At 40.5% G+C, this 230,686-nt stretch carries 217 protein-coding genes and 6 pseudogenes (1 of these 223 cut by a window edge); 90 read left to right on the top strand and 133 right to left on the bottom strand.

Annotation, left to right across the window (positions count from 1 at the left end):
• From benA to E2K74_RS03650, 4 genes are all read right to left on the bottom strand, one after another.
• On the bottom strand, positions 1-657 hold the beginning of the coding sequence (gene benA / locus E2K74_RS03665) for a benzoate 1,2-dioxygenase large subunit (RefSeq protein WP_151203409.1). The gene continues 732 nt to the left of window position 1, outside the view; 657 of the gene's 1,389 nt are visible here — the first part of the coding sequence; it begins with the start codon at positions 655-657; the stop codon falls past the left edge of the window.
• 77 nt (positions 658-734) lie between these two features.
• Entirely contained in the window at positions 735-1,655 is a 921-nt protein-coding gene (gene catA, locus E2K74_RS03660; protein ID WP_151206350.1) for a catechol 1,2-dioxygenase, read from the bottom strand.
• A 158-nt stretch (positions 1,656-1,813) separates the two neighbouring features.
• The gene (gene catC, locus E2K74_RS03655; protein ID WP_151206349.1) at positions 1,814-2,104 is read right to left on the bottom strand and encodes a muconolactone Delta-isomerase; all 291 of its coding nucleotides are present in this window, start codon (positions 2,102-2,104) and stop codon (positions 1,814-1,816) included.
• A 15-nt stretch (positions 2,105-2,119) separates the two neighbouring features.
• Positions 2,120-3,229, bottom strand: coding sequence for a muconate/chloromuconate family cycloisomerase (locus E2K74_RS03650; protein WP_151206348.1), 1,110 nt, complete (start codon positions 3,227-3,229; stop codon positions 2,120-2,122).
• A gap of 116 nt (positions 3,230-3,345) precedes the next feature.
• Here E2K74_RS03650 and E2K74_RS03645 point away from each other — a divergent pair, with 116 nt between their 5' ends.
• The 6 genes from E2K74_RS03645 to E2K74_RS03620 all read left to right on the top strand — a co-directional run bounded on the left by E2K74_RS03645 (position 3,346) and on the right by E2K74_RS03620 (position 12,149).
• Positions 3,346-4,257 (top strand): LysR family transcriptional regulator, encoded by a 912-nt coding sequence (locus E2K74_RS03645; RefSeq protein ID WP_151203413.1) that lies wholly within the window; start codon positions 3,346-3,348, stop codon positions 4,255-4,257.
• Positions 4,258-4,480: 223 nt separating this feature from the next.
• Positions 4,481-5,860 carry an MFS transporter gene (locus E2K74_RS03640; RefSeq protein ID WP_151203414.1) on the top strand — a complete coding sequence of 460 codons (1,380 nt, stop codon included), beginning with the start codon at positions 4,481-4,483 and terminating at the stop codon, positions 5,858-5,860.
• A 103-nt stretch (positions 5,861-5,963) separates the two neighbouring features.
• Positions 5,964-7,295: a DcaP family trimeric outer membrane transporter gene (locus tag E2K74_RS03635; RefSeq protein WP_151206347.1), complete on the top strand. Its 1,332-nt coding sequence runs from the start codon at positions 5,964-5,966 to the stop codon at positions 7,293-7,295.
• A gap of 675 nt (positions 7,296-7,970) precedes the next feature.
• Positions 7,971-9,614 (top strand): long-chain-fatty-acid--CoA ligase, encoded by a 1,644-nt coding sequence (locus tag E2K74_RS03630; RefSeq protein WP_151206380.1) that lies wholly within the window; start codon positions 7,971-7,973, stop codon positions 9,612-9,614.
• 305 nt (positions 9,615-9,919) lie between these two features.
• Positions 9,920-10,942 (top strand): flavin reductase family protein, encoded by a 1,023-nt coding sequence (locus E2K74_RS03625; protein WP_151206346.1) that lies wholly within the window; start codon positions 9,920-9,922, stop codon positions 10,940-10,942.
• A gap of 34 nt (positions 10,943-10,976) precedes the next feature.
• Positions 10,977-12,149, top strand: a complete 1,173-nt coding sequence (locus E2K74_RS03620; protein ID WP_151206345.1) for a fatty acid desaturase family protein — start codon at positions 10,977-10,979, stop codon at positions 12,147-12,149.
• A 390-nt stretch (positions 12,150-12,539) separates the two neighbouring features.
• Here the strand turns inward: E2K74_RS03620 and E2K74_RS03615 are convergent, their stop codons facing one another.
• The gene (locus E2K74_RS03615) at positions 12,540-13,250 is read right to left on the bottom strand and encodes an HAD family hydrolase (RefSeq protein ID WP_151206344.1); all 711 of its coding nucleotides are present in this window, start codon (positions 13,248-13,250) and stop codon (positions 12,540-12,542) included.
• A 276-nt stretch (positions 13,251-13,526) separates the two neighbouring features.
• Between E2K74_RS03615 and E2K74_RS03610 the strand changes: the two genes are divergently transcribed.
• Entirely contained in the window at positions 13,527-14,420 is an 894-nt protein-coding gene (locus E2K74_RS03610) for a LysR family transcriptional regulator (RefSeq protein WP_151206343.1), read from the top strand.
• 361 nt (positions 14,421-14,781) lie between these two features.
• Entirely contained in the window at positions 14,782-16,980 is a 2,199-nt protein-coding gene (locus E2K74_RS03605; protein ID WP_151206342.1) for an OsmC domain/YcaO domain-containing protein, read from the top strand.
• 211 nt (positions 16,981-17,191) lie between these two features.
• Here the strand turns inward: E2K74_RS03605 and E2K74_RS03600 are convergent, their stop codons facing one another.
• On the bottom strand, positions 17,192-18,904 hold the full coding sequence (locus E2K74_RS03600) for an electron transfer flavoprotein-ubiquinone oxidoreductase (RefSeq protein WP_151206341.1): 1,713 nt from the start codon (positions 18,902-18,904) through the stop codon (positions 17,192-17,194).
• Between the two features lie 198 nt (positions 18,905-19,102).
• Positions 19,103-19,939 carry an IclR family transcriptional regulator gene (locus E2K74_RS03595; RefSeq protein WP_151206339.1) on the bottom strand — a complete coding sequence of 279 codons (837 nt, stop codon included), beginning with the start codon at positions 19,937-19,939 and terminating at the stop codon, positions 19,103-19,105.
• Positions 19,940-20,601: 662 nt separating this feature from the next.
• Here E2K74_RS03595 and E2K74_RS03590 point away from each other — a divergent pair.
• From E2K74_RS03590 to E2K74_RS03555, 8 genes are all read left to right on the top strand, one after another.
• On the top strand, positions 20,602-21,756 hold the full coding sequence (locus E2K74_RS03590) for an acyl-CoA dehydrogenase family protein (protein ID WP_151203423.1): 1,155 nt from the start codon (positions 20,602-20,604) through the stop codon (positions 21,754-21,756).
• A 32-nt stretch (positions 21,757-21,788) separates the two neighbouring features.
• Positions 21,789-22,988 carry an acyl-CoA dehydrogenase gene (locus E2K74_RS03585; RefSeq protein WP_151206337.1) on the top strand — a complete coding sequence of 400 codons (1,200 nt, stop codon included), beginning with the start codon at positions 21,789-21,791 and terminating at the stop codon, positions 22,986-22,988.
• 213 nt (positions 22,989-23,201) lie between these two features.
• Entirely contained in the window at positions 23,202-24,482 is a 1,281-nt protein-coding gene (locus E2K74_RS03580; RefSeq protein WP_151206335.1) for an MFS transporter, read from the top strand.
• Positions 24,483-24,533: 51 nt separating this feature from the next.
• Positions 24,534-25,202 (top strand): 3-oxoacid CoA-transferase subunit A, encoded by a 669-nt coding sequence (locus tag E2K74_RS03575; protein WP_151203117.1) that lies wholly within the window; start codon positions 24,534-24,536, stop codon positions 25,200-25,202.
• Positions 25,202-25,858 (top strand): 3-oxoacid CoA-transferase subunit B, encoded by a 657-nt coding sequence (locus tag E2K74_RS03570; protein ID WP_151206333.1) that lies wholly within the window; start codon positions 25,202-25,204, stop codon positions 25,856-25,858. Before E2K74_RS03575 ends, E2K74_RS03570 begins: the two co-directional genes overlap by 1 nt.
• 70 nt (positions 25,859-25,928) lie before the next feature.
• On the top strand, positions 25,929-27,365 hold the full coding sequence (locus E2K74_RS03565; RefSeq protein WP_151206331.1) for an NAD-dependent succinate-semialdehyde dehydrogenase: 1,437 nt from the start codon (positions 25,929-25,931) through the stop codon (positions 27,363-27,365).
• 117 nt (positions 27,366-27,482) lie between these two features.
• Entirely contained in the window at positions 27,483-27,692 is a 210-nt protein-coding gene (locus E2K74_RS15115) for an alcohol dehydrogenase catalytic domain-containing protein (RefSeq protein WP_151206379.1), read from the top strand.
• Positions 27,652-28,011, top strand: a complete 360-nt coding sequence (locus E2K74_RS03555) for an alcohol dehydrogenase catalytic domain-containing protein (protein WP_151206329.1) — start codon at positions 27,652-27,654, stop codon at positions 28,009-28,011. The genes E2K74_RS15115 and E2K74_RS03555 overlap by 41 nt, the downstream gene beginning before the upstream one ends.
• A gap of 2 nt (positions 28,012-28,013) precedes the next feature.
• Here E2K74_RS03555 and E2K74_RS03550 read toward each other — a convergent pair whose 3' ends face one another.
• The 3 genes from E2K74_RS03550 to E2K74_RS03540 all read right to left on the bottom strand — a co-directional run bounded on the left by E2K74_RS03550 (position 28,014) and on the right by E2K74_RS03540 (position 32,009).
• The gene (locus E2K74_RS03550; protein WP_151206327.1) at positions 28,014-29,213 is read right to left on the bottom strand and encodes an MFS transporter; all 1,200 of its coding nucleotides are present in this window, start codon (positions 29,211-29,213) and stop codon (positions 28,014-28,016) included.
• 17 nt (positions 29,214-29,230) lie between these two features.
• Entirely contained in the window at positions 29,231-30,496 is a 1,266-nt protein-coding gene (locus E2K74_RS03545; protein ID WP_151206325.1) for a DcaP family trimeric outer membrane transporter, read from the bottom strand.
• A gap of 214 nt (positions 30,497-30,710) precedes the next feature.
• Complete coding sequence (locus tag E2K74_RS03540) at positions 30,711-32,009, bottom strand: MFS transporter (protein WP_151203111.1); 1,299 nt, start codon at positions 32,007-32,009, stop codon at positions 30,711-30,713.
• A gap of 450 nt (positions 32,010-32,459) precedes the next feature.
• Here E2K74_RS03540 and E2K74_RS03535 point away from each other — a divergent pair, with 450 nt between their 5' ends.
• Genes E2K74_RS03535 through E2K74_RS03525 form a run of 3 tightly spaced genes read left to right on the top strand, consistent with a single transcriptional unit; the run spans position 32,460 to position 35,993 of the window.
• Positions 32,460-33,233, top strand: a complete 774-nt coding sequence (locus E2K74_RS03535) for an enoyl-CoA hydratase (protein WP_151206323.1) — start codon at positions 32,460-32,462, stop codon at positions 33,231-33,233.
• A 2-nt stretch (positions 33,234-33,235) separates the two neighbouring features.
• The gene (locus E2K74_RS03530) at positions 33,236-34,756 is read left to right on the top strand and encodes a 3-hydroxyacyl-CoA dehydrogenase (protein WP_151206321.1); all 1,521 of its coding nucleotides are present in this window, start codon (positions 33,236-33,238) and stop codon (positions 34,754-34,756) included.
• 25 nt (positions 34,757-34,781) lie between these two features.
• Entirely contained in the window at positions 34,782-35,993 is a 1,212-nt protein-coding gene (locus E2K74_RS03525) for a 3-oxoadipyl-CoA thiolase (RefSeq protein ID WP_151203108.1), read from the top strand.
• Between the two features lie 408 nt (positions 35,994-36,401).
• On the opposite strand, the gene E2K74_RS03520 is transcribed toward E2K74_RS03525, so the two are convergent.
• Positions 36,402-36,839: a PaaI family thioesterase gene (locus tag E2K74_RS03520; RefSeq protein WP_151206319.1), complete on the bottom strand. Its 438-nt coding sequence runs from the start codon at positions 36,837-36,839 to the stop codon at positions 36,402-36,404.
• A gap of 110 nt (positions 36,840-36,949) precedes the next feature.
• On the opposite strand from E2K74_RS03520, the gene E2K74_RS03515 reads away from it, so the two are divergent.
• The 7 genes from E2K74_RS03515 to E2K74_RS03485 all read left to right on the top strand — a co-directional run bounded on the left by E2K74_RS03515 (position 36,950) and on the right by E2K74_RS03485 (position 44,932).
• Positions 36,950-37,705: a class II aldolase/adducin family protein gene (locus E2K74_RS03515; RefSeq protein WP_151206317.1), complete on the top strand. Its 756-nt coding sequence runs from the start codon at positions 36,950-36,952 to the stop codon at positions 37,703-37,705.
• Entirely contained in the window at positions 37,702-38,625 is a 924-nt protein-coding gene (locus E2K74_RS03510; RefSeq protein ID WP_151206315.1) for a 2-hydroxyacid dehydrogenase, read from the top strand. Before E2K74_RS03515 ends, E2K74_RS03510 begins: the two co-directional genes overlap by 4 nt.
• A gap of 29 nt (positions 38,626-38,654) precedes the next feature.
• Positions 38,655-39,443, top strand: a complete 789-nt coding sequence (locus E2K74_RS03505) for an enoyl-CoA hydratase-related protein (RefSeq protein ID WP_151206313.1) — start codon at positions 38,655-38,657, stop codon at positions 39,441-39,443.
• Between the two features lie 11 nt (positions 39,444-39,454).
• Entirely contained in the window at positions 39,455-40,435 is a 981-nt protein-coding gene (locus E2K74_RS03500; protein ID WP_151206311.1) for an NAD(P)H-dependent flavin oxidoreductase, read from the top strand.
• Between the two features lie 211 nt (positions 40,436-40,646).
• Positions 40,647-42,449 (top strand): acyl-CoA dehydrogenase C-terminal domain-containing protein, encoded by a 1,803-nt coding sequence (locus E2K74_RS03495; protein WP_151206309.1) that lies wholly within the window; start codon positions 40,647-40,649, stop codon positions 42,447-42,449.
• A gap of 134 nt (positions 42,450-42,583) precedes the next feature.
• Positions 42,584-43,423, top strand: a complete 840-nt coding sequence (locus E2K74_RS03490; protein WP_151206307.1) for an alpha/beta fold hydrolase — start codon at positions 42,584-42,586, stop codon at positions 43,421-43,423.
• A 12-nt stretch (positions 43,424-43,435) separates the two neighbouring features.
• Positions 43,436-44,932 (top strand): flavin-containing monooxygenase, encoded by a 1,497-nt coding sequence (locus tag E2K74_RS03485; protein ID WP_151206305.1) that lies wholly within the window; start codon positions 43,436-43,438, stop codon positions 44,930-44,932.
• Between the two features lie 66 nt (positions 44,933-44,998).
• Here E2K74_RS03485 and E2K74_RS03480 read toward each other — a convergent pair whose 3' ends face one another.
• Positions 44,999-46,273, bottom strand: a complete 1,275-nt coding sequence (locus tag E2K74_RS03480) for an MFS transporter (protein ID WP_151206303.1) — start codon at positions 46,271-46,273, stop codon at positions 44,999-45,001.
• A 281-nt stretch (positions 46,274-46,554) separates the two neighbouring features.
• On the opposite strand from E2K74_RS03480, the gene E2K74_RS03475 reads away from it, so the two are divergent.
• Positions 46,555-48,237 (top strand): AMP-binding protein, encoded by a 1,683-nt coding sequence (locus E2K74_RS03475; RefSeq protein WP_151206302.1) that lies wholly within the window; start codon positions 46,555-46,557, stop codon positions 48,235-48,237.
• A gap of 65 nt (positions 48,238-48,302) precedes the next feature.
• On the opposite strand, the gene E2K74_RS03470 is transcribed toward E2K74_RS03475, so the two are convergent.
• Complete coding sequence (locus E2K74_RS03470; protein ID WP_151206301.1) at positions 48,303-49,526, bottom strand: CaiB/BaiF CoA transferase family protein; 1,224 nt, start codon at positions 49,524-49,526, stop codon at positions 48,303-48,305.
• 346 nt (positions 49,527-49,872) lie between these two features.
• On the opposite strand from E2K74_RS03470, the gene E2K74_RS03465 reads away from it, so the two are divergent.
• On the top strand, positions 49,873-51,162 hold the full coding sequence (locus E2K74_RS03465; protein WP_151206300.1) for an MFS transporter: 1,290 nt from the start codon (positions 49,873-49,875) through the stop codon (positions 51,160-51,162).
• An 86-nt stretch (positions 51,163-51,248) separates the two neighbouring features.
• Here the strand turns inward: E2K74_RS03465 and E2K74_RS03460 are convergent, their stop codons facing one another.
• Positions 51,249-51,740: a MarR family winged helix-turn-helix transcriptional regulator gene (locus E2K74_RS03460; RefSeq protein ID WP_151203095.1), complete on the bottom strand. Its 492-nt coding sequence runs from the start codon at positions 51,738-51,740 to the stop codon at positions 51,249-51,251.
• Between the two features lie 501 nt (positions 51,741-52,241).
• Here E2K74_RS03460 and badH point away from each other — a divergent pair.
• The 4 genes from badH (at position 52,242) to aliA (ending at position 56,756) form a co-directional block, all read left to right on the top strand.
• Entirely contained in the window at positions 52,242-53,006 is a 765-nt protein-coding gene (gene badH, locus E2K74_RS03455; RefSeq protein ID WP_151206299.1) for a 2-hydroxycyclohexanecarboxyl-CoA dehydrogenase, read from the top strand.
• A gap of 75 nt (positions 53,007-53,081) precedes the next feature.
• Positions 53,082-53,864, top strand: a complete 783-nt coding sequence (badI, locus tag E2K74_RS03450; protein WP_151206298.1) for a 2-ketocyclohexanecarboxyl-CoA hydrolase — start codon at positions 53,082-53,084, stop codon at positions 53,862-53,864.
• Positions 53,865-53,876: 12 nt separating this feature from the next.
• Entirely contained in the window at positions 53,877-55,034 is a 1,158-nt protein-coding gene (gene aliB, locus E2K74_RS03445; RefSeq protein ID WP_151206297.1) for a cyclohexanecarboxyl-CoA dehydrogenase, read from the top strand.
• Between the two features lie 54 nt (positions 55,035-55,088).
• Entirely contained in the window at positions 55,089-56,756 is a 1,668-nt protein-coding gene (aliA, locus tag E2K74_RS03440) for a cyclohexanecarboxylate-CoA ligase (protein WP_151206296.1), read from the top strand.
• A gap of 89 nt (positions 56,757-56,845) precedes the next feature.
• Here the strand turns inward: aliA and E2K74_RS03435 are convergent.
• The 3 genes and pseudogenes from E2K74_RS03435 to E2K74_RS03430 all read right to left on the bottom strand — a co-directional run.
• Positions 56,846-57,340 (bottom strand): annotated as a pseudogene (locus tag E2K74_RS03435) (IS982 family transposase); the annotation flags it as partial.
• Positions 57,341-57,705: 365 nt separating this feature from the next.
• Positions 57,706-57,882 (bottom strand): hypothetical protein, encoded by a 177-nt coding sequence (locus E2K74_RS14565; protein WP_161981114.1) that lies wholly within the window; start codon positions 57,880-57,882, stop codon positions 57,706-57,708.
• Between the two features lie 308 nt (positions 57,883-58,190).
• Positions 58,191-59,060, bottom strand: coding sequence for an SDR family oxidoreductase (locus tag E2K74_RS03430; RefSeq protein WP_151206295.1), 870 nt, complete (start codon positions 59,058-59,060; stop codon positions 58,191-58,193).
• A gap of 310 nt (positions 59,061-59,370) precedes the next feature.
• Between E2K74_RS03430 and E2K74_RS03425 the strand changes: the two genes are divergently transcribed.
• From E2K74_RS03425 to bioD, 5 genes are all read left to right on the top strand, one after another.
• Positions 59,371-60,099: an alpha/beta hydrolase gene (locus E2K74_RS03425; RefSeq protein ID WP_151206294.1), complete on the top strand. Its 729-nt coding sequence runs from the start codon at positions 59,371-59,373 to the stop codon at positions 60,097-60,099.
• 73 nt (positions 60,100-60,172) lie between these two features.
• The gene (gene bioA / locus E2K74_RS03420) at positions 60,173-61,462 is read left to right on the top strand and encodes an adenosylmethionine--8-amino-7-oxononanoate transaminase (RefSeq protein ID WP_151206293.1); all 1,290 of its coding nucleotides are present in this window, start codon (positions 60,173-60,175) and stop codon (positions 61,460-61,462) included.
• Positions 61,449-62,618 (top strand): aminotransferase class I/II-fold pyridoxal phosphate-dependent enzyme, encoded by a 1,170-nt coding sequence (locus E2K74_RS03415; protein WP_151206292.1) that lies wholly within the window; start codon positions 61,449-61,451, stop codon positions 62,616-62,618. The genes bioA and E2K74_RS03415 overlap by 14 nt, the downstream gene beginning before the upstream one ends.
• Entirely contained in the window at positions 62,615-63,370 is a 756-nt protein-coding gene (bioC, locus tag E2K74_RS03410; RefSeq protein WP_151206291.1) for a malonyl-ACP O-methyltransferase BioC, read from the top strand. Before E2K74_RS03415 ends, bioC begins: the two co-directional genes overlap by 4 nt.
• Complete coding sequence (gene bioD, locus E2K74_RS03405; protein WP_151206290.1) at positions 63,367-64,023, top strand: dethiobiotin synthase; 657 nt, start codon at positions 63,367-63,369, stop codon at positions 64,021-64,023. Before bioC ends, bioD begins: the two co-directional genes overlap by 4 nt.
• A gap of 183 nt (positions 64,024-64,206) precedes the next feature.
• Here the strand turns inward: bioD and E2K74_RS03400 are convergent, their stop codons facing one another.
• A complete protein-coding gene (locus tag E2K74_RS03400; protein WP_151206289.1) occupies positions 64,207-65,718 on the bottom strand; it encodes an aldehyde dehydrogenase family protein in 1,512 nt (503 codons plus the stop codon).
• A gap of 216 nt (positions 65,719-65,934) precedes the next feature.
• Here E2K74_RS03400 and E2K74_RS03395 point away from each other — a divergent pair, with 216 nt between their 5' ends.
• Entirely contained in the window at positions 65,935-67,116 is a 1,182-nt protein-coding gene (locus E2K74_RS03395; protein ID WP_151206288.1) for a transcriptional regulator, read from the top strand.
• 312 nt (positions 67,117-67,428) lie between these two features.
• On the opposite strand, the gene mdh is transcribed toward E2K74_RS03395, so the two are convergent.
• Entirely contained in the window at positions 67,429-68,601 is a 1,173-nt protein-coding gene (mdh, locus tag E2K74_RS03390; RefSeq protein ID WP_151203083.1) for an iron-dependent methanol dehydrogenase, read from the bottom strand.
• Positions 68,602-69,345: 744 nt separating this feature from the next.
• Here mdh and E2K74_RS03385 point away from each other — a divergent pair.
• The 3 genes from E2K74_RS03385 (at position 69,346) to E2K74_RS03375 (ending at position 72,078) form a co-directional block, all read left to right on the top strand.
• The gene (locus E2K74_RS03385; RefSeq protein WP_151206287.1) at positions 69,346-70,323 is read left to right on the top strand and encodes a DUF1852 domain-containing protein; all 978 of its coding nucleotides are present in this window, start codon (positions 69,346-69,348) and stop codon (positions 70,321-70,323) included.
• A 45-nt stretch (positions 70,324-70,368) separates the two neighbouring features.
• Positions 70,369-71,397, top strand: coding sequence for a methionine synthase (locus tag E2K74_RS03380; RefSeq protein WP_151206286.1), 1,029 nt, complete (start codon positions 70,369-70,371; stop codon positions 71,395-71,397).
• Between the two features lie 189 nt (positions 71,398-71,586).
• Positions 71,587-72,078: a flavin reductase family protein gene (locus tag E2K74_RS03375; RefSeq protein ID WP_151206285.1), complete on the top strand. Its 492-nt coding sequence runs from the start codon at positions 71,587-71,589 to the stop codon at positions 72,076-72,078.
• A gap of 368 nt (positions 72,079-72,446) precedes the next feature.
• Here E2K74_RS03375 and E2K74_RS03370 read toward each other — a convergent pair whose 3' ends face one another.
• Positions 72,447-73,538 carry a transcriptional regulator gene (locus tag E2K74_RS03370; protein WP_151206284.1) on the bottom strand — a complete coding sequence of 364 codons (1,092 nt, stop codon included), beginning with the start codon at positions 73,536-73,538 and terminating at the stop codon, positions 72,447-72,449.
• Between the two features lie 234 nt (positions 73,539-73,772).
• Entirely contained in the window at positions 73,773-74,747 is a 975-nt protein-coding gene (gene lipA, locus E2K74_RS03365) for a lipoyl synthase (protein WP_151206378.1), read from the bottom strand.
• A gap of 344 nt (positions 74,748-75,091) precedes the next feature.
• On the opposite strand from lipA, the gene E2K74_RS03360 reads away from it, so the two are divergent.
• From E2K74_RS03360 to lpdA, 4 genes are read left to right on the top strand one after another with little or no spacing between them, the layout of a single operon-like run.
• Positions 75,092-76,054 (top strand): thiamine pyrophosphate-dependent dehydrogenase E1 component subunit alpha, encoded by a 963-nt coding sequence (locus E2K74_RS03360; RefSeq protein ID WP_151206283.1) that lies wholly within the window; start codon positions 75,092-75,094, stop codon positions 76,052-76,054.
• Positions 76,055-76,069: 15 nt separating this feature from the next.
• The gene (locus tag E2K74_RS03355) at positions 76,070-77,089 is read left to right on the top strand and encodes an alpha-ketoacid dehydrogenase subunit beta (protein ID WP_151206282.1); all 1,020 of its coding nucleotides are present in this window, start codon (positions 76,070-76,072) and stop codon (positions 77,087-77,089) included.
• Position 77,090: 1 nt separating this feature from the next.
• Complete coding sequence (locus tag E2K74_RS03350; protein WP_151206281.1) at positions 77,091-78,626, top strand: 2-oxo acid dehydrogenase subunit E2; 1,536 nt, start codon at positions 77,091-77,093, stop codon at positions 78,624-78,626.
• A gap of 11 nt (positions 78,627-78,637) precedes the next feature.
• A complete protein-coding gene (lpdA, locus tag E2K74_RS03345) occupies positions 78,638-80,038 on the top strand; it encodes a dihydrolipoyl dehydrogenase (RefSeq protein WP_151206280.1) in 1,401 nt (466 codons plus the stop codon).
• 218 nt (positions 80,039-80,256) lie between these two features.
• On the opposite strand, the gene E2K74_RS03340 is transcribed toward lpdA, so the two are convergent.
• Together E2K74_RS03340 and E2K74_RS03335 are read right to left on the bottom strand one after the other, a co-directional pair.
• Positions 80,257-80,700 carry a hypothetical protein gene (locus E2K74_RS03340; protein WP_151206279.1) on the bottom strand — a complete coding sequence of 148 codons (444 nt, stop codon included), beginning with the start codon at positions 80,698-80,700 and terminating at the stop codon, positions 80,257-80,259.
• Between the two features lie 73 nt (positions 80,701-80,773).
• Positions 80,774-80,968 carry a hypothetical protein gene (locus tag E2K74_RS03335; protein ID WP_151206278.1) on the bottom strand — a complete coding sequence of 65 codons (195 nt, stop codon included), beginning with the start codon at positions 80,966-80,968 and terminating at the stop codon, positions 80,774-80,776.
• 112 nt (positions 80,969-81,080) lie between these two features.
• Here E2K74_RS03335 and E2K74_RS03330 point away from each other — a divergent pair, with 112 nt between their 5' ends.
• The gene (locus tag E2K74_RS03330) at positions 81,081-81,332 is read left to right on the top strand and encodes a hypothetical protein (protein WP_151206277.1); all 252 of its coding nucleotides are present in this window, start codon (positions 81,081-81,083) and stop codon (positions 81,330-81,332) included.
• Between the two features lie 542 nt (positions 81,333-81,874).
• Entirely contained in the window at positions 81,875-82,000 is a 126-nt protein-coding gene (locus tag E2K74_RS14950; protein ID WP_264766496.1) for a hypothetical protein, read from the top strand.
• A gap of 811 nt (positions 82,001-82,811) precedes the next feature.
• Here E2K74_RS14950 and E2K74_RS03320 read toward each other — a convergent pair.
• From E2K74_RS03320 to E2K74_RS03305, 5 genes are all read right to left on the bottom strand, one after another.
• Positions 82,812-83,048, bottom strand: a complete 237-nt coding sequence (locus E2K74_RS03320; RefSeq protein ID WP_151206276.1) for a VF530 family DNA-binding protein — start codon at positions 83,046-83,048, stop codon at positions 82,812-82,814.
• A gap of 106 nt (positions 83,049-83,154) precedes the next feature.
• The gene (locus E2K74_RS03315; protein WP_151206275.1) at positions 83,155-84,024 is read right to left on the bottom strand and encodes an HNH endonuclease; all 870 of its coding nucleotides are present in this window, start codon (positions 84,022-84,024) and stop codon (positions 83,155-83,157) included.
• A 1-nt stretch (position 84,025) separates the two neighbouring features.
• On the bottom strand, positions 84,026-84,865 hold the full coding sequence (locus E2K74_RS14815) for an AAA family ATPase (RefSeq protein ID WP_227548000.1): 840 nt from the start codon (positions 84,863-84,865) through the stop codon (positions 84,026-84,028).
• A 2-nt stretch (positions 84,866-84,867) separates the two neighbouring features.
• Positions 84,868-85,968, bottom strand: a complete 1,101-nt coding sequence (locus tag E2K74_RS14810) for a hypothetical protein (protein WP_227547999.1) — start codon at positions 85,966-85,968, stop codon at positions 84,868-84,870.
• A 92-nt stretch (positions 85,969-86,060) separates the two neighbouring features.
• Positions 86,061-90,677 carry a hypothetical protein gene (locus tag E2K74_RS03305; protein WP_151206274.1) on the bottom strand — a complete coding sequence of 1,539 codons (4,617 nt, stop codon included), beginning with the start codon at positions 90,675-90,677 and terminating at the stop codon, positions 86,061-86,063.
• 217 nt (positions 90,678-90,894) lie between these two features.
• Here E2K74_RS03305 and E2K74_RS03300 point away from each other — a divergent pair, with 217 nt between their 5' ends.
• Positions 90,895-93,564 (top strand): ankyrin repeat domain-containing protein, encoded by a 2,670-nt coding sequence (locus tag E2K74_RS03300; protein WP_151206273.1) that lies wholly within the window; start codon positions 90,895-90,897, stop codon positions 93,562-93,564.
• Positions 93,565-93,770: 206 nt separating this feature from the next.
• Here E2K74_RS03300 and E2K74_RS03295 read toward each other — a convergent pair whose 3' ends face one another.
• From E2K74_RS03295 to E2K74_RS03225, 15 genes and pseudogenes are all read right to left on the bottom strand, one after another.
• Positions 93,771-95,006 (bottom strand): TniQ family protein, encoded by a 1,236-nt coding sequence (locus E2K74_RS03295; RefSeq protein WP_151206272.1) that lies wholly within the window; start codon positions 95,004-95,006, stop codon positions 93,771-93,773.
• Positions 94,990-95,979, bottom strand: coding sequence for a TniB family NTP-binding protein (locus E2K74_RS03290; protein WP_151206271.1), 990 nt, complete (start codon positions 95,977-95,979; stop codon positions 94,990-94,992). The genes E2K74_RS03295 and E2K74_RS03290 overlap by 17 nt, the downstream gene beginning before the upstream one ends.
• Before the next feature lie 6 nt (positions 95,980-95,985).
• Complete coding sequence (locus E2K74_RS03285; RefSeq protein ID WP_151206270.1) at positions 95,986-97,890, bottom strand: Mu transposase C-terminal domain-containing protein; 1,905 nt, start codon at positions 97,888-97,890, stop codon at positions 95,986-95,988.
• A gap of 1 nt (position 97,891) precedes the next feature.
• A pseudogene (locus tag E2K74_RS15110) lies at positions 97,892-98,338 on the bottom strand (TnsA endonuclease N-terminal domain-containing protein); the annotation flags it as partial.
• 532 nt (positions 98,339-98,870) lie between these two features.
• Positions 98,871-99,647: an OmpA family protein gene (locus E2K74_RS03275; protein ID WP_413773042.1), complete on the bottom strand. Its 777-nt coding sequence runs from the start codon at positions 99,645-99,647 to the stop codon at positions 98,871-98,873.
• A complete protein-coding gene (gene tagF / locus E2K74_RS03270; protein WP_151206268.1) occupies positions 99,640-100,599 on the bottom strand; it encodes a type VI secretion system-associated protein TagF in 960 nt (319 codons plus the stop codon). Before tagF ends, E2K74_RS03275 begins: the two co-directional genes overlap by 8 nt.
• Before the next feature lie 42 nt (positions 100,600-100,641).
• Positions 100,642-104,466 (bottom strand): type VI secretion system membrane subunit TssM, encoded by a 3,825-nt coding sequence (gene tssM, locus E2K74_RS03265; RefSeq protein WP_151206267.1) that lies wholly within the window; start codon positions 104,464-104,466, stop codon positions 100,642-100,644.
• Between the two features lie 33 nt (positions 104,467-104,499).
• Positions 104,500-105,960 (bottom strand): hypothetical protein, encoded by a 1,461-nt coding sequence (locus E2K74_RS03260; RefSeq protein ID WP_151206266.1) that lies wholly within the window; start codon positions 105,958-105,960, stop codon positions 104,500-104,502.
• Positions 105,957-106,952, bottom strand: a complete 996-nt coding sequence (tssG, locus tag E2K74_RS03255) for a type VI secretion system baseplate subunit TssG (RefSeq protein ID WP_151206265.1) — start codon at positions 106,950-106,952, stop codon at positions 105,957-105,959. The genes E2K74_RS03260 and tssG overlap by 4 nt, the downstream gene beginning before the upstream one ends.
• On the bottom strand, positions 106,916-108,724 hold the full coding sequence (gene tssF / locus E2K74_RS03250; RefSeq protein WP_151206264.1) for a type VI secretion system baseplate subunit TssF: 1,809 nt from the start codon (positions 108,722-108,724) through the stop codon (positions 106,916-106,918). Before tssF ends, tssG begins: the two co-directional genes overlap by 37 nt.
• Before the next feature lie 11 nt (positions 108,725-108,735).
• Positions 108,736-109,212 carry a type VI secretion system baseplate subunit TssE gene (gene tssE / locus E2K74_RS03245; RefSeq protein ID WP_151206263.1) on the bottom strand — a complete coding sequence of 159 codons (477 nt, stop codon included), beginning with the start codon at positions 109,210-109,212 and terminating at the stop codon, positions 108,736-108,738.
• A 74-nt stretch (positions 109,213-109,286) separates the two neighbouring features.
• Complete coding sequence (locus tag E2K74_RS03240) at positions 109,287-109,790, bottom strand: Hcp family type VI secretion system effector (protein WP_151203073.1); 504 nt, start codon at positions 109,788-109,790, stop codon at positions 109,287-109,289.
• A gap of 55 nt (positions 109,791-109,845) precedes the next feature.
• Entirely contained in the window at positions 109,846-111,327 is a 1,482-nt protein-coding gene (tssC, locus tag E2K74_RS03235) for a type VI secretion system contractile sheath large subunit (protein ID WP_151206262.1), read from the bottom strand.
• Positions 111,320-111,823 (bottom strand): type VI secretion system contractile sheath small subunit, encoded by a 504-nt coding sequence (tssB, locus tag E2K74_RS03230; RefSeq protein ID WP_151206261.1) that lies wholly within the window; start codon positions 111,821-111,823, stop codon positions 111,320-111,322. Before tssB ends, tssC begins: the two co-directional genes overlap by 8 nt.
• 14 nt (positions 111,824-111,837) lie before the next feature.
• Positions 111,838-112,503, bottom strand: coding sequence for a hypothetical protein (locus E2K74_RS03225; protein ID WP_151206260.1), 666 nt, complete (start codon positions 112,501-112,503; stop codon positions 111,838-111,840).
• A gap of 354 nt (positions 112,504-112,857) precedes the next feature.
• Between E2K74_RS03225 and tssH the strand changes: the two genes are divergently transcribed.
• The 5 genes from tssH to E2K74_RS03200 all read left to right on the top strand — a co-directional run bounded on the left by tssH (position 112,858) and on the right by E2K74_RS03200 (position 119,984).
• On the top strand, positions 112,858-115,512 hold the full coding sequence (gene tssH / locus E2K74_RS03220; RefSeq protein ID WP_151206259.1) for a type VI secretion system ATPase TssH: 2,655 nt from the start codon (positions 112,858-112,860) through the stop codon (positions 115,510-115,512).
• A 36-nt stretch (positions 115,513-115,548) separates the two neighbouring features.
• Positions 115,549-116,667: a type VI secretion system protein TssA gene (gene tssA, locus E2K74_RS03215; protein WP_151206258.1), complete on the top strand. Its 1,119-nt coding sequence runs from the start codon at positions 115,549-115,551 to the stop codon at positions 116,665-116,667.
• Between the two features lie 7 nt (positions 116,668-116,674).
• Positions 116,675-118,039, top strand: coding sequence for a type VI secretion system baseplate subunit TssK (tssK, locus tag E2K74_RS03210; RefSeq protein WP_151206257.1), 1,365 nt, complete (start codon positions 116,675-116,677; stop codon positions 118,037-118,039).
• An 8-nt stretch (positions 118,040-118,047) separates the two neighbouring features.
• Positions 118,048-118,860, top strand: coding sequence for a type IVB secretion system protein IcmH/DotU (icmH, locus tag E2K74_RS03205; RefSeq protein WP_151206375.1), 813 nt, complete (start codon positions 118,048-118,050; stop codon positions 118,858-118,860).
• A gap of 170 nt (positions 118,861-119,030) precedes the next feature.
• Positions 119,031-119,984 carry a M15 family metallopeptidase gene (locus E2K74_RS03200; RefSeq protein WP_151206256.1) on the top strand — a complete coding sequence of 318 codons (954 nt, stop codon included), beginning with the start codon at positions 119,031-119,033 and terminating at the stop codon, positions 119,982-119,984.
• Positions 119,985-120,012: 28 nt separating this feature from the next.
• Here the strand turns inward: E2K74_RS03200 and E2K74_RS03195 are convergent, their stop codons facing one another.
• From E2K74_RS03195 to E2K74_RS03170, 6 genes are all read right to left on the bottom strand, one after another.
• Positions 120,013-120,780 (bottom strand): alpha/beta fold hydrolase, encoded by a 768-nt coding sequence (locus E2K74_RS03195; RefSeq protein ID WP_151206255.1) that lies wholly within the window; start codon positions 120,778-120,780, stop codon positions 120,013-120,015.
• Positions 120,781-121,009: 229 nt separating this feature from the next.
• Positions 121,010-121,381 (bottom strand): hypothetical protein, encoded by a 372-nt coding sequence (locus E2K74_RS03190; RefSeq protein WP_151206254.1) that lies wholly within the window; start codon positions 121,379-121,381, stop codon positions 121,010-121,012.
• A gap of 13 nt (positions 121,382-121,394) precedes the next feature.
• Complete coding sequence (locus E2K74_RS03185) at positions 121,395-121,757, bottom strand: hypothetical protein (RefSeq protein WP_151206253.1); 363 nt, start codon at positions 121,755-121,757, stop codon at positions 121,395-121,397.
• 786 nt (positions 121,758-122,543) lie between these two features.
• Positions 122,544-123,035 (bottom strand): hypothetical protein, encoded by a 492-nt coding sequence (locus E2K74_RS03180; protein ID WP_151206252.1) that lies wholly within the window; start codon positions 123,033-123,035, stop codon positions 122,544-122,546.
• Positions 123,036-123,166: 131 nt separating this feature from the next.
• Positions 123,167-124,561 (bottom strand): class II fumarate hydratase, encoded by a 1,395-nt coding sequence (gene fumC, locus E2K74_RS03175; protein WP_151206251.1) that lies wholly within the window; start codon positions 124,559-124,561, stop codon positions 123,167-123,169.
• Positions 124,562-124,687: 126 nt separating this feature from the next.
• Positions 124,688-125,695 carry an NAD-dependent epimerase/dehydratase family protein gene (locus E2K74_RS03170; RefSeq protein ID WP_151206250.1) on the bottom strand — a complete coding sequence of 336 codons (1,008 nt, stop codon included), beginning with the start codon at positions 125,693-125,695 and terminating at the stop codon, positions 124,688-124,690.
• Positions 125,696-125,765: 70 nt separating this feature from the next.
• Between E2K74_RS03170 and tusD the strand changes: the two genes are divergently transcribed.
• The 5 genes from tusD (at position 125,766) to E2K74_RS14680 (ending at position 128,313) form a co-directional block, all read left to right on the top strand.
• Entirely contained in the window at positions 125,766-126,134 is a 369-nt protein-coding gene (gene tusD / locus E2K74_RS03165) for a sulfurtransferase complex subunit TusD (RefSeq protein ID WP_151206249.1), read from the top strand.
• Between the two features lie 44 nt (positions 126,135-126,178).
• Complete coding sequence (locus tag E2K74_RS03160) at positions 126,179-126,529, top strand: hypothetical protein (protein ID WP_151206248.1); 351 nt, start codon at positions 126,179-126,181, stop codon at positions 126,527-126,529.
• 17 nt (positions 126,530-126,546) lie between these two features.
• Complete coding sequence (locus E2K74_RS03155; protein ID WP_151206247.1) at positions 126,547-126,831, top strand: hypothetical protein; 285 nt, start codon at positions 126,547-126,549, stop codon at positions 126,829-126,831.
• A 13-nt stretch (positions 126,832-126,844) separates the two neighbouring features.
• A complete protein-coding gene (locus tag E2K74_RS03150; RefSeq protein WP_151206246.1) occupies positions 126,845-127,156 on the top strand; it encodes a TusE/DsrC/DsvC family sulfur relay protein in 312 nt (103 codons plus the stop codon).
• 989 nt (positions 127,157-128,145) lie between these two features.
• Complete coding sequence (locus tag E2K74_RS14680) at positions 128,146-128,313, top strand: hypothetical protein (protein WP_162850562.1); 168 nt, start codon at positions 128,146-128,148, stop codon at positions 128,311-128,313.
• Positions 128,314-128,414: 101 nt separating this feature from the next.
• On the opposite strand, the gene E2K74_RS03145 is transcribed toward E2K74_RS14680, so the two are convergent.
• The 4 genes and pseudogenes from E2K74_RS03145 to ybaK form a co-directional block, all read right to left on the bottom strand.
• The gene (locus E2K74_RS03145) at positions 128,415-128,873 is read right to left on the bottom strand and encodes a helix-turn-helix domain-containing protein (protein ID WP_151206245.1); all 459 of its coding nucleotides are present in this window, start codon (positions 128,871-128,873) and stop codon (positions 128,415-128,417) included.
• 8 nt (positions 128,874-128,881) lie between these two features.
• Positions 128,882-129,180 (bottom strand): annotated as a pseudogene (locus tag E2K74_RS03140) (DUF4258 domain-containing protein).
• Positions 129,181-129,491: 311 nt separating this feature from the next.
• Positions 129,492-129,609 (bottom strand): annotated as a pseudogene (locus tag E2K74_RS14805) (phage head morphogenesis protein); the annotation flags it as partial.
• A 147-nt stretch (positions 129,610-129,756) separates the two neighbouring features.
• A complete protein-coding gene (gene ybaK, locus E2K74_RS03130) occupies positions 129,757-130,224 on the bottom strand; it encodes a Cys-tRNA(Pro) deacylase (RefSeq protein WP_151206244.1) in 468 nt (155 codons plus the stop codon).
• A gap of 927 nt (positions 130,225-131,151) precedes the next feature.
• Here ybaK and aroQ point away from each other — a divergent pair.
• Genes aroQ through accC form a run of 3 tightly spaced genes read left to right on the top strand, consistent with a single transcriptional unit; the run spans position 131,152 to position 133,435 of the window.
• Positions 131,152-131,607, top strand: coding sequence for a type II 3-dehydroquinate dehydratase (gene aroQ / locus E2K74_RS03125; protein ID WP_151203052.1), 456 nt, complete (start codon positions 131,152-131,154; stop codon positions 131,605-131,607).
• A gap of 16 nt (positions 131,608-131,623) precedes the next feature.
• Entirely contained in the window at positions 131,624-132,043 is a 420-nt protein-coding gene (gene accB / locus E2K74_RS03120) for an acetyl-CoA carboxylase biotin carboxyl carrier protein (RefSeq protein WP_151203051.1), read from the top strand.
• A gap of 18 nt (positions 132,044-132,061) precedes the next feature.
• Entirely contained in the window at positions 132,062-133,435 is a 1,374-nt protein-coding gene (accC, locus tag E2K74_RS03115; RefSeq protein ID WP_151206243.1) for an acetyl-CoA carboxylase biotin carboxylase subunit, read from the top strand.
• Between the two features lie 52 nt (positions 133,436-133,487).
• Here the strand turns inward: accC and E2K74_RS03110 are convergent, their stop codons facing one another.
• Positions 133,488-133,931 (bottom strand): hypothetical protein, encoded by a 444-nt coding sequence (locus E2K74_RS03110; RefSeq protein ID WP_171480671.1) that lies wholly within the window; start codon positions 133,929-133,931, stop codon positions 133,488-133,490.
• Between the two features lie 602 nt (positions 133,932-134,533).
• Between E2K74_RS03110 and E2K74_RS03105 the strand changes: the two genes are divergently transcribed.
• The gene (locus E2K74_RS03105; RefSeq protein WP_151206241.1) at positions 134,534-136,024 is read left to right on the top strand and encodes an amidase; all 1,491 of its coding nucleotides are present in this window, start codon (positions 134,534-134,536) and stop codon (positions 136,022-136,024) included.
• Positions 136,025-136,030: 6 nt separating this feature from the next.
• On the opposite strand, the gene E2K74_RS03100 is transcribed toward E2K74_RS03105, so the two are convergent.
• The 52 genes from E2K74_RS03100 to E2K74_RS02845 all read right to left on the bottom strand — a co-directional run bounded on the left by E2K74_RS03100 (position 136,031) and on the right by E2K74_RS02845 (position 177,599).
• Positions 136,031-137,200 carry an MFS transporter gene (locus tag E2K74_RS03100; RefSeq protein WP_151206240.1) on the bottom strand — a complete coding sequence of 390 codons (1,170 nt, stop codon included), beginning with the start codon at positions 137,198-137,200 and terminating at the stop codon, positions 136,031-136,033.
• A 514-nt stretch (positions 137,201-137,714) separates the two neighbouring features.
• A complete protein-coding gene (locus tag E2K74_RS03095; RefSeq protein WP_151206239.1) occupies positions 137,715-138,092 on the bottom strand; it encodes a hypothetical protein in 378 nt (125 codons plus the stop codon).
• A complete protein-coding gene (locus tag E2K74_RS03090; RefSeq protein ID WP_151206238.1) occupies positions 138,092-138,679 on the bottom strand; it encodes a glycoside hydrolase family 19 protein in 588 nt (195 codons plus the stop codon). The genes E2K74_RS03095 and E2K74_RS03090 overlap by 1 nt, the downstream gene beginning before the upstream one ends.
• On the bottom strand, positions 138,660-138,962 hold the full coding sequence (locus E2K74_RS03085) for a hypothetical protein (RefSeq protein ID WP_151206237.1): 303 nt from the start codon (positions 138,960-138,962) through the stop codon (positions 138,660-138,662). Before E2K74_RS03085 ends, E2K74_RS03090 begins: the two co-directional genes overlap by 20 nt.
• Entirely contained in the window at positions 138,943-139,269 is a 327-nt protein-coding gene (locus E2K74_RS03080) for a hypothetical protein (protein WP_004646469.1), read from the bottom strand. Before E2K74_RS03080 ends, E2K74_RS03085 begins: the two co-directional genes overlap by 20 nt.
• Before the next feature lie 86 nt (positions 139,270-139,355).
• On the bottom strand, positions 139,356-140,219 hold the full coding sequence (locus E2K74_RS03075) for a hypothetical protein (protein ID WP_151206236.1): 864 nt from the start codon (positions 140,217-140,219) through the stop codon (positions 139,356-139,358).
• Entirely contained in the window at positions 140,212-140,601 is a 390-nt protein-coding gene (locus E2K74_RS03070; protein WP_151206235.1) for a hypothetical protein, read from the bottom strand. The genes E2K74_RS03075 and E2K74_RS03070 overlap by 8 nt, the downstream gene beginning before the upstream one ends.
• Complete coding sequence (locus E2K74_RS03065; RefSeq protein ID WP_151206234.1) at positions 140,601-145,106, bottom strand: host specificity protein J; 4,506 nt, start codon at positions 145,104-145,106, stop codon at positions 140,601-140,603. The genes E2K74_RS03070 and E2K74_RS03065 overlap by 1 nt, the downstream gene beginning before the upstream one ends.
• Positions 145,107-145,160: 54 nt before the next feature.
• Positions 145,161-145,751, bottom strand: coding sequence for a tail assembly protein (locus E2K74_RS03060; protein ID WP_151206233.1), 591 nt, complete (start codon positions 145,749-145,751; stop codon positions 145,161-145,163).
• On the bottom strand, positions 145,735-146,484 hold the full coding sequence (locus E2K74_RS03055) for a C40 family peptidase (RefSeq protein WP_151206232.1): 750 nt from the start codon (positions 146,482-146,484) through the stop codon (positions 145,735-145,737). Before E2K74_RS03055 ends, E2K74_RS03060 begins: the two co-directional genes overlap by 17 nt.
• 35 nt (positions 146,485-146,519) lie before the next feature.
• Positions 146,520-147,416, bottom strand: coding sequence for a hypothetical protein (locus E2K74_RS03050; RefSeq protein ID WP_151206231.1), 897 nt, complete (start codon positions 147,414-147,416; stop codon positions 146,520-146,522).
• A gap of 64 nt (positions 147,417-147,480) precedes the next feature.
• Positions 147,481-148,275 carry a phage minor tail protein L gene (locus E2K74_RS03045; RefSeq protein WP_151206230.1) on the bottom strand — a complete coding sequence of 265 codons (795 nt, stop codon included), beginning with the start codon at positions 148,273-148,275 and terminating at the stop codon, positions 147,481-147,483.
• Positions 148,259-149,332 (bottom strand): phage tail protein, encoded by a 1,074-nt coding sequence (locus E2K74_RS03040; protein WP_151206229.1) that lies wholly within the window; start codon positions 149,330-149,332, stop codon positions 148,259-148,261. Before E2K74_RS03040 ends, E2K74_RS03045 begins: the two co-directional genes overlap by 17 nt.
• A gap of 52 nt (positions 149,333-149,384) precedes the next feature.
• Positions 149,385-149,726, bottom strand: coding sequence for a phage tail protein (locus tag E2K74_RS03035; protein WP_151206228.1), 342 nt, complete (start codon positions 149,724-149,726; stop codon positions 149,385-149,387).
• Positions 149,723-153,457: a tape measure protein gene (locus tag E2K74_RS03030; protein WP_151206227.1), complete on the bottom strand. Its 3,735-nt coding sequence runs from the start codon at positions 153,455-153,457 to the stop codon at positions 149,723-149,725. Before E2K74_RS03030 ends, E2K74_RS03035 begins: the two co-directional genes overlap by 4 nt.
• A gap of 101 nt (positions 153,458-153,558) precedes the next feature.
• Positions 153,559-154,098, bottom strand: a complete 540-nt coding sequence (locus tag E2K74_RS03025; RefSeq protein WP_151206226.1) for a hypothetical protein — start codon at positions 154,096-154,098, stop codon at positions 153,559-153,561.
• Between the two features lie 36 nt (positions 154,099-154,134).
• On the bottom strand, positions 154,135-154,689 hold the full coding sequence (locus E2K74_RS03020; RefSeq protein ID WP_151206225.1) for a hypothetical protein: 555 nt from the start codon (positions 154,687-154,689) through the stop codon (positions 154,135-154,137).
• A gap of 13 nt (positions 154,690-154,702) precedes the next feature.
• A complete protein-coding gene (locus tag E2K74_RS03015) occupies positions 154,703-155,185 on the bottom strand; it encodes a hypothetical protein (protein WP_151206224.1) in 483 nt (160 codons plus the stop codon).
• Positions 155,186-155,256: 71 nt separating this feature from the next.
• Positions 155,257-156,054: a hypothetical protein gene (locus tag E2K74_RS03010; protein ID WP_151206223.1), complete on the bottom strand. Its 798-nt coding sequence runs from the start codon at positions 156,052-156,054 to the stop codon at positions 155,257-155,259.
• Positions 156,055-156,170: 116 nt separating this feature from the next.
• Positions 156,171-156,437: a hypothetical protein gene (locus E2K74_RS03005; protein WP_151206222.1), complete on the bottom strand. Its 267-nt coding sequence runs from the start codon at positions 156,435-156,437 to the stop codon at positions 156,171-156,173.
• Between the two features lie 2 nt (positions 156,438-156,439).
• Positions 156,440-156,925, bottom strand: coding sequence for a hypothetical protein (locus E2K74_RS03000; protein WP_151206221.1), 486 nt, complete (start codon positions 156,923-156,925; stop codon positions 156,440-156,442).
• Positions 156,926-156,967: 42 nt separating this feature from the next.
• Complete coding sequence (locus E2K74_RS02995) at positions 156,968-157,906, bottom strand: phage tail tube protein (RefSeq protein WP_151206220.1); 939 nt, start codon at positions 157,904-157,906, stop codon at positions 156,968-156,970.
• Between the two features lie 89 nt (positions 157,907-157,995).
• Positions 157,996-158,217 (bottom strand): hypothetical protein, encoded by a 222-nt coding sequence (locus E2K74_RS02990; protein ID WP_151206219.1) that lies wholly within the window; start codon positions 158,215-158,217, stop codon positions 157,996-157,998.
• A gap of 1 nt (position 158,218) precedes the next feature.
• Positions 158,219-158,653: a phage tail terminator-like protein gene (locus E2K74_RS02985; RefSeq protein ID WP_151206218.1), complete on the bottom strand. Its 435-nt coding sequence runs from the start codon at positions 158,651-158,653 to the stop codon at positions 158,219-158,221.
• Positions 158,650-159,024 carry a hypothetical protein gene (locus E2K74_RS02980; RefSeq protein ID WP_151206217.1) on the bottom strand — a complete coding sequence of 125 codons (375 nt, stop codon included), beginning with the start codon at positions 159,022-159,024 and terminating at the stop codon, positions 158,650-158,652. Before E2K74_RS02980 ends, E2K74_RS02985 begins: the two co-directional genes overlap by 4 nt.
• 396 nt (positions 159,025-159,420) lie before the next feature.
• Positions 159,421-159,789, bottom strand: coding sequence for a glutamate 5-kinase (locus E2K74_RS02970; RefSeq protein ID WP_151206374.1), 369 nt, complete (start codon positions 159,787-159,789; stop codon positions 159,421-159,423).
• Positions 159,749-160,165, bottom strand: coding sequence for a hypothetical protein (locus tag E2K74_RS02965; RefSeq protein WP_151206216.1), 417 nt, complete (start codon positions 160,163-160,165; stop codon positions 159,749-159,751). The genes E2K74_RS02970 and E2K74_RS02965 overlap by 41 nt, the downstream gene beginning before the upstream one ends.
• Positions 160,162-160,536 carry a hypothetical protein gene (locus E2K74_RS02960; protein WP_151206215.1) on the bottom strand — a complete coding sequence of 125 codons (375 nt, stop codon included), beginning with the start codon at positions 160,534-160,536 and terminating at the stop codon, positions 160,162-160,164. The genes E2K74_RS02965 and E2K74_RS02960 overlap by 4 nt, the downstream gene beginning before the upstream one ends.
• 3 nt (positions 160,537-160,539) lie before the next feature.
• Positions 160,540-161,049: a HeH/LEM domain protein gene (locus E2K74_RS02955; protein ID WP_151206214.1), complete on the bottom strand. Its 510-nt coding sequence runs from the start codon at positions 161,047-161,049 to the stop codon at positions 160,540-160,542.
• 39 nt (positions 161,050-161,088) lie between these two features.
• Positions 161,089-162,039, bottom strand: a complete 951-nt coding sequence (locus E2K74_RS02950) for a major capsid protein (RefSeq protein ID WP_151206213.1) — start codon at positions 162,037-162,039, stop codon at positions 161,089-161,091.
• Positions 162,040-162,048: 9 nt separating this feature from the next.
• Positions 162,049-162,810: a DUF6651 domain-containing protein gene (locus E2K74_RS02945; RefSeq protein WP_151206212.1), complete on the bottom strand. Its 762-nt coding sequence runs from the start codon at positions 162,808-162,810 to the stop codon at positions 162,049-162,051.
• A 108-nt stretch (positions 162,811-162,918) separates the two neighbouring features.
• Positions 162,919-163,146, bottom strand: coding sequence for a hypothetical protein (locus E2K74_RS02940; RefSeq protein ID WP_151206211.1), 228 nt, complete (start codon positions 163,144-163,146; stop codon positions 162,919-162,921).
• Complete coding sequence (locus E2K74_RS02935; RefSeq protein ID WP_171480669.1) at positions 163,143-164,264, bottom strand: minor capsid protein; 1,122 nt, start codon at positions 164,262-164,264, stop codon at positions 163,143-163,145. The genes E2K74_RS02940 and E2K74_RS02935 overlap by 4 nt, the downstream gene beginning before the upstream one ends.
• The gene (locus tag E2K74_RS02930; RefSeq protein WP_151206209.1) at positions 164,264-165,682 is read right to left on the bottom strand and encodes a DUF4055 domain-containing protein; all 1,419 of its coding nucleotides are present in this window, start codon (positions 165,680-165,682) and stop codon (positions 164,264-164,266) included. Before E2K74_RS02930 ends, E2K74_RS02935 begins: the two co-directional genes overlap by 1 nt.
• Before the next feature lies 1 nt (position 165,683).
• Positions 165,684-166,970, bottom strand: coding sequence for a terminase large subunit domain-containing protein (locus tag E2K74_RS02925; RefSeq protein WP_151206208.1), 1,287 nt, complete (start codon positions 166,968-166,970; stop codon positions 165,684-165,686).
• Complete coding sequence (locus E2K74_RS02920; protein WP_151206207.1) at positions 166,909-167,451, bottom strand: DUF2280 domain-containing protein; 543 nt, start codon at positions 167,449-167,451, stop codon at positions 166,909-166,911. Before E2K74_RS02920 ends, E2K74_RS02925 begins: the two co-directional genes overlap by 62 nt.
• A 57-nt stretch (positions 167,452-167,508) precedes the next feature.
• Positions 167,509-168,150 (bottom strand): putative metallopeptidase, encoded by a 642-nt coding sequence (locus tag E2K74_RS02915; RefSeq protein WP_151206206.1) that lies wholly within the window; start codon positions 168,148-168,150, stop codon positions 167,509-167,511.
• Positions 168,110-168,547 carry a hypothetical protein gene (locus E2K74_RS02910; RefSeq protein WP_151206205.1) on the bottom strand — a complete coding sequence of 146 codons (438 nt, stop codon included), beginning with the start codon at positions 168,545-168,547 and terminating at the stop codon, positions 168,110-168,112. Before E2K74_RS02910 ends, E2K74_RS02915 begins: the two co-directional genes overlap by 41 nt.
• A 33-nt stretch (positions 168,548-168,580) precedes the next feature.
• Positions 168,581-169,270: a DUF6988 family protein gene (locus tag E2K74_RS14745; protein WP_171480670.1), complete on the bottom strand. Its 690-nt coding sequence runs from the start codon at positions 169,268-169,270 to the stop codon at positions 168,581-168,583.
• Between the two features lie 85 nt (positions 169,271-169,355).
• Positions 169,356-169,529 carry a hypothetical protein gene (locus E2K74_RS14675; protein ID WP_162850561.1) on the bottom strand — a complete coding sequence of 58 codons (174 nt, stop codon included), beginning with the start codon at positions 169,527-169,529 and terminating at the stop codon, positions 169,356-169,358.
• Positions 169,530-169,743: 214 nt separating this feature from the next.
• Positions 169,744-170,811: a ParA family protein gene (locus E2K74_RS02900; protein WP_151206204.1), complete on the bottom strand. Its 1,068-nt coding sequence runs from the start codon at positions 170,809-170,811 to the stop codon at positions 169,744-169,746.
• 814 nt (positions 170,812-171,625) lie between these two features.
• The gene (locus E2K74_RS02895) at positions 171,626-172,066 is read right to left on the bottom strand and encodes a hypothetical protein (RefSeq protein WP_151206203.1); all 441 of its coding nucleotides are present in this window, start codon (positions 172,064-172,066) and stop codon (positions 171,626-171,628) included.
• 12 nt (positions 172,067-172,078) lie between these two features.
• Positions 172,079-172,555, bottom strand: coding sequence for a RusA family crossover junction endodeoxyribonuclease (locus E2K74_RS02890; RefSeq protein WP_227547996.1), 477 nt, complete (start codon positions 172,553-172,555; stop codon positions 172,079-172,081).
• Positions 172,556-172,559: 4 nt separating this feature from the next.
• Positions 172,560-173,045, bottom strand: coding sequence for a hypothetical protein (locus E2K74_RS14630; protein ID WP_151206201.1), 486 nt, complete (start codon positions 173,043-173,045; stop codon positions 172,560-172,562).
• Complete coding sequence (locus E2K74_RS02880; protein WP_151206200.1) at positions 173,038-173,496, bottom strand: hypothetical protein; 459 nt, start codon at positions 173,494-173,496, stop codon at positions 173,038-173,040. The genes E2K74_RS14630 and E2K74_RS02880 overlap by 8 nt, the downstream gene beginning before the upstream one ends.
• Entirely contained in the window at positions 173,493-173,738 is a 246-nt protein-coding gene (locus E2K74_RS02875; protein ID WP_151206199.1) for a hypothetical protein, read from the bottom strand. The genes E2K74_RS02880 and E2K74_RS02875 overlap by 4 nt, the downstream gene beginning before the upstream one ends.
• Entirely contained in the window at positions 173,735-174,430 is a 696-nt protein-coding gene (locus E2K74_RS02870; RefSeq protein WP_151206198.1) for a hypothetical protein, read from the bottom strand. Before E2K74_RS02870 ends, E2K74_RS02875 begins: the two co-directional genes overlap by 4 nt.
• The gene (locus tag E2K74_RS02865; protein ID WP_151206197.1) at positions 174,427-175,134 is read right to left on the bottom strand and encodes a hypothetical protein; all 708 of its coding nucleotides are present in this window, start codon (positions 175,132-175,134) and stop codon (positions 174,427-174,429) included. The genes E2K74_RS02870 and E2K74_RS02865 overlap by 4 nt, the downstream gene beginning before the upstream one ends.
• Entirely contained in the window at positions 175,127-175,978 is an 852-nt protein-coding gene (locus tag E2K74_RS02860) for a hypothetical protein (RefSeq protein WP_151206196.1), read from the bottom strand. The genes E2K74_RS02865 and E2K74_RS02860 overlap by 8 nt, the downstream gene beginning before the upstream one ends.
• Entirely contained in the window at positions 175,971-176,747 is a 777-nt protein-coding gene (locus E2K74_RS02855) for an HNH endonuclease (RefSeq protein ID WP_201798530.1), read from the bottom strand. Before E2K74_RS02855 ends, E2K74_RS02860 begins: the two co-directional genes overlap by 8 nt.
• Positions 176,748-176,797: 50 nt before the next feature.
• A complete protein-coding gene (locus tag E2K74_RS02850; RefSeq protein WP_151206195.1) occupies positions 176,798-177,286 on the bottom strand; it encodes a phage regulatory CII family protein in 489 nt (162 codons plus the stop codon).
• A gap of 58 nt (positions 177,287-177,344) precedes the next feature.
• Complete coding sequence (locus E2K74_RS02845) at positions 177,345-177,599, bottom strand: helix-turn-helix domain-containing protein (RefSeq protein ID WP_151206194.1); 255 nt, start codon at positions 177,597-177,599, stop codon at positions 177,345-177,347.
• 116 nt (positions 177,600-177,715) lie between these two features.
• Here E2K74_RS02845 and E2K74_RS02840 point away from each other — a divergent pair, with 116 nt between their 5' ends.
• The 3 genes and pseudogenes from E2K74_RS02840 (at position 177,716) to E2K74_RS02830 (ending at position 180,005) form a co-directional block, all read left to right on the top strand.
• Positions 177,716-178,414 carry a LexA family protein gene (locus E2K74_RS02840; RefSeq protein WP_151206193.1) on the top strand — a complete coding sequence of 233 codons (699 nt, stop codon included), beginning with the start codon at positions 177,716-177,718 and terminating at the stop codon, positions 178,412-178,414.
• A 109-nt stretch (positions 178,415-178,523) separates the two neighbouring features.
• A pseudogene (locus tag E2K74_RS02835) lies at positions 178,524-179,697 on the top strand (type I restriction endonuclease).
• Positions 179,698-179,789: 92 nt separating this feature from the next.
• Entirely contained in the window at positions 179,790-180,005 is a 216-nt protein-coding gene (locus E2K74_RS02830) for a KTSC domain-containing protein (protein WP_151206192.1), read from the top strand.
• Between the two features lie 60 nt (positions 180,006-180,065).
• Here the strand turns inward: E2K74_RS02830 and E2K74_RS02825 are convergent, their stop codons facing one another.
• Positions 180,066-181,106: a hypothetical protein gene (locus E2K74_RS02825; protein ID WP_151206191.1), complete on the bottom strand. Its 1,041-nt coding sequence runs from the start codon at positions 181,104-181,106 to the stop codon at positions 180,066-180,068.
• A gap of 4 nt (positions 181,107-181,110) precedes the next feature.
• Complete coding sequence (locus E2K74_RS02820) at positions 181,111-181,647, bottom strand: Panacea domain-containing protein (RefSeq protein WP_151206190.1); 537 nt, start codon at positions 181,645-181,647, stop codon at positions 181,111-181,113.
• Positions 181,648-182,046: 399 nt separating this feature from the next.
• On the opposite strand from E2K74_RS02820, the gene E2K74_RS02815 reads away from it, so the two are divergent.
• Positions 182,047-182,385: a hypothetical protein gene (locus E2K74_RS02815; RefSeq protein ID WP_151206189.1), complete on the top strand. Its 339-nt coding sequence runs from the start codon at positions 182,047-182,049 to the stop codon at positions 182,383-182,385.
• 65 nt (positions 182,386-182,450) lie between these two features.
• Here E2K74_RS02815 and E2K74_RS02810 read toward each other — a convergent pair whose 3' ends face one another.
• Positions 182,451-183,554, bottom strand: coding sequence for an exodeoxyribonuclease VII large subunit (locus E2K74_RS02810; protein ID WP_161982770.1), 1,104 nt, complete (start codon positions 183,552-183,554; stop codon positions 182,451-182,453).
• Between the two features lie 282 nt (positions 183,555-183,836).
• On the opposite strand from E2K74_RS02810, the gene E2K74_RS02805 reads away from it, so the two are divergent.
• The 7 genes from E2K74_RS02805 to E2K74_RS02780 all read left to right on the top strand — a co-directional run bounded on the left by E2K74_RS02805 (position 183,837) and on the right by E2K74_RS02780 (position 188,288).
• Positions 183,837-184,259, top strand: a complete 423-nt coding sequence (locus E2K74_RS02805; RefSeq protein ID WP_151206187.1) for a hypothetical protein — start codon at positions 183,837-183,839, stop codon at positions 184,257-184,259.
• Positions 184,260-184,261: 2 nt separating this feature from the next.
• Positions 184,262-184,798 (top strand): hypothetical protein, encoded by a 537-nt coding sequence (locus tag E2K74_RS02800; protein ID WP_151206186.1) that lies wholly within the window; start codon positions 184,262-184,264, stop codon positions 184,796-184,798.
• 1 nt (position 184,799) lies between these two features.
• Entirely contained in the window at positions 184,800-185,921 is a 1,122-nt protein-coding gene (locus tag E2K74_RS02795; protein ID WP_151206185.1) for an ATP-binding protein, read from the top strand.
• Positions 185,918-187,174 carry a hypothetical protein gene (locus tag E2K74_RS14795; protein ID WP_227547995.1) on the top strand — a complete coding sequence of 419 codons (1,257 nt, stop codon included), beginning with the start codon at positions 185,918-185,920 and terminating at the stop codon, positions 187,172-187,174. Before E2K74_RS02795 ends, E2K74_RS14795 begins: the two co-directional genes overlap by 4 nt.
• Before the next feature lie 139 nt (positions 187,175-187,313).
• Entirely contained in the window at positions 187,314-187,655 is a 342-nt protein-coding gene (locus E2K74_RS02785) for a hypothetical protein (protein ID WP_201798529.1), read from the top strand.
• 161 nt (positions 187,656-187,816) lie between these two features.
• Positions 187,817-187,978, top strand: a complete 162-nt coding sequence (locus tag E2K74_RS14670) for a hypothetical protein (RefSeq protein ID WP_162850560.1) — start codon at positions 187,817-187,819, stop codon at positions 187,976-187,978.
• Positions 187,979-188,024: 46 nt separating this feature from the next.
• Positions 188,025-188,288: a helix-turn-helix domain-containing protein gene (locus E2K74_RS02780; protein ID WP_151206184.1), complete on the top strand. Its 264-nt coding sequence runs from the start codon at positions 188,025-188,027 to the stop codon at positions 188,286-188,288.
• Positions 188,289-188,300: 12 nt separating this feature from the next.
• Here E2K74_RS02780 and E2K74_RS02775 read toward each other — a convergent pair whose 3' ends face one another.
• On the bottom strand, positions 188,301-189,581 hold the full coding sequence (locus E2K74_RS02775; RefSeq protein WP_151206183.1) for a tyrosine-type recombinase/integrase: 1,281 nt from the start codon (positions 189,579-189,581) through the stop codon (positions 188,301-188,303).
• A 1,165-nt stretch (positions 189,582-190,746) separates the two neighbouring features.
• On the opposite strand from E2K74_RS02775, the gene E2K74_RS02770 reads away from it, so the two are divergent.
• Positions 190,747-190,929, top strand: coding sequence for a hypothetical protein (locus E2K74_RS02770; RefSeq protein WP_151206182.1), 183 nt, complete (start codon positions 190,747-190,749; stop codon positions 190,927-190,929).
• Positions 190,930-191,595: 666 nt separating this feature from the next.
• On the opposite strand, the gene E2K74_RS02760 is transcribed toward E2K74_RS02770, so the two are convergent.
• From E2K74_RS02760 to E2K74_RS02745, 4 genes and pseudogenes are all read right to left on the bottom strand, one after another.
• On the bottom strand, positions 191,596-191,778 hold the full coding sequence (locus E2K74_RS02760) for a hypothetical protein (protein WP_151206181.1): 183 nt from the start codon (positions 191,776-191,778) through the stop codon (positions 191,596-191,598).
• 858 nt (positions 191,779-192,636) lie between these two features.
• Positions 192,637-192,831, bottom strand: a pseudogene (locus E2K74_RS15035) (I78 family peptidase inhibitor); the annotation flags it as partial.
• 360 nt (positions 192,832-193,191) lie between these two features.
• Entirely contained in the window at positions 193,192-193,410 is a 219-nt protein-coding gene (locus tag E2K74_RS02750; RefSeq protein ID WP_151206179.1) for a hypothetical protein, read from the bottom strand.
• Positions 193,411-193,645: 235 nt separating this feature from the next.
• Positions 193,646-194,110 (bottom strand): hypothetical protein, encoded by a 465-nt coding sequence (locus E2K74_RS02745; RefSeq protein ID WP_151206178.1) that lies wholly within the window; start codon positions 194,108-194,110, stop codon positions 193,646-193,648.
• Positions 194,111-194,911: 801 nt separating this feature from the next.
• On the opposite strand from E2K74_RS02745, the gene E2K74_RS02740 reads away from it, so the two are divergent.
• The 3 genes from E2K74_RS02740 to E2K74_RS02730 all read left to right on the top strand — a co-directional run bounded on the left by E2K74_RS02740 (position 194,912) and on the right by E2K74_RS02730 (position 197,030).
• The gene (locus tag E2K74_RS02740; RefSeq protein ID WP_151206177.1) at positions 194,912-195,106 is read left to right on the top strand and encodes a hypothetical protein; all 195 of its coding nucleotides are present in this window, start codon (positions 194,912-194,914) and stop codon (positions 195,104-195,106) included.
• Positions 195,107-195,368: 262 nt separating this feature from the next.
• A complete protein-coding gene (locus tag E2K74_RS02735; RefSeq protein ID WP_151206176.1) occupies positions 195,369-195,731 on the top strand; it encodes a lysozyme inhibitor in 363 nt (120 codons plus the stop codon).
• A 351-nt stretch (positions 195,732-196,082) separates the two neighbouring features.
• On the top strand, positions 196,083-197,030 hold the full coding sequence (locus tag E2K74_RS02730; RefSeq protein WP_151206371.1) for a GGDEF domain-containing protein: 948 nt from the start codon (positions 196,083-196,085) through the stop codon (positions 197,028-197,030).
• A 944-nt stretch (positions 197,031-197,974) separates the two neighbouring features.
• Here E2K74_RS02730 and E2K74_RS02725 read toward each other — a convergent pair.
• Positions 197,975-198,550 (bottom strand): hypothetical protein, encoded by a 576-nt coding sequence (locus E2K74_RS02725; protein ID WP_227547993.1) that lies wholly within the window; start codon positions 198,548-198,550, stop codon positions 197,975-197,977.
• Positions 198,551-199,245: 695 nt separating this feature from the next.
• On the bottom strand, positions 199,246-199,704 hold the full coding sequence (locus E2K74_RS02720; RefSeq protein WP_151206175.1) for a DUF2147 domain-containing protein: 459 nt from the start codon (positions 199,702-199,704) through the stop codon (positions 199,246-199,248).
• Between the two features lie 1,793 nt (positions 199,705-201,497).
• Between E2K74_RS02720 and E2K74_RS02715 the strand changes: the two genes are divergently transcribed.
• Positions 201,498-201,821: a hypothetical protein gene (locus E2K74_RS02715; RefSeq protein WP_413773044.1), complete on the top strand. Its 324-nt coding sequence runs from the start codon at positions 201,498-201,500 to the stop codon at positions 201,819-201,821.
• Between the two features lie 124 nt (positions 201,822-201,945).
• On the opposite strand, the gene E2K74_RS02710 is transcribed toward E2K74_RS02715, so the two are convergent.
• Together E2K74_RS02710 and E2K74_RS02705 are read right to left on the bottom strand one after the other, a co-directional pair.
• Positions 201,946-202,161 carry a hypothetical protein gene (locus tag E2K74_RS02710; RefSeq protein ID WP_151205472.1) on the bottom strand — a complete coding sequence of 72 codons (216 nt, stop codon included), beginning with the start codon at positions 202,159-202,161 and terminating at the stop codon, positions 201,946-201,948.
• A 621-nt stretch (positions 202,162-202,782) separates the two neighbouring features.
• Positions 202,783-203,022, bottom strand: a complete 240-nt coding sequence (locus E2K74_RS02705; RefSeq protein ID WP_151206173.1) for a hypothetical protein — start codon at positions 203,020-203,022, stop codon at positions 202,783-202,785.
• A gap of 248 nt (positions 203,023-203,270) precedes the next feature.
• Between E2K74_RS02705 and E2K74_RS02700 the strand changes: the two genes are divergently transcribed.
• Complete coding sequence (locus tag E2K74_RS02700) at positions 203,271-203,744, top strand: CinA family protein (protein ID WP_151206172.1); 474 nt, start codon at positions 203,271-203,273, stop codon at positions 203,742-203,744.
• A gap of 70 nt (positions 203,745-203,814) precedes the next feature.
• A complete protein-coding gene (locus E2K74_RS02695; RefSeq protein ID WP_151206171.1) occupies positions 203,815-204,429 on the top strand; it encodes an aminotransferase in 615 nt (204 codons plus the stop codon).
• A 62-nt stretch (positions 204,430-204,491) separates the two neighbouring features.
• Here the strand turns inward: E2K74_RS02695 and prpC are convergent, their stop codons facing one another.
• Complete coding sequence (gene prpC / locus E2K74_RS02690) at positions 204,492-205,631, bottom strand: 2-methylcitrate synthase (RefSeq protein ID WP_151206170.1); 1,140 nt, start codon at positions 205,629-205,631, stop codon at positions 204,492-204,494.
• Positions 205,632-205,635: 4 nt separating this feature from the next.
• Positions 205,636-206,520, bottom strand: coding sequence for a methylisocitrate lyase (gene prpB / locus E2K74_RS02685; protein ID WP_151205467.1), 885 nt, complete (start codon positions 206,518-206,520; stop codon positions 205,636-205,638).
• A gap of 342 nt (positions 206,521-206,862) precedes the next feature.
• Between prpB and E2K74_RS02680 the strand changes: the two genes are divergently transcribed.
• The 3 genes from E2K74_RS02680 (at position 206,863) to E2K74_RS02670 (ending at position 209,124) form a co-directional block, all read left to right on the top strand.
• Positions 206,863-207,513 carry a TetR/AcrR family transcriptional regulator gene (locus E2K74_RS02680; RefSeq protein ID WP_151206169.1) on the top strand — a complete coding sequence of 217 codons (651 nt, stop codon included), beginning with the start codon at positions 206,863-206,865 and terminating at the stop codon, positions 207,511-207,513.
• A gap of 114 nt (positions 207,514-207,627) precedes the next feature.
• Positions 207,628-208,548 (top strand): ornithine carbamoyltransferase, encoded by a 921-nt coding sequence (argF, locus tag E2K74_RS02675; protein WP_151206168.1) that lies wholly within the window; start codon positions 207,628-207,630, stop codon positions 208,546-208,548.
• 102 nt (positions 208,549-208,650) lie between these two features.
• Entirely contained in the window at positions 208,651-209,124 is a 474-nt protein-coding gene (locus E2K74_RS02670; RefSeq protein ID WP_151206167.1) for a hypothetical protein, read from the top strand.
• 265 nt (positions 209,125-209,389) lie between these two features.
• Here E2K74_RS02670 and E2K74_RS02665 read toward each other — a convergent pair whose 3' ends face one another.
• The 8 genes from E2K74_RS02665 to rpiA form a co-directional block, all read right to left on the bottom strand.
• On the bottom strand, positions 209,390-209,743 hold the full coding sequence (locus E2K74_RS02665; RefSeq protein ID WP_151204982.1) for a YnfA family protein: 354 nt from the start codon (positions 209,741-209,743) through the stop codon (positions 209,390-209,392).
• Positions 209,744-209,836: 93 nt separating this feature from the next.
• Positions 209,837-212,113, bottom strand: a complete 2,277-nt coding sequence (gene clpA, locus E2K74_RS02660) for an ATP-dependent Clp protease ATP-binding subunit ClpA (RefSeq protein WP_151206166.1) — start codon at positions 212,111-212,113, stop codon at positions 209,837-209,839.
• 10 nt (positions 212,114-212,123) lie between these two features.
• A complete protein-coding gene (gene clpS / locus E2K74_RS02655; protein ID WP_151204984.1) occupies positions 212,124-212,537 on the bottom strand; it encodes an ATP-dependent Clp protease adapter ClpS in 414 nt (137 codons plus the stop codon).
• A gap of 18 nt (positions 212,538-212,555) precedes the next feature.
• On the bottom strand, positions 212,556-213,305 hold the full coding sequence (locus tag E2K74_RS02650; RefSeq protein ID WP_151206165.1) for a DUF6776 family protein: 750 nt from the start codon (positions 213,303-213,305) through the stop codon (positions 212,556-212,558).
• Between the two features lie 77 nt (positions 213,306-213,382).
• Complete coding sequence (argC, locus tag E2K74_RS02645; RefSeq protein WP_151206164.1) at positions 213,383-214,432, bottom strand: N-acetyl-gamma-glutamyl-phosphate reductase; 1,050 nt, start codon at positions 214,430-214,432, stop codon at positions 213,383-213,385.
• A 148-nt stretch (positions 214,433-214,580) separates the two neighbouring features.
• Positions 214,581-214,913: a hypothetical protein gene (locus E2K74_RS02640; RefSeq protein ID WP_151206163.1), complete on the bottom strand. Its 333-nt coding sequence runs from the start codon at positions 214,911-214,913 to the stop codon at positions 214,581-214,583.
• Between the two features lie 423 nt (positions 214,914-215,336).
• Positions 215,337-216,017 (bottom strand): M48 family metallopeptidase, encoded by a 681-nt coding sequence (locus tag E2K74_RS02635; protein ID WP_151206162.1) that lies wholly within the window; start codon positions 216,015-216,017, stop codon positions 215,337-215,339.
• A gap of 361 nt (positions 216,018-216,378) precedes the next feature.
• The gene (gene rpiA / locus E2K74_RS02630) at positions 216,379-217,050 is read right to left on the bottom strand and encodes a ribose-5-phosphate isomerase RpiA (RefSeq protein ID WP_151206161.1); all 672 of its coding nucleotides are present in this window, start codon (positions 217,048-217,050) and stop codon (positions 216,379-216,381) included.
• Between the two features lie 104 nt (positions 217,051-217,154).
• On the opposite strand from rpiA, the gene ilvA reads away from it, so the two are divergent.
• The 3 genes from ilvA to E2K74_RS02615 all read left to right on the top strand — a co-directional run bounded on the left by ilvA (position 217,155) and on the right by E2K74_RS02615 (position 220,851).
• Complete coding sequence (gene ilvA / locus E2K74_RS02625; protein WP_151206160.1) at positions 217,155-218,693, top strand: threonine ammonia-lyase, biosynthetic; 1,539 nt, start codon at positions 217,155-217,157, stop codon at positions 218,691-218,693.
• 164 nt (positions 218,694-218,857) lie between these two features.
• Entirely contained in the window at positions 218,858-219,514 is a 657-nt protein-coding gene (locus tag E2K74_RS02620) for a potassium channel family protein (RefSeq protein ID WP_151204991.1), read from the top strand.
• Positions 219,511-220,851 carry a TrkH family potassium uptake protein gene (locus E2K74_RS02615; RefSeq protein WP_151206159.1) on the top strand — a complete coding sequence of 447 codons (1,341 nt, stop codon included), beginning with the start codon at positions 219,511-219,513 and terminating at the stop codon, positions 220,849-220,851. The genes E2K74_RS02620 and E2K74_RS02615 overlap by 4 nt, the downstream gene beginning before the upstream one ends.
• Positions 220,852-220,923: 72 nt before the next feature.
• On the opposite strand, the gene E2K74_RS02610 is transcribed toward E2K74_RS02615, so the two are convergent.
• From E2K74_RS02610 to E2K74_RS02600, 3 genes are all read right to left on the bottom strand, one after another.
• On the bottom strand, positions 220,924-222,066 hold the full coding sequence (locus E2K74_RS02610; protein ID WP_151206158.1) for a phospholipase A: 1,143 nt from the start codon (positions 222,064-222,066) through the stop codon (positions 220,924-220,926).
• 21 nt (positions 222,067-222,087) lie between these two features.
• Positions 222,088-225,027: an insulinase family protein gene (locus E2K74_RS02605; RefSeq protein ID WP_151206157.1), complete on the bottom strand. Its 2,940-nt coding sequence runs from the start codon at positions 225,025-225,027 to the stop codon at positions 222,088-222,090.
• Between the two features lie 181 nt (positions 225,028-225,208).
• On the bottom strand, positions 225,209-225,658 hold the full coding sequence (locus E2K74_RS02600) for a GNAT family N-acetyltransferase (protein WP_151206156.1): 450 nt from the start codon (positions 225,656-225,658) through the stop codon (positions 225,209-225,211).
• A gap of 261 nt (positions 225,659-225,919) precedes the next feature.
• Between E2K74_RS02600 and E2K74_RS02595 the strand changes: the two genes are divergently transcribed.
• The 3 genes from E2K74_RS02595 to E2K74_RS02585 are packed head-to-tail and all read left to right on the top strand — an operon-like array spanning position 225,920 to position 227,880.
• Positions 225,920-226,924, top strand: a complete 1,005-nt coding sequence (locus E2K74_RS02595; protein ID WP_151206155.1) for an adenosine kinase — start codon at positions 225,920-225,922, stop codon at positions 226,922-226,924.
• 14 nt (positions 226,925-226,938) lie between these two features.
• Entirely contained in the window at positions 226,939-227,247 is a 309-nt protein-coding gene (locus tag E2K74_RS02590; RefSeq protein WP_171478803.1) for a Rieske (2Fe-2S) protein, read from the top strand.
• Positions 227,248-227,265: 18 nt separating this feature from the next.
• Positions 227,266-227,880: an OB-fold-containig protein gene (locus tag E2K74_RS02585; RefSeq protein ID WP_151206154.1), complete on the top strand. Its 615-nt coding sequence runs from the start codon at positions 227,266-227,268 to the stop codon at positions 227,878-227,880.
• Positions 227,881-228,120: 240 nt separating this feature from the next.
• Here the strand turns inward: E2K74_RS02585 and E2K74_RS02580 are convergent, their stop codons facing one another.
• Together E2K74_RS02580 and E2K74_RS02575 are read right to left on the bottom strand one after the other, a co-directional pair.
• Positions 228,121-228,750, bottom strand: a complete 630-nt coding sequence (locus tag E2K74_RS02580) for a YidB family protein (protein WP_151206153.1) — start codon at positions 228,748-228,750, stop codon at positions 228,121-228,123.
• Positions 228,751-228,867: 117 nt separating this feature from the next.
• Positions 228,868-229,335, bottom strand: coding sequence for a DUF6231 family protein (locus tag E2K74_RS02575; RefSeq protein WP_151206152.1), 468 nt, complete (start codon positions 229,333-229,335; stop codon positions 228,868-228,870).
• 33 nt (positions 229,336-229,368) lie between these two features.
• On the opposite strand from E2K74_RS02575, the gene E2K74_RS02570 reads away from it, so the two are divergent.
• Positions 229,369-230,241 (top strand): DUF2797 domain-containing protein, encoded by an 873-nt coding sequence (locus E2K74_RS02570; RefSeq protein ID WP_151206151.1) that lies wholly within the window; start codon positions 229,369-229,371, stop codon positions 230,239-230,241.
• The last annotated feature ends 445 nt before the right edge of the window (positions 230,242-230,686 follow it).

The raw sequence follows: 230,686 nt of genomic DNA, 5'->3' as shown, positions 1-230,686 counted from the left end.
ACCATTTTCAGCAGTCAGCTTCCAGTTACCGTCATAGGTATAGGTCGAAGAGCCGCGTAAAACCTCTAAACCTTGATCTGACTGGTCTACAATCATGTCAATAATTTTGGTGGTTTCACCCAGGAATTCTTCCAGACTTGGCACATCCGGGTTTAAGCTGCCAAACAGAAAGCCTTTGTAACTTTCAAAACGAGCTACTTTTTTCAGGTCGTGTGAGCCGTCTTGGTTAAAGCAGTCTGAATAGCCGGCATCTGTCGGATCTTTTACTTTTAAAAGTTTGCCAGAGTTGTTAAATGTCCAGCCGTGGAAAGGGCAGGTATAAGTTGCCTTGTTGCCTTTTTTATGACGACACAGCTGTGCACCACGGTGTGAACAGGCATTAATCATGGCATTCAGCTCACCCTGGCGGTTACGCGCAATAATAATCGGCTGACGACCAATATAGGTGGTGTAATAGTCATTGTTGTTTGGAATCTGGCTTTCATGTGCCAGATAGACCCAGTTGCCTTCAAAGATGTATTTCATCTCCAGGTCAAACATGGCTTGGTCTGTAAAGACCGAACGGTGGAGTTTAAATTCACCGGATTCAAAATCATCGACCAGTAATTCATCAATACGGTCTAAATGGCTGGTGTTAATTACAGGAATACGAGGCATGTCCAGTCTCCGACTTTCCAAACAGGGTAAGTCATCGGGATGTCGTTCTTAGACTTTCATCCCGATTCCATAGGGAATTATGCGCTTGCGCGGCGACGTTCAACTTCAGTGCTAGGTGCAGCAGCTTGATCTTTCACAAGTTCAATATTGAATTGAATGTGTTTGAAAGGGCCGTTTAAACCACGACGTGCGATTTCAGCTTCATCGGTAACATCAACTGCTGTAGCGACCAGGCCATCACGTGTTGCAAAGGCAAAGTCATCCCACAGGTATTGATCACCTTCGATGTTGAACTGGGTGGTTAACTTGCGATAACCCGGTGCAGATACAAAATAATGCACGTGTGAAGGGCGGTTACCGTGACGGCCTAATTTGTTCAGTACAAACTGGGTCGTACCTTCTGGGGGACAGCCATAACCGACCGGCATGGTGGTAAGTGCCACATATTTACCGTCCTGATCCGTGAAAATAGAACGGCGCAGGTTAAAGTCGGATTGTGACTTATCAAAGAAAGAGTAATTGCCTAAGCTGTTGGCATGCCAGATTTCAACCTTGGCACCTTCAATCAGGTTGCCTTGCGTGTCGGTGACCGTACCTTCAATGATCAGCGTTGGAATTTTGCCTTCCTCGGAGCCATCATCCATGCGGGCAAAACCAACTGATTCGGGCGCACCTGCCACATATAAAGGACCTTCGATGGTACGTGGCGTCCCCCCTGTAATGCCTGCTTTTGCATCTGCAGCATCAGCACGAAGATCTAAATAATGTTCCAGCCCCAATCCTGCAGCCAGTAAGCCTAATTCATTGGCCTGTCCTGCATCGGTAAAATATTCAAGACCTTTCCAGAGTTCTGACTGAGAAATGTCCAGATCTTCAATTGCCTGGAAAAGGTCCCCCAATAAACGCACAACAATTTGCTGTACACGCTCATCTATTGGACCTGTGGCTGTATCGATATTCATTTTCTTTACTAGTGCATCAATTTCTTGGCGGTTCATACTAGTACTCCTTAAGTATGTTTTTTTATATTTGGGTGGCCCATGTTTTTAGCTTGCGTCCGGCTGGCTAAATCTTGCTGGCCACAATCCTTGTGGGGGCGCTCTCTATTGTGTGGATTAGAGGCAAAATCCGGTAATTCCCGTGTTAAAAGGTCTGCTCAGCGGTCATCATCACGAACCGAAGACGGATGACGGTTCAAAGGCATCACTTCAATCTTCATATAGGGATAAAGGGGCAAACCTTGTAACAGGTTGTGCAGCTCTTCATTGCTCTCTACATCAAAAATACTGATATTTGAATATTGGCCACTAATACGCCAGATATGACGCCATTTCCCTTGACGCTGTAAGTCCTGAGAATAGGCTTTTTCTACCGCTTTAATTTCATTGGCCTGTTCCACTGGCATATCTTGTGGAATATTCACGTCCATCCGTACATGGAAAAGCATGGGTTTCTCCTTGAATTATTGACGACGTAAGTTGTCAATCTTGTTGTCATCCAGCTCAATTCCCAGACCTGGGCCTTTGGAAAGCTGAAGTTCAAAGTTTTGATAATTGAGTGGGGTTTTTAAAATGTCTTCGGTCAGTAAGAGCGGGCCAAACAGCTCAGTTGCATAGGCCAGATTCTTAAAGGTAGAGAACACATGTGCAGAGGCAATGGTTCCCACCGGACCTTCCAGCATGGTGCCGCCGTACAGATCAATACCTGCAAGCTGTGCAATGGTGCCGACCTCACAACCTTCAATCAGACCACCCGACTGGGCGATCTTGACGGCAAAAACTGAAGCGCCATTCTGCGTGGCAATCTGATAGGCAGATTGCGGCCCCATCAGCGACTCGTCTGCCATGATGGCGATGTCAAAACGGCGGGTCAGGCGTTGCATTGCCCCCAGATTATCAATTGCACAAGGCTGTTCGATCAGGTCTACGCCACCATCCTGAAGCAGCTGAATACCCTTAATGGCCTCCAGTTCGGACCAGGCGCGGTTCACATCCACACGGACCGAGATGTCTTTGCCTAAGGCGCGTTTAATGGCCAGCACATGTTCAACATCTTCTTCAACCGGGCGTGAACCAATTTTTAGCTTGAAAATATTGTGGCGTTTTGCCGCAATCATTTTTTTTGCTTCTGTAATATCTTTTTCGGTATCGCCAGAAGCCAATACCCACAGTACCGGCACACTGTCGCGTAAACGGCCCCCTAAAACTTCTGAAAGCGGCAAGCCTAAACGCTGCGCCTGAATATCCAGCAGGGCAGTTTGAATGGCACATTTCGCAAAACGGTTGCCATTAATATTCTTTTTAATTGCTTGTAAGGTCTGAGCAACATTTAAACCGGATAGCGTTTTTAAAAGCGGGGTGAAATAAGTATCAATATTCACTTTGACACTTTCCGGACTTTCATCCCCATAACCCAATCCACCAATGGTCGTTGCTTCGCCCCAACCCACATAACCGTCTTCTGTGGTAATTTTGACAAGTACCAAAGTCTGGGTTTGCATGGTGGCCACCGCCATCTTATGTGGGCGGATGGTGGGAATTTCCAACAGCAAGGTTTCAACTGATTTATACATAATTACGGTTCACATTCTTGCTTTCATGCATTAACTTAATATACCTTAAAGGAATAGTTTCGATCAGTCGAAGATCGATTTGGCATTTTTTTATACTTTAAAGGTATTGGTTTGGGATGGAACTTAGACATTTACGCTACTTTGTTGCGGTAGTAGAAGAGCAAAGCTTTACCAAAGCGGCAGAGAAACTATTTATTGCTCAGCCACCTTTAAGCCGGCAAATCCAGAACTTAGAGCAAGAGCTTGATATTCAGCTATTTGAGCGCGGTAGCCGTCCACTCAAGACCACGGAAGCCGGCCAGTTTTTCTATCAGCATGCCGTTAAACTTTTGTCTAATGCAGAAGAAATCAAGTCCATGACGCGACGCATTGGCATTGCAGACCGCAGCATTACTATTGGTTTTGTCGGTTCTTTATTATTCGGTTTGCTATCACGAATTCTGTTTTTATTTAAACAGCAGCATCCTTATCTCAAGATTGAGATGATGGAAATGAATACCTATGAACAGATTCAGGCGCTGAAAGAAGGGCGTATTGATGTGGGATTCGGACGGCTGAGAATCTCCGATCCTGCGGTTAAACGAATGTTACTGCGTGAAGAACGTCTAGTGATGGCAGCACATACCAGTCACCCTTTGGCACAGCAAGAAGGGGTGTATTTATCTGAACTGGTAGAGCAGCCTCTGTTTTTATATCCCAATAGCGGTAAAGCCAACTTTGCCAGCCAGACTCTGGGGATCTTCTCTGAATATGGATTAGAGCCTAAAAACATCCGGACTGTACGTGAATTACAGCTTGCCCTGGGTTTTGTGGCAGCGGGGGAAGGGATATGCATTACACCAGAAAGTGCCAAGAATATTAAACTGGCTCATCTGAACTTTATCCCCATACTCGACCATTTAGCCGTCAGTCCAGTATTTATGGCAATCCGCAATATGGATGAAAGTGAATATATCCGTCATCTATTCGATTCGGTTTATCAGGTCTATGACCTTGAGGCTATTTCCTATGACCGTTCAGTCTTTTGAAAATATGCAGCCTGAGTTCTTATGATAAAGGATTGCAAATGAAACTCGTCTGCTCCCAGAGACTTATGTTTTTCTTTTTTAAATATATTCTTTAATAAAATAAACCACTTGGATAACAGTAGACTTTATAGGTATGGAAGCATGCCTATTCAGTTTTGGACATTTTTTCCTATCTTCTGCATTGTGAGCCTCATTCATTGAACTTCACAGTTAGGAGGTGGAGATGTCTACGAATAAAGTGAATATAAATACACTCATCGATGAAGCGAAGTTTACGCCTTTTCACTGGGGAGTACTGATCTGGTGTTTGCTGATCATTATTTTTGATGGTTATGACTTGGTCATTTATGGGGTCGCATTACCACTTTTAATGCAGGAATGGGCATTGACCGCAGTGCAGGCAGGAATGCTGGCCAGTACCGCACTGTTCGGGATGATGTTTGGTGCCATGACTTTTGGAACCCTGTCAGATAAGCTCGGCCGTAAAAAGACCATTATGATCTGTGTGGCAATTTTTAGTGGTTTTACCTTTATGGGCGCTTTTGCCACCACACCGGTTGAATTTGGCATTTTACGTTTTATTGCAGGTCTCGGGATTGGTGGAGTCATGCCCAACGTAGTGGCATTGATGACAGAATACGCACCAAAACGTATCCGTAGCACGCTGGTTGCTTTAATGTTTAGTGGCTATGCCATTGGTGGTATGACATCAGCTCTGTTAGGTGCCTGGCTGGTTCCTCAGTTTGGCTGGAAAATCATGTTCTATCTTGCGGGTATTCCACTGCTGATTTTGCCAGTGTTATGGCGGTATCTGCCAGAATCCTTGATGTATCTGACCAACAAAAAGCAAACTTCTGAGGCACACAGTATTATTCAGAAAATCTCTCCAACCCAAGTGATTGGTCAAGATACTGAGTTTGTATTGAGTGAAGTACAAAAAGGCGATGAAGCCCCATTAAAAGCACTGTTCCAGCACGGTCGCAGTTTCAGTACCTTTATGTTCTGGCTGGCTTTTTTCATGTGTTTATTGATGGTTTATGCCCTAGGCAGCTGGTTGCCGAAACTCATGATTCAGGCAGGTTATTCGCTAGGCGCGAGTATGATCTTCCTGTTTGCCCTGAATATTGGGGGAATGGTCGGTGCAATTGGCGGTGGCTATCTGGCTGACCGTTTCCATATCAAGACAGTACTGACCATTATGTTCCTCGGTGGTGCAACGGCCCTGATCCTGCTGGGTTATAACAGTCCACAATTTGTTTTATATACCTTGATTGCCGTGGCAGGTGCCGCCACAATCGGTGCACAAATCCTGCTTTATACTTTCGTCGCACAGTACTATCCGTCTACTGTACGCTCTACAGGAATGGGCTGGGCATCGGGTATAGGCCGCATCGGTGCTATCGTTGGACCGGTTTTGACAGGTGCTTTATTGACCATGAACCTGCCTCACCAAATGAACTTCTTTGCAATTGCGATTCCTGGCCTAATCGCTGCGATGGCAATTTTCCTGGTCAATTTAAAATACTCCGTCGATGGTAAAAGCCTTGCAGCATCTGGGCTAGAAGCGGATTCAACATCGAAAAAAGCCAACCCATCATTTTGAAATAGTTGAAAAGTGTAATTTCCTCAATGATATAGATCGCCATCGCAAGCCTTGGCGGTCTATTGCTAGAATCCGATCGGACAATAAAAAAAGTGAGTTTAGGATGAACACAGCTGCATTATTTAACCAACCAACAATTACATTGAAACGTACAGTATTGATGAGCATGATCGCTGTGAGTCTAGGGGGCATCAGTCTATCGACCCAAGCGCAAACCACAGCGCAGGCAAACCAGCAGGAAATTGAGCAGCTACGCCAAGAAGTGCAAGCTTTACGTAGCATGATTGAACAGCAGAAAGCCCAAACTCAGCAGATTGCAACGGCAGTGCAAACACCTGTTGCACCCCTCCCGCCAGTACCCGCCAAAGCTGCAACAAGCCCGGTGATGAGAATTGCCAGCGGCGCCGAATTTAATCTTTACGGAAATATTCGTGCCGATGCTTCTTATCAGGTAGAAGGTGGTGCTAAGGATATGCCTTATAACCAGATTAATGCGGTACCACTTGAAGGTAATGGCGAAAATAGCGATCGTCTCAGATCGACTTTAGCTGCTACACGTTTAGGAATGGACTTTAAAGCACCTGTGGGTGCCGGTAATAATGCCCTTAGCGGTAAACTTGAAGTCGACTTCCTGGGTGGAGCGAACTTGGATAACCTGCGTATTCGGCATGCCTATATTAGCTATGCGAACTGGTTGATCGGGCAAACCTGGTCAAACTTTGCGCTCCCTGATTATATGCCGGAAACTGTAGATGCTTTGGCTTATGCAGGTGGTGCGGTAAAACGTACACCACAGGTTCGCCATACTACGACGTTTAGCCCGGCTACCAATCTGGTTGTTGCAGTAGAAGATCCAAAAGATAGCTCTATTCAGCAACGTTTACCTGCTTTAACTGCACGTTTAAACCATAAACTGGCAGATAATTTTGCAGTAAGCGCACGTGCCATGGGCCATGAAAAGCGTATTAACGAGCAGGAAGAAACCGCATGGGGCGTGGGTCTGGGCGCAAAATATGATGTTATGCCAGGAACGACTGTAAAAGCGGATTATTACCATGTAAAAGGCGACAGCAGCTTTGTCTCTTATGCTAACCCGGGTGTCGTTGCAGCAGGTGGAAACCTTTATCAAAGCGAATTTGACTCAATTACTGTCGGCCTGACTCAGCAGTTTAATGACAAATTACGTGGCACTTTAGGTTATGGTTATATGACCTTCGATCAAGATGCTAATTATGTGCAGGGTGTTACAGATAAAACCAAAATCAATAAAGACCTCTGGCAGGCGTGGGCCAATGTCTTCTATAGTCCGACGAAGCCTCTAAGTTTTGGTCTGGAATATGTCTATGGTGAACGTGAAGCTGTAGCTTCAGCGTCAAATGGCAGTACCAAAGGTGAAGATAACCGAATTAATGCGGTTGCCGTTTACAACTTCTAAGCTACTTTTAAACTGAAGTCATTCAACTGATAAAAACGCGGATGGATTCATCCGCGTTTTATTTTTTCCAAATGATCTGTACTGCAGTGCTTTTTTGGTTCTTGATAAAACTTTTTTATCTATTTCTTAATTTTTCAAATGATGCCGAAACTGCCTTAAAATTTTCATCATGAGAATATGGAATACATTTGATGCGTGCATTTTGGGATAGGGAGCTAACTATTAAAGGGCTTATTCACTAGAAATATCGAGTTGTATCAGCAGAGAATCAAATTGCCAGGTTTCGTCAAGGCTTAAGTGCTTCAACAACCCTATACCATTCTGATTGTTATCACTGCTTTTTTAACCGGTTAAGCCAAAATTTGTATGAATCTAGACTAATATAACAGCTCTCTATGTGCAAAGCCAAACTCAAAGTACAAACTGTGCAGAAAGCTAGAAGACTCAGGAGATTAGATTGGTTTATTAGCTCTTTGAATGACTTTGATTGATTTGCTGTACGTCCCAGTCACTTCTATTAATTTGTCACAATTTGACAATCACACCTGAGCCATTCCCTGTTAAATTCAGTGGGCATGATGACCGGAACTGACTGATTTTTTCAGTCAGTCCTATACTGTCAGGCTAAGAAAACAAATAAAACATGGACTAATAAAAATGAAACGGGAGTGTGAAATGCTGGGAAATATGATGTTTCAGCCTTTATTGATCAGTAGCATGATTGAACATGCCGGGCGTTATCATGCCGACACTGAAGTGATTTCCAAAAATACCGATACCAGTATTACGATTACCAACTGGGGAGAAATTCGACAAAATTCAAAACGTTTTGCCAATGTTTTAATGCAGTTTGGCTTGGAACTGAGTGATCGTGTTGCAACAATTGCCTGGAACAACCACCGTCACCTAGAGTCTTGGTATGCCATTTCAGGAAGTGGTCTGGTCTGCCACACGATTAATCCGCGTTTGTTTCCAGAACAGCTGGTTTTTATTATTAATGATGCTGCGGACCGCGTTCTGCTCTTTGATAAAACCTTTGCTCCTTTGATCAAGGCCATTAAACCGCTATTAAAAACCGTGGAGCAATATATCTGTCTGGATGCCGAAGATCCGGCAATAACTGAAGCATTGCCAGAAGTCCAGTTTTATGACTCCCTTATTGCCCAGCAAAGTGCAGAATTCAGCTGGCCTGAGCTGGATGAAAATATTGCCAGTTCACTCTGTTATACCTCGGGAACCACGGGAAATCCGAAAGGCGTATTGTATAGCCATCGCTCTACCACCTTGCATAGTTATGCCATCAGCCTGCCTGATTCTTTAAATGTCTCTGCACGTGACATCATGCTACCGGTTGTGCCGATGTTCCATGTGAACGCTTGGGGAACGCCATATGCTGCTGCGATGGTGGGATGTACCTTAGTCTTGCCAGGACCTGGCCTAGATGGCGCGAGTCTGGTCAATATGATTGATATTTACAAAGTTTCCGTTGCACTCGGTGTGCCTACCATCTGGCAGGGGCTGATTGCCGCTGCCCAGCAATCTGGTTCAAAGCTGGAAAGCCTGAAACGCAATGTGGTGGGCGGTTCAGCATGTCCACCCGCCATGTTGAAAGTCTTTAAAGAACAATTTGATTGTGAAACCATTCATGCTTGGGGAATGACCGAGACCAGTCCGCTCGGTAGCGCGAATCAGATTAAAACCAAACATCTTAATCTGTCAGAGGAAGAATGCCTGAAAGTGCGTTTGTCGCAAGGTCGTCCACCTTTTGGTGTAGATCTGCGCTTGACGGATGAAGAGAAAGGCACCCACGAAATTGCCCGGGATGGCAAAACCGTTGGGAATCTGCAAATTAAAGGTCACTGGATTATTGATCATTATTTTGGCAAGGAAGAATCTGCACTGACCACAGATGGCTGGTTCGATACCGGTGATATTGCCACTTTAAATGAAGATGGCTTTATGACCCTTTGTGATCGTGCTAAGGATTTAATCAAGTCGGGCGGGGAGTGGATTTCTTCAGTCGAACTGGAAAATATTGCCATGGGTCATCCGGAAGTTGCGATGGCTGCTGTGATTGCAGCACAACATCCGAAATGGGATGAGCGCCCGGTTCTGATTGTGGTGAAAAAACCTGAAAGCCGAATCAGTGAAACGGAACTTCTCGATTATTATGATGACAAGATTGCCAAATGGCAGATTCCGGACAAGGTTATTTTTGTAGATAACATTCCACTGAGCGGAACTGGAAAAATGCTGAAAAAGGATTTACGTGAATCTTATGGTTCTATCCTGACGGAACAAGAACAAGTGCCAAGTTAAGAAGCAAAAAGACGCTGATCTTTCACGTTGAGGAAATATAAAAAACCAAAACCGGTCTGGATTCAGGCCGGTTTTTTTATTGGTTTTCAAAACAAGCTTTATACAAGCAAGGTATTTATTGGACTTCAAGCGAGCTAAATCAGCTTTTCTATGCAATATTGTCCTACAAAAAACCTCATCATGGATTCTCAGCCCATAATTTGTCCTGCATTGATATGGTTTGAAACTCAAAACTTTTTATCCTGAACCACATAATAAATAGACGATTGTATATTAATAAACACCTATGGATTAAGGGAATAAAAATGACAAATATAACCACCTACCGGCCGCATTGGGTGCGTGAAGACTTTATTGACTTCATAGGTGAAAAAATACATCCGACCTGGGCACTAAAAAGAGTCAAAGTTGAGGTCATTAAGATCCAGGCAGTCAGTCCGGATTTTTTCAAGATTCAATTACGTCCGAACCGCAACTTTAAAAGACGACTGTTTCAAGCTGGCCAGCATATCGCGGTGACAGTAGCACTGGATGGGATTCATCATCAGCGTCATTATTCTATTGTGACAATTTTAACCAATGGTGATATTCTGATTGCAGTTCGACAGCAGGGCAAAGTATCACGTGCGCTGAGTCTGATGCAGCTGGGTGCGGTTATTGAGCTTTCTCAAGCTCAGGGTAATTTCACTTTGGGTGATTCTGACAGACCTTTGTTGTTTTTGGCCTCTGGCAGTGGCATTACCGCAATTTATTCACTTTTGCAAAAAGCCGTAGTGCAGTCACTCGAACCAATCGACCTGATTTATTTTACCCGTGACAATGCTTTTCATGCCGAGCTCAAAACGCTGGCTTTGATGCATCCCAACTTCGAATATCATCATTTTAATACCATCGAACATGCACAGCATTTGAATCAGACTTTGCTACGAAAGCGAGTGCCTGATTTTGAAAAACGTGAAATCTATGCTTGCGGTTCAGCCAGCATGATGAAATCAGCACTTAGAATAGTAGCTAAATTTGACCTCCAGCCGCACTTTCATACTGAATACTTCCAGCTGATCACGGATAAAAAAGTAAAGGCACAGCCAGTACAATTTTTAAGGTCTCAACAAGCGTTTCAGGCTGAGTCTAATTTGCTGGAAAGTGCAGAACAGGCCGGGCTCAAGCCTGCACATGGGTGTCGTAGGGGCATTTGTAATACCTGCTCCTGTACCAAAGTGAGTGGTTCGGTACGCAATCTATTAACCGGTGAACTTGATCACGCTCACAACACCCAGATTAAACTATGTATTTCACAGGCGGTTAGTCCTGTGGTGATTAACTTATAACCACAATTAAACAAATAAATAAAAAGGTCCGTTCATGAATCTATCGGTTAATTTTAACAAACACAGCAAATCCCAATTTCTCAGTCTTGAACAGGTTGAAGAGTTTGGGGGCAAGGTGGATACAATCCGCCGTCAGGTCATGGATGACTTGGGTGAAAAAGACGCAGAATATATTTATAAAATCCGGAATTTTATCCGTTATAGCGAAATTACTTCGCGTGGCATGTTGATGTTGGCTGGATGGTTGCCACCCGTGTGGCTATTAGGCACGGGTTTATTGGGTATTTCCAAAATTGTGGAGAATATGGAGCTGGGCCATAATGTCATGCATGGTCAGTTCGACTGGATGAACGATCCGAGCTTGAATGGTGCCAATTATGACTGGGATACCATTGCGACCGGAGATGACTGGAAGTATACCCATAATTATCTGCATCATACGTATACCAATATCGTCGGGATGGATCATGATGTAGGTTATGGCCTGATTCGTGTCAGTGAATCCCAGAAATGGGAACCGCGCTTCCTGTTTAATATTCCAGTGGCAATGCAACTGATGGTCTTTTTTGAATGGTATGTGGGCGTGCAGCGTCTACATCTGGAAGAGGTGATTGTCTATAAAACCAAAACTTGGGCACAGGTGTGGGAAGAAGCTGCGCCCCTACGCCAGAAAATGCGCCGTCAAATCGTGAAAGATTATGTATTTTTTCCGCTGATTGCGGGGCCGAATGCGCTTCCTGTTTTTACCGGAAATGCTGTCGCCAATATCATTCGTAACTTATGGGCCTCAGCGGTCATTTTTAATGGTCACTTTACCGAAGATGCAGAAACCTTTGAATTTGAAATGGATAATATCGAGAAGGAAACCCGGGCTGAATGGTATTTACGCCAGATCAGCGGATCTAGTAATTTTAGCGGTGCTGCCTGGTTGCATATATTAAGTGGTAATTTGAGCCATCAAATTGAGCATCACTTATTCCCCGATATGCCTGCCAATCGCTATGCCGAAGTTGCTCCGAAAATTAAAGCGCTCTGTGCAGAATATGGGATTCATTATAATGAAGCCAGCTTCATCAAACAGTTTTCAACGGTTTGGATCGGTCTGGCAAAATGCTCGCTGCCTCAGGAATGGAATAAGCAGATGGTAGAAAAAATCCAGATTCTGCAATCAGGCTGGAATGATTTAAAGAATAAACTGATCAAATAATTTAGATACTTTTACTGTTTATCCCTCTGGATACTCCTCAATAGATTTGGATGGTTTATTGAGGATTTTTTTCATTAGAATTGGAGATTAAGACTAGGGCTATCAATTATAGTTATCACGCCAAACTTAAAGTTCTCGTATGGGCAGAGAAGCCCTATCAAGTTCTGCGCCAAGATTCAGCATCTCGCTCTAATACCATCAATCGTGTAATTAATACTTTAGGTTGAAAGCTGACAGTTCAAAATACTTAAAATTAGTAAAAATGGCAGCTACACGCTCCGATTTTTTGAATTCGCATAACAGCCACGATGTGCAATAGGCTAGCTAGTAGCCAAGAGTTAATCTTTACTTTTTAGTGGGTAGGTCAGCTTAGATCACAACTAAATACTTTTAACTCACTAAACGTAGTAGTGCTGCAAAATCTTCTACATAATAATCAGCTTTGGCTTTAATCAAGTCGATTTCATGAGCAGAATATTGATCATAAATTGCGATGACATCAATACCGGCTTGATTGGCAGCTTCAACACCTACCAAAGAATCTTCAATAATTACACAGTCCTGAGCAGAAAGTTTAAAATGCTTGAGTGCATTCAAATAGACTTCTGGATGCGGCTTAATATTCTCGACATTTTCTCGCGTCCAGATCATAGAAAAATCATGTTCAAAACTAAGTTTGCGATTAATATTCTGATTATTTTCCTGATAGCGCTGAATATTGGATAAGCTGGTAGTTGTGGTTAGCGCGATATGTAGCCCTTGCTGTTTCAGGGTGGAAATCAAGGTTTCTGCATGCGGTTTCAGCTCAATCACGTGGTCAAGAAAATGCTGTGAAATATGATAACGGCGTGATTTTACCTCTTCTTTGCTAAGATTAAAGCCATAAAGTTCTCTTAAATAGTCACAATATTCCAGATAAGGATCAAGCGAATGTTTAAAGGCTTTCAGTTGTTGATCGCGTTGCTGCTGAATTTGGCTTAAACCGACCTGCACATGAGAAAGTTCCTGAATCAGGGCAGCATCTACCTGATTCCAGATGCCGACAGAATCAATCAGAGTGCCATCCAAATCAAAGCAGACCAGCTTTTTGCCCCGGAACATTTGACGTTTCCCCCAATTTTTTACAGCTTATTGTGTGCGGCAGAGTATATAACAGGAGTCCTGATTTTTTTTGATCGCCTCAGGAAAAAATCCAGCCTGGCTATTTTGAAAAAATATTAAAAAACAGCAGAAGGAAAAGTATTTTTTACTTGCCTTCGTATTGGAATGGAGGGTATGGCGGGTGTAAAAGTGTTATATTTCGATAATGGCAGTGGATAAAACAATATGGATAATTCGCATGCCAAATGATGCAAAAGTAAAAGGGAATATGTTGTTGTGTTTGAACTTGACTGTAAATTACTCAGTATTTTTTATTATGTATATAAATTCAAAAATGTCTCACAGGCAGCCGAACATCTGGAAATGAGCCAGCCAGCGGTCAGCAATTTACTCAATAAAGTTCGCCAGCATTATAGTGACCCTCTGTTTCTGCGTATTGGCAATGAAATGCTACCGACCGAGTTGTCTAAGCAGCTGTTTCCTTTGGTTAGTGAAGCACTGAGTAAAGTGGAGGCCATCAATAATTTTACCATTGATTTTGATCAGGCCACTTCGCAGCAACAGTTTACGCTGGCCATGACCGATGTATCACATCTGGTACTCTTGCCAAAAATTTCCCAATATCTCAAACAGCATGCTTCTCATATTCGGCTGAATGTACGCCCCATTACTTCAGAAACCAGTTATCAGATGGCCAATGGCGAAATTGATCTGGCTTTGGGTTTTTTGCCTAATTTTGAAAATGGTTTTTATCAGCAGAAGCTGTTTGAACAATACTATGTGGTGATTGCAGCCAAAGACCATCCACGGCTAACGGGTGACACCCTGACCACGGAAGAGTATTTACATGAAACTCATATTGATATTGATGCAGGCATGGGGCATTACCATATTGAAAATGAGTTACTCCGCCTGGAGTTAAAGCGCGATATTTTGATGCGTTTGCCGAGCTACTTAGGCGTGGGTCTGGTGGTACAAGAGACTGATGCCATTGCAACCGTGCCGTATTATTTAAGTGAAGTACTCTTGTCTCGTGGTAATTTGAAAATTTTTAATGCGCCCATTGCTTTTCCGACCTATTCAGTAAAACAGTATTGGCATGCTTCTTGTCATCATAAGATTAGCCATCAGTGGTTGCGTCATACTTTCTATGAAATTTTAAGTAAATAGTTTTTTTAATTTCAATAACTGGATAAAGACCAGACAACGGACGGGGGGGATTACGCACAGTGTATAGGAGCAGATGAATCATCAGATCACTCATTTCCCGGATGATTTGCCCTGCGAACAGGTGAATAAGGAATCAAGCTCTTTTAAATCGGGCAGAAATTCAGACAAATATTATCAATTTCATAAAATAATTCTATAATAGCGTCCATTCGGGTCAGGGTTCATCTAAACCAGAGATGCAGATGTCTCATGCTGACCATTTTCTATTTTTCATTCAAGTTCTCCTCTGTGATCCGGCTTGTATATTCAGATTTAGCATCTTATTTGTCCATGACGGCACATAAGAATATTAGGTATCCACATGGAAATTAAGGTCAATTATCTCAATAATCTTCGCCAGGAAGCCAAGTTTGATGACTTCACGGTAATCGCTGATCAGCCGATCCGTTATAAGGGTGATGGCTCAGCGCCGGGTCCATTCGATTATTTCCTGGCCTCATCGGCACTTTGTGCTGCTTATTTTGTGAAAGTGTACTGCGCGGCGCGGAATATTCCGACTGACAATATCCGCCTGTCACAAAACAATATTGTCGATCCGGAAAACCGCTATAAACAGATTTTTAAAATTCAGATTGAACTGCCGACCGATATTTCTGACAAAGATCGCCAAGGTATTTTACGTTCAATTGACCGCTGTACGGTAAAAAAAGTCATTCAAACCGGCCCTGAATTTATCATTGAAGAAGTGGAAAGCATTGATGCCGATGCTCAAGCCTTATTGATGCCAAGTCTGGCTTCTGACCATACAACGTTCATTGCGGGTAAAGACCTGCCGCTGGAAGAAACTATTGCCAATATGTCTGCCATTCTGGCCGGTCTGGGCATGAAGATTGAAATTGCATCTTGGCGCAATATTGTGCCGAATGTCTGGTCATTGCATATTCGTGATGCGCAGTCGCCAATGTGCTTTACCAATGGTAAGGGATCGACCAAGGAAAGCGCACTGGCGTCAGCATTGGGTGAATTCATTGAACGTCTCAACTGTAACTTTTTCTACAATGACCAGTTCTGGGGTGAGGAAATTGCCAATGCCGAATTTGTGCATTATCCCGACGAGAAGTGGTTCCAGCCAGGTCCGAATGGCGAACTACCTGTAGAAATTTTAGATGAACATACCCGTGAAATTTATGATCCTGAAGATGAGCTTTTAGGCATCCATCTTTATGATACCAACTCCGGGAATATGGCACGTGGTATCTGTTCATTGCCATTTGTGCGACAGTCTGATGGTGAAACCGTATATTTTCCATCCAATCTGATTGAAAACCTGTATTTAAGTAATGGTATGAGCGCAGGCAATACCTTGGCTGAAGCTCAAGTTCAGTGCCTGTCTGAAATCTTTGAACGTGCGGTTAAACGTGAAATTCTGCAAGGGGAATTGGCCCTGCCGGATGTGCCGGAACATGTATTGGCAAAATATCCAAAAATTGTGGCAGGTATTCAAGCTTTAGAGGAACAAGGTTTCCCGGTACTGGTAAAAGATGCGTCTTTAGGCGGTCAGTTCCCGGTAATGAGTGTGACCTTGATGAATCCGCGCACGGGTGGGGTATTTGCTTCATTTGGGGCTCATCCAAACTTTGAAGTAGCTTTAGAACGTAGCCTGACCGAGCTGTTACAAGGTCGTAGTTTTGAAGGCTTAAATGATCTGCCACAACCCACTTTCAGCAGCAATGCCGTGACTGAGCCGAATAACTTTGTCGAGCATTTTATTGACTCCAGCGGTGTAGTGTCTTGGCGTTTCTTTAGCGCAAAGTCAGATTATGATTTTGTCGAATGGGACTTTACCAATAATGGCCAAAACTCGAATGCGGATGAAGCCCAGGCATTATTCAGCATTCTGGAAGATATGGGGCATGAAGTATATATGGCCATCTACCAGCATCTTGGTGCAACGGCTTGCCGTATTCTGGTGCCGGGTTATTCGGAAGTGTATCTGGTTGAAGATCTGGTCTGGGATAATACCAACAAGGCCTTGCAGTACCGTGAAGACATTCTCAACCTGCATCGTCTGGATAATGAACAACTGGAGGCGCTAGTAGAGCGTCTGGAAGAGTGTGAGCTGGATGACTATACCGAAATCCGCACCTTAATCGGGATTGAGTTTGATGAAAATACCGAATGGGGCCAGTTAACGATTCTGGAACTGAAATTGCTGATTTATCTGGCGCTACAGCAGTTTGAAGAAGCCAAAGATCTGGTGGAGCAGTTCCTGCAATACAATACCAATACGGTTGAACGCGGTCTGTTCTACCAGTGCATGAATGTGGTGCTTGAAGTTATTCTCGATGATGAACTGGAACTGGAAGACTACGCCTATAACTTCCGCCGTATGTTTGGTGATGCCCATATGGATGCAGTTATGGATTCAGTCGAGGGGACGGTACGTTTCCATGGCCTAAGCGAAACCAATATGCAGCTTAAAGGACTAGATCGTCATTTACGTCTGATCGAAAGTTACAAGAAACTGCATGCAGCCCGTGCCAAGTTTGTAGCGAGTTAAATCATGAATCTTGAAAATGGTTTAGGGGCGCGCGCTAAGCCATTTTTTGAGCGTCATCGATAGCGGTTGAAAGCATGTTTTGTGATTTATTAATCCCAGCTCCCTGGGGAACTGGGATTACCTAAAAAATTAAAGTGAAGTGTTAACAATAACGGCTTCAAGGTTGGGTATATGAATAAAAGGAACATGCCTTTTATTCACCAGAATTACCTTACATATTTGGATAATTCGGACCACCGCCACCTTCCGGTGTTACCCAGGTGATATTCTGGGATGGATCTTTGATATCACAGGTCTTGCAGTGTACACAGTTGGCTGCATTAATCTGGAAGCGTTTTGAACCATCATCATTTTCCATGATTTCATACACACCAGCCGGGCAGTAGCGTTGAGCTGGCTCATCCCATTTTGGCAGGTTGACTTCTACCGGAATTGAAGCATCGGTCAGCTTTAAATGCGCAGGCTGGTTTTCTTCATGCACGGTATTCGATACAAACACTGAAGACAGACGGTCAAAAGTCAGCTTGCCATCCGGTTTTGGATAGTTCGGCTTGAAGTTCACTGCATCAACAGTTTTCAGCGTCTTAAAGTCGGGCACCAGGTCATGTAAAGTGAAGGGTACTTTAAACACGTTCTGGTCGATAAAGTTAAAGGCGCCACCCATCCATTGACCGAACTTGTGCATTGCCGGGCCAAAGTTACGCGCATTGTAGAGTTCTTCTTTTAGCCAGCTGTTGTTGAACTTCTCGGTATAGGCAGTCAGCTCTTTGATGAAGAAATCTTCACCTTCGCTCACACGGGCAATCGCCAGATCACCACCTTTTTCTACACCGGCCTGGATTGCTTCAAATACCGCTTCACCGCAAAGCATGCCGGATTTCATTGCCGTATGTGAGCCTTTGATCTTGGCAAAGTTCAGGAAGCCTGCATCATCACCGATTAAAGAGCCACCTGGGAAGGTGAATTTCGGCAGCGAGTTAAAACCGCCTTTGGTCACAGCTCGTGCGCCATAAGAAATCCGCTTGCCACCTTCCAGATACTGTTTGATTAAAGGATGGGTTTTCCAGCGCTGCATTTCCATAAATGGATACATATGCGGATTGGTATAGGACAGATCCACGATCATGCCCAAAGTCACCTGATTGTTTTCAGCATGGTATAACCACCAGCCGCCTGAAGAAGCGGTTTCATTTAAAGGCCAGCCGGCCCCGTGCATCACCAGACCTGGCTTATGTTTGGCCGGATCAATTTCCCAAAGCTCTTTAATGCCGATCCCGTAGTGCTGTGGATCAGCATCTTTATCCAGATTGAATTTTTGAATCAGGCGTTTACCTAAATGACCACGGCAACCTTCAGCAAAGATGGTATATTTGGCATGCAGCTCATAGCCCGGGGTAAAGTTATGCGTCGGTTCGCCATCTTTGCCAATGCCCATGTCACCGGTTTGAATACCTTTGACCGTGCCATCTTCATGGTAGAGAATTTCAGCAGCTGCAAAGCCCGGGAAAATGGAGACTTCCAGCTCTTCGGCTTTCTGGCCTAACCAGCGCACCACGTTGCCGAGGGAAATGACATAGTTGCCATCATTATGCATGGTTTTTGGCACCATCCAGTGCGGAGCCTGTTTGGAGGTGGTTTCAGACAGCAGGAAGAACGTCTTGTCTTCAGTGACTGGCACATGAAGAGGCGCTCCCTGTTCTTTCCAGTCAGGGAAGAGTTCATTGATGGCACGAGGTTCGATAATTGCACCGGACAGGATGTGGGCACCGACTTCGGAGCCTTTCTCTACGACACAAACGGACAGATCGTTCAGGTTGTTTTCAATTGCAAGTTGACGGATTTTAATTGCCGCAGAAAGACCCGCAGGGCCTGCACCTACGATGACTACGTCAAATTCCATCGACTCTCGAGTAATATCTTCCATAATCTAAAACCTAAGGTTGTTATACGATAATGATGCTTGCACACTGTCCAGACTAATTTAGTAAAACTTTATTTTATAAAGCAAAGAAGTGAAACAAGCCGCTTCCACAAAACAAATTTCATGATCAAAAAAATAGCGGTTAGATCTGTAAAAAAATAGAGAATGAGGGATATCACTCTCTATTTCAAACCCAACAACTCAAATATTATTCAAGCTTAACGCAATATTATTGACCATATGAATGAGGCGAGGGCCAATTTCATTTTCCAGCTTTTCCTGATCCAGAATGTAGCTTGGAGCACCACAGTTAAAGGTTAAAATGCCATGTTTAGGGTGAATCAGAGGAACCGCGACAGAATTCACATCTTTGGTCCAGTCACCGATAGAAAGACAATAGCCATAGTCCTGATAATCGCGAATCGCCCGTTCCAGATTACGTTTAATGGTCGGCCACTGATCTTCATTGCGCTTTTTAATGGCATCAAATAAATACTCACGTTCTTTTACCTCCATTGCCGCAAGACAGGCACGTCCCATGGCACTGCTATGGATCGGTAAAGTTGAACCGACTGGACGGCGCATGGTTAACGTAGAATCGGTATGAATCACTTCCAGATAAATCATATTCAGACGGTCACGGGTCGCCATGGCAACTGGAGCCTGTGCATAGCGTGACATTTCTTCCATAAATGGATAAGCCTGAGTACGCGCAGAAATATTACTAAGCGCAGCATAACCCAAGGCGAGAACACCTACATCCAGCAGATACTTGGTGGTATTTGGCAGTTGTTTTAGATAACCTAAAGAAACCAGAGTGCTGGTAATCCGGGCCACGGTTGGTTTAGGCAGATTGGTCAGCTGAGCAATTTCCTGGTTACCCAGTAATTGATTGGTTGCGGAAAAACATCTTAAAATCTCTAGCCCACGTGCAATAGATGCAATGAATTGTGGATTATTTTCTCGATGAATATGTGAAATCGGATCTAAGCGAATTTCATCAAAGTTGGGAGTTTCGCCAGTTTTATTTTTTGTCATAGTCACAGCAATTGAAATAAAATTAATGAATATAATAGCAACTAAATTTCACCATACAAAATAAAACACTTCCATTAAAGGTAGAATACCTTAAAAATACCAAAATCTATCTGTAGGTGTGCCAATTGCTACTATCAAAATAAAGACAATATAAAATCATCTGTTTAAATTTAAAGATAAGTATTAAAAAATAAGATTAAGCGCGCCTTTGTACCTCTCTACAACACTGGAATGGGGCAAAATAGTCCAGTTTCACGGTCCTTGTGGTCATACTATTATTTCACTCGATCAGTATTTGTTAAACCCTATGTTGAATAAAATAAAAATACAACTAATCAGCTAATTAAGAATATCCTTTTTCAACACAGGAAAATATTCTTTTATGATCATTCAGTTGGTTTTAATTTAAGTATTGAATCGATATCGAATGATCTGAGTCTACCGTCCCAACCTATCCACACTTAGATATATTTCGCATTGTGAAACTTAATTCTAAGTAAAAAAACAGTTTAAATCTATAAAAATTTCATTTTTTGCTTAAAAAATAATTTTTTTCATAATTAAGCTTGCTCAAACAACTTTTTTATGGTTATTTATTTCGCAATGCGAAACAAAAATAAGGGTAAAGGAATTTACTCACATTATATGATAGGGAGAACTCCATGATTCGTGATCCAGAAATGCTTGATCAGCTTTTATCAACCATTCGCAATTTTGTTAAAAATGAACTTATGCCACTTGAGCATGAAGTTGAAGAGAATAATGCCATCCCTGAGCATATTGTGGAGCAAATGAAAGAACTCGGCCTATTTGGTCTAACCATTCCAGAAGAATACGGTGGCTTAGGCATTACCATGGAAGAAGAAATTCTGGTGGCGATGGAACTGGGCCAAACTTCTGCCGCTTTCCGCTCTTTAATTGGCACCAATAATGGTATTGGTTCAAGCGGTATTATTATTGATGGTACGGAAAAGCAGAAGCAGAAGTATTTACCACGTTATGCAACCGGCGAAATCATTGGTTCTTTTTGTCTGACTGAGCCTGATTCTGGTTCAGATGCAGCATCTTTAAAAACCAGTGCGGTTAAAGAGGGTGATTACTACGTTTTAAATGGAACCAAACGTTTTATTACCAATGCACCGCGTGCAAACACTTTCACAGTCATGGCGCGTACCAATCCTGAAATTAAAGGGGCCAGTGGTATTTCAGCTTTCTTGGTGGAAGCAGGCACACCCGGGCTAAGCCTAGGCAAAATTGATAAAAAAATGGGTCAGCATGGTTCATATACCTGTGATGTTATTTTTGATAACTGCAAGGTACATCAAGACCAGCTGATTGGCGGTGTAGAAGGCATTGGCTTTAAAACTGCAATGCGCGTATTAGATAAAGGCCGTTTGCATATTGCTGGCTATAGCGTGGGTATGGCAGAACGTATGCTTGAAGATGCTCTCAATTATGCAGTTGAACGCAAGCAGTTTGGCCAATCAATTGCCAACTTCCAGCTCATCCAGGGCATGCTGGCAGATTCTAAAGCTGAGATTTATGCAGCGAAATGTATGGTTCTAGATGCGGCTCGTCTGCGTGATGAAGGCAAAAATGTGACCACTGAATCTTCATGCGCAAAAATGTTTGCCACTGAAATGTGTGGTCGTGTAGCGGATCGCTGTCTGCAAATTCATGGCGGCGCGGGCTATATCAGTGAATATTCAATTGAACGCTTCTACCGCGATGTACGCCTGTTCCGTTTATATGAAGGAACGACTCAAATCCAGCAAATCATTATCGCACGTGAAATGATTAAACAAGCGACCGCTTAAGCAGCAGATTTTGGAATATTGGACATATTGAAATGAGCACAAGAACTAGATTTGACTGGCAAGATCCATTTTTACTGGAACAGCAGTTGACTGAAGAAGAACGTATGATTCGGGACAGCGCACAGGCTTATTGTCAAGACAAGCTGATGCCGCGTGTGCTCGAGCAGTTCCGTCATGAAAAAACCGATCCGGCTATTTTTCGTGAGATGGGCGAGCTTGGTCTGTTGGGTCCCACCATTCCTGAGCAATATGGCGGTGCGGGTTTAAATTATGTCAGCTATGGCCTGATTGCCCGTGAAGTGGAGCGTGTAGATTCCGGTTACCGTTCCATGGCCAGCGTACAAAGCTCTCTGGTGATGGTGCCGATCAATGAATTCGGGTCTGAAGAGCAGAAACAGAAATATTTACCGAAACTGGCTTCGGGTGAATACATTGGCTGTTTTGGTCTGACCGAGCCGGATCATGGTTCTGATCCAGGTAGCATGATCACGCGTGCCAAGAAAGTCGAGGGTGGTTACCGTCTGACAGGTGCGAAAATGTGGATTACCAACAGTCCGATTGCCGATGTATTTGTGGTCTGGGCCAAAGAAGTCTCAGCGGAGGGTAATGTCGGTGATATTCGCGGCTTTATTCTAGAAAAAGGCTGGGAAGGGCTGTCTGCACCAGCAATTCACGGCAAAGTCGGTCTGCGTGCTTCGATTACCGGTGAAATCGTGATGGATAATGTCTTTGTGCCAGAAGAAAATGCATTTCCGGAAATTCGCGGATTACGTGGTCCATTTACCTGCCTGAACAGTGCACGCTATGGTATTGCCTGGGGTGCAATGGGCGCAGCTGAATTTTGCTGGCATACCGCCCATCAGTACACCATGGACCGTAAACAGTTTGGCCGTCCACTGGCTGCCAATCAGTTGATCCAGAAGAAGCTGGCGAACATGCAAACTGAAATTGCTTTGGGCCTGCAAGTGGCTTTACGTTTTGGCCGAATGAAAGATGAAGGCATTGCTTCAGTGGAAGGGACTTCACTGATCAAGCGTAATAACTGTGGTAAAGCGCTGGAGATTGCGCGTCTTGCACGTGACATGCTGGGCGGGAACGGCATTTCTGATGAGTTTGGCGTCGCCCGTCATCTGGTGAACCTTGAAGTGGTGAATACCTATGAAGGCACACATGATGTACATGCCTTGATTTTGGGCCGGGCTCAAACAGGCATTGCCGCATTCTGCAATTAAATAAGGATTAACTTCTAGCCAGCATTGCTGGCTAGTTTGTTTTGGCTGACTTTAACTCAAGTCACCCCATCTGGCTCTGGGATAGTTTTTAAAAAATCTAGCGAAGAGCAGCATTAACGGTTAATCCAATATTCTATGTTTCATTTAAATCATGAGGTGAAGCATGGACATTTTAAAGGCACAGGAGTGCTGAAAAAAAGCATAAAGGACATTATGAATACGATCAGCTCGCAACAACACCATCTACCAGAAGAAAATGCACCTCAGAAAAAGGTCTGGATTCTGGCCTTTATCTTTTCATTTCTGGCATTACTGGTAGATGGTGCAGATATCGCATTACTGGCTTATAGCCTGACCAGCCTTAAACAGGAATTTTCACTCAGCAGCATTCAGGCCGGTGCATTAGGTAGCTGGACCTTGGCGGGTATGGCCATTGGCGGCTTCTTTGGTGGCTGGGCCTGTGACCGTTTCGGACGGGTACGCGTCATTGTCGTTGCGCTCGTCCTGTTTTCTTCACTGACATTCTGGTTAGGCTTTACCCAAAGCTATGATGAATTTAAATGGTTAAGATTTTGCTCATCAATCGGTTTGGGAGCTTTATATATTGCCTGTAATACCTTGATGGCTGAATACGTTCCAACAAAATATCGTTCTACTATCCTTGCGGCTTTAATGACAGGCTGGACGCTAGGTTCAGTCGTGGCCACGGTATTAGCAGGATGGCTGTTACCAGAATTTGGCTGGCGTTATCTTTACTACATCGCCATTATTCCAATTGTCCTGGCGTTTGCAATGTTTTTTCTGGTTCCTGAACCTCAGGCATGGATTAAAGCACGTCAAGAACGACTGGCAGCCAAAGCCAGCGGTGTAGTGCAGGAAAAGCCAAAAAACACCTTCAAAATGATCTTTGCAGATGCTTTAAGTCGTCGCATGTTCATCCTCTGGTCTTTCAGCACCGCATTTTTACAGTTTGGTTATTACGGTGTGAGTAACTGGTTACCAGCTTATCTGGAATCTGATCTGGGCATCAAGTTCAAAGAAATGACCATGTATATGATCGGAACTTTCCTGATCATGATCTGTACCAAAATCATTGCTGGCTATATTGCCGATAAGATTGGTCGTCGTGCCGTGTTCGCCTTTGGCACCATGGGAACCGCCATCTTTATTCCCGTGATTGTCTTTGGTAATACACCGGACAATATCTTATGGCTGATGCTGTTTTTCGGATTTCTGTACGGTATTCCCTACGGTATTAACGCCACTTATATGACGGAAAGTTTCTCTACCAAAGTTCGCGGTACTGCGGTAGGTGGCGCTTATAACGTCGGACGTCTGGGCGCAGTCTTGGCACCGTTGACCATTGGCTATTTTGCACAGGGTGGCTCGATAGGCACAGGATTACTGATTATGGGGGTGGCCTATTTCATCTGTGGTCTGATCCCGGCGATCTTTATTAAAGACCGTTTATATGACCCTCAAAAAGCCGATTAATTAAATAGATCCAATATTTTAAAAGACAGGAATATGCTAGGAAGCAATTGCATGAATAAAATTACACAGGACATCGAAACTATACTCAAGCAGATTCCAGACGGCGCACATATTATGACCAGTGGCTTCGGTCTGGCAGGCCAGCCAGTTGAACTGATTGAAGCGCTGATTGATATCGGTCCTAAAGACTTAACCATCATTAATAATAATGCTGCTTCTGGTGACAGAGGTCTAACCAATCTGTTGTTATCTGGGCTGGTCCAGAAAATGATCTGTTCATTTCCTCGTGCCAATAATTCCAAAGTATTTGAAGAGCTGTATAAAGCTGGAAAAGTAGAGCTAGAACTGGTTCCACAAGGGAATTTAGCTTGCCGAATTCAGGCCGCAGGTGCAGGCTTAGGTGCTATTTTCACCCCGACAGGTTTCGGTACCAAGATTGCTGAAGGTAAAGAAACTCGTCACATTAATGGCAAGGACTATGTACTGGAATATCCAATTCATGCCGATTATGCCTTGGTTTATGGTAATCAGGCTGATCAGTGGGGCAACTTAACCTACCGTAAAGCAGCGCGAAACTTTGGTCCGTTAATGGCAAAAGCAGCCGACATTACCATCGCTCAGGTACATGAAATTGTAGAGCTAGGCGAGCTTGATCCAGAGATTATTGTGACGCCAGGTATTTTTGTGCAGCATGTGGTAAAGGTAGGAGATATCAAATAATGACGATTCAAAAACGTACACGTGAACAGATTGTAGAAAAAGTTGCCTACGATATTCCGACCGGTTCTTATGTCAATCTGGGTATTGGCTTACCGACACGTGTTGCTGGTTATTTAAAGCCTGAGCAAGATATTATCCTGCATTCTGAAAATGGTGTTCTGGGTTTTACCGCTTTAACCGATCCTGAACTTGCTGATGATGATTTGATCAATGCGGGTAAAGAACTGGTCTGCATGTTGGATGGCGGCAGTTTTATGAACTCTGCCGACTCCTTCGATATTATGCGTGGTGGCCATTTAGATTTCTGTATTATGGGCGCCTTTCAGGTTGCGGTGAATGGTGATCTGGCCAACTGGCATACAGGGGCTCTGGATGCAGTCCCAGCAGTAGGTGGGGCGATGGATCTGGCTGTCGGTGCACGCTGTGTCTATGTCTGTATGGAACATGTCACTAAAAATGGCGAACCACGGATTGTGGAAGAGCTGACCTATCCAATTACTGGGAAAAACTGCGTTGACCGTATTTATACCGATCTATGCATCATTGAGCTTAAAGATAATCAGGCTTTGGTGCTAGAGATAGTCGACGGCTTAAGTTTTGAAGAGCTACAGCAAAAAACCGGTTGTACCTTAATTGATGCACGAATAAAACTATAATATTCATTTAAAATAATATAAGTAAAATGAGAAGCAACGGGAAGCTGCTTCTATTACTATAGGAAAGAATATGTATCAAAACACACAATTGTATATTGCTGGTCAATGGCGTGACACTATTCAACAACAAACGCTTGCAGTTATTAATCCGGCCAATGAAAAAGTAATTGGCCAAGTAGCCAAAGCCTCCCTTGATGATGTTGAAGATGCAGTCCAAGCTGCTCAGTCCGGTTTTGAAATCTGGAAAAACACCCCAGCACAACAACGCGCTAAAATCATGCAAAAGGCTGCCTTTTTATTAAGAGAACGGGCAGCACACATTGCAGAGTTGATGAGCTTGGAGCAGGGCAAGCCGCTAAAACAGGCCAAAATGGAAGTTTTGTCTGCTGCAGACATCATCGAATGGTTTTCAGGTGAAGCCATTCGTAGTTATGGGCAAGTTATTCCGTCAAGACAAACCAATGTACATAGCTATACGATTAAAACACCGGTGGGTATTGTGGCTGCCTTTACGCCGTGGAACTTTCCTATTAATCAAGTCGTGCGTAAATTATCTGCTGCAGTCGCAGCCGGCTGTGCCATTATTGTCAAAGGACCTGAAGAGACGCCAGCTTCACCAGCCCAGCTTGTACAGGCTTTTCATGATGCCGGTATGCCTGCTGGTGTGATTAATTTGATTTATGGTGAACCTGCTGAAATTTCCGAATATCTGATCCCTCATCCTGCGATTCAAAAAATATCATTTACTGGCTCGACAGTCGTCGGTAAACAATTGGCAGCTCTTGCAGGTCAGTATATGAAAAAAACCACCATGGAGCTGGGCGGTCATGCACCTGTATTGATTTTTAAAGATGCTAATCTAGATCTCGCAGCAAAGGAAATGGCTGCAGCAAAATTTCGAAATGCAGGTCAAGTCTGTATAGCGCCGACACGGTTTTTAATTGAGAAAGCGGTGTATGAAGATTTCGTTGAAAAATTAAAAAATGAAGTTAGCCAGCTAAAAGTCGGTCATGGTCTAGATGACAATGTAGACGTTGGTCCGATGATTCATGAAAGGGCTTATCAGAATATCCAGAAAACTATTCAGAATGCGCTTCAAGCAGGTGCGGAATTAGTATGTGGGGGTCAGACACTTGAAGGCCCAGGCTACTTTATTGAACCGACTATTTTAAAGAATGTACCGCTAACAGCAGCTTGTATGGATCAAGAGCCTTTTGGTCCACTTGCCTTATGTATTCCTTTTGAATCATATGATGAGGCGGTAACAGAAGCAAATCGCTTGAATTATGGACTAGCTGCATATGCCTACACAGAGAGTAACAGCACGTGTCTCAATTTAGCACGTGATATCGCAAGTGGTATGTTGACAATCAACCATGTCGGACTAGGATTCCCGGAATTACCTTTTGGCGGTATTAAAGATTCCGGCTATGGAACTGAAGGTGGTGGTGAAGCCATTGAAGCATATCTGGATACGCGTCTGGTAACAGTCGCTTCCCGTCGTTAAGGAAGAGGAGATAAGTCAGCACAAGAAGTGCGTGACTTATCTAAGGTGAAATAAAAAAATAGGGAATAAATAATGCAATATTATTGTGCTAATGAACATGGTACGCCTTTAGAGTAAATTGAAAGAAAAACTCCACAACCACAAGGTACTGAAGTTCTGATTAAAGTCCAAGCTATTGGTTTATGTCGGACCAACTTACATTTATGGGATGGTTATTATGACTTAAGCGGTGATAAACGCTTGGTTTTAGCGGATCTTGGGGTCAAACCACCGATGATCTTAATTCATGAAAGCAGGGGAAATCGTTGCAGCTGGCGATCAGGTTGATGACCTTCAGTTAGGTATGCAAGCTGTTGTTCATCCCTGGATTAGCTGGGGTGAATGCCTATATTGCCAAATAGACAAAGAAAAAAAGAAAATGAGTACTGTTCAAGAACTACGAGCTTTGGTGGAATTGATTGTGCAGACCAGAATGTCACATATCCCTATACAAAAATGCTTAATTCATGAGAGCATCCAAGCCTTTGTAGATTTACAGCAAGGCAAAGTGACTAGGCGCCTTAACCCATTAATTGAAAATCATCAGCCTGCGCATGAATGCCCCATTTACTGGGGCATTTTAAATGAGAATTATATATTGGGGTAATGTTAAGGCGGTGATGGGTTGTCAGCTAAATTATGTTCCCGGCTTAAGTCATAGCGATTAATACTAAAGATGAGCAAGGCAAAGACAAAGCCCAATGCAACACAGGCTGACCAGCCATAAATTTTCCATAGGTTTAGCGATAGAAATGCCCCAATCCCAGCACCTGAAAAATAGCAGGTCATATAGATCGCGTTAATACGAGAACGGGCTTGCACCGAGATGCGGTACACCAGATTCTGGTTTAAGACATGTAGTGAAGAAATTCCAAAATAAGCAGGAATTAATCCAATGATATATATCCATAAATAGCTTTGCGCAAAAAATAGCGGAATCCAGGCTAGAATTAAACTAGTTGTAGCAAGTTGTGCAATCCATTTTTCCCGATGCCGGCCAATCATTTTGCCAGTCCATTGCGATGACCAAATGCCGACAATTCCAACAATTCCCATTAAGCCAATCTGGAAATCATTAAAATGATAGGGTGCTTCTGCCAATACAAAGGTCATGGTGGTAAAAATAATACTGAGCATACCAAAACCCAGCCCCCCAATGATGCTACGCCGAATCAGCATTGGTTCAGTTTTGGCAAAAGTAAATAATGAGCGATAAATTTGTAAGATGCTCATCTGTAGCTGGCTTTTCGCTTTAGGTAGCTGATACCACATCACGATACTCAGCATCAGAATAGAACAGCCACTCAATAGGTAGACTGCATGCCACGACCAAACGGTAGAAATCAGTCCTGATACAGTTCGGGCAAATAGAATACCGACGAGAACACCACTCATCAGCAGACCCACCACTTCAGCACTTTTTTCTCGCTGAGACAGATTAGCAGCAAAAGGGATCAGAATCTGCGTGGTAATCGAACAAAAAGAAGCCAGCAGGGTAAAACCATATAGCATATGCAGATTGGTACTGGCAGAAAGCCCGATTAGCGCTAAACCGGTACAAAACATCAAACTACAGATATACAACCGTTTTTCAAATAAATCGCCTAGTGGCACAAACAAAAAAAGCCCAGTGGCATAACCAATCTGGGTTAGAACGACAGTCCAGCCAGACTGCGCCACACTGATATGCAAATCTTCTGCAATAGAATAAATTAACGGCTGGTTAAAATAGTTACAACCCGCGCAAAGTGCGCAGGTCATAGCCATCATAAACATAAATTTTCTTGAAATTTGCCCTTGGGCTGACATCCTTGTCTCCTGAGGCTTTAGAAACTATAAGTCGCTGATAAGTTCACACGAGAAATATCCGCTTCTCGATTATCAAAAGTTTCACGTTTGCCATGGTGATATTCTGCGCCCAAGTTAACCTTTGGAACTGGAGAATAAATCACGTTAGCCACATAATCCGTTAAACGTTTATTGGTTTCTGGATTGGCTTTTGCATAATCGCTGGAATCATCAAAATCAACCATGCTGGCATTAATGTTACTACGTAGTTTTGGGGTGAATTTATGCGTGAAGCCAATATTTAAACTATTAAACTCATTCAGCAACAGTTCATTATTAAGAAGATCGACTGAATAGTCACCCCCCCAGTTAGCGCCATCGCTTGTTGAGCCTTGAGTTAAGAAAGATGCAATACGCTGGTCACCGACTATATGAAAATAATTACCCTGAATTGAGTTTTGATCGTCAAAACGGTAACGACCACCCACACCCACACCCCAACCGACTTTTTCGATATCACCTGTATCTGTTTGTGCCTGTTTTTGATTGACAAAGCCTTGAGCTAGTAAATGAACAGGACCCGATTGATGAACATATTTAGTGGTCAAAGCAGGCAAGGCAGAAGAACGATCGCCACCGGCCATATATTCCAGCCCAACATTCCAAGTGTTTTCTTGATCAAGTTTAAAAGCGTAGCTCACTTGAGGAGTACGTAGTACCGATCCACCCAAGAACAAGCTGTAATCGACTGCTTCCGTACTAATTTCCGGTGTAGACATCAATGACCAAGCCTGACCAAAGGTCCAGTTATAGTATTTTAAATGTGCATGACGAATACGTAATCCTCCATCACCTTTACCACTGTTGGTCCAGAAATCGGCCTCCAGACGTGCGGAAATATTCGGGTTTCCACCGAGATCTTTAGCCAGAAAACCTATGCGGCTAGCGGCTGCAGTAAAATCGGAACGGACTGAATCAGGTTCAGTAAAAGGCACTTTATTGATCTGGTTAATAGTACGGCCACGAGCTTCTGGCGTACTCTTAAAATCAATAGCACCATCCAGACGGATCATTCCATACACATCCACATTGTCCATTATACTGCTTAAACTTTTGGATTCCGCTGTTTTAGACTGTTCCTGTTGTACTTTTAAAGCAAGCTGCGACTGTTTCTGCTGTTCCAATTCAGACTGAATCTGTTTGAGCTGAGCTTCTAGAAACTGGATACGGTCTTCAGATACTTCTGCTGAAAATACGGTTCCTGATGCAATCCCACACAATGTGGCTAAAACTAATTTTTTCATTTTCGTCCCTAATATTTTTTGAATCCTGTATGAAAGAAAATCTTTCTATTTCCACTCTCCATCCTGAGAGAAATAAGTCTATGATTAATAGAGTTTTATCTAAATATTAAAAGTTGCAGATAACTGTTTACTTCAACTGCTTTGGCTTATCTTCTGTCCTCTTTACTCTGGGCTTTGAGTAAGGCAGCATTTAAACTGCCTTATCGTCCCCAGGTTATTCTGCTTTTTGCGGATCGTATAAACGGTCTTTAATGAACAGGGCAGGAATCAAACCACACAGGAAGTAAGCCGCACCCATGACCATCAAGCCTGTACCAATCGAACCTTGCATCGCCAGATAGCCAATAGTAATTGGGGCGAAGATTGCGCCGATACGACCGATGTTGAATGCACCACCGACGGCTGTTCCACGAACTCCTGTCGGGAAGCTTTCAGTTAAGTACGTTGCATTAATGGCATATGGAATACCGTACAGGAAACCGAAGATCAGCATCAGTACACCAATGTTGTCTGCGGTATGCATATAAACCACGACAGGAATAAACAGAGCCGTTCCCATGGTGCCGAAAGCGAAAACAATACGGCGGCCAATTTTGTCAGCAACATAACCGGCAATGATTTTGGCAAATATCATGGTGATAAATGTACCCACCATATACAGCGCCATTTCTTTAAACTTGATGCCTAATTCAGCTTCAAGATAGCTTGGTAGCCAGTTACTGACACCGAAATAACCGAATAACAGGAAACCGGAGCTGAAAGACCATAAGATGAACATCTTGCCATGGGTCTTGTCCTTAAGAATGGTGATATATGGATTGCCTTTTTTTGCGTTATTATCCACGATTTGACCGGTTCTTTTCATTTCACGGACACGCTTCCATGATTCCGGCTCTGGCACCATAAAGTGCATCAGAATACCTAAAACTAATGGCGCAATCGTGATCCAGTACAGCATACGCCAGCCGAATTCAGGGATAATCCAGCCTGAAAGCATAGTGATGACTAGAGAACCCAAAGTAAAACCGGTCATTAATGTCGCTAATACCGTAGTACGATATTTGGTCGGTACGTATTCTGACATTAGGGTATTACAGGCAATATATAAGCAGCCTAAACCCAAGCAGGACAGGGTACGTAAAATTGCGAATTCAGTATAAGACTGAGCAAAGCCTGAATAGGCAGACAAGATTGAGAAGGCAATGGTCGCTAATACGATGACACGTACGCGACCAAACTTGTCACAGGCCCATCCACCGACAAAGCCACCAATTCCCATACCCAAAAGAGAATAACTTCCCAAAGCACCCGCCTGTACAGAAGTCAGACCCCATTCCGCTTTCAAACTGGTCAAACTGAAAGCCAGAATACCAATATCTGCACCGTCACAGAGTAAAATCAAAAAAGCAAAGACAAAGGCTGTCATCCACAGGCGTTTAGGGGCCTGTTTGACGGTGCCGTCGGAGGAAACATCCGTTTTACTATCCTCGGTTACGATGGTATCGCTTGTCATTCTTATATCCTCTATAAATTAAAAGTAGCATTTCCTCTGCTACCGCTAAATCCATTTTCCTTCCTCTCGGAAAAGCATTTCCCTAATCTAAGGTCTAAGCTCCTGTTCGCATTAGTCCTGTGACGATCAGGTTAAATCTGATTTTTTTCATTTCAACCTAGGTGATAACTCACTGAAAAGTGATCAATCCATGTGAAATAAACTAATTTTTAGTTTTATTTCTGGTTGAAATTTATATAAATGAACAACCACAATCAGCTATGATTAGTTAATTCCGTATTGCGAAATCAATTAATCATAAAATAACCAACTGAACAAGAGTTTTTACTCTATTTTTAGTAAAAAATAACTTTTTTGAATTTTTGAGTTAAAAATTCTTGATTTATAGACTTAGAAACCGTAGTTTTATATAAAATAAAATTTCGCTATACAAAATAAATGGAGATTTTAATGGAACAGGTGGTTCAAGTAGAGCAAATCTCAGCACATGTGGCGATGGTCAAGATCCATCGACCAGAAGCAAAAAATGCTTTGAATACAGAAGTGCGCCAGAAACTGGCTGCAGCTTTTCTACAACTCAATGATGACGAAAATATTCGGGCCATTATTCTTACTGGCGGTGAAACAGATTTTGCAGCAGGGGCCGATCTAAGGGAATTAGCTACCGCTGAAACCATCCAGATGATGCAACGTCGTACTGAACGTTACTGGCAAGCGATTGCGCAGTGTTCAAAACCGGTGATTGCAGCTGTAAATGGATATGCACTGGGGGGTGGATGTGAACTGGCGATGCATGCAGACATTATCATTGCTGGAAAAAGTGCCCAGTTCGGTCAACCTGAAGTGAAAGTTGGCGTGATGCCGGGTGCAGGTGGGACTCAACGTTTATTCCGTGCAGTAGGCAAATTCCATGCCATGCGTATCATCATGACCGGTTGTCTGGTACCGGCACCGGAAGCTTATCAAATTGGTCTGGTGTCCCAGGTGACTGAAGACAGTGAAACCCTTGCTACAGCAATCAAGATGGCAGAAGGGTTGGCAAAAATGCCGCCAATTGCCTTGGAGCAAATAAAGGAAGTGGCTTTATTGGCCGAAGATGTGCCGCTCAATGCCGGACTTACTCTGGAACGTAAGTCTTTCCAGATGCTGTTTTCTTCAGAAGATCAAAAAGAAGGTATGCAGGCCTTTATCGAAAAACGTAAACCGAATTATCAGGGACGATAAGCATGAGTATTCAAATTCAGAAAATCGGGATTATTGGCGTCGGTACCATGGGTGCAGGCATTGCCCAGATCGCCATTCAGTCTGGTCATGACGTAATACTGTTTGATGCCAAAGAAGGGGCAGCTGAACAGGCACAGGATAAACTGGCCAAAACATTAAATACCTTGGCAGATAAAGGTAAATTCAGCCACGAAAAAGCAGCTGAAGATATTGCTCATTTATCAATCGCACAGCAGCTAGAAGACTTGAAAGATTGTGATCTGATTGTTGAGGCGATTATTGAGAATCTGGAAATCAAACAAAAGCTGATGCAGCAACTAGAAGACATTGTGAAACCAGAAGCCATTCTGGCATCCAATACCTCTTCATTGTCGATTAGTGCAATCGCTGCCAACTGTAAGCAGCCAGAACGTGTTGCCGGTTATCACTTCTTTAATCCGGTACCACTCATGAAAGTGGTTGAAGTAATTGAAGGCTTTAATACCCGTGCTGACATTATTGAAGCATTAACCCAGCTTTCTACAAAAATGGGTCATCGTCCGGTCAAAGCTAAAGATACGCCAGGGTTTATCATTAACCATGCCGGCCGTGCTTTTGGTAGCGAAGCCTATGCAATTCTGAATGAAAATGTCACACCATTTTATGAGATTGACCGGATTTACCGCGATGGGATCGGTTTTAAAATGGGACCTTTTGAGCTAGGTGATCTGACCGGTATGGATGTATCGCATCCGGTGAGTGAATCGATTTATCAGCAGTATTATGAAGAAGCACGTTACCGTCCAAGTGTGATTACCCGTCAGCGCTTTATTGCCAAACAGCTCGGTCGTAAAACCGGTAAAGGCTTCTATGATTACACTTCAGGTAGCAAAGTAGGTGATGTGGCTCCAACACTGGTTGAAAAACTCGATCAATATCCAGCAGTCTGGCTAGGCACAGAATATAGTGAAGATCGTCAGGCGCTTGAGCAATATCTGCAACAGTTCAATATTCAGATCGAGCAAACTGAGACACCTTCAGCAGAGGCTTTAATCCTGATTGCCACTTATGGTGAAGATGCAACTTCAGCCGCTGTCCGCTATCAGGTAGCGCCTCAACAAGTGGTGTGTATCGACCTACTGTATGGGCTGAATAAACACCGCACCTTAATGCCAACTTTTGTGACCAAGTCTGAACTGACCCAAGCGGCTCAATCGATTTTCAATCTGGATGGTGTGACTGCGAGTGTAATTCAGGAAAGCGTTGGCTTTGTGGCTCAACGTGCTTTGGCAATGATTGTGAATCTCGGCTGTGATATTGCCCAGCAAGGCGTCGCGACAGTTGAAGACATCAATGTTGCGGTAAAACTAGGCCTCGGTTATCCGCATGGCCCAATTGAATGGGGCGATGTCTTAGGTGCTGAAAAAATCCTGAAAATTCTGGACCGCATGACTGCGATTACCCGTGACCAGCGTTACCGTCCAAGTCCTTGGTTGCGTCGCCGTGTTCAGCTCAGTCTACCTCTTGTTCATACTACACATTAATTAGAAAGTTAAAGGAATAACACTCATGTTAAATGCTTATATTTATGATGGTTTACGTTCTCCAATCGGTCGCCATGCAGGAAGCTTGGCAACTGTACGTCCAGATGATCTGGCAGCAACGGTCATTAAGAACCTGTTAGAAAAAACTGGTATTCCGGCAGCAGATGTAGAAGATGTAATCTTTGGGAGTACCAATCAGGCCGGTGAAGACAGCCGTAACGTGGCTCGTTTTGCTGCACTGCTTGCCGGTATGCCGGTGACGGTTCCGGGTCAAACTGTCAACCGGCTTTGTGCTTCAGGCTTGGGTGCTGTGATTGATTCGGCACGTGCCATTACTGCAGGCGAAGGCGAACTGTACATTGCTGGTGGCGTAGAAAGCATGACCCGCGCTCCTTTAGTGATGGGCAAAGCAGAAAGTGCTTATTCACGTGACGCTAAAATATATGACACCACGATTGGTACACGTTTCCCGAACCGTAAATTCACGGATCAGTTTGGCGCGCACAGCATGCCTGAAACAGGTGATAACGTGGCTGAAGAATTCGGTATTAGCCGTGAACAGGCTGACACCTTTGCCGCTGCATCACAGGCAAAATATCAGGCAGCGAAAGCAGCAGGTTTCTTTGAAGGTGAAATTACCCCGATTGAAGTTTCTCAAGGACGCAAATTGCCGCCTAAACAAGTCACTGAGGATGAGCATCCACGTGCATCTTCAACATTTGAAGCTTTATCCAAGTTGAAACCGCTTTTTGAAGGCGGTGTAGTGACTGCGGGTAATGCATCAGGTATCAATGACGGCGCTGCAGCACTGATTGTCGGCAGTGAAAAAGTTCAGGAACAGTACGGCTTAAAACCTTTAGCACGTATTCTGTCTTCTGCAGCTGCTGGCATTGAGCCACGCATCATGGGGGCTGGCCCAATTGAAGCGATTAAAAAGGCAGTACAACGTGCTGGTTTGACGCTAGACGACATGGATATCATCGAGATTAATGAAGCCTTTGCCAGTCAGGTATTATCTTGCCTGAAAGGTCTGGATGTCGCTTTGGATGATCCGCGTGTCAATCCAAATGGTGGTGCGATTGCCATTGGTCATCCACTGGGCTGTTCGGGTGCGCGTTTGGCTTTGACCGTTGCACGTCAGTTACAGCGTACCGGTAAAAAATATGCCGTGATTAGTCTGTGTATTGGTTTAGGTCAAGGTCTGGCGATGGTGATTGAGAATCCTGAAGCTGCTTAACAACTTTAGTCATCGTATTAATGCCATGTATAGATAATATACATGGCATTTTTTATTGGGATTTTTATATTTAAATAAAAAATACAACAAAGATTTGGTGAGTATTAGAGCTCTTGTTAAATCAAACTTAAATTCTCTACGCTACTTTTGTTTCGGCAAAATGAGAAGCGAAGCTTCGCAAGAAAACCATCTTGCAGAGCAATGCTCCAAACTGCAAAACTCGTCCAAAACCATAAATAATCAGATATATCGTAGAAACTATTATTTTACAAAGTAGCCCTGTCTCAAACAGTTGCGGATGACGTTCTCGCGTATCAAATAACCTCATAAGTTTAAAAAAGGAAATGTCAGCCAACTTATTAATTGGCTGACATTTGCACAGGTTTTAAGGATCTTTATTACTGATGGTCAAGTTCTGTTGGTAACCAATAAAGTCGCTGAACCAAATGCATAAACTTTACCTTCTTTATCGATAATTCTGCCTTCTGAGGTCAGTACATTACGACCAATGCGAATCACTTCACCAATAGCTGTATAGGTTTCGCCGCTTTTCATTGCTTTCAGCATTTTCACATTCAGGTCAATGGTCGAAAAACTGACACCTGCATCTACTGTCGTATGCACCGCAGCACCAGTCGTACTATCTAATACCGTTGCACAAAAGCCACCATGAATGCCGCCTTGTAAATTGAAATGACGATGATCCGGGCGCACTTCATATTCCACATAGTTTTCACGCACCACACTCAGGCGCATGGGAATAATTTCACTCATGGCTGAACTGGGAATTTCCCCATTCTTAATTGCGGTGAGATATTCGAGTCCATTTAATTGTGATGTGGGCATATCCACTCCTTGTAATGATTTATTTCGTCTTATGAAATAATATTCTGTTTTTCTGAAATTATGATATAACAGATAGTGATCGAAATGCTATATTTTTCCAGGATGGAATCATGACAATAAAAACTCTCGTTACAGATGCTGAATGGCAGGCACGCTGTGAACTTGCAGCGCTTTATCGCATTATCGCGCATTACCGGATGACTGACCTGATTGATACCCACATCAGCCTAAGAGTCCCAGATCAACCAGACTGTTTTCTGATTAATCAATATGGTGTCGCATTTGAAAAAATGCGTGCCTCAACGCTGGTGAAGATTAATCATGAAGGACAGGTGGTAGAAAGCTATGAACAAGACAAGCCAGTCAATATGGCCGGCTTCGTGATTCACTCCGCAATTCATGAGGCGCATGCTCATCTGAATTGTGTTATTCATACGCATACCGCAGATGGAATTGCCGTGTCTGCACAGAAGCACGGTCTTCTGCCCATTTCCCAGCATGCGCTGAAATTTTATCAGCAGGTGGCATATCACGAATATGAAGGCGTTGCACTTTCTACTGATGAGCAGGAGCGTCTGATTCAGGACTTGGGCAGTCATCGCGCCATGATTTTACGTAATCATGGCCTATTAACGGCTGGCGAAACCATGGCACGGGCCTTTCACGAAATTTATTTCCTGGAGCGCGCCTGTCAGGCACAGGTGAAGGCCTTAAGTGGCGGTGCAGAATTGCACTATCCAGCTGAAGAAGTCCGCATTAAAACTGCTCAACAGTTCGCCAGTCCTTTAGTTGAACCGATTTTACAGCGTGCCTGGCAGGCCGCGTTATCCCTGATTGAGCATCAATATACGGAGTATGCATCATGATTGTGATATCCAGTACTGTTCCGAATATTGAAGCCATTTTGGTCAAGTCTTTTCAGAAATATGCACCGGTTGGGAGTTTCTGTACAGTGGACAGCCCGGAAGCAGAGCAGGCGACTACAGCAGCCTCTTGGTTTCCAGATATGGAGAAATTGAATCAGCTTCCAAAAATTGGCCTGATCCATTCGATTGCTGCCGGGGTCGAGCATTTAAACTTGAGTGAAATACGACCGGATCAAGCCGTGTGCCGGGTACTCGATCCTCATCATCAAAAGGGCATGTTTGATTATCTGCTTTGGGGTGTGCTGTATTTTCAGCGTTATTTTGACCGCATGATCCAGCAACAAAAGCAGCAGCTCTGGAAGCAGCATCGTCAAAGTTATAGCCATCATATCCAGATCGGGATTATGGGACTGGGACATATGGGTGGATACGTAGCAGAATGCTTTGCTGACATGGGCTATCAAGTCTGTGGTTGGTCTAATTCCCCAAAAGACATTAATCAAGTTAAAAGCTATGTAGGGCAAGAACAACTTTCCGAATTCCTGGCTCAAACTCAGATTCTGATTAACCTGCTACCACTTACCGAAGAAAATACCGGCATTCTTTCTGCTGAATTATTTCAGCAACTGCCTGAGCAGGCAGCTCTCATTCATGTCGGGCGTGGCCAGCATTTAATTGAACAGGATTTATTGGATGCACTGGATTCTAGTCATCTGCGTGGTGCGATTGTTGATGTCTTTGAGCAAGAGCCATTACCTGCCGAGCATCCATTCTGGCAGCATGAAAAGATCGTTGTTACACCACATGTCGCCTCACATGCGCCCATGTCTGTGGTGGTGGAACAGATTCTGGAAAATGACCGCCGTTTCAAGCAGGGTTTGGAGTTGTACCATCAGGTAGATGTCAACAAAGGTTATTAAGGATACAGATAAAAATAAGGAGATTAGGGATGTGGGAAATGATTCAGACCCAGGTTCAGCAAGGCGTTGCGACTTTAAGTTTTAACCGTCCAAATTCACTCAACAGTTTCAACCGGCAAATGCATGAAGAAGTGCAACAGGTTTTGAAAAGTTGGAATACTGATCCAGACATTCGGGTAATTGTGATTCGTGGTAATGGCCGGGCATTTTCAGCGGGACAGGATTTAAAAGAACGTGCTGGGCAGCTCGGCAATGTGCCTTTGCCACCAGAGGGTTCGCTGGCCAAATATTATAATCCTTTGATTAATCTGATTCGTAAAAGCCCCAAACCGGTCATTGCAGCGGTAAATGGTGTAGCTGCCGGAGCAGGGGCTAATATCGCGCTGGGTTGTGATCTGGTCATTGCCAAGGAAAGTGCCAAATTTATTCAAGCCTTTTCTAAAATTGGCTTAATTCCCGATGTCGGCGGCACCTGGATGTTGCCGCGTTTGATTGGCTATGCACGTGCTACGGCACTGACTTTACTCGGTGAACCTGTGCATGCCAAGGAAGCAGCTGAAATGGGCATGATCTGGAAAATGATCCCTGATGCAGAATTTGATGCTTATATTGATGAACTGGCACAGCGACTGGCACAACAGCCGACTTATGCACTGGCTTTAACCAAACAGGCCTTGCTGCGTAGTGCTGAAAATAGCATGGATCAACAACTGGAGCTGGAACAAAACCTGCAATATCTGGTGCTGAACAGTCAGGATTATAAAGAAGGTGTCCAGGCTTTTGTCGAAAAACGCCCTGCACAATTTATCGGACGCTAAGGAGAGCTTTCATGAAAATTCAGACCCGTATTACCGAGGTTTTAGGTATTCGCTATCCAATTATTCAGGGCGGCATGATGTGGGTCGGCACAGCGGAAATGGCCAGTGCCGTATCCAATGCAGGTGGCTTGGGAACACTGACTGCATTGACACAACCAACACCTGAAGCGCTGACCAAGGAAATTGCACGCTGCCATGACATGACCGATCAGCCTTTTGCGGTCAATCTGACTTTATTACCTGCCGTAAACCCACCGCCGTATGCTGAATATCGTCAGGCCATTATTGAAAGCGGTATCAAGATTGTAGAAACGGCAGGCAACAAGCCACATGAACATATTGAGGCATTTAAGCAACATGGCATTATTGTCATTCATAAATGTACTTCCGTTCGTCACGCGCTGTCAGCGCAAAGAATCGGTGCCGATATCATCTCGATTGATGGTTTTGAATGTGCCGGCCATCCGGGTGAAGACGATATTCCTGGCCTGATTTTAATTCCTGCGGCAGCGGATCAGCTCACTGTGCCGATTGTGGCTAGTGGTGGTTTTGCTGATGGCCGTGGTCTGGTCGCTGCTTTGGCTTTAGGTGCTGAAGGCATCAATATGGGTACACGCTTTTGTGCCACTCAGGAAGCACCAATCCATCCGAACATCAAGCAGTTTTATGTCGACAATGATGAACGAGCCACGCATCTGCTGTATCGACAGTTTAGAAATACTGCCCGTGTTGCCAAAAATGCGGTGTCTGATCTCGTCGTTAAAATGAGTGAAGATCCGAATCTGCAATTTGAACAGATTCGGCCTTATGTTAGTGGCTTAAAAGGCAAGCTGGCTTTAGAAAATGGCGATATTGATGCTGGTGTACTGACTGCAGGCCAAGTGATGGGATTGATTCATGACATTCCAACTTGTCAGTCGCTGATACAAAATATTATGCAGGAGGCAGAGCAGATTGTTCATCAACGTTTAGCTCAATGTTTTCCACGTTAATCAACTTTAGTGTAGTCACCGAATAGAAAAGCCATTCCATCATGAATGGCTCTTTTCATTCTGAATATTTTTCTTTTTTTAAATAGGAAGTTTTACAGAATGACTAGATTTTATTCTTTAAATTATATTATAGTGGATTTAAAACATAATTTCGCATTATGAAATTAATAGTCATAAATATACAAATTAGAGCTCATACAAGGGAATTACGATGAGAAATTATATTGCGCCATTAAAAGACATGAAGTTTGTCCTGAAAGACCTGCTTAATGTTGAACAGAAATACGCCGACTATGCAAAGTTCGCAGATAAAATGTCTATGGAAATTATGGAGCAATATTTAGAAGTCGCTGCGGACTTTTGCCAAAACGAACTTCTACCGATTAATGCGACAGGCGATCAGCAGGGCTGCCGTTTGCAGGATGGCGTCGTAACTACACCGGATGGTTTTAAAGCAGCTTATGACAAATATGTAGAACTTGGCTTTACCTCATTAACTGGCGATGAACAATATGGCGGTCAGGGTTTTCCGACTTTATACCGTATCGCGATTTCAGAAATTATTACCGCGACCAACTGGTCTTGGGGCATGTACCCAGGCCTGTCACACGGTGCCATGCGTACTTTAGAACACCACGGAAGCGATGAGCAAAAACAGAAATTCCTGGTACCTTTAATTGCAGGCCGCTGGACAGGCACCATGTGTTTGACTGAATCTCATGCCGGTTCTGATCTGGGATTGATCCGTACCAAAGCAGTGCCAAATGAAGATGGCAGCTACAGCATCAGCGGTGAGAAAATCTTTATTTCTGCAGGTGAGCATGATCTGGCTGAAAATATCGTGCATATTGTACTGGCACGTTTACCGGATGCGCCTGCGGGAACCAAAGGTATTTCGCTGTTTATTGTTCCGAAATACAATCTGGATGAAGCTGGTAATGTGGCTTCCCGTAATGGCGTGGTGTGTAGTGCCATTGAACACAAGATGGGCATTCACGGCAATGCGACCTGTGTGCTGAATTTTGATAATGCCAAAGGTTTCCTGATTGGGCCTGAAAATCGCGGCCTGAACTGCATGTTTACCTTTATGAACTCGGCACGTATCGGTACAGCCATTCAAGGCTTGGCAGCAGCAGAATCTTCTTATCAGGGGGCTTTGGCTTATGCCAAAGACCGTCTGGCGATGCGTTCACTTGAAGGTGCAAAAGCGCCAAGCCAGCCTGCAGATCCGATTATCGTGCATCCGGCTGTACGTAACATGCTGCTGACTCAAAAGGTGTTTGCAGAAGGTTCACGTGCGCTTGCATATTATCTGGCAACCTATGCCGATATCGCTGAAGCCACTGACAGCCCTGAAGAAAAGAAAGCAGCTGAAGACCGTCTGGCATTATTAACCCCAATTGCCAAAGCGTTAATGACTGAAACCGGCATAGAAGCGGCTAAACATGGTATGCAGGTTTTCGGTGGTCATGGTTATATTGCTGAACATGGCATGGAACAGATTGCCCGTGATGCACGTATTGCCAGCCTCTATGAAGGAACCACTGAGATTCAGTCTATCGATTTACTGGCGCGTAAAGTGCTGGGTTCAAAACTGGGTCTGTTGACTGCCTTAACCGATGAAATCCAAGCTTATGTGAAAGAACACCAGCAACATGCCCAGTTTAATCAGCAAGTGGCACAAGTGAGCCAGTTGACTGAGCAATGGCTAGAATTAACCAAAACGATTCAGGCTCAGGCACAACAGTCTGCCAATGAAATCGGTGCGGCATCCGTCGATTACTTATACTTCTCTGGTTATGTGGTGTCTTCGTATTTATGGCTGAAAATGGCGATTACGGCGCAGCAAAAAATTGAAGAGGGCAATACCGATCCGTTCTATGCAGCGAAGATCAAAACAGCACAATTTTTCTTTGCACGTATTCTGCCAAGAACTTCAACTCACATTGCCAATATTCAGGCTGGTGGTGAGAGCCTGTTCTTGCTTGCACCAGAAGAGTTTAAATTCGATTAATCCTTTTACCCACGGTCAATCTCTCGATCGTGGGTCTTTTTTCTGACTACTTTTTTTATCCTGCACAAAATTCAATATCGATAGGTACTTTTTAGTATTGCATCGGCCATAAAACAACAAGATCAGGAGTCTATATGGATTTAGGCACGATTACTCGACAATGTCCTTATGGTGATTTACAACTCACTTATCATGAAGTCGGACAGAAATCCTCATATCCCACCATTATTCTGATTCATGGCACCGGCGGAAATACCGACAAGCATTTCAGCTATATTTTTCCGATGCTCGGTATTCATCAGCGGGTTTTATCCATTGATTTGCATACCCCAGATAAATCCGATTTAGCAGTGACCGATTTTAGCCAGCAAGTTGAAGCACTGATCCAGCATGCGGTTGCAGAAGATGAAGCAATTACTGTGGTGGGTTATTCGCTCGGTGCCGTGATTGCTGCACAAGTAGCCGCGAGTCTTAAACAGCGTATCGCACGTTTGATTCTGTTGGCCGGTTGGGCGAAAACCAGTTCGGTGCAACAACTACGGACCACGATCTGGCAACAGTTATTTAGTGATCAATCTGCGGCCTTGCCTCATTTTGTCAATTATTGCCTGTATAGCGATGATTATTTGTCTGCACGAAGCGAACAGCAGGTGTTGGATCTGGCACGCTTTGTAAAACCATCCCAAGATGCGGCCAAACAGCGTGAACTGAATTATCGCATTGATATTACATCGTTCTTGCCTGAGATTCGTGCAGAGACGTTGATTGTGGCTTGCCGTGAAGACCGCATGGTGCCTGTAGCGCAAGCTAAACTGCTATTTGCTTCAATTTCGAACAGTCGCTATATCGAAATTTCTTCAGGACATGCGCTCTATATCGAAGCGCCAGCCGAAGTGGTGCAACTGGTCAACCAGTTTAGCCAGCATCCAGAACAGTATCCAGCGAATCAAAAAATCCAGCCCTATATGCCTTAAAGGAGATAAAGAATGCAAGCTCAAGTACAGCGCAGCAAGATTCTAATTGTAGGCAGTGGTTTTGGTGGATTAGGCATGGCAACCCGCCTTAAACAGCAGGGTATTCACGATTTTAAAATCATTGAACGTGCAGCAGAAGTCGGTGGAACATGGCGGGATAATACCTATCCCGGGGTCGCCTGTGACGTACCCTCTCATCTATATTCTTTTTCTTTTATTAAAAATCCTGACTGGTCCCGTGTCTTTCCACAAGGGGCAGAAATTCAGCGTTATTTAATCCAATGCTGCGATCAGGAAAATATCCGGCCCCATATTGATTTTCAGACCCAACTGGAAAAAGCCGGCTGGAATGCACGAGAACGCATCTGGGAAGTACAAACCTCTAAAGGTGTTTATGAGGCTGAATTTTTAATTACAGCAACCGGGCATCTGGCAGATGAACATCTGCCACAAATTCCTGGGCTGGAAGAATTTGAAGGCCAAGTGATGCATTCCGCGCGCTGGAATCATCAGGTGAACCTTGAAAATCAGCGCGTCATTGTGGTGGGTTCTGGTGCTTCTGCCATCCAGCTTGTACCAGAAATTGCCAAAACAGCAAAAAACCTGAACGTCTTGCAACGTAGTGCGCCATATATTTTGCCGCGACCAGACCGACCTTATTCTGAGTCAGAAAAACAGCTTTTCCGCAAAGATCCGGACAGTATGTCAACACTCAGACACCTGTTGTTCTGGGGCAATGAATACAATTTTGCCCAGCGCCGTAATCTGAAAAGTCAGATTGAGCGGGTCAAAAAAAACTGCCTGCAATTCTTGAAATATCAGATTTCAGATCCTGAATTACAGCAGAAACTCACACCGAATTATGAACCGGGCTGCAAGCGTTTATTGCTGTCCAATGATTATTATCCGACTTTTCTAAAACCGAATGTCACGCTTGAAGATTCTGCTTTGGCTGAAATTACGAAAAATGGTGTAATCAGCAAATCAGGCAATGAATATTCTGCAGATATCATCATTTTTGCTACCGGCTTTGAAGCAGCACGACCACCTTATGCGGCAAAGGTGGTGGGTAAACATGGCTTGAGTCTGGAACAGCAATGGTCTAGCGGTATGCAGGGTTATCAGTCTACGACAGTTCATAATTTTCCAAATCTATTTATCTTGAATGGTCCCAATACCGGAAGTGGGCATAATTCAGCGCTTTATTTCCTGGAAACCCAGTTTGATCTGGTACTGGATGCTTTGCAGTTTTTTGAACAGGAGCAGATTCAGGTCTTTGAAGCTGATCAGAACGCTGAAAATCACTATATGCAGGAGTTACAGCAACTTTCCCAAGGCAGTGTCTGGTTGTCAGAAAGCTGTAAAAGTTGGTATCTGGACCCGGTGAGTCGCAAACTGACTTTGGTCTGGCCGGATTATGCACATTCTTTCAGAGATAAAAACCAGCATTTTATTCGCAGTGGTTACCATTATGAATATATAGAAAATGCTCAGAGAAAAGTTGTCTGATTTTTAAATTTATTCATTAAAAAAACCAGTCTATTTGACTGGTTTTTTATCAAAAGATGATAGAGATTAATCAGCTTTTTGTGGATCATATAAGCGGTCACGTATGAACAAAGCAGGAATCAGACCACAAATAAAATAGGCACCTGCCATTACCAGTAGACCTGTTCCAATTGAGCCTCCATGTGCAAAATAACCAATAGTGAGTGGTGCAAATACCGCACCTATACGCCCTATATTAAATGCACCACCTACAGCCGTACCGCGAATCGAAGTAGGGAAGCTTTCAGTCATATATGTCGCATTAATGGCAAAAGGCATACCATACAGGAAGCCGAACATGAGCATCAGGTACAAGATGTTAGTCGGTGTATTAAAGTAAATCACTATCGGAAGGAATAGTGCTGTTCCCATGGTTCCAAAAGCAAATAGGGCCCGTCGTCCGAACCGATCTGCCAAGATCCCTGCAACCACCTTGGCAAAAATCATAATCATAAACGTTCCGACCATATAGCCAGTCATGGCCTTAAAGCTGATCCCCAGATCCGATTCCAGATAAGCAGGTAACCAGTTACTTAAACCGGCATAGCCAAACTGCAAGGCGCCTGCACTTAAAATCCACAGTAAAAACATCCAGCGGTGATTCTTATCTTTGAGAATAATTTTATAAGGATTCTGCTTTTTCACCTTAACTTTTCTGGCTGCTTCCTGGCGCTTTAATTCACGGGAACGTAACCAAGAGTCCGGCTCAGGAACAAGAAAATAAAGCAGAAAAGCCAGTACAATCGGGAAAATGGTAATCCAGTACAGCATACGCCAGCCGTATTCAGGAATAATCCAGCCTGCGAGCAAAGTTGCGCACAATGAACCTAAGGTAAAACCCGTCATGAGTGCTGCCAGAACAGTCGTCCGGTATTTTGTCGGAACATATTCTGACATTAAGGTATTACAGGCAATGTACAAGGAGCCCAGCCCAATTGCTGCAATACTACGGATAATTAAAAATTGATGATAAGATTCTACAAAGCCCAAAGTACAAGATAAGCTGGAAGCAAGAATCATATAAAATACAATAACTTTCACCCGGCCAAATCGATCACAGGCCCAACCCCCAATTAATCCACCAATTACACCACCTACCAGACTCCAACTGCCTAAAGCACCTGCCTGAACTGTAGTTAAATTAAATTCAGCTTTGATACTAGTGAGGCTATAGGCTAAGAAAGCCAGATCCACACCATCTGCAAGTAAAATAAGAAAACAGAGGATAAACGCGGTCATCCATATTTTTTTAGGCTGAACTGTGACTCGTTCAGCTTCCATCACTGAAGTTTCATAGGTCATCATTGACATCCTTTTCTAGTTACGTTGTTGTTTTACAAGAATGAATCCCATTCTCTTATTGCTTCTACTGATTTATAATTTCGCTATATGAAATATTTATTTATTAATTGATAAAATATATCCAGATAATTAGCTATAAAACAAGTGATTTAATTTGTAAAAAATTGAAATTAGTTAAATATTGCATTGATTTGAGGTGAAAGATAACGTTATTATTTTTTAATCAAAATAAAGTTTCACCATACAAAATAAATTTTATAATCAAGGATAGGAGTGCTGTAATGACAAGTCAGCCATGGATGGAAGAATATAAAAAGTGGAATATCAATCCGGAGTTTACCCGGCCAGATCCTGAGAAAACCCTGAGCACGACAATTGCTGAGAATCTGCTGAAATTTCAGGATAAAACTGCATTTATCTATCTGGATCGTAAATTCAGCTATCACGATATCGATGTCTATAGCCAGAAACTGGCAAGCTATTTACAGAGTCTTGGGCTGACTGCTGGCAGCCGTATTGCGGTGATGTTACCGAATATTATTCAATATCCAATCGCTACCTTTGCCATTATTCGGGCCGGTTATGTGCTGGTCAATGTCAACCCCATGTACACCCAGCGCGAGCTCTATCATCAGCTACAGGATTCAGGTGCAGAAGCCTTGATTATCCTTGGACAGACTTTGGAGCAATTAACAGCATTAGAGGAATGTCCTCAACTCAAATATGTTATTTCGACGCATTCGCCGGATTTTATTCAAGAGCAGCAAAGTGCTATTTATAGTCAGGCAACACAATATCCGGATAAACAGTTCTTTGACTTTAGGCAGGCAATAAATCAGGTAGAAATTATTGATTTCAAAACACCTGTACAGCATCAGGAAGATACGGTCATTCTGCAATACACGGGAGGTACCACAGGTGTTTCTAAAGGTGCAGAACTGAGCCATCGCAATATTTTATTTAATATCGCCCAGAACAGTACCGTATTTATCAGCCATTTTGGTGACCGCTATGCCACTGAAAATGAATATGTATTCTGTGCCTTGCCGCTGTATCACATTTATGGATTTACCATCTGCCTGTTCAGTTATGGTCTGAGTCGCGGTTTTGCCAATGTCCTGATTCCAAATCCAAGAGATCTGGATGCACTGGTAGATCAATATCATAAGCATCCGCCGACGGTGTTTCCGGGCGTGAATACTATGTTTAATGCATTGGCTCATCATCCACGTTTCCGCGAGCTGGACCATTCACGCCTAAAAACCACGACAGGCGGTGGTGCATCTGTTTTAAAAAACACGGCAGAATTATGGTACGAAGTCACAAGCTGTCATATCTATGAAGGCTACGGTCTTTCTGAAACCTCACCAACGGCAACATTTAACCCGCCTTTAAGCAAAAGCTTTAGCGGTAGTATTGGCTTGCCATTGGCAGGCACAGAAATTCGAATTCTGGATGATGAAGGAAAACCTGTAGCACTTCATCAGGCTGGAGAAATTGCTATTCGCGGCCCCCAGGTGATGAAGGGTTACTGGAAGCAACCGGAAGCAACAGCACAGGTATTTACCAAAGATGGTTTCTTCCTGACAGGTGATATCGGCTGTATGGATGAAAAGGGTTATATCACCATTCTGGACCGTAAAAAGGACATGATTCTGGTCTCGGGCTTTAATGTCTATCCAAATGAGCTGGAAGGTGTTTTATCTAAACATCCTAAAGTACTGGAATGTGCCGTCATTGGGGTGGATGATGAAAAATCTGGACAAGTTCCGAAAGCCTTTATTGTAAAACAGGATACCAGTCTGACCGAAAATGAAGTCATGACCTATCTGAGACTACAACTGACCAGTTATAAGTTACCGAAATACATCGAGTTTGTGTCAGGATTGCCAAAGTCTGCAGTCGGTAAAATTCTACGTCGTGAGTTGCCTAAAACCGTGCAGCCGGATGCCAAAGCCTGTTAAGGAATGACATGGTCAAAATAAAAAAAAAGGAATCTTTCGATTCCTTTTTTTTATTGCTTACCAGTTTATCGCTGCTGAATGACTTTTTTATTTTTCAATTCTTGCATTTCATCAGGGCTTAAATACTGACTCAAAATGGCATCTGTATCTTCACCCAGACAAGGTGGGGCTTTTTTATATTCTACCGGGGTCTTGGAGAGTTTAATCGGCGAACCAATCGAGGTGTAATCGTCACGCAAAGTATGTGGCATTTGGATGACCATTTCACGCGCCAGTACCTGTTCTTCTTCCAAGGTTTGCTTCAGATTATTGATCATACCCACTGGGACTTTGACTGCATGAATTAGATCTACCCAGTGTTTTGCTGGTTGAGAATAGAAATGCGCCTGTAGAAGGGTGGTCAGTTCTTCACGATGTGTAACCCGGCCTGAATTCTTCAGGAAACGCGGATCTTCTGCCACTTTGGTCAAACCTACAGCCTGACACAGTGCTTGAAATTGCAGATCATTCCCGCAGGCAATAATGAATTCACCTTCCTGTGCTTTAAACACCTGATAAGGCACAATATTGGCATGGGCATTACCAAAGCGGCACGGGACTTTACCTGAAGTCAGATAATTCATGGCCAAAACAGAGAGGGAAGCGACTTGGGTGTCTAGCAGTGCCATATCAATGTGCTGACCTTCACCAGTTTTTTCACGGGACAATAAAGCAGCTTGAATCGCAATTGCGGCATATAAGCCAGTAGTCAGATCAGCAAAGGCCAGACCTGCTTTTTGCGGGCCACCCCCTGGCAGGTCATCACGTTCCCCCGTAACACTCATCATGCCACCCATACCCTGAACAATGAAGTCATAGCCAGGTTCTTGCGCACGCGGACCATTCTGGCCAAAGCCGGTAATGGAACAATACACCAGACGCGGATTGATCTGGCTTAGACTTTCATAATCTAGCCCATATCTTTTCAAAGAGCCGGCTTTATAGTTCTCAATGACTACATCGCTTTGTTCTGCGAGTTTCTTGATAATGCTTTGACCTTCCGGGGTAGATAAATCTATGGCAACCGAATGCTTACCGCGATTGGCTGAAAGGTAGTAGGCCGATTCATGGGTATCTTCCTGCTGATTATTTTTAAGCCAAGGTGGTCCCCAGATTCGTGTGTCATCTCCATGATCGGGCTTTTCAATTTTAATCACTTCTGCACCCAGGTCAGCCAGAATCTGGCTACACCAAGGACCAGCCAAAATCCGGCTTAAATCCAGTACACGAAAGCCTGTTAAAGCACCCATCGTTACGCTCCTTGTTCGATGTTATTTAGATTGCATGTCGTTTTAATAATCGCTTTAAAGCTATCTGAAAATGGAAAAATAATCAAATTTATGATAATTAATTTCGCCTAACAAAATAAAACATCTAAAATGATTGAAAATTCATCCTAACTTCTTTAGCCTGATTAACGACAATAAATACGATCTAAAAATAACAGGAAAGGAAAAGGCCTCTGTAGTGAGACTACAAGTACAGGAGTAAGTACTATGATTTAAAAGCGGATCGCGCTTAAAGCGCATGCATATAGAGGTGTGCATACCCAAGATCAGAATGAAAAAACCTAAGGATAGGAATAGAGATTTAAATATGACGGAATTGGTAAGAGAACAAGATTTAGCAAGAGAGCTCGCAAAGATAAAACCTACGACCAAACGAACCCAGCAGGTCGCCTTTGTCTTTGCCTTTTTGGCACTTCTGGTAGATGGTGCGGACATGTTGCTATTGTCCTTCAGTTTAAATAGCCTGAAAGCAGAATTTGGTTTAAGTAATTTACAAGCGGGTACCTTAGGCAGCTTTACGCTGGCAGGTATGGCGATTGGTGGTTTTATTGGTGGATGGGCCTGCGACCGCTTAGGCCGTGTACGTACCGTAGTCATTTCAATCCTAGTATTTTCTATATTGACTGCAGCCTTAGGCTTTACACAAAACTTTGAACAATTTGCTGTTTTACGCTTTCTGTCTGCTTTCGGCATAGGCTCTTTATATATTGCAGCCAATACGCTCATGGCTGAATATGTTCCAACTGAATATCGCACCACGGTTTTAGGTACTTTACAGGCAGGATGGACCGTCGGTTATATTGTGGCCACTGTACTGGCAGGCTGGATTATTCCGGAATACGGTTGGCGAACTCTATTTTTTATTGCCATTATTCCCTCGGTTATGGCGATTTTTATCCAGAAACTGGTTCCTGAGCCAGAATCCTGGCAGCGTGCACGTTTGCAGCGTTTATATGCTCGGACTGAAATCACGGCACAGCAGTCGGCCAAAAAAAGCACAGTCAAAGAGATTTTCGCAGATCCTGCAAATCGCAGAATGTTTATTTTGTGGATCTTCACGGCCGGTTTTCTACAATTTGGCTACTATGGTGTAAACAACTGGATGCCAGCATATCTAGAATCTGAATTGCACATGAATTTTAAATCCATGGCGGGCTATATGATTGGTACTTACGTGGCGATGATTTTCGGCAAAATTCTGGCAGGCTTTGCCGCAGACCGTTTGGGCAGACGTGCCGTGTTTTCTTTTGGTGCAATTGGAACGGCGATTTTCCTACCCGTGATTGTGCTATTCAATACGCCAGATAACATTGCTTACCTGCTGATTTTCTTTGGTTTCCTTTATGGTATTCCATATGCGATTAATGCCACTTATATGACTGAAAGCTTTGCCACTTCTATTCGTGGCACTGCGGTAGGTGGGGCTTATAATGCAGGTCGTATCGGCGCCATGTTTGCGCCTGCAATTATTGGTGCGGCGGCCAGCGGTGGTTCAATTGGCCTAGGGTTCCTGATCATGGGCGGTGCCTATTTCTTATGTGGCGCAGTGTCCGGGATTTTCATCAAAGACCGTCAATATGATCCTCAAAAAGCTTAACTATTTATATAAACCATGTAAAAAATGAGCCTAAAAAAGGCTCATTTTTATATCACTCAATTTTAGAAATACTATTTCTAATTTTTTTATTCTTGATCTGTTTCTTTGTGCAGATGAATACTTTTTAAACCATCATTTACTTTATTGAGCAAATGAATCAGGGTAATCACATCATCAAAAGCCAGCTTATTTAAGGCCTGTCCATAAAACTCAAAAAAATCATCCTGTAGACTATCCCATGTTTCCAAGCCTTCAGCCGTCAGCGCAACAATTTTAGCACGCCGGTCCTGTTCACTAATGACGCGCTCGACCAGACCGTCACGTTCCAGCCGCTTTAACACTGCGTCCAGGTTTTGCCGGCTCACGCCCAGATACTCAGTCAGATCAGAAAAAGACATTCCTGATTTAACTTTAGGACGGGACAAGGCACCCAGCACAGCCCAATGCACTGGGGATATTTTCAGCTCATTGAGGCATTTACGGTCCAAACTGTTGCCCACCTGAAACAACCGGAAAAAAAGCCGGTTATGAGCAGAATATAAGGATTGATCATATTTTTTTGACAAAGTATCACTCACAATATTGGCCATCCTCAAAACTGAAATAGCCGAGCCGCGCAGAGTATAGCCTATCGCTTTTTCGCACAAACCAGTTTCTATTATAATTTGATTTAAAAATCATAGTGTTTTTGTAGAAATTTTCCTATTCAAATTCTGAGTCAATCAGTTTTATGGCTTGGAAATCTCCATTTTTTTTCACTTCCAGTGTGCTCATTCGCCAAATATCTAAGGTTTTCTTCCTAATTTTAGATAAATTGTCTGTTATGCAAAAGACATGTTTTGACTCTAGCTAGAGTAAAGTCAGATTCAAATTAATCTAAAGCCAAAAACCAATATAGGTCAATACATTGAATAAATAAAAATATTAAGTATCTAATAAATATATAAATATAAATTTATAAATATTATTTTATGTAAATATATTGACACAAATCCAATCTCTTTCTATTTTAGATAAAACACAGCGAATTAGAACAACAGCCGATTAAATTCGACAACAAAATAGCGTAGGGATCAGCAATGAAAGGATTAAAAGACAAGGTTGTGATTGTGACAGGCGGAGCAGGCGGAATTGGTTCAGCCACCTGCCGACGTCTGGCAGAGGAAGGCGCCAAAGTTGCCATTTTTGATATGAATCTGGAAGCGGCTGAAAAGCTGGCGAATGAAATCAATCAATATGGTCACGCACTGGCAATTCAGTGTGATATTACCCAAAGTGATGTGGTGGAGCAGGCGGTTCAAAAAACCGAAACTGGACTCGGTCCAATTGATGGACTCGTCAACAATGCCGGCTGGGATATTTTTAAACCTTTTGTTAAAACCAATCCGCAGGAATGGGAAAAACTGATCCAGATTAATCTGGTCGGTATGCTAAATATGCATTTTGCAGTGCTAAAAGGCATGATAGAACGCAATTCCGGCAATATTGTCAATATCGCTTCTGACGCAGCCCGGGTCGGTTCTTCAGGCGAAGCAGTCTATGCGGCTTGTAAAGGCGGCTTGTTATCTTTCTCTAAAACGCTGGCACGTGAGCATTCACGTCATAACATCAAAATTAATGTGATTTGCCCGGGACCCACTGATACGGCTTTGCTTGCAGGTGTGACTGAAGGCGCGTCAAATCCGGAAAAATTACGTGAAGCCTTTATTCGTGCCATTCCACTGGGTCGTTTGGGTCAACCGGATGATTTGGCTTCTGCCATTGCCTTTTTCTTGAGTGATGACGCCAGCTTTATTACCGGGCAGGTACTCAGTGTTTCTGGCGGTTTAACCATGAACGGTTAAACAGACATCATCATTGAATCTCATAACAATCACAGTTCAACCAGATAGATAAAAACACTACAGGATGTAAAGAAAATGAATTTTGAAGATATCTTATATGAAGTTAAAAACGGTGTTGCCTGGATCACGATTAACCGTCCAGAAAAAATGAATGCCTTCCGTGGCATCACCTGTGACGAACTGATCAAGGCATTGAATAAAGCAGGTTATGACCGTAATGTGGGCGCAATTGTGCTGGCAGGCGCGGGTGAGAAAGCTTTCTGTACCGGTGGTGACCAGTCCGCGCATGATGGCAATTATGATGGCCGCGGTACGATCGGGTTGCCAATGGAAGAGTTGCATACCGCCATCCGCGATGTACCTAAACCGGTAATTGCACGCGTACAAGGCTATGCCATTGGCGGTGGCAATGTGCTGGCAACCATTTGTGATTTGACCATCTGTTCAGACAAAGCGATTTTTGGTCAGGTCGGTCCGAAAATGGGATCGGTTGATCCGGGCTATGGCACGGCATTTTTAGCGCGTGTGGTAGGTGAAAAGAAAGCCCGTGAAATCTGGTATATGTGCCGCCGTTATTCTGGTCAGGAAGCGGTTGAAATGGGTTTAGCGAATAAATGCGTACCTGCCGATCAACTAGATGCCGAAGTCCAAGCTTGGGCTGAAGAAATCTGTCAGCGTAGTCCGACTGCCATTGCAATTGCCAAACGTAGTTTCAATATGGATACCGCGCATCAGGCGGGTATTGCTGGCATGGGCATGTATGCGTTGAAACTTTATTACGATACTGAAGAATCGCGTGAAGGCGTCAATGCACTGAAAGAAAAACGTCAGCCTGAATTCCGTAAATATGCCAAATAAGGAGACTGATCCATGAAAAAGAATCCTTATATCACTGAAGAACTCGAGTTTCTGGCAGAAACGGCAGAAAAATTTGCCCAGAAATATATTGCTCCCGGTTTTCTGGAACGTGACCAAAGCCGAGTCTTTGACCGTGATCTGGTCAAAAAGATGGGTGAAATGGGCTTTATTGCACCTGAACTGCCGGAACAATACGGCGGTCAGGGCATGGGCAGACTGGCTGCCGGAATTATCCATGAAGCGATTGCCAAAGCGGATTTAAGTTTTTCCTATATCAACCTGCTTGCTTCCCTAAATGGGCAGATTCTGGCCGAACATGGTCAGCCTGAAGTGGTTGAGCCTTGGCTGAAAAAACTCACTGCAGGCGAAGTTATCTTTTCAATTGCCTTGACCGAGCCGCGAGGCGGTTCTGATGCAGCGAACTTGCGTTTAAAGATTGAACGTGATGGCGACGAATATGTCATTAACGGCGAAAAGACTTCAATTTCTGCGGCCGATCAGGCAGATGCTTCGGTGGTTTTTGGCCGTACTGGTGCCAATGAAGAAGGTGCGCATGGCGTGACAGCGCTCTTGGTTCCGATGAATTTACCGGGCATCAGTACCACACGTTTTGACTGTCATGGTCAGCGCGCCATTGGTCGCGGTTCAATCTTTTTTGACAATGTTCGTGTACCAGTCAATCACCGTCTAGGGGATGAAAACAAAGGTTTTGTACAGGTGATGCAGGGCTTTGATTTTTCACGTGCTCTGATCGGTTTACAGGTTTTGGCCGTTGCCCGGATGAGTCTGGATGAAGCCTGGGAATATGCAGCCCAACGCGAAGCTTTTGGTCAGCCATTAACTGCTTTTCAGGGAGTTTCGCATCCACTCGCGGAATACGAAACCCAGGTTGAAGCGGCACGCTTACTTTGCCTGCAAACCTTATGGCTGAAAGACAATCATCTGCCCCATACCTCTGAAGCGGGCATGTGTAAATGGTGGGGGCCAAAACTGGCCTATGATGTAATTCATCAATGTCTGCTGACTTTTGGCCATGCCGGTTATGACCGTGGTGTGATGGAACAGCGTATGCGGGATGTACTCGGTTTCCAGATTGGTGATGGAACAGCCCAGATTATGAAAACGATTATTGCGCGTCACAAAGCAGGACGTAAGGCTGTTCCGGCTTAAGGAAAATAAGCCCAAACCTGAATACGATAATTATAAAGAATGAGGAGTAAGCGAATGGATTTCGATGCAGTTCTGATCCCGGCCAGAAAAGAGGCCATGCTCAAACAGGGATACTGGTTAAATCAAACGATTCTTGATTTTTTACGTAGTGCCGTAGAAAAGAATCCGGACAAAACAGCGTTGGTAAGCGTTAAGGTCGAGAATCAAACTGAACAGAGCTTTAGCTATCAACAGCTTTGGGACATGACCAATAAAATTGCCTTGGGTCTGAAACAGCTAGGTGTTGAAAAAAATGATGTGGTGTCTTGCCAGCTACCGAACTGGTGGGAATTTACCTTGCTTCACCTGGCTTGTAGCCGTATTGGTGCAGTACTCAATCCACTCATGCCGATTTTCCGTGAACGTGAACTGGAATTCATGCTCAAGCATGCTGAATCCAAAGTTTTTGTCGTACCACAAACATTCCGCAATTTTAATCATGAACAGCTGGCCAATCAGCTGCAAAACAAGCTGGATAGCTTGAAGCATGTAGTGGTGGTTAATGGCGAAGGCCAGAATAATTTTGATCATCTGTTACTCAATCATGGTCTGGAACAAGATGCTTCAGCAGTTGCTGAACTAGATAACATGGAATCTGGGCCGGATGATATTACCCAGCTGATTTTTACCTCAGGGACCACAGGTGAACCCAAAGGTGTCATGCATACTGCCAACACCTTATTTTCCAATATTGTGCCTTATGCCGAGCGTCTGCATTTAACTGAAAATGATGTGGTTCTCATGGCATCACCGATGGCGCATCAGACCGGTTTTATGTATGGCCTGATGATGCCGATTCAGCTGAATACCAAAGTGGTGTTGCAGGATGTTTGGGATGTGTCCAAAGCCGTGGATCTGATTCATCAGCATCAGGTGAATTTCACCATGGCCTCGACCCCATTCCTGAATGACCTGTCCAATACCGTGGCGGAACAGCATGACAAGGTTGATTCACTGAAAATCTTCCTTTGTGCTGGTGCACCCATTCCGGGGCCATTGGTACAAAAAGCCCGGGAAACTCTGGGTGTTAAAGTCATATCAGCCTGGGGTATGACCGAATGGGGTGCAGTGACGCTGACTCGACCTGAAGATGAGGATGAGCGCTCTTTCAATACCGATGGCATCGCTTTACCAGGTGTGGAAATCAAGATCGTGGATAAAAAAGGTCAGACCAAAGCCGTGAATGAATCCGGCCGTTTGATGATCCGCACCTGTTCAAATTTTGGCGGTTATCTTAAACGCCCCCATTTAAATGATACGGACGCCGAAGGCTGGTTTGATACTGGCGATATTGCCTATCAGGACCAGCAGGGCTATATCCGGATTTGTGGCCGTAAGAAGGATGTGATTATCCGTGGCGGAGAAAATATTCCGGTCGCAGAAATTGAATCATTGCTCTACAAACATCCGAATATTGCAACAGTAGCTTTAGTGGCTTATGCAGATGAGCGAATGGGCGAGCGTGCCTGTGCAATCATCAAGCTGAAAGATCCAACACAGCCGTTAAGTTTTAATGAGCTGGTAGATTTCCTGAAAACCCATAATCTGGCCATGCAATATGTTCCGGAGCGTTTGGAGATATGGGATGAAATTCCAATGACGCCATCGGGGAAAATCCAGAAATTTAAACTCAGAGAACTCTTGGCCCAATCTATAGCATCAGCAGCAATTGCAAGGAATTAAAAAATGGAATAATTAAATGAGAAAAACCCTGAACAATACAATATTATTATTCAGGGTTTATTTTTATTTTAGATTAACCCGGATCCTGCTTAAGCCGATGATTCCTTAATTTGAATTGTTGGCTTATTTGGATGGGTTAATTGATATGCACATAGTGAGGCGTAAATTCCACTCAGAAATCCTTGAAGACTACGTGCTTTACTCGTCACTAAATTGTATTGCCCCTTCAATAAACTGAATAATGTTTCTATCTTATTGCGTTGTCTTAGGTGATATTCATCTGATGCACAGAGTTGAATAGCCTGCATATTCTTTCGATGATAAGTAATTAAATCAATACCTTGATCTTTCGATCTGATTTTTAATTCTTGGCTGATGTAACCTCGATCCCCGTAAAGTTTTGCTTCTATACCAGCAACCAATTGCTCAACCATTTTTATGTCAGCAACATGTCCATTCGATAAAGCAGAACAGGCAATTTCACCAAATTGATTCATCGCAATATGTAATTTACAGCCATAAAACCAGCCCATTGAGCTTCTACCACGTGATGCAATTTGGACTAATGATTTATGACGCTGAATACTAAGTTGATTCAAATTTAAGAAAAAAATCATCAATTACGCAGAATAATTCGGTACTATTGAACATCAGGACTAGAGTTGTGAGTTTGGTGTGGTAACTCAACTGATGGCTCTAGTCCTCTTATTTTTCAAGTCAATTTCTTATCCGCGATTCGGGTTAGATTAGTATCTAAAAACGGCAAGGGGGGAACAAAAATCCCAAGCTTAATTTTTGGACGAGTTACAATTTTATTAGGCTAACTCCAACCTCTATAGTCGCAGCAGAAGATACCTGATTTTGTCTGCTAGTACTTTGCATCTGCCTTGAAATACTGTCCAGCTTTTTTATGAACAATGTCCATTTATGAAGGGTGTTTTAAATGAATTTAGTTTTGATCTGAACTTTTCTTTTTCTTGCCTCCGCCATCTTGTTTATTGACTGTTGACCAAGCAATCCGTTCAGCTTCCTCTTCAGATCGACCGCGTTCTTTTTCACTGTCTTCAATATGCTTGGCCTGTCGCTTTTGTTTATCTGTATAAGCAGATTTATCACCTCTAGGCATCTCACTATCCTCATCAGATTTGCAGTGAAAAATACTATAACAAGCGCTTAGGTGGGAAAGGGTAAGTATCTGTCAGAATTTGTTTAAATTATTTTGGAATCTGCCAAACTTGATAAAAAATCAAAAGCCGCCTCATATTTTTAAAGCAAATATAATACACGCCATTTAGGGCGATTATTTAACTTAATAAATTGATTGTATTAAATATTTTTATAACCCTTATAGATTAGTAGAAATATTTTTTGAAAACTAGAAATTCTCAAAAATGAAGATAAGCATCCACAAGGATGCGTTATCTTCAGATCTGATTAACCATTAATAATGCTGCCACCATTCACATGAATGACCTGACCTGAGATATAACTGGCTTCTTCACTGGCCAGAAATAAATAGGCAGGTGCGACTTCACTCGGCTGTCCCATGCGGCCCATAGGGGTCTGTTTACCAAATTCTTCCAGCTGTTCTGCATCAAAACTGCTCGGGATCAAGGGTGTCCAGATCGGGCCGGGGGCTACACCATTGACCCGGATTCCCGTTTTATTTTTTAATAAATTGGTAGATAAGCTTCGCGTAAAGGAGGTAATGGCCCCTTTAGTGCTGGCATAGTCGATCAGCAGGTCATGACCGTGATAGCTGGTAATACTGGTAGTGTTGATAATGCTGTCACCTTCATGCATATACGGCAGTACCGCCTGAGTCAAATGGAACATTGACAAAATATTGACATTAAAAGTTTTTAAGAGTTGCTCAGAGGAAATATCCGTAATACGCTCCTGTGGATATTGAACGCCGGCATTATTCACCAAAATATTAATAGTTTTAAATTCCTGAAGGACTTGCTCGACCATTTTCCGGATGGTTTCAGGTTGCTGCAAATCGCATTGAATCAGGAGGCAGCGTCTGCCTTCATTTTCAACCATTTTTTTAGTCTCTCGTGCATCCTGATCTTCATCCAGATAGCAGATGACAATATCAGCACCTTCACGGGCAAATAAAACAGAAACGGAACGTCCAATGCCACTATCTCCGCCTGTAATCAGTGCCACCTTATCTTTTAATTTATCACTGCCTTTATAATTTGATTTGATGACTTCCGGGAGAGGATTCATTCTGCTTTGGATACCCGGTTGATGTTCTTGCGTTTCAGTTGAAGCTGGGGTTTCAGGATAATGATTCATCTCTTCTCCAATTCCAATGAGGTCGTCCTATAAGAAAAAATATATTAGGAGAATTTGAAAAAAATGAGTCAACACCTCACATTTCATAACATAATGTATTCGTGATTTATCAATTTTTCATTCAGATTGACATTGTCTGGAGGGTTGGTGGCTTATGCTGGATCGGTTAGAGCTCAACTCTAGCATTACGCTGATGTGAGTAAATGACTGTCTGCAAAATCCTTTGCTCAAGCACAGCAGATCAGTACATTTATATAAGCAACCATAGTATGGTTCATCCGAATGAATGATTTTTGCTGGAACAGGCTGGATGAAGATTCTTTTAATTACAGGTTGGGGACTAGGCACTTCAGTTCTCAAGCCATTTGCGGACTTGCTAAGACAACAGCAATATCAGGTTGAAATCTGGGACATCTTTGATCCCAATGACCTTTCAGTTCTTGCTGCCAGAGTAGAACAGGCCCAATCTTTTGATGTTTTAATCGGCTGGTCATTGGGCGGGCAACTTGCTTTACTGCTTGTGCATGCAATTTATCAAAAAACACAGCGTGCTAAACCTGTCATCTGCTGTATGTCGAATCCCTGTTTTGTGGCAAATGATCTTTGGCCTCACGCCATGCCCTATATGCAATATCAACAGTTTCAAAAATCTGTTTTAAAAAATCCTCTACAGGCAATGCAGCGCTTCTGTGCATTAGTGACTCTTGGTTCATCAGCACCTCGAGAAAGGGCAAAATATCTTCAACAACAGATTCTAAATATTGATTTAATCTATCAAGCCCGCCATCTCTATCTTCTTGAACAATTGAATTTGGTCAATATCTTCAAGTCTTATCCAGGCAAGATGCTTTTTGTATTTTCCAGGAACGATATGCTGGTTCCCTACCAACTTAGCCAGGAAAGCGAGCTATTAGCAGCATGTAACCTGAACTTGGTAAGTATTGATGCTGCACATGATGCCATCCTGTTCGATACAAAATTGTTACTCGAACCAGTTTTAATATTTTTAACCGATACAGCAGCAGCTAAAGCCGAATAGCAGATAATGACATTTTCATTTCAATTTTAAAACGTTAAGATCAAAGTCATTTTTATTATTAAGGTTGAATTCTGTGCAGGACGCTTTCGATCAACAGCATATTTGGCATCCTTATACTTCCATGACCAATCCGCTTCCCTGTTATAAAGTCAAGGCGGCACAGGGGGCAGTGATTGAACTGGAGGATGGATCTCAACTGATTGATGGAATGTCTTCTTGGTGGTGTACGATTCATGGCTACAATCATCCGGAATTAAATCAGGCTGTCAAAACCCAACTGGAATCGATGTCGCACATCATGTTTGGCGGCTTGACCCATCAGCCAGCAATCGACCTGGCCAAACTGCTCCTTGAAATTACCGCTCCTGAGCTGGATAAAATTTTCTTTGCCGATTCTGGCTCAGTGGCCGTTGAAGTGGCTTTGAAAATGGCCGTGCAATACTGGCATGCAAGACAGCAGCCTCAGAAAACCAATTTTGTTACGACCCGTTCCGGTTATCATGGCGATACCTGGAATGCCATGTCGGTATGTGATCCGGTGACGGGCATGCATCAGATTTTTGGTTCCAGTCTAGCCCAACGTTTTTTTATGCCTGCACCGCAAAGTACTTTTGAAGGAGAATGGCATGTGGCAGATATTCAGCCGCTAGAACAGGTCCTAAAAGAAAAGCATCAGCAGATTGCAGCCATGATCATTGAGCCGATTGTACAAGGCGCAGGTGGAATGCGCTTCTATCATCCTGAATATTTAACACAGGCCAAACGACTCTGTGAAAAATATGATGTCCTGCTGATTCTGGATGAAATCGCAACCGGTTTTGGCCGTACTGGAAAACTCTTTGCCTATGAACATGCTCAAGTGAGCCCCGATATTATGTGTATCGGCAAGGCACTGACGGGGGGGTATATGACGCTCTCTGCGACCCTGACCACAAAGCATGTTGCAGACACGATCTCCGATGGTGAAGCAGGCGTGTTTATGCATGGCCCGACATTTATGGCCAATCCTTTGGCTTGCGCCGTTGCCTTAAAAAGTACCCAGCTATTACTTGCCCAGGACTGGCAAAGCCGTATTCAGGCGATTGAAGTCCTGCTCAAAAAACATTTACAGGTTTTGAACACTTTGCCGCAAGTCAAAGCAGTTCGTGTTCTGGGCGCCATCGGTGTGGTTGAGTTGCACCAGCCTGTAGATCAGGCTCACTTTCAGGCTGAATGTGTACGCCGTGGGGTGTGGATTCGTCCTTTTGGTCGCCTGGTCTATGTCATGCCTCCTTATGTAATTTCTGATGCTCAACTTGAGACCCTGTTAAAGCAGATGGTTGAGATGGTTCAAGAGATGGAGTTAGCCCATGCACCATCTTGACTATTTTCAGCAACAACTGGATGAGCTGAAACAGCAGGGTCAATACCGTCAGTTTAAGGCCAATATTTCAAGCCAGCCTCGGCTACACATGAATGGAATCGAGATGCTGAACCTGGCTTCTAATGATTATCTGGGACTGGCTTCAGATCTGCGCTTACGTGAAGAGTTTTTTGACCTGACACCTCTATCCGAACGCCAGATGAGTGCCAGTTCATCACGTTTGCTCACCGGGAATTTTGCAGCATTTGAACAGCTTGAAGACACGATGGCGCAAGCATTTGGCCGCTCGGTATTGCTGTTCAATAGCGGTTATCATATGAATATCGGGATTTTGCCGGCGCTCGCCAATGCAAAAACCATGATCATTGCCGATAAGCTGGTGCATGCTAGCATCATTGATGGCATACGCCTTTCCAAGGCGCAGTATGTCCGTTACCGGCACAATGATCTCTGTCATTTAAAGCAGTTGTTAGAAAGGTATCAACTCGATGCAGCAATTGACCGCATTATTGTGGTCACTGAATCCATTTTTAGTATGGATGGCGATGAAACGGATTTAAAAGCATTAGTGGCCTTAAAACAGCAGTGTAAAAAGGTCATGCTATATGTAGATGAAGCACATGCGATCGGCGTACGTGGTGAGCGGGGGCTTGGCTGCGCCGAGCAGTATCAGGTGCTGGATCAGATTGATTTGCTGGTGGGTACTTTTGGCAAAGCACTGGCTTCTGTCGGCGGCTATCTGGTCTGTCATCCGGTAATTCGCAACTATTTAATCAATACAATGCGTCCGCTAATTTTTAGTACCGCGCAACCTCCACTCTGTATGGCATGGACGCGTTTTATTTTTCAGAAAATGCAGCAACTGCGGGCAGAGCGGGAATATCTGACCGAACTGGCTGCACAGTTTCAGCAGGGCATTCAGGCACTAGGCTTTGCCTGCCCTTCGAGTTCACAGATTATCCCGGTGATGATTGGTGAATCCGGTCAAACTGTTCAGGCCGCCCAGATGATGCAAAAAAACGGCTTTTATATCTTGCCGGTGCGCCCGCCAACTGTCCCGGTCAACACTTCAAGACTAAGAATCTGCCTGCACCGGCAGGTAGAACAAGAAGATTTGAATCACTGTCTGGCCTTATTGGGAAGCTTGTCTCGATGAAAAGTGAACAGATTGCCCGACGTTTTGCCCAGGCACATTTAAGTTATAAACAGCACGCCGTGGTCCAGAATGCAGTGGCCGCCGAGTTGATACAGCTGTTACAACAGCATGTGAGCCAGCCGGATTTTCAGCGAGTCCTGGAAATTGGTTGCGGTTCAGGCCTGTTTAGCCAACGCTTTATGCAGTCCTATGGTTTTGAACATCTTTTTTTGAATGACCTGTATGCCGAAGTACAGCAGCATTTTCAGGAGGATGATCGTCTTTTATGGGGCTTGGGCAATATTGAAACGTTGCCGTTGCCGCAGTCGCTGGATCTGGTGGTATCTTCCTCGTCACTGCAATGGATTAAGGATTTAGCAGCACTGTTGAAGAAAGTTCATCAGGCTTTAAAGGCCTCAGGCCATGTATGTTTTTCCAGTTATGCTCAAGACAATTTAAAAGAAATTAAAGCTTTAACCGGGCAAGGGCTGGATTATTTAAGTTTGGATCAAGTCGTGGGAATACTTGAATCACAGGGTTTCGAAGTCATTGCCCAGCAGGAAGAACGAGTGACTCTAGACTTTGAGCATCCCAAGCAGGTGTTACAACATATCAAAGCCACCGGAGTACAAGCGACAGCGCAGGGTTTTCGCTGGACCAAGTCTTCACTGCAGGCCTTCTATCAAAATTACCAACAATTTCAACATCCCGATACGCAGCATTATGGCTTAACTTATCATCCAATTTATGTGATTGCCCGGAAGGTGATATGAACGCACAGATTTATTTTGTCAGTGGTATTGATACCGCTATTGGTAAAACCTTCGCCACAGGTTTTCTGGCCAAACACTGGAACGAGCAGGGCATCCGCACCATCACGCAAAAGCTGATTCAGACCGGTAATACTGACATTTCTGAAGATATTGAACAGCACCGAGAAATTATGGGCTGTGGACTGCTCAGTGAAGATCTGCAAAAGCTGACTATGCCAGAAATTTTCACTTATCCAGCCTCACCTCATCTGGCTGCCAGATTAGACAAGCGTGAAATTGATTTTGGGAAAATTGAGCAGGCTACCCAACAGCTGGCCCAACATTATGAGCGGGTTCTGGTTGAAGGTGCGGGTGGTTTGATGGTTCCACTGACCGAAGACTGGTTGACGATTGATTATATAGTGGCACAGCAATACCCGGTTATTCTGGTGACTTCTGGACGTTTGGGCAGTATTAATCACACCTTACTCAGTCTGGAACTGCTCAAGCAGCGCCAAGTCAAGCTCCATGCCTTGGCCTTTAATCATACGGACAATTCACAGGATGAGCTAATTGCTAAAGATACGATTCGCTATTTAAAACAGTATTTGCAACGAGATTTTACTGATACTGAATGGCTGGATATTCCAGCTATAGATCTAAAACAGGATTAAAGAGAGATAAAAGAAATAAAACATCGTGGAATTTTCATGAAGGTGGATTGCACCCACTGGATTAACGCGAATCAAAGAGAAAGGTTAGTAAAGCCTCTTACAACAGCGAAGGCCCAATCAAGGATTGGGCCTTCGCTCAAAGCCAATATTTAATGATGAATTAAATACTCACTTTAAAAGGAATTAAAAGAAACCGGCTGGTTTAGTTGAATAGCTCACCAACAGGTTTTTGGTTTGCTGATAATGCTCAAGCATCATTTTATGGTTTTCACGTCCAATCCCTGATTTTTTATAACCACCGAAGGCAGCATGGGCAGGGTAGATATGATAACAGTTGGTCCATACACGCCCCGCCTGAATCGCACGACCTGCACGGTAAGAGGTATGCGCTGAACGTGACCAGACACCGGCACCTAGACCATAAATAGTGTCGTTGGCAATGCGGATTGCATCATCAAAATCTTTAAAGGTGGTGACAGCAAGTACCGGTCCAAAAATTTCTTCCTGGAAGGTTTTCATGTCATTGGTGCCTTTGAAAATAGTCGGCTCAATATAAAAACCTTGACCAACCTCATGGCGTTCTGCACCACCAGTTAAGATTTCGGCACCTTCTTCACGACCAGTTGCAATACAGCCCAGAATTTTATCTTGCTGTTCCTGAGAAGCCTGCGCACCAATCATGGTCTCGGTATCAAGCGGGTGACCGGTTTTAATACGTTTTACTCGTTCGATTGCTCGTTCCAGGAATTTGTCCGCAATACTTTCCTGAACCAGGGCACGTGATGGACAAGTACAAATTTCTCCCTGATTCAGGGCAAACATGGCAAAGCCTTCAAGGGCTTTATCTAAATAGTCATCTTCCTGATCCATAATGTCTTCAAAGAAGAGGTTTGGAGATTTACCGCCCAGTTCCAGCGTAACTGGAATAATATTTTCGGTCGCATATTGCATAATCATCTGGCCAACTCCTGTTGAACCAGTAAATGCGATTTTGGAAATACGCGGGTTGGTTGCAAGCGGGCGACCCACTTCTACACCATAACCGTTGACTATGTTAAGCACGCCTTCAGGTAACAGGTCTTGGATCAATTCAACCAGAACTAGAATGCTGGCAGGGGTTTGTTCAGCAGGTTTCAATACAATACAGTTACCCGCCGCCAACGCCGGCGCCAGTTTCCATGTGGCCATTAAAATCGGGAAGTTCCATGGGATAATCTGTCCAACGACACCTAAAGGCTCATGGAAGTGGTAAGCGATAGTATCTTCATCAATCTCTGAAATACCGCCTTCTTGAGCGCGGATACAGCTGGCAAAATAGCGGAAATGGTCAACGGCCAAAGGAATATCGGCAGCCAGTGTTTCGCGAATCGGTTTACCGTTATCCCAGGTTTCAGCCACAGCCAAAAGCTCTAAATTGGCTTCTAAACGGTCAGCAATTTTTAATAAAATGTTAGAGCGAGTTGTTGGAGAAGAGCGGCCCCATTGATCTTTGGCCTTATGTGCCGCATCTAGTGCAAGCTCAATATCTTCAGCGCTTGAACGTGGAATTTTAGTAAATACCTTACCATCTACTGGAGAAATGTTATCAAAGTATTGACCTTTTACAGGTGGTACCCATTGTCCGCCAATGAAGTTCTCATATTGGGCTTTAAACTGAACTTTTGAACCGGGTTGATTAGGATCGACATAACGCATATAGGTGTTCCTTGACTTATTTTAGTGTTGTAAAAATCTGTAATTACAGTTTTGGTATCAGGGACTCTGGTACACTATTCGACTTAGCATACATGGAATAAGGTTGGAGAAAGGTTGGAGACAAGAAGGTTTACAATTTTTTCACTTGATCTTAAAAGATAGTTATATAGTCATTACAGTGGATGTAAATCATGGCTTTTTTTGTGAGAGTATGGAATGGAGATAAAGCAAGATCTGAGCCAGAGACGACAGAAAATCGAACAGTTTAGAGCGAGTAGTAGTTGGTCGGCATTACATGCAGAGCAGCTGGGGCAAAGTATTGCCAGCTCCTGGCAGCGCTCATCTTCTGCTGCAATACCAGAAGATCGTTCTGCGGCGCCTTTAGTCCATTTGCAAAAAGAAACTTACTCTTCCACTTTGGCAAATGCCTTGCAATATTGTGCGCAGGATTTAAAGCATATTGCTGAACAGTCTTCTATGGTACTGGCAGTTGCAGATATGGGCAGTACCATCATTTGGTCGGCCTCTAGCCCGCAAATGAAAAGTGCCGCCGAAAGTGTACATTTTATCGAAGGTGGGCAATGGCGTGAAGAACTGGTGGGGACAAATGCTTTAGCACTGTCATTAAAAACTCAGCAATCGAGCTGTGTGTTTTCCAATGAGCATTATATGTCGTCTATCCACGACTGGGTTTGTTATGCTGCTCCCATTGTTGATCCGCATTCACAACAGCTTTTGGGGGTAATCGACCTTTCGACCACCTGGCAACAGCATAATAGTCTGGGACTGCTGGCTGCGGAACGCTGTGCCTCCATTATTCAGTCTGCTTTACTGGAACATCAAAAGCAGCAACTCTATATTCGTGCTTTTTCTGTGCCGCAAGTACTGTTCAATGGTAAGGTTTTGGTGCTGACTCCACGCCAGATTGAAATCCTGACCATTCTGGCTTTATGTCCACAAGGTCTAAGTCTGGACAGTCTGCACCAGGCTTTATATGGTGAGCGTAAAGTCAGTATGGGCACATTAAAGGCGGAAATGTCGCAATTACGTGATGTGCTTGGGGGAATGCTGGGTTCAAGGCCGTACCGTTTATTGGCCCATGTCGAGGCTGACTTTTTGCTGACAGAGCAGGCTTTAGATGTAGGGTATATCGATTCTGCCTTAAAACTGTGTAGCGGGGTGTTTTTGGCTAAAACAGAAAGTCCTTTTTTATGTGCATGGCGCGATTGTCTGGAATCTCGCTTAAGTGATGCCATTTTCAAAGCCAATGAAACCGATGTATTACTGAAACATGTAGCGCGCTTCCCCGAGGCGATTGATGCTGTCGAACGTTTGATTGAGCTGATGCCCAAAACGAATCCCGTATATCAAACCCTATTAAAATATAAAGATAGTTAGGACGGCGATAGGCTGAATTGATCAAGCTTTATTTGCATACACGGCCGATCATTAAAGTTTTTTAAATGGCTAGTTTATCTTCTGAATCTTATGGATCAGGTTGCTATAGTGCCTTGAGGGCGCCGTCGGACAATCTTATATTCATTTATTAAGATTTTCTCCCTTATCCTGCTGACGAACCAGAATTCCCCTCAATTGTAAGAGTAAAAAAAAGCAACTACCGTCTAACCTATTTTCTAAAAAATACGTTAAACAGCAGTTGCTAAAAATGTAAGCCAATAACTAAATGGGAGAGAGGGCTTACATTGAGGATTACATTGCAGCTTTAAAAATTTCCACCACTTGCGCATGGGTTGCTTTACGTGGATTGGTCAGCATACAGGCATCTTTTTGCGCATTTTCAGCCATAATGGCCAGATCAGCTTCCTTCACAGATAATTCAGCTAAACCAGTTGGAATACCAATTGAAGCTGAAAGTTGACGAATCGCATCGATCGCTTCATAAGCGGCTTCATTGACGGTCAAGCCTTCAATATTCACGCCCATTAACTGTGCAATTTTGGCATAACGGTCAGGGCAGGCAATCAGGTTAAATTCACATACATGTGGAAGTAAGATTGCATTACATACGCCATGCGGCAAGTTATAGAAACCGCCAAGCTGATGCGCCATCGCATGTACATAACCTAGCGAAGCGTTGTTAAAAGCCATTCCTGCCAGATATTGTGCATAGCTCATAGCATCACGCGCTTCCAGGTTTTCACCATTGGCAACCGCAGGGCTGAGCCATTGGCTAATCATGCTGATAGCTTTTTCTGCACAGGCGTCGGTAATAGGGTTGGCGTCAGTAGAAACATACGCTTCAACTGCATGAGTCAAGGCATCCATTCCGGTAGCAGCAGTTAAGCTGGCCGGTTTGGCAATCATCAGCTTCGGGTCATCAATCGCAATTAGCGGAGTACAGCGCCAATCGACAATAGCCATTTTTACATGAGTCTCTGTATTGGTAATAATACAGAAACGTGTCATTTCAGAGGCAGTACCTGCTGTAGTATTGATCGCAATCAGCGGTGTCATAGGCACTGTGCTTTTATCAATACCCTCATAGTCACGGATATGGCCGCCGCCCGCAGTCACCAGCCCGATACCTTTGGCACAGTCATGTGATGAACCGCCACCTAAAGACACAATAAAATCACAAGCATTCTCGTGATAGGCTTGCACCCCTTTATGTACGTTAATATCAGTAGGGTTCGGTTCTGCACCCGGGAAAATATGACAGTCGACGTTAGCTTCTTTTAGATAAGCAGCAATCGTATCGGCAACACCAAATTTAAACAGGCCGGCATCTGTCACAATCAGAGCTTTCTTTGCGCCTAAATTTTGTGCTCTGCTTCCTACTTCTTTGGCACAGCCAGGACCAAAAAGTGAAACACAGGGAATATAAAAACCATTGGTTTTATCTGCAAGATTTTTAAAAGCCATGGGGCAACTCCTTTTACCATTATTCAATTGTTGACACTTTTCATCGTCGATGAAGTATGCAGTCAAGTCCGGAAGAATCCCACCTACCAAACACCTACCATTTTAATAAAATGTTGATTTTTATCTAAAATCTGAATGGGATTTAGCCATTCCCTTACATTGAGGACCTGATGATTTAAGAAGAGAGGTGTAGAATAGAAGGAGGACAGGACATGTCTCAGTCTTACTCGAGCGATTTTGATAAAGGCAATAAGATGAACATCCTGATATTTTTTAACTTAAAGATGAGCCCTATTCATTTTTAGTAATTTTGTGAGTGAGACAAGATCTTTAGGAGCGCTACTCAGAAACAGAATATAAATATTCTAAAGAGACCTGTTTAAGTCCGATACAGCATTCAATTTAGAGCTATAAAAATTCATTTCTCTAAACCGTTTGTTAAACTTTCCTTTAACTTTATTTGATATTAGCTATTGTATTTTATCATTTTTATATATTTATTAAGCTAAAAAATAAACAAATTTATCTAGACCTGTCTATTGAGATGAAATGCACCCATTTTATAAATTTAATAAGATCAGATTTTGGAAACTGACTCCTGGCGCATTGCGACAAAACCACCAATGGTGAATTAATTTCACTTTAGACTTAAATAAAATCATTTTTATTCATGATGAGATTCAAGTATAAATTACCTTATCAAGAAATTCAGATTTATCTTAGAAATTAGGGCACCGGATCATCATGAATAAAGAGTTTGCATGTTCGATTAAAAGCATTCGTTTTGATGAAAATTATCATCCTTCAGACAGTACGCGTCTTACCACCAACTTTGCAAATCTGGCAAGAGGAGAGAGTCGTCAGGAGAACCTGCGTAAAACCCTGGCGATGATCAACAATCGTTTCAATGACTTGGCTCATTGGGATAATCCTCAGGCAGATCGTTATTCAGTTGAAGTTGAAATCATTTCTGCGGATATGGATATTGAAGGCAAGGGGAAGGCGTTCCCAGTCATTGAAATGTTGAAGACGACCATTATTGATCATCACAAGAACCAGCGCATTGATGGCATGGTTGGAAACAGCTTTTCCTCTTATGTACGGGATTATGACTTTAGCGTATTGCTATTAGAACATAGCAAGAAGCAGTCGACACGTAGTACTCCAGATCATTTTGGCGAATTACATGGCAAGCTGTTTAAATATTTGGTCAACTCTGAGGCCTATAAAGCAAAGTTTAATAAAGCACCGGTGATTTGCCTCAGTGTCTCAAGTAGCAAGATCTATCAGCGGACTGAAAACCAGCATCCTGTATTGGGGGTGGAATACCAGCAAGATGAATATTCATTAACCGATGAATATTTCAAAAAAATGGGCTTAGAGGTTCGCTACTTTATGCCATCCAACAGCGTGGCGCCTTTGGCTTTTTATTTTAGTGGAGATTTACTGAGTGATTACACGAATCTGGAGTTGATTAGTGCCATTAGTACAATGGAAACCTTCCAGAAAATTTACCGGCCTGAAATTTACAATGCCAATTCTGTGGCAGGGAAATGTTATCAGCCAAGCTTGAAATATCAGGATTATTCACTCACGCAGATTGTCTATGACCGCGAGGAGCGTAGCCAGTTAGCGCTGAAGCAGGGCCGATTTACAGAAGAGCAGTTCATCAAGCCTTATCAGAATATCCTTGAACAATGGGCAAAAAGCTACTCGGCTTAAAACCACTCACTACTTGATTCACTAAACGATAAAAGAAGATTAATGATGAAACGTCTATTACCGACCTCAACGGCTGGCAGTTTGCCAAAACCTTCCTGGCTGGCAGAACCGGAAAAACTTTGGTCACCGTGGAAACTACAGGAAGATCAACTGATTGAAGGCAAACAAGATGCCTTACGTTTATCATTACTAGAACAAGTCCATGCAGGTCTTGATATTGTGAGCGATGGTGAACAAACTCGCCAACATTTTGTCACTACCTTTATCGAACACCTCGACGGCGTTGACTTTGAAAAGCGTGAGACAGTCCGAATCCGTAATCGCTATGATGCAAGTGTACCTTCAGTGGTAGGAGCAGTATCTCGTCAAAAACCGGTTTTTGTGGAAGATGCTAAATTTTTACGCTCTCTGACCAGTCGGCCAATTAAATGGGCATTGCCTGGGCCAATGACCATGATTGACACCCTCTATGATGGTCACTACAAAAGCCGTGAAAAACTTGCCTGGGAATTTGCCAAAATTCTTAATCAGGAAGCAAGAGAATTAGAAGCTGCCGGTGTTGATATTATCCAGTTTGATGAACCGGCCTTTAACGTGTTTTTTGATGAAGTGAATGATTGGGGCGTTGCTACCCTGGAAAGAGCCCTTGAAGGCCTGAAGTGTGAAACCGCCGTACACATTTGCTATGGTTATGGTATTAAAGCCAATACCGATTGGAAAAAGACTTTAGGCTCAGAGTGGCGACAATATGAGGCAGTCTTTCCCAAACTGCAAAAATCTAAGATCGATATTGTGTCTTTAGAATGTCAGAATTCTCATGTTCCTATGGATCTGATTGAGCTGATTCGCGGTAAAAAGGTGATGATTGGTGCAATTGATGTAGCAACCAATAGGATTGAAACCCCAGAAGAAGTTGCTGAGACCTTATGTAAAGCACTTCATTTTGTTGATGCTGACAAGCTTTATCCTTCAACCAACTGTGGTATGGCGCCGTTGTCTCGCCAAGTCGCAATAGGCAAGTTGAATGCTTTAAATGCTGGTGCGGAAATTGTTCGTAAAGAGCTAACAGCTTAGTTCTTATTGATTACATGATGCGTCAAGAAAGATCTACTTCGGTTTGATTGGGTATTTCTGATCAGACCGATAAGCGCAATCCAGATGAAATAGCATGTTAACCCAAATACATTCAGCTGATCTGCCGACGCCGTGGTATCAAAAAAGCTCTATCTTAAGAAAAATGCCGATTTAATTTTGGAACAAGTGATGATTGACTCAACTGACTTTAGAAATGCCATGTCTTTGTTAACAAGTGCGGTCAATATTGTGACTACAGCAGGAGCATCTGGTTCTCATGGATTTACTGCATCTGCGGTATGTAGTGTCACGGATACACCGCCAAGCTTGCTGGTCTGCATGAATAAAGCCTCTAGGTCTCATGCACACTTTATAGAAAATAAAATTTTAACCGTGAATGTGTTGGGCGCACAACATAAGCATATTTCCAAGGTCTTTTCATCCAAAATGAGTTCAGAAGAACGATTTAAACATGGAACCTGGCTAGAATTAGAAACGGGCGCACCTGTTTTGGAAGATGCTCTGGTTAGTTTTGATTGTGAAATCGATCAGATTCAAGAAGTTGGAACGCATACTATTTTTATGTGTCGTATTGTCGCGATTCAACAAAGTCAAAATGATCAAAGCTTGGTTTATTTCAATCGTGCTTATCATCATGTCGGTGGGGAGGTGGTTGCTTAAATGGGGAGGTTTTTAGAATGTACAAGCGCACTAAACTTTAGCGTAAGGTATATATTATGTCACTTGGAATACTCAGCAACGTGAATATAGAGTTGCAGATTCACGTGGCTGAGCTGTGGCAACAAATAATGTTGTGTAGCATATCTCGGATATTCTATTTAATTCATGCTGACCTAAAAGTTTAGTTCACTAGGAAAGTTAAAATTTATATTTAGCTACTCAGGAGATGGAATTTACAAAATTAAGTTTTAGTCTATCAACCTAAAAAAATTAGGGCATAGTATAGGTCTTCACTATATCCAACTATGTTGTAATGATAGCATTTACTACCGATAAACCTAAATTACTCCTACTTGTCTTTATCGAATCTAAATCAGATTTGAAAAATAATTACGCTGGGTGCTGTCCTGCGGTAATAACTCTAATAAGCGCTGTACTGCATCAATTCGATCATGTGTTTGCCCAATAATTCGTAATAACTGATCAATATCTTTTATTTGATAGATCAACTGGCTTAAACGGGCATCAAAACAATGTCGCCAAGTACTTAGTAAAGGGCTTTCTGATTTAGATAAAAAGCTACCTTTATATAGCGAGAATGTGCTGGCAATAAGATTTGCATTTAATGATTGTTCAGCACGTAAAAAATCACATTGGACTTCACAGGTAAGCCTATAAATACGAGCCTCGATTGAATGAGGTAATAGGCTACGAAGTTGTGAAAGCTCAGCCTTTAGGGTTTTTAGGCTGACATTACGCTCACCATAAAGGGCAGAGTGTAACTCTTCTAAACCAATACCATAGGGATGCAAAGCTAAAATGCAAAGTATTTCAATTTGACGGTGACTCAAACTCAATGTTTGCCCATTAAATTGAACCCAAGGCGAGCCTAGCGCCTTAATGTATAAAAAATTTTGCTGCTCAAATTTTATGGCTCGTTGTATTAAATCTGCACAGCGTTCAACTGCAAGCAGTCCCAAAGGAGTATGTTTTTTATATTTTGTGGAAAGGTTAATAATCCCATGAAATTGCCCTGATGTCGGATCCCAGATCGGTGCAGCATAACAGACCCAATCACGAACACTGCCCATTTGGTTCTCATGAGAATAGACACAACTTGATATCTGGCTATTTAAAGTCATACCTATCGCATTGATCCCAACAGCCTGTGTAGACCAATGCCCACCCTCAATAAAATGAGCCTGTTCAGCAGAAGAAAGCATTGCCGAACTACTCCATGTCCATAAGAGGGTACCTTGATGATCTGTAAGACCAATAGCCATATCTGAATCATTAGCTATTTTGAGTAAGTCAGCATAATTATGCTGGATAGAGCGGCGAAATAAAGAAGTTCTATCTTCTGGAGGTAAGGCCAAAACAGGGGCGGCATGCACAGTATGCTGATTGATTAAATGGGTTGTTTGCAGCTTTTTTGCAGGTGTTGTATTGCACAGATTCATATCATATTCCTTTATGATCAGACTGTAATATTTTTAAATTTTAGAAAAGAGTTTTGAAGTTTATAGTCAATTATGCCATTTCCTCTTGCTTACATTTAAAATGGTTTTATCTTTGCTTTGTTAAATCCTATCTTTTGGTTTTACCAGCTCCTTGCGCTACTTTAAAAGTGTTCTTATGGGCTGAAAATGACTATTTCCATCTCAAATGTTAATAAACGTAAACAGGATAAAAAGTCATTCACGCATGTAAGGAGTAGGTACAGCCTCACCATGATATTGACGATCAGCAAAATAACTCGACCGAACCAATGGTGCACTCCAAATATTCTTAAACTTTAAGTGTTCTCCATGAGTTTGATACCGTTTAAACTCTTGCAATGTAACAAAACGATGAATTGGTGCATGTGATTTGGATGGCTGTAAGTATTGGCCAATTGTGACATAGTCAATTTGATAATCTTTCAAATCATTTAATAACACAATAACCTCAGCTTCAACTTCTCCCAAACCGACCATCAAACCACATTTGGTTGGGATATCAGGGCAGTAGTGTTTAAATTTCTTAAGTAAATCCAATGAATGCTGATAGTTAGAGCCTGGCCGCATGGCTTTATACAAACGTGGAACAGTTTCAATATTATGATTAAAAACATCGGGTGGATTTTGACTCAGAATCTTCAGGGCAATATCTGCACGACCACGAAAATCAGGCACTAAAATTTCAATTAAAGTCTCTGGACTGGTTTGACGAATTTCTCGAATGCAATCGGCAAAATGCTGTGCGCCACCATCTTTTAAGTCGTCCCGATCAACCGAAGTAATCACGACATACTTTAAGTTTAAATTCTTTACCGTTTCAGCCAAATGCTTTGGCTCATTAATATCTAAAGCATGAGGACGACCATGAGCGACATCACAAAATGGGCAGCGCCGAGTACAGATATCTCCCATAATCATGAAGGTTGCGGTCCCACTGCCAAAACATTGCGGCAAGTTAGGACAAGCCGCTTCTTCGCAAACCGTATGTAGTTTTTGCTGCCTTAATAAATCCTTAATGATTTGGACTTCCTCAGGTTGACTAATTTTAGCCCGAAGCCATTCTGGCTTTTTCGGTGTCGTTTCCGTTGGAATAACTTTAATTGGAATACGCGCCATTTTTTCAGCGCCCCGCAGCTTCTTTCCAGTTAATATGGTGTTATTTAAATCCATTTCAAACACTCCATCATTTAAAATAATTAATATAAATTCTGATATTAAATAAGCTGTTTTAAAAGCATTAATAATATTCCAAAACAGGGCAAAAAACTTATCATACAAAACAAAGGTTGGCTAAAGGTTTGTTTTTATATGTAATTGAACAGTATTGAAAATTTACAATTTTTTTTAGATTTATAAGCTCATGTTTTTAATATCTATCTTATCTTTTTATGCATTATATTTTTTTAGTCTAATATGAAATTTAATAAAAATATTCTTATATAAATATACGATTTAAAAATTCAATTATTCAATTTTGGATTTTCTTTTAAGCGTAGGGAATAAGGAATAAATATATGCAATTAACGGAAGAGCAATTGCTGGCAGCATACAAAAGAATGCGCGACATTCGTGAATTTGAGGACCGACTTCACGATGAAAATAATACAGGTGATATTCCAGGATTCATCCACTTATATAGCGGTGAGGAAGCGGTGGCAGTAGGAATCTGTGAAAATTTAACAGATAAGGACTTCATTACCTCAACACATCGTGGTCACGGACATTGTATTGCTAAAGGCTGTGACATTCACGCCATGATGCTAGAAATATTCGGTAAAGATGATGGTCTGTGTCGTGGTAAAGGCGGCTCAATGCACATTGCGGACTTAGATAAAGGCATGCTTGGTGCAAACGGTATTGTCGGTGGTGGCCCACCTTTAGCAATTGGTGCAGCTCTAAGTGCCAAAACCCTCAAGAATGGTGGTATTGGTCTATCGTTTACGGGGGATGGCGGATCAAATCAGGGCTTAACTTTTGAAGCAATTAATATGGCTGTGGTGTTAAAGCTTCCTGTCATCTTTGTTTTTGAAAATAACGGCTTTGGTGAAGGTACTGCACACGACTATGCCGTAGGCAGTAAAGACATTGCAGGTCGAGCGGCAGGTTTTGGCTTACCTGCTGAAAAGGTGGATGGAACAGACTTTTTTGCTGTGTATGAGGTTGCACAAAAGGCAATTGAACGTGCCCGCCGTGGTGAAGGTCCGAGTGTAATTGAAACGATAACCAACCGTTTTTATGGACATTTTGAAGGTGATCCAGGGCTTATCCGCTCCAAAGAAGAACTGGATTATGTCAAAGAACATAAAGACCCATTGAAAATATTTCGTGAAAAAGTCAAAGGTAAAATTGACGAAACTAAACTGGACGCGATTGATGCCCAGTCTAAAGCCAATGTAGACGACGCCGTGGCAAAAGCACGCGCAGCTATGTATCCAGAAGTCTCTCAGTTGCTTACTGATGTTTACGTCTCTTACTAAAGGAATAGTAGAAAAATGCCAAATAAAAGTTATCGAAATGCGATTAAAGAGGCAATTGAATTAGAAATGCGCCGAGACCCAAGTGTTATTGTGGTCGGTGAAGATGTTCGTGGTGGGCATGGTGGCAAAAATACCGATGACAATAAACTGGAAGGTTTTGGCGGTGTACTGGGTGTAACCAAAGGTTTATGGACTGAATTTGGTTCTGAAAGAGTCATTGATACTCCGATTACAGAATCGGCGATTATTGGTATGGCGGCAGGTGCTGCTGCAACGGGTTTAAGACCTGTGGCAGATTTAATGTTTATGGATTTTTATGGCGTATGTTATGACATGCTGTATAACCAAGCGGCTAAATTCCGCTACATGTTTGGTGGCAAAGCCAAAGCACCACTCGTCGTACGTGGCATGATCGGTGCAGGTTTTTCCGCTGCAGCACAACATTCTCAGTCGCCATATAACGTGTTTGCCTCAGTGCCGGGTTTAAAGGTGGTGGTACCTTCTAGTGCCTATGATGTGAAAGGGTTATTGATTCAAGCCATTCGAGATGATGACCCAGTGGTCTTTTGTGAACACAAGTTATTGTATGACCTTAAGGGCGAAGTACCAGATGAGGCCTACACTATTCCTTTTGGCGTTGCGAATTACACCCGTGAAGGCACTGATATTACCATTATTGCCTTAAGCCTGATGGTGCATCGCGCCAATGAAGTTGCTGACAAGCTGGCAAAAGAAGGTATTTCGGTTGAAGTGGTTGACCCTCGAACTATTTCTCCGTTAGACGAAGATGGTATTTTAGAGTCAGTGGCTTCCACAGGTCGCGTAGTGATTGTAGATGAATCGGCGGCGCGTTGCGGTTTCGGACATGATGTGGCTGCACTCATTGCACAGAAAGGCTTTCATTATCTTAAAGCACCAATCGAGTTAGTCACTCCACCACACTCACCCGTACCATTTTCACCAGTACTAGAAAAAGAATGGCTACCAAGTGTAGAACGCATCGAACAGGCTGTACGGAAGACGTTGGAGGCTTAGGATGAGCGAAATTAAAACCTTAGAAATCCCAAAATGGGGTTTGTCCATGGAAGAGGGCACGATTGCCCAATGGCTGATTCAGGAAGGTACTCAATTTAGTAAAGGACAGGAAATTTGTGAAATTGAAACCACAAAAATCGTCAATGTTCTGGAAGCACCTTTCGATGGCTTGCTACGAAAAATTATTGCTAAAGATGGTGACACACTTATCGTAGGTGGAGTCATTGCAATTTGTGCAGATGCAGAAGTTTCCGATGCAGAAGTTGAAGAGTTTGCACAGTCTTTAGGCGGAATACCAGCTGTAACAGAAAACAAAGCTGTAGAAACGGTTCCTGAAAAAGTAGCTGTAGCTCAAGTTGAAACCAAAGTACAAGCTGCTCCTAAACAGAACAGTGTTGGTAATGGATCAAAGATTGTCGCTCAGGGTGGATATATAATTCCTGCTGCGTTACAGGGCTATCAGCAAAGCGATGATATTTTTGCAACGCCACATGCCTTGAAATTGGCTGAAAAACATAATGTAAACCTCGCTCAGATTGCTGGTTCTGGACGTGAAGGGCGTATTAGTGTTCAAGATATTCAGGCCGCAGTCCAAGCCGCTGGCGGGGCTTGGCCAGATGTACGTCATCAGGCCAGTACGAAAGCCGCCAAATCTAAAGCAGATGACAGTCAGGTTCTAGCGACACCTGTTGCCCGCCGTTTAGCCAAACAATGGGGTATTAATTTGCATGACTGTCGTGCATCTGGTTCACGTGGACGAGTTTGTAAAGAAGATGTTGAAGCAGTTTATCAGCGGGAAAATCCTGTACAAGCTCAACATGCTGATCATGCTGATCCAGCAGAGCCAGCGAAAATCACTACCGTTGCTATGAATGGTATGCGCAAAGCAATCGCTTCACGACTACAAGCGGCAAAACGCAATGCACCACATTTTCGCTTAACAATAGACTTAAATGTTGAGTCGGTTCAGGCTTTGCGTCAGCAAATTAACAGTACCGTACCACAAGTAAAGCTGTCCATTAATGATATGCTGATTAAAGCTGCCGCCGCCGCGCTGATCAAAGTTCCACAGGTCAATGTGCAATTTGATGAAGAAAATCAGCAGATCTTACAGTTTGAACAGGCTGATATTTCAGTTGCCGTGGCCATCGAAAACGGACTGATCACGCCAATTATTAAAGCAGCAAACCTTAAATCTTTGGCACAAATTTCCAACGATATGCGTGATCTGGCGACACGTGCCAAGACTGGAAAATTAGCACCTGATGAGTTTCAAGGTGGCAGTTTCAGTATTTCCAATTTAGGAATGCTGGGTATTCAACAGTTTGATGCCATTATTAACCCACCTCAAGGTGCAATTCTGGCCCTCGGTGCAGCCGAAAAACGTGCTATCGTCGAAAATGATGAGATTGTTGCTCGTGAAATGGTGACAGCAACATTGTCATGTGATCATCGTGTTATTGATGGTGCATTGGGTGCTCAATTCCTATCGGCGTTTAAGCAGTTTGTCGAAAATCCTGCATTAATTTTGGTGTAGGAGGAAAAGACATGTCAGATACACAGTTTGATCTTGTGGTTATTGGTGCTGGTCCTGGAGGATATGTCGCTGCGATTCGTGCAGCACAACTGGGATTGAAAACTGCAGTCGTTGAAAAACAACACTTAGGAGGGGTGTGTCTTAACTGGGGATGCATTCCAACCAAGGCATTATTAAGCGGGGCTGCGCTTGCGCAGCAGTTTAAATCCGCAGAGCATTTCGGCTTTACTCTTAACGCTGTTGATTTTGACATTCAAAAACTGGTCTATCATAGCAGACAGGTTTCTGAACAACTGGTACAAGGTATTGGTCAATTATTGAAAAAGAATCAAATTACTGTTTTCAATGCGACAGCCCAGTTTATTGCCAAAGAACAATTACTACTTACAGATGTAAATGGTCAGAAACAGCAGATTTCTGCACCACATATTATTGTAGCAACAGGTGCACGTGCAGCTAATCTGCCTCATATTCCTGTAGATGGTGATCAAATCTGGAGTTATAAAGAAGCTTTAGTTCCAGAACAATTACCAAAGTCTTTACTGGTCATTGGTTCTGGTGCTATAGGCAGTGAGTTCGCAAGCCTATACCAAGACTTAGGCTGCCAAGTCACCTTAGTTGATATTGCAAAACAGATTCTACCTAGCGAAGACATTGAAGTTGCGAAGTATGTACAAAAGCAATTTGAACAGCAGGGGATGCAGGTTTTAACCGAAGCGACTGTAAAGAAAATAGAAACAGATCATGCTCAAGTACATTGCCATATTGAAACTGCCACAGGTGTGCAAATCATTAGCGTTGAAAAGGTACTTTCGGCTACTGGAGTAAAACCGAATGCTGATAATCTTGGCCTAGAAGCTTTGGGTATTGAATTTGAGAATGGCTTTATTAAAGTCGACTCATGGTGTAAAACCAATGTTGTGGGCGTTTATGCAATTGGCGATGTCGCTGGTGCACCGTGTTTGGCACACAAAGCCAGTCATGAAGCCATTCTTTGTGTAGAGAAAATTGCAGGCCTAAGTCATGTACATGCTTTAGAGCGTACACAAATTCCAGGCTGTATCTTTACCCATCCTCAAGTGGCCAGTATTGGTTTAACAGAACAGAAAGCGAAAGCTGCAGGCTTGAGTATCAATGTTGGTAAGTTTCCTTTGCAAGCCAATGGTAAGGCATTGGCTTTAGGCGATAGTGCAGGATTTGTTAAAACCATTTTTAGTCAGGAAACGGGTGAGTTGTTAGGTGCTCACATGGTCGGACATGAAGTCACCGAACATATTCAAGGTTTTGCCATCGCAAAATGCCTAGAAGCTACAGATGAAAGCTTAGCACAGGTCATTTTCCCTCATCCGACTTTGTCTGAGGCGATGCATGAGTCGGTATTATCGGCGATGCAACGTGCAATCCATATTTAAGGAGTCGCAAGATTCTTAGGAGGCGAACCTAGAATTATTAGTTAATTCCTATAAAGCGAACTATAAAAACTCTCCAAGGAGGGTTTTATTTCATAGTTCGCTTTACTTTTTGGCGACTTCATTTTTAGCTTTAATTTCTGCTGAAAATTTCAAAATTAACGTTTATAGATAGTTGCGTAGGCCACAGTCTCAGATATCCTATTTAACATAAAATTACGTTATGCGACATTCGACATGAGCGACATTTTATCTTCATTGAGTGCTTCACTGGAGAGAATGGCTTTATAAAGAAAAACAGGAATACCGTCTTCGTTGTCTTTAACTTTTAATTCCTTTGTACCATCTCGATATTCAAATATAGCAATAGGGTAGTTATCCTGGTCTGCAATATAAAACCGTCTGTCTTTAATAATTAATCGATGCTCTGTAAATTGATGTTGTAATAAACGCATGAATTTACTTTCATTTGTAGAAAGTAAATTAAGCTCTCTAATCCTCTCTGCATCACTCTGATGATGTATCTTTGCACGTTGTCTTTCGTTATAGCTGAGATATACATTTCTTGTTTTTTTAGTTTTTGGTTTTTCTTTTTTAGTGCGTGAGTCTCTCCAGAGATACCCAATAGTAAATCCTAATACTAAACAAAATATTGCAATACCCATTTTTATTCCTAATAAGAAAAGGGTGCATTTACACCCTTAATATGAAATCAATCATCTTGGTCAATATAAATAATTAATCGTCTTTTTTAAGTATTTCAGCTCTATATCTCATTACATCTTCTGTTTTTATGTCTTTAAGGTGCTTTCTAATGAGAGTATGAATTACATCTGATTCCTTAATTCGAATTTTTGTTTCGAACATCATTTCAAGCGTTGAGTCTTTAATCATTTCTTCTTCTTCATCTCTCAACCGAATTGTTACAGCCATGTCTTTCTCCAAAATTTTGACATCATATCTGATTTATATTTTATGATATGCTGCATTATCACAAATCAAATGTTATAAAACATTCAAATATCATTTGTGATAAATCATAAGCATGAAAATAATCACTTTTAGTTCACCTCAAGACTTTACTCAAGCTGCTTTTAATCGGGTAGCAGAGTTGGTCTCTCAAAATGGTCAATTTTGTCTAGATGAATGTATTCCTGCTTTCTCCACAGAGCAGTGTTTAGAGCATCTGGCTTTAGTTGCTGCTGAAATGGCTTATGACTATTCCTTGATTGATGCACATGCAGATTTATACAAAAAAGCAAATCAAGAATTAAAAGATGAAATGGGGGATTGCTAAGTGATTATTCGTTCTGTTCATCAGACTGATCTTGTTGAATGCCCTCGCTGCTATTCAATCATGCATAAGAACTATATCTCTTTTCATTTAACACGTTGTTTGGGGTAGAGCATATGCATATTCCGTCTTACTTCGTTGGTCTTGTTATTGGTTTTCTTGTTGGTCTTGTTTTTGGTCATTTTGGGGTTTGATTATGTCTTCTAACAATAAAAAGTTATCCGCAGATTCTCAAAATCAAAATAGCTTAACCTGTCAAAACACGGGAGAAAGCCTTAAAACCAAACCTAGATTCGCAACAAGTGTTGTTGTTCCTACCCCCATTTATAACATGCGGGTTACGATTGACTAAAATTAGATCAATAGAGTGTTTTATATTCACTGGAGACAACAATGAAAAATTCATCTTTAGATTTGCTTGAACTTGTTTTGAAGGAAAATAATTTAAAACAAGAAACTATTTATCTAACCTGTAATTTTTGTGGTCAATCTTTTTCTGTTAGATACAAGAAGGCTCATGAACGTCTTTGTCGGAAGGTAAATCAATGCAACAAGAATATATAGATCAGGCTTTAGCTGTTGCTGATTCTTTTTATAATTTGGGATTTGCTCAAGGTCTAGCTTTCGGTGTTTTTATTGCGTTTGTTGTTTACATTACTGTATCAGAATGATTTCAATGATTAGAAATAGACACATATACAAAACAGTCAGCTATGACAGGAAAAAAGGTGTTTTAACCAGAGATGATTACGAGTACATTCGCGATCTACTGGAGACAGTTCTAGAGCAACTGCAAAATTCAGAATTGGATAATGATGAAGAAATTACAAAGTTAAAATTATTGTTTATCAGGCTAGATCATCATATAGCGCGTCGGATTTCGGCATAACGTATATTATGTTACTTAGGATACTCGACATCGTGAATAACAATTCCTAAGATTCACGATGTCGAGTGCAATGACTACCTAATTATTAGAATAAATAACTCAATAAGTGTTTAAATTTTATTAATTAAATTTATTTACATACAATTACATGACTAGTTAATATTAGAATTTCCTTCTTTTTGACTAGTTAACTCTTAGAATGAAAAAAACTCAAAAAATTACCACAATTTCAAAATTAACTTTTATCGACAGGAATTATAGATAGGATAGTATTTATGAACTTATTGTCTGGTGTATTTGATTTAATTTATGTTTACCTAAAGTTTATTTCATATTTGAAGTTATATTTAATTGGCAATAATTTTAATAACTTAGACGATTAAATTACTAGTTTATAAAATTCTTGGTTCATGAACCTAGTTAAATAAATATATTTTTCGACTAAAAATGTCTTAAGAATAGACTAAATTTGTCTAGGAGAGTGGTGGCAGTCCACCACTCATTAAAAGATGTCTACCAAATCGATGGCTATTCAATAAGTAGTAGTCTACTACCTGATATAAAATATGATGTTGAGACTAGGGTTTTGATCACTACGATTTCTGTTTCGCTTTTTGGCGTAACACATACAAATATAAACTTTCTACTTTTTCACGTGCCCATGGTGTGGTACCTAAGAATCGTAATGATGATTTAACACTTGGATCTATGCAAAAACATCTAATTTCAATTTTACGGCTTAAGCCTTCAAACCCACCGTAGTAATCCAATAATTCATCCAAAATATCAGCGAGTTTTTTGCCATGTAAGGGATCATTGGAGGTGTTCATAAGAGATCAACCATATTTTGGGAGGCTAATATTATAACCTGGGCTGGTTAGAAAATGAGAAAGTTGAAATTTAAAATTTTATTAATATGTATTAAAAAGATGGGGTTTAATATCCCTGAGCTTGGCAATATTGTATGTAAGCTTGTCCATTGCATAGCTCCAACTTAAGAACATTTTCAAATTGATTATAGCCAAATTCAGTTTGGTTTAATTGGATCGTCTTTCTTGCATTAATTAAAGCATTTTGAAGGCATTGTGTTGTAAGTGATCCTTTAATAGAGTTGTCAAACTCAGAAATAATTTTAGAAGAAGATTCTTTATATCTTTCCAATAGGTCAAGGTTGCGAAAATGATTTTTAATAACATTAAATAAATAAGTTGGTAACACATTATTTTGATTATCTAAATAAAAATTAACATCAAAAGTATTGTTAGTATAGACTACTCTTGCAAATAGAAATTGGACTGGTGGCAATTGATGTAAGTAAGGGTTTAGACACTCGAATACTCCACTTGTGATCCATTTTTTAGATTTTTTACCATTACATTGAGAACATGCGGGAACTAAATTTTTTGGATGAACTGCGAATTCAGGATAATCATCCTTGGGCATAATATGATCTAAAGTGTTTACGCTATTTATAGTGCAATATTGACAGGTATGATCCTCACGATTATTCGGTCGTGAAACTATTGCATTTTTTAATAAAGTAAATGGCTTAGAACTATATTTATATAGTTTTAATAAGTCAGATTCCTCACTATCAGTAAATAAATTACATGCTGTTATAGTATGTAATGAATTTGTTGAAAATGCGCGATCATATATGGGGTAATAAGGTGATATTTTTTGAGATAAGGGGACTATTCTATCTTTATAAAGAGGAGGTTTCTCATTTTTACCTTTTTTCTTAGATTTAACCACTTTCTCTAAAAAATCTTCACTGTCAAAATGATATGGAGTTAAGTTAATCATATTAATTCGATGCCATACCATTTAATAGAACTGTTAAATTCAAGCTTAATGGTACATTATTCGTTTTAAGTAAATTTATAATATCATTATAACTATAGCCTTTATTAATTAATATTTGCAATTCATTTTTGAATTGAGATGTTGTATCTCTGGCACCAAAAATATCATCTGTAATCTTGGTTAAATTTTCCCCAAATGTTTCAATTGAAGGGTGCTTAGCACTTAAAACATCATTTTCATTTCTTACAACATAAACATTTTTAGACAGAATACCCTGTACGATGATCGGAGAGTGAGTCGCAATAATACAATACGATTGGAATTTTTTAACTAATAAATGGATACTATTAATGAGCTGAGAAATAGCATTCGGATGCAAGTGCGTTTCTGGTTCGTCAAATATAATTAATGAATCATAGCGAATATTCGCTAATATTTCCGTTAAAATAAAAACAAAAATTGACTGACCTGAACTGAATTTATTAAGAGAATTACTAATTTCAGTAATATTTAATTCGTATTCAAACTCAGATTCATTCCATGTTTTCCATCGATCGACTGTATTGTTTGGAAAGAAATTTTCCACAATTGCACACCAACGATCGAACCTTTTACTTTTTTGAACTTTTTGAATAGAGTTAAAAAACCTTTCCTTTAAATCATCTTTAGTAAGCGTATATTTTTCACCATTTTTTTCTTGTCTTAAACCACAATATACATAATTTATTTTCGATGAGCTTTCTGGAATTTTAAAATCATCAAAAACACTATAAGAAACAGCAATGACCTTACTGAAAAGTGGTACTTTAGGTGTAAAAGTATCTAATACGTTGTTAGCCAAATCTATTGGTATTTTGAGACCAATTGCGTTTTACCGACACCATTCTCGCCGATAAGGGCATAAATTCTATCAGGAAGGATAGAATTATCATTAAAATTAAATGGTATCTTTAATGGTTCAATATTGTCTGAATAACTAGGTCTGTAGATATACTCAAAAGAATAAAGATTACTTAGATCATAGTTATCAATAATATAACGAGCTTGACGCATTAATTGCTCCTGACCATCAAACCTGATTAAACTATTTTTGAAATCCGAAGAATTCTCAAAAGATTCGCTTATCTGTGGAAAAAATGCAACATCATTAAAGGCTTTCAAGATAGTTAAATAATGGTTTCCGAAAAAATTCTTGATACTTTTATAGTAGTCAATTTTCTCTCCCAATGAACAATATTCTTTTCCTAACTTCGTAAGCTGGTATGGTAAGCTCAGTGTTGTACTTTTTGAATCAATCGATATTATTTTCAACAATCCTAATGTTGTATGTTTACCTTTATATTGAACCGACAATGTGAATTGGTTTTTACTTGAAAAATCATCCCATGTTGTTGGATTAAGCAAGATATAGGAAGGATGATTTTTATTTAGTTTCTCTATTATATTAACATCTTTATCTTTATTAACAAAAATTGGGGTATGATTATCAACTATATCTTTGAATTGATTTTCACTATCTAAAGTATCTAACTCGAATATTGAGATACCATTTTCATTAATGGTTTTCAAACGATATTCAAGTGAGTGGCTGTTAAGTATTGAATTTAAGGTGTAATAGAAAAACTTTACTTCTTCTTCCGTGTTATTGACAGTAGGGGATACAACTAGATTAAGAAGTTTGAAAAAATTTTCATCAGAATTTGTGAAATCGTATCTATCGAGTAAGATTTCTTCAAGAGTCCAATCATTGTTATTTATATAGTGCTGTGTAAAATCGCCTTTTGCATCTTTGTATCTATTGTCAGTAGATGGCATAGCCCGCAAATTTAAAATTGAATCAAAAAATTCTAAGGCCCCCATTTTCTTGAATAACTTTTCTTCTTGTTGAGCAAGAAGTCTTAAGATTTCTATTTTTATGTTTTTAGCGAGTTGTAAATTTTTCATACTTTTCCAAAGTTCTTCAGTTTAATCTCAAAGGATTATTGTTCAATAATTCGGTTCGTAAATAATCGTCATAACATATTAAGTTTAATAAACTATGCTAGCAATCCACCATCCAATTTTTCAGTCATATTTCTTATAAATGAATGATTACTAGCCAAAAGTTCATCCCACATATCAAGACAATACCCCAGTGTTTCATCATCGTCATCATTTTCTGCTTGATCATATAATTGCTGAATGACTCTCGTAATAGTATTTGTATCTAAATTATTCATTAACTCTTGAGTTTTTAACTTAAGAATATTTTGAATCATGACAATAATAAGGTCACTGAATTGACCCATTCCTGTCGGGCTTTCTTCTATAGAGTGCAAAACATTATAAACATTATGATTTAATGCATTTGAGTGCACATATTTTTCAAAAAACTCTCTAGCATATCTTTTTGACCAAAATTTTTGGTTGAAGAATTTCCCCATTTTTTTTAGGGTTTCCTCGTTTTCTGAATTAACTAAGATCTCAAATATTTTTTTCATTTTTGAGTGATCATATCCTTTGGTATCATCACCTAAGAGTTGGCTAATCACGGAAGCATAGCCCCAAAGACTTTCTTGATTTTTAGAATCTAGACTTAGCTGTAACTCTGCTTCAAATAAATCATTGAATAACCATCGAGCAATGATTTGTTTATGACCTTCTTTTCTCACGTCTTCATACTTAGATTCAAGCATAGTTTTGACAACAGAAATAAATGACTCTCTATACTGACCAGTGAAAGCATTGTTAAAATAATAATGAAAGCCATAACTTAGAGTATTTCGAATGTCTTTCTTACATAATTCTATGAATTTATCGAAAGCATAGTCCTGGTCATAGTTATACATAGGTAATAACAGATTAGCAGTTGCCATTCTCACCGCTGCATGTTCATCGTTCAGTGCATTCTCAATGATATATTTATGTGAAAGTGCATATTCTTGATCATCCCAAAATTTACCAGCAAGACCTGTATATGCAGATCCTCGTGTACAATTAATAGTATTACCTTTTAAATCACGGCTTGAGATTTCATCCAACTGATCTGGATAACCTACTGTATGGATATTCAATTTATTAGGTAAAGGGTCATCTGCTGATTTCGCGATATCTTCTAGTAAATTTATGTACTTGGGAGATAACACATTGATTTTTGCTGAGAGCAAGCTTTCAAGTTGTCTTGAATACTTTGAAGCTGAAAAATGATCAATCACTTGTTCAACCAACTCAATAGGGCAAGGCTCCCATGTTTCTTTTAACTCATCTGGAACTCGATTAAGATCATTATCTCTAAGCCCATAATACAAGGCGTTAATGTAATCCTGAGGGATATCGATTGGTAGGGTTAAAGCAAACTTTGCATAACGTTGAGGTTCACTAATTACTGCACTTTCAAAAGCATTTGAAAATTGATGAATACTCGCTTCTCTAAGGTCTCTTCTGAACTTATTCTTGCTGAACTTACTTGGATCAGTAGTAATAAGTTTTTTCCAAGCCTTGTTTGAAAGCATGAGAGGGTTTTTAATAGGAGAACTTACAAATCCTCCAACACCATTTGAACGATTACAGAAATCATCTTCAGTATATTTTTCAAATTTGCGTCTAAGGACAGCAATTAACTGCTCTGACTCAATTGTAATACGTGCTACATCTAATTTAGGTAGTAAGTGATATTGTGTTTTTCCCCAATAAGGCATGTAGTAATTTTCACGTGTGTATTCTAAACACCGTTTAATTTGATCTACATGATAGTCCGGGGGAAAGAAATAGATAATATTTTCAAGTTGTTCAAACTTATTTTGACTACAATGCGGGGAGAATTTTTCAATTATTTTCCCAGCCAGCTTCCAGATTGGTTCTTCATTATTATTCCCAAGTTTAAATTTTTGATTTGGGTTGTCTAATAACCACTCTATCACTTCGTCAGCATATTGAATGTCTAGATTTAGAAGTACATTTGCATATATACGATTAAAAATCAGATTAATAGTTTCTTTATATGGACTGAGCAACTGAAGTAATTGATCTGGTTCTAAAATAGTATTTGTAGAAGCTTTGATTACGATTTTGAACAAACAGTTATAAATAAACTCTTCTAAAGATGTTCTAGTTGCATATTCATGTGACCATGTATAGTCATTACTATATTCATCCTGTTTGTTGGAAGAGAAGAAAGTATTCAAGATAGGTAAGAAAACTCTGAGTACTTCTTGTGGATGACTATCTGCAAGTTTTTCCACACACTCAGTATCGTAATTAGACCATTTTTCTCGAGAATTTAATCTTATGTGTAGGTCTTCATCACACATAAGTTCTAATAGATACAAAGCTCTTAATGGATGTTGTTTAGTTAAGTCATCCCAAAAAACATAATGACTGTTAGTGCCAGCTTTAATAAGTTGCATACGAAGATCAAAGAGTTCATCTGAATCATTTTTCATATTCCAACATAAACTATTGTAGATATTTTGATTCCACTCAGGTGATTGATTCACAAACCTGGATAACTCATGGATTAATAAATTTGGTGTTTTGTCAGAAACAGATCTTAAAAGCTCTAAGGCTTTAGATTTCAATTCCCCATCTTCATCTAAGCAATCACTTAGATAATGACTGTCCGATAGATATTGAACTAGAGCAGGATTACCACTGCAACTTAATCTTATAAAATGAGGAGCTAATTCAGCATCTTCTACAATCTTATTAATAAGCTTTTTAAGAGGAGCTTTAAAGTTTTCTATATGGCGTAATACGCTAAATACTAATGATTTCAAATGAAATCGAATTTCAGGATGATAAAGGACTGCTTCGATACATTTGCAGAAAATACTTTCATCTGCTTCATATAACAATGCAAGTGCATATCTGAGATGTTCACGTTTCAACAGCGTTTGCTGATTTCTTACTCCTAATTCGTTTAAGAAATTTTCGGTTGATTGAAGACCAAGCGAAAGTAGTTTTTTCCCTATTGCATAATCATAAATTGCTTGATGTCTGAAACTAATTTCTCTATTTTGCTCAGACAGCAATCCAACAGAGACCATAGCTTTTTTAATTTCTGATGATCCGTGAGGTAGTTGAGTTGAAGAAATACTTAATTTGTTGAGTTGATTCATCAAATGTATAACTTCATGGAAAAACCTATCGCTATCTACTGTGGAAATACCTTGACTCTCATTGAGTTGCTTAAACCGATCTTCAATGAAAAATTTGATCAAATCCAATTTGGTTGTAAATTTAGGAGCCTCACCTAAACCATTGGCTAAGTTTGTGTAAATGCCTAACCATAAAGGTATTTTTAAAATTTTTTTTTGCTCATCACTTAACTGATCATATTCTTCAAATTGGCTAACATATGGATTGATTTGATCTGACTCAAAAAGTTTTAATTCTATTTTTTTTACATCATCATCAATGCTATTGATCCAATTTTTTAGACGTATATCATCTTCTAGTTCAAAGTTCCTAGTCGCCATAATAATTTTTATATTGGCACTAGCATGTTGACGTAGTAAAAGAATTTCCTTAACCATTTTCATGCATATATCCAATGCATTTGATGAATGTAGGGCAGTCCAACGTAGAGCATCTAATTGATCTAAAATAACAACAACTTCTTGTCCCTGACTATATTTCTCTAGGCAGTAAATTGGAGAACAGGGAAAACCTAAATCCTCTCCAAATTGATTGATATTTTTCTCTGGAACTCTTCTATCTAGTCGAATAGGAAGAACAATGGCTCCTGATCGAAAAAAATGCTTCTTTAAGTCTAATAAAAAGGCACTTTTGCCTACACCTGCATCCGCCTTAATTAATGTTATAGGACTACTATTAATAGCATCCACTGTGGTAGTGAATTCAGTACGCTGAATATTATTCTGTAAGATGAGAAAAGGTTCGATTGACTGATCAAACTCTTCATTCAGCGTTTTTATTACAGAAGAAGTATGAGGGTCACTCGGTGAGGGTCTAAAAGAGAAGTTTTGACTTTCTAGATCAGTTTTTAACAGATGAGTGGTAATTTTTTCTCTGAGTTTATGACATTTGACTGGATAAGTTTGTAAGAAGTGGACTAGATGAATAGGTTGCTCATAGATTAATTTTTCAGCGATTAATATACACATCTCATGGTCTGTATCATCTTCATTGAACTGCCTAATTTCAAAACATTTTAGAAAGTGAAGAGCTTTGTCTAGATCGTCTGGATTTGATGGATCAAGATTTAATTTCCTACATAAATCATTAAATATCTTTAACCTTTCTTGGCTTATTTCTTTAATTTGATGCTCAAAGAAGTCTGAGCTAGATCCTGTACTATTTAAGGCACTTTCACAGATATCTTCTAATAGTCTAAAACCAATTCTTGAAACAACTTTATAGGATGTTGAGCCCGATAAGATATGTTGAAAACCTTTTGTCAAAAGTTCTTTAGATTGTAGAGTAGCTATAGACCAAGCATTATCAGATATATTGCCAATTTTGCATTGATGATGTTCTTTAGAACCATCAAGATTACCAACAATGACATCGACAGCATCTTCGTCCTCACCTAGTGGCTCAACTTGGACATAGGAAATTTTTTCATCTAATAATCGGAACAATTGGAATGTGATCCAAGATGATTCGTAACGATTTCCAATTTTTTCAGCTAAGCCGCCTGGTTCTAAAGACACACATACCTACCATATCAAATACTTATTAATTTTAATAATTTAAGGTCATTTTTTTTATTTTTTCAAGGATTAATATTTAATCATTCTAATTTTATGAAAAAAACATAACCTTAATAAAAGTTTCAGACACTTTTAGGGGGGAGTCATCATTTTTCATCGTTGTTGCGTAGATAAGTATATAAGATATCTGAAAATTTCATCATGGTTGCATTAGAGCATGGGCACTTTACCAAAAATTGAATCAGTACTGTTAGAAATCCATCAAAGTCTTGGTTGTAATAACTCATATTCGACAGTTCAAAAGAACAAATTTGCTACTGGGAAAATTAGTATCAGTAAGCAATCTGATATGATGAAAACAATAATCTTATCTATTTTTGAAAAACTTGAAGTTCAACCAGATTCTTTTGATACCATTTGGCAGCCACTAACTAATATTGCAAACGCCTATAAAGGTCTTGAACTCAAAACTTGGACACTAGATGCTGATCAAAAACAAATTAATTGGATGCTTTTAACGCATTTTTTAGTACCTGGTTTAGCACGATTTTCTGCATTTCAAGCTATTCAGACTCCTTTTGATAAAGGTATGCCAGGTGGCCGTTTCTGGTATTTACCTGAACTGGTTACAAGTGATGGTGATAAAAATCTAGTTTTACCAGTTCCCCAAGTTATTGACTGGTTAACAGATCTCTTAGGAACAGATGTAGGCAATGTTGCCAACCAGAGCCTAGATATAGACATCCAAAATTTAAAACGTTCTCTTTATAACTGGAAGAATGGTATCAATACTATTCGTTACAGCTCTATTTATGAATATTTCCCCGATGGACTAAGTCTAGATTTTGAAGGTTCCTTTACTCTAGATGAAACAGCTTCTACTGATAAACAATTTAATCAAGCATTAACCTTTATCAAGAAGAAGGGCTTGAATGCTCAAAAACTTAAATTTGAGCTCCCACTGTCTGAGGAACTCCTTACCGAGATTTTGCAGGGTAACGTAAATGAAGAAGAAAAAGTTAGATTAATTGAATGCTTATTAGATCGATATTCAGCTCCTACTCTAGATGTTATTCGCCAACGTCTTGTTGTTGCTTGTGTAGTACAAGATATTTATCACCGATTAGTCAAATCTCTGTGCCCTGATGTAGATAAGCATTGCGTAGACCCACTTAAAAATAAAGTTCTGCAATTATTCGCATTATATAAAGTTGTTTATAACCTTACTATCGAGGCATGGAAAAATTGTAGAGATGAGGGTGAATTGGCAGAAGATATGTGGTTTGAAACCCATTTACCTGAATGGGATAGAGAAAGCTTATTTCTCTCAATTCTACCTTCAAGAAAAAAAACAGGTATTGATGAGCTTGCAATGTATCTGAGCTATAGCTTCCGTATCAATGAAAGTGATGTTCTTGATGATGTGATGGGGGATGATGGTAATTCATTCACTGAAATTGCTGAACGTACTGTTCGTAAACTCCATAGCTTTTACGAGGAACAAACTAAAATTCAAGAATTAAAAGCTCGAATGCAACAAAATTCACCATGGAGAGCATTACAGAATGAGCAGAGTTATTGGGTGGTAAGTAGTGTAGCTCAGTCGCCAGACTTACCCATTCGGTTGAAAGAAATGGCCGCTAAACGTATGAGAGAATTAGCCAATACGCCAATAGAGAAAACTTTAGTTGCCATTCCAGAACTTGCTTACTATTTAAATGGTGAAAGTAAAAACAGACCTAAAGATTGTAAAATCAAGGTTGAAGCTTTAATTGCTGAAGCAGAAAAAACTGCAGGATATGATTTATGGAAGTTCGCCATTTTGCAATACAATGCCAAGCACTTATTGGCACAAAATAATTTTGATGAGGCATCAAAATATTTCAGAGAGGCCTTAGAAGAAAGTTTTAAATGTAGTTACGGCCTAATGACTGGAGAGATTGCACGAGATTGTTTAGCTGTAGCAGTAGCGAATCAAAAACTTATTACAAACAATCACGAAAAATATTATCGGGAAATGCTTAGTGGTGGAATGATAGAAAGTGATCAAATTCCTTCTATAGAGGAAATAGCACGTTGGGCACATTCTTACTTTTGGGAGGTTCTATATAAACCATATCCTGGAATCAAGCCTCAACAACCACTTAGTCAGACTTTAGTAAAACCAGCTTTGGATAAACTTTTTCCTTTGCTTGAGCAAAATAATTTAGCAGGGTTAAAGGATTGGCTAGATTCTAATAACGCTTTATTTAAGTCAAATCTACCTGATGTCGAAGGTAATTCAATGCTCATGCTCATGCTCATGCTGAAACTATTTCTTAAAGCTCAAAAATTGATGGATGAGAAGATATTAGAAGTTTGGGAAACCCTTTTAAAAGATATTTTTGAAAAATACCCAAAGCAACTCAATATTACCGACCTAAAAGGGCAAACACCATTAATGTTAGCTGTTGAAGCTCGTGAAACACTATTAGTTGAACAAATGTTAGCAGCAGGAGCCGATGCTAATATTCAAAATTACCAAGGAATGACTGCCCTACATACAGCTTGTAAAATTAAATCTCCAAAAGTTTTTGATACTTTCTGTACAGGGTCTTCTGATTGGAATTTGAGAACAATGGATGGAAGATTACCGCTACATACCGCATGTTGGTCTGGCGATGTGTACGCAGTCAAAAAATTAGTAGCATTGCTACCAAAGCAACTTTGGGAAAAAGATCATGCCGGATTCACACCATTAGAATTGGTTGAACATCTGCTTGAGAATCCTGAAGCACTGCAGATGTTAAATCAACAAAGTAGAAAGAATGGATATTCATGTGGAACTCAGCAAGAATTAGAAATAATTCTTGAGGTTTTAGAGCGATCTTTATCTATAACTAACTAATTGTAAAATAGCCCTGTACTACTTCATGTACAGGGCTAGATTATGTTAATACTTATAGACTCTTTGAATAGGATTTAGGTTAATTATTTATTCACCAAGAACAATAACATAGAAAAGTTTGATTAGTTTTTAGATGAAGATTTACTCAATATAGGCTTATAAGTAAAGGAATATTCACTATACAATGCAACCTACCAATTAATTGATCAAGTTTTAAAAAAATGAGCTATCTTTTCAATTTTTCCATAATTTAAATCAAAATTACTTATCTTAACTTTAGAAAGAGCGTCTAAGCTATTGAAATTATAAAGGATAAAATCACCAAATCTTAAGTCCTTTAGAACCCTTAACATCTCTTTTTTCGATAAGTCTTTAAAGTAAGTGTAATTATCACTTAAGTCTTCATATGTTGAGGAGAGTTTAATATCAACACACAATTTAAACAAACTATATAAATCTATGTATTTATTACATCTTTTCAAAAGCTTCTTCGAGCAAAAATATTCAACCTTATTTAAATCTATACCTAGAATTTTTTGACAGTTTAAGTAACTAATAAACATGTATTTTTTATAATCCTCTTGATTTATGGATATGAAATTACTGTTAAAATCCGACTCTAATTCATAAGAATCAAAATCTTCTATAAAATACATTTTTAAAATTTTATCAGTCTTGTTGATATGTTCATCTAATACCATTTCTGAAATCGTTTTTTTCATATTTATTAAAAAGTAGATGTATTCATCAATATACTTACTTGGTTCTCGTTTATAAATGTAATCATTAAAGAAAAACTGCTTAATAAATATTTCAAAAGAATTATTTCTATTTAATAATAGATTGTGAGCATAATTATATCTTTTTATATAAAAGCCAAACTGATAAGATAAACTCATGGGGGCATATGATTTATACTTTAATACTAGATTAGAGAATTTAATAACATTATGCACACTAGTTTCTTTCAAAATTTTTTGTTCAATTTTATTATTAATATTTTTTTTACAATAACTACATTTTAAATTATCTAATACTTTCCAAGAATATAATCTATTACAAAATAAACACCTACTTATCATCGGTAAATCATGATTTTCGCAGATATATTCTTTTTTATAAAATTGTTTTTTAATATATTTGTTTAATTTAAAACATTCTATACAAAAAATTGGATGTGATGATAAATGATAGTCTTCGCCTAAAGTTAGTAAATCACAAATTTGGCTGATACTTAAATCGGTAAATTGAGCTAACAATTTCGTGTCAAAATTCCCCTTAATTATATCTGTTAAACTTTTACGATGAGCGAAAACTGTTGAACAAATTTGATCTAAAGAAGCATATGAGTTTTCTTGGGAAACTCTCTGCAGGTAACTTAGAATAAATTCATCATCATAAGGTCTAGGGCGAACTAAAAATTTATTAGATAGGAGGTACATCAGTTGATTTCCTGTTTATTTCCCTAAAAGGTTTTTTTTCACCGATGGTTGATGATACTAGTGACCATGATAAAAATGTATCAAAATCAACATTAAAAGGATTTTGAAAGTTTGGAAAAACTGACTCTTTTTTGAAGATTGCTTGTTCGTAAATTAGTGCAAAGTATTGTTTCTTAATTATGTTGGTATCTTTTTTTATAGCTAGCCTAAAAACCAATTTTATAAATTTCATAATGTTAGCAACCGTACCATTGGATGCAAAAAAAAGAGGTAAGTAAAAACTCCTATCTAAGAAAAAATCATTCTCAAAAATGAATTTTGAACCTTCTTTAATTATAGAAAGGAATTTTACAAATTCCTTTTCACCTGTAATCGTCCTAATATTAAACGGTTCTATTGACATCGAATAATAGAATCTTCTCCGTAACTGTGAATTACGTAAAAGTATTTCTTCTGATTCTGGTAATCCTAACAATACTATAGGAATTTTTGTGTGGTTAATTAGACCTTTCAGCCAGTTCGCTACATCATCAAATTTTTTATCACTTGCATTATGAATGAGGTGTTGGAACTCATCGATTATTATTAGCTTGACATGGCAACTATTCAAAAGTTTATAAAGTTTATTTGTCATTGTAACTTTAGTGCCAGAAGCAGGATTTGGATCACCTAGAGCAGATAGCATTGTAGAGGCTAAATCTTTAATAGATGTTTGTGATGGAATTTCTACAGAAAAGACTTGCACTCTTGTACGATCAGCTAATTCCTCTCTAGGATGATTATTCAGATAATACTCAATTAAGCGTGTTTTACCAACACCACTGTGACCAGTTATAAAAAGACAATTGGGTTCTGACGATATTCCAGATAACTTAAATATTTCGTCAATGACATCCAAAATATTTTGAAGCCTAGGATAGACAATATATATATTTTCAATATCTGTTATTCTTAGAATACTCGAATCTGACATAATCGACTAATCCATCTTAAAAATACCCCAATCTTCATTATCTTCTGAATTTGGTGCTTCTTCTATAGTAGAGGGGTTACTAATTATAGTGTTTATATTATCTTTTTTATCAACTTTTTTATTAGAAAAAGTACTGCTTGATAAGTTACTATAATTTAACACCTTATCTTTTCGTTTTATTTTTTTTGAATTTTTATTATCTTTATTTGAAATAAAATCATCTAGATAATCAGTAATTTTTTTCTCCGCCGAATAAATTTTATCCAAAGTGTCAGTATCCTTAGATTCTTTATTTATTAATTTTAAGATACATCTATGCTGAAAAACAGTTTTGCCTTTTGTATATTCTTGATCTACAGCATAAATCTTTATATATTTTTTAGTAAACACAGAAAATACATAGATATAAGATATATCATCTAAATTTCTTTTTATCTTAATTTTAGTATCATTTAAGTTTCTTCTAATAATATTTAGATTTTCATCATTATAATAAACATTATCAATTGATATGCCTGATTTAGAAATATTTCGTTCAATAGTACTACCTATAATTATATTAATTTCATCATAGCTAAATACTATATTTTGTGGATTATGATTAAGTGATCTACTCCATAATTCATAAGGTGTGCCTTTTTTACGTTTATTGTATGAATTATGATAAATTTCAACTATATAGGTATATAGAATCTTTATAAAGGTTTCATAAGGTAGTGTTTTTTTCTGTTGCGAACTATCAGCATAACTCCCAGGTAACTTTGAAATTAATTTTTTATTCAATGAACCAAAATAATTTTCCACATATCTTTTGTACCATGCATGATAGGGTGGGGCATATTGAATATTTATGCCCAATTCTAAACAGACATTTTTAAAATCATTACTATGAAACTCTTTGGCATTGTCAGTTATTAGGTTTTCTATAATGCCATATTGACACCAATCTGATGCAGTTTGGTCAACGATTTTTTGAACACTATCTTTAGGGAGTAGAGAAGATTTTATAGCTTGAAGTACAGCAAAGGTATTCGGTTTTCCGAATCCTATATATAGACCTAATATGCTTAATGAATAATTATCGATTAGCATGGTAAGTACAGGCCTACCCAATAAGATTTCTCTATAGTTAACTTCAATATCTAAGAATACATGATCAATTTCAACGTATTCTAAAATTCTTGTAGCCGATAGACCTTGTTTGTAAATCTTATATTGCTTATACGCTTCTAAATATCCTTCTCTTTTTTGTACAATTTTTTTCTTATCCATAAAATTAACAAATTTTCGTACTGTTTCGTATGAAGGTGACTTAATATGCTTATTTGTTAATGTGTTGATTTTCCATATTTCATTATTTACTATCCTATGCAGCTCTCTAATTGAAATTTTTTGTTCATTTAAATAATATTGATTTATACAATTTTTTATCAAATCTTCTACACTATCTTCAAGTCTACTACTTCGAACTTGACCAGCGATAGCATATCTAAAATCAAATTTATTATTAATGAAAAACTTTTTCTTCCAATTATATAATGTTGCCATACTTGGCGGATTTTTATCACCAATATCCAATGCAACTTTATTTAAAATTTTTGGAATATCTTTAGTATTTCCATCATAAATTTTAATAAAAAAATTTAAATAGTGCAGTATTCTTATAATATATTTTTGTTTTTTTATATCTAGTGAGTTTAAATCTAAAGAAAAACTTTCAGTGGTAGAAGAAAAGGGGATAATTAAATTATTCAAATATTCTCTATTGAATTCCTCTTGAGATATTCTATAAGTACTATTATCATCAATTTTCTTTAAATTTATATATAAATCATTTTTATCAATTATTTCGTAGACATTCTTCTTCCAGATTAATTTTAAACCGCTGCTAAGATCTAGATTATTTTTCATTTTACAATACCTCTAGTCTTATGCCTATATTTTCATCTATTTCCTCATTAATATCAAATTTAATCAATCCCTTATACATAGCTGAGTAAATGTAATGATCATCAATATATTGACGGAGGTCTTTTAATTTTCCACAAAATTCGAATGGAACTTTAGGTGCATAAACAATCTTGCAATATTTTTTTAAGAATTTAATATTTCTAAGTCTTGGCTGCTTACGGATGTCATCTTCAAACAAAATTTTGTATTGAATTTTATTTTGACTAAAGTAATTTTTCAGAATTTTCAATTTTTTAGCTATCTTAGGATTCCTTAGAATATCACTAAATTTAATTTCAATATATTCGCTAGAACCATCTATATATTCAATATAAAAATCAGGAGTATATCTGATTTTTCGTCCATTATAGGTGAAATTAAAAGTCTTTGGTTGTGAAAAAAATATTTTAACTTTTTTATTGAAGTCTAATAGGTAGCAATAATCTCTCTCAAGTTGAGATTCTCAAGCAATATGCATATTCATTTTTTCGCTAAAGAATAAACCAGTAACTTTTCCTAAGCCATGCCTATTAGATACTTTCCTGGCAGGAGTGTATTTTTCCATAGATATGGATCCTACAACGAATCTTCTTAACAATTTTACATTTGATCTCTCATAGATTCTTATGAGTGTTGTATTCTAATAGTTAAATTTTTTCTAAATATTAATTAGTCATATTCTAATCTAAATAGTCAAATTCTAATAATTAGGTAGTCATTGCAATTGCATAGTCATTGCAGCAACAACTGAGGTTGTGTAGGCCACAGTCTTAGATATTCTATTTAACATAATATACATTATACGAAATTAAATAAATCAAATATTTGTTTATAAATAGTTTACTGGTCAGCCAATTTACCTGTGCCGCTTATACTTTATACGTCACCGATTTTTTAGACTTAGTTAGGCCTTCTTTAATTTTAGACGAGTACTGATATTTTCATAAAACTTCAAACTCAATTCTACGGTTTTTCTTACGACCTTCAGGCGTTGCATTATCAGCAACAGGTTTACTCGCTCCCAAACCTTCAGTACTTAATGAATGTTCAGGAATATTTTTAGCAATAAGATATTTTTTGACAGTCTCAGCGCGTTGCTGGCTGAGGATAATATTTTTATTGACATCTCCTGAACTGTCGGTATGTCCAATGATCCGAACTTTCTTAGCTCCCGCTTTATTTAATGCAACCACCATTTCGTCTAAAATTTGTGTACTAGAAGTTGCCAAGATTGCACTTCCCGATTCAAACTCAATAATTCGGTTTTTTAAAGCTGCATCAATTATTTTCTGCTCAGTCTGATTGATAGAAAGCGCTGTATTTAAATGATAGTTTTCTGGAGTTAAACCCTGGAATTTTGCGGTGGTCAGGTGAATTTCATCAGAATGATCAACCTTGCCAGTCAGTCGAATATCAGTGCCTTTAATGGTCAAATTGCCCTTTTTAACTCTTTTAAGATCCTCATTAATCACCTTGGTTACGGTGTTTGACCAGTCACTAGGAGCTGTAACCTGACGAATCTGAATTCGGTCAATAACATTTGGTTGTCCATAAGTCATATAAGCCCTAGTCAAAATGTCTGTTTTCATTTTTTCATTCGGTACTACACCCTCAATCACAATTGGCTGAGCACAGATACTAAAGCTTAGGCTCAATCCTATGACAGCTATGAAAAATTTAATTTGATTTATATGTTTAATTTTATTCATGTTATTCATCAATAAATGCTTGTTTAAAAACTTGAATCGTATGTTCGAGACTCATCCGCTGCTGATTTAAATTTTGTTCTAATGCTGCTAGTCCTGCATTCTGTTCTAAATATGGCTCAATCCATTCGGCTTTAACTAAAGAAACCCAATGCTGGCTTTGTATATTTTGCCTAAGGATATCTCCCAGAACCGTACTATCTGCACCTTGAAAGCCACATAATAAAACGGGTTGTTCAGCATGCAATAATCCAATAAAGAGTTGATTATGCTGTTGCTGCATAAACAGGCCAATTAAATGGACCCAAAAGGCAGCAATTTCATAGCTATAACTCATATTATGAAGCGGTAAAATCAAAATTTTATTTAAGCGTTTTGCTCCATATTGAATAACAGGCTGGAGTAATAGGCCAAGTGCAATCAGGGTTTGCACCAACTCATACACCGCCAAATCCATAAGTTTGGCCAGCGTGTTCAAGGTCTGATTATTATAAAAACTTTGTACATCTTCTTGGCTATACACAGGACTCCGATCAGCTAGCTTACTCAACTTATCCAATAAAATATCCGGATTACGAATTGAGCGTATAACTCGATTACGCTGATAAAGATCAATCAAGGTGGGCTTAAAACGATACGGCAAATAAATCATATTTTCATGAGGCTGATCCATTTCAATGATATGTCCAAGTACCATCGGAAAATAGCGACCTGAATAATCTTCACTACTGATCAGGTGGGCTACCAAAAGCTGCGATTCCTGTAGATTTACCAGAAAAAAATCCAGAGACGGCAAATCGCTATAATGCTGCTTGAAGTTTTTAGACTGCATCGCGTATTCCAGTGCTTCACTAATCCAGCGATCTAAAGACTGAATTAAGTGAGGGTGACCTTGCGATTTCAAGAAGTCGCCATGTGCTGGACATTTTCCATAATAGAAAGGCTGAGTTGATAATTTATACATACCAACCATCCTCACTATTTTGTCTCAATAAATGGATGCTCTTCATGGCGCAGTATCCCCTGCTTTTCCAGTTGCCAAAGCAGCAGCGGTCTGTTCATTGCTGGTTGCAGACTGCGCAGCAATCACTCGCACCGCTTTGTTGGACATGACCTGATCAACCAGTTGCAAATTGTTATAACTGGCACGACCTCCTATAGAACTCGCCGTATCTCCGCTCACCAGACGGAAATTTACTTTTATCGCCAAGTTTGGCTGCTCTTTGCTCTGCCATAGCATTTCAAAAATATTTCCTTTTTGCTGGCGCTTTGCAGAATCAATCAGACGGTTAATCCCATATTCACCTGGCTCATCAAAAATAGTATGTATCTTTCCTTCTAGATCAACCACAGTAATTCGTGCGCCTGGAATAGTACCCGGATTCGGCCAAATAAAATTCACCCATTGTTGTATCCCATTTTCAAACAACATCCGTTGTCCATCAATCTCAATGCTATAGGACAACAGATTAGGATTTTCTAGAGGGAAAAACTGGAAATTCGACTGATTGGGAGCCATGTTATTTGAAGTCTGATTTAATTCTCCTGTAGCGACCCCATGCACCGGAGCAAGATAATTCTGGAAATTTGAAACAAAAGCAGGATGCAAACCTACTCCCAAATCCTGCCAGGTCTTAGTGGTCAGATGATAGCCGCGACGAATCACAAAAGGATCCAGATATTCTTTGACAAAGCGTGCAATACTGCCATTTTCACCAAAAATCTGGTTAATTTCTGCCGTGGTGGCCTGTAAGCTGGCCTGACTATTAAATGGATATTTGTGTGCCATACTGCTAGTAAATGGCTGATAAGCCTGTATTTGCCAGAGTTTGTTAATTTCTGCCTGTGCTGGTGGAATCAGACTTGAAAATACCTGCGTGAGTGGAACGACTAAAATCTTTTGCAGTGTTTTCTGATCAAGCTCCTGACTGCCGGCCAACATTTTTTCACTGACAAACTTCTGGCTCGTATTAAAGATAGAATTCTGCTCGTGAATAGTTTGACGAAGTAAAGCCATACTTGCAGGACCTATATCTCCAGAGCTTTTCAGATCATTAAACTGGCTGCGCATTTTACCCACGGATTGAAGGTATTCATCCAGCAAGGATTTGTTTTGTAAATCATCCCGCTGACGAACAATCTGATACAGTGCCTGAAAATCTTTGGCAATCATGCCTTGAGACAAAAGAGAGCCTGAGTTTTGAGCTAAATGAACTTCATCACGTCTTAAAACTTTACGTTTAAACCAGGCCATAAAGCCTTTTTGCGGTATGGCCAGCTCTGCCTGTACTACAGGATTATCCCAACTGGTTTCCTTAGCCGCACGTTGTAATAGCTTTCTGATAGGCGAATGTTCGCTTTCTCCCAGGACATCCATCTGCCGGATCTGCTGGTTCATATCTGCTGCTTTTGCATAATGAATCCCACTGAGAAATTTGCGCCATTCGACAATATATTCCCGTTTGTACATATCGGTTAGCTGTTTACGGATCTGTTCCGGGCTACCGCTGAAACTGAGATCATCAGATTTAGATACATTCAGGACCCAATCCTTGCTCTCTGTTGGATTTTGCGCTGCTTTTTCAATTGCAGGTTGAACATAATCATTCCACGCCTGATAGCTATAAAGGCCAGGCACCGCATAACTACTCAGCATGACTGATTGAGTTTCATCATCCAGAATGTGCTTGAGGGTCAGAACAGGAAAACGTACAGAAGCTCGCATTTTAATTTCATTATAGACCCGATCCCGTGCCGAGACGCCCGTCGTGACAGCTGTTAAAATCTGCCGGCTTTGCTCAACCAGCATCGCATCAGAATTTAATTGAGGAAAATATGAACGATGCGTTAAAGTCATGGCATAGCTTAAGACCTGCTCAGCCTTTTGGATCATTTCAGTACGCGGCATTTCACCACGATGGTTCTCTAACCATAGGCGCCAAAAACGTGTCACCTGATTACTCAGATGCCCCGCCTCAATATACTGACGGTTACTCAACATTAAATAGGTCTTGAGCGCATTATAAGCATCTTGAGGATTTTGCTCGGAAGGCTCAGTGATTACCTGTTTGGCTTGAGCCGTCTGTTGTCCCGATACATTAATATAATTGGCTTTCAGATTCTCTTTATTGAATTTAAGTTGCTGCAAATATTGGGCAATATTTTGCTGTGTCGGTTGCAATACCAGTAAATCCACACCTTTGAGATATTCTTTTTCGAGTTGTTCCCTGATCTGGTTGCCTTGATATAGGCCAAAACTGTATTTTAATGGACGATCCTGTTCATAATGATCCAGTTGTTGTAGATGATTTTGCAGAATGAGTAAAGCATCCAGCTGTGTCGAGAGTTCAGGCCCATGATGTTGCTGCATTTGCACAACTTTATTCAAATCCGCCTGAATTTCGTTAATTAACTGCTGATTATTACGATATGACCAGATCCACAGACTCAAAACGATGGCTACCGTCAATAAAGAGCTTATAAAACTGATAAAACGCTGACGTTTCCGCAAAGGATTGATCTGCTGCCTGACCAGGTTTTTATCTTTTAAAATAACTTCCGAAAACAGGTTTTTTAAGAAATATCCATGATCTTGGGAAATTGATCGTGTGGGTAAGCCAAACTTGCCTTCTTGGCTTTGAATCAGATGAAAATCTTCAGCAATCTGTTCAGTTTTAGGACTTTCAATCAGCCCTTCCTGTAAAGCGCTGGTAAAATAAAAACCACGAAATACCGGTTTAAACTGGTAAGGATTTTCCTGAAAAAGTGCTGAAATGAAAGTTCTTAATACCGGTTTTAGACTTTTAAACTCTAGCGGAAAGGTCATGACACTCGGTGAAATATACTGGGAATGCCGCCGTGATAAATGGGTGTGACTCACATTCTTCAAACCGTCATATAAGATACTATAATGCTTTTCAAATAGCTGAGCGGCATTTTCACTAGATTGAGTGTCATAAGCCAAAGTAGCCCCCCAAATCTGATCAAACTCATGCTCGTTATAACAATCAAAAAACTCCGTAAATCCGGCAATTAAATCCATTTTGGAAAAGATAAGGTACACAGGCGTCACGACCTCTAGTCGCTCCGTCAAATCCTGAATCCGGTTCCGCAGATTTTTTGCCAGTTGAATGGATTTCTCCGGGCTCTGGCTCACCAACTCGGCAATACTGACAATGACAATCAGACCATTAATCGGTGCTTTGGAACGGTTCTTTTTTAAAATATTTAAAAAGCCCAACCATTCAGAATGATCTTCACTGTAAACCGAATAACGTCCTGCCGTATCTAGCAACACCCCTTCGGTGGAAAAAAACCAGTCACAGTTTCGTGTACCACTTAAACTTGCAGATACCGTTTTACGGTGCGCATCTTCAAATGGAAAATTCAATCCGGAATGATAAATGGCCGAACTTTTTCCTGCCGCCGGATTCCCGATCACCATATACCAGGGTAATCCGTAAAGCGCTGCATTGCTTTTTTGATCACCTAACTTGGATTTACGCAAGAGTTGGATCGACTGTTTCATTTGCTGGTTAAGCAGCTGTAACTCCTCTTTATTTTTATATTTATAATCAGCTTCAGCCTGTCTGGACATCGCTTCAGCAAGTTCTTTGCCCTTTTTGCCATGACGATAATGTTGAATCAGCTCATAAATCCCCCAACCCATCAAAACAGCAATATACACAGCCGCCAAACTCCAGAACACCTGATCAGAGACCGTATTCTTCATTGAGATAAGCACAACAAAGAAAGACAGGGCCATGATGGCTTTAGGATGAGTGACATATTGCCAGATATAACCAAGGAACGTATAAATTAATGTATTCACTATAATCTCTAATTTTTCTATATTTTTAAGTCGTTATGCAATTAAGGGTAGTGTTTCAGCTTGTTCTGGATTTTTATTCTCACAATAGATATAGGTATGTGGCTGCTCCAGGCTATAAGCCATTGTAATAACATTGTCCCGCATTTGTGTGAGCAGCATTAATCCTAAAACATGCCCAAAACATTGTGTATTTCCTATAAAAGACTGAATATAAATAAAATACTCAGAAGAAATTCCAACCGGATTAAAGTTTTGCTGTAACTGTTGAAGACTCTTTGACTTTTTCGCCTCATCTAATAACAGCACAAAAGCCTGTTCTGTTTCCAGTTGAGCAGACAGGTCCAGCTGTTGCCCGATTAAATCTTTTTCTAACTTTTTGACATGATGACTCATTTTTAAAATTTGTACTGCTGTTATTTCTTCTAGAGATATCTGCTCGGCAGTTAAGCACCAGCTGGCTGCATATTCTGAAGCTATATATTGCTCATTCTGCCAGAAATTTTCATCCACCCATTCCTGATCAATCTCGGAATCCGCCATAATGATCAGGCTTGCTTCCTCAGACTGCTGTGCAATATCTTGCAAAAGTGTCATACAGGCAGCATAAGCACTCTGTTTGGCAAGAAAATGGAATTCAATATGAACATGGTCGACCAAGAAGGTATAGTCATGTTCTAATTGCTGCAAAAGCTGGGCTTGATATGCTTGATCATCCCAAGAATGCACTAAACTTTCGGCGATTAATATATGAATATTTAAGCGATTTAACCGAGCGACCTCCTCAACAATTTCCTGCTTTAAAAGATCATCATTTTCTACTTTATAGTCATACTGATTCTCTGGATTCCAGCCGGGATGCATACGATATTGATAGGCAAATTCATTATCATAAAACAGTGCTGAGCGCTTTAATTGTTGTGCAATTGCATGCATGCTATGCGCATGTTTTTGTAGTTGTTGTTGAATTAATTGTTGTATACGCCGTTCCCGTGTATTGGAAAATAACTTTTCTTCATCTAAATCGGCTTTTTCTAGCCATTGGTCCAGCTCGGCAATACGATAAGATAAAAGTGGCAACCCAAAATTGTTAGTCAGCTGAAAATCCAGTTCAGGGCTTTTAAATTGTGTCATCGACTGTAGTATTTCTTCATTTTCCCCAAAACAATGCCAGGCAGCGCTGGATAAAACATTTAAACGATGATGCTCAACATCCTGCTCATTTTTGCTTTTATCCTGTTGCTTTTTATCATTTTTTAAAGCAGTAAGTTCTTGATTTTTTTGCTGCTGCAACTTTTCGTTTCGATAGTATTGAATCGTTTTATAAATAAAGTAGGGACTCAAAATCAGTATGCAAATGACAAATGGCAGTAAGATAAACATCCCGATCAGATCCATTTGTGAGGGATCATAATGGCTGTCTCTCCAGTAATAAATAACAATCGTACTTATTGACACAGCTATAGCCAAGAAAGCAGAGATGATGAGTTTAATCATGTCATACTCCCCTTTAAATGATAAAAGGTATCGGCATTATGTACATCCTGTCTGGGCATGAGTAACGCCCCTTCACCCAAGGTCATTGAACAGCCCTTTCCAAGCTGGATAGAGGAAAGCTGTTCTTTATCCAGAATCAAACGGAGACTGACCTGTAAGGTAGGACTACACCAAGTACTGATGATTTGTTGTAATTTAAGGCTATATTCCCCTTGAGCCAAAAATTTTAAATAATCCAACCGTCCTAAAGGCTCAATAATAATTTCAATTTTTTCATCAACTTGTGTCACTTTTTCGCCACAAAAACTATTTATACCCAATAAAGTAGGCCGGGATTGGCTTAAATGACTTTTTTGTTGCTTATCCAGCTGGAACTGCTCCGGAATAAGTTGATTAATCTCAAAATCAAACTGAAAAATGCAAGACAGAATGGTTTTTAAAGCATATTTACTATTGTTCTGCCCCTGCATTAAACCGGAAAATTCAGCAAAATAATCATCTATGTGCCGTTGATCTTGCTGCTCTGTTACATACCCTGTTAAGGCATGTAAAATTTTCAGGTAATAATTATCCTGTTCAATTTCATAACGAACTGGCAAATGATAATTCAGGCAGGCATCTATATATTGCGTAGTCAGCTTATGGTTAAACAATCCTAAAAAATGTAAGCTTTGTTCACGCTGTTGTCGTGCAGCATGTCTGACTTTATAGGTATAGGTATAAGGCAACACCCCTTGTATTCCGGTCAATCCGACCATCAAATTGGTGATCTGGATCCGACCATCTTGCAGATGAGCTGACTCGATCTCAGAAGCTGGAAAGTTCAAACTTAATGAGCTCAAAAAATAAAAGCTATTATTCCATCTCTGCTGTTTTGACTGTTCGGGCGCATGCCGAAATAGACGGGTTGCCTGAATCAGTTCAAATGCAGTTGGCTGTTGATACAGCTGATCAATTACAGAAGTTTCTTGCCACCAACGTTCTGTATGCATTGGTATAACTCCTGTTTTGATTCTGAATCCAGTACCGTCATCTCGACATAACTATTCATCTGAACTTTTAAGTTAAAAATATGGTTTAAAATCTGAGCAAAGATATAGACACTTGCCCCTCGGAAAACTTGGCTATCCAGCTGGATTTCAGCTTTAATGCCTCGAATAAATAGTGGGAATGGCTGATGGCTCATCAGTTTTTGTCCCAATGAAAATTGAATTGACTGAATTGAGTTAATAATGAGCTGATTTTCTTTAGATTGTGGCAAGTTATAAAGTTCAAGTAATTCTTTAAGATGACTAACCACATCCCCTTTTATCAGAGATAAACTATTTAAAGATAAATGCGAAATGATCCGCCATTGTTCGAGCTGTTTCTGCTGAAAACGATAGGGTAAGTTCGGCCGTTTTAATAGTCGAGCTTTACGCACCAGATGATTTTCATTTAATGACAGGCTGTTCTGTCCTTGATCATAACTTTCAAAAGGCAGGTCTCGATTGGTACAGAGTAAACGGGTACTGATAAAGTCAGAAGTAAAGGCTCCTGGCTTTAAATGTTTGGAAATAATCGAATATTTAAAGTCTATAGGATTGTTTTGATCGGCTGTGGGTGAAATCTGATAAAAAAACTGCTGGTCATTTTGGTGATAATGACTCATTGCAAAAAATGGCAAGACTGGAAAATATAGCTGTTTTTTATCACTAGTTTCCCGTAAAAGATGCATCTCGGTCACACCATAAACCTGAAAATACTCAGGATGGTGGACATCGCTTATCAGAGGATATTCGAGGCGTCGATGATCAATTTTTTGTGGTTCAGCCTGTTTTTCAAACAGATTAACGACTGGTGTGGCAAAAAGTTTAAAATTTGCACTGTTTAATTCTGCATAATTATGGATAGCCGCCTGATCATTCAAGTTGGCTTTAAAATGAATTTTCAACTCAAACTCTGTTGGAGCCTCAGTTACAGCTTTTAAAAAATCCAGATTGATATTTAAGAAATTGAATTTTTCAGGAAAACAGAAATATTCAGTCAACAAACGATAGGCTTGATGTGTATGCTGATCGACAGGAAGAAGACTGTCTTCTTCAGCAAAGCCCATGACCTCGAACGGATTAGAAATATTGGTTTCATAAGCTCGATATTTGAAAGAAAACTGGGTGTCCGACTTAAAAATCGTATCTAGAAGCTGCAAGGGAAAATTAGAAATGGCATCCAGATATAAAGGTAATTTGTGTTGGGATAATAATTGATGCTGCTGGTTAAAAATTTCAAACTTCAAAATCAACGTTGCATTACGATTCAGATGTATATAGGCAGAAGGATGTGTTTTAAAGTTGACTTCCTTCAAATGTATGGGTAATAGCGTGACACTATTTACCGTACGATATTCACATTGCACGCCACGAATACTTCGCGCTTTCAGAACCGTATTTTTTGCAACTACATGTACTTCTTTTAAGCTTTTAATTTTATTTGTATCTTCAAAACTGACGATTGAACAGGCAGGAAAAGTTTTTAAATATTGAGGAAACATGATCTCAAAAATTGAACGGGTAAATATCTCATAACTATCATTCAGCTTTTTATCAATACGTGCCGAAATCAGTGAAAATGCCTGAATCAACCGTTCAATATGTGGATCATCAATATGTTCTTGATTTAAAGCAAGGCGTTGAGCAATTTTTGGATATTTGTTGGCAAATTCTCGTGATTGTTGGCCAAATTCCTGTAATTGCTTTTCATAATAGGGTAATAAATCTTCAATCACATGCAACCTGCTTATTTTCGAGCCAAAATAACATATTGTTGTGTAGTCGGTTTGAGAAGCGCATCAAACATGACTGTTTCATATAAAGGTGAAATATTTAAGTAAGCAGAAATACTTAAGTATAGGCTGCTCATATTATTTTCATTCATCAGCATCTCTACCTTGACCTGTTTTAAACGCGGTTCATGTGCACTAATCGATTGCGCAATAGAATGACAGATTTTGTCACGATCCATAGGATTCGCAGTTGATAGACCAACAAAATCAATAATGCCGAATTGCAGAATAGAGCTTTTAATCTCTGAATAATACTCAGCAGATTGGCCTAGATGCGTCATCCGGTTATTTAAAAGATCTTCGAGGTCCTGTGCTATAGATTGTCTTAATTCCTGTATAGACAAACCTGATGTAACCTGATCATCTGCAGGCAATAAACGCTCAAATAAACTGCTTCTAAATCCATAGGGATAAAGTCGATCCAAATTCATATTCTTATCATTTAATATTGCTATAGATAGAGATAAAGGCAGGTAAGTACCCACCTTTATCCGGGGCATGTAAATTAAGCTGCGTAAGAAGCGGTATTATTCGACAATGACCATTTTTTAGTGACTGCACCTTTTTGTGAACCATTAATGTCTTGCTGGTTATAAGTCCACTCGACTGCAGCATATTTCAGACCAAAGGTTTCAGTTGGTACCCCCTCCTGATTCACATTTGGAGTGACCTGAGACACCAGCACATGCTTGAGTTTAATCTGCAAATATTTGATGCGCTTGTCACCATTTGCACGATAAAAGTCAATTTGCACCTCATCAAAGGTATAACCAGCAGAGCACGCTTCCCAGAGTTTCGGACTGGTCGCATCCAGGTCTTTAATAAAGACCATATCAGAATGTTCAACACGTTCTGCAGTATGCCCCCCCACACTTGAAGAAGTCGCAGATTTTGGCTGACGGATATGGTGTGCCCATGAATTTACTTCTAACCAGCTTTTATGTTCAGAATCACGTGATTCACCATCAACTTTATACTTACCACGGAACTGGACGTAAATATCTTTCATTTTAATGATTTTCCTTTTATTATAAGTACTTATAGTTATTCCACAATTTTAAATCTTATTGACTTGATTGCGGTAATTCAGTGACCAGCCTAAGTGATACAGAGAGCTCATCTAACTGAAAGTGTGGTCTTAAAAACACCACAGACTTGTAGTGACCAGGTTCAGCTGGATTTTCTACAACTTTGATTGAAGCCTCACGAAGCGGATATTGTGCTTTTGCCTCTTGGGAAGCGCCGTCATCTAATAAAATATACTGAGATAACCAATCATTTAAAAAAGCTTCAACATTACCGGCTGAGGCAAAGCTACCCACTTTATCTCGCATCATGGCTTTTAAATAATGTGCAATTCGTGAAACTGCCATAATATATTGAATTTGACCTGATAAAGCTGAGTTAGCATTGGCAATATCATTGTCATATTTTCTTGCTTTTTGCACCGACTGGGCACCAAAGAAAGCAGCATAGTCCGTATTTTTACAATGTACCAATGGAATAAATCCAAGGTCACTGAGTTCTTTTTCACGACGATCCGTAATGGCAATTTCAGTTGGACATTTAAAAATAACTTCACCGTCATGGGTCTTGAAACTGTGTACTGGCAAACCTTCAACTAGGCCACCGCCTTCAACCCCACGAATAGCCGCACACCAGCCATGCAGATCAAAAGCATTGGTTAAACGGGTGCCAAATGCGTAAGCTGCATTCATCCACAGATACTGCTGATGATTTTCACCTGAAACTTCTTCTACATAATTGAAGCCCTCAGTGACTGTACCTTCACGTGGATGGTAAGGTAAACGACCCAATACATGTGGAATGGTCAGTGCAACGTAGCGTGCATCTTCACTTTCACGGAACGAACGCCATTGTACATACTCTGCTGTTTCAAAAATTTTGGATACATCGCGCGGGCGGTCAATATCGGTAAAGGATTCCAAGCCAAACATTGAAGGACTGGCAGCTGAAATAAATGGTGCATGCGCTGATGCAGCCACATGAGAAATTTGTTCCAGCAGGTACATATCTTCAGGAGTACGATCAAATTCAAAATCACCAATCAGTGTTGCATAAGGTGCCCCACCAAACGAACCATACTCTTCTTCATAAATTTTCTTAAACAAGGTGCTTTGATCAAAATCAGTGGCACTTTGAAAATCTTTAATCAGCTCTCTTTTAGTGGTATTTAGCATCCTGATTTTGATAAGAGAATGTGAAGGGGTTTCTTGGCAGAAATAATACAAACCACGCCAAGTCGACTCAACTTTTTGAAATGCTTCATGATGCATGATTTTACTGAGCTGTTTTGAAAGCATGATATCAATTTCTGCAATACGTTTATCAAGCGCCAAAGTCATATTTTCAGAAATAGTAATTGTTCCTGCCATGACTTCTTTTGCTAGCTCAGCTATCAAGCTTTTGGCACGATCATGTTCTTCTTCGGTGCGAGCAATTCGACTACGCTCAACGATTGAATCCAAAAGCGAAGGCTCTTCAAATGCAACATCCATTGCAGTTGCAGCATTATAATTATTCATTACCCGCCTCCACACTTATCTTCTGTACCTGGTCTGTATTTTTAAGCACATCATCCAATAAGTCTTCCAGACGTTCACTATTAGAGATTTTGTTGCGTAAATCTGTTAAACGTTCACGCGCCTCTACCAGCTTACGTAAAGGCTCAATCTGCTGCACAATGTTCTCGGGGCGAAAATCATTCATCCCATTAAATACCAGGTCAATGGCCATGGTGCCACCAGCTTCAGTTAAGGTGTTTTCAACCTGAAAGTTTGCTCTTGGAGCAAGTGACTCCATGACCTCATTTATATTTTCTAAATCGACATTAATAAATTTTTTGTCTTTTAATTTGGTTTTTTCCAGCTCTGAAGAAGCAGAAAAATCTCCTAATACTCCAACAACAAAAGGGAGTTCCTTAATTTCCTTACCATCACCGATCTCAACATCATAGGTCAACTGTACACGTGGTGGTCGAATGCGCTGCAATTTTTTTTGTATGCTTTCACGCTTGGCCATTGTTATTTTCCTTGTTAATTATTCTTTAATGAACCAAATGGATTGGAGCTAACTGTTTGGGTACGAGTACTGATATTTTCTGTTTTTTTGGCAGGCGCAGTCTTAACATTAGTTTTTGGTTTGGTATTTTTCTGGACATTTATGGTTTTTTTTGAGTTTGTACTTACCTGTTTCTTTGCTTTTTTAGAGTTTAAAGGATGTAGTGGTTTAGATTCAGCTGGAGCAAGGACAGGTTTTGCAAACTGAATATTCTCAACCAACAGTTTAGCTTGCGGATAAGTGGTTTCATTCAAGGCACGTACTTCAGTACTACGCATCTGTTCCAAGGCATCAGAGGAAATGGCCACACCTGCCATAAAACTCAGATCTGTTAAAACCTGACTGTCATATTGCTGACGCCGTAATTCATTAACCAAATTTAATGCTTTCAGAGGAGAGCCTAGCTCTACATAACGCTTGGCAATTTGTACATTTAATTCCTGCTGTAAAAGAATATTTTTTTTCGCAGATTTATCACAAAGTTGCTGATATAAACCGATTAAAGCAGAGTCAATCTCACCTGCTGCATCTGGATTGGCCTTGATACATGATCGCTTTAACTCAGTGGCATGTGCTTGAGGAAGATAAAAACATGCCATACCAGCAATAAGTAATGTAATGAAATTTATATACTTTTTCAAAATTAGCCTCAGTCTATACTTGTAGTTTTATAGTTCTTAAATGCCTAAATATTATTTTATTTGACAATCGTTTGGCGGATTTAACAAAAAATGTCCCAGATAAGTCAAGCCGAAAATGATTAACGGTATAAATTTTAGAAAAATTCAAAAAAGAGATAAAACTTTGATAAAAGATGCAGACTTTTTTTTATTTTTAAGTAGAATGAGCCAAAATTAATTCAATCAATTTTAGAAATTATCTAAATATTGGCTGAATATAAGTAGAAATATGAATATGTTCATAACAAGAAAAATACAATTACCCTTTGAAATTCACAAAGTTGGGTATTCAAGAAATGAAAAAATGAGAAACTCATGAATAATTTAAAGATTTTAATTTTAAAACTCTCTGACCATGCACGCCTTTGCCTTGAGAAATCAGCCAATACCTGTATCCAGCAAAAAAATTATGAAATTGAAATTGAACATTTTTTTCTAGAACTCTTGGTACATCCAGAATTAAATGATTTAAAAATATTATTAGAAAAGTATCATATTATTAAAGATCAACTTATTGCTCAGCTGGAACACAGCATTCACCAGCTGAACAAGGGAAATTCACGTACACCTGTTTTTGCTAAACCTATTATTCAGCTTTTGAAACAAGCGTGGTTACTGGCTTCTGCAGATCAGAATCCAGTGATTAGAAGCAGCCATTTATTGGTGGCTTTCCTAACCTCACCAGAGCTTTATCAGATTGCACTTCGGGCTTCTGCCCTATTTTCCCAGTTTCCGATTGATACCATGAAGCATCAGTTTCTGGACAACTGTCATAAAAGTGTCGAACAACTAGTTCTTGTTCAGCCATCTGATTCTTTACAAGACTCTTCGGCCACAATAAAGAAAACACCTGCACTTGATCAATACACAATTAATCTCACAGCAAAGGCGCGTCAGGGTGATATTGATCCGGTTATTGGGCGTGAGTTTGAAATCCGGTTGATGCTGGATATTTTAATGCGCCGCCGTCAAAACAACCCGATTCTGACTGGTGAACCAGGAGTCGGAAAAACTGCAGTAGTTGAAGGATTAGCGCTAAAAATTGTTAACGGTCAAGTCCCGGATGCACTTAAAACTGTCGAGCTACATGTATTGGATATGGGTTTGTTACAAGCGGGTGCCAGTATCAAAGGTGAATTTGAAAATCGTCTCAAACAAGTAATTACTGAAGTCCAGTCTTCCACTTACCCGATTATTCTGTTCATTGACGAAGCTCATACCCTGATTGGTGCTGGTGGTCAGGCGGGTCAGAATGATGCGGCGAACTTATTAAAACCTGCCTTGGCACGTGGTGAATTACGCACAATTGCAGCCACCACATGGGCGGAGTATAAGCGTTATTTTGAAAAGGATGCTGCACTCAGTCGTCGCTTTCAGGTCATCAAAGTTGAAGAACCAACAGAGCAAGTAGCTATCGACATGCTGCGAGCTATGGTTCCGGTGATGAGACAGCATTTTCAAATTAAAATTGATGATGACGCTATTCGTACCGCCGTACATGCTTCACATCGCTATATTACTGGGCGTCAATTACCTGATAAGGCGATCAGTGTCTTAGATACTGCAGCTGCGCGAGTGGCTTTGAGCCAAAATGCCCAACCAGCTAAATTAGATCAATTGCAGGCTCAATTGCATAATCTTAAACTAGAATATCAGCTGCTTGATATTGAGCAGACAGTTCCCTCACCAACCGAACGTATGGCTGAACTATCGGGAAAAATTCAGTCAGTTGAACAAGAAATTGACCAAGTACATAAACAATGGCAGCAAGAGCTTCAGATTATTCAGGAAATTCAAATCTTAACTGAGGCTGGATCATCAGACCAGCTCAATAAAACCTCCCAACTAAGCCAAAAACTAATAGATATTCAGGCAAATAACCCTCTGGTTTATGAGCGTGTAAATACTCAGATTATCAATGAAATTATCTCAGATTGGACCGGCATTCCTGTGGGTAAAATGCTGAATGACGACATTCTACAGATTCTTGATTTACAAAATAAGCTCTCAGAACGTGTGATGGGACAAGACCACGCTTTAGAGCAACTGGTTCAAGGTATTAAAACATCTAAAGCTGGTTTGGAAGATCCAGATAAGCCTCAAGGTGTATTTTTACTCACAGGTCCAAGTGGTGTTGGCAAAACGGAAACCGCTCTTAGCCTAGCTCAAGCATTATATGGAGGGGAATCACACCTGATCACTATTAATATGTCAGAGTATCAAGAAGCTCATACAATTTCTTCTTTAAAAGGTGCACCTCCGGGCTATGCGGGTTATGGTCAAGGTGGCATATTAACTGAAGCCGTACGCCGGAATCCTTATAGCGTGGTCCTTCTGGATGAAATCGAGAAAGCCCATCCGGATGTACAGGAATTATTTTATCAGGTTTTTGATAAAGGAACTCTGGAAGACAGTGAAGGCCGGTTGATTGACTTTAAAAATACCACCATTTTACTTACGTCAAATGTGGGTTCAAATACCATTATGCAAACCTGTTTAAATAAGGAAATTCAAGATTGGCCAAGTGTAGATGTATTAATTGAACAGCTCAAACCAAGTCTTTACCAACAATTTAAACCGGCTTTTTTAGGACGGATGCGGATTATTCCTTATTATCCTCTTTCGGATGAGCTATTAATCCAGATCATTCAACACAAACTCCAGAAAATAACCCAAAGAATTCAACAGCAATATAAAGCTCAACTTAGTTATAGTGATGAAGTATTTGAATTATTGCTCAGTCGTTGTACAGAAGTCGATAGTGGAGCACGCAATATTGATCACATTTTAAATGCAACAGTTTTACCCGATCTGGCAAAAATATTGCTGGTTGCTATGAGCGAAAAACAGCTGCCAAAACTGATTCATATTGATATTCAAAATGGTAATTTTCATTATCATCTGGATACAGACTCATCACCTGCTCCCTCAAAAAGATCTAATAAGAAAAGTAAAAACAATGCAGCTTAAGCTGCTGGGATAAAATACACTTCATTAGGAATAACAATGACGCTGGAATTTGAATATTTATTGCAAAAAATTTCTACAGAACAACCTTGTGGGATGGACTGCTCATTTTCAAATGAATTTTCAAGTATTAAAAATGCAAGAACACAGGATGATCCCTTACTGGATCAAGGTGACTGGGAGGCTGAACCCAAACAGGCAGACTGGAATTTTGTAGAAACAAAGACTATCGAATTACTGTCTGAAAGAACCAAAGACCTACGCTTATATACCTGGCTGATTGAATCTTGGAGCCATCTATATGGTTTTGAAGGAATTGCGCGAGGATTAGAACTTTGCCAACGTAGTCTGATGCAATACTGGTTACACTTGCATCCTGAAATTGAAGATGGTGATCTGGACCAACGTTTAGGATTATTAGAAGGGTTTATTGCTCAACTGCCAAGCTTGATCAAAGGGGTTCCGCTTGTTAATCAGGCGCCTTATTACAGCCTGAAAGATTACGAGCACCTTCTACATCAGCAGAATATAAAACGTAAACAACAGATTGAAGAAAGTGAAGAGCTAGAGATAACTGATCAATATCAGGAACAATTTAAACAACTCCTCTTCAATACACCTAACATGCTACAGCAGCAAAACTATCAGTATTTGCAGGATATTGAGAATCAATGGCAATGTTTCAAGACTGTCCTGGATGGTCTACTTGGTCTAGAGGGGCCAAGTTTTTCTGCAACAGATGCCCAAATCGAATCTATTCTGTCTAGTATTCAGCGTATTTATAAACAAGAGTCCTCTTCTGCATCTTTATCTCGAGTTGCAGCCCCCTCTTTAGAAAGCAATCCAAATACTCAAACAAATGCTCAGCTTCTTGCAAATCAGATTGTCCAACCGTTTCAGTCTTCTGTGCAATTTAATAATCAGAGCCATATTTTCAATCGGGAACAAGCCCTAAAGGCCTTACAGGACATTGCTGATTATTTTCAGATGAATGAGCCGCACAGTCCCGTCAGTTATATGCTTCAAAAAACTATTAAATGGAGTCATATGCCTTTACATGAGTGGCTGAGCCAAGTAATTAAAAATGAAAATCCTTTAGAACATCTATATGAATTATTAGGCGTTTCTGACAAAAATGAATCAAATAATGAGTGGTAAAAACTGAATGTTTAAAGCAGAAAAAATACTTTGGGGTGAGGGACTGTTTTTAAGGCCTCAACATTTTCAGTTACAGGATGCTTATCATGAGCAACGCCTGAATCATACCATTCGTGCAACCTCTCCTTTTGCTCATGGGATTCAGTCGATTGAATTTGATGAAACTCAGCTCGGAATGCAAGTACTGGCCTTAAATAAAGTGGAAATGATCTGGCAAGATGGAGAAATCTATCAGGCTCCTGCACAGGACTTATTACCTGAACCGGTACAACTCGATATTCTAAACTTACAGGGAGAAATGCAAATTTACCTGGCTCTACCAATGGTACAACCCAATAAACAGAATGTTAGTTATAGCGATCAAGCCCAGTCTAGCCGCTATCACTCACATCTCAGTGCAACCCACGACCTGTTTACTGATGCAACTACTGCTGAGATTACCCTGTTGCGACGTCGTGCTGAATTAAAAGTCTTTGAAATCAGTCAGGAACCTCAATATCAGATAGATGGCTATCTTTATCTTCCTGTGGGACGGATTAAAAGACAAAGTTCAGGCAATTTTATTTTTGATCATAAATTCATTCCGCCAATTTTACATATTCAGGCTAATCATAGTCTTTTGCTTAGCTTGCAGCGAACACTCAATATTATTCGAGCAAAGATCAAAACTATCCAGAGCAATAATCGTGAAAACGAACAAAAGCTGATTGAATTCCGCTCTGGTGATATTGTATCTTTTTGGCTGGTCAATGCTTTAAATACAGCACATGCCAGCTTAAATCATATTTTACAATATCCTATCATTCATCCTGAACGTTTATATAGTGAGTTGCTCAGATTAACTGGCTCTTTACTGACTTTTTCTACAGCCTATGAGGTTGATCAGTTACCTAAATATCAGCACTACCAGTTATCTAACAGTTTTAGCCAGCTGGATACTATTCTGAGAGATCTTCTAGATACGATTATTTCCAACCGTTATATCGCTATTCCATTGAAAGAGACCCGCCCATCCTACTGGGTAGGAAGTTTGGAAACCGATAAGATTACTCGAGATACCCGCCTTTATCTGGCGATTTCAAGTAGCGTCATGCCTACACAAGATTTAATTGCTTATGTCCCTATCCGTTTTAAAGTCGGAAATACGGTGGATGTTGAACAGCGCGTGATTGCTGCCCTGCCTGCAATTCCGATCCAGCATTTAGTTCAAGTACCTACTGCAATTCCAGTGCGTTCTGGTGTTAGCTATTTTGAAATTGAAGCAAATAATGAGCTGTATCAGCGTATGCTTGATTCAGAGTCAGTATGTATTTATATCCCGAACGGATTTCAGGATATCAGTATTGAATTAATTGCGGTCATGAAAGGATAAGGACCATGATGAATACAACTACCAGTCCTGGACCTTCTCTATTTGATGATGGACAGATCGGTTCTGGACAGCTTTTTAACCAATCGACAGCTCTAAAAAATAATACGACAACCAACTTGATCGATTTGTTATATGATGGTTTTTATATCGTCTTTTTACTGAAAAATCATTATATTCCTGCTCATCCCGCCTCTTTCCGTGAAAAGATTCTAGAAATGCTGAATTACTTTGAGCATCAAGCACGAAAATTGCAATTTTCTTCAGAAGATATTCAAGATGCCAAGTATGCCTATTGTGCCTTATTGGATGAAACTATTGTCACCCAACAGGATACGTATTTTTTTGACTTGCAAAATTTCTGGATGCTGGATCCCCTGCAATTAAGTTTATTTGGTTCCCAACTGGCAGGTTACCGTTTTTTTGAACAGTTAGCAGAAATCCGTCAGAAAGACAAAGAACGCCTAGCTGCTCTTGAAGTTTATCACTACTGCCTACTATTAGGTTTTCATGGTAAATACCGGCTTGAGTCCATTCATACTTTAAACCAGTTCATCACTCAGGTCGGAGAACAGATTGATTATCTAAAAGGTAAGAAAACTCCATTTTCTCCTTTTGCGGCATTACCCGACAAGATTAGACATATTATTCATCGTGAATTACCTTTTGTATGGATTTTAGTTTTCCTGCTTTTGTTTACAGTCCTGAGTTTTGCCGGACTAAAATATATGCTGTCCAGTGAAGGGACAAAGGTTTTAACCCAATATCAAAATGTGATTAGTATTCCAGCCGAACAGGCTTATATCACGATTCATTTACCTTAGCTAGAATGTTAAAAGACAATATAAACAATACTTTAAAATTCAAAATGATAAAAAACATGTATGGCTTAACTAAAAAAACACGCCGTCTCCAAGCAGGAAAAAACTACTTATTCAATAAATATCATAAAGCTAAATTTGATATTAGTCTGCCTGAATCAGGTTGCTGAACAATGATTCTCATCATTCTTAGCAGCTTTATTTTACTAAGTTTTATTTTGATTCTGATGCAGTTCTATGAATTGAGAATTCAGATACAAAACTTTTTACTAGCATGTGTACCACAAAGTAAAAAGCAGCTCATTGCCATGAGAAAATTTATCCATCAATTTAAATTGGCAGGCTCTCCGGAATATCTGCAATCCCATTGGCATTTACAACAATGGTGGATTTTAATTGCCGGTTGTGTACTGTTTATGAGTATTTTAATTTTTTCATTGACCCGGCCTGTTGCAGCCAGTGTGTCGGAAGCTCGCTATTTAAAGAAAGTTGATCCACAAATATATGCACTTTTAGAAGGTCAGATTTTGACACCACCAGAAGAAGTCGATGAAGGGCTAATCCTGCAAGCTTTACAGGAATATGATGATACGCATCAACCTGTAATCTCTGCCCAAAGTTTTAATCCAAATATTCAGGATGTGCATTTAAGCTATCATCAAAATTTAAACCAGGCTGATCGCAAATGGCACAAAATGAATCCTCGTTTTAAACAACGTTTATTAATGGTATTTAAAATGATGCAGGAACAGCATGGGTATGAACTGGTTCTGCTTGAAGGTTACCGGAGTCCTGAACGGCAGAATTCTTTGGCCACCAATAGCAATATCACGCGTGCCAGAGGTTTTCAAAGTTATCACCAGTTTGGTTTAGCCGCAGATATTGCTTTTAAACGTAATGGGAAAGTGATCATTAGTGAGCGTGACCCTTGGGCTATGCAAGGCTATCAACTCTATGGTCAAATTGCGGAGTCAGTCGGACTAACGTGGGGTGGCCGCTGGAAATCTATTCAAGATTATGGACATACTGAATATCGCATGCCAGGTTTAAAGAAAACGGCTGAGATGGCTCATCAACTCACCAATGAAGGTAACTTACAAGTTAATGCTGCATTGCCTTTACCATAAAAAATGAGCAGATTTCTGCTCATTGCTGTTATTTTTCATCAATAAAGCTTTGCATGTGCGTTAATACATCCGCCGTCTTTTCACCATGTAACCAATGCCCTGCATTTTCAATAACTTCAATTTTTGCTTGACCAAACTGCTCGTGAATTGCGTCAAAGTGTTCCGGTCTTGAAATATAAGATGAATTCGCAGCTCTTAAAAAAAGCACAGGTATTTCATTTTTTTCTATTTTTTCCCAAGCAATAATTTCCTCATAAGAATCAAAAAGCGCCTGAACGTTGAATAACCACTGCCCTTTATTAAATGACTTTAAAAGAAACTGAATCACCATCTCTTCCTGAATATAATCACGCATCATTTGAGCGGCTTCATTACGGGAATTCAGCTGTAACTGTTGAACTTTAAATAAAGCTTTAAAGATTTCAGCATGGTGATTTTCATGATACTGGATGGGTGTGATATCAAGAACAATCATTTTTTCTACTTGATCTGGAGCGAGATCTGCCAACTTCATGGCAATTTTTCCACCCATTGAATGCCCGACTATAATACACTTCTTAATTTTTAAACCAGATAGCGTCTCTAAAATATCTGTGGCCATAAATGCATAGTTCATCTCTGAGGAGTGATCAGATGAACCATGATTACGGACATCCAGTTGAATGACAGTTCTCTGTTTAGAAAAATGTCGAGCTAGCATTCCTAAATTACTCAAACTCCCAAATAAGCCGTGAATAAATACCATAGGCGTTAAATCAGTACTTTCATGTGTTTGTATTTGATAATTTAAGAGCATTTGGGAATTCCGTGATTACTTATTTCAGTTGTTTATATTGGTATGATATTGAAAGATAATCAATTGCTAAATTTTTAAAATATTTCTTTGCTTAGGCTATTTGAGGGGTACGGTCTAAAGCAAAGAACCCCTCTCTACTTTTTTCTTGTTTAAAATTTTATTCTGAATAATAAATAAAATAATTGAATATTTATTCGATAAAGTTGCTAAGAAAGAGAAGTTTTATTTGTTAGGCTCCCCTACTCTTACAAAAGACAGCTGCGGTCATTCCTGAGTTATGCATACTCTGGACCTGACGATCCAGAAATTTTCTGGCAACCATTGCCATAATAGGTGCCATATTCAGCTCATGATTTTCTTCAGATACTTTATGAATCTCCTCATAGGCAGTTAAACGCTGACAGAAAGCCCAACGCTGCTTTTGTACGTCTCCTTCCTGATTGGGTTGATCTAAAATAGCTTTGGTTTCATTTACAATTCTGGTTTGTTCCGCAATAAACTGATCATAAGCAGGCTGGGTCAGTTTCTCTGCAAAAGCAGTCTGATTGCACTGAATCAAACTAAGGATTACACATAATAATAAAGATGAGGTTTTAGTCATTTAAAATCTTCTTTTATTCTTCTTTCCAGACATCTTCGTAATCATCTGCATCAATCATAAAACGGAAGCCCTGCTCCAAAGCTAAATACGGTAAAACTTCAGGAGCTATATCATGCAATTCACGTACAGTCATGGTTTCAAAGGCATCTTCATTAGAGGCCAATTCACCGCCATAAATATACCAGCTAATATTTTCTGCGGTTTCAGGTTTTTTACGGATGCCAACAATAGGATCCTGTTTTAAGGTATGGACAGCCACCGCGACTACATCATCACCACTGACCTCTACATAGGCAGAACCAACCTCTTCACACAACAATTTCTGCTCTGCAATCAGTTCCTGTAACGGCGATAACTTTTGTGTATTTTTCGACATACTTAATCCATTCACTTAAATTAGCGTCTTAGTTTAGCTTAACTTTCAGGATTCGGATGTGTATTTTATCTATTGAAATATGAAATTTTCTGGCTTTAAAAATATTCAAGTGCAGACGAGCGCTTAAAGCTTATAGAAATTAAGCTTTCTTCATCTCTAAATAGTTTTATATAAACCACATGCTCTACACAGCAGAGATCAACGGCGATACAGTTGATTGAGTTTTTTTAGATTCAAGCTCTGGGATTAATTTTTAATAAACTCTAAATCATCTGAATTTACCATATCCTACTTATTGTTAAACACAATAATAGCGCAAAATGATTAAGCATACCGAGTTAATAGATTTACATGATTGCATTTGTGTCAGTTAACCATTCAAAAACAGGTTTGTATCTTATTAATCACACTAAAACATATAGAAACTTATAAGAAAATCTAAACAACATCTTAGAAGTTTTGTAATATCGTTGATATATCCTCGGGAAAATTGGAACTCCCACTTTTATTACTAAAGAAAAACTAATGAATTTTGTCTTATTTTAATGAGGAATATTTTCTTATGGCGAAGAAATGAAATCTTCTTCTTTTTTCTGGTTTTCCTTCTGACTTAAAACAAGAAACAAGCTTTCATAATAGAGTGGAAATTATTTTTAGATAGGATATTTAAAATTTGCTTATGCTATTTATCAATAGGACAGAATGTGGTTTATCATTTTTTAAAAGTGCATAAAAAATCACCCTCACTTATGGAGGATGATTTTTATTAATCAACTAAAAATTCACTTAAAACTTGGCATTTAGAACCTGAGTAGAGACTTTATTTTTCCAAAGCTCGCGTAAGGTTGGCAAGTAAAACTTCTCGCCCAGCTCTACCAGTTCCGCATCAATCAAAGCATGCACATCATGCATAAACAGATAATCCAGCTCAACGCTACTCAGCTTCAGATGTTTCTTCTGATATTCTCTACGCTTCTGCTGAGCCTCTTTCACTAACTGATCAGCAAATGCTCTATCTTTAAACTGTGTAATGGCGTTCAAACGTAATTCAATAATACCCCACCCGGCTAAAAACATCTGGAAAGTTTCAAAATCTTTACTGGTAGATTCCCAAGACATTTCTTCAAGGTTTTCATTTTCTGGCAGTACAGGTAAAATAAGTTCCATTACACTTGGAAAAATTTTCTTAAAATTCAAAATAAATTTAACAGGATGCTCACCTGGATAATCCTTGAATTGCACCTTTTTTTGAACATCTGTTAAATAAATATCTAGCATAAAACAATCATCAGTAGTTAATCTCATCTACTGCTATTGTACGCAAGTCTGGACGAGATAAAAACTACTGCTGAGCCATCTACGTTAAAACAATAACAAAGAGTATGAAAATAAGCTGCCTCAAAAACTTATTATTTTATATTTGGAGAAACCATATTTTCAGGACGAACTACTTCATCAAACTGTTCTTCCGTCACTAAACCTAACTCTACTGCCACCTGTTTTAATGTTTTTCCTTCTTTATAAGCTGTCTTGGCTACCTTGGCTGCATTTTCATAACCAATCACCGGGTTTAATGCGGTCACTAACATCAATGAATCATACAGGAAATGATCAATTCTCTCATGATTCGGCTCGATGCCTACGGCGCAATGGTCATTAAAACTATTACATGCATCTCCCAGAAGTTGAATAGACTGTAATAAGTTATAGGCAATTACCGGCATAAATACGTTTAATTCAAAATTACCCGAAGCACCGGCAATATTGATGGTCGTATCATTTCCTAAAACCTGAGCAACCACCATGGTCATGGCTTCACTTTGGGTTGGATTAACCTTACCCGGCATAATGCTTGAGCCCGGTTCATTTTCAGGAATACGCAATTCACCTAAACCACAACGCGGACCACTGGCCAACCAGCGAATGTCGTTAGCGATTTTATTCAGACTGACTGCAAGCGTTTTTAAAGCACCTGAAGCAAATACTGCTGCATCGCGGCCTGCCAAGGCTTCAAACTTATTCGGTGCCGTGACAAAAGGCAGATCTGTTAATTGAGCTAAAGTCTTTGCCGCTTGAACTGCATAATCTGGATGAGCATTGAGTCCAGTACCTACGGCGGTACCACCCAATGGCAATTCATATAGTCCGAGTAGTGCTTGTTCTAAGCGTAAAATTGCATGATCCAGTTGCGATACATAGCCACTAAACTCCTGGCCCAATGTTAAAGGCGTCGCATCCTGAAGATGGGTACGGCCAATTTTAACAATATCGGAAAATTCCTGAGATTTCGCATGCAAGGTATCACGTAAACGACTGACTGCCGGAATCAGCAGCTCATTAATCTGTAAGCTTGCAGCCACATGAATTGCGGTCGGGAAAGAGTCATTGGTTGATTGCGCACGATTCACATGGTCATTCGGATGCACAGGTTTTTGTGCACCTAAAGGATTACCCAGCTTATGATTGGCAATATTGGCAATGACTTCATTACAGTTCATATTGCTTTGTGTGCCAGAACCGGTTTGCCATACAACCAATGGAAACTGGCTATCCCATTGTCCGCTAATGACTTCATCCGCCGCCCCTACTATATAAGTCGATAGCTCCTGAGGAATCTGCTTTAACTCTGCATTGGTTATTGCGGCAGCTTTCTTGACCAGCCCCATGGCACGAATCATGGTACGAGGTAAATGCTCCTGACCAATCTTAAAGTTTTGCAAGCTACGTTGAGTTTGTGCTCCCCATAGGGCTTCACTTGGGACAGCGACCTCTCCCATCGTGTCATGTTCAATACGTGTTTCCATATTTAATCTCAACTTTATTTTGCATATTGCCAGTAGTTTTCTTATCTAAAATAACGATATTTAAAGATATTTATGGTTATCTTAATCAGCTTAAGCACTCAAGTAAATGATAATTATTATCAAATACTATCCTCTTAAGGTGTTTTGATAAAATAACCATTCATCCTCTAGCATTTTGCTTAAGCTATGCCGAGGCTGCCAGTGCAATAACTGCTGAGCTTTGGTTGTATCTGCACCAAGTTGATCCAGCTCGGCATGAGGATATGGCAAAGCATCTATTGTAGGAATACTGGACTGGGTCACCTCTGCAACCTGATCCAGCAAGTTTTTAATTGAGACCAGTTCACCTGCAATATTAAAAGCCTCACAACATAACTCTTGCTGCTGTGACAACCATTGCAAAGATTTAATAACCGCATCACACCCATCCATTACATGCAGAAAACTTCGCTCTACGGTCTGGTCTGCTGTCATGGCCTGACGGCGTAATTCCAGATATTCTCGCTGATGTGCTCCTACCTGCATCGCCAGAGGTACAATATTTTTCGGTAAAGGTGGAATCCATTCACCTAAAATCCCGCCTTCAAAGGCGCCAGCAATATTGGAAAGTCGCAAGATCGCAATTCGCCATTCATTATCGGTTTTGGCAGTATCCCGAATAATTTCCTCTACCATCTGTTGAGATTTAATATAAGGATTGGGATAAGTATAATTAAAAGGCTGATCTTCATGCAGATCGGCTGCTGAATGGCCATAAACGGCTAAACTGGATAAATGCACCAGATGCCGTACACCGGTACGCTGCATTGCCCGCATCAGGCTCATAATACAGCTGACATTATCGTTATAATAATCAAGAGGCTTTAATACTGATTCTTCCAGTGATTTAAAACTTGCAGTATGAATCACAGCCTGTATGGAATGCAGCTCAAATACTTTATTTAAGGTAGGGGTATTACGAATATCAATTTTAACAAAAGGCACATATCGACCAGAAATATATTCAAGACGCTCCAAAGTCTGCAAACTGGCATTGGCCAGATTATCAACCACAATCACCTCTACACCTTGTGCAAGCAGACTTAATGCAATGTGTGAGCCTAAAAAGCCTAAACCACCCGTCACTAAAATCATTTATACTACCTACTTTCTGATGTAGCCAAGATCAATTCGTTGATGTTGATCAAGCCTGTAGTGAATTTCGATGAGCACTTTAATTCTTGTTACCTCCGCACCGACGTCTATTTATGCCTGGCATGCTTTGGGGCTTGCTCAGGCATTACAGCAAAAACACAAAAAATTTCGCGTATTCTTTTATCAGGACGGTGTCTCGGTCGCGAATGCATTGCAATGGGTACCCGATGACCAGCGCCACCTTTTACGCGCCTGGCAAGATCTGAAAATCCGCTTGCCTGTATGTGTCAGTGCCGCCTTGGCACGTGGAATTACAGATCAGGACAATGCTCAACGTCACAATATTCAACAACATAATCTTGCAGATAGTTTTGAATTGGTCGGTTTAGGTGAGCTTGCCGATGCGGTTCAGTCCTCACAACGTCTTATTCAATTCTAGATGCTTCATTTTTCAGGATGTGTTGCTTTTAAAAGGAATCTTGTGTGAAATCTGTACTTGTTATATTAACTCAGGCCAACTTAAACAGCTTGCAGGTGCATGAAAGCCTGTCTGCAACCATGGTACTGGCCACCTTTGGTTCAGAAGTTAAGATACTGCTACAAGGGGCAGCTTTAAGTTTGCTGCATGCCGACCTGCAATTTGAACAGCGCAAACATGCCTTTAAACTGGCCTCTAATCTGGTAGATAGTTTTGAATTTTATGATCTAACACCGGTTCTGGTAGAGCAGAAAAATCAGGATTCTCCTTTTGTGAAACACAGTGAGCAAGATATTGAGTTTGTCGAGCTGAATCCAGAATTTATTCAAAACTTCGATCATGTTTTGTATTGGTAAGGAATAAGGATAAACTCATGTCAGAAAACACCCTTTACCTAATCCAGTCAGATTATGCAGCTACGGCGTCGATACTGGATCAGCTTACTCAAATTCATTCTCCAGATGATTCAGTGGTTTTGATGGGCGAATCGCTACTGTATGTAGAACACGACTTCTTACAGCAGTTGCCGCGCGTTTATCTACTTGAAAATGATGCTCAGATATTGGTTTCTCCGTTGCCAGAGCATGCCACCTTATTAAACTATGCACAGTTTGCAGATCTATGTCTGGCGTTTAAGCGCTGTATTTCAATGAAATAATCATGAGCCTGGTATGAATTTAGAACTGGATCAAGATGGTCACCTAGTCGACTATACCCTCTGGAATGAGCAAGTTGCCCAAGTACTGGCTGACAGCTTAGAACTTCAATTAACACCTTGGCACCTAGAAGTATTACAGGCAGTGCGCCAGTTTTATCAGCAGTTCGGACATTCTCCTGCTACCCGTCCTCTGATTAAATTTCTGATGAAAACAGTCAGTCCGGAAATTAACAATGCGCTGTTACAGGAAAAATTTAATACTGGACTGGTTGCACGCCATTTAAGCCGTCTGGCTGGCGTTCCAAAACCGGCCAACTGCTTATAAAAAACTACCAGCCCTGCTTTTAAATAAAACAATAAAGACCAAGCCTGCTATCGCGGGCTTTTGGCTTAGCCTTCAAGCTGACGAATACATTATTTGCAGATTTAAGCTAATCCTTTTGTGAAGTAATTCCGTCTTATTTAAATAAGACGGTTGGAATACTGTCCTATTTTATCTTTTGAAAATATGTGGACCAAAAAGCCGTAAGAGCATTCAACGTATAAGGACTCAGATCACTAGATTAAGAGCGATTTTCAGTCAGTCTAGCCCTTTTAGCGATTAGCTCATTTCACAGCTCAGTGAAAAAGCGGCAGGTTTTACAATCTTCTTCTGGTTTATTCATGCTGGGGGCTTGATATAAATTTTAGGCATTAAAAAACCACCTCAAAGGGTGGTCATAAACGGCATATGTCAGATTAAAATAGGTATTGCTATATGAGCTCTTTGCAAGTGGGAAAAAATCATCATCCCAAAAATTAAAAACGTTAAAGCGATTGTAGTCGAGCTATATATTGGCATTTATTCACTTATCATCTGTATAGAGCTACAAGATACTCAAATGAAATTACAAAGGCAAACAATATATTATTTTTAAACAACTTTTTAATGAAAAGCCTGTCAAAGGAAACTTACTTAACCAAATGATTGCTTTACTGCGTAAATCATTATTGATATAACCGCGACAACCAATACTGTCTCGATTTTAGCTATCGTAAAGCATTCTGACTTATTGAAAATATATTTTAACAGTGTTTTGAGATTACATTCTACTCATCTCTTCTTGGATTTTGAGGGGCTTTTAATACTAGAAGAACTAACATTTCGTTAAGCAACTCTACAAAAAATTTCACCCGAAAATCATTTTTACGCAAATCTAGATCCCTATAACTCAAGACTTGACTGTCTTACATATCCCGACAGAGTTGCTACATTAGTAATTTAAGCCATTCTCTACACTGAATTTAAGTTTTAGAAACGTAGAGGAAATTCAAATGAAAAAGTATTCGACAGTTCTATTACTCACCCTATCAGGTTTGATCGGAACAGCTGCTATTGCATCAAAACCCCCAATAGAAGCCACGGCTGCCGCTGAAGCACAGCAAGTTGCTTTAGAATATGCCAGAGAGCAAGCAAAGACCTCAACATCATCTGATAAATAGAATGTAGCCCTCAAATGAGGGCTTCTTTTCCAGTAGTCTGGACCAAGAGTGAAAAATCCAAAACCCTAAGGCAGAAAACCACTCTAGAGAGTGGTTTTGTTTTACCTGGCTTCAAGTTCTTTATGCTTCCAAGACCGATTACTATCGTATGAAAAGCTCATGTTGTCAGATTCATAAGTTCTTTCTTGATGATTAAGCTTTTCAATCATTTCAATCAGAGCACCACCTCCATGGGCCTGCTCTTTGTAAAGTGCTCTCAAAACAAGTTCGGCTGGTTTTCCGATAGCCACTCGATCACTCTCCCAGTTGCGAACTGTGGATTCATTAACACTTAATATACCTGCTAGATTCTTTTGTGAAAGGTTTAGCTCTTTACGCAAAAAACGGATTTCTTCACCATTCAGCTCTGGCTTTTCATTAATCAAGTATAGGCCAATGGTTTTGTGAAGTTCATGAACTGATGAGATTGACACCAAATCGCCATACGCTTCATCAACTTCAATTTCATAACCGTCCAACAGCCAAACATTGCTTAAACCACACTCTTCATAGTGATACATAACTGTGCCTATTCTTTAAATGTAGTAACAACGATTGAGAAGTCCCCATCTTCACGACATCTAATTACAACAGTTGTCGTAATATTTTCCCCAGCGGTTCGAACTGTAACATTTAACTTAGTATCGCCCCGAGTATCTGGATAAGGCCCCTCAGTGATATCCCCATGTTCAAAGCAACAGATGATTTGCTTTAAGGAGATATGGCGCTCTTTCATTCGTTGCTAACATGTGTTGAAAGCTTAATTTTGCTGGTATCTTTAGCCAGCTCTCTAAGCTTTCGCCTAGCCTGGATTTTGGTTAAACACATAAATGATACTTGCAATCAGGATGAATGATTAAGGCCACAACCGCTAATAATTAGTGGTTGAGTTCACTATAATGTCCTGGTGCCATCGTAATCAACAAAATATTTAGGTCGCCTTAAGCAATAAACCAGGCTCACCTGATTTCTTACTCATCTTTTTATACACTTTGTCAATAAACCGTTATCAAAATCTAAGATAAGACCAAAAAAACAGGCAGAAAAAAAGGCACTAATGCTCGATCTGATTCTTTAGTCATTATAAAGCCTGGCCAGAGATTTCATATTGACCCAATCCTTCATAGATCAACAGGAGGAAAGCTCACCCTAGTCACCATCTTCTGCGTCGTTAAGCCTATTGAGTAACTCATCAGGCAGAATGATCTTTTTACTGTGAGCGTACTGAAGTGTCTCAAGAAACGTGACTGGTTGCATAATTAGCGCCAAAAAACTCATCAAAGTGAGTTCTATACCTGTAAATCGAGCACCAAATCATTAATAAGAAGCAGGCATTTCACTGTGTGAGTATTATTATGCGTAACCTTGAAGACCAAGAGCCAAATCTCAATTTTTAAAACTTAATTATTCATCTACAATATCGGCAAATTCTGCCCCTAAAATCCGTGCTAAATCTTGCGGATTTATCCCAATATCAAGCCCCCTTTTCCCACCGCTTACATACATTTTTTCAAGCTGGCTTGCACTAATACAAATTACTGTTTTTAAGCGCTTTTTCTGACCAATGGGACTAATGCCACCGACCATATAACCCGTTAAGCGTTCCGCATGTTTAGGATCTGCCATTTGCAGCTTTTTGCAACCTAAAGCTGCTGCTACTTTTTTCAGATTTAACTGATAATGTACAGGTAGAATTGCGACAAAATATTGTTTCTCATCGGTTACCAACAAGGTTTTAAAAACTTCTGCAACAGCAAGCCCCAGCTTTTCGGCTGCTTCCAGACCAAAACTTTTGGCCTGTGGATCATGCTCATATTCATGGATGCTATATGGAATTTTTTGTGATTTAAGCAGTTTACAGGCTGGTGTCATGGTATTTTTTGAAAAAATAAAACTTAATTATAGCGCTACTCCAGGCGTAGCTTGAAGTACTTGAATAATGTATTAGCATATTTTGCTTTAAATACAAGCAATAAGCTAAAGGAGAAAGTCTTTAACCACTATATAGCAATGTATAAGAAGCTGGCATCACCTGATATTTTGCACATTTCTGCCACTTGAAAAACGCCGATATTTTATACTTTCACACTATCAAGCTGATCAGTTGAGTCAATTGCCGAACCTGGTTTACTTGATTATCAGTGCCATATATCAGCACTAAATGACTGCCTTTTTAATTTTTTACAAGCTGTAAGCTCTCTACAAAGATTTCTGTTTCCAAAACCTTTTCTAGAGTTTGCGTTTATAAAATTTCAGGAAATATAAGTAAAATATGACTTTCCCTCAGCATGCTTAACACCACCAAGTAAGAATTATTATCAGATAAAACAACTAGTTTTCTTTATTTTCTTAAACTTAACTGGTTGACATAAAGCGTTAAGAATAGGATGCTGTTTAAAATTTTTAACAACGACTCAGTTTATAAAACCTCAGTGGTTTAGAACTGGCCAAGATTTAAAATCAACCCTGACTTTTTAAGCCAAAAAATTTTAAGAACATGATCAATACAACGCTTGAGTTCATGAATAAGATTGTATGAAGACAAGATTACACAAACAATATTAACTGTTTTTGCCAATCAGGTTTACAATAAAAAAAATGAAGATTGACCTAGATTTGTAAGTTTTTAACATTGTCAAATCCTTGCAAAGTTTTCATTATATGCCCACTGTTCGGCACACACTTTCTACGTCAATTCAAAGAAATTATAAAAAAAATGTGGGAAATCATGCCATAATAGACAAATTTTGTAGTGATCTTGCAAACTTGTCCTGATACTTTTTAATTGGAGCACATTAGATGAATTCGACCATTCTGGTTATTCACGGACCGAATTTAAATTTGCTAGGAAAGCGCGAACCGGAAGTTTACGGTCATCTAACATTAGACGATATTAACCAGCAACTGGTGGCTCAGGCTCAATCAGCTACTTTACAACTCGACACCTTCCAGAGCAACTGGGAAGGTGCCATTGTTGACCGAATTCACCAAGCTCAACAAGATAATGTCGAATATATCATTATTAATCCGGCTGCCTTGACGCATACGTCTGTTGCCGTGCGTGACGCCCTTCTGGGTGTGGCGATCCCTTTTATTGAGGTGCACCTGTCTAACGTCCACGCGCGTGAGGCATTTCGACACCATTCTTACCTCTCCGATAAAGCAATCGGAGTGATCTGTGGCTTGGGTGCTAAAGGTTATACAGCTGCACTCGACTATGTCATTGAAAAAATACAATCTTCTAAGCAATCTTAATTAGGAATACTGTCTCATGGATATCCGTAAAATCAAGAAACTCATCGAGTTGATGATTGAATCTGACTTACAGGCGCTCGAAGTTAAAGAAGGTGATCAGTCGATTGCTTTAACTCGTCGCAGTCCAGTGGTTGCAGCAGCTGTTCCTGCAATGCCTGCCCCGGCGGCTGATGTTGTTCCGGTGACCAAATCTCCTCGTGGTGCAGTCGAAACCTCTCCAATGGTTGGCGTGTTCTATGCAGCTCCTAGCCCAGGCGAAGCACCTTTTGTCAAAATCGGTCAAACTGTATCTGCCGGTGAAACGCTGGGTATTATTGAAGCCATGAAAATCATGAACCCGATTGAAGCAACACAAAGCGGTGTGATTGAAGAAATTCTGGTAAAAAATGGTGAAGTGATTCAATTTGGCCAGCCACTTTTCCGTTACCGCGCTTAATCACCTCGGGGATTTATAATGTTGCAAAAAGTTTTAATTGCAAACCGTGGTGAAATTGCCTTGCGCATCACACGGGCTTGTAGAACTTTAGGAATTAAGACCGTCGGTGTCTATTCAGATGCCGACAAGGATCTGATGCATTTACGTTTCTGTAATGAAGCCGTATGTATAGGTCCAGGTGCAAGTAGCGATAGCTACCTGAATATTCCTGCGATTATTACTGCTGCGGAAATTACTGGCGCGGATGCGATCCATCCTGGTTATGGTTTCCTGGCTGAAAATGCTGAATTTGCAGAAATCGTTGAAAGTTCTGGTTTTATTTTTATCGGTCCACGTCCTGAACATATCCGCTTAATGGGCAATAAAGTATCAGCCATTACAGCAATGCGTAAAGCAGGTGTACCAACGGTTCCCGGCTCTGCTCATGCAGTGACTCCACAAAATGCGCTGGCTGAGGCCAAAGAGATCGGCTTCCCGCTGATTGTTAAGGCAGCATCTGGTGGTGGTGGTCGTGGTATGCGTATTGTAGAGCGTGTCGATACCCTGCTGGAATCTGTACAGGCTGCGCAGCGTGATGCAGAAATGTGGTTTGGTGATGATACGGTTTATATGGAGCGTTTCCTGCAAAAACCACGTCACGTCGAGATTCAGGTCTTGGGTGATGGGAATGGCCATGCAGTTCATCTGTATGATCGTGACTGTTCATTACAACGCCGTCATCAAAAGGTTCTAGAAGAAGCTCCAGCACCTAACCTGCCAGAACAGGCACGTGCTGACATTCTGGAAGCCTGTGTCAATGCCTGCAAGATGATGCAATACCGTGGTGCAGGTACATTCGAATTCTTGTTTGAAGAAGGCGAATTCTTCTTTATTGAAATGAATACCCGCGTTCAGGTTGAGCATCCTGTGACTGAAATGGTGACAGGGATTGATATAATCGAGCAGCAGCTTCGAATCGCGGCTGGTCTTGGCCTCGATATTCAACAAGAAGATGTGCAGGTAAAAGGCCATGCGATTGAATGTCGTATTAATGCCGAAGATCCTTCAACCTTTATGCCTTCTCCAGGCAAGATTGAAACCTTCTATGCCCCAGGAGGTGCCGGTATCCGTTTAGATTCGCATATCTACCCGGGTTATAGTATTCCGCCCTACTATGATTCCATGATTGCCAAGCTGATCGCACATGGTAAAGATCGTGAAACATCATTGGCACGAATGAAAAATGCACTTGAAGAAATGATTCTGACTGGGATCAAGACCAATATTCCTTTGCACAAGGATTTGATTTTACAAGATAAGAATTTCTCTGAACAGGCAATGGATATTCATTATCTGGAAAAGCATTTGCTTAAGCAACTTGAAGGTGCAGAAGAAAAAGAAGCTGCTTCTTGATCTGTAAACACCTATTAAAAAAACCGCTGAAATTCAGCGGTTTTTTATTTTCTTATGGCAAAACCCGTCTTAATACGGCGAAACACTGTTCTGCTTTTTCATTGGCACAGAAATTGATGGTATAGGGATTTTTCCATTGTACAAAATATTGTGAAACTTCCCCGGACTGATCCACCTGGTTACCGGAACAGTCCTTTTCATTATTGTCATAACGTACCTGCAAGATTAAAGCCGGAATCTGTTCTGCAGGATTCTGGGCAGGCTGATAATCGTAAAGTCCTGAAGTCCACTCCTCTCCACTTTTAATAATCACGCTATTATTTGATTTAAAATTATAATATTCGATACATTTTTTATTTTTTGGAATTTCCATTCCCCATAATCCCACAATTTCGGGACGGGTATTGACTGTAAAAGTATTCGGAATTTCAGCGGATTTGATCGTCGTATCAGAGGCACTTTTATTCTCTGTTGCCATTAGCCAGGGTGAGGTCATGAGTAAGGCAAGGCTAAGACATATTTTTTTCATATTCACCAATATCATTTGAATAAATTTGTTCTAAGTTATCATATTTTAAGGAGATCGTATCTGAGTAAATCAAATAACAGGACCTAAGATACGAAAAATAAATTATTATCACTTTAACCAAAAATATAGATCTCTTTTCTGGTATTTTTTGTATCTATTTTGTATGGATAATTTTAGAAAGGCACGTGGATTTTCGCTCTATATTCAGTGATAAAACAGTTATTTAATCAAGCAACTACAATTAACAAAAGCTCATAAGGTTGGGCGGCCATTATGATTTCACACTCAAGCTTGTAGTAGATATTTTCAAGGTAGATTTAATTAATTGAGTGTAAAGGAAGTGTCATTAGAGTATGAAGAACCCCCTGTAATCGTACAGACCGACTAAATTATATAGGTACATAACTCAATAAAACCCCATGTTCTCCATCAAATGATAGAGTTTTATAGAGGCTGCTCTCTAAGCGTTAGCCTTAGTTCAGACACATCCCAATCATAATCAAGTGGGCTTGCATCCGCAATTGAAATGTTCTACAACCTTGAGACGCAACAAAAATTGAAGGAACACTATGAAATTCGAAGAATATTTACAATATGATGGTCTAGGGCTGGCCGAACTGGTTGCAAAGAAACAGGTACATTCAAGTGAACTTTTGTCGATTGCACTGGAACGCAGTGCAGCAGTTAATCCCGACTTAAATGCCATTATCATTCCCATGCATGAACATGCATTACAACGGACTCAGCAGAAGCTGACAGGGCCTTTTGCTGGTGTGCCATTTCTGGTTAAGGACCTGTTCCAGGAATATGCAGGCTATCCAACGTCTTATGGCTGTCAGGGTATGAAACGTACTGGCTATATTGCCGATACCAATGCTGAAATTGTCAACCGCTGGGAAAAGGCCGGTATTGTCACCTTTGGCCGCACCAATACTCCCGAATTTGGCATTAAAGGGATTACCGAACCCGATGCCTGGGGAAGCTGTAAAAATCCATGGAATCTAAAACATAATAGCGGTGGCTCATCTGGGGGGTCGGCCTCTGCCGTGGCTGCCGGTATAGTCCCTATTGCTGGCGCTGGCGATGGTGGCGGCTCTATTCGTATTCCAGCTTCATATTGTGGTTTATTTGGTTTAAAACCAAGTCGTGGCCGTACTCCGTGGGGGCCGCAAATGAGTGAGGCCATGCATGGAGCAGCGATTCAGCATGTGCTCACCAAAACTGTACGCGATAGTGCGGCTATGCTGGATGCAACGCATGGCGAAGATCATAGTTCACTCTTCAAAATCCAGACTCCGCAGCAACCTTATCTGGAAGCCATCCAGCATCCACCAAAAAAACTGAGAATCGCTTTTAATACCCGTTCTACTATTGGTACCAGAGTTTCCCAGGATGCGATTCAGGCAATTGAACAAACAGCCCGCCTACTCGAGTCGCTGGGTCATGAAGTCGTAGAAGATCAGCCGAATATTGATGGTATGCAATTGGCCAGAGATTTTATTACCACCTGGTTTAGTCAGTTCTCTTATATGCTGGATGAGATTCAAAAAAGTTATCCCTCCAAAACTGGTGATTTTGAACTGGACTCTTTAGCACTCGCAGCCTTTGGAGCCAAAACTACCGCCTTGGAATATATTCATAATTTAAATAACTGGGGACAATATGCGACTCAAATGAATCATTTCTTTGAACGTTATGATCTTTATTTGACACCTGCTACAGCGAGTGTCGCTCCTCAAAATGGTGAAGTGAGAATTCCGGGGTGGCAAAAACCCCTATTAAAGGCGCTCTTAGGCATGAAGAAAGCGCATTTGCTGGCACAAGGCAAACTGGTAGATCAGATTGTAAAAGAAAACTTGAAATGGGTTCCTTTTACCCAGCTGGCGAATATCACCGGACTACCGGCTATGTCTGTACCTTTGTACTGGAATAAACAGAACTTGCCGCTCGGCTCACAGTTTATTGCACCTTTTGCTCGTGAAGATTTACTTTTGCAACTTGCAGCACAATTAGAGCAGGCACAGCCCTGGTTTGATCAATATGCCAAAATTCGTCTTTAAAGTGATTTAACTGTTTGAAGATGGTAATTCAACTTTGTTAGGTAAGCCCCCTAGCAGCAGAAAACCTAGCAAAGTTGAGGCTGCAGCTGCAAAAAAGATGATATCTCCGCCTAATTGATCCCAATAATGGCCTGCTAGAATGCTTCCTGTTGCCACACCGATTCCCCACATGGTGCTATAAAGTGCCTGCCCACGGCCCTGCTGCCCGGCAGAGAAATTCTGAAAAATGACTCGCATGGCAATCATGTGAAATAGACCAAAACTTAAAGCATGAATCGTTTGTGTCAAGAATTGTGCAACAAAGGAGGATGGAAATAAACCGACCACTAACCACCTTAGTCCGGTCATTAACAGGCAAAGCATGATTAGATGCCGCCATGACCAGCGACTGAGAAAGAAGGTGGCATAAGCAAACATGATAATTTCTGCAATTACACCCACTGACCAGAGCAATCCGATCTGGCTGGTACTAAATCCGGCCTGACTCAGATAATTGCTATAAAAACTGTAAAATGGCGCATGTGAGAACAACATAATTAATTCTATAAGAAAGAAACTATAGACCACTGGCCGTTTAAATATTGGCCAGATGGTATCCAGTTTTTTCTGTGCTACCGGCGCCGCCGTCGGTTCTTTAATACTAAATGACCAAAGAAAAGTTAGAAATGAAATACATAATAAAAGGACTGGCAGCATACTGATCGGAATCACTTCAAATACAGCCCCCAAGCCAAAGACGCCGACGATGAAGCCAATAGATCCCCATTTACGGACTTTACCGTAGAGCTCTGCTCTCTTTTCACCTAGCCAGAATAAGGTTACGCCTTCAAACTGTGCCAGAATCGCATTCTGGAAAAAGCTGAAAATAAGCATAAGTAAGGCAACGGATTGAAAGTCATTGGGAATAAGAAAAATCATGAACCAGATACAGGCTTCCATCCAGGTCGCAATACGAACCAATAACATGCGCTTGCCTGACTTGTCCGCGAGCCATCCCCAAATTAAAGGGGCAAAGAAACGGGTAACAATTGCAATAGAAGACAAGATACCTATTTCTTGATAATTAAACCCCTGATCTTCCAGATAAAGGCTCCAGAATGGCATGAATGCCCCCACAACCGCATAATAGAAAAAATAGAATCCGCTTAGTTTGTGGTGGATTGGAAAGCTTAGCATTAAGCTGTATTCCTTAGTATTTACAATAGGTTATAAAATTTTCAGAGTTGTATGCTTTTGCATATAAAAGGCTGGGTTGGGAGATGCTAAGTATACAAATCGGTATACAAATTTATTTTAATTAAATTATTTCAAAATTTGTATACTTTTACCAAAATATCAGACTTATTTATTATTTCATTTATAAAACAACACTTTATTTTTACTTATAAAAATTCTCATATGTTAATAAAAAACCGCCTGAAGGCGGTAGTGCCTGTCAGCTAAGGATTTAAAAGTTAAAAAACAAGATCAATAAGACGTAAATTTAGCTCGATTTAAATCCAAAGTTAAGGAAATCCAGATTATGAAATAATATAAATCTCCTTAACTGATTAGCATTACTCACTTAAGGGCTTTTACAATCGCGCCATGTCGTGCCTTACAGTCATTATATTTAGCAACCGTATTCACGGACCAAAGTAAAACCAACTTTCCAGTATTTCCAGATAATTTCTGTAAGTCAGGACAAGGTTCAAGGAGGTTCGCTGGTACCACTGGCGATAAGTGAGTTGAGTTGCTGCAGGCCGTCATCATCAAAGCAGTGATTGAGATAAACAGGACGATCAATGATCTTTTGCACTTCACGTGTAACTGTTTCGACTTGTACACGCTGTTCTGACTTTGTTGCTTCATAATCGAAACTCATCTGGTTAATTTGATTTTGTTTTTCAGTCAAAGCCTTGAGGTGCTTTTGCTCAATGTCCTGAATTTTGGCTGTGCATTGCTCACTGGCTTTACGCAACTTTCCACTCAAATGATTGGTGTAAGCAATTTGCCCCACCCATAAAGCAAAAAAGATCGCAATTGCGATCCAGTGTTTGTATTTCCATAAGACTATGAGTATTGACATTAGACGAACCACCCTCTTAATTTCACCAGATGAACTTTACGATCAGCAAGGCCATTGGTACCGCCATTGATCCGGCGTGTAATCGTCTGCACGTCGTCTTGATCAGCCAAAGCATTCAGGCCATTATCAGACCAGAACTTACAAGCAACCATCAGGCCGATACTTGGTATAGCTACAATCTCCGGATTGTTTTCAAAGTCGATGCCGAGCTGCTGGCCATACTTGCGATAGTTTGCGCGGCCAGTTAATTGGATTGGTCCGCGGCCCTTGAATCGTTTCCCATCCCCTGGCTGTGTATTACCTAAATCCTTTCGGCCTTCATATGCTGCACCGGATGCAATTTCCTCCATGTATCGGAAGTTGCCCGACTCATGTGCAAGTTGTGAAAGGAAATGGGTGAAGCGAAGTGGATTATCGAGAATGCCATAGTTTTTCAAGTGAACATTAGCAGCAAGACCCAATTCTTCAGCGCGTGATTGGCTGGCACCTAGTTTTTTAAATACCGCAGTCAGGGTGCCACGACCAATAATGCCGTCATCATGCACATCTACTGCTCGCTGGAGTTTTTTAATTTGAGTGGTGTTCATCATCTTTATCCGTAGTGAAAAATTTAGGACGTGCACCACCCTTACCCCAAATATAGAGTTGTCGGGTAAAGAGTGCGAATAAAATGCTTACAGTGGTGTAAAAAAGTGTTCCAGCTGGACTGGGCGAATACTCATCTTTAACAAAAAGTGCTGCCCCAAAAAGGATCGACAACACCAATAGAAAATCGATATGTTTTGGAAGTTGAATTTTTGGATGAAATGCCATGATGGCAAACGAAACTATAAATAACACCAAAGCCGTCTTACTTATGATTAGCAGCATCTTCATTCTCCTTTTTGACCAAACCAAGAACTCTTGATCGAGCCAAACTCAGCAATGCTTCAGCTGTACTTTTACCAGCAGCACCCAGAATGAAACCAAATAGTTCTGGGTAGTTACCGCTAGCAAGAAATAAACTTGCCGGTTTAGCAAAGACCACACATAAAATAAAGCCAGCAAAGAATCCTATCCAGCGATCCCGAGTTGGCTCCTTGCTTAATAAAAAACCAAAAGTTGCACCCAGCACACCTGTAAAAAGGATGTGTGAATGGTTCTTTATGCTTTCCAATACTTGACTAAGAAAGTCCATATACATCCCCTTTAGTCATACATACCCCTTATTTTTGGTAATAAAAAAGCACCCGGAGGTGCTATGTTTGTCTAGTTTCAGTGTGCTTAAAAATCCAAATACAAGCCGTTTGGATAAGGACAATATAGGACGTTCTCAAAAAATCCACCATAACCAAAAGAACTGTTATTTCCATCAACATTATTATTACGCACAACGCGAAGCATAATTTGATTAGGAGTTGGAAAGGACATTAGCGTTTTAAAGAAAGTTTCGCCCCAGCTAACACCGCCAGAATGGATGCGATAAGCAGAATAGTAAGGAGTACCCGAGCAATGAGTCACGAAGCAGTGTGCTGGCTGTATGTCATCAGGAATGTTGATAGTGAACCTTCCTGCTTCATGATTATTTACATTAAGGTTTCCGTAAACACTATCTAACACCATCATGGGGGGCTTCATAACATCGAATAATATATCTCCCTCTCCATTTTTAATTATCATGCCTTGTTTGGAAGGTGGCACATCTGCCATTTTAAAAACTACAATGTCTACTTCCGCACCTTCTGACATACTCATAATACTCAAAAAGAAAAAGGCTTTCTGAGCATATTTATCCCACTGAACGCCACCATTAGGGATTACAGCATGTTCCCCATTTCTCACTCTGTACCCTATTATCAGGTCTTGATTAAATGTTCTTGCTGCAGCACCCCTCTCATCATCAGTAGCAGCTCCTTGAAATATGTCACCAAAGTCTTCTACATTCGCAGACTCTCTCAGATTTATCCTGCCACTCCAAGGTGTCCAATCAACAAAGAATGTTGTGATGGAATAACCGGGGGGATCAGGCGGGCGTGTACTTGATCTATCTGCAACTACAGCCCCACGGGCTATTAGCATAGGTACTTGGTAGTTTTCATCTATTACTACGTTTCCTGTGTCATTTGTGATCTCTAAGTGCTTAACCACGACGACCTCCGTAGATAATTTGAGACGGTTTATCATATAAGTCTGTATTGGTGCACGGTGTTCTATAGAACTGTATCCAGTTAGCACTACCTAAGCGAACCTGCACTTGAACACGCCCACACATACGCAAAATCCACTTACCCGCTGCTTCATCTACAGGGATGAAATAGCAGTCTACGTTTGGTATGCGAACTGCGTACAAGAATGGCTTTATAATTGGATAGGGTAATGTAAATGGATAATCATACGTGACGTTTTTATATGTCATTGTTATATCCGGGAGATCAATAGCCCCAAAAATATTTGCAACTTTAAGTAGGGGGTGGATGGCTTGCGTGAAGTGCCCATCCCCCATGTAATCAACTACAATCCCATCACTCATTAATCAAATACTCCAATTTTGACCCGAGGTCGGTTTTGATCGTCATAAACCGTAATTAAGTTGTCTGCGATTTCAGTACGCGCCCCAGTATCTGATGTTCTAAGCAGTCCTATCGTGGCTGTTATTGCACTTAGGTTGCCGATGCTAGCAGTATCCATATGCGCCAATTTAATTGATGCATAATCTAAAAAACCTGCCTTTATATAAGCCCCCACAGGAAAAACAGTCCCTGTATCTGGATCAGTAAAAGGTTCGTTGCGGAAAACAAATGGGTAATATCCGGTGCTGCCGCCACTTCCAATCGCTAGTGCATCAACATTAAAAATGAATTTACCCTCAATACCATCATTTGCACCACCCCAGCCGATTACTTTTCCATTCACGTCAATTTTTGTGAACTTCTGAGCATATAAGCCATCTACACTTTCATTCACCTCCTGAATTGATGCAGTGTTTTTACCAACAGCTGTTTGTAGCGTACTAACTTGAGTAGCTATAGCTCCCTGCTGTGTAGTCAGAGCACTAACTTGGTTTTGCACTGTCGCGATATTTTCTGTAGCTGTATCAGCCTTCCCAAGCGCTTCATCAGCAGTTTTTTGAGCTGCATTGGCGACTGCCTTGGCTGCTGCCTCTGCTGCATCTGCTTTATTTTTAGCGTCTAAAGCTGCTGCTGCCTTAGCTGCCGACTCTGCTGCATTGGCCTTAGCTGTTGCGTCGCTTGAGGCTGCTGCTTTAGCCGCATCCGCTTCAGCTTTCGCTTTTGCCTCTGCATAGGTTTTAGCCGCCGCCTCTGCTGCTGCAGATTTAGATTGAGCATCTAAAATTGCTTGATCTGCGGAGCTTTGCGCTGCACTTGTGGCGGATTGAACTGTATCAACCCGGGTAGACAGGGCTTTGTCAGCATCCACCAGGACCTCTAGTTCGGCCTGAATTGTCGCAATGCTTTGCTGCAAATCATCACCAACTTGGGCTTGCAGGGTGTCGAGTCTACGGCCTAGGGCGCTATCTGCATCCGCGCGGGTTTGCTGCTCAGTCCAAATTAGTGCCTTCGTATCATCAACTTGGCTTTGCACGGTATTAATCTGCGTAGCCAAGGCTGAGTCGGCCTCCGCACGTGCTGTGGACTCAGACTGAATAAGTGCAGTGTTATCACCAACCTTCGCCACAGTTGTATCAATACGCTGACTCAGCGCCATGTCATTTTCAATCATTGCTGATTGCAAAGTCCATGTTCCCGCAAAGCCTTCTGTTGAGCCGATTAGATCTTCAGTTGAGCCAATTAACTTAGGGTTGACCTGTGCATACACACCGTCAAGTTTGGTTGTATTGGCACTGATTTTTCCTTCATGTTCCGCCACTTTTGCATCGGTTTTAGCTAAAGCGCCTGTGGTAGCCTTATCACCAAGTTCGACTGTAATTGCATCAATTTTGCTGGCATTCGCACTAGACTGTGTTGCCGCAACATCCGCTTTAGATAATGCAGTTGCAGCGGTTTGATTTGCTGTGTCTGCTGTATCAGCAGCCTGATTTGCAATGGCACTGGCTTGCTGCGCAAGTGATGCTGCCGACCCTGCTAAATCTGTTGCTGTTTCAGCTTTGGTTAGTGCTGTGGCTGCGTTGGTTTTTGCTGTACTTGCATCCCCCTCTGCTGTAGTCACACGACTATCTAAGGCTTGCACGGCTTGCGTATTTGAAGATATATCATCAACTGCTGTATTGATTTTCTGCTGAACATTAGCAAGCGCAGTATCATTACTACTCTTGTAGTTATTCAATGCAGTCAAGTTTGCAGAATCACCGTTTTCGCGATCTAAAATTTCTTGCGTCAAACCATCATTAAGATCACTTACAGCCAGAATACGCGCCTCTGTTTCCTTATTTAGCTCCTGATTAAGCTGATCAACCTCGGTTTGTACTGCAGTAATATTGTCAATCAAATTCCCAATATCACCATCAATACCCGCAATCGTATCAATCTTATCGATCTTTGTTTGCAGATCCTTGTGCAGTTGTGATTCGCCAATCTTGCCCGACAAAATATCAAGCACGGCAGACGCATCGGCTGAAGTAGTGGCACTGACACGCGCAGACCATGGCCCAACATTCCCAATCCGATCAATCAAGCGCCCCCGGAAATATCGGGTGAGATTTGGTTGCATACCCTGAATAACATGCGTTGTCGTCGGGTATGCAAACAAACCCAGTTGTGTGGCATTGGCACCATTAGTCGTTGTTGAAATCTCAATTTCCGTATAGGCAGTATCTAGTGCGCCAGTTGACGGGAAGTTCCAGCTCAATTGATAACCAAACAAGATACCGGTGGCAGCAATATTTGCTAGCGCTGGCGGCAATCCTTGTTTACCAGACAGAGTTGTCAAAACAGAATAGGTCGGCAGGGATGCAACATCAAATGCGGAAATCGCAGTCACGCGCGCTTCATAATTGCCCGCATAAATACCCTGCACTTCTACCGAGTTGCTACCCGTAATTGGCAATTTAATCCATGTGCCATCATCTTTACGCCATTCCACCTGGTACTTGGTTGCGCCTTCAGCTTGTGGCCATGAAATAACCATAGTTTCAATTGAGAGGCCTTGCTGCACCATCGCTTCAGATGTAATCAGTACAGATTCAACCGGGGCTTGCAGCTTCGGATTAATAATTGAAATTGGGCGATCATCAATAAATGCACCAAAATCAATCGCATCATATTTTACTGATTCATACTGAAGACCAGTAATCGAAAACTGATGCTTTTCATCTTGAGTGATGCTCATGACGCGAAACTTCATAGTCTTCAAATCTTGCGCATCAACAGCCCAGACGTTCTCCGCGGCAACTGAATCAAATGCAGTAGTCACTGTAATATTGCGGCCACTGACAGACGATACAATTCGAGCTTGAGATTTCCCATCTTCACCATTCACCACCAGTCGATCACCGGCGCGACATACCACATCATCACGATCAATTGTGATCGTACGTAAATTAGGGGACACTTTTGAGATGCGACCACCATTGGCACGGCCGGCAAACAGCTCATCCGCAATTTCAATTACACGGCCCGGCTGTGGAATATAGCCATCCAAACCAACCTTGAAAGATACGGTCCGGGTTTCCAGTTGCTCAGACTTTAAGGCCCAAAGACCTGCGCGTTGTGCCTGACCTTCCGATGTACACCCCCACGCATCAATCTCAGCAATACGCACACCAAGCTTAGCAATGGCTGCCTCATCACGTACATAAACATATTCAGTTTTGTAATGATTTGCAGGGTTATCCCACGCCACTTTTGCAACAGTATGACGATCACGCGCACGGGTGCCTGAGTACTCAAACAGGCCATCAATCACGTTGGCGCGTGTATAAGTAAAATAAGTATCTTGTGGGATGTCAGCATCACAGACAATCGAATTACCATCCCAGTAGCTGATAGCACGAAATACACCAGCCAGCTTGGTTAAAATTGCAAATGCATCTTCTGTGCTTTGCAGATACACATTGCAAGTAAAACGCGGCTCTTCACCGCCTTTGCCGTCCGATACTTTTTGATCGCAGTATTGCGCCAAGCGATACAGTGACCACTTATCTAGCATTAATGATGTAAGTCGATCACCCAGCGCATAGCGTTTCGCTATGCAAATGTCGTAATAGATCCACGCTGGGTTGTTGGTGTAAGCGCGTTTAAATGTGCCATCCCACATCCCGGTATAGGTGCGTGCAACCGGATCATAGTTTGACGGAACTTGCAGCTTAATACCCTTTAGATCCACTGCGATTTTTGCAACATTTGAAAAAGTTTCTGCATCGTATTGCAAGCCAAGCAGCGCTGTATTTGGATAGCTAAGCTTTAGGTCAATGACTTCAGTTAGCGCATCAATATACATCTTGTCACTGATATATTCTGATGTTGAGTTGGGTGTGATGCGACGAACACGGATGGTCCAGCCAGTATCGGCTTTCGGCAAATCAATACGATGTGATCGCTCATAGTCTGCGGATGTTTTATCGGCAATCTGAGTGTTTAAAACCTCAGTCCATGTTCCGCCATCAGCTTGTAGATCAATCGCATACTGAATGACGATGCCCTTTACATCGCCATTATCAGCATTCTGTTGACGCAATGGCCCCCACTTAAAGCGAATACGCACAGCATCAAGGTCAGTATTAGAAATGGAACGAACCCATGGCGTACCAGAAACCAGCTCAACATTAATCGCGGTTTCTGATGAAATATCTGGGAAGCCTTCAATGTGCTCCTGATCATTCGTGCCGAAACGGAAATCTGCTTGCACATCCTGAAAATTCGATCCGCCATTTGGGTTGTGTAGCGGAGTTTCTTCCAAATAAACTGATTGCAGACCATTGGCTAAGCCTTCCACTTCACCTTCAGACAAGCCATATAGAACTTTGATATAGGTTTTGGATTGTGCTGAATCGGGTGCGATGACTGGCTTTCTCGCCTTCTTCTCACCTGCTTTTGCGCCTTTAATTACTGCGTCCATACTTATCCTCAGACAATAAAAAAGGCGCTGTATGCGCCTGTATATTCCTATTATTTACATCAAGTCTTCGGGATACTGTCCGGCACTTGCAATAAATCCACCGACTTCACGCTGACCGTAAAGCACCGGTACTGGATTGCCTTGCGCTACCGTGGTGACTGCACCACCAAAGCCTTTATTAGCCTTGTTGCCGTCTTGGTTTTGATCTTGATTTTCAATTTTAGGCATCAGCATTTGTGCGATACCACCCACCATCATGCCCACACCTGCACCGATTAGGCCTGCACCCAGCGCAGCACCACCACCAAGCGTCCCCACTGTCACAAGTACACCCACCACCACAAGCACTGCACCCACAATGGTCTGAATAAGTCCGCCATCACCGCCAGCACCTTTCACTTTTGGCACCACCTTGATTACCTTGGCATCGGTATTCATATCGAGTTCGGCTTCAGAAATATTTTGCTTATCCTGAAAAACAGCAAACTCTAAACCCTGCTCATGGGCATGCAGCATAAAGTGCTCAAAGCCAGGTACTTGCACGCATAAAGCACGCATTGCTTCGCGAGTATTATCAACAGCCAGATGGAATTCCTTGCCGAACTTCTTGGCTAGAATGCCGTAAAGTCTAATTTTTTTGAGCATATCGAACCACCTTCACGACTCGTTCCTGCCATTGTGGACCAAAGATTTCACGAACAGATTTGCGCCCATAGGGATGATGCAGAATAAGAGCTGACCCAATACAGGATTCGGTCTTTTCAGACCTAAGCGCCCCATTATCACCAAGCCAAATTACTGCATGATTCACATGCTCAGTGCGTCCGACTCGGCATAACAGCACATCACCGTATTGCGGCTGATCCACTTCGATAAAACCTGCTTCACCAAAGCCATCCAGATACAGGGATTTATTCTCTTTGGATTCCCACCACAAGTCTTGACGCTCAAAATCGATTAGCTTGATGCCTAGCTCGCGTTCATAAAAATCACGGACGATGGAATAACAATCTTGTATGCCATGAATATAGTTTCGCCCAACTAGCGGTGCGCGATAACCACATGGCTCATACACTTGAAATTCAACATCGGGATAAGCACAGATTACCCAAGGCTTTTCATGTAGTTCAATTTGAATTAAATCAATTTCAGATGCGCGTGCTGAGGCATTTGGGTGTGAATGCACATAAGCCTGAATTTCACCTAAGTCTTCAGCCTTAGCTAAATCTTTATGATGGATTTCAAACTGATCTTTATTGTCTGAAATGTTGCGACACGGAATGTATTCTTTATTCACAATCACACCGCAGCATTCGTTTGGATAAACTTCAGCAGCATGCGCCTGGATTGCTTTTTTAAGTTTTGCGGTTAGTTTCATTTAAGACTCACAATAAAAAACCACCCGAAGGTGGTTTAGGAGGTTTTAATTTTGGGTGGAGCTATAAGCTCTTTGCCAGTCTTGCCATACTTAATTCTTTGCTTAACTGTAACTACCTTTAGGTTGTATTTTTTAGCTATCTGACCAACTGTTAAATACTCGCCCTCAACTTCGTATTTTGGATATTCACGAAGTGGTTTTAAAAGATCGCTCCCAGTTACACCGTTTCTAATGCGAACATTAATCGTGTCTTTGGTGGTGCCTAACACTTTAGCAATTTGGCTTGCTGTCATTAAAACACCATTACCAACATCATGCTTTTTCGCTTTCATGATAGGTTTTTCTATAGCTTGGCTTAAGGTCATGCCTGTCTTATAGATCCTATCATGCAGGGTTGCAAAGCACATGTTATTTTCTCTAGCTACTTGCGAAAGAGTGACTTTGCTACCCTTAACAATGGCGTAATTATTATTCCTTTTGTTGCTTGCTTGGGTTTGATTGTCTGCCCATCTGCAATTTTCCAGAAAATAACCTTTATCATTATCAATCCTATCAATAGATGTTCCCTTGGGTTTTGGTGACATATCAGCAGAAAAGTTTCTAAAGTCCTTCCATCTATCACATACCTCAATCCCTCTACCGCCATAGCCCGCATAGTTTTTATCATCTGGGTTATGGCACCTTTGCATCATGCCATTCCATGTCTGATATAAAGGGTGTTTAGCGCCACCGTGTTTGGTTAGCCTTTCCTTGCTAAAACACCCGCACGAAACCACCGAACCACTCTTGAGATTACTATAGGTTACTTTGGTAGTATTGCCACAAGCACACTCGCAAACCCAATAGTAATTGCGCCCACTCGCAACCTCTCCGCGAGAGAGAATAGTTAATCTACCAAAACTTTCACCAGTCCGATCTTTAAAATTTTTCATTTTAATTCCTATTTTTCTAGGATTAAATTATACCAAATTATCGGACTGATTAATACAGATACATCTAAAATAATGAGCTGGCAGGGAAAGCACCGATACGTAGGACGTTACCCTTGCCAAATCGACACTCACAACCGTTCGTTCTTTTTGAGCACTTGTCGAGCGCAGGATTGTCAGTAGGTTCATCTCTGTCCGTAAACATTGCTGCGCCTGTATAGCCACATTGTTCGCTGCGATATTCCCATGCGCAGTAATTGGAAATCTGCCGCACCGGTATTTTTAAACCTTCAAAATCAATCGGGTTTGAAAGCTCAAAAGTGACCGCCTGAGCATTTTCAGAAGTCTTTTGCTCGATGTACCAAAGCTGCTCTTTGGCTTCATTGGATGCAGTTGGGTTGCCGCCACCAAAGTTTTCAGCATCCAGATATTTAGCCAGTGTGGTAATAACTTTAAGCTTTGCGCCTGCAAAGTCGCCAAACTGTAAACAGTAAGCTGATACAGCGCCCTGAATGCCGCCAATATTGTTCGACATGCTGAATGTTGGTGCTGATGCCTTGCCGTCGCTACGCATTTCAAGCCCGGAAACCTCAAGCGCCATAGGCTCGAAAGTCTCACCTTGCCATATGATGTTTCTGAACCAGGTTTTCTGATCGCCATTTTGAAACTCCTCACCAATCAGCTTGCTGGTATCCCCTAGCAACTCATTGGATCCGATTGCGCTATAGATTCGCTCCCAGTCTTCATAAGAAATATGGCCATGAAAACGTAAAATGCCCGCACCTAAAGCACGAGCATCCAATTCAAATAGTGTGATCAGGCCATCTACATAGAGTTTCTGAAAATCACTGTTCAGAGTCATGGTGGGACTCCATCACCGTAGCAACCGCTTCAGCCAAACCTGTAGGTTGAAATTCTGGTGGTGCAATTGATTCAGGCTCTTCAATTTCAGGTTGCGGAAGCTCTTGCAAACGCAAGTCAATCCAGCGGTTTTCAGTAATGTCGACTGGGTTATCAAGATCAGCAACAATGGATACGGTTTCAAAATCAAACTTTTTCTTGTATGTTTTTACTGAAATGTCGCCATTTTCTAATGTTGCATAGATCACAGAAAATAGAACATTACCATTGGCATCCTTTGGTGTTTCGATATACCACCCCTCTTGAGCAAAGCCGCTTGAACCTTTAATTAAATAATTACCGGTTCCGACTTTCTCAAATGTAATCTTTTGCTCCTGGGCCTCATCATTCAATTCAATACGATCAGCATAAAGTTCAATAATAGGGGATGCAGCTTTTACAAATCCATTACTGTCAACTGCTGTGTTTTGATCATCTAGGATTTTAAAGAAGCGTTTTGTAGTGCTGCTACCAATATTAGAGACAAGTGATCCGTGGTAAATGTTCTGATGCACATTTTGCGCTGCAATTAACAAGTGTGCGTGAGCAGGAGAAACAGCTAGATTTAAAGCTGCATACGTTCCAGCTAACGGTAGACCAATTTTCTCACCTACCCCTGCGCCATGACCTGTTGAATCCCCACCAGTAAGGCGAAGAAATGAATTTGGTATAGTATCTTCCGGTTTTAATGGCACAGGAGTAACTGACATACCGCTTGTTCCTACACCAAAATCACCAACCTTCATAACTCGCCCAGCAGTCTGATCTGTTGGTGATATGGTAAGCGTAGCAGTTGCTGCTGTACCTAATCCCAAATTAGTTCGCGCTACCCCTGCCGATGTTGCACCCGTACCACCTTTATTCACCGGAAGTGCAGCAGGTAATACCCCTTGAGCAGTCGCACCAAGTTGACTGTAAATTTCATCATCATTCGCCTGTAGTTTTGCCGAACCCGAGCGGAATGTATCACCACCTGCGCCTGTAGGTGCAGTACCTGGATTAATTGTTTGCTTAGCCATAATTTACGCCCACAAAAAAAGCCCTCGATTGAGGGCATAAAATTGATTGAAGTTAAGGTTTAAAGTCTTGAGTGAATGTGGTGGAGATGGACCAGATGCCACCACCCAAACTGATTGGCATATAATCCCCGGCCACCACGCGAACCTCACCATCCAAAGGTGAATCCCATAAGAATGAATCGGCACCCTTATGCGCATCAAAAAAGGCCTTGATCTCTTGTATCAAAGCCTTCTTGCCGGTCTTTTTATATGCCCATGTGCCCGACCGATTGTTAATCCCAACACTTGTTCGCTGTGTATATCCATCTCCAAAACTGGATTGAAGGACTTTAAAGCTTGAGGTTTGGGAGTTTCCATCCAGGTCATTACACCAAGTGAATTTTTGATTGCTCATCGTGCCAACAATCCCCCCTGTCGCTGCTCTCTGCGAATTACAGCCAATACGGCATTATTGATAAGTGCACCGAGTTGCTTGCTATCACTTTCGCTAGCGGCACTACCATCAGACGCAATTGTAATTGTGTTTTGGATATTCACATCACCACTACTAGATTTCTTATTACCCCCGCCTGAATTAATCGCACTCACAGCACCCATACCAACGCGATGAGTATCTGCAACTAATCCACCAGTCGCATAACCTCGACGGATAGACTTTCGTAAATCCTCAAAGCCTTGTGGGCCACCTAGAGCCTTGACTTCTTCTTGGGTTAAAACACCTTCACCCTTATGAACAATGCCGGCAGGATCATACTTGCCACCATGGCCAGTGTAGCCACCATCGGCAAAGCCTTTAGGGGTGGCCGCTTGAATCATTGTAACGAAGGTTCCTGATTTCATCGTTGCTATTGCGGCCGCGGCGGCCTTTTGGTACCAGGTTCCCGGTTCATTCGCATAGGCATCAGATGCGGACTTCCAGACATTTATGCCTGCCTGAGCAAGAGCGAATGACTGCTGTGCTGTATATAAAGCACGATATGCGGATGATGACTCACCAAGCATTGCACCAAACATTCCTGAAAGCGCCCCTGTTACCTGTTGACCATAGCCAAGCTGAAGACTATATGAAGAAGTTTGATAATCAGATTCAATAGCAGTCATCCGATCATGATGCGCTTGCCAGATTGCTTCGCGCTCAGCAGCGGTCTCAGCAAGTGCTAATTGCGAATCAAACAACTCCTGAGAAGCATCCATTCGACCAAATCTCTCCTGCTCTAAACGGTACTGATCGCCAGTGCCATTCATTTCAGCTTGGATGCCACCCCATTGCTGAACTGCGTTATTTAAACGTCTGCGATTTTCTTCCTCCTGCAAAGCCTTGCTTAGAGCAATTTCATGCTGCTTCTGCTCCTCACTCAACTTGGAGTTTAGAAGAATCTGCTCACGCTCCAAGCGATACCGCTCTTGCATAGCTGCGGTTTCGGACATAAGAGCTTCACGCATCTGGAATAAGCGGGTTTCTTGAGCCAACATCAGCAATGCCTGCTCTTGCTTCAACTGCTCATCAAGCAATGCAACCGCTTTATCACGCTCATCCTTAGTTAGCTCTAAATCACGTGCAGCATAGAATTTCCGCTCATTAAAACTATCTTCCAGTAATTTAGATTCAGTCTTTTTAAAGGACTCATAATCATCCAGTTTTGTCTTTAAGGCATATTCAGCAATCGCAATATCATTGTCAGCACGGGCTTGGTATTCGGCTTTAAGCTCTTTAGCGCGTTCAGGTGAATAGCCTGCTTTATCAATCTCCTGCAAATCGTCTGCTAGTTTTGTGCGAATACGGGTTACTTCACTGGCAACATTAAGCTCTAGATTTTTGCGAAGTTCTGCTTGCTGCTCTGCCATTTTGGCAGCTTCTTCAAGCAGTTTTTCCCATTCTTTGGAACCTACATCACCAGCTGTAAATCCATTTGCTCCAGCGGTATAGCCTTTGAATTTATGCCAGTAATCATTATTGTACTTGCCAATATTCTTGCCTTTCTGGACATTACCCTCGCCCGCATGATAAGCGCGTACCGCCTTCTCCAAATCCCCTTTAAAGAGCTTTAGGAGATATGACATGTACTTTGCAGCACCTTCGGCTGATTGAGCTAAATCTGTACGGTCTTTTACACCGTATTGCTTGGCTGTACCGGCAAGGAACTGAAACCCACCAGTAGCACCAGACTGCTTATTCACCTGATTGGTCTTACCAGTATTCCCCGTTTCAATCGCATGAATAGCTGATAGTGTGCCACTTGGGAGTCCGTACTTAGACTCAAGGCCGGAAAAGTTGTATTTAGCTGCATTGGCTTGAACTTTTGAACTGGCGGTTAAGATTTTTTGTTGTTTCTCGAGCTCTTTGGTGCGCTCTTTCTCGGCTTCATTGCGAGAGTCAACAGCACCTTTAGCCCTCATGATTGCGGCATATTCAGCATTGAGCATTTTTTGCAGGTCAGCCCTGAGAGCTCTTTTACCCTCCTCGTTTTTAACAATAGCGCCCTCTACGGCCAAATACTTTTTAGCAAGATCAATCATTGTGTCGTTATAACCACGACTTGCTAGCGCTTCAGTGATTCGGGAGTCAGTGATATTGTCGCTAGAGGATTTTAGAAGTTTTTTAATCTCCTCGCTAAGATTTGCAACCTCTACAGCTTGCTCCTTGGCCTTATCGGTCGTCTTTTTCATCGACTTTTCTAAGGCACCTTGTGCTTGCTCCGCTGCCTTTAACTCTTTCTTTTGCTCAACATAACCACCAATCAGGTTACTAACTTTTGCCAACTGATCATTGGTAAGAATATTTACGTTCTTAATCGCTTCATAGTATTCGTTGCTGTCAATTCTGCCTTGAGATAGCTCACTGTTAAGCTTTTTGAAGGTGTTGATTTTCTCATCGGCTATCGGCAAACCTTCCATGAATGCAAATAGATCCGATGTAGCAACACGGTACTTAAGGCTTAAGTCTTCAACTTGCTGAGCAAGTGCTCTGGTTTCATTATCGCGCTGAAGTGTGTTTAGTTCTTGGTACTTTTCAATTAGATAACCAACTGATTGACCTTGAGTATCAATGGATGCGGTGGCTTTCTCTGCCTTATCCCGCATTAATAAATAACCAGCAGTAACGGTTGCTAGGGTTACACTCAGCCCCACCGGGCCGCCCATTGCTAAATATAAAGATCTAGCTGAGGCGGTCGCTATATTCATAGCGCCAGCTTGAGCCATTGTTGATGCGGTCATACGAATTGATGCGGCATTTGCAGCCACATAAGCTGAAACAAGGCGGCCGGTAAAAACTGCTGCGGTTACACCGGCGACTTTAACAACTGTATCGAGGTTCTCTGCCAGCACACCGAGTCCACCCGCAAGTACTCCTGTAGCACCAGTGGATTCATTCAGCTTACCTAAATAGACAGTTGCAGCATTAGTTAGTTGTGTAAAACCATCTGCAACACTGTTTTCCATACTATTAGCAAGTCTTTCATTTTCATCGCGAGTAGCAATCAGTGTTTTGATTAAGTCGCTTAAAGATGCTTTACCTTCAGCACCTAGCTTACGAATTTCGGCCTCGGATTTACCGGTAGTTTTGGCCATATCAGCAATGATATTGTCTGCACCAGTAACGATTGAAATCCACGCATCACCATCAACCTTACCTTTAGCCATAGATTTACTTAATGCATCCATTGCTGACTGCGCTTGATCTACACGTGTTGCATTGTGGGTAAAGCTAAAAGAAAGAGAATCAACCAAATCCAGTGTCTGGGTGGTTTGGTAGCCAAGTGACTTCATGCCACCCGCCATACTTAAGTAGACCTCCTGAGCCTCGCCTAATTGACGGTAGGTGGTATTTGCCGTAGCAAGCACGCGATCCTGCACCATTGCATATTCTTCAGCACTAGAAGTCGCATTGCGGATACGTGCAGCCATTTGTGTGTAACCATCAGCCATAGCAATAGCCTTGTTGATAGTCAAAATCCCACCCATATAGCCAACAAGGCTTTTAATCGAAGCGCCCATTGCCGTCATCTGAGTTTCAGTTTGATCACCTTTTTTGGTAAGGTTTTCCAGTTCGCTCGCGACCGCACGCGCATTACGCTCAGCATTTCTTGAGTCAATTACGATTCTTAATACAGATTCTTGAGCCATTTCACTTTCCTGCGGGCAATAAAAAAAGCCCGCAAGATGCGAGCTAAAAATTTTGGGTATTAAAAAACCCGCCGGAGCGAGTTAAAGTTACTGCAACTATATTACTTTTTTGATATCTCTTTTATAACTTCATATAAAAACCAATCTTGAGCAAATTGATTTAGGTCTTGCATTTGTTTAGTTGACACACCTAACCAACCTCCCTGCCAGCTCTCATAAGCGAGCTCTCCATCTAAAAGATGCACATTTTCCGGCATAGTTCTTAAAGTGTAGACTGGATTCTGAAAACTATACTCTTCGCCAAGTTTTTGAAAATAAATACCATTTAGGTAAAATTTATCTTCCCCTCTATAGCTTAAATAAACTTTTTTAAATTCTTTACTCTTTGTTTTTTCAGCAAACTGTAGCAACACTCTGGTAACATCAAGTGTGCTGTTATTCTCAGATATTCCTCTTAAATCATACTTTAGCTCAGCAGGATTAATGAAATATTTATAATGAACCCATACTCTTAATCCAGAGTTTCTATCATCACTCGAAAGAATTCCATTCATGTGTCTTTGGAGTGCAAAATAGTTAATTGTTAGCACGCTTATTACAATAATAATAAGCCCCGTTAGTGTCAGTTTTATACTTTTCACATTAATGCCTTTTTATAGTAACTACAGTTAAATAAATTAAATTTTCTTCTCGGCCTCATTAAATCCGATTGTTTTAAACTTAAACTGTCTTGATCCACTTCTGTAAAAAGGCAACTCCACTGTTATCTCTTTAACTTTTCTTATATTGTTTAGGAATGCTTCTGTATTACCTTTGAAAATCAAAATGGTGCCATCATTCCCAGAAGCATCATACTCCTTGAAGTCAACATTCTGAACTGCTGAGTTTCCAAACTTTATAGCGCCATAGCAACCATAGCTCTTACAATCGTACTGCCCTTTATCGATAGTAAAAAATATTCTAACGTCATTAGTTTTTAAACCTAAAATATCTAACGTAAGGTAGTTTTCCCCATCATAAGGAAAGTCAAGATTCGCAGTATTTTCAGATCTTAGAGCTAGCCACTTACTTGTGCTGCCTCGCATCTCATCGGTATGCACAACTACTTGCCAGGTATTCTGTTCTATCTGAGTAGGTGTAGAATCTGTATCGACGATATTTTTTGTAGAGTCTTTTTGCTTCCCACACCCCGCCAAACCCACCAGCAAAGCCAATAAAATGATTTTTTTCATACCTAATCCTTTGTTATTTTAAATCTGACTTATCAATCTTTAATATAGATTGGTATGAATCATTTAAGTACTCACGCATCCCTTTTAATACTTTCCCTGGCCACCCATCTGATGTCACATCGCCACTAAAACCAATATCTTTAGAGCCTTCGGTAATGATCTTAACCTGGGTTCCATCTTGTACTGGCTTGAAGTAAACACCAGTCAAAATATTCCAGTCATGAGCAGTCATGCCATGCTCACCGATTACCACGCCTTTTGACTTATCGGCAACACGCAAAGAGAAGCCAGCATTTCCAAGTCCAACCTTTGCAGCGTCATAAACTTGATCTGTGTTATACCCTTTAAAGGTCTCCACCTGTTGATACTGCGACCATCCTGTCTTACCTTCTGCGCCATTAAAATCTACATTTGAAGCATCTTGAGGTAGCATTCCAATAGTGGCGCAACCACTTAAAAGCGAAAACCCAATCCCTACTAATAGTAACTTTTTCATGTGAATACCCTTTTTTATAAGTACTCACAAGATACTAATTTCATAGGCAAAAAGAAACCTCCCGAAGGAGGTTAATCTGTGTCTGTTAGATCAATGGATTCATAGAATTTTTTTATCTTATAAACAGCCGGCCTATCTTTGATGGTTTCAACATACACATCCACAATGTAAGCCTTTTTGTACAGTTGCTCTTCACCATGGATCATTTCATATTGAATTTCATCATTATCGAAAAGCGCTCTCACTTCTTTTTTTGAAATACTCTCAATAACCGCCTTATAGCCTTTTCTATTGTCAGCGCGTGTTTGCGCCCAATACAATAATACTTGCTTGTGCAAGCCAACAATAGGCTCATTTATCTTGTCTATTTCTTTGGCTGCTTTATTTTGAATTGCATTCGCCTCCATGCTGTTTATATTTACAGTAATTGTTCCTGTATTATTGGAAGCATCTAACTGCAATACAGCCCCACTATCCTTGGCAACGGGCTCAACAAAGTTTACAACCCTGTTTAGGGTCTTCTTATCAAGATCATTGGGTTTGGGGCCAGTACCTTTTAAGTAGTCGAGGCAAGATTTAAGGTGATTTGTAAAATCTATAACTGTATTGGCATGCTCAGCAAAAGGCATAAGCGCAGGAGCAAGCGCAACCAATTCAGTGATAATTGACCCGGGCCTAATTTCCTTGATGTAAAGCTTAATCTCATCCGACACAAGGTGATTCTGAGAGCTTGCTATGTAGTCCGAGTACTCAGCACCAAGACTTATCATACTTTGTGCGAAATCAACTAACTCAACTGGCTGTCTATTTTTAATATTAACCGTCAACATAGTCTGATCTTCATTGGCATTAATTTCTATTGTACCCACCTACTACCCCTCAAAATAAAAGACATGTTCTTAATGCGACACTATTAGTCGTTGAATATCTTTATAATTGAGCGTCAGTATATGAATAAAAAAATTAATTGTAAAAAGAAACCAACTCACGCTGATTTCTTACTCAACTTCTTATACGCTTCATCAATAAACCGATTATCCAGATCAAAGATGACCGCATTAAAAATATAACGCTCCACTGGTAGCTCATACTGCTCACAATAGGCGTTTAGGTCGGCAATACTCAAGGCTAATGGAGTGCCTTGCTCATATCGACGTGACCGGGCAATGGTGTTGTAAGCTTCGATCAAGGCATTGGCTGTGTATGAATATGCAGGCGGATCGGGCAACTTATGTCCCTGCTTTTCACGCAGCTTTATTTGGTGTTCACTGAGTCCTGCGTACTGGTTGAGGTATCGGTAGAGCTCTCGGACTTTCCCAAGACTTCATCTCGATAACTATTTGCTTCAGTCTGGATCTGGTCAGCTTGTGCCTTTACAAAGGCCCATATTGCCACACCGATATCACCCATATTGAAAAGCTTGGTTGCGTTTTCAGGTGAACATTCCGGTTCAATTTCCTTACCATCTTCCACAAATACCACGCCTTTCCAGTCTGCGACCAGATGGCATGCAGCAGCTTCAAGTAATAGTTCATGATGGAGCTTGTCATTACTACAAGCGGTGGCCACATCAAAGCCTTTTGATGACAACTGATTATGTGCACGTTCAACTGCTACCCGGTAAGCTTTGTAATCAGAGCCACGAATCTTGAACTCAGCTAATACATTCCCTTCGCCATCTTTATACTCTTTCCAGAGTGCGACTTCTTTGCTTTGTTGAATTGCTACTTTTAAAGCCATGTTTTGATCTTCCAAAAGAAAACCGCCCGAAGGCGGCTATGGTTATGCAGCTGAACGTGTAATGGTTGGCGCTACTTTGACCTGCTTAAACTCTAAAGCCAGCGTGTGGTCGTCGGTCGCATTAGTGTCTGACATGCCATCATTGTCGAGCTCCAGTTTAGGGAAATGGAACCCATAAGCATTGCCTTGAGAATCTTCAATGCCAATTTCCGCGTCCATGGTTTTGCGTGACTCAACATAAGGAATCCAAGCTTTGGATTGCTCAGTTAAAACCACCGTTGCACTCAGACCAATATTCACTTTTCCTTCAGTGTAGCGGTTTGGAATAATGCTCTGGTTACCCAGACATGGGCGAGCAGTCAGGTTATTGTTAATCGAAATAGTGAACGATTCAGCACATGCTGTTCCTACCGTACTTACACCATTAATCTTAAATGTATTCACGTTAATAGATGACATGAATGGCGTATCAGGTGCAGCAAGTGGAGCAGTTACAGGGCTTACTGCTGGGTTTGAATAGCCTGTAGCGCTAATTGTAGCTGAACCTGTGATCTTGCCTTCAGTGTCGCCTTGAATGGTGAGTTCGCCAATACGAGCACCTGAGAACACCTGGATAAAGTTTAATTTTTTATCATGCTTCACAATGGTAAAGGTGTCCAATTCAACACCACCAATTTCAAGAGTGGCTACACCAGTAATTGCATCTTCTACAAACACATTACCAGCCGCACCTTCAAATAAAATATCCTGGCTTAATGCTGATAGTTCATATTCAATTGTGCCGGTTGCTTCACCAGAAGTGGCAATCGAGCCCTGATCAAAACGAGAATCTACAATTTCATCAGATTCGGTAAGTGAAACGGTTTTCTTTAACGAGTCAGAGTTTCGACGCAACGTATGCCAGACAGGCACTGCAGGCAAAACATTAGGTGACTCTTCTTTTGCAATGTAGATAACTACATCAGTGCCTTTGGATGACATAGTGCACTCCTTAATTTTAGGCATAAAAAAACCACCTTTCGGTGGCAATAAATTTAGATATTAAAAAAAGCACCCGAAGGTGCATATTTTTATGGCTTGAAATCTATATCGACTGAGGTGCCTGTAACCTCATACTGTTTGGGTTCACCCATCGCAGAAACATCCTGCAAATCAATATAAACCTCACGAATCGGTAAGCTGTTTTCTTGCTGCCATTTAGATACTTCCGCCTGAACTACTGCCGCAATTCGCTGTTCTAATTCTTGTTTCTTTGCTTCGATTTCATGAAGCATCTTTTGGTATTCAGTCATGCTAATTCACCCGGTAAGACACATTCACATTATACTGATAAAAACTCATGGCTGAAGGATCGCCAATCGCTGATGAATGCCCCGCATCTAGAATATCGGCCTGAAGCATCTCTAAATTACCCACTTTATAGAACTGCATGTGTTCAGCCCACTTATCAGCAAGCTTAGATAACTCCAGTGTTCCTGAGTGAAGTGGCGCAAATAATTGGATAAATACAATACCGGGTGTTCGCGTACAAGGTTTATCACCAATACTTGCAATAAAAGTTCCCGCATTTTTTACTGTGACTTTTGCCCAGATCTCTTTCTTTGGTGGCTCAAATGGCTTGCCACCAACTTGTGGATTGTTTGCAATTTGAATATTAGCTTTAGGCATACCAGTGAAAGTGCCGACACGCGCAAGAATAGCTTGTAAGGCCTCAGTATTAGTCATCATCTGTATTTCTCACAAACGTATCGGAATGAAAGCGCGTAAACACCATTGGGTGCCTGCTGACTGTGACCTAACTCAAGAGCCAGACCATATGGGCTCAATGTCTGGACATAGACAAGACCGCCTATTTTTGCTGTAGATGCTATTTGCAGTCCTTCACGTAGTGTTTCATTGCCTGATAGGTCGTAGCCTTTCTCATAAGCATTCTGCGGGCTATCCAGTGTTACCTTATGAGATGCCCGAAATTCACCATCCATGACAGGTGAGCGCACAATGACTTGCTGTAGTGTTTCGCCCACAGTCTTTTTAAGGTGGTCGTCTGCGGCTTTAAGCACATCAAGCGCAAAATTACTTGGTTTGTTTTTCCAGGCCATAAATTCCACCCATTAAAAAAACCCACCGAAGTGGGCTTTAAATTAAATAGGCTTGATAGGTATTAGCTCAAGCCTCCAATCCCCTTCAAACCTTTTATTTAAGAAATTTGCGATTTGATGTTCACGGTTCTTGAATTCAGAACAGGTTAAGATAATTGCGTTTCTTCCACTCGATACGCCATATCTTGTATACCCCTCATTAGCTCATCTCGCTGAAGTGTTATTTGATAAGAAAAGTTTAGCCTTTCCTTCTTTTATTAAGTATTTTCGGCCTCTTACTTTGGGGCACTTGTTAGCTGGTATTTCTACCTGAATTGTGAAACAGCTCATTACAAATACAAGTAAATTATAAATTTAAATAATCTTATAACTCGCCTGCCGACCTATTCCAATGGTCTAAAATTTCCTTAACTGTATAAAATATGTAGCTGCTACTGGATCTGCCCCAATATTCACCACCTTAAAACCACCTCTGCTGGTGGCCCAAACATCACCAATCTGCGGAATGCCTGTCACTTCATTTTGCAGCACGATAGCCTTAGAGTCTGTCACCTGATAGTCAGTAGGCTTGACCATATCCTTTAAATACGAGCCAAATAGAACACCACGACCCGAATATGACTCATCACCCACAACCGGATAAGTCTGCGTCTCAAAATCAAAGTCGCCAGAGTAAATCAGTTTTTCACAATTAAAGGTGTCAACTGCATCACCAAGCTTCTTATCAAAAGCTTTGGCTACCTTGGATTGGATTTTGTTTTTGATCATAGCCTTGGCTCTCTTCAAACATAGCAAATAGGTCTTGAGCAATTGATTGAATGGAATAGGCTTCAAATTCCGTGCTCGGATTACTTTCACCCATCCGCTGTTTGATTCGTTGCCACACGTGTACGGCTTCATGCAGCAGTAATCCATGAATCTCTACAGATGTTCGCTCTGAAGTATCGCCGATCTGCACAATCGCATAAGCATCGTCCTGGTAGAAATCAACCTGAGCAGCGCAACCCATTGATAAGAACTCGTCAGAATCATTCATATCATCAAAGAGCAAATCCATATGAAGCTGATTACGCGCTAAGGTGTATTTGACATGCTGAAATGGTGAGATATACCACTCCGGCACATAGTTGTTGTTGATCATGCTCGAGACACCTCAAACCCAAAGCCCTTTGGTTTTAAATCTAGAGAGCCAATAAAGGCTCGCGCAATTTGCTCGAACTCCGATACTTCAACACTACCCTCAGCAAAACTTTCAGTGATTTGCACTGTGTCAGCCTTTACGCTCTCGCTGGTAGTCTGGCGAGCAATACCGGCATAAATCACACCTGCTTGGATACCTTTAATAATTTCACATGCAGCATCTTTTAAAACAGGATCAATTGGATCGGGAATAAAGCCGACTTCATTCCGCATCCATGTATTTGCTAATTTAATAAGTCGAGCTTTATCACCACCATTGGCAAAGTCTGCCCCAAGGATAGATTCAGCTTCAGATTCAGTGATAAAACTCATGGTTTAGTCCTTTAGCTGTTCCGCTTTAGCAGCTTCTTCGGCAGCCTTGATGGCTTTTAATTCTGCAGCAGTTGGTTTTTTAGCTGCTGCTTTTAGCGCTTTGATTTCTTCGTCAGCTGCCACCAAGGCTTTTTCAGCAATAAGAAGCTTGTCTTTCAGCTCTGAGTTTTCACTCATTAACTTAGTAGCAGCTTGACGCTCTTTATCTAGCTGACCTTTCAGTTCAGCATTTTCAGCAACTACCTTTTCACATTCGGCTTTAGCCTGATCAATACTGGCCTGCAGTTCTGGGGTAATGCCAACTTTAACGTCCAGAGTTAGTGGTTTGGCTTTGGTTAGTTCACGCACCTCAACACCAATAGTCAGCTTTTCATAGTCAGCCTTGATTTCTGGATAATCACCATAAATCACAACAGATTTAGCATTAGTGTTGGGTTTCTCATAGTAATCGGGATTTTGAAAAGATCCCTGCTCATTAATCCCTGAGCTTTTATTTGCATAGATAATTTTCAATTCTTTCTCCCAAAAAGAAAGAGGGCTAATGCCCTCTTGTTATGGTGTTACACCTGACAAATCAAGCAATGTGCCCGCTGTCATTTTATTGCTATTTGCATGCTTAACCCAGTTAGCATCAGCACCTAATAGGGCCAGTGTTGGATTTGCACCTTTAGATGAATCCCATGAGTACCCCAAGACATCTAAATTAAATGCACCTTCTGCACGCATTCCCATTGCCAAGTTTTCTTCATCATTGATGTCGTATGCACGGAAACCCGGTGCCTGTGATTCAGTCACCGTCAATGCGCCTGCCTGCAAGCCGAATGCATCATTGTCACCAACCAGATCAGTAACAAGGACAGGCTTACCTAAAGTTCCCGGCAGGCCACCATAAATCACGATTTCAGATTCACCATAAACCTGATTGGTAAGTGCTTCATCCACAATATCGAAGTACGTGTCAGAGTTCATCACCCACAACGAGATACGCCCAAACTTATCACCAAACTTACGCATACCACGGGTTAGTGCTTTGCGACCATCTACAGCAATACTACCCTTAGCAATCATGTCCGGATTACTGCTAATAGCTGCTTTTAATGCCACCAAGCCATACTGCAAGCGACCTGCAACCAATGCATCTGCTAAGTCATAACCCACAATTTCAGCGAATTCGGCAGGTGAGCGCGCACGGCGTTTAAATGCTTCTTCAGTTGAAGCGTAAGGACCATATTTAAATGGAATTTTTACACCTATTGACTCACCAGCACCGATCTTTTTAGTTGTGACTTTATTAGTTGAATTTACATCACGATGCTCAATGCTACCGCCAACACGATAGAATGAATCTTGCTTAAAATCACCTTGAATGATTTCATTTACATAGCGAATTGCACCATTTGATGCTTCATTGAATACATTCAAGTTGTCCTGCAAGCGTTCTAAATACGCTGTTTGAGCCAACTGATTGTAGATAATCATGTCGCTGTTTACTGTAGTCGTCATTTCGACTCCTTATTTTGAAAGTTTTAAGTACGAATCCTGTCCATGCTGACGGATGTAATCCGCTTTCGCATCGGCACTCATTTCACTACGCTTAAGACCTGTGTTTGAGTTGCCCCCACCCTGAAAACCACCACCTGAACCTTGGCCACCTTTTAAGATTGAATCTTTATGTTGATATCCACCAACCAAAGTTTCTAAAGCTTCATCAAAGTCTGCGATTTCACCTGGGCGAGTACGTGAGTAGATTTTTTGACCATCGGCACCAACCGCCACGACCTTGCCATTTTCGATCTGGAAGTTCTTTCCAAATGTGGCCTGAATCATGTCTACCGGTACGGCGATATTGTCTTGAATGAACTTAGAACGAGCAAAACCACCGCCAATAAGTTCGTTATGCAGTTGGGTTTGGAAAGCATCACGCTCCTGGACAATAGGTGCGTATTTTTCTTCGACTGCCTTAATTGCTTCTAGTTTGATTTTTTCGACTTCGCCAGCATCCACCAGTTTTTTATCGTCGAAATTTTTCAAAGTTTCTAAAGCTTTTTTAGCAGCCACTGGATCTTCGATACCCTCGAAACCCTTAAGCTTTGCTTCCAGTTGCTCTTTGGCTTCCCGATGAGTTTTGGCTTCACCGTTCAAGCGTGAAATCGTTGCAACCGTGTGTGCTGCATCGTGCGGTGCCTCTTTGCCATCGTCGTGAATGTAGATTGGCTTATCACCATCTACTTCTGCATAAGTCTTGCCTTCAATAGTTACTGTTTTAAGTTTCATAAGTCATCCGACCCTATTTCTAAAATGAGCATCCGCTCGTTACGCTGTCCACATCCGCTTTCAGCAGGCATAAAAAAAGACCCGTTTGGGTCTAGGTTTGGATTTGGTTTATTTGCTCTGATTGCTCAACTCAATATCTTTTTGGTGAATCGGGCTTCGCATAGTAGGTATCTTTTTCTTAGGTGGTAACTGGAAGGTCGCGGTCACAATCGTCACTCCATCCACACTACATTCAGTACTAACATTTGACTGTATGCCTATCTCTTGCTTGGTTTCGGCATCTACAAGCACAAATTGATTAGCGTCTTCAATAAGTTTTAATTCAACGTCTTTCATAACCCCAACTCCTTAAACGTTTTAGTATCCAGCGCCCTCAACTCACTTAACGTATACATGCGACCTTGCGGATCCACAAACTTATCAATCGCGTACTCACCTTGTTTGTAGAGCTTATAACGTGATGGACCCAGCCATTCTTGTTGAAAAAAATCATCCGCCTGATCAAAGAACTCTTTAAATGATGTATTAGCATCTAGCTGGCCAATGAGATGCTTGCGCTCACCCTTCGGGATATCCTTTACCTTACGCTCATCCATCACAAATGGGCGTACCCCACTTAAATTCCCGTCAGCATCCACACCGACCAATACAGATCGGCAGTTCGGATGCAAAGGTGGTCGCCTAATGCTTGAATCACCAACCTTCCATACAGTCTGATCTAAGCTTCCGCACGTTTTCGATGTCCTGCCATCCAGGGTGGCTATAAATTTTAAATGAGTAAAACCCAAAGCCTTGTAAGTTTCTTCATAAGCCACATTCGCAACATGACTACGCACTGTTCTGACTTGCCGCTCAATCGAAGAGCGAGATGACTCTAGTAATCCATCCTTATAATCAAGTGACTTCCTACCCTTGATTCGTTGAACAATCTGCTGATTCGTCTGACCTTGCGATATACCATCACGAATGACATATTCCACTTTCTTGCGCAGTGATGCAGCAATGTCAGCAAACAGGTAGTCAACTAACTGACCACCAGCAAAAGGCGTTTTTCTTGCTGTCTTATAAATCTCAGCACCAGCGACTACCACGGAAGCATCACCAGCAAGTTTTGCTGTGTATGCAGCCTCATATATTGCTAGATCCAGGGTGGACTTGTGAAACTTTTCAGACAAATCCATATCAATCGAATTGAACCACTCATCAAGAATGGTTTTAATTTCCTCAATACGTTTTGATGCCTTCGATCTACTGCCAAAATTAAGCGATTTCAGCGCATTTCGTTCTGAATCAGTTAATTCTTCAAGCAACTCAGATAATCGTTGTAACTGAGCATTCGATAGCGAATTAAAACGCCTGACTAACTCATTGACTGATTGTGATGACGCTCGGAATAAATAAGCCTGATGTTGAGTCAACGCATCAATTAAGGCTTTTTGCGCTGACTTATCCATCACTCATCCTCTGTGCCATCTTCACGCTTCTCAATTTTCTTTACTATGTCCTCCCATTTATCTTCTGGGAAGGTACCGGTCTGCTCGTAGTGATACCAAACATACATTGGCAATTCACCTGCAAGACAGGCTTCATAAATCAATTTTGAGCGTGTTGGGTCATATTTCGGTTTATTAAAATCCTGAGCAATCGTAAAGCTCAACTCATCCGTCTTAAAATCATGCTCGGGCATGGCGAACTTTGCACACCAGCGTAGTGCATTAGTGAAAGCCTCAGATACATTGGCCACCACGAGCGATAAAACGGAATGCTGCACCGAGCTTTCATTATCGGCCTGTGTCGCGGTCTTATTTGCAGAGCCAACTTCAATGAGTCGAGCACCAAGCTCTTTCATCTGGTTCCACTTGTCATTCATGCGCTCATAAGCAAGGCCATTCTTTTCAGCTTGAACCATCTTGGCATCTGTCGGGATGCCTGATCGACTACCGACACTGGCACCCGACTCTTTCACCATTGCGTACTGTTCTGGTGTGATGCTTGGGAAGCACAAAGTCGGCTGGCCTACAATAAATGCTGATTCTTCCACATCTGCTGTACTGCAGTAATATGAAAGCTCCATAGAGGCCAGCTCATACAGCGGTGCAGTACCCACTTCATCCGAGTTATCCATTGCGCCACAAAATGAGAAAGGGATGTAATCCCATGGGTTGCCGTGATAGTCAGTCGGAATATACTTCCCGCCTTCCACCCATTCGCCTTTTTCATTTTTAGTGAAAATTTGAACTGTATAGATGTAACCACTACCAGTGTCACTAAGCTCTAAAATTCGGTACTGATCTTTACTCTCAACTGAAAAGCCATTACGAACTTTCACGGTCTCAAGCAGCTTCACAAAGCTCAACTTTTTTTGATTACCAACAATAATGTAATCCCAATCCTTAATTGCACCTGCCCTGATAATATGAATCATCGGAAAAGCACCTTTGGTCCTTTCCTCTGCCTTGCTTCGACTTGGCGCTACGTTTGGAAAATCCACATAGATACCACAGCGGTAATTACGATTGATTAAACGTGTAGCACGTTGAGCGCACTGATAAATAGAACGGCCTGCGCCATCAGCATTGCGCTCTAGATACTCCAATTCATCTGGTCGATTAAAGACAGGTGACTTACCAAAAGCCAGACCAATATGACTCGCTAAAGTTCGACCAGTTACACCCGGGAAGATAGCTCGCTGCAAATACTCTTCATAACGAGCTTTGCCATCAGGATCATTCTTTGAAGTAAATAGCGAAGGCTTGGGTAAGTAAGTTTCACGCTTTTCTTTAATAACTTCCTGACCACCACAAACATCATCCAACTTATTCCAAGTCGTAATGTGCTTATCATAGTCAGCATGTGTTGCTGTAATGCTCATATTAGAATCCAAACATTGGTATATCGATGCGTGTGACCGGTTTAATAATTGGGAATCGCTTAACTAAAGGGTAACCACCAGCATCACCCACATGATCTAGGCCTGATTTTTTATCAGGCATTCCAAAATCGTCATAAACCTGCTGCTCTAGAGTTTCAGTAAAACGTGGGCATTTATTGGTGTTCACAAGTAATGTGCGCTCACCTTCACCATTTAGGATCAAAGCATTCACCGCATTGATGCGATCCTTGATTGCTGGGTTGGTTCCATTCACCTCAACACGAAATCCCTTATCTCTCAGAATCTGATGATCTGATTCACTGCTATTTTTTGAAGATTTTGCTTGGCCAGCTGCATCCGGTATCACAGTCATTTCATGGAACGGAAAGCGTTCGATCAATAGCTGAGCCATAGTAGGCGTATCACGCACACCAACCATTTCATCCAGTGCCAGGGGTCTACCTTCACGAACCACATAAACTACAGCTGCCATTTTCAGGACGTTAAAGTCCATCCCGATGATTAAGGACTCATGAGGCTGAATTTCCTCGTCTGTGTGATTCAGCTTTCGGTCAAAATCAGGGTAAACAGCACCACTGGTCAAGTTTACGAATTGGCCCTTCAGATATGCTGAAATTAACTGTGCTGGATATGACTCATATAGCGAAGAAATATAGTCATCTGGTAAATTCTTTTCATTGTCATAAGTAGAGGCCTGAATCATTCCATATAGTGCACGCTTCGCAGGTGTGGAATTGGCTTCTTTTACAAACTGTTCATAAGTGAATTTGAAGCCTTCTGGTGTGGTTGCAACGTCAATACCATTCATTAAGCCAGCTTGCTTATAGCGCATACGAGCAATGATCTTACGCCATGCCTGCTGGGCCTTATCCTTGTTCATCACATCGAGTTCATCAATCAATGCATGACCAATCTTAAAACCTACAATCGTTTGCGGTTTCTCCATAGATCTACAGATAATTGTGCTTCGATACTGGCGACCGTAGTAAATATCGACTTCTTTGTTGGTCTCATAGATTTTGGTTTTTAAACCCCAGTCAAATGCCACTTCATCAATAGTAGGAAAGAAGATGTCCCGAATCTGCGGATATGTTGGAGCAAAGTAACCAAGCGGTACTTTTGGAAATTCCCATGACTTATCACAAAGGCTCGAACAACCGACCCAAGTTTTACCGCTACCAAACCCAGCAACAAAGGCTCTAAATTTATTCTTTAGCTGCAGAAAGTTCGCCTGCGGAACATTCAGGGTCGGATTGATGTTCGGCATCTGATTTACTCGCATCTACAACTTGGATTGTGACTTTCACTGGTGTTGGATCGTCAGCCCCTTCACCATCGCCATTTTTAATTTTGTCAATTTCAAGCTGCTTTAATTGAACATCTAAAAGTTGAGCATCATGACCTTGCATCTCATCTTTAATTTGCTTGATGATGCCCTGCTTCATGATTCTGTTTTTACCCCAACTGTCATACATCTTCTGAAGCTCACTCAAACGAACAGCTTTATTGGCCAATGGGATGTCGTAAACATTGGATCTAAATTCAGCTCTTGTTTTTTCAAAAAGGTCTTTTAATTTCTTGCTTAGATTTCTACCAGCTACTTTGGTTGGGTCATAAAGCTGTACTTGTTTTCTATTGATTTCAATCCCAAATTCTTGCTTGACAGTATCCGCTACCTGTTGAGGGGTTTCAAAGCAAGCAAGAGACTGAACTATAAAGATTTTTACAGGCTCTTTAAGTGCCGCCATACCCACCCCTTGTCTAGCTACGTCTAGCAAGATAGCCAAAAAAAGAGCCCTTCAGCTCTAACCAATCACACAGTTCCCACAACATGCTGCCATGCTTGCCTCAGATACAAACGGCGCATTCTTCGCAATTTCAATAAGCCGTTTTACAGACTCGTCTGCACCCCATCGTTTAGTCTCACCAAAGAACACTTCAACATCGTGGCCAGCCAAGTAATGCTTAGGCAGTCCGGTCATATCGCTATAAATGATTTCGCCATCTTCATCTCGCTCTACACCGATGTGGTAAAGCTCATGTTCAATCAAACGGCAGAACTCACGATCTGAAGCTTGTTCACAGTAGGTGGCATCAATTGTGATTAAGTATTGAGGTACAAAACCAAACCAGTCCCGCATCTGTTGTTCCTGACGTGCTTTCTTCCATCCACCCTGGTTAAACATGACCTTTTCACATTGACCTAATACCATGCGCTTTTTGGCTACGGCGGCAGATGAAGCCCAGGCGAATGCAAGAAACTCTTCATTGTCGTGAAGTAACTCAGCAATATGGTCATGATCCGGGTTATGTAATTCACCCCCGAGAGTGAGCCAGTTTTTAACGACCCATTCCTTAAGCTCTGGTGCTGGTGCCAAGCGAATGGCTTCCTCTTCCTCGGCCTGATCAATCAGCTCCGTCGGTGGGAATGGTCTGAACTGTTCCATAAGATGCCTTTAAATCTCTTAGCCACTTAGTAGCACGGCCCATGTTGATATCATTGACTTCAAAACGGTGATACCGATAACCCATTTCTTCTGCATGGTCATAACGATCAATACTCCAAGCTTTTGTTGCCAGTTTTCCTTTACGTCCACCAGACCAAGGGCCACCAGCGATTTCAATCAACATTCGATACTCAATCAAATGAAAGTCAAACCGCCAATGCTTGGTGCTTTTAAAATGAAAGTATTCTTCGTATTTAATTTCCATACGATCAAGTATTACCTTGAGTCGATCAAATGCCTCTAAGTATTTCTCACCAGCCTTAGGGAGCGGCCTGGTACGTGGTTTTTTCTTGGGAGGGATCTTATTGGTTAAAACTTTGTAGGCTTTAAGTTCCATATTTCACCCATTAAAAAACCTCCCGGAGGAGGCTTATTTTAAATATCCATCTGTGTAATATTTTTCAACCCGATTTTTCACTTTAGGATCTACATCTTCTTCCAAATAAAAACAGTTACGATATTTTTCCATCAAAATATGTATAAACTTTTGCTTGTCAGGCACTGTATGTTTCAACATGATCTGTGCTGCCACAGTAATCAGGTTATTTGATTGTCGCATCAGCGTTAACAGCATCTCATCATTAAAACCCATCACATCCCTGGTAAATGATTGTTTTCCAGTATGTACTAAAGAGTTCAATTGCTTAAGATGATATTTTTTAAAATCGCATAAATGCTCTATCACTGGTTTGGCTGGCAAATCTGCCTTGCTTAACTTATCCAGCATTTCACTTATCATCGGACAAGTATCACTCTCAAACTGCTCTTCAAATGTATAGCTGAAATTTAATTTTGATACTTGATGATTGGACGCTATAAAAAGCAGCCAGTAAGATCTAACCACTGCTTCAAATTGAGATCGAAAGAGTACCTGCGCTTGTATAGGCAACCCCATAGACAATAAGCTATTTACCCCAATTCCATGCTCAAATGAAATATAAATACATTGTTCAACCAGCTCTAGTCTAGGCCCACAATCCATCACATCACTTTCCATGATTTCTTGCTTTAATTCCCCAATCATTTGAAGTGATGCTTCAAACAGTTTTTCTCTTTGCATTTTAATAATTCAGCTATAACCCCTATTTGATCTTAAATAAGTTCAGGTTGATTATCCACCCAATACCACTTCAAACCATCGGGTATCACGCATATAAAGCCACGCGCAAATTCTTAATACGGCCTTTCAGCTTAATCATGATGCCATCAATCGCTAGCAACTCATTGCGCGTTAATCCGGCCCGACTGAGATTCTGATACTTAGACAGCTCAGCACTGCAAAATTCTAAGTCTTGTTTAGCTTGTACTTTATCTGTCATGGTTCAATCTTCTTTCTGGTTGCTACATATACACCATCTTTAAATACCATTGGCTTACCTTCAATTATGTCGCGCTTAAACCATCCGAAGCACAAGGCGTAACCAATGAAGAGCGACACCACAGCAACTAATAGATAACCCATACCCACCACCAATAAGAAAAGAAAAACCCCACATATTTTATGTAGGGTTTTTGATTGAATTGAAAATTCAATTAAGAAGTTAGTTTTTCAACTTTACATGCTAATTCTTCAAATGTAGTTAAAAAAGAATCTCTACTGGATTTCATTGTATTTAGTGCATGACCAAACTGACCAGACTCTTTAATCTGTTGATCTGTAAGAGAAAAAACTGGTGTTGAATTGTTTTGACTTATTGCTATTAAGGAATTGAAATCTGAAATATAAGCCAGATCAAAAGCCTTCAAATCAGAATCTACCAAGACCTCTTCAACACGTTTTTTTTCAATACAGCAGTTCAACTGCTCTAAAGTTGGAGCCAACTTAGTATTTACTGCATCATGAATTTTTGTAATCCAGCTTTCAAATGATTTAGCTGGTTTACCATACCTTGGACGATAACGCTGCTGAATAGTACCTAAAAACTTTGGAGCATTTTTTATAGGGTAATTTTGATGATTAAAATCATTATCTTCTCTAAATCTAGAAATCTCTCTATGCCATTTTTTTATATTTTTAGATAATGAATCAACGGCCTGCCAACAGAAGAAGTCTGGTGAAGTTGGAACGATAAAATAGTCACTAGCCATCAATATAACTTCATTTAAGCCTCCAACATTCGGGCTTAAATCAAACAACATATATTCGATATCATTTTTTTTAGCTATCAACTTCAATATTTCCGGTAAATTGCCCGGAATATTTTTGGTAGCCGGAATCCCTGAAGCAATTTTCAAAGAAACACTAATTTGGGAATCCAAATCAGAAATATCTAAATGGCCTGGTAAAAGAAATAAGTTCGAATTATGAGTACTCGTTAAATTCCCATTTTCATTTTGAAGAAATAGCCCTGGGTCTTTACCCTCAATAAGGTATTTTACTACTGGCTCTAAGGTCAGATTATTCCGACTCTCATAGAACTCCGTCATTTTGTCATCATTTACAGAGCCAAAGCCTAAAACTAATCCAGTTAAATTACACTGAGAGTCCATATCAACCATCATCACTTTGTGACCAAGGTTTGCTAAACTCCATCCTAAATTGAAAGTAGTGGTAGTTTTACTTACACCACCTTTATGATTAAAAAGACTTATCGATTTCATGACTTACCCCCTATCCTGAATCGTGTAGTCTATATAAAAACAAACGATTGTCACGTACCAAATTGAGTTATATTACTTAATCGCTGCACCCTCTTCAAAATTACAAAAGATTCAAAAGAACCCCCTTCAACACCTAGAATGCGAGGGGGTTTGTTTGCCGTAATCCGTCCGGCGAATTTAAGAAATAAAAAAACCTGCACTTTGGGGGAAATGCAGGTTATAAGCTAAGATTAAGTAAGAAGTGCATAAAATTACTTAATGTTGATTAATTTACTATGGATTACTTTAGTTTTCAACAACTCTTGTTGCATTTCAAACTTATATTCGCAATAGCTCACTCATGCTCAGCTAGATAATGCGACTAGATAAAATCTAGGACAAAAAAACCTGCTTAACTCTCCCGGATTAAGCAGGCTCCACCAATTTTAAAGCTTCTTTTTTTGTTTGCCAGGTGCAAGATATTACTTAAATATTTCACTACGATGACAGGTCAATCCATCTGAGCAATTATCACTCAAGCTTAGTCACACTACGCAGCACGAGTAAGCAAAACAAGAATTAAGGCATATGAATTTCCAGACAAAAAAATACCTCCTTCAAGGAAAGGAGGTAGAGATTGTAAAGAGACTACAGCGCTTAAAAAATTAAACGCAATTCTAAGCCAGTTTGTCTTTTATCCATTGGCAAAATATTACTTTATTAATCCCATTAAAAAAGCCCACCTTTCGATGAGCTTTAATCGCTAGTGAACCTGACTAATCAAGCGCACTATACCTGAAATATGCCATATCCTGTGCGCACGGTCAATAACCATTCAATCTATTTTCAAGCGTTTATCATGGCCGCATAAATAAAACTTGCCGCAGTAGATCATGCTCTTGATTGAGGTTCTACCTAAAGTAAATTCACGCACCATTTGATCAAGCGACATTCCTCTCACATTCTTCTCAATAAACAACTGCACAGCTACCTTTGCTGACGCACAAACCTTTGTCGACTTATTAAAATCAACTATCAACTTCCGCACCTGTTCAGCTTCAAAATCATTAATCTTGCAAATGATCTGGTCCTTACGCGGTGCCACCCCTTTGTTATTTTCAAGAATCAGCCAGTAAATTTGATTTACCCCAAGTGAGTCCGGCTCATTACCCGACTTCATGCGTGAAATCTGGATGTATGCCCCATACTGCTTAAGCCAATCTTCAATACTAAAACGATCCCAGTTCATAATTTCTGTCTTAACCATCGCATTCATCCCCATTCCCTCTTAAATCTTTCGTACGTAAACTGTGAGTTCACCACCACTACGGACTGGCAATCGCTCAACTGTTAATTTTTCTACCTGTTTATCATCAAGAATCAGCCCACATTTCGAGAGTGAATCAAAGATAGGCTTCACTATGTTGTCTATGTCTCTTATTTTCGCGTCAGGTGGCGCAAATTGAATGTCTACCCGCACCTTCCCATCATACCCACACGGATTTATAAATCGTTTCATAACAGCGTTAAAATGCTTTGCCCGAAGGCTTAACCGATTTGTCTTGTTTGCACCCCTGATCCAATAATTGTTTACAGATGGTGGGGTGATTTCTATCTGGCAGTACAGCAAATCACCTTCAAATACATTTTCGTTTGCATGCCCTTTGATTAAGTGAGCCGGAACCTTTGGTGCTGGATCTGGGTTCCGCTTTTTCTCCGGCTTAGCTTTTGGGCTAAGCAAGGATCTGTATTGGGCTGCGGTCATGCGGTTAGTCATTGGCACCTCGCAGGGATTTAGGCTCATGGTCACCAAAGAACTCTTTGTTTTCGTATCTGTCGTTATTGCAGTTACAACAATGCAGGAGGTTAAAACCCTCCCTATCACTGACAATCGATTGCCAAGGCTCACCGCATTTGCAAGTACCATGAAGCATTGCCGCTAAAGATTGACCCTTCCAAGTTTTAAGCTGACCCTGCAACTCCTCACACTCCTTCTTCTTCTCGATATAACAAGCCTCCATGTTGTTGAGCTGGGCCTTGAGGCGGTCATTTTCCTCTTTCAATGGTTTAACCACATTTTCAAAGTAAGTGCCCAACTCAATTGCTTGAAGCCATTCTTTGGTGCGCTCATCCAATACACTGCTTAATCGATCAATTTCAGCCTGTTGGGATCGCTGACCCAACCTAAAAGCCTCAGCTCTTGTGCAGCTTGGTGAATGCTGGTTGTCCTTTAAGTATTTAATGAATTCACTCATGCTCAACCACCTTCATATTCGGACTAATGTGATTACGGATGTCGGTCACGTAGTCGGCCCCATCATCAAACACAGATTGAATTCGCTCTCGGGCCTTGCTGAAATCCCCGACCAGCATTGCGCTACCTTCGATTTTTTCTTGACTTAGCACTGCATAAGAAGCCAATTCTTCCGCTTCGCTGCGGCCGTAATAGTGGTGATCAATTTCAGATTTAATATCGGAAAGCAGCTCAAGTTGATCTAAGATGTACTCATTGCCATCATGGTAAATAGACTTAATCCAACCCTTTTCCCCATCATGTACAAGCAATGCCCCACCAAACCACCAGTAATATAAAACCTCGCCTGGACTGCAAACCGAATCCATATCACGCCACATTTCCGATCCTTCCGGCGCCCCATCCACAATCTGCCTACACTTCTCTAACCCAAGTTTTTCAATTAAGTTCATCCCTGCACTCCAAATAGCTGTTTGGTTTTTTCCGTAGCCACATACAGTCTGGTGCAATGGTTACACCTAAAAGTCAGGTATCCAGCCTGGACCAGTCCTTTTAATTTCTGATTTAATGCTGTCCGGGTTTTGTCATATACATGCTCTTCAAGTTCTGCTGATGTGACTTCATGTTTTGAAAAAGCCACGTACACCAGGATGTCTTTGATTTCTTCGAAGCGCTGAATTGTGGGTGTGTTCATGCGGCACCCCCATAAATATCACCAGCAAGCCTAATTACACGCAAGTCCTCTGATTTAAACCCACCGCGCTCCATCCCGTACTTTTTAGCGTATTCCCTGCGCTCATTGATTGTTATTAATGGACTCCGAGTTGATATCTCATAAAGGTAAGCGCATATCCCGCCTTCACCTGTGTAATCGAAGTGAGCGATATGAAGAGTGTTTTTGCTGTACGACGGGATTCCAGTAACTTTCATCAAGTCACCCTTTCTCCCAACATATCCAGGTAGGGAAAAATCACCACCACCATCAAAAATATCTTTGGTTAGATAAACAAGTTGGCCAACTTTAAAATCAGTATTAGTTAAACCGCCCTTACTCACACCCCCCCCTGCGCTTTGTTCAATCAACTGTTTTGCAAGGTCAAATACTTTCTTTGCCGTGCTTAAGTCTGGTTTGTTTCTCCACACCCATGAGTAACTACCATCTACAAATTCAGCATCACCATCTGCATACACATCAAAAATATAACTATGCAATTCATCAAATGCTGGCTTGCAATCCCATTCAGGTTCTAAACCGCCACATTGCCACCAGAATTCCCAAACCCCATCTTCATACCCAAAGAATCGCCCTTCATAATGTCCTGGGTCTAACTGCATCAAAAGGCGCATTGCTGTTCGATTATTCTTTTTAATCTGACGTTCCTTCACACCCCACCCCCTGCGCTTTGCATCTCTTTCATTGCGCTATACATAGCCATTGGAAACGTCATCCCACTTGACTGAAGCTCTTTGATTTTCCCCTCCAGCCAAGCTTTTTGCTCAGGTGATTGCTCAGGTAGTATTGATTTAGGCTTAGGTGCTGCCTTGGATGTAGCAATCATTTTTGGCGGCACATACCACTCTTGCTGACGACCTTGCATCTGTGCTTTAGCCAGATAGGTTTCATAGATCGATTTAAACTGCTTGAAAGCCTCTTTCATGCTTCCCTGCTCAACCAACCAATAAACCGAATCCCATGCTTTTTTGGTCAGAGTAGTAATCTTGTCTTTCTGCATCAGAAACTCTTCCAGCTTCATGCGAGATAGTTCAGCAACGCGATGAGAACTCATGTTTGAGTAATCACAAGCACGCTGCCATGCCTCTGTTGCTGTCCACCAGCTGCCAGACATGCACCAAGTTTTGAAATCAGAAAGTGTTGGGCAGAAATCACCTGATCCAGCTTTCGCATTCAGCTGCGCCATGCCCTTTTGAAATTGTTCATCACTCAACATTGCTAAAGCACCGTTGATGATATTCAGAATGCGATTCAGGTCAGTCATGCCGTTAAATTGGCTAATGAACTTGTGTCCATACATCACTTGCATGATGTCGTAGTATTCGCGTGCCTTGTCTAAGGCGATCCCGTTATGCACGACCCATCTCCTCAATCAGTAATGGCTTTTTTGGTTCACCAACATCAATCACCTGTCCTTGCTGTTGATCCAACTGCATACGTTGTTCAGCGAGAATCTGGGCTGTGGTTTTGGTGATAGATTGGCTTGGTGGTTTCAGTGGTGTTTCTTGTTGGCGCTTAATCCACTCAAATGCTTTACCAAGAATCTGGTTTTTCACCATTTGTTGTTTATGTGAATAAGCATCCTGAAGTTGAATCAGCAAAACATTCAAATCGTGTTGAGAGATATTCTTTAAACCTGCCATTGATAAACGAGTGTTCACATCAGAAAGAGAGAGATCGAAACGAGGATCTCGGTTTTCTGTATTCAGGTTTAAGGAATCAGAGTTAAGGGAATCAGGAATCAGGTTAAGGGAATCAGCAGGATCGGTTTCGTTTTGATCGTGAGCAGTTCCGTTTTTATCGCGATTATTCTCGATATTTTCTAAACCATTGTTTTGAATTGAATTAATACCATCAACATCATCGCGTAATTCAATATCAGGAATATCGGAGCCTTTCTCTTTTTCATTCTTGTGTGGATTTTGGTGCTTATTGAAATTGAGCACTTTTCCATAGGTTTGACCTTGTACCGAATATATCGAGATAAATCGCGATTTATCTAGAGCACTCATGAGCTGCTCGATATCACAATCGTCATAAGGCAGGAGTTGAACCTTAAGGCGCTTAGGCTTGTACTCAAAACAACCTTTGTAGTCAGCAATAGTCCACAGACCAATGAATAATAAGCGTGCCAGTGGTGGCAATTCAGAAAGCTCATCATTGGTGAAGAATGCTGGTTTGATGTTTCTTGCTCTAGCCATTTAGGATCTCCTCCATTGCTTCACGGAATTGAGTCCAGTTTTTAACTTCCTTGGCTAAATCTTTCAGCTCCTCAACGTCAAATCCTTGCTCAATAGCTGTAGTCAGCCAAGCTAATGATTTCTGATAATCAACATAGCTGATCCTGTTTTTAAGAATTCCACGGATATAACAAGCTGATTTTTCAGCCTCATCTTTTCTGTTAAAGTTGGCTACTTTGGGGATATTGTTGAACATCGCGCTTGCATCTTGAGCGCCATCTTTAGTGGTCACAATCTTTAGATCATCAATTGCTTGTAGCAATTCAGATAGTTCAAAGCGTTTAAACCATGTGGAAATTTCCTTCATGCCTATTTCATTAACTTTTGCTGGATATATTTTCTCTTCAATATATTGAGCGACCGACTGAACAACCTCATCATCAAAGCCCTTTAGCTCTTCTCGCCAGTCAAGCATCATCTTTAATTGTTTTCTTCGCTCATCTAGCTCCTCAAGCATTTTTCTCTGCTTTTTAATAATCGTGTTATCAGTTAGAAGGCGGTTGCTTTTACCTGAATTACAATCAACACATGACGTAACTAAATTTAAAATATCGTTATCGCCGCCTTTGCTTACCGGATTAATGTGATCAACATGAAGAACTACTTCTGGAGCAGCCTTGCCGCAGTATTGGCATTTAAATTGATCTCGCTTAAAAACTTCAAAACGTAATTTGTCGCCCATAGCTTTACGCTTTGGTTTTTCAGTTTTTTGTGCTAAATTTGATTTCATATTTAAAATTCTCTCTAAGTATTTTGAATACAAAAGCCTGATCCACGAAATCAGGCTTTTTCTTTTTGTGCATTTGATGTGTAGCGCTTCATTTGTTTGAATGCTGCCTGATCTGCAGCTGTGGCAAACTCAATAATCCGCTGGAAGATGCTGTGAATTTCTTCATATTCTTGCGGTGTGATTACGCCATCTTCATAAGCCTCATATACCTTCTGATTCGCCTGCCCATTGCAAATATTTCCCTGCATCATCGCTTCAATCACTGATAACTCATGATGTTTACTGCCATCGCAACCAGTAGGAATTAGAGCCAATCCCAGCTGATGCGCCCATGCACGCAAAACAACTGGATTACCAGTGAAGGAAAGCATCATTTCGAATTTCTTCAGGCTTGGCAGATAATCCATATTTGGATTCGCATAGTTCAAAACAGTCTTATGTGAATCACCCAAAACATCAGCAATTTGTTTAGGATCGATGCCCGGCGTTTGGTGGATCATCTTGTACATTGCGCTTTGTGCTTCTTTACTGAATTCCATGTGTGAATCCCTTTGTTTATTCACGTTTATTAAAAATAATTACTGATTGATAATTGGTTTAAGCAGTTAGTGATAAGGCTTGATTCCTGATGTAGTTAAAATCCGCCTCTGGGCACAGTAAGTCGCACTTAACAGCACCATTACTTTCCTTATCGATTCTTATTGCTAATAAAGCACTGCACTTGCTATTGCCGTACATGATTTGATGCAAGTACCCGATTGAGGTTTGGCATCGTTTTGCAAATGCTTTTCTTTCGGTTGGGGCTAATCGATTAAGAAAGCTCTTTAGTTCAGCTGTATGAGCAGAAGACATCTTAAATCTCCTAATTACTAATATTTAGTAAATACTAATTTTTATTACTTAATAAGTCAATCAAGATTTAGTGTTTGCGAATTTACTTTTTACTAAAAACTATATGAAATATCACTATGGACATAATTTCTTTAAGACGCGCCAATCTGCGCCAGGCTATTGATGCCAAATTAAAATCTGAGGGATTTTCTTCGGATGCTGCGTTTTGTGAGCATTACGACCTTAATCCAAGTCATATATCTCAACTTGTGAAAGGTCATGGGAGTTTTGGTGAACGCGCAGCTCGAAACTTAGAGAGAAAGGTTGGGTGGGAAATTGGAACCTTAGATCAACAACCTGCCAAAAATTTATTTGGGGGCGAAAGCTTGGCGAACGTCCCAAGAGTTAAAGCACGTATGGCCCCTGTTCTATCTTGGGTTCAAGCTGGTAGCTTTACTAATGTCGCAGCAGTTGATATGAGTGAAGTAACTGAATGGTTGCCCTTGCCAGAAGATGAATGTTCAAACTGCTTTTTTCTTAAAGTTCAGGGATTAAGTAATTTCCCTGATTTCATGGAAGGCGACTACATCGTTGTAGATCCAGATGCCTATTATGGGGATATGCAGTCTGGTGACATAATTGTAGTCCGTCGCGGTGACGATGCTACTTTCAAAAAACTGGTTATTGAAACAAATGGTAAAAGATACCTTCAAGCTCTAAATCCTGAATTTAAGCCCAATATTATTGAGTTAGATGATCAATGCCTTTTTGTAGGCCAGGTGGTTGACTGCGTTCGTTATGTTTATCGCGCTAGACCAAGAGTGAGAAAGAATTAAATAAAAAGCCGCTTATGCGGCTTGGTGGTTGGGGCTTATCGGGGTGTTTTAGTAATAAGAACTTTTTAAGCCAAAATTAAATAGTGCATTAATAATCAGAGGGGTATTTATGGAAGCTTTTATTTCTAGGCTAAAAAGCCACATAGAGCATGTTAAAAAAGTTGGTGAGCACTGCTCTACCGAGGAGACAACTAAACAGGCATTAATTTTGCCATTACTTGATATATTAGGGTTTAATCCATACGATCCAACAAAAGTATTAGCTGAATTTGCAGCAGATTTTCCCTGGTGTTAAAGCAACAGAACGTGTGGATTACGCATTGTACTGCAATGGTCAGCCTGTAATGTTTATTGAGGCAAAGCCATATGTTGCAAACTTAACAAACCACGCACCACAACTATCAAGATATTTTAATAGTAGCTTAGGTGTAACTATCGGCGCTATTACGAATGGTCGTGAGTGGAGATTTTTCACTGACTTAATCAATACCAATGTTATGGATGAAAAGCCATTCTTAACTATTGATTTCACTAAAGCCGATCCTGAAGATTTAACCCAATTAGCTGAATTCAAACATGATAACTTTCATGCAGAAAAGTTAAGATTTTTTGCTGAAGAAAATCAATATATTCAGCAATTTAAAGCAGTCATAAAAAAGAGCATCAATGAGGTTGATATTGATTTTGTTCGCTATGTTGCACAGCAAGCAAGTATTCAACGCCAGTTAAATACAAAATTCCTTGAATCTATACAGCCTTTTGTTCAACAAGCTGTTCAGCAAGCTATTAGTGATACTGTTGTGAAAGGCTTATCCTCTCCAACCATCATCACTGCTCAACCAGTAGAACACAAAACTGCGGCGACTCAGCCCGAAGTGGTGGTAGAGACCCATAAACCTGATTTTATTGTTAATCCTGACAATGAAAAAATTATCACGACTAAAGATGAACAGGATCTGCTTAATATTGTCACTGAGCTATTTCCTGAGATCGAGCTTGAGGGGCGTGACACTGAGAGCTACTACTCTGTTTTATATCAAAACAAAACAAACAGGTGGTTGTTTAGATACGATGTAAATCGCAAACGCCCAACAATTTATTTTATTGTTCCTATTGATGATTCTAGAAAATTAGAATTAGAACGAGCTGGGCTGGAAGTCCAGAATAATGGAGCTATCTTTATTGAAAAGCCGGAACATATCTACAGAATGGTTGGTATTTTGAGAGATAGTCTTGAGCATTGCATGAATGATGAAAACTTTAAACGTGCTTCTAATCAATAGGTCATAAAGCAAAGCCCAAGCGCATCAGTGCTTGGGCTGCTGGGTTGTTTATGTGAAATAACTGATTCACATCCACTATAGGGAAACATGATATGCAAACAATTGAAATCAATTCCCATAAGATTAGCCGCGTATCTTATCAGTGGCATCTATTAACAGTGGAAATGAAGACTGGTGAAAGGTTTATTTACAGACTTCTTGATGCAAGCACATTTAAAGAATTCATAGATGCAGCAGATAAAGATAGATTTTATAGAGGCCACATTGAGGCTAATAAGAAATTTAAGCGTGTTCAGCTTTTTGGATGATTAAAAAAAGCAACACTAGATAATAAAAACACATTTCGTGTTTTTATTATCTAGTCATTATTATTTTTTATCATTCATATACGGAGAATTAAGCGCTTCCATATGAATACATGTGTAATATCCAATCTGACATTCAGTGCTAACTTTTATCTTGTGGTTTAAAAATAAACCGCTAAATAGCGAGATTACACAAAAACCTCCTAAAATCCACCATTTTACAGCACTACGATATTCTGTATCCTTACGTAAAGAGCTTATCCATGTTATCAGAACAATTAAAATACTAATAAACCCAATCATCAAAAAACTAACAGCAAATACCATCATTGGCAAATCATGCTCAGATTCCAGTAGCTTAACTGTAGCGTTAGTCAAATTAATTCCGCCGAATACAGTAATAATAATGGATGCAAAAATACCCAAAATGGTGATGTAATTGACCATCATATTGTCATACATGTTTCTTGCAGTTTCTGAGAGTTGTTTTGCCTCATTGGAAACCCTTTTAGCATTTCCTGCAACTTGTGTTGCTTCTTGAGCTAATTCTCCAGCTTTAATAGAATGCTCTTTAGTAATTTTAGTTATGTGATTTTTTTGATAGATAGATAATAATAAATGTCTCCTAAATTTTCGGAAAACTTTCTCTAGTACTTTTTTCTCATAATCTTCGTAATCAGTAATTTTATTGCTAATAGCTGTAGCTATACTAGTTAATTTCTCATCAACTATCGTGTAATCAATTTCCTCATCCTGTTTATAGATAACATTGGTTATATACTCATATGGAACTTCATAAGTATATTTTTTTGATTCATTTTGACTGAAAAAATTCTTAATTGTATCTAAACTAGACTCACTGACCCGAAATTCAAAACAAACATCTTTTATTGCATCATAAAACTCATCATCTAAAATAATATTTTCTTCTATTTCAAAATATTTCTTTTCTTTAAAAATATTCTGACTCAAAACAGAATTAACAAATAAGTCAGCGATTTTTCCAACTGACTTAATTGAGCTTTCATGACTTACTTGGTGAGCTATGATTTCTTTTATAATTAATTCTGTAATTACAAATACATTAGATTCTTGAACCCCCAAGTTATTAAGTCCTTAAAAAATCGCTATGTACTGAGAAATAGTTATAAAGCTCTTGATTGGTATATTCAATACCTTTTTCACCCATAAGAATTCTCCCCTGATCTTTCAACCAAATATTCTCCATATGAGTTTTATTAACTAATTGAAAAGCATCCCTATCAATTAAATGATCAACAACCGTTGTTATAGTCTTTTCAACAACTGGGTCATTGTTGATTCTTGATTCATCAAATTCTTTAAACTCAAATGAGAATCCACCCTCAGGGTTCATCTGATATGAGAATGTAGATTTTGGTTCTGATATATGACTAATCCCGTTATCTTTAAATTCAAAATAAACATTCGGCACAACTGGTCCATACTGCCACTTTTGAATCGAGTCAGTAAATAAAGGTTGTCCTTGGTTGTGTATCAAATAATTTGCTTGAACATAATAAAGTAATTTTTGAAGTTTTAAGGGAGTCAAATTACGTTGTCTAAGCACATTATTCACATACCAAACTATATAGTTAGCTATATCCATTGCACTATAATTATTCATAACTCACCTCATATATCGAAATTAATAAACCATCAAACTTGATGAATACAAGAAAAAGATTTACTAACATTGATACAGATTCATGATTTTTCTACTTAAGCGAGTGAAGTGAATTTTTATTTCATCTAACTTTGTTGAATGAAGTGAATACATTAAATATGTATTAGTATTCATATAACCTCCTTAGACAAAAATACCCTATCTATCAAATGATATTAGGGTTATCCACAACTATATTGACAATTGTCAACACTGTCAATATCAAAATGATTCCTAAATGTCAAACGAAGTTTGCAACCATATGAAAAATTTAATTTTTATAGCTTTAGCTTGTTGCTCATTACAGTTTTTATCAATAACCCCTTATAATGACTCCGCCAACAACAACAAAACAAAACCATGAAAACAATAACTTTCACCAGCCTACTCTTATCTCTAGCTATCACCGGCTGCCAGCAACAACAAGCCTCTAATACTGATACCAATATAGATGCAGTAACCACTGCGCTAGAGAAATCAGATAGTACTCTTAGCGGTTATATTGAAAAACTGGAGTCGGAATTCACGTCTGAAGATATACGGACCCAGATCATCTGCAAAGACTATCCTCATGAATACAAGACAAACTATGCTCCCAATATGCTTAAACTTAGTTCCGAATATAGTGAAGCAGTACTTTTAAGTGATTTAGATAGAATTTTGGATTTCTATAAAGCAAAAGACCAAGTCAGTTGCTAGTCTCATTTCTATTTAAAAAGTATGAACTATGGCATTGCTTATAGTTCATACCTGTTCAAAAATATCTAAAGCATAAACTTACCTAAAACCACGCCAACAATTGCTGCTATTACTGCAATGATAGCTATCATCTTATTATCAGTTTCGGGAGGTCTGTTGCGAATCATATTTAACTCCGCACTTAGATGTGCTTTTTCATCGCGAAGTTTTGTTACCTCTTGTAAGCTCGGCAACTTTTGATTCTCATACTTTAGCTTTTGAATCTCCGTATCTTTATATCGATTTTCACTCTGATATCTCTGTAACTTTGAAACTGTTTCAATAGCTTCTTTATCACGAGATAAAACCCTTTCAATTTGATCTCTTAAGTGGATACCTGCGTCCAACGGCGTATAAGCAGAATGATCTGCAATATAGTCAAGTAATGTAACATCTGTATTGTGTCCCAGCCCAACTACTCGATAGGCATCTAGCTTCGAAAATGAATCCAATACACGATCAGAGTTAAAAATTTTAAAATGCTCTGGGCTACCACCACCTCTAATTAAAACAACAATGTCACTTCCTTGAGCTTTATCAATAGCTTGTGATAGTGCTAAGTCATCACTCAAACTAACTGTAATTTCATTAAAATTACAATGATTTTGATATCCACTCAAATGTTTATAAAAATCTTCTGCGATTTTTACATTAGTCGCGGAGCTATAAATAACGGATATTTTTAAGATCTGCTTATCCGGAAATGGAATAGATCTAGGTGGAAATTTTTTTAACTTATCAAAGCTATCTAAGTCAGACCGTAGTCGCTCAATATCCTTATCAGCTTCAGCTGCTCTTATTGAAAAGGCTCTGAATCTTTTTGTAAGAATATCATTGTATAGATTGAATTTTGGCTGCCCCACTAACTCGACATAATCTCCATCCTTAAAATCAGCAATATATTTTTTAAAAATTTCAACCTCAATGATGCCAGTCTCATCTTCTACCTTTAACTGATAAACTGAAGCATATCTAGATTTATTTAATTGCTCTTCAACATTAAGTAACTTCCCTTTTATAGATATATTCTGACCAAGGTATTGATTAATTTGACTTTCTAACTCACTAAAAGTATTGCCTAGCATGTCATTTACTTGACCAACTTTAAATATTGGTACGTTATTTTCCATCATATTATCAAACACATATTCATAAAATAAAAAATAATAACATAACAAAATCATAACTTTAGGGTGAAGTTAAACATCTCATACTAAAGACTATGCTAATTCACTCCCAAAAATTAAGTCTTCTTTTGTCTATCACAACACATTATTTAGCCAATACTAAATAAAAATTAGTAAATACTATTGACTTAATATTTAGTAAATACTAAATTACATCTCGTAGACATTAAAAAAGCACTCAAAGGGTTCGAAGTCTTGAGTGCTTTACTTACAGCGAGATTGATTATGAACAAAACCTTAACACCTTTCAATAGCCTCAAGGTAACACTTGTTGCCGGTGCCGTGACAATCGGTGCTTTAACATTCGCTTATAAGCCTGAGGCGGCCAGCACTCCTGCTCTACATAACTCTATTCCCGAGTTCTCGGCAGTAGCTGCTATAGATCTATCTGGTGAAAACACAGGTACTGCTGTTATTCGCCTGGATGACTTCACACTCGACGTGAGCTTTGACTTTGAAACAGTTGAAGACAGCTACGGCGTACCAGGTAGTGAATTCTATGCGGTTGAAATCACCCAGTTATCTATTGACCACATTACCGACAAATACGGCAATACTTTTCCTGACTTCACTGATCAAAACGACCATCGCAATATCAACTTATTGCTCTCCACTTTTATTGAAAAAAACAACTTGGTGGGGGCGTAATCATGATTCTTAAATCCGCTGATCAAATTTTTGAAGCGCTTTTGAATGGCCAGTTAGTTTACTGGTGTGAATATGGCTCTGATGACTGGTCACCACTTAATGACCAAGCACAAGTTAATTTTGCAGACCTTTATACCGGTTTCTTGCAATTCAAAGCAGATGAGCTACCTGTCATTCCAATGCCAATAAAGTTTAGCTCAACTCATCGTTATTTCTCTGAATACATCAAGACCTTTGAAGGCCTTGAAATCTATCGAGTAGGCAAAACTCGTGCGAGCTATTTTGCCCTACGTGTCAAAAGCTCCGGGACTATTGCTGACTATCTGTGCAACACCATTATCTACTGCATACAGCCTGATGGCTCGCTAAAGAAAATGGATAAATCAGTTACGCCGCAATGGATTTTAGATGGGCTGGAAAATGCGCGTGTTGCTATGCGTAAAAACAGACGTCATCAAGTTTTAGAAAGTACCGGCTTCTTTGCCTCCGAAGACTATAAGAGCTTTAAGCGCAAAAACCGTTCTGCAGGAGTACGCTGAGATGGCAATTAATATTATTCCAGCGGATCAGCCGCTACTTGTCCAAGCCATCATTGTTTATCTGTATGCAGATCCAGGCTTGGGTAAAACTTCTATTGGTTTCACCGGTGAAAAAGCTATTTCATTCGACTTTGATAAGGGCTCTCACCGTACTGGTGAACTGCGTCGCGGTGCTGTGGTTCAGGTCAATCAATGGGCCGATGTAGCTAATCTGACTATGCAGGATCTAGAACCATTCAAGACCATTGTGATTGATACCGTGGGCGCGATGCTTGAAAGCATCAAGACTCATCTGATGCTGAATGCGACCAACAAGCAAAAAGATGGCTCTTTGAAACTCAAAGCCCAGGGCTTGGCCAACAATATCTTTAAACAGTATGTGAATACGCTGATTGCTTCAGGTAAAGACGTAGTTTTCATTGCCCATGCTTCAGAAGATCAAAATGGTGACCAGGTAATTTACCGACCAGATCTAGGTGGTAAGAACCGTAATGAGCTATATCGCATTGCAGACGTAATGGGCTACCTAACCACTGTGCAAACAGGTGAAGGTAAACATGAGCGGGTTATCAGCTTTAGGCCTTGCCCTACTCACCATGCCAAAAATGCAGGTGGCTTAGGTGGTGAAACTGGCGAAGTTTGGGTACCAGATCTAAAGACTAATCCTACGTTTTTAGCTGATCTCATCAAGCAGGCTAAAGACCATATCAATACCCTGACCCCTGACCAGCTGGCCGCAATCAAGGCTCAGGAAGATTTAGAAAACTGGGTACAAAGCTGTGCTGAAGCCCAGTATGCCAGTGATTTAAATCAGCTCACTCAGTCTCTTGAAGATACTCACCTGTATTACAAAAACATGCGGGCTGAACTGGTTCGCCGTGCTTTAGAAATGAAATGCACATTCGATAAACAACGCAATGCCTGGGTGGATCCACCAGAGTTCAACGGGATATCTGACGAGCAGCTTGCCGCTCTACAGGAATTCATCGATACCTGTGGTCTTGATACAAAAACAGTGTGTGAGCACTTGGGGCTTGATGCTCTCAATCAAATAGAAGCCAGCAAGCTGGTAGCGGTTAAACAAGAAATTGAACAAATAGCAAAGGAAATGGTGAACGCATGAAAATTTTAAATAGCAAAGAAGCTTTTGACGCGATGATGGCCGGCAGAAATATTATGTGCCGCGCTGTTGGTGAGCTAGTGGATTTTGATGATCTGTCTCAGTTCCCTGCCACAATTTTTGCTATGCCAGGCTATGAGTTCTGCATCAAGATTGAAACCATGGAGCTGGCTGGTATTACGTTTGCCAAGCCTTTAAAACTCGAAGAAATTTGTGAAGGACAGGATATATATGTCATCAACACTTACGGCTCATCAATCTATGTTGTTGAATTCGGCAAAATGACCAGCGCAGCACTCATTGAGTCGATTAATAATGGATTTGCACAACATGACGCTGAAAATGCAAAGCTCCAATCACAAGCAATATCTAAAGTTTTAGGCCGCGAGTTAAGTGGTGACTGTCTTGTTGTAAGACTTGGTGGTGAGGAAAAACCCAAAAAGAGACGATCAACCAAAGCTAAGAATGATGCTGAGCAGACCGGTATACCAGCTGGACCAGGTGATGCCGCACCAAATATTGAAAAACAGCCTGAGTCAGAAGTCGCTGAGACTATTAAAACTGAATCAATAGCGCCATCTATTCCTGCTGAAGAAGTGTTAGATGAAACAGATCCGGCGATTCAGAAGTTTATTGAAGCAATTGATAAATGTGATTCTGAGTATGCTTTGCAAGGTATTGACCGCAATCTGGATGGCAATAAGGAAAAACTGCATACAACGGAATTTGATGAGCTCAAGCAGCGTATTAAAGATAAACGTATTAGCTTTTTCCCTGCTACAGACTCAGTTTCAAAGATATTAAATGCACCAGTTGAGCCAGAACAATCATCTAAAAACCTAAGTGTTGCTGAGCTAAAAAGACTACAGGAAGAGGCTGAAAAGCTAATACATGGCAAAGCTCAAGATGCAGGCGAAGAATACCAAACCCTTCTTACTGATCTGCCGAACCGCGCAAGTAAAGCAGCAACCCCTGCTGAAGCAAATGCTTTGGTGGGCTATACAAAGGCATGGACCGAAGAACAGCGCAAACCATTAATTGATGCAATCCATAAACGCTTGGTTGAGCTCAACAAGACAACTGAACAACCTTCTTTGGCAGTACGCATTCAAAAAGCGGAAGACCTTACTGAACTGGATGCTTTAGAGATCGATGTATCAGCATGTGATGAAGTTATTCAACCTAGATTAATGGAACTTGTCGAGCAGCGTCGGATTCAACTGGATCGCCTCCTTAGTGCTGGTGAGGCATCATGAGTTATTCCTACTCTTCGATAACCCGGACACTGACAGTGTTCGGGGCCAAGATGACACATGTATTTAACAATGTTGGGATCGGTGAATTAGAAGCGTTGCTCACTGATGCAAAGTTTAAAGAAGCAATCTGGAGAAAGTGATGGATATTGAAAAATTAAAAGCTGGATTTGAGCAGACTGAATGCTTTAAACGTCTTGAGCATGTTGCGAAATACACTTTTTTTGAATTTGGGGCATACATCAAGCGAACGGATGTTCCTGCTGATGTCGAAAAGAAGTATGGGAGATTTATCACCGCCCTTATTTTTAGCTGGTCTGCATGGAAGGAAGCCCACCAAGCTGTGCAGGAAGGATTTGTTTTGGCTCCTAAAGAGCCTACCAAAGAAATGATTTCCGCTGGATTTAATGAATTAATTCATGGTGAATCAGAAATTGCCATTTATAAAGCCATGATCGAAGCACAGGAGCAGACTAATGACTAAGCGATTACCGTGGGGGCATGAAAGTCGCTATTGCTCCAGATGTGGCAAAGTTGGTCCACGATGCACAACCAAAAACGAAATTGGATATGTTCATTTCTATTGCTTAACGAGTGAAGAAAAAAAGGAACGTCGTTCACGCTTCAAGCCACAGGAGCTAGCTAATGACTGAAATTCAAAAAAACGTTGTCGACGAAGAATTAGAGGTCGACAAACAAGTAAATCTGATTGACCAGTTTATTAAAGACGGTGGTTTTGATCAGGCATTTAACGATGTGTTTGGGTTGCCCGAAGCCCCAAAAACACAGGAGCAAAGCCATGATTAAAACCAGAGCAATCACTCTCAATTTATACATTTAACGGAGATAACGAATGGCTTTACGTACTTATTCAAATATTTCTGAAGATGAGAAAAACGTAATTTTAGAAAGGTTTTTAAATGCGCATGAAGACCAACTTTTTCCCCAGGAAATTGTGGCTCTATATCTTCAGTGTTCCCCTTGGACCCTAGCAAAGATGCGTTGTGAAGATCGATCACTTCCTTTTTCTAAGATTGGCCAGCGTATTGCCTACAAGAAAAAAGATGTGATGGCCTATCTTGAATCTAAAACGATGACAAATACGGCTCAATATTAATACTAAGGCGGGTTATCCCGCCTTTTTTAATTCTTCCAAACGGCTATTCCACACATTTTCATAGTTAAAACAGTCTAATTTTTGCTGATAAACAGCCTCAATCATATTCATACAAACACGCAGCTCCTCCAGTGGAATCTGCACATAACCGCCAGTAACATCGACCCTTGGTTTGACTGTGTGATTCAGCAGTCTTTTGGTCACATAAATATTGAACTTTAATAGATTGCACAGAGTTGCAAAGGTTCTGCGGAAATCATGGGTCGAAACATAAAAGCCAACCTGATCACCTATTTCTTTTAATGTACGATCTATAGTTGTTGCATGCACATTCCATGATGTGGGTAACTTTGTCGCTGGAAACACCCAGTCATTTTCTTTAAGAAGATAGCGCGCTTTAAGTATTGAGATAAGATGATCGCCAATCGGGAGTAAATGACGTTTACCATTTTTGGTGTCATTAAATGCGACGGTACCATTTTCTAGATCCACCCTATCCCAACTCAAACTACATGCTTCTACACGACGGCATCCGGTATACATCACAAATAAAATAATATCTCGGTGTGTATTACTTCTGGCAGTGCTCTCTAAATTTAACTCATTAAAATAGTGGAGTACCGCCTGGTAATATTTAAAGATTACATCTTTATTTAGATAGCGCTCTCTTGGTGCGATCTTATTCCATCCAATAGTGACAGAGATAACATCAACAGGATTTGACTTAAGGATTGGCTTGTCGTCTGTTGAATACAGTACGTGCATGTACCTCCATAAAGTTCCAACTAGAGAAACTGCCCCATTTGCACTGGATGGGCTTACTTCGGTTGCGTCTAAAAACTTATTCAGTAGTTCATCTTTGGTAATTTCAAAAATTTTACGATTGCGCCAACCGACCAAGTAAAGATCAATGTATTTGTTATATTGCCTAACTGTTTTGGGCTTAAATGTATTTCTATTAAGGTAAATATTAAGAGCGTCACCCACAGTGATATCTAGCGGATTGAAATCATTTTGGTTTGTACTCCCTTTTTTAGAGACATATTGGCCACTATAAATTTGTGCCAAAATTAGCTGAGCCTTTTTTCTAGCCCCAGCTACAGAAATAGTATCTATTGTGCCCAGCACTACCCTATACAGTTTATTGTTATGCTTTTTATCAACCACAAAAGTTTTGCTATTAGGTGTTACTCGTACACCAAAGCCTGTAAGTTCTGAGTCTCGAAAAATTTTCTGGCCTTTTTCAACGAACTCCAATTCATCGACATATTGCTTATTAATTTTTTGGCTCATAGAATTAATGTTCACTAAGAAAAAGGTAATTAGATAAGTTTTTTAGAAAGTATACAAATCGTATACAACGGGAATTTTCATCTATTTTATCGAAGATTTTTTGATTTTAAGTTATTGTTTTTACTTATTATATTAATTTATGTAATTCTATAATAGTGTTATAGAAAAAATAGAATCCTCCTAGTCTGGTGCTGATTGCAAGCGCTTGCATTAGATTAAATATCCATGTATTTTCAATAACTTAAATACTTTCATTGTTACATCATATTGCATTCATTTTGACTTCATTGCATTTCAACAGTCTACAAAATTTATTTTTTGTAGACTGCTTATTTAATTTACTGATTTATATGCTGGAATTTTAGCACAATACAGTTATTATGCTTGACGACAAACCTATTAGATCGAATAGGTAATAATAAAAATGAGAATAAGTAGCACGTCGGGAAATAATCGTGATTCCAATCCCTGCAGTGGTTGCGACTGCTTCGTTAAGCATCCACCATTTGTGTCTCGTTCGACATTGTGCCCCCTTAAAATCGGCAATAAAAAACTCCCGAAGGAGATCTTACTTAAAAATTAGACGTAAAATTTATAAAGCAAGTTTTCTGCCCTTTCTTCACTGGAAAGAATGTAAATTTAGGCTTGTATTTTTCATCACGGCTAAGCTCCAGCACTGTGGAGCTAACATCCTTAATCTCAAACACTTCAGCCACGCTTTTAGCTTTTATTATTTCATCATCTTCACTGAGCGTATATACATCAAGCTCAGGGCTTAACTTTTGAAGTTCTTTCGATTAAGTCTTTTATTTTCATTTAATATCACATGATTATTTTTGGCATTTTAGAATAATTTATTACGCAAGCCATCTCCACAGACTACTTCAAATCATCTGGCACATATTTTTTAGTATTATTTTAAGCAAACAGACACTGTACAGATTAGGTATCCACTAAATATAAATTAAATTCATTGACTATTTAAATAGTGAGATGGATCAATATGATCGAGTGTTTACTAAAAAACCTTTGAAATATAAATAAGATATAAACATTTTAATCGTACATATACCTACAAATGCATCCCTAAGCTACCTCATTGTAACTGCTTCTACTGTGCCATTCTTACTAGGTCGAATCTTCGGCAAACAAAATTGAGAAAATTATGTTAGTTAATACAAATACCGCTCAAAAAGCGTCTTTCAATCAATTTTCAAATAACGCTACTGATAACAAGCCTAAATCAGACAACCAGACACAGAAGCCCGCACAAGATAAGCCTGATCAAGATGATACAAACCCTACGAAAGAGCAGCATGATCAAAAAGAAAATGCAGACAAAAAATAAATCATAGCTCAATATCTTAATTAGCAAGAAAAGCCTATCTACCTGATGGGCTTTTTGGAATTCAAAATATCTGTTACGCCGTACATTACCTCAAATAATAATATGGCATCACGCATATAACGCCACACGTAAATTATTATCCGCTCTTTCAGCTTAATTATAATTCCGTCAATTGCTAGCAAGTCATTTTGCGTTAATCCAGACCGTTTGAGATTCTGATACTTGGACAGCCCAGCACTGCAAAATTCTAAGTCTTATTTAGCTTATACTTCTTCTGCCATAAGCATCTCATCAATAAGAAAAGAAAAAAACCGCTAATAATGTATATTTAGTGGGATTTTATATGCAGTAATCCGTCCAGTGAATTTAAGAAATAAAAAAAACCTGCACTTTGGGGAAAATGCAGGCTATAAACTGAAATTAAGTAAAAGTGTGGAGAATTACTTAATGTTGAGTAATTTACTATGAATTACTTTACTTTTCAACAATTCTTGATGCATTTCAAATTTTTATCATCAACTGTATGCTAAATCTCAGTCACACTATATAAACCGAATAAGCAAAATGGGAATTGAAGCATATTTTCCAGATATTAAAAGCCCCACTAAGAAGTGGGGATCATTACCAATTTTGAGAAATGAATACTTATTTATTCCCGGTATTTGACTAGCTGTGAATAACTTCTAACTCAAAACCGTTATCAATCATTTTATTAATACTGGGTATCAATGCGTCTATCCATTCTCCCTCACTCCAAACCTTTAAGACTCCATTTTCCTCCTTATAATAGGCATGAGTGAAAAATGAGATATGATGAATAACCTGTGTTCCATTTGGTATATTTTTCATACAAACCTCCAGATTTTTTGTTGTAATTTTAATCTATCAGAATCTTATGTTTTTTAAGTATAGAAGCTTGTATCAATTCACTATTAAATGTGACTTTTCAAACAATGTATTAACCTATGTTATAAGAAGACGATTCCTTTAATTGTCAGTTTATTTTCTGAATATATAAAATATTAGACGTACAAACTTAAATAGCTTAATTCCCTTTGAAGAAAAAAATCTCCTTTTAAGGGAAGGAGGTAGAAATTGAAAAAGAAACTACAGCGACTAAAACCAGACGCAATTCTGAGCCAGTTTGTTTTTATCTACTGGCAAAATATTACTTTTCAACAAAATAGTCACAAAACAATTCATTTTTTGAGAGCTCTTTTCACGTTAAAAACAAAAGTATTTTAGGATTTGGAGCACCTGGATCTCCTAGTATTAAAAAACCTGCATTTAGGGGTTCTGTTTTATTTTATCTTGTGTACTACAAGATTAAGGCTATATTTGAGAACGTTTTCAATAACTTAAAATAAATAAAATTCACTCTTGATTGCATTGAATTGGCTTTTTTTGTCAACAGCCATTTGATAATTACGTTTTAGCTTGTCATATTACCATGCCTGATTTTATGCATATACCCGTCTATATGCTCAGTGAAACTTCTTCTTATATTTGATGGGTAAGACAATCCATGTTTGCTCAAAGGGTGGTTCAGCTTCTAAGAATTTTTCCATGGCTTTAAGGCCGTGATTTGTTGTGGGGGTTTATTTTTACTTAAGCCGTTGTGAGTTAAGTTTTAATATATTTTTGGTTTCATGAACATCATCCAATAAAAAACCATCCGAAGATGGTTTTTTATTCAGCCTTGAGCTATTAGCCGCAAGATGCTTGAACAATAATTTTAGTTTGTGGATCGGTGACTACTGTAACTCGATCTGAACGGTAATCTAAAGTTACTGGCTGACCTGGTGTCACCATTCGTACAGTTTCCGCTTTAGTTTTAGCTTTAATGACTGCTTCAGATAAACCAGTTTGTCCAACCAATTTCGTTGCCTCATCCGCTATACAGCTAGTCATCGTATTTGGTGGTTGAGAAGGCATCTGTTCAGGATTATTTGCACATGCTGTCAATACAACTGCAGCTAAAATTAAAGATAAATTCTGGATAATTTTCATAAGCTTTTGTCTTATCAAGATAAAAACATAATCATACCGAATACAATAGCTTTAACTACAGGCTTAACTACAATCTCTATACATTTTACTCAAACTGAATATTTAAAAAAAGTATTACTCTCTTAAAGTGAAAATCTGTAAATTTCCATACAGATTTAATATTCACCCCCCATAAGAAAAGAAAAAACCTGCCAATAAAGCATATTTAACGGGATTTTTATATACCAACTATATTTGGCAAATTAAATATCATTAATACTCTACAGTAATTACAAATGTATTCTCATCTTCTAAATGAGTTTTAAAATTAAAAGCATGTTTGTGAAAGTATTCATTCAATTGCAAAATAGTGCCCTTATCAACAGTATTAAAAGGAATTTTTAAATGAATTGGATTTTCCTTACGCTTAGCAATAACCTCATGGAGTTTAATAAATAATTCTTCGTATTTACTTGTCATAATATTAGCCATTTTGGTCACCAGTGATTACCAAAAATATAATTATAGCTGAGATACCAAACCCTATTGTAGGCTTAATTTTATACCTCAAGGAATAGCTGGTTTTTCCACACAGTTCCGATATTCTTTTTTTTATCGCTAATCTCAGTCACATCATGCAGGCTGAATAAGCAAAATATGAACAGGAGCATGGCTTTTCGCCTGGCCATAATAAATCTCCAGAAGGAGATTTATTGAGTTAACCTAGTTATTTGATTTCTGAATCTTCAAAATTTCCAGGGAGATTTAAATTGATTTTAAAATTTGTAGTTTGATTAATATTACCCCAGTCTCCGTAAATCAGTGCTTTAACTTCAATTCCGGTATCTTCATATAGGCGCTTATCCTTTAAAATTTTGAGAAACTTTTCAGCATCTACGTCATTTAGATAACCGACTTGAATACCACCGACAACCACCATAATCGCATAGGTATATTCTGTATTTGTGGTATCCATAATCAAGAGAGCATTAACCACTTTACTCACAGAGTTATCAAGTTGAGGGCCAACTATTTCAATTATAGGGTGCTGAAATTCAATTGCACTGGAAATTTTATGACCAAATTTATTTTTAGTCATTTCTTTAAACTTTCCACCGGACTTATGTTGGCTGGGTTTCACCATTACAAAGAATGTGATTAAAACAATAATCACAAGAAGAACTAGGCCCATGACTCATACTCTTCACATGGGAAAGATAACAACACCCTAACACAAAAGGATCTATATTCTTTAAGTTTTATTGGGTTTTAAACTCTCATAACAATTTATTTAACTCAGAAGATAGCCAGTCAATAAACTGCTCTTTATCATCTATTTTGGGTATATCAAATACCCAATAACATTTAGATCTGAGCCTGCATTTGAATATTACAGTTAAGGTATTGATTTCAATATAGGCATCTTATCCCCTGAGTTCTGCAAATAATCGTAGAGTTATTGAAAAAAACTTCAGCTTATTGACTATTTCATATTTTGATGGTTCATACTCCTTTAAGGCTTCATCATAAATAAAGGCAAAGATCTCTTGGATCATAGCAATGTCCAGTGGCTTAACTTCAATTAATAATGAAGATAAATCAACCTTTAGCATTACGGTGTACAACAAATGTATTGCGACTTGTTTTAATTTTTAAAAGATCATAAATGCACAAAAGCCCACCGTACGGCGAGCTTCTTATTAAATCAAGAAGTTTAAAACCCGACTAGGCCTTAAAACCTGCCAACATAACTTTACTTACTACTTCATCAAAGTCTGGCTTTGAAAGAGTTGGCCTGCTATTTCTTATAGCTTTATAGGAAAAACTTGCTGCAACCCCCACACAAACCACAGTTAACAACTTCATTATTGCTTACCTCATGTATTGGGAAGATTTGATTTAAAATTATCATTTCTATCTGTAGTCTTTCAATTCACTTTAGAGTGATTTGTGTATTACACCTAAAACAATATGTAATAAAAAGGCTCACCCTTTGGCATTCACAACCACCGGCCACCAAAAACAATCAGAGGCAACAAATACTGCTAAATCTGGCGTTGATCCAGTGGTCAAAGCTCAGTTTGAAAAATCAGAGGCTCAAATTGATGAATACTTAAAGTTTCTGAATGACCCTAAAGCCTTCTTCAACAGAGAAATACAAAATCCTCTGCAAAGACTTTTCTGCTGAATACAAAAAACAACTGCGTATCTGCTCTATTGAAAATTCAGCCTGATGATTACATCAAGTTAACCCCGCTTAAAGACATTAAAGTCATAAGGGGAAGACTATAAGGCAAGTTAAATATCCCCTATAGGTAAATTCAGATAAGAATTCCTCCTCCTCATCGCAGTACTTTTTATGTCATCCAAATGTAAATAAATCTTTATATTTCTATCCAACTAATTAACATGTTTATACTTATGATTTAGAACGAAAAGGTTTGTTCAATATGAAATATATAATTGGTGCTTCACTTCTTGCTTTAGCACTGGCCGGCTGCAATTCATCTCCTCCACAACCTACAGAATCAACGCCTCCTGTAGAAAGCACACCAAGTACTCCGGCTGAAACCCAAGTAATTAACTTTGTTGGACCAATGGATCTAACGATTCAGCTTAAGTCATCTGACAATTTTGAAACAGCAGAAATGACTGATAATTCAGGCAAAGTTCATCATTTGAAGCAAACTGTAGCGGCCAGTGGTGTACGTTTAGCGAATGACCAAGGCGTATCTATTCACTTTAAGCGTGGCGAAGGTGTAGTAGAGTTAGTTAAAGGTAAGCCAATTAACATTACTGAATATAAAAAATAAGATTCTTACTTTAAAAACCCATCTTAAGATGGGTTTTATTTTAGCTATGACCCAAGACAAAATACCCCTCCCAGACAATCTGCATAAGAAACTTGCACCTCCATCTATATAGTTTTTTTATGTAACGTGTGAGGTTCAAAATAACGTCCATAATGATCAGTATAAGCCCTATAATTATTAGAAATAATGCTATAGGGTCTACTCCTTGAGTGTTGTTCATTTTATGTTGTCTGATCTGCTATGAATACTTTTTTTCTTTAGACTTTTAAAGCTGTATTTTTATTCATGATTTCTATATACAATTATATTCAAGTATTTGAAATTACTTCCTAGATATAGTGAATCTTTATGATAAATCATGCTGGTTTTAAAAGCTTTGAGGAAGCAGGTCAAACGGTTTTAAAATACCTGCACACTCGCTTTGGCTTCAATTTATGGATGATCACCCGTACTGAAGGTGATGACTGGATCGTTCTGCAAAGTGAAGATAATGGCTATGGCATTAAACCTGGGCAAGTGTTTCGTTGGGCCGATTCCTTTTGCTCCCAAATGGTACAAGGTAAAGCTCCTCGCATTGCCCCCTACTCACCTGCTATTCCACTATACCGTCAGGCCGCAATAAACAAGCTGGTAGATATACAAGCATATGTAGGCCAGCCGCTTGTAAAAGAAGATGGTTCACTTTTTGGCACACTTTGTGCTATTGATCCACAACCCAAGTCAGAAATGCTTATTGAAGAGGCAGCGATTTTTGAACTATTAGCACAGATGCTGAGTTATATCTTACAAACTGAATTAAGAGAGACACAACAAATACGTAAAGCTGAACATTTTGAAGCTGAGGCCCTTAGTGATTCACTTACTGGTCTGTTTAACCGTCGTGCATGGGACAAACTGCTTGAATTAGAAGAAGAGCGCTGCAAACAATATGGCCATCCTACTGCTATATTAATGATTGATCTTAATGATCTCAAAATTACCAACGATTCTTTAGGACATGCGGCAGGTGATGAACTCATTCAAAGAATGGCTTTAACCTTAAAAGATAATATACGCAGTAATGATATTGTTGCTCGCTTAGGTGGTGATGAGTTTGCAGTACTGAGTATAGAAACTGATTTAGAGAATGCTGAGAAGCTGGTATTAAGAATTCAGCATGCGTTGGTACAAGCTGGTATTAGTGCCGCAATTGGTTTGGCAATGCGAAATCCCCAATCTGGATTATCAGCAGCCGTTCTAGAAGCTGATGAAAAGATGTATCAAGACAAAGTCTTAATCAAATCAAATAGAATGGGTTAAAAAACCACCTTGTGCGGCTTCAGATTTTAAAAAGCTGCAACCAAAGTGGCACTTGGGCCGGGTGGAGAAAGTATGAAAGCTTTTAATTGTTATCAATGATCGCAATATATCTGATAAAGAATAATATTTGTGAATGATGTCCTTATGCAGGTGAAGCTTTTTGCTGATCTTAAATACAGTTAAGAACTTACCCAATACTCCATTTTAGTCATTTCAAATAGGTTTCGAATCGAACTAACATAAATAAAGGTAAGAGTATTCTCTATACTGGTAAATGGTTTTAGGTTTAATATAAATATCTAATGCCTGTCCTGCACTAATATCTCATACCTTCTCAATCGCCTTGCCTTTTCTAGGCTTCTTATATTCCCCATGGGCAATCTGGGCGAGAATTATGTGCGCTTCTGTACATGATGTTATCATTGCAGCTCAACAGTACACAAACTGATGGTTTTTATCATTTCATCGCTCTTGAAGCTTTATATTATTTTCCAGAAAGCTGTTACTATCAAAAATTAAAATTCTATACGAATTACCCTACTAAACATAAAAAAACCATTATATCTACCTACTTAAACCAGCTGCTAAAACTGGACGAGAGAAAGATTACTTTCTAATCTAAACAAGCCTTGAATGACTACAGAGAAAAGAAATATTCAATGCTAGAATAAAAAGTCATGTAGATTATAGGTAATCATCATGGAAAGGGTGGTCATCGCAGTAATTCTGGTTATTATCTTGGTATTGCTGGTTATTTTTTATAATCAAAAGAAATAACCTATATGTTTATATCAAGCATATTGAAACATTTATGTAATTTCATAAATCCATGAGACTTCAATAATATAGACAGTATTTAATCGCCTGAAGCCAGCTTTTAGGTTTTTTATTTCTACATAAGTTTAAGCTGTTAAAAAGCCCATGAATCATGGGCTTTTTATTGCTTATTTACGCTGCTCTAAAAGCACTTTGTCAGTGACTTTCCAACCTTTACCGGCAATTTTTTGAACCGTATATTTAAACGTATTGGCTGGCAGGTTATTTCCTCCGTCCTTGCCGCCATAAGTAGCATCAGCATAGTCCCGAGAAACAATCTCAAAATGCTTGCTATTGATCTGCTTCACATTACTGATAAATCTAAAGTTAATGTCAACATTGTCGCCAAAAGCTTTGTCATTCTGAACCACAAATGGTCGTGACTTGGAAAGCTTGCTGACTTCAGACATATGGAAAGAACTGCTGCCGTTTCCGCCTTTACAGCCTTTATCGCCACTCCAAAAGATATAGTACTCTGCAATACCGGTCTTTTCGTCTGAGTAAATTGGATAAATATCTTTAATCGATGTTAATTTAGCCGCTTTACCTCTTTCAAAAGAATGTCCGCATGAAGTGGATTCCGCATACTTTTGCGTTACATTTAAAACTTGGTACTTGGCTACTGCATCGGAATCAGCCATCGCCACACTACTCATACTAGTCAGCATTAATGCTACCATTATTTTTTTTGCAAATCTTTTCAATTTAAATCTCTAAAAAATTGCTACCCTATTCATTCTATATTTTTTGACCATCTATTCAAGTAAGAAAGAAGTATGATTTCAAAACCCTTCATCTTAATAGAGGTTTTTCTTTTCTGTCATTCAAATACAAATAAAGCTTCACTGGTCCATTTAACGAAGTACTATCTTTATATCTGTGACTAAAGGTTAAAGAGAAATTTTATGCAATATATCAGGGGTATTTCTCTTATTGCTTTCATACTTACTGGGCTGTAATTCCTATCCTAAAGAAATGATCAGTCCTGTAGAGAGTAGCGTACCCAGCATTTCCATCCTCACTCCCGCACAGATTCATGACTCACCCTCAGCAGTCCAATGGATTTAATCCTTAAGTTTAAATCGTCAAATAATTTTGAAACTGCGCTGCTGACAGATAACTTAGATAGAATGGGTATTCAAGTAAGTGTTGATTTTGTAATAGAACTTTCGTGTTGAAAAGAGCATCTGCTGCGAACGGTGTGTTGATGCCTGATAATGAAGGTGGGCTATTCACTTTAAAAATGGAGAAGGCCTTGTAGGGTTTGTGAAAGACCGACCTATCCCTATCCAAGAGTTTAAAGAATAGTTATCAAATTCTTGAACAAACCCACCGCATTGGTAGGTTGGTTTTTTAAAGCCTGGAATCAATACATGCGCTCATAAGGGTACAAGCTCTATCAGAGCTTCTTCCACGTCATATTGCTCATCGTATTGCTTCCCTTGGCTTTGCCTTGAACTTTGAGCAAATCTCTTGATTCATTTAATTGAGCATCAATATGGTAGGTTTTCCCATCCTGCGTATTGATCCACACTCCTTTACTGAATTGCTGATCTTTACCATTAGCAACCAGTCCTCTTAATGTTTCCATTCCAAAAAATGGCTGATTTTTTAGTACGCCCACGCATTTGGTACACACTTCACTCATTGGAGCACCTGGCAATGGGTAGTTTTTGGTCACAACGGCACTATACTGTTCTGTTTTAGAATCCTTGCGGATTACAATATCTGAAATATAATATCCAGTACGGTCATCGATGACCTTCCATGTGCCAATTAATGGATCAAAAGGCATGGCAGCTAAGGGGTTAATCATTCCAAGCAGGAGTGCAACAGCACCAATAAATTTAAACTTCATATAGAGACATTTTACAATTAAGTTAAAAAGCACAGAGAGGTGCCGAGTGCGGGAAATTATACCCCCTATTTTTTTAATATAGACAGAAATTTCACTAAAATTATATATATCCAATACATGTAAAAAAACGAATAGTTTGACGAGGCCATGTCTGCCAGAATAAACATCGTTTAAATCGGTTCAATAGAACCACTCTAAAATAATTATCCCAAAAAACACTAAACTAGTGTACCCCCTTAGTCACTGGGCACACTTTTATACGGTTACCTTAGTGAGTCGAAATCCGTTTAATAATTAAACGTTTGTCCCAAGGAATAAACCATCAGGGTGATAAGCAATACAACGAATATAGATATAGCTATTTCTGTTTTTGTCATTTGATCTACCCTTATTTAAGGCTGTACCTCCTTTATACAGCGCTTAAATAATATTCTAAATAACAAAATATTACACTTTCATAATTCTTTGCAACAAAATAAAACATACTTTAATTTTAAAATTTAGCTTTCTTTTTTAAGTTTAAGCAAGCTTTATCGACTCTCAGAAACCAATTAAAAAATTGAAAAATATAAAGATATATAGATAAATCATTAAACTAAAACCAGACTTCTTTTAATGACAAACCTGAATACTTGAGATAAGGAACTGTCTATTGGCAAACTCGTAGAGTGGTATTAAAGCTATTAAATCTTTTTATTTAAGTAATTTTTGACTCAATTGTGATACCGGAGAAAAGATTTCTTTCTTTGATCTTTTCATTATCCTGAAACTGACAAAAATTCTACTTAATTCAAGCTACCAAAGACATTGACCTTTAATAATAAATTATATAAAAAATTAGTTTAAATATTACCCGTATTATGTGGTTTTTTATATAAATGGAGAAAGTTTATCCTAAATATTTAAGTTTATTAAATTGACTTAAAGTAAAACCCCATTTAGTTCGCAAATGGGGTTATTGTCTTGTTTTCGACACTTTGAAAGTGAAAGACACTTATATCGTTTCTTTTAAATCAGCACTCTCTTCTTTAACGTCCTCATCATCCATATACTTGATTTCATTCGCGCCATGTAGACCCAATAAACAGCATATAAATTGGAACATGTATTCCTCCTAACTTTAAAAGCTTGATCATGAGCAGAGCTTTTATGCGTGAAAGATAGTACTCGATATTCAATTATTCTAGAAAAAGTCTTACTAAGCTTGCCACCTGCTTCAGATTAATCCTCAAGCATAGGGTAATTAGGTACGTACAGGCTCCTCATCCTGATTTTTTGTTGAGTGATCTTTATCCTTCATCTGGCACATTTTGCTCTTACAAGACTTATAGCAGCAACCCACCATTACGCCTATACCAAATGCACAAATACACTTTATCATTGCTTTGTCCTATATTTTCACTAAAACAGCTATATAAATAGCATCTATTCATGTTTCACTCTTGCAGGGATTGTCAGTTTTTATGTTGCCTATGAAAACTTATGTGAAGGCTACAATTTCAGAAAATGATTCTTTGATAACAAGTAATTCAAACAATAAAAATGTATGATTTTCTACTGAGGAATATTATTAAAATTTTGATCTATAGTTGTTTTATTGAATTTTCTCGATAATCTTAAGATAGTCGCGACTTTTGAAAAAAATATGGATGCGGTTATAGATCATTTTTTATTACTAAACTCTTCGTTCAGGCGGCTTGTAACTTAAAGATCCGTGTGCATTTGTATATTTCTCTCTATACTTTTCTCAGGACGAATAACAGAATCTGAATAATATGAAACTACCTATATGCTTGAGCGCCTTCTTAGTACTTACTTTAACAGGCTGTCAGAAACAGCAGGCAGATGTATCTTCTGAACCAGACCCCACCATTAAAGCGCAGTTTGAACAATCAGATAATCGTTTAAGTGCCTATCTGGATCAACTGGATTCTTCTATACTGAGCATTGAAGAGCGCACCCGTATCCTTTGTAAAGATTATCCTAAAGAATATAAAACTTATTATATGCCAGCACTGCTTAAACTTGCACCTAAAGAATATACTGAACCAGGCTTGCTGAAGGACTTAGATAATGCCCTGAATTTTTATAAGATTAAAGCCAACATTCAGTGTTAATAAAAAAATGAACAAATAAAGTCCAAATAAAAACCGCCTGAAAAGGCGGTCTTTATTTTGAAAAAGGATAACCTAAATCACATTAGTGCTGCAGATTCTGCTGATCTTATTGATCGCACCAATGTTATTGATTTTGATTACGCTGATTCTGTTGTTCTTGCTGATTACGTTGCGGCTGTTGTTGTTGCTGCTGATTAGGATTTTGCTGTTTTTGGTTCTGTTGCTGCTGATTAGGGTTTTGTTGGTTGTTTCTTTGACCTTGCTGGTTTTGCTGGTCTTGTTGTTGCTGTTGCTGGTTTTGTTGATTCTGTTGATCTTGCTGGTTCTGTTGATTAGTCATGGGTATTCTCCTTAGGTTTCGCTTTAATCAAAAGCCGATATATATATTTTCGACTTACCCTCTACTCTACTCAGTTTTTAAACTTCGCCAACCTGTAAGCTGTTACATATTAATTCAATGTAAAAAATAGTAATTTAAGTAATTGAAATTTAATTTATAAAGAAACAAAGATTACTTTTTATAATGCAAAAAATACATAATAAAAAATATTAAGCCAAACTTTTCATTCCTTTATAAAAAACAAAAACTTAATAAGGGCTTCTTGTAAAAAAGAAAATAATTTAGGTTTAGATACTGAAACAAAAAGAGTATCCATTTTATATAAAATATTTAATTTCAAATACTTAAAAAAATAATGAAATTCATCTATACTATTTTTATAAAGCCTGAAAGAAAAAAATATGTCTATTTTATGCAATTTATTTAAATCTCATACTTACATTAAAACACACTCTATAAAGTAAAAATTTAAAAAAAATGGATTTTCCAAATAACAGCAATATATATCTATAAAATAGAAATAGCCTTAGATTTTTATTTTCAAATATAAATAAGGCAATAATATTTATAAAAAAAATCAGGCCTTGTATGAATATCTAAAAGACCTGATGGATGTTGCAGTTATCTATCGTATTGAGCAATCACTTTTACAATAATCGTTTGTGATTCTTCCTGCTCTTCAGCGAGATACAGACGCTTTAACTCTTTACTGGTTACTTTAAAATTCAGATTTTGATAAGAAATAGTAGGGGGAATTTGATCAAAATATTGGCCATCCGCATCAATTTCTTCCTGAAATAAAGGTGTACCCAATTGATAGTCCAGACTTTTTAATACGACATATTTTACTGTAGTTTTCATTCTTACCACCTACTTTTACTCAGCTCTTTATTTTTGTTTTACCATTATTCCTATGAGGAAGAAACTATTAATTGCAGAGATTGCCCAAGCTTTAAACAGTCAGCCCCTAGTTCTTCTTTTAAGCTACAAATTTATAAATTTGCAATTTCTTTTTACCTTATATCAAAATTAAAGCCCTACTCAGAGTTGATACCCAGCCAGAACCGGTCTAAATTAAACTTAAGTTATCTCTTATCAAAATGTGCATTATGCTCAAAACATGTTGTGAATTACTTGAAGAAAAAGAGATCAAGATCGCCTTCATTGAAAGTGCGAGTTCTGGGTATCTGACCAGTCAGTTCTCCATCTGTAAAGGAGAAGGTGCCGAAACTTTACTGGGCGGTTTGGTCTGCTATGACGTCGGTGTCAAAGTCTCGGTACTGGGTCTATCACAGGATCTAATCAATAGTTACACCGCAGAATCTATGCCTGTCACTGTTGCATTGGCTCAGGCAGGCAAAAAAATGTTTCAGGATGCAGACTGGGTGATTGCCTGTACTGGCCTGCTTAAGCCTGGAGGCAGTGCTACACCAGAAAAACCGGAAGGCACGTTTTTTATCGCGATTGATGATGGAGTTCAGGTTCATCAGTTCCACTACTATTTGAAAGGTACCCCTCAGCAGCGTTTAAACAAATTGGTAGCAGTTTTGGCACATGATATGATTAATCTGCTCAATCAGTAAGACTTCATTATTTCTACCCTATTTTAAGATAAATTAAGCTTATCCTCACTATAATAAGGTTTGATGGGCAATGAAAATAAAAGCTATCATTTCGGTTTTACTGGTTGGTTTGCCTTGTGCGGCGTTTGCCACAGTGGGCGGACCTCAGAATATTGAAGTCTTAGGGTATGAGGTTAAAGATCAAAAGCTCTACCTGATGCGCCATTATCTGGATGGCCGAGGCCGTTTACCGCAACTGTATTATTATAATTTTAAATCCAAGCAGCCAAACCAGCTGGTGATGGTGAATTCCCTGTATATTAGTCCGAAGACCAAACGTATTGATTATGATCAAAGTAGTCAAAAATTTGATCAGGAAATTGCCAAAATCAAGAAGCGTTTAATTCCAGTCATTCCGGTAAAAAAACAGAATATTCGACTTGAATTATTAAAAACCAGCAAAGGCTATGCGCCTGCCTGGTATGATCCACAAAAGAAAGTGCCAAAATGGACCTATCAATATCAAGTAAAATCTGGCTCACAAAAAAGTCCGACTCATCAAGCGGTCAGTTATCAGCAAGGTTTAAAAATCAGCCAGGCCTATAAAGTTCCTAAACAGAATAAAACGCTGGTGACAGTCAAGTACTTGGGGATTCCTTTTGAAACCGGTTATACCATTGAAGACCCGGTACTGTTAAGACGTTAAGTTTAATAAAAATAAAGCCTCATGAGAGGCTTTATTTTTTAATCAGCAACTCATTATTCAGATCAGGCTGCTGAACTACGCTCTGCAATAGGAATGACTTTTCGCAGCTCTGGACCGGTATAGTCTGCGCTTGGACGGATAATACGGTTATCCGCACGCTGTTCCATCACATGCGCTGCCCAGCCAGTTATACGTGACATGACGAAAATCGGGGTGAACAGCTTGGTTGGAATCCGCATAAAGTGGTATGCCGAAGCATGAAAGAAATCGGCATTACAGAACAGTTTTTTCTCACGCCACATCACTTCTTCACAACGTACAGAAACCGGATACAGTACGGTATCACCCACATCTTTGGCCAGACGCTCAGACCAGACTTTAATAATGGCATTACGCGGATCGGAGTCTTTGTAAATTGCATGTCCGAAACCCATGATTTTTTCTTTACGTTCCAGCATGCCCAGCATTTCGCGTTCAGCTTCTTCTGGAGACTGCCAGTTTTCAATCATATCCATTGCTGCTTCATTGGCACCACCATGCAAAGGCCCGCGTAGGGAACCAATCGCTCCAGTGATACAGGAATACATATCAGACAGAGTAGAGGCACAGACACGAGCCGTAAAGGTTGAAGCATTAAATTCATGCTCTGCATATAAAATGAGAGACACGTTCATAACCTGCTCATGCAACTCATTGGATTTTTCACCATGCAACAGATGCAGGAATTGTGCACCGATAGAATCATCATCAGTATTTTCTTCAATACGCACACCATCGTGGCTATAACGATACCAGTAGCAGATGATCGCAGGTAAGGTGGCCAGGATACGATCTGCGACATCCTGCTGCTGTTCGAAGGACTGTTCAGTTTCCAGGTTACCTAGCATGGAAACCCCAGTACGCATGACATCCATAGGATGTGAATCTGCAGGGATACGCTCAAGCACTTCTTTTAGAGCTTGCGGCAAGGCACGTAAAGATTTTAATTTTGCTTTATAGGCTGCTAATTGTTCTGAATCTGGCAATTCACCAAAGAATATTAAATAAGCTACTTCTTCAAACTGACAGTTTTCCGCCAGATCCTGCACGTCATAGCCGCGATAGGTCAGACCTGCACCACTTTTACCGACGGTTGAAAGTGAGGTTTTCCCTGCCACTTGTCCGCGCAATCCTGCGCCAGTAAGTACTTTTCCTTCAGCCATTGTTTTAATTCTCCTGTTTAAACAGTTTATCTAATGTGTTTTCAAAGCTGTGATAGTCTAAAAATTCGTAAAGTTCTTTTCGTTGTTGCATCTGATCTAAAACATGTACCTGTGTACCATGTTCACGAACGGAGCGCATCACCTCAAGGGCTGCTTTTTGCATGGCGCGCGTTGCAGAAAGTGGATACAAGACCATACGTATGCCCTGCTCGGCCAGCTCTTCCGTCGTATAATATGGCGTATCGCCAAATTCGGTAATATTGGCCAGTACCGGCACCCCTACAGCATCACAAACGGTACGGTACATGGTGATGTCCGTCATGGCTTCGGCAAAAATTGCATCTGCACCCGCTTCAACACAGGCACAAGCGCGGTCAATAACAGCCTGCAGACCTTCTTTTTGTAACGCATCGGTACGTGCCATCACCACAAAATTGGAATCGGTTTTGGCATCCACTGCTGCTTTAATCCGGTCCACCATTTCCTGCTGACTCACAATTTCCTTATTCGGACGGTGACCGCAACGTTTTTGTGCCACCTGATCTTCAATATGGACCGCCGCCGCACCAGCCGCAATCATTTGTTTAATGCTACGTGAAATATTGAATGCACCACCCCAGCCTGTATCAATATCAACCAAAAGTGGCGTATCTACACGCTCAGTAATGCGGCGTACATCTTCCAGAACATTATCTAGACTGGTCATTCCAAGATCTGGTAACCCATAAGAATAGTTTGCTACACCAGCACCAGAGAGATAAATGGCTTTATAACCAACCTGTTTGGCCATCATGGCAGCATAGGCATTGACGGTACCCATAATTTGTAATGGTTTTTCGACTTCAAGTGCTTGTCTAAACTTTAAACCTGCAGACATTTGTTCTGTCATCTTCCCTTCCACAGTTCTGGCTATAATTATTGAAATTTGAGTATACCAATTTGATTGGTGTACACCATTCCATTCTAGAACAAATACTCTAAAACTTTAGTCAAATAATAGGTTTTTATTGCCGACCTGTTTTTCGTGATTGCCATTATCCTTAATAGAGCATGCTGTTAAGAATAATGTTCATCTAAAAATTAAATAATATGAGCATTATTTCCTCTTTAAGAGGAGCATCTCTTAATATGTCCAGCGCCCTAGTCAAATACACTTCTACACAGCACGCTGTACATATATTTGTTATAATCTCAATATCTATTTCATTTAATTGATTAATTTTTAGCCAATATGCAAGACCTTGCTCATCTGGAACCCCTCGCCAAAGATCTGCCGCAAACCAAACGCGGCCATGATCGTTGCATTGCGTTGCTTGTCAGTGCAACCGAGCTTTTTCTGGAGCATAGTTATGATGCAGTCTCACTGGATGATATTGTTCAGCATGCTGGTGGTTCCAAGGCCTCTATTTATAAATATTTTGGCAATAAAGAAGGGCTATTTAAAGCGATCTGTGACTATCGCCGTGAAAAGTTTTTTGAACAAATCAGCATTCCTATTGAATTGATGGCCTTGGATTTTCGTCGTTATTTGGTAGAAACTCTGTTAAATTTTTATCATCAAATTATGACGCCTGAAAATTCGGCATTTATGCGTCTGGTCTTTGAACAGAGTCAGCGTAATCCAGATCTGGCTTTACATATTCATCAACGCGGACCTGTACATGTTCAGACTTCAATTGCCAATGCACTGGAACAGGCAGATGCCAAAGGCGTACTACGTTGTGAAAATCCAATGTATTCGGCTCAGTTATACTTTGGTATTTTACGCAACTTAGAATGGCGTATTCTAATGGGAATTCAGGAAGAAGAGAGTGATGAAGAAATTACCAAGTATATTCATTACTGCGTAGACCGCTTTTTAGAAGGTCATCAAAAAGTCTAGTTTTTTTGCATTTTCCATCTCATATAGTATATTAGCCGATTCCGTATTTTTCTTAACTCACTAACCAACAACTAATTGTTGATCAGATTTTCAGCAATTATTGTGGAGTAACCAATGGCTCTCCGTCACTTTCTCACTTTACGCGATTTATCGACTTTAGAACTCAACCAAATATTGCAACGCGCTATTGAGCTCAAGCGCAAACAGCATAATAATGAAGTTTTCCAACCCTTTGTTGGCAAAGTCATGGGCATGATTTTTGAGAAATCCAGTACCCGTACGCGCGTTTCGTTTGAAGCGGGCATGAGCCAGTTTGGCGGTAGTGCTATTTTTCTGTCATCACGTGATACCCAGTTAGGTCGTGGTGAACCTATTGAAGACTCAGCACGCGTTATTTCCAGCATGCTGGATATCGTAATGATCCGTACTTTTGGTCATGACATCGTTGAGCGCTTTGCTTCTTATTCAAAAGTTCCAGTCATTAATGCGCTGACCGATGATCATCATCCCTGCCAGCTACTGGCTGACATGCAGACCTATCTTGAGCATCGTGGCTCAATTGAAGGTAAAACTGTGGCCTGGATTGGGGATGGCAATAATATGTGCAACTCTTATATCGAAGCGGCGCATATGTGGGGCTTTAAACTGAAAGTTGCCGCACCTAAAGGTTATGAACCACAAGAGAAATTCCTGTCTGAATTTGCCCATTGTGTCGAGCTGGTAGATACCGCGGAAGATGCGGCGGTCAATGCAGACCTGATTGTCACTGATGTTTGGGCCAGCATGGGCCAGGAAGAAGAACAAAAAATCCGTGAAAAAGCCTTTGCTGATTATCAGGTGAATGAGCGCCTTATGGATCTTGCTCATCCGGACTGTTTGTTTATGCACTGCTTGCCTGCACATCGCGGTGAAGAGATTTCTGAAAATCTGCTTGATCATAAAAATGCTGTGGTGTGGGATGAAGCCGAAAACCGCCTGCATGCACAAAAAGCACTGGTAGAGTTCTTATTAAATGAGAACCTGAAAAAAGACTAAGATGTATCCTCATCTTCACAAATTAAGCACCAATCTCTGGTGCTTTTTTTGTCTCAGCTCTTATAATCAGGGTTGGGACGATATAAAAAGTGATACAAGCTAATGCAAAAAAAATATTGGGCTTTCGCAGTTATTGCAGGACTCAGCAGTCTGTTCATGCAAGCGAATGCTTCTGAATTTGATCAATATCTGCAAAATAAAGGCATTCTTAACAGTAAGTTCAAAATTCAGAAAAAAGCAGAGCTGAATGAATTGCTGGCAGTACTGAGCGCTGAAGACTCCAAAACCCTACCATTACAGATTGATCAAAATACGGTTATTGAGCAATTGCAACTCACTGCAAATAAAACCAGCCTGAAGGGCGTAATCACCACCCCGGACTTTGCGCAGTTTGAGACAGATTTAGGTCGTAAAGAAGTGCAAAAGCTCATTATGAAAAATCTAGTGCAAAGCTGCCCGATTTTCTTTGAGCATGAGTATCAAAAACTAAATCCGTATACCGTACAGCTTGAGCTCAGTTCAGAAAAAAATCGCTACACCCTGGAACTTAAACAGAAAGATTGCAGTATCAAATGATTTGCTCATCTGCTGCATAAAATGATTTAGTCTTGCTCTGCATCACGCCATGAATGATGCAGACACTCTTACTCTTAATAGACTGCAAGATGGAATCAGCTTTGCCCTCAACGCCGATTATCTGCTCTGGCATAATACCGTTTGCCCCCCTATCGGAAGATTTAAAACATTAGAAAATACTGCCTCCACTATCCAAAAAATAAATAGCATTATTTTTCAAGTAAAGGTTCAAAAGGTTTTATACAATTCTTATTTAAAAGGTTGTTTAACGAACCAAACCTTGAGGCTGCAACATAATAATCAGCGCACCTAAAATCACCACCATTCCACCCAGTAAATCCCAGCGAGACAGACTCACCTGATCAACAAAGCGCAACCATATCAAAGCTGAAAAAACATAGATACCCCCATAGGCCGCATAGATACGCCCGGAAGCGGCTGGGTGTAATGTTAATAACCAGACAAAAGCAGCCAAGGCCAATGCGGTAGGAAGCCATAACCAGTGGCTTCTCCCCTGATTTAGAATCAGGTAAGGAAAATAACAGCCTAAAATTTCCATAAGCGCCGTAACCAAAAACAGGCAAAACGTGGTGAACAGCTTTGTAACTTGAATATCCATGATTTAACTATTGAACTGTATGATTGAGTTTATTAAAAAATATGAGTGCATGAAAAAACCCGTGCTTGCACGGGTTTAATTCTTTCTTCAAGCTTAGGCAGGTTCAGCGGTCTGATCTTCAAAGACTTCAAGTTTCAAGCCAACTGCTTTACCATCTTCTTTTTTCACGGATACTGCCACATTGCCACCGTTTTCAGCCAGCTCACCAAACAGAATCATTTCTGCCAGCGGTTTCTTCAGATGTTCTTGAATCAGTCGCTGCATTGGACGAGCACCCATTAAACGGTCATAACCATGTTCAGCCATCCATTCACGTGCACTGTGATCCACATCCAGAATGACTTTCTTCTCATCCAGCTGTGCCTGAAGTTCGGTCAGGAACTTATCAACTACATTTTCAATAACTGTAGTTGCCAAAGCTTTAAACTGAATCACGCCGTCCAGACGGTTACGGAATTCAGGTGAGAAGGCTTTCTTCATGGCTTCCTGGTTGTCATTGCTGTTGTCCTGCTCCATAAAACCAATGCTGACACGGGAAATACTTTCTGCGCCAATATTGGTGGTCAGCACCAGAACCACATTCCGGAAATCTGACTTGCGGCCATTATTATCTGTCAGTGAACCATGATCCATGATCTGCAATAACAGGTTAAATACATCTGGATGAGCCTTTTCAATTTCATCCAGAAGCAGCACACAATGTGGATGCTTGTGAATTGCATCCGTGAGCAGCCCCCCCTGATCAAAGCCAACATAGCCCGGAGGTGCACCGATCAGGCGAGATACCGCATGACGTTCCATATATTCAGACATATCAAAACGGACCAGCTCTACACCCATTAACTTGGCCAGCTGCTTGGTGACTTCAGTCTTACCTACACCTGTAGGACCTGCAAAAACGAAGCTGCCGACTGGCTTATCCGGAGATTTCAGGCCCGCACGTGACAGTTTAATGGCAGAAGCGAGCGCTTCAATGGCTTCATCCTGACCAAAGACCACACGTTTCAGATCACGTTCCAGATTTTCAAGGACAGTCTTATCATCTTTAGACACTGTTTTCGGCGGAATACGGGCAATCTTGGAAATAATATCCTCAATATTTTCCACCGTAATCGGGCTATTGTCCTGCTCAGCTTTCAGACGGCGCTGTGCACCTGCCTCATCAATTACATCAATAGCCTTATCTGGCAAGAAACGGTCATTGATAAACTTGGCAGACAGTTCTACTGCGGACACCAAGGCCTGATCGTCATACTGAACATGGTGAAAATCTTCAAATTTCGATTTCAGACCACGCAAAATATCAATAGTTTCTGAAATAGAAGGCTCATTCACATCAATTTTCTGGAAGCGGCGCGACAAGGCATGATCTTTTTCAAAAACCTGACGATATTCCTGAAAAGTCGTTGAACCGATACAACGCAATGAACCATTTGCCAGTGCCGGTTTGATCAGATTCGAGGCGTCCATGGTGCTCCCCATACTCGAGCCTGCACCAATAATCATATGAATTTCATCAATAAACAGGATGGCTTCCGGTTTTTTCTTTAAAGCATTGAGGAGTTGTTTCAGGCGTTTTTCAAAATCACCCCGATATTTGGTTCCTGCGACCAAAGCACCAATATCCAGACTAAATATCTCGGCATTTTCCAGCGGTTTTGGTGCTTTACCGTTCACAATTAGCCAAGCCAGACCTTCCGCGATCGAGGTTTTACCTACGCCCGGGTCACCGACCAATAATGGATTATTTTTACGGCGGCGACATAAAATCTGTGCAGCACGTTCAATTTCTTTTTCACGACCAATTAAAGGGTCTGTTTTGCCACGCTGGGCTTCTACATTCAGATTGGTGGTATAGAGTTCCAGCGGTCCTGAATTCGCAGAAGATGCAGACTCTCCATCCAACTCTTCAATTTCTTCTTCAGACGGCACATCATCCTTACGTGTGCCGTGCGAAAGATATTGGGTCAAAGTTAAGCGATTAATCTGGTGACGTTTCAACAAATAAACGGCAAATGAATCCCGCTCAGAATACATGGCCACCAGAATATCTGCACCTTCTACCGTCCGGTCACCACCACTGGATTGCACATGGAAAATTGCACGCTGCAAAATACGGTCAAAGCTTTCGGTAGGATGAGGTGCCTGATCGCTATTTTCAGCGAGTTTAGGGGTATGTTGTTCTACGTAATCTTCCAATTCTTTACGCAGCACGATAATGTCCGCGCCACATGCTTTAAGAGCATTAACGGCTGAATCATTATCAAGTAGAGCCAATAATAAATGCTCTACTGTCAGGAATTCATGTCTCTTCTGACGAGCCATGCTGACAGCCAAACGTAGTGATACTTCTAATTGACGACTGAGCATGCAACCCCCCTTAGTTTTTAGGCTCAATCTGGCAAAGTAATGGATGACCTTGAGATCGAGCGCAATTGTTAACTTGGTTCGCTTTGGTTTCCGCAATATCCCGTGGATAGACCCCAGCTATACCTTTCCCTTCATAATGTACAGTTAGCATCACTTGAGTTGCTTGGTCAAGATTCATTGCAAAGTATTGTTGTAAAATTTCAATTACAAACTCCATAGGGGTATAATCGTCATTCATCAATACCACTGCATACATCGGTGGACGCTTTAATTCTGGAGGCGCAGTCTGTACTGCAATATCTGAATCGCCCTCATGATCGGGTTCATTGCTTAAACGCGGACTCATATGCCAATCAACAATTCCAGACTGATAAAAAGAATTTTTGACATCACTTAAACACATTTGACGTTTATTGTTTGGCATAAGATTTCTATTTCACACTTAATTTGCATTTGCTTCGGTCTTAGGAATTTCAGACAACACAGTAGACGGACTTTCTACCGCTTTTCCTTGATCCCAGCTAAAACGGCGTGTGACCGGTTTAGAACCCGTCAAGCGCACTTCGATAAATTCTGGTCTAAAGCCTTTGGGCATCGTCCAGCGCCCAGTAAGACGTTCATAGTTTTCAAAATTGAAACTCTTATCCTCCATCGGCACGACCAGAATTTCTGAGCCTTTGATCAGACGCATTTCGACGGAACCGGATACCCGATTTTTGCCTGGACTGACCTGAATCAGATCAAGCTGATATTCAAATGCATTGTCTGGCAAAGGCTTAATGCCAACATGCTGGACAGTCAAGGCCAAACCACCACGCTGACGTAAAATTTCCCGGTAAATTGTACCCAGACTTTCTGCCTGAGCCTGCTCATCTTGGGCTTTGGTCATAGCTAAATAGAGGTCATTGGTATTGCTGACCGCCAGATCTCGTTCCTGAACCGCAGTATTCAGACTTTTATTCATGCTTTCCAGACTGGTTTTCTGCTTTTGTACTACTTCGACCAACTGTTCAGCATCAGCATCAAATCCGACCACAGTCAAACCCTGACGGTGTCCGACCGTATAGCCCAGTAAGCCACTGCCCAACATCAATACTACTGCACCAACAACCAGAGGCGTGCTACCTTTCATCAAAGGTTTTTTTTCATCCGGCTCTTGAGGGATCGTCGCGTTTGAGTCTGTATTCGGCATTTTGATCTCTAATTCGATTTATTCAAAACACACATTTAAATCTAAATCTAAATGTGTGTGAAGTTCTAATACGTTTTTTATGGTAATAAGCCGATATTATTCAAGCCAGCATCTTCTGCAAAACCAAACATCAGGTTCATGTTCTGCACTGCCTGACCTGCTGCACCCTTAACCAGATTGTCTTGAGCGACCAGTATCACCAGCTTGGCCGGCTGTGGCTTATATAAAGCAATCCGTAATTCATTGGCGCCACGTACTGAACGGGTTTCAGGTGAACTGCCAGCAGGCATCACATCTACAAATTTTTCGCCAGCATAGTACTGTTCATATAATGCCTGCAAATCTGCAGCCTGGCCGGCTTCGGTAAGGTCGATATAAATAGTCGACAACATGCCGCGGATCATCGGGACAAGATGCGGAACAAACAGGATCTGATCGAATACACCCTGCTGTCCTGAGATATTTTCTAGGGCTTCAACAATTTCTGGGTGATGACGATGACCCGCTACACCATAAGCCTTGAAGTTATCTGAATTTTCAGAGTAAATCATGCCCAGGCTGGCTTTACGGCCTGCACCAGAAACACCTGATTTTGCATCAATAATAATACTCTCAGGCTTCACCAAAACTTCGTTGGCTTGCAAAACTGGTGCCAGACCCAGCTGTACAGTCGTTGGATAGCAACCCGGATTTCCAATTACACTGGCTTGTTTGATGTCTTCACGATTCAGCTCAGATAAGCCATATACAGAATTTTTTAACAGTTCTGGACATGCATGCTCCATGCCATACCATTTTTCAAACTGGGCAAGATTCTGTAAGCGGAAATCTGCTGCCAGATCAATCACTTTGGTATTTGCGGCCACCAGGGCTTCAGCATGCTGCATGGCAACACCATGAGGAGTTGCAAAAAACACCACATCACATGATTTAAGTAAATCCTGACTTAAATCAGAAAATTCAAGATCGGTATGACCGCGTAAGCTCGGGAACATATCATCCACACGACGGCCTGCTTCCGTACGTGATGTAAGTGCTTTCACTTGAACATTTGGATGTCGCAGCAATAGACGTAAAAGTTCAACGCCTGTATAGCCTGTACCGCCTACAATACCCACTGAAATCACGATCTTTACCTCAAAAATATCTGTTTTCTTTATAACGTAATAGTATGACAGGAAGTTGTGGCTTTCTAAACCATTTTACTCAGGATTGATGCTTTTTTATAATTTTCAGCGGGTTGAGATTTTAAAAGTCTTGAAAGCACCTACCGGTTTAATTTCCCTCATTGGTATTTAACTTTGTCCAGCTGCAATAACTCAGATAAAGCCCAAAGAAAAATCCTGGCATAGCCAAGAACACAATAGGATCAGCCTGAACTGTAAACGGTGTCAGGCCAATAATGGCAAGCAGTACTGCAAGCGTTGCAAGCCACTTAGGAATTACTCTTTCCCAACTCCAGAGTAGAGCCATGATAAAGAGAATCATCCAGGCCAATACACTAGAGATGAGGACTAAATAACTGGTCCAGTGATAGGAAATCGGATTGTCAGGAGAGAGCATATTCAAGATAAAAAGCATATAGAAAAATAATGCCGGCAAAGACATTAATATAACCAGGAGACTGATGCTAAACCGATTCCAATTCATGTGAATAAATTCTAGTAGTTATGTGTCGATTTTAACCAAAATCTGAAAATGATAAAGTCTTAATTGCTTAGGCTATTGAGAATAAGCTCAAGATAAGACCAATTTAAACGATGCAACCTCATATTGATCATCTTTATATAACCGAAATTCGGATCAATTTAGGAATCATAGCAGCCCATAGTTCTACCAATATTAAAACCAACTGCTGTCTACTAAATTTTATATTCTTATAGGCTGAAGCAATTAGGCTTTATTGACAATCTGTCTGTATGTAGACTGCATGTATTTTTATACTGACATGCGCATGAAATATAAAACTTAAACATTCTAAATAATTTATACAGAAGCGCCAGCAAAACGTGCTGTCTAAAAATACATAGATTAACAATTCCACCAATATGGCAAAAACGTATCTTTTAAATACTGACGATGTTGCTGAAATTTTGCATCATGTTGAGCAACCAACTGCCAGAACCTTGAGCTGTGATCGAAATGGTGAGTATGTGCAAGTTCATGCACACTTACATAACGCACAATCTCTTGAGGAAATAACACCAACGCACTGTTGAGCATAATGTCATGTTTGGCTGAACAACTGCCCCAGCGGGTTTTGGGTTGACGAATATGACAGACATTAAAAGACAGCCCGGTTTCCTGAGCGATTTGCACCAAATACCCCGGCAACTGCTCCTTGGCATAGGCGATGACAAATGCCTTTAAATAAGCTTCAGGATTCCGGTCACTGATAGAAAGCTGGAGTTTTTCTGAATCAAAAACAAAATTATTTTTTTGGCTTTGATAACAAACCTGTAGAGCTTGGGCTTGATTAAAAAGTTGCAATTGTGCCGGTAAAGTCTGGTCAATACTTTGTGCTTGTTGCTGCTGAATTTTCCATGTTTTTAATAACCAGGGTTCGGCCTGCTGTAAAAAACCTTGTATTTGCTGCTTACTGCAAGAAACCGGTACCGTCATTTTGATCTGCTGATGCTCTACACGTAAACGTAAACGTCTGGAGCGAGCATTTCGGATGATTTGAATTTCAGGTAGGTCGTTTAGGGTCATTTTTATATTTAATCATTAGGGTCTGTTGACACTGCGCCCATATTTGCGAGGTGAGAGATCTATTTTGCAAGATTTTTTAGCCGAGATAAGGCATGAGCAGGAAACTTAGTCATTCTAAATGCTTTCGTTATCAAACTTGGCAATAGTTTCGCTACTCCCTCCATTTCATGTCTCATCTACTCAGTTTTAGCTTACAGCACAAGCAAGCCATTTATGAAAGATCAACAGATCCTATTTTATTCATTCCTATCAGTCCCCCTTTTTTAATAAAAAGGAAAATTTAAACTTTTAAAAGCCTCGTGGAGCCTGATCAAAATTAAAAACGTTCCCTCCTTTAAAAAGGAGGGTCAGGGAAAACTTCTTAAACCGCAGTGCGTTCTTCAATTCCATGATTGGTTGCGACAATCGCAATATCGGCTTTATTTAATGCAAAAATTCCGTTACAGACAACGCCAGGAATATCGTTGATGGTTCTTTCCAGCTCAAGGGCATTCAAGATATTCAGGTTATAAACATCCAGAATCACATTACCGTTATCAGTCACCACACCTTCACGATAAGCAGGATCTCCCCCCAGGGCAACTAGTTTACGTGCCACAGCCGAACGTGCCATTGGGATCACTTCTACAGGAAGCGGGAAATCACGTCCCAATTGCTCCACCCATTTTGAATCATCAACGATACATACAAATTTTCTTGCAATAGAGGCAACAATTTTTTCACGTGTTAGCGCAGCGCCCCCACCTTTGATCATGTGCATATGACGGTCAATTTCATCGGCACCATCTACATAAGCATCTAAACTACCAACGCTGTTCATATCGACCACGTCTATACCCAGCTTTTTCAGACGTTCTGCTGTGGCTTCTGAGCTTGCCACTGCTGCTTCCAGCTGAAGCTCTGGCAAAAGATCAATTAAAAAGTTCACGGTACTGCCTGTACCAATGCCTAAAATGCCCCCTTTTGGTAAGTGTTTTAAAGCTGCTTTGGCCGCAGCCTGTTTTTTCTCATCTTGGGTTGCATATAGACTCATGACATCACTCAACTATTTTGGACTTTTGCAGCATTTTTAAACCGAAAAGCCGTATGGTTTGTTACAATAAGCGCCTATTTTAAACTGTTAGATGGAAAATTAACATGCTGTCTCGTTTGGTTCGACAAATTTTACAAGCAACGGTCTACGATGTTGCAATCGAAACTCCACTCGAAGCAGCGCCACGAATTAGCGAACGACTCAATAACAACATTCGTTTTAAGCGTGAAGATTTACAACCGGTTTTTTCATTCAAGCTACGCGGTGCCTATAACCGTATTAGTCAATTACCGAAATCCCAGCTCGAACGTGGTGTTATTACGGCTTCCGCAGGCAACCATGCACAAGGCGTGGCACTGTCTGGTAAAAAGTTAGGGATTCGCGCCATTATTGTGATGCCGAAAACCACACCGGATATCAAAGTACAAGCCGTTAAACGTCTGGGTGGTGAAGTGGTTTTACATGGTGATTCATTTGATGTCGCCAACAAGTATGCAATTCAGCGTGCGCAAGATGATGGCATGACCTTCATTCCGCCTTATGACGATGAGCTGGTGATGGCAGGTCAAGGTACGATTGCCAATGAAATCCTGCGTCAATGGCGTGATGTAGATTATGTATTTGTTGCGGTTGGCGGTGGCGGCCTGATTGCCGGGATTGCAGCCTATCTGGGAGATGTGGCGCCACATGTCAAAGTCATTCCAGTGGAATATGATGAATCTGCCTGCCTAAAAGCTGCTTTAGAAGCAAATGAGCGTGTGACCCTTCCATCTGTCGGTTTATTTGCAGATGGAACGGCAGTGGCTCAAATTGGTGAAAAACCATTTGAAGTGATTCGCCTGCAAAAATCAGACAACTCAGGCCCGATCGTCGAGCCGAATGTAGTACTGGTCAATACTGACGAAATCTGTGCTGCAATTAAAGATACATATGACGAGTGCCGCAGCATTGTTGAGCCATCAGGTGCGATGGCGCTGGCAGGTATTAAAAAATACGTTGAAAAACATAAAATTACCGATAAAAATATGGTGTCGATTATCTGCGGCGCCAACATGAACTTTGATCGTTTACGTTATATTGCAGAGCGCACTGAACTTGGCGAGCGTAAAGAAGCCATTTTTGCTGTGACCATTCCTGAAGAAAAAGGCTCATTTCTGAAATTCTGCCGCGCCCTGCAAGGTCGTAATATTACGGAATTTAACTACCGTGCCAGTGATGCTTCTGCGGCACAGGTTTTTGTCGGCATCAGTTTAAAGAATGGCGAAAAAGAGCGTCAGGAAATTTATGAAAACCTTAAGTTTCATTATGATGTTGACGACCTGTCCGATGATGAAGTCGCAAAACTGCATATCCGTTATTTAATCGGTGGTCATGCCGATATTGAAAATGAACGCTTATTCCGCGTGGAGTTCCCGGAGCGTCCAGGCGCATTGCTAACGTTCCTGGAGCGTCTGGGTCCTACCCATAACATTACCCTGTTCCACTACCGCAACCACGGCGCAGCAGAAGGTCGTGTGCTGGTGGGCCTGGAAGCTGAAGATGCACAGCAAAATCCGGACGGTCTGGTTGAAACTCTGGAAAGCATTAGCTATCCATACGATGAGATTACCAATAATCTGGGTTATCAGCGTTTCCTGAAATAAAGAGCAGATCATCAAACCGTCTGAACAGGCGGTTTTTTATTGCCTGGATTTTCTGAAAAAAGGCCACAAATACAGGATTTATGTAATAGTAGATAGCTGATTATTCTAAAAATCTTTAAGATATTAAGCAGATTAGATTTGAATAAAAAGTTAGGAACATTTCCATGGCATTATTTGCAGTCATTGGACTCGGCAGCTTTGGTGCAACGGTTGCAACTCAGCTAATTGAGCTGAAACATGAAGTAATTGGCATCGATCTGAATAAAAAATATGTTGAAAATATCTCTGACCAGCTGACACATGCGGTGATTGCCGATGCAACCGATGAACATGTCCTGGATGAGCTGGATGTCAAGCGTTGTGAAGCTGTAGTGGTGGCGATTGGTGAAGATATTGAGGCCAGCATTCTTTGTGTGCTACACCTGAAAAACATGGGCGTTAAAAAAATATGGGTCAAAGCCAAATCCAAGGCTCATCATATGATTCTGACCCATCTGAATGTCGATAAAATTATTCATCCTGAAGAAGATATGGGCGTACGTGTTGCCCAGTCTCTGAGCTATCCAATGGTCAGCCGCTATATGGCGCTGGAAGATGATCATTATATTGTCAAAGTCGAAATCCATGCCGACCATCATGGCATGCCGCTACGTAAATTGATGAACCATGTGCCTGAAATTAAAACCCTGCTACTTAAACGTGGTAGCCGCATAGACGACAGCCCTGCTCCGGATATGCTGCTTCAAGAGGGCGACATTCTGGTCATTGAGGGTCTGCTTGAACCTTTACGCCGTCTTTCCAAATATTTTAAACGCTTATGAAAACACCAGACCTTAGTTCACATCACACGGTAAATCTTAGTCCGCCCGCCCTTCTGGCTTTGGGTTTTCTCGGGCTGATTTTTATCGGTTCTTTGCTGCTGATGCTGCCGATTGCCCATCAACAGGAGATTAGCTGGCTGGATGCTATTTTTACCGCCACTTCTGCCGTCACCATTACTGGCCTGTCAGTCGTAAACGTCGGAGAAGCGTATACGATGTTTGGCCAAATCATCATTATGTTCTTGTTGCAATGTGGTGGTCTGGGCTTTATGACTTTTGCAATTCTTGCGGTCATGAGTCTGGTGCCAGGAATGGGCTTAAAACAGCAGGTCATGGCTCAGGAATCCATAGGACAAACCAGCTTAAAAAAAGTCAGCTTTACCATTAAGGCGGTTTTTTTATATTCATTATTTTTTGAAGCTATTGGCACCATGATTTTAACCCTGGCCTGGCTGCAAGATTATCCCTTGGGTGACGCTTTATTTTATGCAGCATTTTATAGCGTTTCTGCCTTCAATAATGGTGGATTTTCTTTATTTCCCAATAGTTTAATGAGTTTTTCCGGGCAATATCTGGTGACCTTTACCATTAGCATGCTGTACATCATCGGCGGGATCGGCTTTTTGGTGCTGATGGATGTAAAAAAACATAAACGCTGGTCCAGGCTCAGCACCAATAGCAAACTGATTCTCTCTACCATTCTGGGTTTGAACTTAGGCGCTTTTATTCTGCTCTGGATTTTAGAAGCGTCGAATCCGCAAACCCTTGGAATCCTGAGTCTCGGCGATCAAGCCTTAAATGCCTGGTTTCATGCCACCGTCCCGCGTTCTTCAGGGTTTAACAGTCTGCCTTTAGATCAGATGACAGATGCTTCGACACTGGTCACCATGATCCTGATGTTTATTGGCGGAGGATCTTTAAGTACCGCAGGTGGCATCAAAGTCGGTACTTTTATTATTGTATTGATCAGCGTGATCAGTTTTTTACGCCGCGAAGATGAAATTCGCCTGTTTAATCACTCCATTTCCGAAACAACCACCTTTAAAGCTTTGGCAGTGGTCTGTATTACCGCTGGACTGATCATTATGGGCTTTATGAGTTTACTGATTCTTGAACCTGATCATGAGTTTCTAGATTTGTTATTTGAGACAGTTTCAGCAGCCTGCACCGTCGGCTTGTCACGAGGCGTAACCGAAGAGCTGCAACCTGCCAGTTTGATCATATTAATGCTCTTGATGTACGCCGGTCGTTTGGGTCCCTTAACACTAGCCTACTTTATTGCAACCCCGAAAAAAAGCCGCCTGAAGCATCCTCCGACAGAAATTCAGATTGGATAATTTTTAATTTGAAACACATAAATAGCCGATAAAAAAACCACGCCAAAGCATGGTTTTTTTATTCGAGGTGTTTTAATACCAGTTCAGTAAAGATACACCCAAACCGACATAAGTCGCGCGGTGATTATAATCAATCAGACTCTCGCCATAACCATCAAAAAGCTGGAACTGTCCACGCAAACGACCACTAATCGGGAATGACCAGTCAAACTGTACGGCGCCACGACTTTCATCCCCACCTTTCAGTGTATGTCTCAACATTAATGAAAAATCATGTTCCTTGTGACGATAAAATGCTGTCAGATCCCCCCGACCAATATAGTTTTTGATTTCAGGATTGTTATCATCCTCCCGCTTCTCTTCAATTCGATACCAGGGGCGAACCATCAGGGCAAAATTGTCTTTTTCAAAACCAAGATTCAATATAACCCGGTTCCAGCTACGTGAAAGCGGATCTGAACGGCCATTGGACTGATGGTTAAGCGTCAGACCAAGTAAACGCCAATTTAAACCGAACAAGTCATAATTCGTACGGAAGATCAGGCTGGCTTCAGGTTCATAATTGGTTTCACGAAACGGCCGGGATTCGTCCGAATTATAGACCTGCCAGCGTGAAGACTGAGTATAACCTAACCAGAGATCACCATTATTACCGAGAATATTTTCCACGGCCTTGGTTTTCAAAGACAACTGAAATTTTGCTTCAGTTGAAGTAAGATTCTGTTTCTCTGTCTCGGTATTGTTCGGGTTTTCACTTTGCGGGAATTCATTTTTTTTCGATGTCCAGAAACCTGGCATCAAATATAGCGGTTGGTAGGAGCGGATGTTCCATGTACCCAGTTTACTCTCTGGTGAAAGCTCCCAACGGCTATCCATTAAAGACTCAGTTGGAGTCAGTCTTGGCCTCTCAGAAGTATAGATATTAGAAAAAATATCTGCACTTTTTGCTTTCAGGCTATCGGCTGTGGGCCTAAGTTCCTGGGCAGCACGCTGTTCAGAAACAGTTTCAGGCTGATTACTGCCCGATGCTTTAAATAAAGTATCGTAACAAGCCAGTCGCTCCGCACTCACTTCCAGTGCTGCACAGGCTTCGGCGGTTGCGGGCGTAGGACTATTGACCAGCACCGGATTTTCCGCATTCGCGTGCGTCCCAACCGCGCAGCCCAGCAAAACGCTCAGCTGCAAAGTTGAGCGCTTAACTGAATTAAGCGCCATCCTTTTTCCTCATTCTTCTATTTATTGAACTTGTTGAATACTAAAACCCAGCTGCTCCAATGCTTCCCGTTTTGCAACAGGTGCAATCACTGCTTTAGATGCTTGCTGCTCAACCAAATAAGTTTGTGCAACACGTTTCAGGTCATCCAGCGTGACATTCAGTAAACGCTCACGCAGCTGTTTGCGAAATGCCGGGGTACGCTGATGCAGATAGGCATAGCATGCAGTAATCGCTTCGCCTGCTGGTGAACCCGGCTTATCCATGCTGGCAATCAGGCCCAAAATGGCTTCTTCCAACTGATGCGGTTGTTGGGGAGCATTCAGCAACCACTGAATACTGGCCTCAAAATCCTGAAAAGTTTCTGCCAGACGTGGATCACGGTAGCTATAGAAACGGAATGAACAGGCATTGCCATCATAGCTGGCACCGCCACCATACGCCCCACCTTTTTCACGTATCGCGCTGTGCAGGAAACCATTACGTAAATAACCTGCCAGCACCATCAGTGCTGCAGCATCTGGATGTGATACCTCCACTGCAGGATAGGCTGCTGCACAGAACTGAACATTGGTCTGAATCAACCAGGCTTCATCATGATCATGATTGGCTTTCTCAACCTGTGTCAGCTCAACAGGTGCGTTATTAACTTCCAGCTTGTCCCAGACATGTTGAATTTCTTCAATCAGGCGCTCAGCATGTGGCTCTTCACATACCAGCAGGAACTGCTTAGGTGCTTGCAGCAGGATGTTATGAATACGTTTTAACTCTTCAATCAGCGCATCATACGCAGCCGGGTCTTGTTCAATCTGATTCACCAGATGGATCAGCCAGTTTAAAGCCCCCAAACCGGTATTATGATAATCACGTAAAGCTAAAGCACTGTGCTGACGCGAAGCGGCTTGCATGGCATAGCTGTGACCAGAACCGGAAATGCGTGACTGCCAGCGTGTTTTACGCTGTTGCAACAGTTCAACAATACGCGCTTTTTCGTCAAAACGTAGCTGCTCGAAACCGATCTTTAATAGACGGATTGCATCCAGATGCGTTGTCAGGGATTTGGTGGTGAGTGTGAGCCAAGCACTAATCTTGTGCTTGTCATCGACTTTAGAGCGTAGTGAAGCCCCCATTCCCAAGCCACCACTTACTGCAGTTTGTAGTTGCTGGAATTCAAGATAGTCGTATTCGCCTGCACCCACTTCACCCATCAAAATAGACAGCAAGTTGAAATACGGCGATTGCACCACTTCATCCGGAATTTTAACCAGTACCTGCTGATAATAAATCCCGTTGGTACCCGCATGATAAAGATTAAGCGGGGTATCTACGCGGTTACAGATAATTTCACGTAACTGGCCCTGCACAATCTGCAACTCGGCAGGAACATCTTCCAGGCCAACTTTAGGTAACAGTTCCAAATCATCCGGAGTATCCTGACGTACTTTTAGTGCTTCAGTCTGAGCAATAATTTCAGCTTTCTGCTCTTCGGTCAGTGTTTTTGCAATTTCAGCCAGACGTGCTTTTTCAGCTTCTGCTTCTTTGGCCGATTTGCTTGCATCTGGAACCAGCGTGAGCTGTACACGATGCGGATTATCCAGTAAATGTTCTTTAATCAGATTCGACAGCCACATCGGATCTTGCAGCTCGTCCTTAACCGCCGCAATGGCAGAATCTACATCCCAGACTTCAACCGGATCACGATGATGAATTGCACTGCCCAATCCACTTAGAATCAGGCTTAATCCGTATGGCGTACCGTCACCATTGATTTCACGTTGATGCAGCTCGATTTGATGCAAGATTGCATCAACAGCCTGTTGATCGACAGGTTTGGAAGCTACCTCTTCAAGTATCTTGAATACACCATTTTTAAACTCTTCTGCATGTTCAGGGTTAGAACCTTGAACTGCACAATAGAAGGTCATTTCAAAGTTAGAATCATCTACGCCCAAAAATGGACCAGTCGACTGGGCATAGCCACAGGTTTCCAGATAGTGACGCAGTGGTGAGGCTGAATCTTCTAACAAGATGCCTTCTACCAGACGCATTCCCAGACGTAATTTGATTTCACTGGCTTCAGGCAATAACCAGGATAAAACATGATAGGTTTTATCTTTCAGATCTTCGGCATCTACAGCATAGGTATCTGTTACGGCAATTGGCGCGGTCAAACGTGTTACCGGCGTAGAATACAGTGTTTCGCCTTTTTCAAATTTGAACAATGCCAGATTTTCAAACTGCTCCTGAAGTTCAAAAGCTGATTTATTACCAAAGGTCATAAATACTGCATTACTTGGGTGATAATGTGATTTATAGAAATCCACCAGTTCTTCATAGCTGAGGTCTGGAATATCTTTAGGATCACCGCCCGAATTATAATGATAGGTCGTATCCGGGAATAAATAATGCGCCAAAGTATGATAAAGCTGATCTGAAGGCGAGCTCATCGCCCCTTTCATTTCATTAAAAACCACACCTTTATAGACCGGTTCGCCATTTTCAAACTCGATACGAATCCCTTCCTGAGCAAAATCCAGCGGATTCAGGTTCGCAGCAAACGCTGCATCCATATACACTTCCAGCAGGTTCTGGAAATCCTTGCTGTTCTGGGTTGCAAACGGATAAGCGGTCCAGTCCGCTGCCGTAAATGCGTTCATGAACGTATTCAGTGAACGGCGAATCATCAGGAAAAATGGATCGCGCACGGGGAATTTTTCTGAGCCACATAATGCAGTATGCTCCAGAATATGCGCTTCTCCCTTGGAATCCATGGGCTGGGTGCGAAAAGCCACCAGAAAGACATTTTCATCATGATTGGTCGCCAAATGATAATGGGTGGCGCCAGTCACTTTATGCTTATATTCAGACACAGCAATGTCTAAAGCTTCAACATGTTGTTGACGTACCAACTGAAACGCAGGATGTACAGTTTGAGAAATGGTTTCAGTGACATCTACAGTCATGCGATCTCCTAATATTTAAATTAAAAATAACTGATCGCATTATAGCTGTAGTTGTTTAAATTATTCACTGAGAAATCCAATGATTTTGATCGAATTCAGTAAACTTGATTATTTAAAATGATAAATCATCAAATTCACTTGAATCAGACTCTTAAATCATCTGAGGATACTGATCGAAGTTCTAGATCAGGTATTTGAAGTAGTTATAGTTTGGATGACTTTCTACAAAAACATAGTTCTGTTTCTGATAAAAGCTCGCAGCCTGTTTAATATCGGTATGCAAGCAAAGTGCTGAATAATGCGGACGTGCCAGCTGTTCCAGATAAACAAGAAGCTGTTTGCCGACCCCATGCTGGCGATATTTTGGATGTACATAGAAGCGGCGCACACGGCCAATGCGCTCCTCAACACCATTATCACCCCATTGCTGATTGAGGCCCCCGCAGGCAATCAGTCTGTCACCGTCATAAGCACCCACCAAAAACTCGTTGGCATGGCTAAAGCAGTTTTTCCCCGTACGATATTCTTCAATCAACTTGTCAATTAATTCGTAACCTTCCTTACGCGCGAGTATGGCCAGTTTTTCAATCTGATCCGGTAGTTCTTTAGCAGTTACAATCTTAATTTCCATATATGCACACTATTTGAAATTGTGGTGAGGAGATACGCTTGCAGAACTTGATGCAAAGCCTCTTACCTTATAAATAAAACAAGACTCTCAAATCAATGGCTGTACAACTCATTGCATAAAAATAGTTCAGAAACTCGACCAAAGATAATCCAGAATGAATTGTATTATATAAATTTTCTTTGAAAAAAGTTCAGCAAACTACAGCAATCCCGAGTGATGGTGTAAACTTACGACTTTCATTTTTTAATGTGATCTTAGAATATGGCAACTGTTGATCTTTTTGCAATTGGAAATGCGCTGATTGACCAAGAATTTAAAGTTTCTGATGAATTTTTAACTGCACAGCATTTGCAAAAAGGCACCATGCAACTTGCAGATGGTGAAACTCAGGCAAGCCTCTATCAAAACCTAAGAGATACTCAAATTTATAAAGGTCAGGCATCTGGCGGTTCTGCTGCCAATACCACGGTGGCTTTTGCTGCACTGGGGAGTCCGGCATTTTATGCTTGCCGCGTCGGAAATGATGATTTAGGACATATTTATCTAAACGGTTTAAATGAAGCCGGCATTCAAACTACGCCTAAATCGATCAGTCAAGGTGTAACAGGTACCTGTATGGTGCTGGTCAGCCCGGATTCTGAACGTACCATGCATACTTATCTGGGAATTACAGCTGAACTGACCGATGCACAGATTGACTTTGAGCCATTAACTACAGCGAAATGGCTGTATATCGAAGGCTATTTATCCACTTCAGACACTGCACGTCAGGCAGTAAAACAGGCACGTGAGATTGCGAAAGCCAATGGCGTTAAAATCGCCTTGACGCTCTCTGACCCGGCTATGGTGCAATATGCGCGTACCGGTCTGGATGAAATGATTGCCGAAGGTGTCGATCTTTTATTCTGTAATGAACAAGAAGCATTGATGTATACCCATACTGACACCATTGATGCTGCTTTAGCGAAATTAAAAACTCTAAGTCAATCCGTTATCATTACATTGGCATCCAAAGGTGCGCTTATTTCAAACAACAGAGAGACCTTTACTGTACCAGGTCGCGCCATTCAGGCAGTAGATACCAATGGTGCAGGTGATGCCTTTGCAGGCGCTTTCCTGTATGCCTTAAATGCCAATCTTGGTTTTAAGACGGCTGCAGAACTGGCGGTTTTAATTTCAAGTAAAGTGGTTTCCCAGTTTGGTCCACGTCTGGCGGTTGCAGACTATGCAGCCTTATTAGAAAATTTCCAGAAGGAATGTGCTTAATGTATAAAATTTGCTTGACTGAAGACATCCCGGAGCGCGAAGCACGCTCTTTTGAGACTCCGAATGGCGATACGATTTTCATCACCCAGCGTGATGGTGCATTCTATGCCTATCAGAACGTCTGTCCGCACTTGCAGGTAGAACTGGAGTTTCTGGAAAACCAGTTCCTGGATCGTGATCAGGAATTCATTGAATGCTCTACCCACGGTGCACTGTTCATGGTTGAAAGCGGTGAATGTATTTCTGGGCCTTGTCAGGGGCAATCACTTGAAAAAGTAGAGATTACCGTGCATTCTGATGGCGGGATTTATCTTACAGAATAAGACTTAATGGATTTTGCCATGCCAGCTTTTTTGCTCGACTATAACCTCATGCCTTTTCATTTGAGTTTGGTCTTGATCTTTGTGTTTGGCATGGCAAAAACTTCTGCTTTTTATTTTGGGCTTCAATACAGAAAACTCTTTAAATGCATTCCGTCTTATGACTTCGCTTATCTTGATGTCCTGAATGTCAAATTTTCTAAAACCCTGATCATCCTTTTCTTTTTGATGAATTTTAGCTTTTCCGGCTATTTACTGCAATTCCTGATCTATTCTCAGGAAATGGAATTCTTGCCAGCTTATTATCTGATTTTACCGGCTTTAATTAGTGCCAGCTTTTTTACTGTGTTTATGATCCATTGTCTGGATCAGGTGATTCCCCCAAAATACAAAAAAAATCATGTCAATCTACTTGGACGACTCGCAACCATTTCAAGTGGTAATGCACGTCCGGGTTTTTCAGCCCAAGCCCGGGTACGTGACGAATATGGCCAGATCCACTATGTACAGGTTGAACCTGAATTTGGTGAACTGGAATTTCAGTCCCAGATTATTTTAATTCGTGTAAGAAAATCACATTATATTGCCAAAAAAATCTGTCAGTCGAATCAGCTGTTTAGTCTGAATCTGGACTAAATCACTTTAAAACTTTAGGGTGGGTTGAGATTTGTAGTAGGTAATTTGTGCTATAAAGACTGCCAAATATAAGCTAAAACTACTGCACTCTGACAATTACGTTTTAGCTTGTCATATCGGGTAGAAAGTCTTCATTTTACATTCGCTATTTCTTTAAGTAATAAATTTCAACACACCCTAATGATTTCAATTTCTCATAAAAAAATCCCGTCTATGGGCGGGATTTTTTATCTATCTAATTTATTTTTTCAAAAAGCTGGAAACCATATTCATGACATTCTGAATATCTTGATTGGCCTCCTGTGTACTGGTCTGTTCCCCTTGAGGAGTTAACGAGTCAATAATCTGCGGTAAGACCTGGGAAATTGCACTATAAATATCCTGCTTAGGCGCTTGAGTCTGCTGGGCGACGTCTTCAATGTCCTGATCATCAAACAGGCTTTGTACTTGCTGTGGATCGACCTGTACATTTTCGCCTGGAGCTGTAGAGACCCAATCATCGACCTGGCTGTTTAATCCTTGGCCTTTTAACTTGTCCAGCGCTCCCTGCAAACCGCCCTGCTTTTGAATCCAGGCTAGAACCAGCGGTAACACTGCAATCAATAGGCTTTTGGCAGAACTTCCACTCGATTGGGATGTCCGCGTAGCAGATTGATTATTGCCAAACTGACTTAATACTGAACCTAGAATTGCACCCAGACCATTTTGCTGATTTTGAGCCTGATTTGTCTGATTCCCCAATCGCCCCAATACCGACCCTAAAATATCAACCAACCCATCTTGTTGCTGTGATTGCTGCCGAGACTGGGATTGCCCGCCTCCCAGCGCCTGCTTAGCCAGCATTTCGACAATATTACTGAGATTGGTCATATTACTTTCCTACCGATGCGTTCTTTCTTTATTATAGCATACGGCTCTATAAATCCTTGTCTTTCAGTATTTTGTTAATATTTGCAATATTAATCCAACTCTTATCTCATCTTCATGTTACCAACGATATTTATCCCAGTTTTCAGGATTGGCCCAAAACTTTGAATTAAGCCAGTCAGGCACAAGCTTATAAGTCAAAATATTGAATTGCCAAAGCTCAAGACCACCTTCCCCACGCTGATAATTCAATTGGGTTAAACCCAAAGCCCTGAGAAGTTTTTGATCTTGGGTATGGCAGATGACCAGCAAACGCTTGGCAAATAAATCACGCATTTTTACCAAAATTTGACTTTTCTGCTGCTCTAGCAATACCACTATTTCAGGTGCAGCCAGCATCACCACTGCCAGATCATAGCGCTGTTGAAAAGGCAGATTTAAAACCTCAGATACGCTAAAATGGTACCATTGAATGGATTGCTGAAATTGAAGTCGGGTTAAATCCTGCCCAATGCAAATCGCAGTATGAATTGGCTGTTCCTGTGCAAAATCGTCTAGCATAGCAATGATGACATTTTGTTCAGCCATAACTGCACCCCTATGATTTAAGTGAGTAATTTTATGGAATTTCAGGGCATTTGCCAGAAAATGCATGTCGGTCTCAAAGATCTAAATGTAACTGATCAAAATACCCAACGGGCAAATGTTGAATATAAATTAATATTAGATGGATCTCAAATTAACTTCCCGTTTCAATTGGGCCAGGAAATCGAAATTGAATGGACAGGCAATATTTACTGTGTGTCTTGTGGTACTAAAACCTCCAAGTCTTTTTCTCAAGGTCACTGCTTTAAATGCTTTAAAACCAAAGCTTCATGTGATATGTGCATCATGAAGCCAGAAACTTGCCATTATCATTTAGGGACCTGCCGGGAAGATGAATTTGCACAGAATGTCTGCTTTCAGCCTCACATTGTTTATCTGGCAAATTCTAGCGGCTTAAAAGTCGGCATTACCCGCCTTAACCAGATGCCTACCCGCTGGTTAGATCAGGGCGCTACCCAAGCCTTACCGATTATGAAAGTGGGCTCACGCCGTCTTTCCGGTAAACTAGAAGTCATGTTTGGCAGTCAGGTAGCTGACAAAACTGACTGGCGTAAACTTTTAAAAGGTGAAGCTGCGCCGCTTAATCTGCCTGAGGTACGCGAGCAACTGATTGAAGAGTTTGCACCAAAAATTCAGACGATCCGTGAAGAATTTCATCAGAACTTCGAGTTTAATGAAACGATTGAAGTACTTGAAGATGAACCGGCTCGCGAATTCATTTATCCTGTCGAGCAATATCCAGAAAAGATCAAATCCCACAACCTTGACAAGACCCCGGTGATTCGTGGAAAGCTGCAAGGTATTAAGGGTCAATACCTGATTCTGGATACGGGCGTGATCAATATCCGCAAATATACCGGCTATGAACTCATTATTCGGACTGAGTAATGTATTACAAAGGGAGCTTGCTCCCTTTACTTATGATCCAGGTACAGCAGCCTGCTCAAACAGTTATGATTAAATCAACTCCGAAATAGTAAATTGCTGAGCAACATATGAAAAATTCCTCCTAGCTCCATCAAAATTGGCTTAATGATAATCTCTAACATGCCTGATCAGCTTGACTTGGTCTGGTAGTGGGAAAGAGTTTAATACCTGTTTTCAAACAAACTCAAAATAAGATATTTTTTCTTTTGGTTATTAATTTAGACAGGCTTGACTACATACCTCAAGCCATCAAAGGACTATTACTAAGTCTGATTTTTCGTAAGCGTCCGCTGAACACACCTTATGAATTCATCCTATAAGCCTTAATTTAGTCCCCACTTAAAAACAAGTGGGGACTAAAATTTATGACTACAAATCACCAGACATCCATCGCATCTCTTGCGAA

Source organism: Acinetobacter sp. RF15B (assembly GCF_007558235.1).
Taxonomy (GTDB): domain Bacteria; phylum Pseudomonadota; class Gammaproteobacteria; order Pseudomonadales; family Moraxellaceae; genus Acinetobacter; species Acinetobacter lwoffii_C.
The sequence above is the reverse complement of the archived record's forward strand: the minus strand, read 5'-3'. Positions and strand labels throughout refer to the sequence as shown.

Coding starts and splice junctions, on each gene's coding strand:
- catA (WP_151206350.1), bottom strand. CDS start 1,655: ATGAACCGCCAAGAAATTGATGCACTAGTAAAGAAAATGAATATCGAT.
- catC (WP_151206349.1), bottom strand. CDS start 2,104: ATGCTTTTCCATGTACGGATGGACGTGAATATTCCACAAGATATGCCA.
- E2K74_RS03650 (WP_151206348.1), bottom strand. CDS start 3,229: ATGTATAAATCAGTTGAAACCTTGCTGTTGGAAATTCCCACCATCCGC.
- E2K74_RS03645 (WP_151203413.1), top strand. CDS start 3,346: ATGGAACTTAGACATTTACGCTACTTTGTTGCGGTAGTAGAAGAGCAA.
- E2K74_RS03640 (WP_151203414.1), top strand. CDS start 4,481: ATGTCTACGAATAAAGTGAATATAAATACACTCATCGATGAAGCGAAG.
- E2K74_RS03635 (WP_151206347.1), top strand. CDS start 5,964: ATGAACACAGCTGCATTATTTAACCAACCAACAATTACATTGAAACGT.
- E2K74_RS03630 (WP_151206380.1), top strand. CDS start 7,971: ATGCTGGGAAATATGATGTTTCAGCCTTTATTGATCAGTAGCATGATT.
- E2K74_RS03625 (WP_151206346.1), top strand. CDS start 9,920: ATGACAAATATAACCACCTACCGGCCGCATTGGGTGCGTGAAGACTTT.
- E2K74_RS03620 (WP_151206345.1), top strand. CDS start 10,977: ATGAATCTATCGGTTAATTTTAACAAACACAGCAAATCCCAATTTCTC.
- E2K74_RS03615 (WP_151206344.1), bottom strand. CDS start 13,250: ATGTTCCGGGGCAAAAAGCTGGTCTGCTTTGATTTGGATGGCACTCTG.
- E2K74_RS03605 (WP_151206342.1), top strand. CDS start 14,782: ATGGAAATTAAGGTCAATTATCTCAATAATCTTCGCCAGGAAGCCAAG.
- E2K74_RS03600 (WP_151206341.1), bottom strand. CDS start 18,904: ATGGAAGATATTACTCGAGAGTCGATGGAATTTGACGTAGTCATCGTA.
- E2K74_RS03595 (WP_151206339.1), bottom strand. CDS start 19,939: ATGACAAAAAATAAAACTGGCGAAACTCCCAACTTTGATGAAATTCGC.
- E2K74_RS03590 (WP_151203423.1), top strand. CDS start 20,602: ATGATTCGTGATCCAGAAATGCTTGATCAGCTTTTATCAACCATTCGC.
- E2K74_RS03585 (WP_151206337.1), top strand. CDS start 21,789: ATGAGCACAAGAACTAGATTTGACTGGCAAGATCCATTTTTACTGGAA.
- E2K74_RS03580 (WP_151206335.1), top strand. CDS start 23,202: ATGAATACGATCAGCTCGCAACAACACCATCTACCAGAAGAAAATGCA.
- E2K74_RS03575 (WP_151203117.1), top strand. CDS start 24,534: ATGAATAAAATTACACAGGACATCGAAACTATACTCAAGCAGATTCCA.
- E2K74_RS03570 (WP_151206333.1), top strand. CDS start 25,202: ATGACGATTCAAAAACGTACACGTGAACAGATTGTAGAAAAAGTTGCC.
- E2K74_RS03565 (WP_151206331.1), top strand. CDS start 25,929: ATGTATCAAAACACACAATTGTATATTGCTGGTCAATGGCGTGACACT.
- E2K74_RS03555 (WP_151206329.1), top strand. CDS start 27,652: ATGAAAGCAGGGGAAATCGTTGCAGCTGGCGATCAGGTTGATGACCTT.
- E2K74_RS03550 (WP_151206327.1), bottom strand. CDS start 29,213: ATGTCAGCCCAAGGGCAAATTTCAAGAAAATTTATGTTTATGATGGCT.
- E2K74_RS03545 (WP_151206325.1), bottom strand. CDS start 30,496: ATGAAAAAATTAGTTTTAGCCACATTGTGTGGGATTGCATCAGGAACC.
- E2K74_RS03540 (WP_151203111.1), bottom strand. CDS start 32,009: ATGACAAGCGATACCATCGTAACCGAGGATAGTAAAACGGATGTTTCC.
- E2K74_RS03535 (WP_151206323.1), top strand. CDS start 32,460: ATGGAACAGGTGGTTCAAGTAGAGCAAATCTCAGCACATGTGGCGATG.
- E2K74_RS03530 (WP_151206321.1), top strand. CDS start 33,236: ATGAGTATTCAAATTCAGAAAATCGGGATTATTGGCGTCGGTACCATG.
- E2K74_RS03525 (WP_151203108.1), top strand. CDS start 34,782: ATGTTAAATGCTTATATTTATGATGGTTTACGTTCTCCAATCGGTCGC.
- E2K74_RS03520 (WP_151206319.1), bottom strand. CDS start 36,839: ATGCCCACATCACAATTAAATGGACTCGAATATCTCACCGCAATTAAG.
- E2K74_RS03515 (WP_151206317.1), top strand. CDS start 36,950: ATGACAATAAAAACTCTCGTTACAGATGCTGAATGGCAGGCACGCTGT.
- E2K74_RS03510 (WP_151206315.1), top strand. CDS start 37,702: ATGATTGTGATATCCAGTACTGTTCCGAATATTGAAGCCATTTTGGTC.
- E2K74_RS03505 (WP_151206313.1), top strand. CDS start 38,655: ATGTGGGAAATGATTCAGACCCAGGTTCAGCAAGGCGTTGCGACTTTA.
- E2K74_RS03500 (WP_151206311.1), top strand. CDS start 39,455: ATGAAAATTCAGACCCGTATTACCGAGGTTTTAGGTATTCGCTATCCA.
- E2K74_RS03495 (WP_151206309.1), top strand. CDS start 40,647: ATGAGAAATTATATTGCGCCATTAAAAGACATGAAGTTTGTCCTGAAA.
- E2K74_RS03490 (WP_151206307.1), top strand. CDS start 42,584: ATGGATTTAGGCACGATTACTCGACAATGTCCTTATGGTGATTTACAA.
- E2K74_RS03485 (WP_151206305.1), top strand. CDS start 43,436: ATGCAAGCTCAAGTACAGCGCAGCAAGATTCTAATTGTAGGCAGTGGT.
- E2K74_RS03480 (WP_151206303.1), bottom strand. CDS start 46,273: ATGACCTATGAAACTTCAGTGATGGAAGCTGAACGAGTCACAGTTCAG.
- E2K74_RS03475 (WP_151206302.1), top strand. CDS start 46,555: ATGACAAGTCAGCCATGGATGGAAGAATATAAAAAGTGGAATATCAAT.
- E2K74_RS03470 (WP_151206301.1), bottom strand. CDS start 49,526: ATGGGTGCTTTAACAGGCTTTCGTGTACTGGATTTAAGCCGGATTTTG.
- E2K74_RS03465 (WP_151206300.1), top strand. CDS start 49,873: ATGACGGAATTGGTAAGAGAACAAGATTTAGCAAGAGAGCTCGCAAAG.
- badH (WP_151206299.1), top strand. CDS start 52,242: ATGAAAGGATTAAAAGACAAGGTTGTGATTGTGACAGGCGGAGCAGGC.
- badI (WP_151206298.1), top strand. CDS start 53,082: ATGAATTTTGAAGATATCTTATATGAAGTTAAAAACGGTGTTGCCTGG.
- aliB (WP_151206297.1), top strand. CDS start 53,877: ATGAAAAAGAATCCTTATATCACTGAAGAACTCGAGTTTCTGGCAGAA.
- aliA (WP_151206296.1), top strand. CDS start 55,089: ATGGATTTCGATGCAGTTCTGATCCCGGCCAGAAAAGAGGCCATGCTC.
- E2K74_RS14565 (WP_161981114.1), bottom strand. CDS start 57,882: ATGCCTAGAGGTGATAAATCTGCTTATACAGATAAACAAAAGCGACAG.
- E2K74_RS03430 (WP_151206295.1), bottom strand. CDS start 59,060: ATGAATCATTATCCTGAAACCCCAGCTTCAACTGAAACGCAAGAACAT.
- E2K74_RS03425 (WP_151206294.1), top strand. CDS start 59,371: ATGAAGATTCTTTTAATTACAGGTTGGGGACTAGGCACTTCAGTTCTC.
- E2K74_RS03415 (WP_151206292.1), top strand. CDS start 61,449: ATGCACCATCTTGACTATTTTCAGCAACAACTGGATGAGCTGAAACAG.
- bioC (WP_151206291.1), top strand. CDS start 62,615: ATGAAAAGTGAACAGATTGCCCGACGTTTTGCCCAGGCACATTTAAGT.
- bioD (WP_151206290.1), top strand. CDS start 63,367: ATGAACGCACAGATTTATTTTGTCAGTGGTATTGATACCGCTATTGGT.
- E2K74_RS03400 (WP_151206289.1), bottom strand. CDS start 65,718: ATGCGTTATGTCGATCCTAATCAACCCGGTTCAAAAGTTCAGTTTAAA.
- E2K74_RS03395 (WP_151206288.1), top strand. CDS start 65,935: ATGGAGATAAAGCAAGATCTGAGCCAGAGACGACAGAAAATCGAACAG.
- mdh (WP_151203083.1), bottom strand. CDS start 68,601: ATGGCTTTTAAAAATCTTGCAGATAAAACCAATGGTTTTTATATTCCC.
- E2K74_RS03385 (WP_151206287.1), top strand. CDS start 69,346: ATGAATAAAGAGTTTGCATGTTCGATTAAAAGCATTCGTTTTGATGAA.
- E2K74_RS03380 (WP_151206286.1), top strand. CDS start 70,369: ATGAAACGTCTATTACCGACCTCAACGGCTGGCAGTTTGCCAAAACCT.
- E2K74_RS03375 (WP_151206285.1), top strand. CDS start 71,587: ATGATTGACTCAACTGACTTTAGAAATGCCATGTCTTTGTTAACAAGT.
- E2K74_RS03370 (WP_151206284.1), bottom strand. CDS start 73,538: ATGAATCTGTGCAATACAACACCTGCAAAAAAGCTGCAAACAACCCAT.
- lipA (WP_151206378.1), bottom strand. CDS start 74,747: ATGGATTTAAATAACACCATATTAACTGGAAAGAAGCTGCGGGGCGCT.
- E2K74_RS03360 (WP_151206283.1), top strand. CDS start 75,092: ATGCAATTAACGGAAGAGCAATTGCTGGCAGCATACAAAAGAATGCGC.
- E2K74_RS03355 (WP_151206282.1), top strand. CDS start 76,070: ATGCCAAATAAAAGTTATCGAAATGCGATTAAAGAGGCAATTGAATTA.
- E2K74_RS03350 (WP_151206281.1), top strand. CDS start 77,091: ATGAGCGAAATTAAAACCTTAGAAATCCCAAAATGGGGTTTGTCCATG.
- lpdA (WP_151206280.1), top strand. CDS start 78,638: ATGTCAGATACACAGTTTGATCTTGTGGTTATTGGTGCTGGTCCTGGA.
- E2K74_RS03340 (WP_151206279.1), bottom strand. CDS start 80,700: ATGGGTATTGCAATATTTTGTTTAGTATTAGGATTTACTATTGGGTAT.
- E2K74_RS03335 (WP_151206278.1), bottom strand. CDS start 80,968: ATGGCTGTAACAATTCGGTTGAGAGATGAAGAAGAAGAAATGATTAAA.
- E2K74_RS03330 (WP_151206277.1), top strand. CDS start 81,081: ATGAAAATAATCACTTTTAGTTCACCTCAAGACTTTACTCAAGCTGCT.
- E2K74_RS14950 (WP_264766496.1), top strand. CDS start 81,875: ATGCAACAAGAATATATAGATCAGGCTTTAGCTGTTGCTGATTCTTTT.
- E2K74_RS03320 (WP_151206276.1), bottom strand. CDS start 83,048: ATGAACACCTCCAATGATCCCTTACATGGCAAAAAACTCGCTGATATT.
- E2K74_RS03315 (WP_151206275.1), bottom strand. CDS start 84,024: ATGATTAACTTAACTCCATATCATTTTGACAGTGAAGATTTTTTAGAG.
- E2K74_RS14810 (WP_227547999.1), bottom strand. CDS start 85,968: ATGAAAAATTTACAACTCGCTAAAAACATAAAAATAGAAATCTTAAGA.
- E2K74_RS03300 (WP_151206273.1), top strand. CDS start 90,895: ATGGGCACTTTACCAAAAATTGAATCAGTACTGTTAGAAATCCATCAA.
- E2K74_RS03295 (WP_151206272.1), bottom strand. CDS start 95,006: ATGTACCTCCTATCTAATAAATTTTTAGTTCGCCCTAGACCTTATGAT.
- E2K74_RS03290 (WP_151206271.1), bottom strand. CDS start 95,979: ATGTCAGATTCGAGTATTCTAAGAATAACAGATATTGAAAATATATAT.
- E2K74_RS03285 (WP_151206270.1), bottom strand. CDS start 97,890: ATGAAAAATAATCTAGATCTTAGCAGCGGTTTAAAATTAATCTGGAAG.
- E2K74_RS03275 (WP_413773042.1), bottom strand. CDS start 99,647: ATGAATAACATGAATAAAATTAAACATATAAATCAAATTAAATTTTTC.
- tagF (WP_151206268.1), bottom strand. CDS start 100,599: ATGTATAAATTATCAACTCAGCCTTTCTATTATGGAAAATGTCCAGCA.
- E2K74_RS03260 (WP_151206266.1), bottom strand. CDS start 105,960: ATGATTAAACTCATCATCTCTGCTTTCTTGGCTATAGCTGTGTCAATA.
- tssG (WP_151206265.1), bottom strand. CDS start 106,952: ATGCATACAGAACGTTGGTGGCAAGAAACTTCTGTAATTGATCAGCTG.
- tssE (WP_151206263.1), bottom strand. CDS start 109,212: ATGAATTTGGATCGACTTTATCCCTATGGATTTAGAAGCAGTTTATTT.
- E2K74_RS03240 (WP_151203073.1), bottom strand. CDS start 109,790: ATGAAAGATATTTACGTCCAGTTCCGTGGTAAGTATAAAGTTGATGGT.
- tssC (WP_151206262.1), bottom strand. CDS start 111,327: ATGAATAATTATAATGCTGCAACTGCAATGGATGTTGCATTTGAAGAG.
- tssB (WP_151206261.1), bottom strand. CDS start 111,823: ATGGCCAAGCGTGAAAGCATACAAAAAAAATTGCAGCGCATTCGACCA.
- tssH (WP_151206259.1), top strand. CDS start 112,858: ATGAATAATTTAAAGATTTTAATTTTAAAACTCTCTGACCATGCACGC.
- tssA (WP_151206258.1), top strand. CDS start 115,549: ATGACGCTGGAATTTGAATATTTATTGCAAAAAATTTCTACAGAACAA.
- tssK (WP_151206257.1), top strand. CDS start 116,675: ATGTTTAAAGCAGAAAAAATACTTTGGGGTGAGGGACTGTTTTTAAGG.
- icmH (WP_151206375.1), top strand. CDS start 118,048: ATGAATACAACTACCAGTCCTGGACCTTCTCTATTTGATGATGGACAG.
- E2K74_RS03200 (WP_151206256.1), top strand. CDS start 119,031: ATGATTCTCATCATTCTTAGCAGCTTTATTTTACTAAGTTTTATTTTG.
- E2K74_RS03195 (WP_151206255.1), bottom strand. CDS start 120,780: ATGCTCTTAAATTATCAAATACAAACACATGAAAGTACTGATTTAACG.
- E2K74_RS03190 (WP_151206254.1), bottom strand. CDS start 121,381: ATGACTAAAACCTCATCTTTATTATTATGTGTAATCCTTAGTTTGATT.
- E2K74_RS03185 (WP_151206253.1), bottom strand. CDS start 121,757: ATGTCGAAAAATACACAAAAGTTATCGCCGTTACAGGAACTGATTGCA.
- E2K74_RS03180 (WP_151206252.1), bottom strand. CDS start 123,035: ATGCTAGATATTTATTTAACAGATGTTCAAAAAAAGGTGCAATTCAAG.
- fumC (WP_151206251.1), bottom strand. CDS start 124,561: ATGGAAACACGTATTGAACATGACACGATGGGAGAGGTCGCTGTCCCA.
- E2K74_RS03170 (WP_151206250.1), bottom strand. CDS start 125,695: ATGATTTTAGTGACGGGTGGTTTAGGCTTTTTAGGCTCACACATTGCA.
- tusD (WP_151206249.1), top strand. CDS start 125,766: ATGAGCACTTTAATTCTTGTTACCTCCGCACCGACGTCTATTTATGCC.
- E2K74_RS03155 (WP_151206247.1), top strand. CDS start 126,547: ATGTCAGAAAACACCCTTTACCTAATCCAGTCAGATTATGCAGCTACG.
- E2K74_RS03150 (WP_151206246.1), top strand. CDS start 126,845: ATGAATTTAGAACTGGATCAAGATGGTCACCTAGTCGACTATACCCTC.
- E2K74_RS14680 (WP_162850562.1), top strand. CDS start 128,146: ATGAAAAAGTATTCGACAGTTCTATTACTCACCCTATCAGGTTTGATC.
- E2K74_RS03145 (WP_151206245.1), bottom strand. CDS start 128,873: ATGTATCACTATGAAGAGTGTGGTTTAAGCAATGTTTGGCTGTTGGAC.
- ybaK (WP_151206244.1), bottom strand. CDS start 130,224: ATGACACCAGCCTGTAAACTGCTTAAATCACAAAAAATTCCATATAGC.
- aroQ (WP_151203052.1), top strand. CDS start 131,152: ATGAATTCGACCATTCTGGTTATTCACGGACCGAATTTAAATTTGCTA.
- accB (WP_151203051.1), top strand. CDS start 131,624: ATGGATATCCGTAAAATCAAGAAACTCATCGAGTTGATGATTGAATCT.
- accC (WP_151206243.1), top strand. CDS start 132,062: ATGTTGCAAAAAGTTTTAATTGCAAACCGTGGTGAAATTGCCTTGCGC.
- E2K74_RS03110 (WP_171480671.1), bottom strand. CDS start 133,931: ATGACCTCACCCTGGCTAATGGCAACAGAGAATAAAAGTGCCTCTGAT.
- E2K74_RS03105 (WP_151206241.1), top strand. CDS start 134,534: ATGAAATTCGAAGAATATTTACAATATGATGGTCTAGGGCTGGCCGAA.
- E2K74_RS03100 (WP_151206240.1), bottom strand. CDS start 137,200: ATGCTAAGCTTTCCAATCCACCACAAACTAAGCGGATTCTATTTTTTC.
- E2K74_RS03095 (WP_151206239.1), bottom strand. CDS start 138,092: ATGTCAATACTCATAGTCTTATGGAAATACAAACACTGGATCGCAATT.
- E2K74_RS03090 (WP_151206238.1), bottom strand. CDS start 138,679: ATGAACACCACTCAAATTAAAAAACTCCAGCGAGCAGTAGATGTGCAT.
- E2K74_RS03085 (WP_151206237.1), bottom strand. CDS start 138,962: ATGCTGCTAATCATAAGTAAGACGGCTTTGGTGTTATTTATAGTTTCG.
- E2K74_RS03080 (WP_004646469.1), bottom strand. CDS start 139,269: ATGGACTTTCTTAGTCAAGTATTGGAAAGCATAAAGAACCATTCACAC.
- E2K74_RS03070 (WP_151206235.1), bottom strand. CDS start 140,601: ATGAGTGATGGGATTGTAGTTGATTACATGGGGGATGGGCACTTCACG.
- E2K74_RS03065 (WP_151206234.1), bottom strand. CDS start 145,106: ATGGACGCAGTAATTAAAGGCGCAAAAGCAGGTGAGAAGAAGGCGAGA.
- E2K74_RS03060 (WP_151206233.1), bottom strand. CDS start 145,751: ATGCTCAAAAAAATTAGACTTTACGGCATTCTAGCCAAGAAGTTCGGC.
- E2K74_RS03055 (WP_151206232.1), bottom strand. CDS start 146,484: ATGAAACTAACCGCAAAACTTAAAAAAGCAATCCAGGCGCATGCTGCT.
- E2K74_RS03050 (WP_151206231.1), bottom strand. CDS start 147,416: ATGAAAAATTTTAAAGATCGGACTGGTGAAAGTTTTGGTAGATTAACT.
- E2K74_RS03045 (WP_151206230.1), bottom strand. CDS start 148,275: ATGACTCTGAACAGTGATTTTCAGAAACTCTATGTAGATGGCCTGATC.
- E2K74_RS03040 (WP_151206229.1), bottom strand. CDS start 149,332: ATGGCTAAGCAAACAATTAATCCAGGTACTGCACCTACAGGCGCAGGT.
- E2K74_RS03035 (WP_151206228.1), bottom strand. CDS start 149,726: ATGAGCAATCAAAAATTCACTTGGTGTAATGACCTGGATGGAAACTCC.
- E2K74_RS03030 (WP_151206227.1), bottom strand. CDS start 153,457: ATGGCTCAAGAATCTGTATTAAGAATCGTAATTGACTCAAGAAATGCT.
- E2K74_RS03020 (WP_151206225.1), bottom strand. CDS start 154,689: ATGAAAAAAATCATTTTATTGGCTTTGCTGGTGGGTTTGGCGGGGTGT.
- E2K74_RS03015 (WP_151206224.1), bottom strand. CDS start 155,185: ATGAAAAAGTTACTATTAGTAGGGATTGGGTTTTCGCTTTTAAGTGGT.
- E2K74_RS03000 (WP_151206221.1), bottom strand. CDS start 156,925: ATGGCTTTAAAAGTAGCAATTCAACAAAGCAAAGAAGTCGCACTCTGG.
- E2K74_RS02995 (WP_151206220.1), bottom strand. CDS start 157,906: ATGTCATCCAAAGGCACTGATGTAGTTATCTACATTGCAAAAGAAGAG.
- E2K74_RS02990 (WP_151206219.1), bottom strand. CDS start 158,217: ATGACTGAATACCAAAAGATGCTTCATGAAATCGAAGCAAAGAAACAA.
- E2K74_RS02985 (WP_151206218.1), bottom strand. CDS start 158,653: ATGATGACTAATACTGAGGCCTTACAAGCTATTCTTGCGCGTGTCGGC.
- E2K74_RS02980 (WP_151206217.1), bottom strand. CDS start 159,024: ATGGCCTGGAAAAACAAACCAAGTAATTTTGCGCTTGATGTGCTTAAA.
- E2K74_RS02965 (WP_151206216.1), bottom strand. CDS start 160,165: ATGATCAACAACAACTATGTGCCGGAGTGGTATATCTCACCATTTCAG.
- E2K74_RS02960 (WP_151206215.1), bottom strand. CDS start 160,536: ATGAGTTTTATCACTGAATCTGAAGCTGAATCTATCCTTGGGGCAGAC.
- E2K74_RS02950 (WP_151206213.1), bottom strand. CDS start 162,039: ATGACGACTACAGTAAACAGCGACATGATTATCTACAATCAGTTGGCT.
- E2K74_RS02945 (WP_151206212.1), bottom strand. CDS start 162,810: ATGAAACTTAAAACAGTAACTATTGAAGGCAAGACTTATGCAGAAGTA.
- E2K74_RS02940 (WP_151206211.1), bottom strand. CDS start 163,146: ATGAAAGACGTTGAATTAAAACTTATTGAAGACGCTAATCAATTTGTG.
- E2K74_RS02935 (WP_171480669.1), bottom strand. CDS start 164,264: ATGGATAAGTCAGCGCAAAAAGCCTTAATTGATGCGTTGACTCAACAT.
- E2K74_RS02930 (WP_151206209.1), bottom strand. CDS start 165,682: ATGAGCATTACAGCAACACATGCTGACTATGATAAGCACATTACGACT.
- E2K74_RS02925 (WP_151206208.1), bottom strand. CDS start 166,970: ATGCCGAACATCAATCCGACCCTGAATGTTCCGCAGGCGAACTTTCTG.
- E2K74_RS02920 (WP_151206207.1), bottom strand. CDS start 167,451: ATGGCGGCACTTAAAGAGCCTGTAAAAATCTTTATAGTTCAGTCTCTT.
- E2K74_RS02915 (WP_151206206.1), bottom strand. CDS start 168,150: ATGGAACAGTTCAGACCATTCCCACCGACGGAGCTGATTGATCAGGCC.
- E2K74_RS02910 (WP_151206205.1), bottom strand. CDS start 168,547: ATGGAACTTAAAGCCTACAAAGTTTTAACCAATAAGATCCCTCCCAAG.
- E2K74_RS14745 (WP_171480670.1), bottom strand. CDS start 169,270: ATGCAAAGAGAAAAACTGTTTGAAGCATCACTTCAAATGATTGGGGAA.
- E2K74_RS14675 (WP_162850561.1), bottom strand. CDS start 169,529: ATGACAGATAAAGTACAAGCTAAACAAGACTTAGAATTTTGCAGTGCT.
- E2K74_RS02900 (WP_151206204.1), bottom strand. CDS start 170,811: ATGAAATCGATAAGTCTTTTTAATCATAAAGGTGGTGTAAGTAAAACT.
- E2K74_RS02895 (WP_151206203.1), bottom strand. CDS start 172,066: ATGAATGCGATGGTTAAGACAGAAATTATGAACTGGGATCGTTTTAGT.
- E2K74_RS02890 (WP_227547996.1), bottom strand. CDS start 172,555: ATGACCGCAGCCCAATACAGATCCTTGCTTAGCCCAAAAGCTAAGCCG.
- E2K74_RS14630 (WP_151206201.1), bottom strand. CDS start 173,045: ATGAGTGAATTCATTAAATACTTAAAGGACAACCAGCATTCACCAAGC.
- E2K74_RS02880 (WP_151206200.1), bottom strand. CDS start 173,496: ATGAACTTAATTGAAAAACTTGGGTTAGAGAAGTGTAGGCAGATTGTG.
- E2K74_RS02875 (WP_151206199.1), bottom strand. CDS start 173,738: ATGAACACACCCACAATTCAGCGCTTCGAAGAAATCAAAGACATCCTG.
- E2K74_RS02860 (WP_151206196.1), bottom strand. CDS start 175,978: ATGGCTAGAGCAAGAAACATCAAACCAGCATTCTTCACCAATGATGAG.
- E2K74_RS02855 (WP_201798530.1), bottom strand. CDS start 176,747: ATGAAATCAAATTTAGCACAAAAAACTGAAAAACCAAAGCGTAAAGCT.
- E2K74_RS02850 (WP_151206195.1), bottom strand. CDS start 177,286: ATGGAATTCAGTAAAGAAGCACAAAGCGCAATGTACAAGATGATCCAC.
- E2K74_RS02845 (WP_151206194.1), bottom strand. CDS start 177,599: ATGTCTTCTGCTCATACAGCTGAACTAAAGAGCTTTCTTAATCGATTA.
- E2K74_RS02840 (WP_151206193.1), top strand. CDS start 177,716: ATGGACATAATTTCTTTAAGACGCGCCAATCTGCGCCAGGCTATTGAT.
- E2K74_RS02830 (WP_151206192.1), top strand. CDS start 179,790: ATGCAAACAATTGAAATCAATTCCCATAAGATTAGCCGCGTATCTTAT.
- E2K74_RS02820 (WP_151206190.1), bottom strand. CDS start 181,647: ATGAATAATTATAGTGCAATGGATATAGCTAACTATATAGTTTGGTAT.
- E2K74_RS02815 (WP_151206189.1), top strand. CDS start 182,047: ATGAAAACAATAACTTTCACCAGCCTACTCTTATCTCTAGCTATCACC.
- E2K74_RS02810 (WP_161982770.1), bottom strand. CDS start 183,554: ATGGAAAATAACGTACCAATATTTAAAGTTGGTCAAGTAAATGACATG.
- E2K74_RS02805 (WP_151206187.1), top strand. CDS start 183,837: ATGAACAAAACCTTAACACCTTTCAATAGCCTCAAGGTAACACTTGTT.
- E2K74_RS02800 (WP_151206186.1), top strand. CDS start 184,262: ATGATTCTTAAATCCGCTGATCAAATTTTTGAAGCGCTTTTGAATGGC.
- E2K74_RS02795 (WP_151206185.1), top strand. CDS start 184,800: ATGGCAATTAATATTATTCCAGCGGATCAGCCGCTACTTGTCCAAGCC.
- E2K74_RS14795 (WP_227547995.1), top strand. CDS start 185,918: ATGAAAATTTTAAATAGCAAAGAAGCTTTTGACGCGATGATGGCCGGC.
- E2K74_RS02785 (WP_201798529.1), top strand. CDS start 187,314: ATGGATATTGAAAAATTAAAAGCTGGATTTGAGCAGACTGAATGCTTT.
- E2K74_RS14670 (WP_162850560.1), top strand. CDS start 187,817: ATGACTGAAATTCAAAAAAACGTTGTCGACGAAGAATTAGAGGTCGAC.
- E2K74_RS02780 (WP_151206184.1), top strand. CDS start 188,025: ATGGCTTTACGTACTTATTCAAATATTTCTGAAGATGAGAAAAACGTA.
- E2K74_RS02775 (WP_151206183.1), bottom strand. CDS start 189,581: ATGAGCCAAAAAATTAATAAGCAATATGTCGATGAATTGGAGTTCGTT.
- E2K74_RS02770 (WP_151206182.1), top strand. CDS start 190,747: ATGTTAGTTAATACAAATACCGCTCAAAAAGCGTCTTTCAATCAATTT.
- E2K74_RS02760 (WP_151206181.1), bottom strand. CDS start 191,778: ATGAAAAATATACCAAATGGAACACAGGTTATTCATCATATCTCATTT.
- E2K74_RS02750 (WP_151206179.1), bottom strand. CDS start 193,410: ATGGCTAATATTATGACAAGTAAATACGAAGAATTATTTATTAAACTC.
- E2K74_RS02745 (WP_151206178.1), bottom strand. CDS start 194,110: ATGGGCCTAGTTCTTCTTGTGATTATTGTTTTAATCACATTCTTTGTA.
- E2K74_RS02735 (WP_151206176.1), top strand. CDS start 195,369: ATGAAATATATAATTGGTGCTTCACTTCTTGCTTTAGCACTGGCCGGC.
- E2K74_RS02720 (WP_151206175.1), bottom strand. CDS start 199,704: ATGAAGTTTAAATTTATTGGTGCTGTTGCACTCCTGCTTGGAATGATT.
- E2K74_RS02710 (WP_151205472.1), bottom strand. CDS start 202,161: ATGACTAATCAACAGAACCAGCAAGATCAACAGAATCAACAAAACCAG.
- E2K74_RS02705 (WP_151206173.1), bottom strand. CDS start 203,022: ATGAAAACTACAGTAAAATATGTCGTATTAAAAAGTCTGGACTATCAA.
- E2K74_RS02700 (WP_151206172.1), top strand. CDS start 203,271: ATGCTCAAAACATGTTGTGAATTACTTGAAGAAAAAGAGATCAAGATC.
- E2K74_RS02695 (WP_151206171.1), top strand. CDS start 203,815: ATGAAAATAAAAGCTATCATTTCGGTTTTACTGGTTGGTTTGCCTTGT.
- prpC (WP_151206170.1), bottom strand. CDS start 205,631: ATGGCTGAAGGAAAAGTACTTACTGGCGCAGGATTGCGCGGACAAGTG.
- prpB (WP_151205467.1), bottom strand. CDS start 206,520: ATGACAGAACAAATGTCTGCAGGTTTAAAGTTTAGACAAGCACTTGAA.
- E2K74_RS02680 (WP_151206169.1), top strand. CDS start 206,863: ATGCAAGACCTTGCTCATCTGGAACCCCTCGCCAAAGATCTGCCGCAA.
- argF (WP_151206168.1), top strand. CDS start 207,628: ATGGCTCTCCGTCACTTTCTCACTTTACGCGATTTATCGACTTTAGAA.
- E2K74_RS02670 (WP_151206167.1), top strand. CDS start 208,651: ATGCAAAAAAAATATTGGGCTTTCGCAGTTATTGCAGGACTCAGCAGT.
- E2K74_RS02665 (WP_151204982.1), bottom strand. CDS start 209,743: ATGGATATTCAAGTTACAAAGCTGTTCACCACGTTTTGCCTGTTTTTG.
- clpA (WP_151206166.1), bottom strand. CDS start 212,113: ATGCTCAGTCGTCAATTAGAAGTATCACTACGTTTGGCTGTCAGCATG.
- clpS (WP_151204984.1), bottom strand. CDS start 212,537: ATGCCAAACAATAAACGTCAAATGTGTTTAAGTGATGTCAAAAATTCT.
- E2K74_RS02650 (WP_151206165.1), bottom strand. CDS start 213,305: ATGCCGAATACAGACTCAAACGCGACGATCCCTCAAGAGCCGGATGAA.
- E2K74_RS02640 (WP_151206163.1), bottom strand. CDS start 214,913: ATGTCTTTGCCGGCATTATTTTTCTATATGCTTTTTATCTTGAATATG.
- E2K74_RS02635 (WP_151206162.1), bottom strand. CDS start 216,017: ATGACCCTAAACGACCTACCTGAAATTCAAATCATCCGAAATGCTCGC.
- rpiA (WP_151206161.1), bottom strand. CDS start 217,050: ATGAGTCTATATGCAACCCAAGATGAGAAAAAACAGGCTGCGGCCAAA.
- ilvA (WP_151206160.1), top strand. CDS start 217,155: ATGCTGTCTCGTTTGGTTCGACAAATTTTACAAGCAACGGTCTACGAT.
- E2K74_RS02620 (WP_151204991.1), top strand. CDS start 218,858: ATGGCATTATTTGCAGTCATTGGACTCGGCAGCTTTGGTGCAACGGTT.
- E2K74_RS02615 (WP_151206159.1), top strand. CDS start 219,511: ATGAAAACACCAGACCTTAGTTCACATCACACGGTAAATCTTAGTCCG.
- E2K74_RS02610 (WP_151206158.1), bottom strand. CDS start 222,066: ATGGCGCTTAATTCAGTTAAGCGCTCAACTTTGCAGCTGAGCGTTTTG.
- E2K74_RS02605 (WP_151206157.1), bottom strand. CDS start 225,027: ATGACTGTAGATGTCACTGAAACCATTTCTCAAACTGTACATCCTGCG.
- E2K74_RS02600 (WP_151206156.1), bottom strand. CDS start 225,658: ATGGAAATTAAGATTGTAACTGCTAAAGAACTACCGGATCAGATTGAA.
- E2K74_RS02595 (WP_151206155.1), top strand. CDS start 225,920: ATGGCAACTGTTGATCTTTTTGCAATTGGAAATGCGCTGATTGACCAA.
- E2K74_RS02585 (WP_151206154.1), top strand. CDS start 227,266: ATGCCAGCTTTTTTGCTCGACTATAACCTCATGCCTTTTCATTTGAGT.
- E2K74_RS02580 (WP_151206153.1), bottom strand. CDS start 228,750: ATGACCAATCTCAGTAATATTGTCGAAATGCTGGCTAAGCAGGCGCTG.
- E2K74_RS02575 (WP_151206152.1), bottom strand. CDS start 229,335: ATGGCTGAACAAAATGTCATCATTGCTATGCTAGACGATTTTGCACAG.
- E2K74_RS02570 (WP_151206151.1), top strand. CDS start 229,369: ATGGAATTTCAGGGCATTTGCCAGAAAATGCATGTCGGTCTCAAAGAT.